Source organism: Photobacterium sp. WH77, assembly GCF_022014395.1.
Taxonomy (GTDB): domain Bacteria; phylum Pseudomonadota; class Gammaproteobacteria; order Enterobacterales; family Vibrionaceae; genus Photobacterium; species Photobacterium arenosum.
Window position 1 is genome coordinate 346,029 of sequence record NZ_JAKLTE010000001.1, and the last position, 222,886, is coordinate 568,914.

At 51.7% G+C, this 222,886-nt stretch carries 176 protein-coding genes, 4 tRNA genes and 1 other RNA gene (1 of these 181 running past the window's edge); 119 read left to right on the forward strand and 62 right to left on the reverse strand.

Features of this window, described 5'->3' with window-relative positions; all coding sequences use genetic code 11:
- Window positions 1-1,449, reverse strand: the 5' portion of a protein-coding gene (gene ettA, locus L6J37_RS01530) for an energy-dependent translational throttle protein EttA (RefSeq protein WP_192015643.1). Its footprint begins 219 nt before the window's first position; the window shows 1,449 of its 1,668 coding nt (coding positions 1-1,449); the start codon lies at window positions 1,447-1,449; its stop codon lies off the left edge, out of view.
- Window positions 1,450-1,691: 242 nt separating this feature from the next.
- Here ettA and sltY point away from each other — a divergent pair, with 242 nt between their 5' ends.
- Both sltY and trpR read left to right on the forward strand, forming a co-directional pair.
- Window positions 1,692-3,629, forward strand: a complete 1,938-nt coding sequence (gene sltY / locus L6J37_RS01535; RefSeq protein ID WP_237793883.1) for a murein transglycosylase — start codon at window positions 1,692-1,694, stop codon at window positions 3,627-3,629.
- 116 nt (window positions 3,630-3,745) lie between these two features.
- Window positions 3,746-4,063, forward strand: a complete 318-nt coding sequence (gene trpR / locus L6J37_RS01540) for a trp operon repressor (protein ID WP_192015644.1) — start codon at window positions 3,746-3,748, stop codon at window positions 4,061-4,063.
- 157 nt (window positions 4,064-4,220) lie between these two features.
- On the opposite strand, the gene yjjX is transcribed toward trpR, so the two are convergent.
- Both yjjX and L6J37_RS01550 read right to left on the reverse strand, forming a co-directional pair.
- The gene (yjjX, locus tag L6J37_RS01545) at window positions 4,221-4,793 is read right to left on the reverse strand and encodes an inosine/xanthosine triphosphatase (protein WP_218382693.1); all 573 of its coding nucleotides are present in this window, start codon (window positions 4,791-4,793) and stop codon (window positions 4,221-4,223) included.
- 120 nt (window positions 4,794-4,913) lie between these two features.
- Window positions 4,914-5,555 (reverse strand): helix-turn-helix domain-containing protein, encoded by a 642-nt coding sequence (locus tag L6J37_RS01550; RefSeq protein ID WP_192015646.1) that lies wholly within the window; start codon window positions 5,553-5,555, stop codon window positions 4,914-4,916.
- 845 nt (window positions 5,556-6,400) lie between these two features.
- Here L6J37_RS01550 and L6J37_RS01555 point away from each other — a divergent pair.
- From L6J37_RS01555 to L6J37_RS01610, 12 genes are all read left to right on the forward strand, one after another.
- Entirely contained in the window at window positions 6,401-7,621 is a 1,221-nt protein-coding gene (locus tag L6J37_RS01555; RefSeq protein ID WP_237793885.1) for an ammonium transporter, read from the forward strand.
- Window positions 7,622-7,824: 203 nt separating this feature from the next.
- Window positions 7,825-10,254: a DUF3772 domain-containing protein gene (locus tag L6J37_RS01560; protein ID WP_237793887.1), complete on the forward strand. Its 2,430-nt coding sequence runs from the start codon at window positions 7,825-7,827 to the stop codon at window positions 10,252-10,254.
- Window positions 10,255-10,373: 119 nt separating this feature from the next.
- Window positions 10,374-11,102, forward strand: coding sequence for a 4'-phosphopantetheinyl transferase family protein (locus tag L6J37_RS01565; RefSeq protein ID WP_218382699.1), 729 nt, complete (start codon window positions 10,374-10,376; stop codon window positions 11,100-11,102).
- 55 nt (window positions 11,103-11,157) lie between these two features.
- Entirely contained in the window at window positions 11,158-12,387 is a 1,230-nt protein-coding gene (locus tag L6J37_RS01570; protein ID WP_237793889.1) for an MFS transporter, read from the forward strand.
- 230 nt (window positions 12,388-12,617) lie between these two features.
- Window positions 12,618-14,534, forward strand: a complete 1,917-nt coding sequence (locus tag L6J37_RS01575; protein WP_237793891.1) for a TonB-dependent receptor domain-containing protein — start codon at window positions 12,618-12,620, stop codon at window positions 14,532-14,534.
- A gap of 183 nt (window positions 14,535-14,717) precedes the next feature.
- Complete coding sequence (locus tag L6J37_RS01580; protein ID WP_237793893.1) at window positions 14,718-15,944, forward strand: isochorismate synthase; 1,227 nt, start codon at window positions 14,718-14,720, stop codon at window positions 15,942-15,944.
- Window positions 15,941-17,629, forward strand: coding sequence for a (2,3-dihydroxybenzoyl)adenylate synthase (locus L6J37_RS01585; RefSeq protein WP_237793894.1), 1,689 nt, complete (start codon window positions 15,941-15,943; stop codon window positions 17,627-17,629). Before L6J37_RS01580 ends, L6J37_RS01585 begins: the two co-directional genes overlap by 4 nt.
- The gene (locus L6J37_RS01590; RefSeq protein WP_237793896.1) at window positions 17,626-18,543 is read left to right on the forward strand and encodes an isochorismatase; all 918 of its coding nucleotides are present in this window, start codon (window positions 17,626-17,628) and stop codon (window positions 18,541-18,543) included. The genes L6J37_RS01585 and L6J37_RS01590 overlap by 4 nt, the downstream gene beginning before the upstream one ends.
- On the forward strand, window positions 18,540-21,662 hold the full coding sequence (locus L6J37_RS01595; RefSeq protein WP_237793898.1) for an amino acid adenylation domain-containing protein: 3,123 nt from the start codon (window positions 18,540-18,542) through the stop codon (window positions 21,660-21,662). Before L6J37_RS01590 ends, L6J37_RS01595 begins: the two co-directional genes overlap by 4 nt.
- Entirely contained in the window at window positions 21,662-22,459 is a 798-nt protein-coding gene (gene dhbA, locus L6J37_RS01600; RefSeq protein WP_442956993.1) for a 2,3-dihydro-2,3-dihydroxybenzoate dehydrogenase, read from the forward strand. The genes L6J37_RS01595 and dhbA overlap by 1 nt, the downstream gene beginning before the upstream one ends.
- 32 nt (window positions 22,460-22,491) lie before the next feature.
- Entirely contained in the window at window positions 22,492-28,968 is a 6,477-nt protein-coding gene (locus tag L6J37_RS01605) for a non-ribosomal peptide synthetase (RefSeq protein ID WP_237793900.1), read from the forward strand.
- Entirely contained in the window at window positions 28,955-30,511 is a 1,557-nt protein-coding gene (locus L6J37_RS01610; RefSeq protein ID WP_237793902.1) for an amino acid adenylation domain-containing protein, read from the forward strand. Before L6J37_RS01605 ends, L6J37_RS01610 begins: the two co-directional genes overlap by 14 nt.
- Before the next feature lie 128 nt (window positions 30,512-30,639).
- Here the strand turns inward: L6J37_RS01610 and L6J37_RS01615 are convergent, their stop codons facing one another.
- Window positions 30,640-31,575, reverse strand: a complete 936-nt coding sequence (locus L6J37_RS01615; protein WP_237793903.1) for an ABC transporter substrate-binding protein — start codon at window positions 31,573-31,575, stop codon at window positions 30,640-30,642.
- A 152-nt stretch (window positions 31,576-31,727) separates the two neighbouring features.
- On the opposite strand from L6J37_RS01615, the gene L6J37_RS01620 reads away from it, so the two are divergent.
- From L6J37_RS01620 to L6J37_RS01630, 3 genes are read left to right on the forward strand one after another with little or no spacing between them, the layout of a single operon-like run.
- Window positions 31,728-32,738, forward strand: a complete 1,011-nt coding sequence (locus L6J37_RS01620) for a FecCD family ABC transporter permease (protein ID WP_330872729.1) — start codon at window positions 31,728-31,730, stop codon at window positions 32,736-32,738.
- A gap of 8 nt (window positions 32,739-32,746) precedes the next feature.
- Window positions 32,747-33,862, forward strand: a complete 1,116-nt coding sequence (locus tag L6J37_RS01625; protein WP_330872730.1) for a FecCD family ABC transporter permease — start codon at window positions 32,747-32,749, stop codon at window positions 33,860-33,862.
- Window positions 33,862-34,662 (forward strand): ABC transporter ATP-binding protein, encoded by an 801-nt coding sequence (locus L6J37_RS01630; protein ID WP_237793904.1) that lies wholly within the window; start codon window positions 33,862-33,864, stop codon window positions 34,660-34,662. Before L6J37_RS01625 ends, L6J37_RS01630 begins: the two co-directional genes overlap by 1 nt.
- A 118-nt stretch (window positions 34,663-34,780) precedes the next feature.
- Here the strand turns inward: L6J37_RS01630 and L6J37_RS01635 are convergent, their stop codons facing one another.
- The 8 genes from L6J37_RS01635 to L6J37_RS01670 form a co-directional block, all read right to left on the reverse strand.
- On the reverse strand, window positions 34,781-35,860 hold the full coding sequence (locus tag L6J37_RS01635; RefSeq protein ID WP_237793905.1) for a 3-deoxy-7-phosphoheptulonate synthase: 1,080 nt from the start codon (window positions 35,858-35,860) through the stop codon (window positions 34,781-34,783).
- A gap of 91 nt (window positions 35,861-35,951) precedes the next feature.
- Window positions 35,952-36,797 carry a siderophore-interacting protein gene (locus tag L6J37_RS01640; protein ID WP_237793906.1) on the reverse strand — a complete coding sequence of 282 codons (846 nt, stop codon included), beginning with the start codon at window positions 36,795-36,797 and terminating at the stop codon, window positions 35,952-35,954.
- A gap of 223 nt (window positions 36,798-37,020) precedes the next feature.
- A complete protein-coding gene (locus L6J37_RS01645) occupies window positions 37,021-38,037 on the reverse strand; it encodes a hypothetical protein (RefSeq protein WP_237793907.1) in 1,017 nt (338 codons plus the stop codon).
- Between the two features lie 2 nt (window positions 38,038-38,039).
- Window positions 38,040-41,291: a type I restriction endonuclease subunit R gene (locus tag L6J37_RS01650; protein WP_237793908.1), complete on the reverse strand. Its 3,252-nt coding sequence runs from the start codon at window positions 41,289-41,291 to the stop codon at window positions 38,040-38,042.
- Between the two features lie 12 nt (window positions 41,292-41,303).
- Window positions 41,304-42,353, reverse strand: a complete 1,050-nt coding sequence (locus L6J37_RS01655) for a PDDEXK nuclease domain-containing protein (RefSeq protein ID WP_237793909.1) — start codon at window positions 42,351-42,353, stop codon at window positions 41,304-41,306.
- On the reverse strand, window positions 42,353-43,765 hold the full coding sequence (locus L6J37_RS01660) for a restriction endonuclease subunit S (protein ID WP_237793911.1): 1,413 nt from the start codon (window positions 43,763-43,765) through the stop codon (window positions 42,353-42,355). The genes L6J37_RS01655 and L6J37_RS01660 overlap by 1 nt, the downstream gene beginning before the upstream one ends.
- Entirely contained in the window at window positions 43,758-44,789 is a 1,032-nt protein-coding gene (locus L6J37_RS01665) for an Abi family protein (RefSeq protein ID WP_237793913.1), read from the reverse strand. The genes L6J37_RS01660 and L6J37_RS01665 overlap by 8 nt, the downstream gene beginning before the upstream one ends.
- A gap of 205 nt (window positions 44,790-44,994) precedes the next feature.
- The gene (locus L6J37_RS01670) at window positions 44,995-47,301 is read right to left on the reverse strand and encodes a type I restriction-modification system subunit M (protein ID WP_237793915.1); all 2,307 of its coding nucleotides are present in this window, start codon (window positions 47,299-47,301) and stop codon (window positions 44,995-44,997) included.
- Window positions 47,302-47,596: 295 nt separating this feature from the next.
- Here L6J37_RS01670 and L6J37_RS01675 point away from each other — a divergent pair, with 295 nt between their 5' ends.
- Entirely contained in the window at window positions 47,597-50,656 is a 3,060-nt protein-coding gene (locus L6J37_RS01675) for an AAA domain-containing protein (protein ID WP_237793916.1), read from the forward strand.
- A 138-nt stretch (window positions 50,657-50,794) separates the two neighbouring features.
- Here L6J37_RS01675 and ssrA read toward each other — a convergent pair.
- Window positions 50,795-51,162: a transfer-messenger RNA gene (gene ssrA / locus L6J37_RS01680) on the reverse strand.
- A gap of 44 nt (window positions 51,163-51,206) precedes the next feature.
- Entirely contained in the window at window positions 51,207-51,689 is a 483-nt protein-coding gene (gene smpB / locus L6J37_RS01685; RefSeq protein WP_192016942.1) for an SsrA-binding protein SmpB, read from the reverse strand.
- Window positions 51,690-51,831: 142 nt separating this feature from the next.
- Here smpB and L6J37_RS01690 point away from each other — a divergent pair, with 142 nt between their 5' ends.
- Window positions 51,832-52,266 carry an SRPBCC family protein gene (locus tag L6J37_RS01690; RefSeq protein ID WP_192016943.1) on the forward strand — a complete coding sequence of 145 codons (435 nt, stop codon included), beginning with the start codon at window positions 51,832-51,834 and terminating at the stop codon, window positions 52,264-52,266.
- Window positions 52,256-52,636 (forward strand): RnfH family protein, encoded by a 381-nt coding sequence (locus tag L6J37_RS01695; protein WP_237793917.1) that lies wholly within the window; start codon window positions 52,256-52,258, stop codon window positions 52,634-52,636. Before L6J37_RS01690 ends, L6J37_RS01695 begins: the two co-directional genes overlap by 11 nt.
- A 155-nt stretch (window positions 52,637-52,791) precedes the next feature.
- On the opposite strand, the gene bamE is transcribed toward L6J37_RS01695, so the two are convergent.
- The 3 genes from bamE to nadK form a co-directional block, all read right to left on the reverse strand.
- Window positions 52,792-53,148: an outer membrane protein assembly factor BamE gene (bamE, locus tag L6J37_RS01700; RefSeq protein ID WP_218382732.1), complete on the reverse strand. Its 357-nt coding sequence runs from the start codon at window positions 53,146-53,148 to the stop codon at window positions 52,792-52,794.
- Window positions 53,149-53,323: 175 nt separating this feature from the next.
- On the reverse strand, window positions 53,324-54,991 hold the full coding sequence (gene recN, locus L6J37_RS01705) for a DNA repair protein RecN (RefSeq protein WP_237793918.1): 1,668 nt from the start codon (window positions 54,989-54,991) through the stop codon (window positions 53,324-53,326).
- 176 nt (window positions 54,992-55,167) lie between these two features.
- Entirely contained in the window at window positions 55,168-56,046 is an 879-nt protein-coding gene (gene nadK / locus L6J37_RS01710) for an NAD(+) kinase (RefSeq protein WP_027252999.1), read from the reverse strand.
- Window positions 56,047-56,252: 206 nt separating this feature from the next.
- Here nadK and grpE point away from each other — a divergent pair, with 206 nt between their 5' ends.
- The 3 genes from grpE (at window position 56,253) to dnaJ (ending at window position 60,238) form a co-directional block, all read left to right on the forward strand.
- On the forward strand, window positions 56,253-56,876 hold the full coding sequence (gene grpE / locus L6J37_RS01715) for a nucleotide exchange factor GrpE (RefSeq protein WP_237793919.1): 624 nt from the start codon (window positions 56,253-56,255) through the stop codon (window positions 56,874-56,876).
- 216 nt (window positions 56,877-57,092) lie between these two features.
- Window positions 57,093-59,006 carry a molecular chaperone DnaK gene (gene dnaK / locus L6J37_RS01720; RefSeq protein ID WP_192016946.1) on the forward strand — a complete coding sequence of 638 codons (1,914 nt, stop codon included), beginning with the start codon at window positions 57,093-57,095 and terminating at the stop codon, window positions 59,004-59,006.
- A gap of 86 nt (window positions 59,007-59,092) precedes the next feature.
- A complete protein-coding gene (dnaJ, locus tag L6J37_RS01725; RefSeq protein WP_192016947.1) occupies window positions 59,093-60,238 on the forward strand; it encodes a molecular chaperone DnaJ in 1,146 nt (381 codons plus the stop codon).
- Window positions 60,239-60,317: 79 nt separating this feature from the next.
- Here the strand turns inward: dnaJ and L6J37_RS01730 are convergent, their stop codons facing one another.
- Complete coding sequence (locus L6J37_RS01730; RefSeq protein WP_192016948.1) at window positions 60,318-60,698, reverse strand: type IV pilin protein; 381 nt, start codon at window positions 60,696-60,698, stop codon at window positions 60,318-60,320.
- Between the two features lie 106 nt (window positions 60,699-60,804).
- Here L6J37_RS01730 and L6J37_RS01740 point away from each other — a divergent pair, with 106 nt between their 5' ends.
- The 5 genes from L6J37_RS01740 (at window position 60,805) to mepA (ending at window position 64,311) form a co-directional block, all read left to right on the forward strand.
- Complete coding sequence (locus L6J37_RS01740) at window positions 60,805-61,395, forward strand: GspH/FimT family pseudopilin (protein WP_237793920.1); 591 nt, start codon at window positions 60,805-60,807, stop codon at window positions 61,393-61,395.
- Window positions 61,382-61,972, forward strand: a complete 591-nt coding sequence (locus L6J37_RS01745) for a prepilin-type N-terminal cleavage/methylation domain-containing protein (RefSeq protein ID WP_237793921.1) — start codon at window positions 61,382-61,384, stop codon at window positions 61,970-61,972. Before L6J37_RS01740 ends, L6J37_RS01745 begins: the two co-directional genes overlap by 14 nt.
- The gene (locus L6J37_RS01750) at window positions 61,972-62,517 is read left to right on the forward strand and encodes a hypothetical protein (RefSeq protein WP_218382739.1); all 546 of its coding nucleotides are present in this window, start codon (window positions 61,972-61,974) and stop codon (window positions 62,515-62,517) included. Before L6J37_RS01745 ends, L6J37_RS01750 begins: the two co-directional genes overlap by 1 nt.
- Window positions 62,510-62,938, forward strand: a complete 429-nt coding sequence (locus L6J37_RS01755; protein WP_237793922.1) for a prepilin-type N-terminal cleavage/methylation domain-containing protein — start codon at window positions 62,510-62,512, stop codon at window positions 62,936-62,938. Before L6J37_RS01750 ends, L6J37_RS01755 begins: the two co-directional genes overlap by 8 nt.
- A gap of 470 nt (window positions 62,939-63,408) precedes the next feature.
- Window positions 63,409-64,311 carry a penicillin-insensitive murein endopeptidase gene (mepA, locus tag L6J37_RS01760; protein ID WP_375713944.1) on the forward strand — a complete coding sequence of 301 codons (903 nt, stop codon included), beginning with the start codon at window positions 63,409-63,411 and terminating at the stop codon, window positions 64,309-64,311.
- 5 nt (window positions 64,312-64,316) lie between these two features.
- Here mepA and L6J37_RS01765 read toward each other — a convergent pair whose 3' ends face one another.
- Window positions 64,317-64,571: a YfhL family 4Fe-4S dicluster ferredoxin gene (locus L6J37_RS01765; RefSeq protein ID WP_192016953.1), complete on the reverse strand. Its 255-nt coding sequence runs from the start codon at window positions 64,569-64,571 to the stop codon at window positions 64,317-64,319.
- Between the two features lie 362 nt (window positions 64,572-64,933).
- Here L6J37_RS01765 and L6J37_RS01770 point away from each other — a divergent pair, with 362 nt between their 5' ends.
- Window positions 64,934-65,107, forward strand: a complete 174-nt coding sequence (locus tag L6J37_RS01770) for a hypothetical protein (protein WP_155804892.1) — start codon at window positions 64,934-64,936, stop codon at window positions 65,105-65,107.
- Between the two features lie 51 nt (window positions 65,108-65,158).
- Here L6J37_RS01770 and trhP read toward each other — a convergent pair whose 3' ends face one another.
- Window positions 65,159-66,532 (reverse strand): prephenate-dependent tRNA uridine(34) hydroxylase TrhP, encoded by a 1,374-nt coding sequence (gene trhP / locus L6J37_RS01775; protein ID WP_237793924.1) that lies wholly within the window; start codon window positions 66,530-66,532, stop codon window positions 65,159-65,161.
- A gap of 303 nt (window positions 66,533-66,835) precedes the next feature.
- Here trhP and L6J37_RS01780 point away from each other — a divergent pair, with 303 nt between their 5' ends.
- Window positions 66,836-67,819 carry an SPFH domain-containing protein gene (locus tag L6J37_RS01780; protein WP_192016955.1) on the forward strand — a complete coding sequence of 328 codons (984 nt, stop codon included), beginning with the start codon at window positions 66,836-66,838 and terminating at the stop codon, window positions 67,817-67,819.
- Window positions 67,819-68,304: an NfeD family protein gene (locus L6J37_RS01785; protein ID WP_192016956.1), complete on the forward strand. Its 486-nt coding sequence runs from the start codon at window positions 67,819-67,821 to the stop codon at window positions 68,302-68,304. Before L6J37_RS01780 ends, L6J37_RS01785 begins: the two co-directional genes overlap by 1 nt.
- A gap of 184 nt (window positions 68,305-68,488) precedes the next feature.
- On the opposite strand, the gene rdgC is transcribed toward L6J37_RS01785, so the two are convergent.
- Window positions 68,489-69,400 (reverse strand): recombination-associated protein RdgC, encoded by a 912-nt coding sequence (gene rdgC, locus L6J37_RS01790; RefSeq protein ID WP_237794032.1) that lies wholly within the window; start codon window positions 69,398-69,400, stop codon window positions 68,489-68,491.
- A 253-nt stretch (window positions 69,401-69,653) separates the two neighbouring features.
- Here rdgC and L6J37_RS01795 point away from each other — a divergent pair, with 253 nt between their 5' ends.
- The 5 genes from L6J37_RS01795 (at window position 69,654) to L6J37_RS01815 (ending at window position 77,922) form a co-directional block, all read left to right on the forward strand.
- On the forward strand, window positions 69,654-70,892 hold the full coding sequence (locus L6J37_RS01795) for an exonuclease SbcCD subunit D C-terminal domain-containing protein (RefSeq protein WP_218382749.1): 1,239 nt from the start codon (window positions 69,654-69,656) through the stop codon (window positions 70,890-70,892).
- Between the two features lie 15 nt (window positions 70,893-70,907).
- Window positions 70,908-74,672 carry an AAA family ATPase gene (locus tag L6J37_RS01800; RefSeq protein ID WP_237793926.1) on the forward strand — a complete coding sequence of 1,255 codons (3,765 nt, stop codon included), beginning with the start codon at window positions 70,908-70,910 and terminating at the stop codon, window positions 74,670-74,672.
- 133 nt (window positions 74,673-74,805) lie between these two features.
- Window positions 74,806-75,495 carry a phosphate regulon transcriptional regulator PhoB gene (phoB, locus tag L6J37_RS01805; RefSeq protein ID WP_046218890.1) on the forward strand — a complete coding sequence of 230 codons (690 nt, stop codon included), beginning with the start codon at window positions 74,806-74,808 and terminating at the stop codon, window positions 75,493-75,495.
- A 77-nt stretch (window positions 75,496-75,572) separates the two neighbouring features.
- Window positions 75,573-76,877 carry a phosphate regulon sensor histidine kinase PhoR gene (gene phoR, locus L6J37_RS01810; protein WP_237793928.1) on the forward strand — a complete coding sequence of 435 codons (1,305 nt, stop codon included), beginning with the start codon at window positions 75,573-75,575 and terminating at the stop codon, window positions 76,875-76,877.
- Window positions 76,878-76,986: 109 nt separating this feature from the next.
- Window positions 76,987-77,922, forward strand: a complete 936-nt coding sequence (locus L6J37_RS01815; RefSeq protein WP_237794033.1) for a PstS family phosphate ABC transporter substrate-binding protein — start codon at window positions 76,987-76,989, stop codon at window positions 77,920-77,922.
- 93 nt (window positions 77,923-78,015) lie between these two features.
- Here L6J37_RS01815 and ppx read toward each other — a convergent pair whose 3' ends face one another.
- The 3 genes from ppx to L6J37_RS01830 form a co-directional block, all read right to left on the reverse strand.
- Window positions 78,016-79,530: an exopolyphosphatase gene (gene ppx / locus L6J37_RS01820; protein WP_237793930.1), complete on the reverse strand. Its 1,515-nt coding sequence runs from the start codon at window positions 79,528-79,530 to the stop codon at window positions 78,016-78,018.
- Entirely contained in the window at window positions 79,527-81,650 is a 2,124-nt protein-coding gene (gene ppk1, locus L6J37_RS01825) for a polyphosphate kinase 1 (RefSeq protein WP_237793932.1), read from the reverse strand. The genes ppx and ppk1 overlap by 4 nt, the downstream gene beginning before the upstream one ends.
- 71 nt (window positions 81,651-81,721) lie before the next feature.
- Entirely contained in the window at window positions 81,722-82,243 is a 522-nt protein-coding gene (locus tag L6J37_RS01830) for a glycine cleavage system protein R (protein ID WP_237793933.1), read from the reverse strand.
- Window positions 82,244-82,503: 260 nt separating this feature from the next.
- On the opposite strand from L6J37_RS01830, the gene L6J37_RS01835 reads away from it, so the two are divergent.
- Genes L6J37_RS01835 through phoU form a run of 4 tightly spaced genes read left to right on the forward strand, consistent with a single transcriptional unit; the run spans window position 82,504 to window position 87,903 of the window.
- Entirely contained in the window at window positions 82,504-84,708 is a 2,205-nt protein-coding gene (locus L6J37_RS01835) for an ABC transporter permease subunit (protein ID WP_237793934.1), read from the forward strand.
- A 31-nt stretch (window positions 84,709-84,739) separates the two neighbouring features.
- A complete protein-coding gene (gene pstA / locus L6J37_RS01840) occupies window positions 84,740-86,338 on the forward strand; it encodes a phosphate ABC transporter permease PstA (protein ID WP_218382760.1) in 1,599 nt (532 codons plus the stop codon).
- Between the two features lie 14 nt (window positions 86,339-86,352).
- Window positions 86,353-87,171, forward strand: a complete 819-nt coding sequence (pstB, locus tag L6J37_RS01845; protein WP_192016966.1) for a phosphate ABC transporter ATP-binding protein PstB — start codon at window positions 86,353-86,355, stop codon at window positions 87,169-87,171.
- 12 nt (window positions 87,172-87,183) lie between these two features.
- Complete coding sequence (phoU, locus tag L6J37_RS01850; RefSeq protein WP_027252979.1) at window positions 87,184-87,903, forward strand: phosphate signaling complex protein PhoU; 720 nt, start codon at window positions 87,184-87,186, stop codon at window positions 87,901-87,903.
- A gap of 38 nt (window positions 87,904-87,941) precedes the next feature.
- On the opposite strand, the gene ppk2 is transcribed toward phoU, so the two are convergent.
- The 3 genes from ppk2 to L6J37_RS01865 all read right to left on the reverse strand — a co-directional run bounded on the left by ppk2 (window position 87,942) and on the right by L6J37_RS01865 (window position 90,382).
- On the reverse strand, window positions 87,942-88,751 hold the full coding sequence (ppk2, locus tag L6J37_RS01855; RefSeq protein ID WP_192016967.1) for a polyphosphate kinase 2: 810 nt from the start codon (window positions 88,749-88,751) through the stop codon (window positions 87,942-87,944).
- A 131-nt stretch (window positions 88,752-88,882) separates the two neighbouring features.
- Complete coding sequence (locus tag L6J37_RS01860; protein ID WP_237793935.1) at window positions 88,883-89,635, reverse strand: copper homeostasis protein CutC; 753 nt, start codon at window positions 89,633-89,635, stop codon at window positions 88,883-88,885.
- A gap of 144 nt (window positions 89,636-89,779) precedes the next feature.
- Window positions 89,780-90,382: a peroxiredoxin C gene (locus L6J37_RS01865; RefSeq protein WP_027252976.1), complete on the reverse strand. Its 603-nt coding sequence runs from the start codon at window positions 90,380-90,382 to the stop codon at window positions 89,780-89,782.
- 130 nt (window positions 90,383-90,512) lie between these two features.
- Between L6J37_RS01865 and L6J37_RS01870 the strand changes: the two genes are divergently transcribed.
- The 3 genes from L6J37_RS01870 to aceA all read left to right on the forward strand — a co-directional run bounded on the left by L6J37_RS01870 (window position 90,513) and on the right by aceA (window position 95,111).
- Complete coding sequence (locus L6J37_RS01870) at window positions 90,513-91,409, forward strand: hydrogen peroxide-inducible genes activator (RefSeq protein ID WP_218382763.1); 897 nt, start codon at window positions 90,513-90,515, stop codon at window positions 91,407-91,409.
- A gap of 621 nt (window positions 91,410-92,030) precedes the next feature.
- Window positions 92,031-93,632 carry a malate synthase A gene (aceB, locus tag L6J37_RS01875; protein ID WP_442956998.1) on the forward strand — a complete coding sequence of 534 codons (1,602 nt, stop codon included), beginning with the start codon at window positions 92,031-92,033 and terminating at the stop codon, window positions 93,630-93,632.
- 171 nt (window positions 93,633-93,803) lie between these two features.
- Complete coding sequence (gene aceA, locus L6J37_RS01880) at window positions 93,804-95,111, forward strand: isocitrate lyase (RefSeq protein WP_237793937.1); 1,308 nt, start codon at window positions 93,804-93,806, stop codon at window positions 95,109-95,111.
- 233 nt (window positions 95,112-95,344) lie between these two features.
- On the opposite strand, the gene L6J37_RS01885 is transcribed toward aceA, so the two are convergent.
- On the reverse strand, window positions 95,345-95,956 hold the full coding sequence (locus tag L6J37_RS01885) for an acyl carrier protein phosphodiesterase (RefSeq protein WP_218382765.1): 612 nt from the start codon (window positions 95,954-95,956) through the stop codon (window positions 95,345-95,347).
- A 333-nt stretch (window positions 95,957-96,289) separates the two neighbouring features.
- On the opposite strand from L6J37_RS01885, the gene L6J37_RS01890 reads away from it, so the two are divergent.
- The 7 genes from L6J37_RS01890 to secF all read left to right on the forward strand — a co-directional run bounded on the left by L6J37_RS01890 (window position 96,290) and on the right by secF (window position 104,442).
- Window positions 96,290-97,444: a S1 family serine peptidase gene (locus tag L6J37_RS01890; RefSeq protein ID WP_237793939.1), complete on the forward strand. Its 1,155-nt coding sequence runs from the start codon at window positions 96,290-96,292 to the stop codon at window positions 97,442-97,444.
- Between the two features lie 228 nt (window positions 97,445-97,672).
- A complete protein-coding gene (locus tag L6J37_RS01895) occupies window positions 97,673-98,782 on the forward strand; it encodes a S1 family serine peptidase (RefSeq protein WP_192016974.1) in 1,110 nt (369 codons plus the stop codon).
- An 89-nt stretch (window positions 98,783-98,871) separates the two neighbouring features.
- Window positions 98,872-99,924: a tRNA preQ1(34) S-adenosylmethionine ribosyltransferase-isomerase QueA gene (gene queA / locus L6J37_RS01900; protein WP_192016975.1), complete on the forward strand. Its 1,053-nt coding sequence runs from the start codon at window positions 98,872-98,874 to the stop codon at window positions 99,922-99,924.
- A gap of 203 nt (window positions 99,925-100,127) precedes the next feature.
- Window positions 100,128-101,255 (forward strand): tRNA guanosine(34) transglycosylase Tgt, encoded by a 1,128-nt coding sequence (tgt, locus tag L6J37_RS01905; RefSeq protein WP_192016976.1) that lies wholly within the window; start codon window positions 100,128-100,130, stop codon window positions 101,253-101,255.
- 21 nt (window positions 101,256-101,276) lie between these two features.
- Window positions 101,277-101,612 (forward strand): preprotein translocase subunit YajC, encoded by a 336-nt coding sequence (gene yajC, locus L6J37_RS01910; RefSeq protein WP_192016977.1) that lies wholly within the window; start codon window positions 101,277-101,279, stop codon window positions 101,610-101,612.
- A 25-nt stretch (window positions 101,613-101,637) separates the two neighbouring features.
- Complete coding sequence (gene secD / locus L6J37_RS01915) at window positions 101,638-103,482, forward strand: protein translocase subunit SecD (RefSeq protein ID WP_192016978.1); 1,845 nt, start codon at window positions 101,638-101,640, stop codon at window positions 103,480-103,482.
- A gap of 12 nt (window positions 103,483-103,494) precedes the next feature.
- Window positions 103,495-104,442, forward strand: a complete 948-nt coding sequence (gene secF / locus L6J37_RS01920; RefSeq protein ID WP_192016979.1) for a protein translocase subunit SecF — start codon at window positions 103,495-103,497, stop codon at window positions 104,440-104,442.
- Between the two features lie 133 nt (window positions 104,443-104,575).
- On the opposite strand, the gene suhB is transcribed toward secF, so the two are convergent.
- Window positions 104,576-105,376 (reverse strand): inositol-1-monophosphatase, encoded by an 801-nt coding sequence (gene suhB, locus L6J37_RS01925; protein WP_027252966.1) that lies wholly within the window; start codon window positions 105,374-105,376, stop codon window positions 104,576-104,578.
- Window positions 105,377-105,576: 200 nt separating this feature from the next.
- Here suhB and trmJ point away from each other — a divergent pair, with 200 nt between their 5' ends.
- The 22 genes from trmJ (at window position 105,577) to L6J37_RS02035 (ending at window position 127,130) form a co-directional block, all read left to right on the forward strand.
- The gene (gene trmJ / locus L6J37_RS01930; protein WP_237793941.1) at window positions 105,577-106,311 is read left to right on the forward strand and encodes a tRNA (cytosine(32)/uridine(32)-2'-O)-methyltransferase TrmJ; all 735 of its coding nucleotides are present in this window, start codon (window positions 105,577-105,579) and stop codon (window positions 106,309-106,311) included.
- A gap of 109 nt (window positions 106,312-106,420) precedes the next feature.
- Window positions 106,421-106,927: a Fe-S cluster assembly transcriptional regulator IscR gene (gene iscR / locus L6J37_RS01935; protein ID WP_237793943.1), complete on the forward strand. Its 507-nt coding sequence runs from the start codon at window positions 106,421-106,423 to the stop codon at window positions 106,925-106,927.
- A 31-nt stretch (window positions 106,928-106,958) separates the two neighbouring features.
- Window positions 106,959-108,173, forward strand: coding sequence for an IscS subfamily cysteine desulfurase (locus L6J37_RS01940; RefSeq protein WP_192016981.1), 1,215 nt, complete (start codon window positions 106,959-106,961; stop codon window positions 108,171-108,173).
- Between the two features lie 32 nt (window positions 108,174-108,205).
- Entirely contained in the window at window positions 108,206-108,592 is a 387-nt protein-coding gene (gene iscU, locus L6J37_RS01945; protein ID WP_218382769.1) for a Fe-S cluster assembly scaffold IscU, read from the forward strand.
- A 20-nt stretch (window positions 108,593-108,612) separates the two neighbouring features.
- Window positions 108,613-108,936, forward strand: a complete 324-nt coding sequence (iscA, locus tag L6J37_RS01950) for an iron-sulfur cluster assembly protein IscA (protein ID WP_027252961.1) — start codon at window positions 108,613-108,615, stop codon at window positions 108,934-108,936.
- 81 nt (window positions 108,937-109,017) lie between these two features.
- A complete protein-coding gene (gene hscB / locus L6J37_RS01955) occupies window positions 109,018-109,533 on the forward strand; it encodes a co-chaperone HscB (protein ID WP_192016982.1) in 516 nt (171 codons plus the stop codon).
- 39 nt (window positions 109,534-109,572) lie between these two features.
- Window positions 109,573-111,426 (forward strand): Fe-S protein assembly chaperone HscA, encoded by a 1,854-nt coding sequence (gene hscA / locus L6J37_RS01960; protein WP_237793945.1) that lies wholly within the window; start codon window positions 109,573-109,575, stop codon window positions 111,424-111,426.
- Between the two features lie 2 nt (window positions 111,427-111,428).
- Window positions 111,429-111,767: an ISC system 2Fe-2S type ferredoxin gene (gene fdx / locus L6J37_RS01965; RefSeq protein WP_192016984.1), complete on the forward strand. Its 339-nt coding sequence runs from the start codon at window positions 111,429-111,431 to the stop codon at window positions 111,765-111,767.
- A gap of 78 nt (window positions 111,768-111,845) precedes the next feature.
- Entirely contained in the window at window positions 111,846-112,046 is a 201-nt protein-coding gene (gene iscX / locus L6J37_RS01970; protein ID WP_027252957.1) for a Fe-S cluster assembly protein IscX, read from the forward strand.
- A gap of 360 nt (window positions 112,047-112,406) precedes the next feature.
- Window positions 112,407-113,693, forward strand: coding sequence for an aminopeptidase PepB (pepB, locus tag L6J37_RS01975; protein WP_237793946.1), 1,287 nt, complete (start codon window positions 112,407-112,409; stop codon window positions 113,691-113,693).
- A gap of 72 nt (window positions 113,694-113,765) precedes the next feature.
- Entirely contained in the window at window positions 113,766-115,043 is a 1,278-nt protein-coding gene (pepB, locus tag L6J37_RS01980; protein ID WP_237793947.1) for an aminopeptidase PepB, read from the forward strand.
- A 59-nt stretch (window positions 115,044-115,102) separates the two neighbouring features.
- Window positions 115,103-115,531 (forward strand): nucleoside-diphosphate kinase, encoded by a 429-nt coding sequence (gene ndk / locus L6J37_RS01985; protein WP_192016987.1) that lies wholly within the window; start codon window positions 115,103-115,105, stop codon window positions 115,529-115,531.
- A 271-nt stretch (window positions 115,532-115,802) separates the two neighbouring features.
- Window positions 115,803-116,924: a bifunctional tRNA (adenosine(37)-C2)-methyltransferase TrmG/ribosomal RNA large subunit methyltransferase RlmN gene (locus L6J37_RS01990; protein ID WP_218382771.1), complete on the forward strand. Its 1,122-nt coding sequence runs from the start codon at window positions 115,803-115,805 to the stop codon at window positions 116,922-116,924.
- A gap of 45 nt (window positions 116,925-116,969) precedes the next feature.
- Complete coding sequence (pilW, locus tag L6J37_RS01995; protein WP_192016989.1) at window positions 116,970-117,740, forward strand: type IV pilus biogenesis/stability protein PilW; 771 nt, start codon at window positions 116,970-116,972, stop codon at window positions 117,738-117,740.
- A complete protein-coding gene (rodZ, locus tag L6J37_RS02000) occupies window positions 117,730-118,722 on the forward strand; it encodes a cytoskeleton protein RodZ (RefSeq protein ID WP_192016990.1) in 993 nt (330 codons plus the stop codon). The genes pilW and rodZ overlap by 11 nt, the downstream gene beginning before the upstream one ends.
- Window positions 118,723-118,736: 14 nt before the next feature.
- Window positions 118,737-119,852, forward strand: coding sequence for a flavodoxin-dependent (E)-4-hydroxy-3-methylbut-2-enyl-diphosphate synthase (gene ispG / locus L6J37_RS02005; RefSeq protein ID WP_192016991.1), 1,116 nt, complete (start codon window positions 118,737-118,739; stop codon window positions 119,850-119,852).
- 120 nt (window positions 119,853-119,972) lie between these two features.
- Window positions 119,973-121,241 (forward strand): histidine--tRNA ligase, encoded by a 1,269-nt coding sequence (gene hisS / locus L6J37_RS02010; RefSeq protein WP_218382774.1) that lies wholly within the window; start codon window positions 119,973-119,975, stop codon window positions 121,239-121,241.
- A 13-nt stretch (window positions 121,242-121,254) separates the two neighbouring features.
- Window positions 121,255-121,866, forward strand: a complete 612-nt coding sequence (locus L6J37_RS02015; protein ID WP_192016993.1) for a YfgM family protein — start codon at window positions 121,255-121,257, stop codon at window positions 121,864-121,866.
- Window positions 121,867-121,878: 12 nt separating this feature from the next.
- Window positions 121,879-123,036, forward strand: coding sequence for an outer membrane protein assembly factor BamB (gene bamB / locus L6J37_RS02020; protein WP_192016994.1), 1,158 nt, complete (start codon window positions 121,879-121,881; stop codon window positions 123,034-123,036).
- 152 nt (window positions 123,037-123,188) lie between these two features.
- On the forward strand, window positions 123,189-124,697 hold the full coding sequence (gene der / locus L6J37_RS02025; RefSeq protein WP_192016995.1) for a ribosome biogenesis GTPase Der: 1,509 nt from the start codon (window positions 123,189-123,191) through the stop codon (window positions 124,695-124,697).
- Window positions 124,698-125,125: 428 nt separating this feature from the next.
- A complete protein-coding gene (locus L6J37_RS02030; RefSeq protein WP_192016996.1) occupies window positions 125,126-125,365 on the forward strand; it encodes a zinc ribbon domain-containing protein in 240 nt (79 codons plus the stop codon).
- A gap of 151 nt (window positions 125,366-125,516) precedes the next feature.
- Entirely contained in the window at window positions 125,517-127,130 is a 1,614-nt protein-coding gene (locus L6J37_RS02035) for an ABC transporter ATP-binding protein (protein WP_192016997.1), read from the forward strand.
- Between the two features lie 17 nt (window positions 127,131-127,147).
- On the opposite strand, the gene xseA is transcribed toward L6J37_RS02035, so the two are convergent.
- Window positions 127,148-128,497: an exodeoxyribonuclease VII large subunit gene (gene xseA / locus L6J37_RS02040; RefSeq protein WP_192016998.1), complete on the reverse strand. Its 1,350-nt coding sequence runs from the start codon at window positions 128,495-128,497 to the stop codon at window positions 127,148-127,150.
- A gap of 293 nt (window positions 128,498-128,790) precedes the next feature.
- Between xseA and guaB the strand changes: the two genes are divergently transcribed.
- From guaB to L6J37_RS02055, 3 genes are all read left to right on the forward strand, one after another.
- Window positions 128,791-130,257, forward strand: a complete 1,467-nt coding sequence (guaB, locus tag L6J37_RS02045; protein ID WP_192016999.1) for an IMP dehydrogenase — start codon at window positions 128,791-128,793, stop codon at window positions 130,255-130,257.
- Window positions 130,258-130,367: 110 nt separating this feature from the next.
- Window positions 130,368-131,945: a glutamine-hydrolyzing GMP synthase gene (guaA, locus tag L6J37_RS02050; protein WP_192017000.1), complete on the forward strand. Its 1,578-nt coding sequence runs from the start codon at window positions 130,368-130,370 to the stop codon at window positions 131,943-131,945.
- Between the two features lie 267 nt (window positions 131,946-132,212).
- On the forward strand, window positions 132,213-133,769 hold the full coding sequence (locus tag L6J37_RS02055) for an AbgT family transporter (RefSeq protein ID WP_237793948.1): 1,557 nt from the start codon (window positions 132,213-132,215) through the stop codon (window positions 133,767-133,769).
- A 109-nt stretch (window positions 133,770-133,878) separates the two neighbouring features.
- Here L6J37_RS02055 and L6J37_RS02060 read toward each other — a convergent pair whose 3' ends face one another.
- Complete coding sequence (locus L6J37_RS02060; protein WP_269093318.1) at window positions 133,879-134,997, reverse strand: S-(hydroxymethyl)glutathione dehydrogenase/class III alcohol dehydrogenase; 1,119 nt, start codon at window positions 134,995-134,997, stop codon at window positions 133,879-133,881.
- Window positions 134,998-135,165: 168 nt separating this feature from the next.
- Here L6J37_RS02060 and tadA point away from each other — a divergent pair, with 168 nt between their 5' ends.
- Window positions 135,166-135,651, forward strand: a complete 486-nt coding sequence (gene tadA / locus L6J37_RS02065; protein ID WP_330872733.1) for a tRNA adenosine(34) deaminase TadA — start codon at window positions 135,166-135,168, stop codon at window positions 135,649-135,651.
- A gap of 146 nt (window positions 135,652-135,797) precedes the next feature.
- On the opposite strand, the gene mltF is transcribed toward tadA, so the two are convergent.
- Window positions 135,798-137,339 carry a membrane-bound lytic murein transglycosylase MltF gene (mltF, locus tag L6J37_RS02070; RefSeq protein ID WP_269093320.1) on the reverse strand — a complete coding sequence of 514 codons (1,542 nt, stop codon included), beginning with the start codon at window positions 137,337-137,339 and terminating at the stop codon, window positions 135,798-135,800.
- A 356-nt stretch (window positions 137,340-137,695) separates the two neighbouring features.
- On the opposite strand from mltF, the gene purL reads away from it, so the two are divergent.
- The 3 genes from purL to L6J37_RS02085 all read left to right on the forward strand — a co-directional run bounded on the left by purL (window position 137,696) and on the right by L6J37_RS02085 (window position 143,194).
- Window positions 137,696-141,601, forward strand: coding sequence for a phosphoribosylformylglycinamidine synthase (purL, locus tag L6J37_RS02075; protein WP_237793949.1), 3,906 nt, complete (start codon window positions 137,696-137,698; stop codon window positions 141,599-141,601).
- Window positions 141,602-141,822: 221 nt separating this feature from the next.
- The gene (gene glnB / locus L6J37_RS02080) at window positions 141,823-142,161 is read left to right on the forward strand and encodes a nitrogen regulatory protein P-II (RefSeq protein ID WP_027252937.1); all 339 of its coding nucleotides are present in this window, start codon (window positions 141,823-141,825) and stop codon (window positions 142,159-142,161) included.
- Window positions 142,162-142,402: 241 nt separating this feature from the next.
- Window positions 142,403-143,194, forward strand: a complete 792-nt coding sequence (locus L6J37_RS02085) for a hypothetical protein (protein ID WP_237793950.1) — start codon at window positions 142,403-142,405, stop codon at window positions 143,192-143,194.
- Here the strand turns inward: L6J37_RS02085 and L6J37_RS02090 are convergent, their stop codons facing one another.
- Window positions 143,195-143,818: a YitT family protein gene (locus L6J37_RS02090; protein WP_192017005.1), complete on the reverse strand. Its 624-nt coding sequence runs from the start codon at window positions 143,816-143,818 to the stop codon at window positions 143,195-143,197.
- A 498-nt stretch (window positions 143,819-144,316) separates the two neighbouring features.
- Here L6J37_RS02090 and glyA point away from each other — a divergent pair, with 498 nt between their 5' ends.
- From glyA to L6J37_RS02140, 10 genes are all read left to right on the forward strand, one after another.
- Window positions 144,317-145,567 (forward strand): serine hydroxymethyltransferase, encoded by a 1,251-nt coding sequence (gene glyA, locus L6J37_RS02095; protein ID WP_192017006.1) that lies wholly within the window; start codon window positions 144,317-144,319, stop codon window positions 145,565-145,567.
- Window positions 145,568-145,736: 169 nt separating this feature from the next.
- Window positions 145,737-146,186, forward strand: a complete 450-nt coding sequence (nrdR, locus tag L6J37_RS02100; RefSeq protein ID WP_027252933.1) for a transcriptional regulator NrdR — start codon at window positions 145,737-145,739, stop codon at window positions 146,184-146,186.
- Between the two features lie 6 nt (window positions 146,187-146,192).
- Entirely contained in the window at window positions 146,193-147,317 is a 1,125-nt protein-coding gene (ribD, locus tag L6J37_RS02105) for a bifunctional diaminohydroxyphosphoribosylaminopyrimidine deaminase/5-amino-6-(5-phosphoribosylamino)uracil reductase RibD (RefSeq protein ID WP_237793951.1), read from the forward strand.
- A 52-nt stretch (window positions 147,318-147,369) separates the two neighbouring features.
- Entirely contained in the window at window positions 147,370-148,032 is a 663-nt protein-coding gene (locus tag L6J37_RS02110; protein WP_192017008.1) for a riboflavin synthase, read from the forward strand.
- 59 nt (window positions 148,033-148,091) lie between these two features.
- Window positions 148,092-149,195, forward strand: a complete 1,104-nt coding sequence (gene ribBA, locus L6J37_RS02115; RefSeq protein ID WP_192017009.1) for a bifunctional 3,4-dihydroxy-2-butanone-4-phosphate synthase/GTP cyclohydrolase II — start codon at window positions 148,092-148,094, stop codon at window positions 149,193-149,195.
- Between the two features lie 171 nt (window positions 149,196-149,366).
- Entirely contained in the window at window positions 149,367-149,837 is a 471-nt protein-coding gene (gene ribH, locus L6J37_RS02120) for a 6,7-dimethyl-8-ribityllumazine synthase (RefSeq protein WP_027252929.1), read from the forward strand.
- A complete protein-coding gene (gene nusB, locus L6J37_RS02125) occupies window positions 149,837-150,307 on the forward strand; it encodes a transcription antitermination factor NusB (protein ID WP_192017010.1) in 471 nt (156 codons plus the stop codon). The genes ribH and nusB overlap by 1 nt, the downstream gene beginning before the upstream one ends.
- Window positions 150,308-150,378: 71 nt before the next feature.
- On the forward strand, window positions 150,379-151,356 hold the full coding sequence (gene thiL, locus L6J37_RS02130; protein ID WP_237793952.1) for a thiamine-phosphate kinase: 978 nt from the start codon (window positions 150,379-150,381) through the stop codon (window positions 151,354-151,356).
- Between the two features lie 3 nt (window positions 151,357-151,359).
- Window positions 151,360-151,845 (forward strand): phosphatidylglycerophosphatase A, encoded by a 486-nt coding sequence (gene pgpA, locus L6J37_RS02135; protein WP_237793953.1) that lies wholly within the window; start codon window positions 151,360-151,362, stop codon window positions 151,843-151,845.
- 135 nt (window positions 151,846-151,980) lie between these two features.
- The gene (locus L6J37_RS02140) at window positions 151,981-153,642 is read left to right on the forward strand and encodes a hypothetical protein (protein WP_237793955.1); all 1,662 of its coding nucleotides are present in this window, start codon (window positions 151,981-151,983) and stop codon (window positions 153,640-153,642) included.
- 67 nt (window positions 153,643-153,709) lie between these two features.
- Here the strand turns inward: L6J37_RS02140 and L6J37_RS02145 are convergent, their stop codons facing one another.
- From L6J37_RS02145 to rlmA, 5 genes are all read right to left on the reverse strand, one after another.
- Window positions 153,710-154,504 (reverse strand): ABC transporter ATP-binding protein, encoded by a 795-nt coding sequence (locus L6J37_RS02145; protein WP_161443481.1) that lies wholly within the window; start codon window positions 154,502-154,504, stop codon window positions 153,710-153,712.
- A gap of 24 nt (window positions 154,505-154,528) precedes the next feature.
- On the reverse strand, window positions 154,529-155,455 hold the full coding sequence (locus L6J37_RS02150) for an ABC transporter permease (RefSeq protein WP_192017015.1): 927 nt from the start codon (window positions 155,453-155,455) through the stop codon (window positions 154,529-154,531).
- 62 nt (window positions 155,456-155,517) lie between these two features.
- On the reverse strand, window positions 155,518-156,486 hold the full coding sequence (locus tag L6J37_RS02155) for an ABC transporter substrate-binding protein (RefSeq protein WP_218382790.1): 969 nt from the start codon (window positions 156,484-156,486) through the stop codon (window positions 155,518-155,520).
- Window positions 156,487-156,902: 416 nt separating this feature from the next.
- On the reverse strand, window positions 156,903-157,859 hold the full coding sequence (locus L6J37_RS02160; protein WP_237793956.1) for a ChaN family lipoprotein: 957 nt from the start codon (window positions 157,857-157,859) through the stop codon (window positions 156,903-156,905).
- Window positions 157,860-157,986: 127 nt separating this feature from the next.
- Window positions 157,987-158,838 (reverse strand): 23S rRNA (guanine(745)-N(1))-methyltransferase, encoded by an 852-nt coding sequence (rlmA, locus tag L6J37_RS02165; protein WP_237793957.1) that lies wholly within the window; start codon window positions 158,836-158,838, stop codon window positions 157,987-157,989.
- A gap of 381 nt (window positions 158,839-159,219) precedes the next feature.
- Here rlmA and L6J37_RS02170 point away from each other — a divergent pair, with 381 nt between their 5' ends.
- Window positions 159,220-160,260 (forward strand): porin, encoded by a 1,041-nt coding sequence (locus L6J37_RS02170; protein ID WP_237793958.1) that lies wholly within the window; start codon window positions 159,220-159,222, stop codon window positions 160,258-160,260.
- A gap of 70 nt (window positions 160,261-160,330) precedes the next feature.
- On the opposite strand, the gene L6J37_RS02175 is transcribed toward L6J37_RS02170, so the two are convergent.
- From L6J37_RS02175 to L6J37_RS02190, 4 genes are all read right to left on the reverse strand, one after another.
- On the reverse strand, window positions 160,331-161,599 hold the full coding sequence (locus L6J37_RS02175; protein WP_192017020.1) for a sigma-54-dependent transcriptional regulator: 1,269 nt from the start codon (window positions 161,597-161,599) through the stop codon (window positions 160,331-160,333).
- Complete coding sequence (locus L6J37_RS02180; RefSeq protein WP_192017021.1) at window positions 161,589-163,952, reverse strand: ATP-binding protein; 2,364 nt, start codon at window positions 163,950-163,952, stop codon at window positions 161,589-161,591. Before L6J37_RS02180 ends, L6J37_RS02175 begins: the two co-directional genes overlap by 11 nt.
- On the reverse strand, window positions 163,952-165,187 hold the full coding sequence (locus tag L6J37_RS02185; protein WP_218382797.1) for an ABC transporter substrate-binding protein: 1,236 nt from the start codon (window positions 165,185-165,187) through the stop codon (window positions 163,952-163,954). The genes L6J37_RS02180 and L6J37_RS02185 overlap by 1 nt, the downstream gene beginning before the upstream one ends.
- A gap of 419 nt (window positions 165,188-165,606) precedes the next feature.
- On the reverse strand, window positions 165,607-166,107 hold the full coding sequence (locus L6J37_RS02190) for a YfbU family protein (protein WP_237793959.1): 501 nt from the start codon (window positions 166,105-166,107) through the stop codon (window positions 165,607-165,609).
- 172 nt (window positions 166,108-166,279) lie between these two features.
- On the opposite strand from L6J37_RS02190, the gene L6J37_RS02195 reads away from it, so the two are divergent.
- Window positions 166,280-166,930, forward strand: a complete 651-nt coding sequence (locus L6J37_RS02195; RefSeq protein ID WP_311568612.1) for an energy-coupling factor ABC transporter permease — start codon at window positions 166,280-166,282, stop codon at window positions 166,928-166,930.
- A gap of 125 nt (window positions 166,931-167,055) precedes the next feature.
- Here L6J37_RS02195 and pflA read toward each other — a convergent pair whose 3' ends face one another.
- The 3 genes from pflA to L6J37_RS02210 form a co-directional block, all read right to left on the reverse strand.
- Window positions 167,056-167,796, reverse strand: a complete 741-nt coding sequence (gene pflA, locus L6J37_RS02200; RefSeq protein ID WP_192017024.1) for a pyruvate formate lyase 1-activating protein — start codon at window positions 167,794-167,796, stop codon at window positions 167,056-167,058.
- A 109-nt stretch (window positions 167,797-167,905) separates the two neighbouring features.
- The gene (gene pflB / locus L6J37_RS02205) at window positions 167,906-170,182 is read right to left on the reverse strand and encodes a formate C-acetyltransferase (protein WP_237793960.1); all 2,277 of its coding nucleotides are present in this window, start codon (window positions 170,180-170,182) and stop codon (window positions 167,906-167,908) included.
- Between the two features lie 141 nt (window positions 170,183-170,323).
- Window positions 170,324-171,814 carry a DUF3360 family protein gene (locus L6J37_RS02210; RefSeq protein WP_237793961.1) on the reverse strand — a complete coding sequence of 497 codons (1,491 nt, stop codon included), beginning with the start codon at window positions 171,812-171,814 and terminating at the stop codon, window positions 170,324-170,326.
- A 1,119-nt stretch (window positions 171,815-172,933) separates the two neighbouring features.
- Here L6J37_RS02210 and L6J37_RS02215 point away from each other — a divergent pair.
- From L6J37_RS02215 to L6J37_RS02230, 4 genes are all read left to right on the forward strand, one after another.
- The gene (locus L6J37_RS02215) at window positions 172,934-173,704 is read left to right on the forward strand and encodes an ABC transporter ATP-binding protein (RefSeq protein WP_120511453.1); all 771 of its coding nucleotides are present in this window, start codon (window positions 172,934-172,936) and stop codon (window positions 173,702-173,704) included.
- Window positions 173,705-173,818: 114 nt separating this feature from the next.
- Window positions 173,819-174,595: an ABC transporter substrate-binding protein gene (locus tag L6J37_RS02220; protein WP_192017027.1), complete on the forward strand. Its 777-nt coding sequence runs from the start codon at window positions 173,819-173,821 to the stop codon at window positions 174,593-174,595.
- A 142-nt stretch (window positions 174,596-174,737) separates the two neighbouring features.
- Window positions 174,738-175,478 carry an ABC transporter permease gene (locus L6J37_RS02225; protein WP_192017028.1) on the forward strand — a complete coding sequence of 247 codons (741 nt, stop codon included), beginning with the start codon at window positions 174,738-174,740 and terminating at the stop codon, window positions 175,476-175,478.
- A 3-nt stretch (window positions 175,479-175,481) separates the two neighbouring features.
- Window positions 175,482-176,159, forward strand: a complete 678-nt coding sequence (locus L6J37_RS02230) for an ABC transporter permease (RefSeq protein ID WP_120511450.1) — start codon at window positions 175,482-175,484, stop codon at window positions 176,157-176,159.
- 101 nt (window positions 176,160-176,260) lie between these two features.
- On the opposite strand, the gene grxB is transcribed toward L6J37_RS02230, so the two are convergent.
- Both grxB and xthA read right to left on the reverse strand, forming a co-directional pair.
- The gene (gene grxB, locus L6J37_RS02235; RefSeq protein ID WP_237793963.1) at window positions 176,261-176,911 is read right to left on the reverse strand and encodes a glutaredoxin 2; all 651 of its coding nucleotides are present in this window, start codon (window positions 176,909-176,911) and stop codon (window positions 176,261-176,263) included.
- A 64-nt stretch (window positions 176,912-176,975) separates the two neighbouring features.
- Window positions 176,976-177,782 carry an exodeoxyribonuclease III gene (gene xthA, locus L6J37_RS02240; RefSeq protein ID WP_218382804.1) on the reverse strand — a complete coding sequence of 269 codons (807 nt, stop codon included), beginning with the start codon at window positions 177,780-177,782 and terminating at the stop codon, window positions 176,976-176,978.
- 181 nt (window positions 177,783-177,963) lie between these two features.
- Between xthA and L6J37_RS02245 the strand changes: the two genes are divergently transcribed.
- Window positions 177,964-178,938 carry a glutathione S-transferase family protein gene (locus L6J37_RS02245; protein ID WP_237793965.1) on the forward strand — a complete coding sequence of 325 codons (975 nt, stop codon included), beginning with the start codon at window positions 177,964-177,966 and terminating at the stop codon, window positions 178,936-178,938.
- Window positions 178,939-178,957: 19 nt separating this feature from the next.
- Here the strand turns inward: L6J37_RS02245 and L6J37_RS02250 are convergent, their stop codons facing one another.
- The 5 genes from L6J37_RS02250 to L6J37_RS02270 form a co-directional block, all read right to left on the reverse strand.
- Complete coding sequence (locus L6J37_RS02250) at window positions 178,958-180,697, reverse strand: response regulator (protein ID WP_237793967.1); 1,740 nt, start codon at window positions 180,695-180,697, stop codon at window positions 178,958-178,960.
- Window positions 180,698-180,924: 227 nt separating this feature from the next.
- A tRNA-Tyr gene (locus L6J37_RS02255) sits at window positions 180,925-181,009 on the reverse strand.
- A 68-nt stretch (window positions 181,010-181,077) separates the two neighbouring features.
- Window positions 181,078-181,162 (reverse strand) — tRNA-Tyr (locus L6J37_RS02260).
- A gap of 68 nt (window positions 181,163-181,230) precedes the next feature.
- A tRNA-Tyr gene (locus L6J37_RS02265) sits at window positions 181,231-181,315 on the reverse strand.
- A gap of 72 nt (window positions 181,316-181,387) precedes the next feature.
- Window positions 181,388-181,472 (reverse strand) — tRNA-Tyr (locus L6J37_RS02270).
- Between the two features lie 215 nt (window positions 181,473-181,687).
- Between L6J37_RS02270 and L6J37_RS02275 the strand changes: the two genes are divergently transcribed.
- The 4 genes from L6J37_RS02275 to aroC all read left to right on the forward strand — a co-directional run bounded on the left by L6J37_RS02275 (window position 181,688) and on the right by aroC (window position 188,471).
- Entirely contained in the window at window positions 181,688-182,797 is a 1,110-nt protein-coding gene (locus tag L6J37_RS02275; RefSeq protein WP_237793969.1) for an efflux RND transporter periplasmic adaptor subunit, read from the forward strand.
- Complete coding sequence (locus L6J37_RS02280; RefSeq protein WP_237793971.1) at window positions 182,797-185,934, forward strand: multidrug efflux RND transporter permease subunit; 3,138 nt, start codon at window positions 182,797-182,799, stop codon at window positions 185,932-185,934. The genes L6J37_RS02275 and L6J37_RS02280 overlap by 1 nt, the downstream gene beginning before the upstream one ends.
- Window positions 185,935-186,219: 285 nt before the next feature.
- On the forward strand, window positions 186,220-187,281 hold the full coding sequence (rluF, locus tag L6J37_RS02285; RefSeq protein ID WP_237793974.1) for a 23S rRNA pseudouridine(2604) synthase RluF: 1,062 nt from the start codon (window positions 186,220-186,222) through the stop codon (window positions 187,279-187,281).
- Between the two features lie 92 nt (window positions 187,282-187,373).
- Window positions 187,374-188,471, forward strand: a complete 1,098-nt coding sequence (gene aroC / locus L6J37_RS02290) for a chorismate synthase (protein ID WP_237793976.1) — start codon at window positions 187,374-187,376, stop codon at window positions 188,469-188,471.
- 65 nt (window positions 188,472-188,536) lie between these two features.
- Here the strand turns inward: aroC and L6J37_RS02295 are convergent, their stop codons facing one another.
- Window positions 188,537-189,658: a UDP-N-acetylglucosamine 4,6-dehydratase family protein gene (locus L6J37_RS02295; protein WP_442956994.1), complete on the reverse strand. Its 1,122-nt coding sequence runs from the start codon at window positions 189,656-189,658 to the stop codon at window positions 188,537-188,539.
- A gap of 272 nt (window positions 189,659-189,930) precedes the next feature.
- Here L6J37_RS02295 and L6J37_RS02300 point away from each other — a divergent pair, with 272 nt between their 5' ends.
- Together L6J37_RS02300 and L6J37_RS02305 are read left to right on the forward strand one after the other, a co-directional pair.
- Complete coding sequence (locus tag L6J37_RS02300) at window positions 189,931-190,464, forward strand: elongation factor P hydroxylase (RefSeq protein WP_192017038.1); 534 nt, start codon at window positions 189,931-189,933, stop codon at window positions 190,462-190,464.
- A 90-nt stretch (window positions 190,465-190,554) separates the two neighbouring features.
- Window positions 190,555-190,824 (forward strand): YfcL family protein, encoded by a 270-nt coding sequence (locus tag L6J37_RS02305; protein ID WP_192017039.1) that lies wholly within the window; start codon window positions 190,555-190,557, stop codon window positions 190,822-190,824.
- Window positions 190,825-190,960: 136 nt separating this feature from the next.
- On the opposite strand, the gene L6J37_RS02310 is transcribed toward L6J37_RS02305, so the two are convergent.
- The 6 genes from L6J37_RS02310 to L6J37_RS02335 form a co-directional block, all read right to left on the reverse strand.
- Entirely contained in the window at window positions 190,961-192,094 is a 1,134-nt protein-coding gene (locus L6J37_RS02310) for an LPS O-antigen chain length determinant protein WzzB (protein ID WP_237793978.1), read from the reverse strand.
- A 369-nt stretch (window positions 192,095-192,463) separates the two neighbouring features.
- Complete coding sequence (locus L6J37_RS02315; RefSeq protein WP_192017041.1) at window positions 192,464-192,688, reverse strand: hypothetical protein; 225 nt, start codon at window positions 192,686-192,688, stop codon at window positions 192,464-192,466.
- A 373-nt stretch (window positions 192,689-193,061) separates the two neighbouring features.
- Window positions 193,062-195,293, reverse strand: a complete 2,232-nt coding sequence (locus L6J37_RS02320; protein ID WP_237794037.1) for a YjbH domain-containing protein — start codon at window positions 195,291-195,293, stop codon at window positions 193,062-193,064.
- Window positions 195,294-195,307: 14 nt separating this feature from the next.
- Entirely contained in the window at window positions 195,308-196,174 is an 867-nt protein-coding gene (locus L6J37_RS02325; RefSeq protein ID WP_237793980.1) for a capsule biosynthesis GfcC family protein, read from the reverse strand.
- Window positions 196,175-196,249: 75 nt separating this feature from the next.
- A complete protein-coding gene (locus L6J37_RS02330) occupies window positions 196,250-197,023 on the reverse strand; it encodes a YjbF family lipoprotein (RefSeq protein WP_237793982.1) in 774 nt (257 codons plus the stop codon).
- A gap of 125 nt (window positions 197,024-197,148) precedes the next feature.
- The gene (locus L6J37_RS02335) at window positions 197,149-197,439 is read right to left on the reverse strand and encodes a hypothetical protein (protein WP_237793984.1); all 291 of its coding nucleotides are present in this window, start codon (window positions 197,437-197,439) and stop codon (window positions 197,149-197,151) included.
- A gap of 900 nt (window positions 197,440-198,339) precedes the next feature.
- On the opposite strand from L6J37_RS02335, the gene L6J37_RS02340 reads away from it, so the two are divergent.
- From L6J37_RS02340 to wecA (L6J37_RS02395), 12 genes are all read left to right on the forward strand, one after another.
- Window positions 198,340-199,494, forward strand: coding sequence for a polysaccharide export protein (locus L6J37_RS02340; RefSeq protein WP_237793985.1), 1,155 nt, complete (start codon window positions 198,340-198,342; stop codon window positions 199,492-199,494).
- A gap of 3 nt (window positions 199,495-199,497) precedes the next feature.
- A complete protein-coding gene (locus L6J37_RS02345) occupies window positions 199,498-199,938 on the forward strand; it encodes an arsenate reductase/protein-tyrosine-phosphatase family protein (RefSeq protein ID WP_237793987.1) in 441 nt (146 codons plus the stop codon).
- A 150-nt stretch (window positions 199,939-200,088) separates the two neighbouring features.
- On the forward strand, window positions 200,089-202,248 hold the full coding sequence (locus L6J37_RS02350) for a polysaccharide biosynthesis tyrosine autokinase (RefSeq protein ID WP_237793988.1): 2,160 nt from the start codon (window positions 200,089-200,091) through the stop codon (window positions 202,246-202,248).
- Window positions 202,249-202,267: 19 nt separating this feature from the next.
- Window positions 202,268-203,392 carry a non-hydrolyzing UDP-N-acetylglucosamine 2-epimerase gene (wecB, locus tag L6J37_RS02355; protein WP_237793989.1) on the forward strand — a complete coding sequence of 375 codons (1,125 nt, stop codon included), beginning with the start codon at window positions 202,268-202,270 and terminating at the stop codon, window positions 203,390-203,392.
- A 42-nt stretch (window positions 203,393-203,434) separates the two neighbouring features.
- Window positions 203,435-204,601, forward strand: coding sequence for a DUF6369 family protein (locus tag L6J37_RS02360; protein WP_237793990.1), 1,167 nt, complete (start codon window positions 203,435-203,437; stop codon window positions 204,599-204,601).
- Entirely contained in the window at window positions 204,594-205,703 is a 1,110-nt protein-coding gene (locus L6J37_RS02365; RefSeq protein ID WP_237793991.1) for a glycosyltransferase, read from the forward strand. Before L6J37_RS02360 ends, L6J37_RS02365 begins: the two co-directional genes overlap by 8 nt.
- Window positions 205,693-207,015 (forward strand): hypothetical protein, encoded by a 1,323-nt coding sequence (locus tag L6J37_RS02370; protein ID WP_237793993.1) that lies wholly within the window; start codon window positions 205,693-205,695, stop codon window positions 207,013-207,015. Before L6J37_RS02365 ends, L6J37_RS02370 begins: the two co-directional genes overlap by 11 nt.
- A complete protein-coding gene (locus L6J37_RS02375; RefSeq protein WP_237793994.1) occupies window positions 207,012-208,160 on the forward strand; it encodes a polysaccharide pyruvyl transferase family protein in 1,149 nt (382 codons plus the stop codon). Before L6J37_RS02370 ends, L6J37_RS02375 begins: the two co-directional genes overlap by 4 nt.
- Window positions 208,161-208,162: 2 nt before the next feature.
- Window positions 208,163-208,639 carry a PssD/Cps14F family polysaccharide biosynthesis glycosyltransferase gene (pssD, locus tag L6J37_RS02380; protein ID WP_237793995.1) on the forward strand — a complete coding sequence of 159 codons (477 nt, stop codon included), beginning with the start codon at window positions 208,163-208,165 and terminating at the stop codon, window positions 208,637-208,639.
- On the forward strand, window positions 208,636-209,100 hold the full coding sequence (pssE, locus tag L6J37_RS02385; RefSeq protein ID WP_237793996.1) for a PssE/Cps14G family polysaccharide biosynthesis glycosyltransferase: 465 nt from the start codon (window positions 208,636-208,638) through the stop codon (window positions 209,098-209,100). Before pssD ends, pssE begins: the two co-directional genes overlap by 4 nt.
- On the forward strand, window positions 209,090-210,262 hold the full coding sequence (locus L6J37_RS02390) for a nucleotide sugar dehydrogenase (RefSeq protein ID WP_237793997.1): 1,173 nt from the start codon (window positions 209,090-209,092) through the stop codon (window positions 210,260-210,262). Before pssE ends, L6J37_RS02390 begins: the two co-directional genes overlap by 11 nt.
- A 101-nt stretch (window positions 210,263-210,363) precedes the next feature.
- A complete protein-coding gene (wecA, locus tag L6J37_RS02395) occupies window positions 210,364-211,458 on the forward strand; it encodes a UDP-N-acetylglucosamine--undecaprenyl-phosphate N-acetylglucosaminephosphotransferase (protein WP_237793999.1) in 1,095 nt (364 codons plus the stop codon).
- A 541-nt stretch (window positions 211,459-211,999) separates the two neighbouring features.
- Here wecA (L6J37_RS02395) and wecA (L6J37_RS02400) read toward each other — a convergent pair.
- Window positions 212,000-213,040, reverse strand: coding sequence for a UDP-N-acetylglucosamine--undecaprenyl-phosphate N-acetylglucosaminephosphotransferase (gene wecA, locus L6J37_RS02400; protein WP_237794001.1), 1,041 nt, complete (start codon window positions 213,038-213,040; stop codon window positions 212,000-212,002).
- Between the two features lie 265 nt (window positions 213,041-213,305).
- Here wecA (L6J37_RS02400) and L6J37_RS02405 point away from each other — a divergent pair, with 265 nt between their 5' ends.
- The 5 genes from L6J37_RS02405 (at window position 213,306) to L6J37_RS02425 (ending at window position 221,075) form a co-directional block, all read left to right on the forward strand.
- Entirely contained in the window at window positions 213,306-217,124 is a 3,819-nt protein-coding gene (locus tag L6J37_RS02405; protein ID WP_237794003.1) for a DEAD/DEAH box helicase, read from the forward strand.
- 79 nt (window positions 217,125-217,203) lie between these two features.
- Window positions 217,204-217,434 carry a TA system antitoxin ParD family protein gene (locus L6J37_RS02410; protein ID WP_192015079.1) on the forward strand — a complete coding sequence of 77 codons (231 nt, stop codon included), beginning with the start codon at window positions 217,204-217,206 and terminating at the stop codon, window positions 217,432-217,434.
- Window positions 217,409-217,732 (forward strand): type II toxin-antitoxin system RelE/ParE family toxin, encoded by a 324-nt coding sequence (locus L6J37_RS02415; protein WP_192015080.1) that lies wholly within the window; start codon window positions 217,409-217,411, stop codon window positions 217,730-217,732. Before L6J37_RS02410 ends, L6J37_RS02415 begins: the two co-directional genes overlap by 26 nt.
- Before the next feature lie 186 nt (window positions 217,733-217,918).
- Window positions 217,919-219,391 carry a mannose-1-phosphate guanylyltransferase/mannose-6-phosphate isomerase gene (locus L6J37_RS02420; protein WP_237794005.1) on the forward strand — a complete coding sequence of 491 codons (1,473 nt, stop codon included), beginning with the start codon at window positions 217,919-217,921 and terminating at the stop codon, window positions 219,389-219,391.
- Window positions 219,392-219,677: 286 nt separating this feature from the next.
- Entirely contained in the window at window positions 219,678-221,075 is a 1,398-nt protein-coding gene (locus tag L6J37_RS02425) for a phosphomannomutase CpsG (RefSeq protein ID WP_237794007.1), read from the forward strand.
- A 14-nt stretch (window positions 221,076-221,089) separates the two neighbouring features.
- Here the strand turns inward: L6J37_RS02425 and L6J37_RS02430 are convergent, their stop codons facing one another.
- Window positions 221,090-222,169 carry a hypothetical protein gene (locus L6J37_RS02430; protein WP_237794010.1) on the reverse strand — a complete coding sequence of 360 codons (1,080 nt, stop codon included), beginning with the start codon at window positions 222,167-222,169 and terminating at the stop codon, window positions 221,090-221,092.
- 64 nt (window positions 222,170-222,233) lie between these two features.
- Window positions 222,234-222,886 (reverse strand): hypothetical protein (locus L6J37_RS02435; protein WP_237794011.1); only part of this gene is annotated, 653 nt, incomplete at its 5' end.

A 222,886-nucleotide genomic window follows, 5' to 3' on the forward strand; every position in this document is an offset into this window, starting at 1 on the left:
CAGTGCACGCAGTGTTTCTACGTCCAGGTCGTTGGTGGGCTCATCGAGCAGCAGTACGTTGCCGCCGGCTTTCAGCAGTTTCGCCAGGTGGACACGGTTACGTTCACCACCAGACAGCTCGCCAATGCGTTTTTGCTGGTCGCTGCCCCTGAAGTTAAAGCGGGACACGTAAGCACGCGACTGAATCTCGAAGTTGTTGATGCGAATCACATCGTTGCCTTCAGAGATTTCCTGATACACAGTATTGTTATCATCCATGCTGTCGCGGAACTGCTCAACAGAGGCCAACTTAACTGTGTCGCCCAGCTCGATAGTCCCTGCGTCCTGCTGCTCAGAGCCGCTCAGCATCTTGAACAGGGTCGACTTACCGGCACCGTTCGCACCTATGATGCCCACGATGGCACCTTTAGGCATGCTGAAAGACAGGTTGTCGATCAGAACACGGTCACCAAAAGATTTGGTCAGGCCGTTGACTTCGATCACCTTGTCGCCCAAACGATCACCCGGCGGGATGAAGAGTTCGTTGGTTTCGTTACGCTTCTGATGATCTGAGGTATTCAGCTCTTCAAAACGGGCCATACGTGCTTTGGATTTGGCCTGACGACCTTTAGGGTTCTGGCGTACCCACTCCAGCTCTTTCTCAATGGTTTTCTGGCGCGCTTTCTCCTGAGAGGCTTCCTGCTTCAGACGGGCGTCTTTCTGCTCCAGCCAGGACGTATAGTTGCCCTGCCATGGAATACCTTCACCACGGTCCAGTTCCAGAATCCAGCCGGCGGCGTTATCCAGGAAGTAACGGTCGTGCGTGATCGCCACCACTGTGCCTGTGTAATCAACTAAGAAACGCTCCAGCCAGCCAACAGACTCGGCATCCAGGTGGTTCGTGGGTTCGTCGAGCAGCAGCATGTCCGGCTGTTCCAGCAGCAGGCGGCAGATAGCCACACGACGGCGTTCACCACCCGACAGCAGTTTGATCTGAGCATCCCACTCCGGCAAGCGCAGCGCATCGGCAGCACGCTCCAGCGTATTGTCCAGATTGTGGCCGTCTTTGGCCTGAATCAGCGCTTCCAGCTCACCCTGCTCTTTGGCAAGGGCATCGAAATCCGCATCCGGTTCGGCGTAAGCGGCATATACCGCATCCAGGCGGGTCAGGGCGTTTTTCACGTCGGAAACGGCCTCTTCGACCACTTCACGCACTGTCTTGCTTTCGTCCAGTACCGGCTCCTGCGGCAGATAGCCGACATTCAGGCCGGGTTGCGGGCGGGCTTCCCCTTCGATATCGGTATCGATACCTGCCATGATACGCAGCAGAGTGGATTTACCGGAACCGTTCAGGCCCAGTACACCGATTTTGGCGCCAGGGAAGAAACTTAATGAAATATCTTTCAGAATCTGTCGCTTAGGTGGCACAACTTTGCTCACTCGCGACATGGTATAGACGTATTCAGCCATTTCCGTAGGTCATCTCTAATGATTGGAGAGAGGGGTATTTTAACCATTCTGGCCCTAAGTTTAACAGCAATGTCTCACAATGACGGTTAAGATGAATACATGCCCCTGTAAGCAGGTTTTCGTTATTGACCTGAGCCTGACCCGGGGCTGACGTTGACGAGGGTATGGAACGCTAGGATAACAGTGTTAATTAAACGTGCTGAATTTTAATCTGAGTGAAGCTGGAGCTGGAAAGAGTATATATGCAGTCTGAAGCCGTTATGCACCGTTGTAGCCGTTGGATGCTGGGCCTGGGGGTATGGGTGCTGTTGGGAGGAAGCGTGGCACAGGCCGCCTCGCTTGAAGAGCAGAGAAAATGGTATGAAGCCGCGAAGGATGCGCTGGAACGCAAGGATCAGTCGGCTTATCAGAGTTATCGCACCAGGCTTGATGACTATCCGCTGACCCCTTATCTCGACTATCGCCAGTTTCAGGACAATCTGGATAAGCGCTCCCCTGCCGAAGTGAGTGCATTCATCAAAAAGTTTCAGGATCTGCCTTTCACCATCAAGCTGGGTTATGCCTATCAGGATGTGCTGGCGGAGGCCAACCGCTGGCAGGATCTGGTGACCTTTCAGACTGAGCCGCCATACAGAGAAAGTTATCAGTGTCAGTATTATCTGGCACTCAGCAAAGTGGGCCGCAAGGACGAAGCCTGGCAGGGCGCGCAGTCACTCTGGCTGACCGGCCAGTCTCTTGACGATGATTGCGATCCCATGCTGGATGCCTGGGAAAAAGCCGGAAAACGTACCAATCAGCTGATTCTGGATCGCATGCTGCTGGTGTTTGAAGCCGGCAATCAGGGGTTGCTCAAATATCTCGACAAACAACTGACGGGTAACGCCAGAAAAGACGGCGATACGCTGCTCGCACTGTTTGCCAAACCGCAGGGTGTGGCGGACTTCGCGAAAAAAAGCAAAGTGACCGACTATAACCGGCAATTGGCAGTAGCAGCCTATAAGCGCCTGGCGCGCGTGGATACCCAAGAAGCCCTGAGCCAGTTAGAGCGGGTTGCGAACGGGCAAAAGCTCAATACAGGGCAGAAACAATCGCTGGCGGATTATACGGCGTCACGGCTGATGGATGCCGAAGAGGCCGATCTTGTCCGCTGGCGTGATGCCATGCTGCGCAAAAGCAGTGATGATGAATTGATTGGACGGCGCATCCGTCTTGCCCTTCGTGAAGGCAACTGGACCGAAGCGCAGGCGTGGATCCCGCAATTGTCGGCCGAAGAACAGAATACGCTGCGGTGGAAATTCTGGCAGGCGCATTTGCTGGCCAAAACCGATCCTGTGGTTGCCAAGCCGAAATATCAGGCATTGCTCGGCGAGCGGAACTTTTACAGTGCCGCAGCTGCTACGATTCTGGGGGAAGGTGTTGATTTCCCTGTGGAATCCCTGAGTCAGGCAGAGCAGGATGTGACCCCTTATCTGCCAGCGTTAAAGCGGATTGAAGAAATGATTGCGCAGGATAAGGTGTTTGATGCCAACCTGGAGTGGTGGTATCTGATGAAAGATCTCGATCCGAAAGCAATCTGGCCGCTGGCGGGCTACGCAGGTAAGCAAAACTGGCACCATCTGACGGTGCAGGCCACCATATATGGCCGGATGTGGGAGCACCTGTCGTTACGTTTCCCGCTGGCTTTTGCCGAGACGTTTAAGTCATTCGGCCAGCAGCGTGATCTATCTGTGACCACTATGATGGCGCTGGCACGACAGGAAAGTGCGTTGAATCCGCAGGCAATGTCGCCGGTAGGCGCTCGCGGGCTGATGCAACTGATGCCCGCCACAGCCAGAGAAACTGCGGGTAAGCTGAACTACAAATATGCGGGCAGCAGTAGTCTCTTTGAGCCAGAGGTCAATATCCGGCTGGGCAGTGGTTACCTGAAAATGATGCTGGAGCGTTACGACAACAACCGTATCTTTGCTTTCTCGGCGTATAACGCCGGCCCGGGCAGAGTCACCAGCTGGAAAAAAATCAGTGATGGTAAACTGGATGCCTTTGCCTTTATGGAAACCATTCCTTTCGGTGAGACGCGCGGTTATGTCCAGAATGTGCTGATGTTTGAAGTCTACTACGACAAGCTGACCAATCAGCAGGTCCAGTTGCTGACCACTGAGGAACTGAACACTAAGTATTGAGACAAACTGCTGCTATAGGTTTGGTGGAAGGCTGTGGTTCAGGGTAGAATCCAGACAGAATTAAAACGCCTGTGTGGGTTACTAATTGTCAATGCAGGCAATTTTTGAGGAAAACCATGTCAACCAAAGCCGATACGCCGGACTTTTCTGACTGGCAGCAAATAGTCTCTCTGTTTCGTCAGGCCTCTGCTGAAGGCAAAGATGAGTTACTCCTTCGTCTGCTGTTAACCCCGGATGAGCGTGAATCACTGATCGCCAGGGTGAATATCTTCCATGAACTGCTGAATGGTGAGCGTAGCCAGCGTAAAATCAGTGAGTTGTTGGGCGTTGGCGTCGCGACTATCACACGCGGCTCCAATGAACTGAAACACCACGATGCGGAGATCCGCGACTGGTTGTCAGAATTTCTGTTGAAACAGCAGCCGAAAGGCTGAAGTGCCTTGTCACCTCCCTCCTGATCTCCCCCTGAAAAGGGGGAGGGATCGTACTGAGCTTACTGAAGCACTGAATATTCCCTCCCCTTGGCAAGGGGAGGGTTAGGGTGGGGTTCGTGAAATGAGCACATATTTGGCGTTTGTGCCCAGTCCCCGGCTAGCCTCCCGCTTGAAAAGCAGAAGGATCGTACAGACCCGGGTTCATGAAAGGGATCAGGGCCAGTATCAGAGCCTGCTGATAAACACTGCTGCGGCTGAGCTTGTGCTCTGTGAGCATAGCAATGGCGCCACCTTGTTGCTTCACATTCTGCTGCTGAAACATATCATCCATTACATCCCCCAACTCTTCTCCGTCATGCAGACGGGCCAGCGCTTTTGGCGGCAGAGGCAGAGAGGCTGAACGAGATTCACCCCGCTGACTACCGTTATCTATCACCATCCAGGCAAACGTGGCACAGCCATCAAGCCCGGCTTCCAGACTGACGTAATAATCCGCGCCAGGCTGCAGTTCCCGGGCATGCACTACCCGGTTTCGGGCGCCGGTCAGGGTTTCTTCGGCACACATAGGTTGTGCTCTTACACCGCTGTCCACGGCAACACCGCTAATCTGCAGGGCTTGCGCCGGAAAGGCTTGGTGGAAGGCGTTTTCTACCGCTCTAATTTTGGCCGGGTTTGTCGAGGCGACAATAATGCGAATCTGGCGCTCTGGTGCTGGATTGGTGGTGTGCATGATGGGCTCCTTCATTTCACGTCGTTATTGTACGCATTGGAAGGGCGCTGTCACCCCTGACGGGCATCTGCAAGAGCATGAGCAAATCAGGGGGAGGGGGCAGGATAACCAGCGGTGCAATCAGATGCGGTCGAATGACCAGTCGGATTGGATAATGTAGCCGTGAATCTTGAACTCGTCGTGGTTGACAAACAGGTTCGGAAAATCCGGCTGGGATGTGGAAAACACCACGCCATCTGCCAGTTGTGTCATGTGGTAGAAATCGGGCTCGCTGCCCCGCACCGACGCAAATACCGGCTGTTTAGGACGATAAGGTGCTTTGCGTGTGGCCAGTGCATAGCTGCCCAGCGGCGCACACTGAGCGATGTTTTCGTTATCTACCAGCAGGCCAAGGCAATCGTCGCGATCCAAATGATGCGGTATCGCCCGCTTGCTCAGTACGTCGACTTTGCCGCCATCGCGATAAGACAGATAGTCTTTGCGATGAATAATAGGAATGTAAGTCGATGTCGTGCTGTGCCCCGTTTCGTGACTGATGGCCGTTGTTGCCTGAGTACCTGAATCAATCTGTCCGGTCAGCAAATAGCTGATGGAGGTGTTCAGGGTTTCAGCAATTCTTTCCAGCTCACGTACTTCAATGCCGTATTTGCCTGACAGCTTACGGCTCATGGTGCCTTGTTGTAAGCCAAGAGTTTCACCCAGCTGTTTCTGGCTAATCCCCTGAATCTTGGCCAGGCGCTTAATCCGCTCTAAATATTCCATAAGAATGGCTTCCCGCTCGCAGTAAAAAAAGAATGCGAAAGGCATTCGCAAAAGTCATAAATTATTTTACTGATATCCTTGTCTAAAGGTTTTACTCAAGCTGAAAAGTGCGATGGATTTCGTTAAAGGAATATACATTTGCACTCGGTTGGGTAAAAAAAGGGACAATTTTTTTCCAGTAAAATAAGCCAGTAAGAAAAAACCACGCCAACTGCTGACAAAAGTAACATATCAGTTCCGACCAAGAAATAAGGAAACAGCAGGGTAATGGCGGTTTTATGCATATTTTATGATATGCAACCCAAGGTTAAACAGGATTTCTTAAAAATCTGCCGAATGACAGAAAGGCGTACAGATTCAGTTTACAAGTGAAATCGATTTCATTCTCAGTGTGAATATGTGTCAATCATCAATAAATACACTGCATATTATGCTAATTTGGAATATTCAATGAGTCCCACCCGCCCAGCGACAAACAATCAGCAAGCTGTCTGTAAAGAGTAAGGGCTGCCGGAAAGGTTTTTCCTTAACCGCTGAGCCGCATTGTTGTTAATCTTTATGTGCCGTTTCACCAGTATCGGGCAGGAAACGGTGCACAAATTGCACCATTATGGATCGAATGGCACTGTATTGGTGCGCAGAATCCTGGCACACAGGAAGTGCAGCAAAGCACACAATTTTTTGTTATTGATTTTCAGTTACTTAGTTTTATTGACGAATTTAGCAATTAACGAATTGAATTGGAACAGTTATTGCTTGCCCCTTATTCATGATTGATTCGCCCTAACTTGGGGCTTGTGGTTGATTTTTGCACATTTTTTGTGCGTGACTTAGGGAAGAGTTCAATGACTGAATCTATGACACAGGTGACGGGAGCCGTGCAGGCTCTCACACAAAGTGCGGACACTTTGTTCCTGCTGCTGGGCGCCATCATGGTGTTTCTGATGCATGCCGGTTTTGCATTTCTGGAAGTGGGCACAGTACGGCAGAAAAACCAGGTGAATGCGCTGGTGAAGATATTAGCTGATTTTGCTGTATCGACCATCGCTTATTTCTTTATCGGCTACTGGCTGGCCTATGGCGCCACCTTTTTTGCTGATGCTGAAACTTTGTCGGCCGGTAATGGCTTCGCCTTAGTCAAATTCTTCTTCCTGCTGACCTTTGCGGCGGCGATCCCGGCGATAGTCTCCGGCGGTATTGCGGAGCGGGCCCGTTTCAACCCTGTGCTGATTTCTACCTTTTTTATCGTGGGCCTGGTGTACCCCTTGTTTGAAGGTATGATCTGGAACGGTAACTTTGGCCTGCAGGCGTGGTTTGAAGGCCAGTTTGGCGCCGCTTTCCATGATTTTGCCGGCTCTGTTGTGGTTCATGCGGTCGGTGGCTGGATTGCGCTGGTGGCGGTGATGCTGCTGGGGATGCGTAAAGGGCGTATCCGGGCAGGCAAACACACTAACTTCGCGCCTTCTAACATTCCGTTTCTGGCGCTGGGGGCGTGGATCTTAAGTGTCGGCTGGTTTGGCTTTAACGTGATGTCGGCACAGTCGATTAACGGTGTCAGCGGGTTGGTTGCCGTTAACTCTCTGATGGCGATGGTGGGCGGAATTCTGGCCGCCGTCGTGCTGGGTAAGAATGACCCGGGTTTCATTCATAACGGCCCGTTGGCCGGTCTGGTGGCTGTGTGCGCCGGTTCGGATCTGATGCATCCTTTGGGGGCGCTGATTACCGGTATCGTCGCTGCTGCGATCTTTGTCTGGCTTTTTACTTACATGCAAAATCACACCAAAATTGATGATGTGCTCGGCGTCTGGCCGCTGCATGGCGTGTGCGGAGCCTGGGGTGGCATTGCGGCCGGCATCTTTGGCCTGCAGTCGTTAGGCGGATTAGGTGGCGTTAGTTTCGTGGTGCAATTGCTGGGCACTGTGATAGGCATCGCGATAGCACTGGCTGGTTCGTTTATCGTTTACGGTCTGGTGGATAAGCTGTCGGGCCTGCGCCTGAGCGAAGAAGATGAGTTCAACGGCGCAGATCTGGCAATCCACAAGATCAGTGCCACCAATTTAGAATAGACCCCACCCAGCCTATAAATGCTTGAATGCCGCCTGGTGCGGCATTTTTTATGCGAGGTATTCAATACCTGAGTGAACGGAAAACCTGTCACTGTCACTCTGGTGTTGATCACAGATAACGATTCGGATTTCTTACTCTTATGACGACGTAACCAACTGTTATTGCATAAGCTCAGTCTGTGTTCCTGTGCTGGATTTAAAGCATGCAGCAACGAATATGGCCAGGCCAGTGGCATCGACTCATCGCAACCGCCTTGAGCGGCCTCTTTGTCATCCTGCTTCAGGGGCTGCTTAGTGCCAGTGCGACAAGCGCAGAAGCACCAGCATTGAAAGCGCTGCACCAAAAAGAGCCTTATGTCAGCTGGGATCGCACTGCGTCAGAAGCACGGGTGCTGCTGCAGGCAACTACTGCAGATACCACTAAACTAGAGCGCATTCGCGCCACTCTGGCTGAACAGCGGGGTGAAGCTTATCAGTTATCACAAGATAAATCGGTGGATGTACGATGGCTGGAAGCGCAAATAAAATCCCTTGGTCCGGAACCGGAGGAAGGGGAAAGCGAACCTGAGGTCATTGCCAGCCGTCGTGCCGAGCTGGAAAATGAACTGGCCACAGTCAGTGCTCCGATTTTTCTTGCCGATGCAGCGTATGAACGGGCCAACCTCCTGGTAGGCGAAGTCGACAAGGTGATCCGCCAGAACCTGTCTGAAAAATTGCTGAATAAAAGCCCGACCCCGTTATGGCCAGGGCGGTGGGGAGACGCGCTGAGCGAACTGAAACAGTATGCCGGAGTGTTAGCACAGCAGTTCCACGCCGTCAGGCAAGATCCGCAACAAGCCCGTAATATGAGTGCATCCATAACCCCGTTTCTGGTGTTCATGGCGTTGGCTCTCCTGACTATGCTGGTGATACAGCCTTGGGTGATCAACCGGCTGGACAGGTTTAGCCATAACCTGACCAAGAAAAGCCAGATTCTGATCTGCAATGTGTTCTCAACATTACTGAGGCTGTTCTTTCCTTTGCTCACCGCGCTCTTATTAGTTGTGGCAATCGGCCAGCTGAAGTTGCCTTTGCCGTCTGTGAAAGCGACGATCAGCGCACTGGCGGGTGCGGCTGTGTATATTGTTGTCAGCCATTGGCTGGGGTTTCTGATATTCCGGCCCAAGGCAGCAGAACAGCGAATTATCCATCTTGATGACGCTTCAGCCCGGCGTGGCATGCGGATCTGCCAACTGCTCGGGGTGTTTCTCGGTCTGATTATCCTCTTGACGGCAGTCAAAACGGATCATGCCTTTTCAGCGGCCAGTTCGGCATTTTTGACCTTGCCTGTTATCGTATTCGGCAGCTGGTTAATGTGGCAACTGGCGAAAGTTTTAAGCAAGGCCGCCAGGAAAGCCGATGAGACCGATGAGCAAAGCGAGCAGGCGAATCATGTCAGTCGTGGTGTGCTTAACGCGCTGGTGTGGTTGATGAAGGCCTCCAGTATTCTCAGTGTCGTTTTTGTCTGCGTGGGCTACGACAGTCTGGCGCGGCAGGCCATTATACCTATGGTGATGTCCATTGCGCTGATTGCCTTTGCCATGGTTATTTACTACGGCCTGCTGAATGTCATTAACCGGATCATGGGAGGTGACAATGAGCAAGACACAGAAGCGAGTGTCAGCGAGGGGTTGTTACCCATAGTGCTGATTGTCATTATGTTCATGCTGTTTGCTCCAATGCTGGCACTAACATGGGGCGCCCGGCTTACCGATATCGCAGAAATCTGGCGGCTGTTGTCCGATGGCGTTGAGCTGGGGGATGTCCGTATTTCTCTGGACGTTATTATTACGTTTCTGGTGGTGGTGTTTGTCGGTGTGCTGCTCACGCGATGGATTCAGCACGTCATGCGTCATTCTGTGCTGCCGAAAACCAAGACCGACCCCGGTGCACAAACCGCGATTGTGACAGGACTGGGTTATGTGGGTTATACCCTGGCTATCATTATTGCCGTGTCAGCGGCGGGTCTGAATTTATCCAGCCTGGCAGTGGTGGCTGGCGCATTGTCGGTCGGTATTGGTTTTGGCCTACAGACCATAGTGTCGAATTTTGTCTCCGGTATTATTCTGCTGATCGAGCGGCCGATCAAAGAGGGAGACTGGATTGAGGTTTCCGGTCATTCGGGTTTTGTTCGTAAGATAGCCGTTCGATCAACGCGAATCGAAACCTTTGATCTGCAGGATGTGGTGGTGCCCAACTCGGATCTGATCGCCGGTATCGTAAAAAATATGACCCTGCGATCCGACCATGGCCGATTGATAGTCCCGGTTGGTGTAGCCTACGGCAGCGATCTCAATATCGTCAAACAAGTGTTGATGGAGGCGGCCAAAAAGCATGGCATGATCCTCAGCTATCCCGAACCTACCGTTGTCTTTACCGAGATGGCCGATAGCGCTTTGCTGTTCGAGCTTCGTTGCTTTGTCCGCGATATCAAACAGTACATGATTATCAAATCCGAACTTCTGTTCGATATTTATCAAACGCTTAACGAGCAGGGCGTCAGTATCCCATTCCCACAACGTGATGTGAGTATTAAAGGGCTGGAAAAGTTACTGAAAGCGTGGGAGGAAAGAAAAGCGGAATCGGGTGACTGAGCGATGAGTCTCGCGCGTTGCACCGAAGATCTGAATGCATAAACCCAACAAAGGATTGTATGACGATACTGCAATCATAATAATGACAGCCATTGTTCTCTGCTATGGCTTTGCTCTTTATGATGACTCCGTCCGCTTTCTTTCAGCCGCTGCGCTCAGTCACTTTGCCCGGATGTGGCACTGAAGTGTTACTGGCCGGGTTTGATCTGCACCATTACTCGCCGTCCCTGTTCAACCAGTTTGGCGTCAAGATGCCTGACGCAATAAGCCGGGCAGTGCCTAAGCGACAGGCGGAATTTCTGGCCGGCCGTTATCTGGCGCAGCAACTGCTGAAAGAGCGGGGAATGGCACCGGTCGAGATAGCGGTTGGCGACAACCGTGCACCTGTCTGGCCACAGGGGCTGACTGGCAGCATCAGCCACCATGACCAGCTGGCAGCCTGTGTGATTTGTCCTCAACATCATGAGCAGGCCGGTGTTGGTTTAGATATTGAGTTACCCGTTAACGCGGATATTGTGCCTGGCATGCAGGGGATGGTCGTCAATGAGCAGGAGCTGGCCAGGCTGGAAACAGATGAACAAAATGCAATCTGGTTGATGACCCTGATGTTTTCCGCTAAAGAGAGCATTTTTAAAGCCTTATATCCGCAAGTTCAGCGCTATTTCGACTTTCTGGATGTCTCGTTTCTGGGCATGGATGATCAGTGGCTGTACTTTGAGTTGAACACAGAGCTGGCTGCGTCTTTGCCCTCCGGCCGACAGGGAAAGGTGCATTACTCCAGGATGTCAGAGTCTGTGTTCACGTTTACCCGTTCCGAGTATTTTACTGATAATAATTATCATTATTGAGTTTGTTCCGGCCGGCAGTTACAATCGCTTTTTTTTGTGAATGGGTCGTGCCGTCATGGACAGCAACACGCTGAATGCTAAGTCAGTGTTAAGGCTTGCTCTGCTTATCAATATGCTCTCGGTCGGAACCCTGATGATGGTGATGCCGATGGGGCCAGATTTAGTCCGGGATATTGGTTTACAAGGTGAGCATATTGGATACATCAGCGGTGGTGCGACATTCGGCTCCGCGATAATTGGATTTTTTCTTGCCCCTGTTTTGGATCGCTTCGATAGGCGGGCTGCACTGACGTTGTTTCTTTTGCTTCGCTCTGTCCTGATTGCGTTGTGCGGTCTGGCAGCTACGCCGGAACAACTGCTGCTGATGTTTATTGCCGCTGGCTGTTTCTCGGGCCCGCTCAGTGGATTAATCATGGCATCCGTTCTTGATGTAACCAAAGTGGCTGAACGGGGCAGGGCGATGGCCTTTGTTGCCAGCGGTTTTTCGCTGGCGGCGATCATTATTGTCCCGGCTTCTTTGTTGCTGGCGCAGTGGCTGAACTGGCAGATGACTTTCTTCTTCTTTGGTGGCATGGGACTGATACTGGCGGTAGCGGTACGGATCTGTATGCCGTCGCTGGTGCCACAGCAACAAATGGCCGGAAGTCCGGCAGCACTATCGGCAGGGCTGGCCGGGATGGTTGGGTCAACACCGTTTCTGCTGGCGATGGCGATGATGGGGATCAGCCTGTTCGGGCATTTCCTGTTAGTACCGAATCTGTCGGCTTATTTCCAGTTCAACCTCGGTTTCCCGCGTAACGAAATCAGTTGCCTGTACCTGCTGGGCGGGGTCATGAGCATACTTGCAATGCGATACAGTGGCAGGATGATGGATAAGGGATCAGGTCAAACGGCCTTGTTTGGTCTCAGTGCTATTGTGGCGGCTGTGGTGTACTACGGCTTTGTCAGCGACAGTTCGGACAAATGGGTCTATCTGATTTTTATGATTCTGATGGCATCCAGCTCGGCGCGCAGTGCGGTGCTGGCGGCATTCACCTCAAGGGTGCCTCCTCCGCAGTATCGGGCGGCCTTCATGACCTATCAGTCGACTGTCTCGAACCTGGCTGCCGGTGCCGCCAGCATCATGGGTTCGGTATACCTGACATCCGGCCCGGCGCATCAACTGCTGGGGCTGGATACGCTGGCAACGGCCACTATAGTCAGCGCGATTGCCGTGCCATTGCTGGTCTGCTGGTTTATCCCTTCGCTCAAGCAGGCTCAGGTTTCACAACAGGCTCCGGGTTAATCCCGGAGTTTTTTTATCTCTTTTATTCTCCCCGCCAATATCCCCTCAAGTGCATATAAAAACATCATTTTTATAAGTAATCAGTCTCAGTCTTTCCGTTGCACTTGAACGCGAATAAAAAAAGTTATCAATTCGATTGAACTTTTATTGACGTTGATAATAACAATAATTATCATTTGCGCCATTGTTATTAATGGAGTGTTGAAATGTTTCAGCAACAAGGAGATAGTGTGATCAAGTTAACTCGTTTGAACCGGGCTTTATGTGTTGTCGGTATGGTCTCTTCATTTACGGCGATGGCCGAAGTGGCCAACAAAGAAGTGATGGTGGTGACGGCGAGTCAGACGGAGCACCCTGAATTAACGGCTCCTGCTTCTGTGTCTTATATCACGCGTGAAGAACTGGATAATCTGGTGGTCAATGATGTCGGCGAAGCGATCAAAAAGCTGCCGGGTATCAACATCAATCCAGGCACCTCATACGGCCGGAATGAAATCAAAATCCGCGGTCTGTCTTCAGACTACACCTTGCTGCTGATCAATGGTCGTCGCATTAACTCACGTGATGGCCTGCTCAGCGCCTACGGCAACGACTTTGACCTGTCCAGTATCCCAATGTCCGCGGTTGAGCGTATCGAAGTGATCCGTGGCCCGATGTCATCCCTTTACGGGGCCGATGCGCTGGGCGGCGTGGTTAACGTCATCCTGCGCAAACCAACGGAAGACACGCAGGGCTCTGTCGGTTACCAGTTTGACGGTATCACCGAAGGCTCCGGCGGCGACACCAATAAGATCAATGCGTATGTCAGTGGTGCGCTGATCCCTGAAACCCTGCTGGGTAACCTGATCGTTGAAAAAAGCGATCGTGATGCCTGGCGCACGGATAAGTCTGTTAACCCGGATACCGATGTACTGGAAGAGCGCGACGAGCTGAACCTGTACTCGAACCTGAAGTGGCTGGTGAATGAGCAGCAGGATATCGATCTGGATTTGATCTACAGCAAAGATGATCGTGATGCGGACTGGAACAATTGGGGAACTGCGGTCAACAACGTGCAGGAGATGGAGCGCTATAACATCGCGCTGACTCACTATGGTTACTGGGCCAACTTTGATTCCCGCCTGCGTTACAACCTGGATATGTCCGAGCTGAGAGACGATTCCGAGCTCAACGGCGCGGTCGGTAATATTGATCAAACCAATAATACCGTGGATGCGCAGCTGTCCGGCTATCTGGGTGAGCACCTGCTGACCGGTGGCGCGGAATATCGTGATACCAAGCTGAAGAATAACCTGACCCTGAACACTGATTCGGTGAACTACAGTCAGGCGGCAGTTTACCTGCAGGACGAGTTCTCGCTGGGTAATCTGGCCCTGACCCTGAGCGGCCGTTATGACGATCACGAAGTGTACGGCGGTGAGTTCAGCCCGCGTGCGTATGCGGTTTATAAAATCAGCGACAGCTGGGTCGTGAAAGGGGGCGTCGGTAAAGCCTTCAAAGCACCGAGCCTGAACCAGTACAGTGATTCTTACTCAGTACTGGCCTGCCGTGGTGCTTGTAGCGTAGTCGGTAACCCGGATCTGAAAGCCGAAACCTCGCTGAGCTATGAGCTGGGTACCAGCTATGAAGCCGCTCGCTGGGGCGCCGGTCTGACATTGTTCCAGAACGACATTGACGACATGATTCAGGCAGAAAACTGGGACCGCGTCAGCACCGAGCTGAGCTACTTCAATGTGGCAGAAGCTGAAGTGAAAGGCGTGGAAACCATGGCCTGGGTGGACATTACAGACACTGTGAGCCTGTCGGCGAACTACATGTATACCAGTGCTGAAGACAAAGACACCAAGAAAGATCTGATTCTGTCGCCAAACCATACTGCCAATGTCCAGCTTGACTGGCAGGCACTGGAAAACCTGTACGCGTACACTTCGTATCAGTACACAGGTTCTCAGTATGTGCGTTCAGGTCAGAAACTGTCGGCATACGGCACCATGGATCTGGGTGCCCGTTACGAAGCCATTGAGAATCTGAACCTGAAACTGGGTGTCACTAATCTGACCAACGAAGAGCGTGACGAAGCCGCGACTCAGCTTGATTACATCCTGAAAGCCCGCAGCGTCTATGCCGGCGTGTCATACGACTTCTGATAACAACATCAGTCAGGACCACCTGACACCCAAAGAGCCAATGAACATTGGCTCTTTTTTCCCTGCAAAAGCAATGTGATGTCACTTTCTAACAATTAAAGCCCTAACGAATTAACACTCAATCAGCCAGTTTACGATGCGTCATAAGCTGCACACATTCTTGCGTAAAAAGGGAGTTGTGACATGCAACATACTCAAAGTGAGAATCCAATACTGAATCCGGTATTCTCACCGAATAGTGATCTTTTCTTCTCGTCTGTTTACCGAACAGTCAGAGGTAAAGGGATTAGCCAAATTATCACCACACCAGCCATTCACGGTGAGCACAGCCAGAGTGAATTCCAGCAGGTTATTCAACAGAAATTCGCCGAAGAAAAAGCCAAAGGTATTGAAAACCCCATTTTAATCGGTTCGATTCCGTTTGATGTTTCTGAGCCATCCTGCCTGTATATCCCCGAATCTGTCGAAGTGACCGAGCATCAGCCGGACACCTTTGGCGAGCACAGCGGAATGTCAGCCAGCAAACCCTTACAGGTGCTGGCAAAGCGCAGTGAACCGGAAGAATCTGTGTTCAAGCAGGCTGTCGCGCAGGCGGTGGAAAAATTTCAGCGCACCCAGCTGGAAAAAGCCGTGTTGTCACGGGTGCTTAATATTGAGCTGAGCGATGACGTATCAGCCGATGATATTCTGGCCCGTCTGATCAAACAAAACCCGACTGGCTTCCATTTCGCCATTCCGCAACAGGATCAGTCGGTGTTACTGGGCGCCAGCCCTGAGCTGCTGATCCGTCAGGAAGGGCTGCATATTCTGTCCAATCCGCTGGCGGGCTCGGCGAAGCGCCAGGCCAGTGCGGACGCCGATCAGCAAGTCAGTGAAGCATTGCTGCAGTCGGTCAAAGACAGGTATGAACACCGTCTGGTGATCGATGAAATTGCCCAGCAACTCAGGCCTTACTGCCGTGAGCTGGATGTGCCTGCCGGTCCGTCTTTGATCAACACCCCGACCATGTGGCATCTGTCGACCCGGATTGAAGGTCAGCTCAACACGCCGGATAACGCAACTGCGCATTCAGATGACTTGCCTTATAACGTGTTGCAATTGGCGTGCCTGCTGCACCCAACCCCTGCGGTCTGCGGCTTTCCGTTCAACCTGTCGCGCGATGCGATCAAAGAGCTGGAAGGCTACGAGCGCGGCATGTTTACCGGCATGGTCGGCTGGTGCGATTCCCAGGGCAATGGCGAATGGGCGGTCACTATCCGCTGCGGTAAAGTGCGCGAAAAATCCGTTCGCTTGTTTGCCGGGGCCGGTATCGTCGACGCATCCTGCCCGCAGGCTGAATGGGCGGAAACCGAAGCCAAACTGGGCACTATGCTCAACGCCTTCGGACTGGGCGAGCAGGGGGTAGCATGAGCATTGCCTTTACGCCCTGGCCGCCAGCGCTTGCCGAGCAGTACCGCCGGAAAGGCTATTGGACCGATGTGCCCATGACCGACATCCTGACGCGCCACCTGGATGAGCGTGCCGAACACCGGGCGCTGATGTGCGGTGAACGCAGCTGGACTTACCGCCAGCTTGAACAGGATGCCGAGCGGCTGGCGGCATCACTGCTGCGGCTGGGGGTGAAACCCGGTGAGACCGCACTGGTGCATCTGCCCAATGTGGCGGAGTTCTATATTGTTTTCTTTGCCCTGATGAAACTGGGCGTGGTGCCGGTGAATGCCTTGTTCAGCCATAACCGGCATGAGCTGACAGCCTATGCGGAACAGATCCGGCCGACGCTGGCGATCGTCTCGTCCCGCCACAGTTTATTTGCGGATGGTGAGTTTGCCCAGGCGCTGAGCCAGCAGGTGCCTACCCTGAAGCACTGGCTGGTCGATGGCGATGCCGGTTTCGGCGACTCGTTAGCCGCGGCTATAGCAGCAGGCACACAGTCGCAGAGCTGCGCTCTTAATGCTCAGGCCGATGAGACCCTGAGCTGGCCAGATTTGTCGGCCTCTGAGGTGGCCTTTTTCCAGCTGTCCGGCGGCAGTACAGGTACCCCGAAACTGATCCCCCGTACCCATAACGACTATTACTACAGTGTGCGTGCCAGTGCAGACATCTGTCAGCTGGATACTGACACAGTTTTCCTGTGCGCCTTACCGGCGCCGCACAACTTTACCCTGAGCTCACCGGGCGCGCTGGGCGTGTTTTACGCCGGTGGTGCTGTGGTGCTGGCAGCAGAGCCCAGCCCGATGACCTGTTTCCCGCTGATCAAGCGCCATCAGGTCACCATGACCTCTCTGGTGCCACCGGCTGTCACACTGTGGTTGCAGGCGGCCGCGGATGATCGCTCGGCGCTGGACAGCCTGCAATGGCTGCAGGTCGGCGGCGCCCGGCTTGGTGAAAGTCTTGCCCGTCGTATTGAGCCTGAACTGGGCTGCCGTTTGCAGCAGGTGTTCGGCATGGCCGAAGGTCTGGTCAACTACACCCGCTTTGACGACAGCGAGTGGCATGTGCTGAACACTCAGGGACGCCCGATCAGCGACGATGACGAAGTGCGGATCGTGGATGAAGACGGCCAGGATGTGCCGCGCGGCACCCCCGGCGCCCTGCTGACCCGCGGCCCTTATACCTTCCGTGGCTATTACAACAGCCCGGAGCACAATCGCGTCGCGTTTGATCAGGACGGTTTTTACCGCTCCGGCGATGTGGTGGTGATGACAGAAGACGGCTACCTGATGGTGGTCGGCCGTGACAAAGATCAGATCAACCGCGGCGGCGAAAAAGTGGCGGCGGAAGAGATCGAAAACCAGCTGCTGGCTCTGCCGGAAATCACTCAGGCGGCACTGGTTGCCATGCCCGATGAGGTGATGGGTGAGAAAAGCTGCGCCTTCATTGTCACCACAAATCCCAAGCTGAAAACCCTCAGTATCCGAAAGCACCTGCGGACGTGCGGCATCGCCGACTACAAGCTGCCGGATCGGATCGAGAAACTCGACGCCTTACCCATGACGCACGTCGGCAAAATTGACAAAAAAGCCCTGCGTCAGTTGATTGCCAACCAGGTACAAGCCCAGTCACAGCCTCAGCCAGAAAAGGACGTTTTATCATGACTATTCCAGCATTACCGACTTATACCATGCCTGCTGCCGAGGCCTTTCCTGCTAACAAAGTGTCGTGGGCCTTTGAGCCGCAAAAAGCGGCGTTTCTGATCCACGACATGCAGGAGTACTTCGTCAGTTTCTATGAGCGTGACAGCGCCCTGATGCAGACCCTGCTCAGCAATCTGGTGGCCCTGAAAGCCTTCTGTAAAGCCAACGGTATTCCGGTGATCTACACCGCCCAGCCTAAAGAGCAGAACATGGCAGACCGGGCCTTGCTGAACGACATGTGGGGGCCGGGTCTGAACAAATCGCCTGAGCTGCAACAAGTGGTTGCGGCGCTGGCGCCGGAAGCGGGCGATACCGTGCTCGACAAATGGCGTTACTCGGCGTTTCAGCGCTCGCCGCTGGAGCACATGCTCAAAGAGCTGGGCCGTGATCAGCTGCTGATCGGCGGCATTTACGGCCACATTGGCTGCCTGATGACGGCGGTGGACGCTTTTATGCGCGACATCAAGCCTTTCATGATCGGCGATGCAATTGCCGATTTCTCGCTCGAAGAGCATGAAATGGCGCTCAAGTATGTTACCGGACGCGCTGGCATGGTGGTATCGACCGCTGCGCTGATTGGTACTGCTCAGCAGGCTAGCTCACAGCACAGCGAGTTGCCGGAAGTGCTGACCCGCAGCGGCCTGCTGGCACGCATTGCCAGACTGGTGGAAGAAGAGGAAGACGAGTTTGATCCGGAAGAGAACCTGATCGACTACGGCCTGGATTCGGTGCAGATCATGTCATTGATCACCGAATGGCGTAAGCACGGGGTGGTAATGAACTTTGTCCAGCTGGCGGAAACCCCGACCTTTAATCACTGGTGGGGCTTACTGGAACAAGCACTGGACAATGTGAACAAGGAGGTGCAGGGATGACAGCACTCAATACCGCTCAGCACGGGCTGTGGCTGGGGCACACCCTCAATGAAGACAAGGCGTTGTTTAACACCGCCGAATGTATTGTGTTTGACGGCAAAGTGGATGCCGGAAAACTGGAGATGGCTGTACGCCAGGCGGTGGCGGAAAGCGAGTGCCTGTCCTGTTACTACCGCAGCGAGAATGAGCAGCCTTACCGGGTTGCTGCCGCTGAACCTGTGGCGTTTGAGGTGGTGGATCTTGCCTTGTCCGGCGGACAGGACGCCGAGCTCGCGGCCGTGCGCCGCTGGGCCGAGCAGGATATGACGCTGGCGTTCGATCTTGAGCAGCAGTTGCCCGGCCGCTTTGCCCTGCTTCGCGGCGGGCAGCAGGATTATCTCTATAACTGCGTCCACCATATCGCGCTGGATGGTTTTGGCACCACCCTGGTCTTCCAGCGGATCGCTGAGATTTATTCCCTGCTGGTACAGGGTGTACAGGTTACGCCGTCGCCGTTCGGATCGTTTCAGGCGGTGCTGGATGAAGATCAGCAACGGCGTGACTCCGGCGCCTATGGTAAAGCCCGCCAGTTCTGGCTCGATACCCTGGCCGGTAATACCGCGCCTTCATCGTACAGCCGCGATGTGGCGCCGATTGCGGCCCGCTTTCGCCGTCAGAGCAGCACCTTCAGCGACAGCCTCTGGCAGCAGTGCCAAAGCCTGGCTGATCAGCACCAGCTGACCTGGGTTGATGTTTTCCTCGCCGCGCTTTGTGCGCATCTGCGTCACTACAGCGACACCGAGCAGGTGGTACTGGGGATGATGGTGATGAACCGTCTGGGCTCTAAATCGCTGACCGTACCCAGCATGCAGATGAACATAGTGCCGCTGGTGGTCGAGGTCTGCGGTGGCGACGATCTGCTGAGTGTGGCGCGCAAAGTGGCGGCGCACAAAAAGAAAATGCGCCGTTTCCAGCACTACCGCTATGAAGATCTGCGCCGTGATCTGAACCGGGTCGGCGGCAGTCAGCGTCTGTATGGCGCGCTGATCAATATCATGCCGTTCGATCATCCGTTGCAGTACGGTAACCTGGCAGCCGATACCCTGAATCTCAGTGCCGGACCGGTGGAAGATCTGACTATCGAGCTGCACAGTAAATCGGAAGGGCTGCCGGTGGTGGACTTTGATGCCAACCCGGCGGTGTACGAGCAAGATGAGCTGGCAAATCTGCAACAGGAGCTGCTGAGCCTGCTGGCGAACTGGTTAGCGGCTCCGGGCCAGAGCACAGACACTCTGCTGGGTGGCTTGCATGCCAAGGCGCGACTGGATGCCATGATTCAAGGTGAAAAACACGGGCAGACTGAGGTGACTTCAGTGCTGGCCGCGATCCGTCGCCATGCCGCTCAGCACCCGGATACTATCGCGCTTGAGCAGGACGGTATGTCGCTGACCTATCAGAGTCTGATGGAGAGAGCCGATGCCGCCGCCAGCGCCTTACTGACACAGGGTGTTCAGCCGGGCGAAAAAGTCGGGGTGGCGTTGAGCCGCTCTCTGCCGTGTATCACCACTGTACTGGGGGTGATGCTGAGCGGCGCGGTCTACGTGCCGCTGGATCCTGAACAGCCGATTGAGCGTCAGAGCAGCATCGTCAGCCAGGCCGGGATTCGCATGCTGATCACTGAAGCCCAGCACCAGCACCGTCTGTCGGTGCTGCCGGTGACGATTCAACTGGCCGGTCATCTGTATGCCGCGCCTGTGGCTTTGCCTGAAACGGCAGACACCGATCTGGCCTACATCATGTTTACCTCCGGCTCGACCGGACAGCCAAAAGGCGTGGCCATCAGCCATTATGCGATGAATCACTTCGTGGCCGCCGCTGCCACCCGATATGACATCAATGCGAGCGATCGGGTGTTGCAGTTTGCGCCGTTCAACTTCGATGCCAGCATTGAAGAAATCTTCGTGACTCTGAGTCAGGGCGCCACGCTGGTACTGCGAACCGACGCCATGCTCGAATCCATGGCCACCTTCTCTGATTCAATCACCGCCGCCGGGATCAGCCTGCTGGATCTGCCGACCGCGTTCTGGAACGAATGGGTAGTCAGCCTGCAGGCGGGCACAGCTACCCTGCCGAACACGCTCAAAGGCGTGATTATCGGCGGTGAAGCCGTGTACCCCGAACCGCTGGCCCAGTGGCAGAAAGTGGTTGAGCAGGCAGGTATCGCGAACGACGTGCGTCTGTTTAACACCTATGGCCCGACGGAAACCACAGTGGTGGCCACCTGCAGCGAGCTGCAGAATTTTCACGGTGAGCACAGCCAGTTACCTATTGGCCTGCCGCTGCCCGGTGTCGGGGTGCTGGTGCTTGATGCGCAGTCTCGTCCGGCGAGCACAGGTGAGCTGGTTATTCTGGGCGACACCCTGGCGGACGGCTATCTGGGACAGCCCCATCCGGCCTTTACCAGCCTGCAGGTGGGTGATGAACAGCGCCGGGCTTATCGCACCGGCGATCGGGTCACTCTGACAGATGGTCAGCTGATTTATCTGGGACGGATCGATAACGAGTTCAAAATCAGTGGTTACCGCATTCAGCCGGGCGAAGTGGAATCCCATCTGCTGGCTCTGGACGGGGTGGACGAAGCCTGCGTACAGGGCATGGTGTTCGACAACGGTATCCGCCGTCTGGTGGCCTTTGTCGCTGGTGAACAGCACGAGAGTCTTGATGCCCTGAGCATCAAAAAAGCCCTGCAGGAAAACCTGCCTCCGGCCATGATCCCGACCGATTTCCGCTTTTTTGCCAGCCTGCCGAAAACCGGCAGCAACAAGGTCGATCGCAAAGCTCTGGTGGCTGGCTATCAGAATGACAGCGCCGAGCAGGTGCTGGCCAGCGAAACCGAAAGCCGGGTCGGCTCTGTCTGGCAGCAGATCCTCGGGGTTAGCGCGATTCAGTCGCAGGATAATTTCTTTGAGCTGGGCGGCCAGTCTTTGCAGACCATTCAGATTGTGAACCGCCTGGGCGCGGAGTTTGACGTCAGCATCAAGGTGTCCGATGTGTTTGACCGCCCGGTGCTGAGTGATTTCTGCCGCTATCTCGATGAGATGCAGCAACAAAGCGAAGACGAAGTGGAGATGGTGTGGTGATGGCAGCGCAGCAGCAAACAGCAATGACCTTCAGCGGTCAGTTCGAGAACAAAGTGGTCTGGGTGACCGGTGCCGCTCGCGGCATCGGGCACGCGGTCGCCATGAGCTTCCACCAGCTGGGCGCTCAGGTGATCGGCCTGGATATAGATTTCAGCGCTGCACGTGAAGCGGGCACTGAACACCCGTTTGCCACCTATGAGGTGGATATCAGCAACCCGGATGCAGTCAGAGAAGTGGCGCAGAGGATTCTGGCGGCCTTCCCTGTGATTGATGTGCTGGCGAATGTCGCCGGGATTTTGCGGATGGGACAGACCGAGGAGCTGTCAGTGGATGACTGGCACACCTGCCTCAACGTCAACGCTTCCGGTGTGTTTTACCTGCTGCAGCAGGTGATCCCTGTGTTTAAGCAGCAGCGTCACGGCGCTGTGGTGACTGTCAGCTCTAATGCCGCGCACATTCCGCGTCAGCACATGACCGCTTATTGTGCCTCCAAGGCGGCACTGAGCAGTCTGGCCAATTGCGCTGCTCTGGAGCTGGCGCCGTTTGGTGTGCGCTGCAACCTGGTATCGCCGGGTTCGACCGATACCCCGATGCAGCGCTCACTGTGGCACAGCGAGGATGCCGAGCAGCGCACCATTGCCGGTTTCCCCGAGCAGTTCAAGCTGGGGATCCCGCTTGGCAAAATCGCTCAGCCACAGGAAATCGCTCAGGTTGTGGTGTTCCTGGCCTCCGATCTGGCCAGCCATGTCACCATGCAGGATATCGTGGTGGACGGCGGGGCCATTCTTAACGCCTGAGCAGGCGCCTAACAGTGAAACAGGAAAACACAATGACAGACATGATTTCATTTTTGGCGGATCTTGAGCGCAAAGGCGTCCGGCTGGCACTGAACGAGAAAGGGCAGCTGATCTCTCAGTGCAGCAAGCAGGCACTGACGCCGCAAATCGGACAGCAGATCCGCGACAACAAAGACGCCATCATCCGTTGCCTGAGCGCCCGCCAGGCCTATGAGCAACCCATTCCGGTACAACAGGCGGCCTCCGGGCCGCTTTCTTTCTCGCAAAGCGGCCTGTGGTTTATTGAGCAATATGAAGACAACTCGCACCTGTACAACATGCCGGTGCATTTTCGTCTGACCGGCCAGCTGGATGTCGGCGCGCTGGAATACGCCTTCTCGGCACTGGCACAAAAGCATGCCAGCCTGCGAACCCGCTTTCTGCGCAACAGCCAGGGCAAAGGTGAGCAGCATATCGCGGCGCAGACTGAGCTGACGGTGATGCACCATGACTTGTCCCATCTGGACAAAGCGGCGCGCGAGCAGGCACTGCTGAAAATGGTCGAGGAAGACATCTACCGGCCGTTTGATCTGGAACAGGGCGGCCTGACCCGGGTCGAACTGGTCAGGCTGGGAGAGGAAGAGCATCTGCTGATGCTGACCCAGCACCACATTATTTCAGACGGCTGGTCGGTGAAAAACATGTTTGCCGATTTCAAGCAGGCGTTTCTGGCCTATCAGAATAACCAGCAGCAGCCGGTGAAACCGACAGCGGTCAACTATATCGATTACGCCCACTGGCTCAACTCGCCGGCGTTTCGCGACTATCACGAAGAATTTCGCCCGTTCTGGGTCGAGCGCCTGAAAGGTATCCCGGAAGTGCATGCGCTGCCGCTGGATAAACCGCGTCCGGCCAGTCACAACAATGACGGTGCGCTGGTGTTCTCTGACATCTCACTGCCGAAGTGGCAGCAGTTCCAGCGACTGTGCCAGCAGAACAGCAGTTCTTATTTTATCGGCCTGCATGCGGTGTTCTCGTTGCTGATGGCCCGTATGGGCGGCGATAAGGATGTGGTGATTGGTACGCCGCTGGCCTACCGTGAGCGCGCCGATATCGAAGATGTGGTGGGCTTTTTCGTCAATACCATAGTGCTGCGCACCCAGCTTGATGAGCACCTTAGCTTTGCCGATTACCTGCGTTACTGCCGGGAGCAGGATCTGGCGGCGTTTGATCATCAGCTGTTCCGCTTTGAATCGCTCAGTGAAGCGATCGGGGCCGACCGGACCACAGCCCTGAACCCTATCTTCCAGATCATGCTGGTCTATCAGGCCAAGGTAGATTTTAACGATCTGATCCCCGGCTGTGGTGCGGTGGAAGAACCCTCGCCGGTACTGCCGGCAAAAACCGATTTGTCACTGAAAGTCACCGAGCTGGTGGACGGCGTCCGGCTGGAATGGCTCTACAGCAAAGGGGTGTTTGAACACCAGACAGTGGCCCGCTTTGCAGACATGTTCCTGACGTTGCTGGACGGCATTCTGGCCGCGCCTCTCGCCAATGTGATGCAGTTGCCTGTGGTGGATGAAGCGCATCAGGCCAGCATCGCTCAGGCACTGGCAGGTTTGCCGGCCCGCGTCGATGCCCCGCTGCTGATCCACCAGCAGGTGAGCCGTCATGCGGCAGAGTGTCCGGCTCAGCCGGCCGTGACCGGATTCGACCGGACCCTGAGCTATCAGGAGCTGGAGCAGGCAGCGAACCGGCTGGCGCATTATTTACTGGCTCAGCAGTCGCACAGCGAAGCTCAGCCCGCGGAGCATAAAATTGGCGTGGTCGCCAGCCGGACCACTCAGTATGCGGTGGCGGCACTGGCGGCCTGGAAAGTCGGAATGAGCTATGTGCCGCTCGATCCTGCTTATCCGAGCGCCCGGCTGCAACACCTGGTCGATGACGCACAACTGACCCTGATCATTGCCCCGGATACCCAGTTTGCTGAGTCCCATGGCGCGCTGACAGGGTGCAAAGTGATCAATATCACAGCGTCATCCATGGCTGAGCCGCTGTCACTGCTGCCCGAGACACCGCCTGCCGTGACTGTCAGCGCGGACGATCTGGCCTATGTCATTTATACCTCTGGCTCGACCGGTCTGCCAAAAGGGGTGGAAGTCGAGCACGGCGCGTTTGTCAATGTGCTGACCGATCATACTGCCCGCCTGGCGCTGAGCGCAGACAGCGTGATGTTTAATCCTATGTCACTGGCTTTTGATGCCGGGAACATGACAGCCATTCTGCCACTGTTTGCCGGATCGCAGCTGGTGCTCGGCGAGCCGGATGACAGCTTGCTGGATCAGGCCGAGGCACACGGCGCTACGCATATGATCAGCTCGACTGCGTTGTTTGCCGCCATGGCACCGCGACCGCTGAGCTCGCTCAACATAGTCGCGTTCGGCGGCGAAGCCTGTCCGGCCACTCTGGCGGCCAGCTGGCAGGGTAAATTGCGCCTGCTCAATATGTATGGCCCGACCGAGTTCACAGTGACAGCGCTGGTGAAAGAGCTGCAGCCGGGTGAGCCGGTGACTATCGGTCATCCGGTCAAAAATACTCAGGCGCTGATCCTCGATGCGCAGAGCCAGCTGTGCCCTGTGGGTGTTGCGGGTGAACTGTGTCTGACCGGTCTGGGTCTGGCCCGGGGCTACCTGAACCAGCCGGAGCTGACGGCTAAAGTCTTTGTGACCGTTGAGATTGCCGGACAGAGCGTGCGCTGCTATCGCACCGGCGATAAGGCGCGCTGGCTCAATAACGGCGAGGTGGAATACCTGGGGCGGATGGATCAGCAGGTCAAACTGCGCGGTTACCGGATTGAGCTGGCCGAAATTGAAAGTCAAATCGCCAAAGTGGCGCCGCAGCTGCATCAGGTGCGGGTGATCGTCGCCGGTGAAGGTGCGCAGCGCCAGCTGGTGGCCTATGCCACGGCGGAAACCTCATCTGTGGTGGCTCAGCAGCAGCCGGACCCGGGCCAGATCCTGTCTGCCGCGGCCCGCATTCTGCCGGAATACATGGTGCCGGTCGAGCTGCTGGTGCTCGATGAATTGCCACTGACGGTTAACGGTAAGCTGGATATCAGCCGCCTGCCGGCCCGCCAGCGGGTGACGGGTGAAGGTGCTCAGCCGGAAACGGAGACGGAAGCCCAGGTGCTGGCTATCTGGCGCGAGGTGCTTAATACCGAACTGGGCGTGGAAGATGATTTCTTCCGTCTCGGTGGTGACTCAATTCTGAGTATCCAGCTTAACACCCGTCTGCGTGATGCCGGTTTTGCCTGTACCGTCAAAGATGTGTTTGAAGCCAAGACGGTACGTAAACTGTGCCGGACCCTGGCTGCGCATGCTGAGACGGAACGGGCGGTCGATGCTGAGCAGGGTCAGTTGTCCGGCACCTTTGATTTGCATCCGATTCAGCGCTGGTTCGATGCCCAGCCTTTCGCCCGTCCGGCGCACTGGAATCAGGCGGTGGTACTGGCGATTCCGGATCTGGATACGGCCCGTCTGACAGCCATGATGTCACAGCTGCTGGCCCATCATGACGCCTTGCGCCTGCGGGTGACGGAAGAGGATGGAGTGCGCCGTCAGCGTTATCAGGCCGCTGTTACTGTGCCTGAGCTGACAGAGCTGGATGCGGCCGCCATGACGCAAGATGAGCTTTATGATGCTCTGACCGCGCTGCAGTCGCAGTTTGATCTTGAGAACGGGCCTGTCATGGCCTGGGCGCGGATCCGTCATCTGCCGGGTGAGGAGGGCGCGGCGTCTCAGATCGGTCTGTTTGTGGCATTGCACCACTGGGTGGTGGATGCAGTGTCCTGGCGGATCCTGGCTGACGATCTGCAGCGGCTGTCGCAAGGGCTGCCGCTGGCGGATAAAACCTCCAGTTACCGTCAGTGGGGCGAGGCGCTGAAGGACTATGCCGATAATCATCCGGCGCAGTTTGACTACTGGCACAGCCAGCTTGAGAGCGCCCGTAATGGTGCAGGCAGTGCGCTGCCTGCTACACGCAATACAGACAATGACGGTAACGTCATTCCGAGTCAGGCCATGCTGCAGCTGGATCAGACACAGACTGACCGTCTGGTGGGACCGGCCAATACTGCGTTTAGCACTGAGGTGCGCGACCTGCTGCTGTCGGCCCTGAGCGTGACGCTCAATGCGCTGGGCTGGGGTGAGCAGTCAACCGTGATGCTCGAAGGCCATGGCCGGGAGGAGATTGGCGCGCAGCTGGATGTCAGCCGCACCGTGGGCTGGTTTACCAGTACCTATCCCTGCACTGTCGCTGTGCAGCCTTCGCTGGCAGAGACCATCAAACAGGCCAAAGAAGCCCTGCGTCAGATCCCGGATAACGGGGTCGGTTTCAATGCCCTGCGCTGCTATCACCCTCAGGGGGAGCAGCTGACTTTCTCGCCGCTTGTCTTTAACTATCTCGGCCGTCAGACCCAGAAGCAGGGCCAGCAGGCCGAACTGTGGCGTCCCTTGCCTGTGATTCCGGGGCAGACCGCTTCGCCGCTGAACCCGGGCGCGGAGCTGCTCAGTCTGCATGGCGGGATTTACGACGGTCAGCTGACGCTGCGCCAGGTCGGGGTGCTGGATCAGGCATTGAGCGAGCAGTTCATGACGGCGTTCAAAGCCAACCTGCTGGCGATGATCCATTACTGCGAGCAGCATGCCGAGTCCCACGGACGGCAGTCGACGCCATCGGATTATCCGCTGGTGAGCCTGACGCAGCCGGAGCTGGACAGGCTGAGCAAGCGGTTTGAGATTGAAGCGTTGCTGCCGGCTTCATCGCTGCAGCAAAGCATGTTTGCCCATCAGCAGCGTTGCCCGGACGATGAAGCCTATCTGCTGCAGACGCCGATCCGCTACCGTCAGCTGCTGGATCTGGCGCGTTACCAGCAGGCATGGCAAGCGGTTGTGGCCGCTTACCCGGCTTTGCGCACTGTGCTGAGCGGCCCTTATCGTGCCGGTAATCAGCTGATCCAGGTGGTACAGCGCCAGCTGGTACTGCCGTTTGAGGTGGTGGATCTGACCGGCGAGGACGATGCCGAGGCGCTGATCGCCGAATACTGCCAGTATGATCGTCAGCGCGGTATGGCGCTCGATGGCGATGCCTTACTGCGTGTGCGCTGCTTCCGCCTGGCCGACGAGGATATTCGGGTGATCTTCAGCTGTCACCATGCTGTGATTGACGGCTGGAGTGGCCCGCGTTTGTTTGCCGCGCTGCATCAGGCTTATGAGGCACTGGCGGATCATGAGGATGACGATTGCTCTGGGGTGCTGCCGGTCGATCAGGCCTATCTGGCCCATGCCGAGTATGCCGCCAGCAGCCAGCCTGAAACTGCTGCCTTCTGGGCAGGCAAAGCGCTGACAAACGCTCAGGCCGATGATTTAAGCCTGCTGTTCGGCCCGGATTTCGCTTCATCACCGCTGCAGCAGCAGCCTGAAATCGTGAAAACCGTGCTGAGCGCGCAAGCTCAGGCTGACCTGCAGCACTTTGCGCGTCAGGTGGGTGTAACCCACAGTACGGTGGCGCAGTTTGCCTGGCACCGTCTGGTTGCGCGCCTGACCGGCCAGCCATCGAAAACCACCACGATTGTCGGTAACGTGGTGCCGGGGCGTGATGCGCCGGTGGCCGGTATTGCCGCCAGTGTCGGGCTGTATATCAACACCTTGCCGCTGATCATCCACTGGCAGAATGAGGCGTCGCTGGCCGAGCAACTGCTCGGGCTGCAGGGCGAGGCTATGGCGCTGAACCAGCATGCGACCCAGTCGCTGATGGCCTTGCAGGCCGGACGTAGCCGCTTGTTTGACAGCGTGTTTGTCTATGAGAACTACCCGCGCGCCGAGGGGAATGCCAATCGTCAGAGCGAGACAGCTGACGGGCGACTGCGTCCCGAGTTTGGCCCGGCGTTTGAAAAAGTGGAGATCCCGCTCAGTCTGGTCGTCAATGAAGTGGGCGGTCAGCTGTCGCTGCGCTTTGAATTTGATGGCGCGCAGGTCGATCCGTCCCGTGCCAGTGAGGTGCTGATGCTGTGGCAGGAGGAACTGCTGCAGGTGATCGCCGCCGATCCGCAACAGGCATGGCCGCTGACGCCGTTCGAGGGAGCGACTCAGCCCCTGCCATATCAGGAGGCGAAAGTCCGGCCTGTGCAAGATCATCCTGAGCGGGGCGTGATTGCAACTGAAATGGCTGAGCTGGTCAGTGAGGTCTGGCAGCAGAGCACCCCGCTGCCAGTGACGCCGGAGCATGACACCTGGCATCAGCCTTGGTGCGCGCTGGGGATAGATTCTCTGGCGGCCATTACGCTGGTACAGCGCCTGAATCATGCGCTGAATATGCATGATGTGTCGGCGGTGGGCGTCATGCAGCCTGTGACCTTAGCCTTCCTGTATCAGCATGCCACAGCGGATGCGATGTGCCGGGCACTGAGTGCTGCCAGTTCAGAGCCGCTTTATCAGCAGTCTGAACAGGAGGTGGCGGATGTCAGCAACTAAGCTTCGGGCTAAGTTTCGGGCTAAGCTCCGGGCAGATACTGCGCCGGACTTAGCGCCTATGCTGGAGGCAGCCCTGATCGGGGCGGCCGAATCCGGCCGGGTGGCGATTGACTTTGGCGAGCAGTCGATAAGCTATCGTCAATTGCTGGCAGCAGTCAGCCGGGTTCAGCAGCAGCTGAATCAGGCAGGGCTGCTGCCGGGCAATCGGGCGGGGATTCATGTAGAGCGCTCGCCAGTATTGATCGCAACTTTGCTGGCCTGCCTGTTTTCCGGCGTGGCGTTTGTGCCGCTCGATCCGTTGTTTCCGGCCGGACGGCTGAGAGACATTGCTGAGGAAGCGCAGTTGGATGCGGTGCTGGAGACGGGCGGGGATGATTCCGCGCCAATCGGCTTTTGCTGCCCGGTGCTGTCTGTGGAACCTGAAGGCGAATGGCCGTTGCTGGCGGGGGGCAATGCAGCGCCAATGAGCTCGCCCTTGCTGCGCCCGAGCACCACGGCCTACATGATGTTCACGTCCGGCTCGACCGGCAAGCCGAAAGGGGTAGTGATCAGCCATCAGGCGCTGTCGACTTTTCTCTGTGCGGCGCTAGCTAGGCTGAATCTGGATGCCGGTTGTCACTGGCTGCTGATCACCACAATCGCTTTTGATATCTCGATGCTGGAGATTTTTGCGCCCTTACTGGTGGGCGGGCGTTTGCGGCTCACCAGCAGCGAAGAGCATAAAGATCCCCATGCCGTTGCCGCCATTTTAGCGCGCTATCCCTCGGTCAATACGCTTCAGGCCACGCCGACTTTCTGGCGGATGCTGGTCAATACCGGCTGGCAGGGCCAGACCGGGTTGACTGCACTAACCGGCGGTGAAGCCTTGGATGGCGGGCTGGCGCAGCAGTTGTTATCGCGCTGCGCGGTGCTGTGGAACTGCTATGGCCCGACGGAAGCGACGGTCTGGTCATTGATGTCACAGGTGCAACCTGATCAGCCGATCACTATCGGCCGCAGTCTGGCCGGTTATGGGCACCTGGTGCTGGATGACAATGATCAGCCGGTGGCTGTGGGCCAGGAAGGGGAACTGTGTATTTATGGCGATGCGCTCAGTGACGGTTACTGGCAAAGGGCGGATCTGACCGCACGCCAGTTCATCAACCGTGCCGATGGCCTGCGTTATTACCGTACCGGTGATCACGTCCGGCGGCTGGCGGATGACAGCTATCAGTATTTTGGCCGCCTGGACGGTCAGGTCAAACTGCGAGGCTACCGGATCGAGCTGGGTGAGATTGAAGCGCGCCTGCGCGGGTTAGCCGCCGTCAGGGATGCCGCGGTCACACTGGAAGGAGAAGGTGAGCAGGCAACTCTGGTCGCGTATCTGGAACAGGGGGAGCGCAGTGGGAACAGCGGTTCGCCGGAGATGACCCGCCTGCAACTGCGCAAGGCTCTGTCTGCCCATCTGCCCGGTTATATGATCCCAGGACGTTTTGTCTGGCTGGCCCGCCTGCCGACAACTGCCAGCGGAAAAGTGGATCGCAAGCAGCTTGCTGTCGGTTAATGCGGCCTGTTGTCACAACGGAAAAAACCGCCAGATTGACGTCTGGCGGTTTTTTCATGGCTGCGCTTTTTTATAGAAGCGCTTTTTATTGGCTGCGCTGTTTATGACAGCGCTGGCTCTGTGAGCGTTTACTGCGTCAGCGGCCGGGCATCCGGGGTATTGACCAGTCTGGCGATGTCATCCATCACTTTCAGCGCGGCCAGCGGGCCGCCGACTGAGGTCCACAGCGAGCCGTCAACCGGAGCAAAGCGGCCGGATTCAATAGCGCTCAGCTGGTGAAATGCCGGGGTGTTCTCGGCCTGTTTCATCGCTTCAACCGCTTCGCCTGAGGTGCTCAGAGTGCCGATCACCATCCAGTCGCCGTCCAGCACAGCCAGGGCTTCCAGACTCAGCGACATAGAGTGGGTATGCCCCGGATCCTGCTGGTTGGCCGGGCGTTTCATGCCGACATCGGTGATTACCTGGCTGGCAAAAGAGTCACGGAACATGTAAGCCGGGCCTTTCGGGTTCCAGCGCACCACGCTGATGGTCTGGCCCAGCTTGTCACCAATCGCTTGTTTGGTTTTTTCCGCATGGGCCTGGTAACGCGCCATAAAGGCATCGGCATCGGCCTGACGGTTCAGGATATTGGCGGTGCGTTTAAACACACTTTTCCAGTTTTCGCCGTAGTTGAAAGTGACCACAGTCGGGGCGATTTCGCCCAGCAGTTCAATCACTTCCGGGCGGTTTGGCGCCGTCAGGATCAGATCCGGCTCCAGCTCAAGAATAGTTTCCAGATTCGGACGGGACAGATCACCGACGACCTGAATATCGCCGTTAATGGCCGGGGTCAGATAACGGGGCAGGGTTTGCTGGCCGCGGCCATTGACTGTGCCAATCGGGGTCATGCCCAGCGCCAGCGCGGTATCCAGATCGATCTCGCTGAGGGTAATGACGCGTTTCGGGTGCGCCGGGACTGTGACTTTCTCACCCAGCGCATCTTCTATGGTGCGGGTATCGGCAGCACTGGCTTGGCTCGCCATGCAGAACAGGGCCAGGGCCGTAAAGAGGCTTAGTCGCAACATAATGCTCCTTATTATGTGTATCAATAAGTTGAATGAAGAGCTCGAAATTGTACTTGATAAAGATATTGAGAACTATTTTTATTTAATGCTGTTCTCTGAAAAGACGGATTGATATCATGCTCAGCTTCGTTGTTATACATGGAGTTGCAAGCGTGTCGAAACTTCACCTCGTCTGGTTGGCAGCAGGCGTGTTCAGTGTCTGTTTTTTTTCTGTGATGTCTATGTCGGTCGGTGCCGGGGAGTACGGCGCAGCAGAAGCGCTGGCCTACTATTTCTCTGCCATTGTTCCGTCAGAACACATGACCATGGTGATGGATACCCTGCGCTTGCCGCGCACTCTGTGCGCCCTGATGGTCGGTGTCAGTTTGTCACTGGCCGCTTCATTATTACAAAGCGCCACCCGTAACCCGCTGGCGGAGCCGGGCTTGCTGGGCGTTAATGCCGGCGCTGTGCTGGGGCTGGTCACCGGCCTGACCTATTTTGGCGTCGAATCCGCCGAGGGCTATCTGGTCTGGTCCGGACTGGGCGCACTGGCCGGGAATATCGTGGTACTGCTGGTCGGCCATGTGATGGGCAAGTCCAGCCCGCTCAAACTGATTCTGGTCGGGGTAGCGATGAACGCGACCTTCGGCGGTTTATCCAATTATATTTTGCTGTCGAACCAGGTGGTGCTGGATCAGTTCCGCTTCTGGAATCTGGGTTCGCTGGCGGCGGCCGATATGACGGCGATGGCGCTGATATCGCCCTTTATGCTGGCTGCCATAGTGCTGACCTTCCTGCTGGCCCGCCAGCTCACCATGATGCAGCTCGGGGAGCAACAGGCCCGCTCGCTTGGCATTAATACCCACTGGGTGCGCATCGGCGTGCTGCTGGCCTCGACTCTGTTCACCGCCTGTGCCATTTCTGTCGCCGGGCCGATCAGTTTTGTCGGTTTCCTGGCGGCCTATTGCGCCCGTATGGTAGAGCCGGTACGTCTGTCTTTGCAGGTCATTTTCTCGGCGTTGTTCGGCGTCTGTTTTATTCTGATCGCCGATATTCTGGCCCGCTGGATGATCCAGCCTTATGAAATGCCCAACGGGGTATTGCTGGCTATGATAGGGGCGCCTGTGCTGATTGGCGTGGTCCGGCGTGGCGGTTTCCGCTCGCTGCTGGCGGTGAAGTAGGAGCCTGAATGATGGACAAAAGTATGTCGCAGCACATGGCTGCCAGTGAGCGACCAGTGGCCTCGTTAACCCCAGCTCAACCGGCACGGCATATCCCGTACGGCAAGTGGTTGTGGCAGTTCGGCAACAAGACCCTGCTGGTGGAGCGCCGGGCTGTGCTGTTAGGCGCGCTGCTGATGCTGGTGCTGGTGGCGATGAGCCTGCTGGCGGTCAGTATCGGCTCGGCCAAACTCACGCCCTGGCTGGCACTCAAAGCTTTGTTTGGTGAATCGACCCGGATGGTCGAGATCATGGTGTTTAAAATCCGTCTGCCCCGTGTGGTGGCCGTGTTAGTCGCAGGTGCGGCCATGGGGCTGTCGGGGTGTATGATCCAAACGCTGGTGCGCAACCGGCTGGCGACCCCGGATATGGTGGGGGTGAATGAAGGGGCCACGCTGGCGATCACCTTTTTTACCTTATACCTCACGCTGGGTTCCTGGCCCTGGTGGGCGGCGCCGCTGGGCGCTGTGGTGGCTGCGGTGATGCTGTATATGCTGTGCCGCAATCCCGGCGAGCAGGGCTATCTGTTTGTGGTGATAGGTATCGGGGTGTCGGAGCTGATGCGCGCGGTGGGCGAGTTTCTGATGTCGACCGAATCTATCGTGCATGTCAGCAGCGTCTATTTCTGGACCATGGGTAACTTTGTCGGTCAGGGCTACAGTGTCAGTCTGCCGGTGGCCGGATTGCTGCTGTTACTCAGTCCGGCGGTGATTTACTTCTCCCGCCAGCTGGATGTGCTGCGGCTGGGGCTGCCGACCGCCCAGAGTCTGGGCGTCAACGTCAGCCGGGTGCAGGTGGCGATTCTGATGCTGGCGATTCTGATTGCCGCACTGGGAACGGCCATTGGCGGCCCAGTGGTGTTTATCGCCATGGCGGCTCCCATTATTGCGACTTTCCTGCTGCGGGGACGTATCGTGCCGCTCTGGACCGCCGCCATACTGGGGGCGCTGTTACTCCTGCTGAGCGATACTCTGGTGCGGGTACTGGCCGATCCCCACGAAGTGGCCACCGGGATCATGACCCGCATTCTGGGTGGCATCATGCTATTTATATTTCTACTGCGAGATAAAGGACAGGCAGACTAATGACAGCGTTATCGATGACAGGCGTAGGGTTTTCCTACGAGAGCAAGACCGTCCTCAGGGATGTCTCATTTCGTCTCGGCAAAGGTAAGCTGGTTGGCATAGTCGGCCCGAATGGCGGCGGTAAATCGACGCTGCTCAAGATGATGGCCAAGCAGCTGGCCCCGCAGCAGGGCGAGATCACCCTCAACGGCACATCGCTGGCGGACTACTCCATGAAAGCGCTGGCCAGAGCGCTGGCTTTTCTGCCGCAGCAGCCGATCAGCCCGGCCGGGATCACGGTGGAACAACTGGTGCAGTACGGTCGTCATCCCCATCAGGGCTGGTTCAGCCAGTGGAGTGACGAAGATGCCGCTCAGGTCGCCAAAGCCATTCAGTGGATGAAACTGGACGATTTGCTGCAGCAACCTGTGGCCAGCTTGTCCGGCGGTCAGCGTCAGCGCGCCTGGCTGGCGATGATTCTGGCGCAGGATACTGATGTGATTTTGCTCGATGAGCCGACCAGCGCGCTGGATATCGGCCATCAGATCGAAGTGATGGAAAGCATCAGTCAGATGGTGGCAATGGGTAAAACCGTGGTGCTGGTGATACACGACCTGGCGGCGGCCGCGCGTTACTGCGATGAGCTGGTGGCGATTGGTGAGCAGGGCGTGGTGGCGGCAGGGCCGGTCGCCGAGGTGATTACCAAGCCGATGATCGACAAGCTGTACAATACCCATGTCGATATTCTCAAAGCGCCGTTTGATGATGCGCCTGTGATTGTGCCGCGCCGTCAGGCAGACTGGCAGCAGATCGCGGGCTAGCAGCAGCCTGTTGTACAGTCAAAAGAGTTACGCAGTCCAAAAAGAAGCCAGCCTGAAACGGCTGGCTTTTTGTTGTCACCCCTAAACCACTGCCTGTAGCGGGTGTGACTGTTCAGATTTACCCTTCATTGGCCGCTAACCGGGTCTGATGTCCCTGACGGCGCTCTTCGACAGCGTCGGCCAGCATCGACAGCAGGGCCTCGGTATCGTCCCAGCCGAGACAGGCATCGGTGATGGACTGACCATAGGTCATGTCATCTGAGATCTCCTGCCGCCCTTCAACCAGAAAGCTTTCGGCCATGATAGCGGTGATGGCATGGTTGCTGTTGCTAATCTGGCGGCACAGCTCTTCGGCCACCAGCAGCTGGCGCCGGAACTGCTTCAGGCTGTTGCCATGGCTGCAGTCGACCATCACCCCTGTGGTGATCCCTTTGGCCTCCAGCTGCTGCAGGGCATGGTGAATATCTTCTTCGCTGTAGTTCGGCGCTTTACCGCCGCGCAGGATCAGGTGGCAGTCCGGATTGCCTGTACTGTTAACGGCATAAAGCTGCCCGTCCTGACCTGTGGTGGTGTACAGGTGCGGGTGGCGGCTGGCAATGATGGCATCCATCGCCACACTGACATTACCGTCGGTGCCGTTCTTAAACCCGACCGGACACGGCAGGCCGGAAGTTTGCTGACGGTGCGGCTGGGACTCAGTGGTTCTGGCACCGATGGCGCCCCAGCTCATCAGATCGGCCAGATAAGTAAAACTGGTGGTATCAAGAAATTCGGTGGCGGCCGGCAGTCCCAGTGCATTGATGCGGATCAGCAGCTCTCTGGCCTGTTGCAGGCCTTTGCCTATTTGATCGCTGCCGTCCAGATCCGGGTCAAACAGCATGCCTTTCCAGCCCACTGTGGTACGCGGTTTTTCAAAATAGGTGCGCATCACCACCACCAGCTGATCCTGATAGCGCTCGGCGTAACGGGCCAGTTGCTCGGCATACGCCATGGCCGCGTCCGGATCATGAATCGAACACGGGCCGATGACGACCAGCAGCCTGTCGTCCTGTCCGTGTAAAATCTCTCTGATGGTACTGCGCGAGTGTGCGATATGCTCGGTCAGTGCGGCCGGGCAGGGGATCGCGGTTGCCAGTGCCGCCGGTGTGGGTAGTGCCTGCCATGAATGGGCACGGATCACTGAAGGGTCAATAGCCATTGTTGTTTCCTTTGTTGTCATCGGGAGATGACATCACTCTTGTGCTTCAAAGTGCCCATACAGGCAAATGCCGGTTCGATCTGGATTATTATTAATTATCAACAGCCTGGTGGCGGCTGGTGTGATAGCTGTCTTCATCTATACCAAAGCGCCAGTACGGGATGGCATAGACCTGAGTACGCTCGACATCCAGTTCGCGGCGAATAAAGCGGCGCAGGCCAACGACAATCTGCTCTTCACCGCCGAGCCAGAAATAACAGTCGGCAATCTGTTCGGCAGTGGTTTCGGCATTCGTTTCGGTATTGAAAAGCTGCTGGCAGAACTGGTCGATCAACGGCTGAACCTGATCCGGCTGGCCGATAAACCACTGAACCTCAACCCCTGCCGGACAGCGGAGATCCAGAATATCGGTTTCATCACTGACCTGAATCGCCACATAGCCGCGGCTGTCTGCCGGCATCTCTTCCAGCATCGCACTGATCGCCGGTAAGGCCGTCAGATCCCCGGCCAGATAATACTGCGAGGCCGGATTGAGCATAGGATACGGGCCACCCGGCGGTGAGATACCCAGCTTATCGCCGGGACGGGCATTGAGCGCAAACCGCGACGCCGGACCCAGATCGCCGTGCAGGGCAAAGTCGATATCCATTTCACCGGTTTCCCGGCGCAGTTCGCGGACCGAGAAGGTGCGCAGCAGCGGTTTGTCTTCGGGTGATGCCCACTTCGGCCCGGTTGCCGTCATGGTCGGCAGCACAGGCTCCGACTGTCCGTCCTGGCTCAGCATGATCTTGATGTGCGCACCATTACTGCACGGTGGGTAGTGCGCCAGCGCCGTTGATGTGAAGGTGACACGCCGATAACGCGGGCCCAAATCCTGGACAGATTTCACCGTAAGTAACACCGGCTGACGTTTTTCCCTGCTGTCGGGCACGGACATAATGTTTCCTTAATCAGTAATGATATTTATTCTCGTTTGATTATACATAAACTCATCAGCGATAAAAGCAAAAGCTCACCTAAGCAACTGAAAGGGTATGGGGAATGGGGAAATGGGGAAATGGGGAAATGGGGAAATGGGGAAGGGTGGGGGTTTCAGTGGGGGCTGATAGTGATAAAGCCCGCCAGGTTAAAACCTTGCGGGCTGGTACAGGAATTCAGGGTCAATCCCATTCAAACCGTAATTCGGTAAATCGCTGTTGGATCTCTACAATGAATCGATTTGTATTATTGATATCCCAGTTTCTGGCAACGTAGTAACCAGCGTCTTGATAGAAAAACTCAGGTTCACGTTCAGAGCGGTATTTTCTATATTTGTCAGCTGTGCCAGTGATTTCATGTAACTGCTTTAACAGCTGAAAAGAGCAGGTTTTATTATGTCTTAAGTAGTCAAATACTGCGTCATCAATCAACTGGTATGTTTGAAGCGCCTGGACGGTATACAAGCCTATATCCGATTTGCGAAAGCCTTGCTGATACAGTGTACCGTTCACATACAGGTTCAGTCGTGAGCGATCCTTTCCGTCATTTCGCGCTGCGCGTTCTTCACGCTTTTTGTGCCTGACCTCAATCTGATAGTCCATGGCCTCGGGCAGCGGAATGATTTGTTCGACATTTAACAGCAGCCGTTCGTCAAGGCGCAGTGGGTTTAAGCGAACACAACGGATATCTAACCCCATATCGTTGAGCCAGAGTACCGAGGTGGTGATTTCTTTTGAAAAATTCCTGGCCGCAAGAACGATGCGCGACTCCTTGCCGAAATCGTCTTCCTGCGGGGTATCCCAGCCAAGGAAATCAAGCAGCACACTTTCTGCGTCAAGATCTTGTTCTGTGCGGCTTAAAAACTCTTTATAGGCATGAATTGCATGCTCCCAGGTTAAGTTCGCCACCATGGCAGCGTAGCGAATGGCCTGAAGCTCCATATGGCCGCCATCGTCATCACGCTTTAACTCAATCACAACGAGATTGGCCGATTTATCCACGCCGAGTAAATCAATGCGGCGATTTGACTCAACAAAATGTCCGTATTCTTCGGCAATCACCAGGGTGTCCGGGCTGATGGCTTGAATATTGGCTCTGAGCAGTCGTTGGATATCCTGACGTTCTCTGAGTTTCTCTGCTTCGAATGAAGTTGTTTCTACCTTGATTAAGGTGTCATTGGCTAATTCGTAAATGGCCATAATTAATTTTTATATCCACTCAACATATCGAAGATAACCCGCGCAAATTGTTTGGTTTTGTTCGGATCAGACAAAAGCTGCATCATCTGCTCTTGATGGGCTTCGTTGCTATTCAATATCGCATCATCTATGGCACGCGGGAAGTCACCTAGCATGGCTTGTTCGCGGGTGTTATTGGCGATTTGGCTCATGACTGTTTCGTTTTCTGTGAGCTTGTCACGCACTGTAAAGGCATAATTGATCATGTCTTTATCGGTCAGGTTGTCGGTGACAAACACCTCGTTTAATCGCTCTATGATGTGAGACAGAAACTCTTCTTTCTTGTCCTTTGGCTTAGCTGTGCCTACATCGTTGCTTGGATGCAGTTTGTACTCAGGCGTGTTCTCTTGAAGCTGAATGTCCTGTTGACGGATCTTCGACAGACGATAGTGGCTCATGACCACATTACCAAGGTCAAGTTCATCCTCTTCAATCACCTTCTCGCGCAGCATTGGCCGCAGGTGACGCGCATACAAGCTCAGCTTCTCTAGCTCTTTATCGTCGTAATCGACAATCTGCGACATAAACTCATAGAAGCGGACAAAGCTGCCTAAATCTTTTTTAAAGATCTCAAGACGGTCTTTCTCCTGCTTACACTCTTTGAAGGTATTTTCCGCATTGGCGATTAACACGGCATCGCCTGTTTTCTTGGTGCGTTCAAACACGTTCTTAGCATGTATGTATGCTTCTACCGCAGAGGTATAACGCTTGCGCCAACGGTCAATCGCAGGCTTACAGATGTTACTGATTGCGGCATTTGATTTGTTCTTGGTAAAGAAGGCATCAACGAATTGATCTACCTCCGACCATAAGAAAATGCCGCTAGCACGCAGCTTCTCTGCTAGGTCAAAAATCTTGTCAGGGTCAGTGACATCCTCTAGTTCAGCCACTTGATAATAAGGCTGGAAAGCATCCAAAATATCTTGCGGGTCGTTGTAGAAATCGAGTATGAAAGTACCGCATTCGGCTTTGCCCGGATAAGTTCGGTTAAGACGAGAAAGCGTCTGCACACACTCAACGCCAGCCAGCTTTTTATCTACATACATGGCGCAGAGTTTCGGTTGGTCAAAGCCGGTCTGAAATTTATTAGCAACCAGCATCACTTGATAATCATCAGTGTTAAAGGCTTTGCGCATCTCGCGGCCTTTCAGCTCAGGGTTCATGTTGTGCTCAGTAAACTTCTGATCCATAAACGCCGTGCTGTCTGGGTCGGCAGCGTTAAACTCAACTTCGCCAGAGAATGCGACCATTGCGCGAATACCTGCGTAACCATGTTCAGAGACGTACTTATCAAACGCCAGCTTATAGCGCACCGCTTCTTTACGCGAGCTTGTGACAACCATCGCCTTAGCTTGACCACCCAATAAGCCCATCACGTTCTTTTTGAAATGCTCAACAATCACTTTCACTTTCTGCGAAATGTTGTGGTCATGCAGACGCACCCAGTTATTGAGTTTCAGCTTGGCTTTGCCTGCATCTACTTCTTTATCTTCCGCTTCCAGCTTTTGCTTGAGTTGATAGATCACCTTGTAGTTGGTGTAGTTCCTCAAAACATCAAGAATAAAGCCTTCCTCAATCGCCTGACGCATTGAATAGATGTGGTAAGCCACCGGCAAGTTGCGTTTAGATGCTGGCTGCTCTGGATCAGGTCTGCGACCAAACAACTCCAGCGTCTTTGGCTTTGGTGTGGCGGTAAAGGCGTAATAACTCAGGTTAGCACTGCCCCGACGCGCCGCAACAGTGGCATCGAGAATATCTTCAGACGATAATTCGATGTCATCATCGGCTTCATCCGTCATCAATACTTCTTTAAGCTGGCGTGCGGTTGCGCCTGTTTGTGAAGAATGCGCTTCATCGGCAATGATGGCGTAACGACGCTCTTTGAGTGACGTTGAATTCTCAATCGCCTTTAACACATGCGGGAAGGTTTGAATGGTCACGATGATGATAGGCTGCGACGTTTCCAGTGCCGTCGCCAGCTTCTCAGATTTAGAGCCATCCCCCTCTTTACGGTTGATGCGTCCGACCACACCATCCGCATGTTCGAACTGATAGATGGTATCTTGTAGCTGATCATCCAGTACGGTGCGGTCAGTCACCACAATCACCGAATCAAACTGCTTGTTGCCGTTGGCATTATGCAGAGTCGAGAGTTGGTGCGCCGTCCATGCAATCGAGTTCGACTTGCCCGAACCAGCACTGTGTTGGATCAGGTACTTGTTACCTGTACCTTCTTCAACCGCGGCATTGACCAATTTTGTGACCACATCCCATTGGTGGTAGCGCGGGAAGATCAGGGTTTCTTTCTTAGTTTTACGCCCTTCCCAGTCTTCCTTTTCTTCAATTTGAAGATGGATAAAGCGCCCGATGATATTGAGCAGGTTGTCTGGGGTTAAAACCTCATTCCAAAGGTAATCCGTGGCGTAGCGGTTCTCATCTTCGGGAATGTCATTACCCTTACCGCCATCATGCGTGCCTTTGTTAAATGGCAGGAAGAATGTCTCTTCACCCGCAAGCTTAGTCGCCATGTGAACTTCATACTGGCTTACCGCAAAATGCACCAAGGCACCGCGTTTAAAGCTCAGCAGCGGCTCTGGCTTTTTAGTGGCAGGGTCTTTCGGTAAACGGGTCAGTTTGTACTGCGCAATGGCGTTTTCTACCGCTTGTTTGAACTCAGATTTCAACTCAAGGGTAGAAACTGGCAAACCGTTAACGAACAGCACCAAGTCAATCCGCCAGCGTTTTGCTTGTTTTCCGGTTGCTTCTAATTCAGCCTGCGTGGCATACGGACTGTACACTAGCTCCGGCACAATCCGGCAGATATTTTGCTGATAGCGAGCGAGAGTTTCCGGGTTCAGCGTATGTTCTGGCTTAAACTGACACAGTGAAAAGCGGGCATTGCGGATTTTCAGCCCGTGACGTAAAACACCCAAGGTGCCATAAGTGCGGGATGCGCGATCCGTCGCATTGATATCGGCTTTTTTGAGCTGGGCGACCAGAGCCTCTAAAAAATGGCGTTCGGAATCGACAGGAAAAACCTGGCAGAATTTGTCCCAGGTTTTCGGTTGTGTGTTTTGCACAAAGCTCAGCACATCCTGCTGATAGAGGGCTGATTCGCGATCGTAATCTGCTCCGGTGCCCAGCTTCCAGCCATTGGCCACCATCTGGGTAATGATATCGTCCTGAAAAATCCGTTCCTGTGTTGTGTCTGTCATCCGTATTTCCGTTTATTGATTCTTCTTGTTTTGTAATCGCAATGCTTGAATTGAGTGACGCTCTTTGGCTTTTTCAATGGCAAGGTGCAAACGCTGCTCAAAGACATCTTTACTGGGTAATTCGGTCAGATATTCGGCAACGTGGATACCGCTATTATCCATTTCCAGTAATTCAATTTGTTCTTGCTTTTTACTACTGCAAAGAATGATGCCAAGAGGCGGTAGTTCATCTGGCTCTTGTTCGTATTTGGCCAGCCAACGCAGATACAACTCCATTTGGCTTTTATGGGCGTGCTTGAACTTTTCCGTTTTTAATTCAATGGCAACTAACCGTTTTAATCGACGGTTGTAAAACAGCAGGTCGATGTAAAAATCGTCTTCATCGATTTGAATGCGCTTTTGCCGTGCAATAAAGGTAAAGCCTGAACCAAGCTCTAACAGGAATTGTTCTATATCTCTTAAAATGGCGTCTTCGAGATCTTTTTCGATGTAACGATCATCCAGTTCTAAGAAATCCAACAGGTACGGATCTTTAAACACCAGCTCTCTTGGCAAGGGAACGACATCAGCGTTTTCGAGTGTGTGTTTAATCAATTCATCTGGTTGCTTAGCGATTGCCGTGCGCTCGAACAACATGGCACCCACCTGCTTTCTTAAAGCGCGAACGCTCCAGCGCTCTACACTGCATAGTTTCAGATAAAACTGCACTGCAAGCGGATCGCGGTGGTACATCACCTCCAAAAAATGACTCCATGACAATTGTCTCGACAGTGTCGAGACAATGTTTTGATCGGTGAGTACTTCTGCAAACTTCATACAATGGCGCAGTTGCTGCGCGCTCCAGCCTTTACCAAATTGCTCGGTCAGCTGTTTGGCTAAATTGGCCACCACTTGCTTGCCATAATCGGCGCGTTCGCCACCCAGCACCTCTTGGTTAATGCGTTGGCCTATATGCCAATACAACAAGGTAATTTCGCTGTTAACCGCCACCGCCGCACGTTGCTTGGCTTGCTGAATGAGCGCAATCACCTCTTGGGCAAAGAGTGGAGTAGGCGACGTCATCACAACACCTCTTCCTTGATCTTGATGGTGGTTTGTTCACTCGCCTGAATTTGAGAGGTTGGCGCTTGCCAGTTGCGCACATCGATCTTGCCAGTAACAGCGGCTGAAATTAGGGCTGTACGGCGTTCTTTTAATAGTTCAATTTGCTTATTCGATTCAAATAGTATTTGGTCAAATCGATTCACCTGACCTCTAATGTAATCCAATAAATCACTTGCTTCGTTTGTCGGAGGAGCTACGTAAAAAAGTTCCTTTATCGTATCTTGACCAATATTTTGCATAGAGTGACTCGCTCCCGTTGCACAAAGTTCAATCTGTTCCCTTGCATTTGACGTCGATAAATAAAATGAAACCAATTCAGGTAAGTATCCTTCCCTTAATCTCAAGCGGTACAACTTGTCACACAAGAGAAGATGATCATAGTCGGCATCCACTACCGCGGCACTACCAACCAATCCTTTTGTATTTGCACGAGAGATAAGCAAATCATCTTTCTGGATTAAATATTGCAGCTTAGGCTCCAGAGTATCTGGAAGCACTTTATTTTCATTAGCTTTAAATAAACCATGGTTAACACACCCAACCTTTAACACTCCGTATTCAGGAGCTTCTGCTGGTCTTGCATCACACTGGGGACTCCACCCCTGTTCAAATAATGCAGTGATATACTTAATTTTTGTTACTTTCCAATGCTCTGGCACTTCCCCTAACCACTCCACACCAGAATCTTTCATCGGTGCGTCAGGATTCAAGCCTTTGGTCACCGCATGGCTGATCACCGCTTGGCGCTTTTCTTTCAGTAGCTTGATTAGTAGCTGCTGCTTTTCGAGCAAGGTGTCAATCTTTGCGGTTTCGTGATCGAGGAAGTTGGCGATTTGGGTTTGCTCTTCTAACTCAGGTGTACCAAGGGAATACCCATTTACAACTTCTGATGGTACGCGCTTTAATCCGCCAGCTCCCGTCATTGCCGCTGTTGCAATATCCATAAAGCTGTCTTCTTGGAGGCGGTAGTACAGAAAGCGGCTGTTTGTCTTTTCATTAGAACGAAGAACGTAAATCTCGGATGAACCAAAACCAACGCCGTTTACCAACCCAGAAGCAACTGCAATGTTTTTATTCTCAAAGCAAGGTGTAACCTTGGCCATGAGCACATCACCATCCTCGAAATATGTATACCCATCATAAACAACGCTGACTAGGCGCTTCTCATCCAAAACAATGGAGTTAAGTTTGAGCTTCTCCATCGGTAGGAAGTTGCATTCTTTATTCAACAATGTTCGGTCGATTGCTGATTTTCTAGGGTTTAAATTAGCTAGATACTTAATAGGTATAACATGCCAATGGCTAGGGATTTTACCCAGCCACTTAACACCAGAATCCTTATATTCTGGATACGCCTGATATTTACTCATCTTCACCCCCCCAAAAAATATGTGTACGCCAATCGTCAGGAAAGCCCATGGGTGCCAGTGGCACATTTGGGTAAATCACTGTGACCATAGCCTTTACTTTGTTATGCCACTGGCTATCCGGGCTGATTTGACGCATTAAGTGCGCCAGGATTAATAGCACCACATAGATACGACGGTTAGGCTGAACCATGCTGGGTTCTAACCTAACGGGCAGTTGCCATAATTCACCGTGTGGCACTTTGGGGGAAATAGAGAGTTCGCGGTTCCATAAACGGCTGTGGTGTGCACAGCAATTGCGGACAAAGTTCAGCGTGTGCAGCCAGCTTTGAAAGACATCTTGCGGCACGTCAAAACGCTTGGCAATGCCTTTACGGTCAGCATCTTTTGCAAGCCCTTGATACAGGTGGGAAATAGAGCCAAAGGTGAGCTCTTCGACCATTGCCCAGCTTGGCATCAGTCTCGGTTCGTTATAGCTGTGCTGGTAGAATCGAGGGTAGCTCTCTCGCACGCGGTTTTGAATATGCGCTTCTTTCACTGCTTGTGATGCGTTGCTTTTATTGATTTTTTGAATGTCGCGCTTTAGCTCTTGCTGTGCTTTACTCTGGCATGATTCCACTTCGCTTAACATGCGCTTATGGTTGTAGTCGCGGCGAAACAGTGACTCATTCAAATACCAGTGAGAGCCACTATGAGGCTGTTCGGTTTGGTATTTAGTGCCCATATGGTTGTTCAGAGTCGCGCGTACGGCTACTTCCATACGCTCTATTGCGTCCATGATCAATAAGCGTAATTCACGGTCAAAAGCATAGAGTTCGACAACAGACTTGAATTCAGCATCGGCTTTGAACGTGTGTGCTTGATCATGCGGTACTTGGAATGGGCGCATATAACTGGAAAGGCGGAAAAAGCTAATGACTTCCAGATAACGCTTGGCGCGATCAGGTTCACGAATGATTAAGCCGCGCTCTTGTAGCAGCGTAATTTGTTCGTCTAACGTTTTGGCGGGCTTTGTAAATTGGACCATTATTTTACCCCTGCGCTTACCATCCGCGATGGTGTTTGGGGTAAACAGTAGGCATAAAAAAGCCCACACAATTTGAGCATGCGAAGCATAGGCTTGGTGGGCGTGTTAGGTCCATTATTGACCACGCCGTTATTTTTAGTCAAGTTTAAATGTTTACAAAACCACGCCATTGCACTGAAAGAAGCAATTAGCGAGAACATGCGGATCATGAGTGTACCTCACTTAAAAGCTTCATAATGTCGGCACTGACCGCATCCAAATCGGCATCAATCGCTTCCAGCGCACGCGGTGGTTGATACACATAGAAATGACGGTTAAATGGAATTTCATAACCCACTGCTCCAATCTCATTGTCTTTGTCATCGCGCTTATCAGCATTTATCCACGCATCCGCAACATGTGGCTGCACTTCACGCTTGAAGTAGCTTTCGATAAGCGTTGATGTGTTTACGCTTGGGTCAAGTGGTACGTTCTCGTTATCACGCAGGTCGCCATCTTGTTGGAACTCAACCACTTTGCCTTTGTAGTCAAAAGCTCCGTAAAGCGGCTGTGCGTCTTCTTTCAGCACTTTTTTGATAACAGGCTCGGCGTCTTGGTTCTTCCAGGTGATCGCATCAGTAAACTGTTTCTTCTGCTTAGCGTCGAACTTGATGCCAGTAGCCTTGAACGCACCTTTGAGGGTCAGTTCAAACTGGTTAAAGTCGTCTGATTGTTGCGCCTTTCCACCAAGTTTTTCACCAACGGCAACTTGCAGGGCTTTCGCCGCATCCATCAGGGCTTTCTGGCTTAACCACAGTTTACTGTCCAGCACATCTTTGATTTGCTTTTCTTTCAGCTCAGGAAAATCAGCTTTGATTAACGCACGTACTTCGGCTTCTACGTCAATCAGTGTGCCGTATGTGTCTTTTGTCCATTCAGTGCCAAACTGCTCAAAAACAGCCTGCATCACACCGTTAAATGGCTTAGGCGCAAAGCGCAGTGACTCCACCGCTTCATCGGTGATTTGTGCTGACAGACGTAGCGGGCGCTCAATGGTTAGGCGACGGTAGCCAAACTCGTGCGTATCAAAAATCTTAGCGGTTAGTGGCTTGCCACTTTCGGTCAGGGTGTCGGTTTCAACAAACTCACCAAAGTTCTTGGTGATTGCACGGATTTCATCGTCAGTCAGGAAGTGACGCTTTGAGCCAAGCGATTTACGCATTTTACTGCTTAAGTTGGCACCATTGATCAGTTGTACTTTGCCTTTACGTTCAGGAGCTTTCTTATTGGTCAGCACCCAAACATAAGTCGCAATGCCTGTGTTGTAGAACATGTCGGTCGGCAGCGCGACAATGGCTTCCAGCAGGTCGGCTTCCAGAATATAACGACGAATTTCACTTTCACCACTGCCGGCCCCGCCGGTAAAGAGCGGAGAGCCGTTCAGGATAATGCCGATACGACCGCCATCAACCACTTGGTTATCAGTGGTCTTTTTGTCACGCATTTTGCTGATCAGATGCATCAAAAACAGCAGCGATCCGTCGGAAACTCGTGGTAAGCCCGGCCCGAAGCGACCATCAAAGCTTTTCTGCAGATGTTCTGCTTTGATTTCATCTTCAATCTTTTTCCAGTCAACCCCAAACGGTGGGTTTGACAGCATGTAATCAAATGCGTCAGCAGGTAGTTGGTCGTTCGACAGCGTGTTGCCCAGCTTGATACGGCTGACATCTTGCCCTTTGATCAGCATATCGGCTTTACATATCGCGTAAGATTCCGGGTTCAGCTCCTGCCCAAAGGCACGCATCACGGCATTTGGGTTTAACTCATGTACATATTCCATCCCGGAGGATAAGAAGCCACCGGTTCCTGCTGTCGGGTCGTAAATGGTGCGGATAATGCCATCTTTGGTCAGGGCTTCATCGTCTTCCATAAACACCAGTGAGGTGGTGAGGCGCACGATATCCCGCGGGGTAAAGTGCTCACCTGCCGTTTCATTGGAAGATTCTGCGAAGCGACGGATCAGTTCTTCAAACACCAGGCCCATGTCATGGTTCGAAATGGTCTTTGGGCTGAGGTCGGTGGTCGCAAATTTCTTCACAATTTTGTACAGCAGGTTGGCGTCTTCCAGCAAACCCACAAACTCATCAAACTTAAAGTGCTCAAAAATCTCGCGCGCGTCTTTCGAGAAGGACTGAATATACTTTTCCAGATTCGACTTGATGTTGGTCTGGCCCATCTTGCCAAGATCCATTGGCGAGGTATTAAAGAAAGCCAGACCATCCGCGTTTTGCGGCGTTTGCGTTGCACGCAGCAGGAATTTTTCCTGCGCTTCTTCCGGCAGTTTCATCGGTTGAATACGCTGATATTCGGTAACCACCGCGTCTTTACTGCTCTCCAGTACACACTCCAGACGACGCAGCAGTGTAAATGGCAGGATGACCCGTCCATATTGAGATTGTTTGAAATCACCGCGAAGCAGGTCAGCCACCGACCAGATAAAAGCCGCGGTTTGAGAGAAATTATTGTTGGTCATGAAGAATCTCGGAACTAGCCAAAGTTAAACTGCCGGCGATTATACAGAAGGATTCCGGCGGTGTCTGATAGGGAGTGCAAAGTATGCATCATGGTTTGGATAACAGATTGAGTGTGGTGCTTTTTAGTGTGTTTGATTGTTCCGGAACAGGAATCAGAGATGTGTCACTCATGATCGGCTATGAGATCTGTTGATTATTGGATGGATTTATAAGAAGCTGGCGCGTAAAAATTCTTGCCAAAACAGCCCTTAGGGATCGATTGACACAATGAGATTCAAACGAGAAGGATCAGGGATGAGCCAATATCACACGCAAATCAGCCGTTACTTTCGCCAATCACTTATCGATGCCGACAGGCTGTGCCCAGAAGACAAGGATATTCTTCCGGTGTTGGGGCCGGACAAGAAACAAGATCCCAAAGATGCGTATCTGGCATTCGACCAATCGATTTGGCAGCAGGGACGAATCAATCCGAATTTGGCGGCACAAATTCTGGATGCAAGGCAGGGGAAAAACAAGGAACCCTTGCAGCAGTCTGAAATTGTGATTTTCCCTCGTGTTGATTATCTCAAATACCAAGGGGGGGCTCATGATCAGCGAAAACGGACGGTGCTGCTGCCTTTGGTCGTGTTTGCTAATTTGCACCGTGACGGCACACTTCAACCCACAAAAAAAGCTCCTTGGATCCCTCGCATCTGGATTGGGCCTTCGGAGGAATCAACGGAGCCGTTTACTGAAATGGCGAAAATCGATGAATTTTTCACGCAACACCCGTTTGAGGGGGTTGAAGATTGGCCACAGTTAACGGCTTATTGTGCAAGGCTGTTGTGTCACGCAACAGGAACACCTTTTCGGGAACCTTCAGCTGAGCAAGCATCGACTCAAGTCGCAGAGATTCTGGTTTCAGATGACTTTTCGCAAAGCGCTCAGTGCTTATTTCAGCTTGATACGCCAGTTGTTGGCGCAAAAGCTAATTTACTGAAGGTGCTGGATTTTCTGATCGATAGAAAACACTACCCAAAACTTTATCAGGCTTATAGTGAGCGAAAGAATGCCAGGCTTTCAACCTTTGAGAACAAGCAAGATTCAGTCAGTCTAGCGCAACAGCACCTTGGGCAAATGTCAGGTGAGTTTCCGCTTTCTGTAAAACAACGCAATGCATTGCATCATTTTATTGAACAAGTTGATGGTGAGGTGCTGGCTGTTAATGGGCCTCCGGGAACAGGGAAAACAACTCTCCTACGTTCAGTGGTTGCCAACCTATGGACGCAGGCTGCGTTAAATCAGTCTGAACCGCCGCTCATCGTCGCGACCTCACATAACAATCAGGCTGTGACCAACATACTAGAAAGCTTTGCCCGCATTGATGAAGATGGTCTGGATGAATCATTAAAGGGGCGATGGTTGCCTGAAGTCGACAGCTATGGTTTGTATTTCTGTTCAAGCGCCAAAGCGAACTCAAAAAATCCCTACCGTTATGCAGGCCCGAAAGGGGAAGGCTGTATGGAGGCATGGCAAACACAAACCTTTATCACAGAAGCGCAGTCACACTTTTTGAATCAAGTCGGCCAATGGCAGCAAAGTGAATGTCAGTCGGTGGATGATGCCTTGAAGGCACTCCACCGTGAAATGTTGATTGTGAAAAAACAAATTTCTCAGGGCTTCGACTTTCTGGAAAACTGGCAGTCTGCATTAAGTCTCATCGATAATAAATACGGCTCTTTAGATGGTTTACGAGAAACGATTACGGAAAACAAGGTCGCATTAGAAGAGCAAGCAAAGGCCTATCAACAAGAGAAGCAACGGTTAGATGAATTATATGGCCTTTGGGAATCACGTTCTTGGTGGGTCCGTTGTTTCATCTGGCTCCCTCATATACGAAAGCAAGAAGAACGTAAAACGGCGAGGTTGCTCAATCAGTGGGACAGACATATTGAGGTCAGCTCGGATGATCAGGTTGAATCGTATATCAATCAGCAGATGACTCAAATTGCGACTCAAACGAGCGGCTTGCAAAAAGAGTTGCTGGCTGCGGAAAAAGCGTTAGACCACTTTTTAACGCAACAGGGCAGGCTAGAGTGCTGGATGGCACCCGCGAAGCATTTGAAACTGTTCAGTAAAACGAAACCGGAACAGGTACAGGAGCTGAATGACCGCTATTACCGTTTTCGTTTGTTCAAATTAGCGACACACTACTTTGAAGCACGTTGGTTGAAAGAAACGAAGTCTTTTGTCGAGTCGAATGATGCAGATAAGAAATCACCCTTCAAGCTATTACGTAAGCTTCGTCGCTACGCAAAGTTAACACCTTGCTTTGTATCCACTTTCTATATGGTCCCGAGCACCTTTATGGCCGGAGAGTACAAGGATAATGTCTGGCAGGATCTTCCTCAGTTGGAAGAAATTGATTTACTGATTGTCGATGAGGCAGGTCAGGCATTGCCGGATGTATCAGCAGCAAGTTTTGCTTTAGCGAAAAAGGCACTGATTGTCGGTGATACCGACCAAATTGAGCCTGTCTGGAGTATTCCTGCAGGTGTAGACAGATCAAACTTAGCTTTATATGGGTTGCTCGGCGATGACGCTGATTACGAAAGCTGGCTGGACAGTGGTTTGCTGGTAAGCAGTGGTAATGTGATGCGAGTGGCCCAAAGACAGTGTCGCTATCATCAAATTGAGCAGCTCCAGCGCGGTTTATATCTGACGGAACACCGTCGCTGTTTTAATGACATTGTGGGTTACTGTAACGATCTTGTTTATCAAGGAGTGCTTGAACCATTAAGAGGAAATGCAAAGCACGACGTTCCCTGGGGAACGATGACTATGGAACCTGTCGTATCTGCTTCTCGCTCGTATGGTGGCAGCCGTGGGAACCCTGGTGAAGCCCAAGCCATTGCCGATTGGTTGTCGTCTCAGAGCAAAAAAATTGTCGAGTATGCCAGGCAGCAAGATGAGAAATTGAAGGATAAGACTGATGCTGAAGTACTGTCCAAAGCCGTTGGAATCATTACGCCGTTTAGCAAGCAAGCGGCACTTATACGCTCTGAGCTGACAAAGCATTCGATAGAAAATATTACCGTGGGCACAGTACATAGTTTGCAAGGCGACGAGCGTTTCATTGTATTGTTTTCTAGTGTTTATGGGGAAAACGATAAAGATAGCGGTAAGTTTTATGATGCTGGGTCAAATATGCTGAACGTGGCTGTATCTCGTGCAAAAGATTCATTGATTGTGTTTGGTGATCCTAACGTCTTTGGGATGAGTGCTACGGGTTCGCCATCCGGGATGTTACGGCAGAGAATCACACTCACGAAAGAAAGCAGCGAGTTAGATGAGCTGGAAGGAATTTGCTGAAGGGAGCTGATTTTTATTTTTTGGGTGTATGTTAAATACTGTGTGAGGTCAGTCTATTAACATCCCAAAAACAAAAAGCCCGCTAGGTCAGGACCTTAGCGGGCTTTGTGACATCCGAAGATGTCTTCGTATACGATTTGGTGGAGCTGGCGGGAGTTGAACCCGCGTCCAAAATCAGTCTAACCAATGGCGCTACATGCTTAGTTTGTCTTTAATCTCGCCAAAGCACTGCGAACAAACACGCTATGCTGAGACACACCTGAATTAAATTTAACGCTTCCGCTCCCAGGTCAAAGCTTCCACGCGATCTCGTTTGGGTTTGACTGCCCTGATTCCCCGTCCTACGAGCTAAGGCTAGGGAGGGCAGGCTCTGAGCAGGTTATTAAGCTGCTAGTGCGTAGTTTTCGTCGTTTGCGACTATTTTTTTGCGGCTTTTTAAAGAGGCAAACCGCACCTCTGCATGCTCCACGGGCCTTCTTGATCCTGTCGAATCCTGAATCAGCCCCAGTGAGGTGTTCAATAGTAGCAGAAAATTCTGCCAGGTCAATGACTACCGCGAACTGTGCTTCATGATTCGCGCTTTATCGCGCTGCCAGTCGCGGTCTTTGGCGTCTGAACGTTTATCGTGAAGCTTTTTACCTCTCGCGGTACCTAACTTAAGTTTAACCCATGAACCCTTCCAGTACATGGAAAGTGCCACAATAGTTTCACCGTCGCGGTTCACCGCTCCGGTTAAGCGGTCCAGTTCGCGGCGATTTAACAGCAGTTTACGCACACGGGTCGGCTCAGCCACCACGTGGGTTGAGGCCGCATTCAGCGGTGTGAAGGTGGCACCGGAAAGAAACGCCTCGCCGTTCCGGATAAACACATAGCTTTCGGAAATGTTGGCTTTACCCGCACGCAGGGACTTCACTTCCCAACCCTGGAGCGAAATGCCGGCTTCATATTCATCATGAATCGAAAATTCATGGCGGGCAGACTTATTCAGCGCAATGGTGTTGCTGCCCGGCTTGTTTGGTTTTTTCTTTGCCATAGCTTCTTATTATACGGATTCAAGTTGTTAGGGGAACGTTTTTCCCAGAGGCAATAGGCCATGGAGACACACTATCACTGAATCTTTGGCAGATCGCCGACTAATGGTATCATTACCAGCGATATTGGGTTAAGGAGAAACTATGCCTCAAATCAGTCGCTCTGCACTGGTCCCGTTCAGTGCCAAGCAAATGTTTGACCTGGTGAACGATGTTGAGTCTTATCCGGCGTTTTTGCCGGGATGCTCTGGCACCAAAATTCTGGAAAGCTCTACTGAACATATGATGGCGGCAGTAGACGTTTCCAAGGCTGGGATCAAAAAAACCTTTGTGACTCGTAATCAGTTAGAAGGCATTCATAAGATCAGCATGCAGCTGGTGGAAGGGCCGTTCCGTAAACTGGTGGGTGGCTGGCACTTTACCGAGCTGGATACCGATGCCTGTAAAGTGGAGCTGAAGCTGGATTTTGAATTCACCAATGCGCTGGTGGAAGCTGTGTTTGGCAAGGTGTTTCATGAGCTGACCAGCAACATGGTGAATGCCTTTACCCAGAGGGCCAGGGAAGTTTATGAGCTCTGAGCAGAATAATCTGATCCATGTTGAGGTGGTGTACGCGCTGCCTAATACTCAGCGGGTGATCAAGCTGGCGATTACCCCGGATACGCCCGTACAGGAGATCATTGAACGCTCCGGGGTGCTGGAGATGTATCCTGAGATCGACCTGAAAAAGAACAAGGTCGGGGTGTTCAGCCGTACGGTGAAGCTGGATGCCCGAGTGCATGAAGGGGATCGGATAGAGATTTATCGCCCCTTGCTGGCCGATCCGAAAGAGATCCGCCGCAAGCGCGCCGAGCAGGCCAAGCAGGAAGCCCTGGCAGCCAAGAAAGCCAAAGGCGACGCTGCGCCGGAATCCGATGCGCCAGACGCGACAGACGCAACAGACGAGTAGGACAGCAGAGCTGAGCCCTGATGCGGCCTCTTAAAAGCGCTTCATGTGCCGCCACAGTTCAATTTACTGTCGGATTTACAGCCGGATAAGAAAAAGAAAAGCTCGCCTTGGCGAGCTTTTTTGTGTTCTGGCGCTGAATCTGCAGGTTTCACCGCTTAATTTAACGGGTCGTTGAAATTCGGCCCTGGCTGATAATCCCCTGTCATGCGGGTCAGCAAGCGGTTTTGATCAAAGGTTAAAACCAGATCTTTTTGTTCCGGCTCATCGTGGCCCGGTTTGTGATAGAACACATAATACCAGGTGTTCGGGTATTCAGGCTCTACCAGCATCGGCGAGCCAAGCACATAACGCACCTGTTCCTGATTCATGCCGTATCTGAGGTTATCGATATCTTTTTCATCAAGATAGTTGCCCTGATTGATATCAATACGGTAGACCAAGCGTTCAACCAAAGAGCAGCCGCCCAGCAGGCTGACGCTCAACGCTAACGCGGCAAAAGTTTTCCAGTTCATAGCATCCCGGCAAAATAATCAGTTCTGCTTGTGATGATAAGCAAGTTAGTGGCAGAAGTAAAAGCACTCGACGGGTAACGCCCGCATAATGCAAAGATTAAGCGGGAGTTCAGACGCTGGAATGGTCAGAAAGTTGCATCAGTGGTGCGATTAACCGCCAACTTTCTGTGCCGGATTATGCTGCTACCAGCAATTCCTTGGCATTGGCCAGCGTGCGCTCTGTGATCTCACTGCCGCCCAGCAGGCGGGCCAGTTCGCTGATCCGTGAGCTTTCATCCAGCGCTTTCATCTGGGTTTCGGTCTGGCCCTTGGCGGTCTTTTTAGCAACGAACATCTGCTGATGCCCGCAACCGGCGACCTGCGGCAAGTGGGTCACACAGATCACCTGCGTCGATGTGCCCAGTGTGCGCAGCATACGCCCCACAATCGCAGCCGTCGGGCCACTGATACCGACATCCACTTCATCGAAAATCAGGCTGGGTGTTTCCACTTTCTGGGCTGTGATCACCTGGATGGCCAGAGAAATACGTGACAGTTCACCGCCCGAGGCGACTTTGCCCAGTGGCTGCAGCGGCTGGCCCGGGTTGGTAGAGACCATGAAGGTAATGGTGTCGAAACCCAGCGGGGTCAGCATACGTTCCGGATCGCTGTGGATATCAATCTGGAAAATCGCTTTCTCCATGCTCAGCTCATGCATGCTGTGCGAGATTTTCTTGTTGAGCTCTTTGGCGTAACGCTGGCGGCTTTTGCTCAGCTTTTCCGCGCTGTCGAGAAAGCTCATGCGTTTGGCTTCCACGGCATCGGCCAGGGCATCGAGTTTTTCGTCGCTGCCGTCCAGGTTGTCAAGCTCCAGCAGCAACTCCTGATGTTTCTGCCACAGCTCAGCAGGCATCACATAGTGTTTACGGGCCAGCGACATGATTTTCGCCAGGCGTTCTTCCAGATAGACCAGACGCTGCGGGTCCATATCCAGATCATCCATATAGCCGCGCAGCTCCTGGCTGGCTTCCTGTACCTGAATAATGGCTTCTTCCAGCATCGGGGCCAGGGTGCTGAGCTTGCTGTCCATTTCGCCCAGCTCAAGTACTTGCTGACTGGCTTGCTGTAGTAGCTGCAGTGCATTGACCTCATCTCCTTCGTACAGCAAGGCGAGGGCATGCTGGCTGGTGAGCGCGAGATCGCCGGAATTGGACAGGCGCTTGTGCTCTTCTTCGATCTCAGCAAATTCGTCTTCGCCCAGCGCCAGATCATTAAGCTCTTTGACCTGATACTGGATCAGCTGCTTTTGCGCCTCGTTATCGGCGCGGCTCTGGCTCAGGCGGTTCAGCTCGTTTTTGGCATGTCGCCAGGCCTGATAGTCACTGCTGACTTTTTCCATCAGAGCATGGTGACCGGCATAATTGTCCAGCATTTCCTGCTGGTGCTCCGGGCGCATCAGCAACTGGTGTGCATGCTGACCATGGATGTTGATCAGCAGCTGGCCCAGCGCTTTTTGCTGAGAGGCGGGCACCGGGCTGCCATTGATGAAGCCACGGGAGCGGCCTTCTTTGGTCACCACACGGCGAAGGATACACTCGTCGCCTTCAATCAGCTCGTTGTCTTCCAGCCAGCGGCGGGCAGCCTGATTGTTGCGCAGCGAGAAGGTTGCGTGAATTTCTGCTTTGTCTTCACCGGGGCGGACCATGCTGGCTTCAGCACGGTCGCCCAGGCATAAGCCAAGGGCATCAATCGCTATAGATTTACCTGCACCGGTTTCACCTGTGATGGTTGTCATCCCAGATTTCATTTCAAACTCGAGATTTTTGACAATTGCAAAATTAGAGATCGTCATGTGTGCCAGCATCTGTGTTCACCTGTCTAAATCAACACCTGTTTATTTGCACAGTATATACTGTATCTACATACAGTAAAGTGGTGGAAAACGGATTTATGGTGAAAATTGTGATTAAGGTTAAGTTTCTGCTGACATGAAAAAAGCCAGCGCAGGGCTGGCTTGAATAACGGAAAATGAGGATGACTTCAGAACAGTTTGCTCGACCAGCCTAACTTGCCGCGCAGTATGTTGTAGTAGCTGTAGCTTTTCGGGTGGATCAGCTGCAGGTGATCCGGGCTTTGATAGATGTGAATTTCATCACCCGGGCTTACGGGCAGCGACACCTGTCCGTCGCAGCTCACTTCCAGTGTGCGTCCGTCGTCAGGGACAATCAGCTTGATCCTGCGGTTGCCGTCCACCACCAGCGGGCGGCATGACAGCGTATGGGGAAACATAGGCACCAGTGTGATGGCGTTGAGGCTCGGCGAGAGAATCGGGCCGCCACCGGACAGCGAATAGGCCGTGGAACCGGTTGGAGTGGCGATGATCAGGCCGTCGGAGCGCTGCGAAAACGCAAAGCTTTCATCGATATAGACCTCGAATTCAATCATATGGGCGATTTTGTCCGGGTGCAGTACGGCTTCATTGAGTGCGGTGTTGCGGCTTTTTATCTGGCCATGACGGTGAACTTCGGCTTCCAGCAGGAAGCGCTGTTCGGTGACGAACTCGCCGTCCAGCACCTTTTCCAGCTCCTGCTCGAAGTTGTCCGGATCTAAATCAGTCAGGAAGCCCAGATTACCGCGGTTAACGCCGATCACCGAGATATCAAAGCGCGAGAGTACCCGTGCGGCGCCTAACATGTTACCGTCCCCCCCGACGACAATCGCCAGGCTGGCGCGGTCACCTATGGTGAGCAAATCGCACAGCGCTTCAGCGGGCACATCCAGATCATGGGCTAGACGATGATCAACCAGTACCTGGTAGCCTTTGGCGGTCAGCCAGGTGTAAAGGCTGGTGTGGGTGTGAAGCGCGTCAGGATTTCTCGGCTTGCCAACCAGGGCGATGATTTCAAAAGGGCGCGTCATGTCCTTGATCCAACGGGTAAGAATGGGGCCAGTATAGCCTTAGCAATAAGGAAATGTCGCCCTTTGTCGTCGATATCGGGTTGAATCGTTGAACTTCATCCCCATAATATGCCCATCACGTTTTAATAGTGGCCGGCAAGTTGCGCCTTGCGTAACTTATCGGCCATGCATATCACCCTTTTTGAGCTTAGCGGAGTAGCGAAAGCATGAGCAAGAAAGACGAAGTGTTGAACGAAGAAGAACTGCAGCAGGCGCAGGCGGAAGCAGCAGGCGCTGTAGCGGCCGCAGACAACGCGGAAGAGCTGACGCTGGACGAGTTGGCACTGTCCCGTATTGAAGAACTGGAAGCCGCGCTGGCTGTCAGTGAAGCCAAAGTGAAAGAGCAGCAGGATTCAGTACTGCGTGCCCGCGCGGATATTGAGAATATGCGCCGTCGTACCGAGCAGGAAATCGACAAAGCCCGTAAGTTTGCGCTGGAAAAATTTGCCGGTGAACTGCTGCCTGTGATCGACAACATGGAGCGTGCGCTGGAACTGGCTGATAAAACCGACGAGACATTAAAGCCAATGCTGGAAGGCATTGAGCTGACCCTGAAAACCATGACGGACACGGTAGAGAAATTCGGTCTGAAAGCGATCAACCCTATGGGTGAAGCGTTCAACCCGGAATTCCACCAGGCGATGTCGATGCAGGAAAGCGCAGAGCATGCGCCTAACACCGTAATGATGGTGCTGCAGAAAGGGTATGAGCTGAACGGCCGTGTGGTTCGTCCGGCTATGGTGATGGTCGCTAAGGCTGCACCTGGCAGCAATGTCGACACTCAGGCCTGATGTGCCTGACGGGCAGGCCGAGTGATGAAAGCCCACTCTGGTGGGTTTTTATTTTTTACATTTTTTTTCGACCTGCCCCTTGAAAAGGTCTCTGATGGCCTTATTTAGTAGTCATACGATAGCGTAATTGAATTAATTGAGGGCCTTGGCCCCCATGCTCGATTCTGCATTACGCAGAACGAAGCCAGTAAACCAACGAATTTCGGAGAAAGCCAGATGGGTAAAATCATTGGTATTGACTTGGGTACAACCAACTCATGTGTAGCTGTACTGGATGGTGATAAGCCACGCGTTATTGAGAACGCAGAGGGTGATCGCACTACGCCTTCTATCATCGCTTATACACAGGATGGCGAAACACTGGTCGGTCAGCCTGCGAAACGTCAGGCGGTGACAAACCCAGAAAATACCCTGTATGCAATCAAGCGTCTGATTGGTCGCCGCTTCGAAGACGAAGAAGTACAGCGCGACATCGAAATCATGCCTTTCAAAATTGTGAAAGCAGACAACGGTGACGCTTGGGTGGAAGCGAAAGGTCAGAAAATGGCCGCGCCTCAGGTTTCAGCAGAAGTGCTGAAGAAAATGAAGAAAACCGCTGAAGACTACCTGGGCGAGAAAGTGACAGGCGCAGTAATCACTGTTCCTGCCTACTTCAACGATGCTCAGCGTCAGGCTACCAAAGATGCCGGCCGCATCGCGGGTCTGGAAGTGAAGCGTATCATCAACGAACCGACTGCTGCTGCTCTGGCTTATGGCCTGGACAAGCAAGGCGGTGACCGCACTATCGCGGTATACGACCTGGGTGGTGGTACCTTCGATATCTCTATCATCGAGATTGATGAAGTTGAAGGCGAGAAGACGTTTGAAGTACTGGCAACCAACGGTGACACACACCTGGGTGGTGAAGACTTTGATAACCGTCTGATCAACTATCTGGTTGACGAATTCAAGAAAGATCAGGCCATCGATCTGCGTAAAGATCCACTGGCGATGCAGCGTCTGAAAGAAGCGGCAGAAAAAGCGAAAATTGAGCTGTCTTCTGCTCAGCAGACTGACGTGAACCTGCCGTACATCACTGCAGATGCGACAGGTCCTAAGCACATGAACATCAAAGTGACCCGTGCCAAGCTGGAGTCACTGGTTGAAGATCTGGTACAGCGTTCTCTGGAGCCAATGAAAGTGGCACTGGCTGACGCCGACCTGTCTGTAGGCGAAATCACTGACGTTATCCTGGTGGGTGGTCAGACGCGTATGCCTATGGTTCAGGCCAAAGTGGCTGAGTTCTTCGGCAAAGAAGCACGTAAAGACGTCAACCCGGACGAAGCCGTTGCCGTAGGTGCTGCGGTTCAGGGTGGTGTACTGGCCGGTGAAGTTAAAGACGTTCTGCTGCTGGACGTGACCCCGCTGTCTCTAGGTATCGAAACCATGGGCGGTGTGATGACCAAGCTGATCGAGAAGAACACCACGATTCCGACCAAAGCGGAGCAAGTGTTCTCGACAGCAGAAGACAACCAGAACGCGGTAACCATCCATGTGCTGCAGGGTGAGCGTAAGCAGGCGAACTTTAACAAGTCCCTGGGTCAGTTCAACCTGGAAGGTATTCAGGCAGCACCTCGCGGTATGCCTCAGATTGAAGTTATCTTTGACCTGGATGCTGACGGTATCCTGCACGTGTCTGCAAAAGACAAGAGCACAGGTAAAGAGCAGAAGATCACTATCCAGGCATCTGGCGGTCTGAGCGACGACGAAATCGAGAAAATGGTACAGGAAGCAGAAGCTAACAAAGAAGCGGACAAGAAGTTCGAAGAGTTAGTCTCTGCCCGTAACCAGGCTGACCAGCTGGTACACGGTACCCGTAAGCAAATCGAAGAAGCGGGCGACGCACTGCCTGCGGATGAGAAAGAGAAGATCGAAGCCGCGGTTTCTGAACTGGAAGAAGCACGTAAAGGCGAAGATAAAGAAGCGATTGATGCCAAAGTACAGGCGCTGATCGCGGCTTCTCAGAAGCTGATGGAAATTGCCCAGCAGCAAGCTCAGGCCCAGCAAGCGGACAGCGGTGAGCAGACTCAGTCGAAAGACGACGATGTTGTAGACGCCGAGTTCGAAGAAGTAAAAGACGATAAAAAATAAGAGTGTGATCTCATAATCTTATTTGGGCACGGGCGTTTGGGGTTACTCTTACGCCCGTAGCTGTATAAGCAGGTGACAGTTTAATTATGTCAAAACGTGATTTTTACGAAGTGTTAGGCGTAGGCCGTGACGCCAATGAGCGTGACATCAAAAAGGCTTATAAACGTCTGGCGATGAAGTACCACCCGGACCGTAATCCGGGCGATGAAACAGCGGCGGACAAGTTCAAAGAAGTGAAAACCGCCTATGAAATTCTGACCGATCCTCAGAAGAAAGCGGCCTACGACCAGTATGGCCATGCAGCCTTTGAACAAGGCGGTATGGGCGGTGGCGGCGGCTTCGGCGGCGGTGCAGATTTCAGCGACATCTTTGGTGATGTGTTCGGCGATATCTTTGGTGGCGGTGGCCGTCGTGGTGGTGGTCAGCATCGTGCTCAGCGCGGCGCCGATTTACGCTACAACATGGAGCTGACGCTGGAGGAAGCGGTACGCGGCTGCAGCAAGGAAATTCGCGTTCCAACCCTGGTAAACTGTGATACCTGCGAAGGTTCAGGGGCGAAGAAAGGTTCCTCGCCAACGACCTGCGGAACGTGTCACGGTGCTGGCCAGGTGCAGATGCGTCAGGGCTTCTTCGCGGTACAGCAAACCTGTCCTCACTGTCATGGCCGCGGCAAGATCATTTCTGATCCTTGCGGTAAGTGTCATGGTCAGGGCCGGGTTCAGGAAACCAAAACCTTGTCGGTGAAGATTCCTGCCGGTGTGGATACGGGCGATCGTATTCGCCTGACCGGTGAAGGTGAAGCCGGAGAATTCGGCGCACCAGCCGGGGATCTCTACGTACAGGTGCATGTGCAGCAGCACGCGATTTTCGAGCGCGATGGCAACAACCTGTACTGCGAAGTGCCGGTCAGCTTTACCATGGCGGCACTGGGCGGCGAAGTGGAAGTACCGACACTCGACGGTCGTGTCAGCCTGAAAGTACCGACGGAAACGCAGACCGGACGCATGTTCCGTATGCGCGGTAAAGGCGTGAAGTCTGTCCGTGGCGGTGCAGTTGGCGATCTGATCTGTAAGCTGGTGGTTGAAACACCGGTGAACCTGAGCACTCGCCAGAAAGAACTGTTGCAGGAGTTTGAGAACACGCTGGCGGGCTCTGATGCCAAAAAGCACAAGCCACGTTCGGAAGGTTTCTTCGACGGCGTGAAAAAGTTCTTTGATGATCTGACCGGTTAACCTCTGAGTCATATACCTTAAAGGCCAGCATTATGCTGGCCTTTGTCGTTTCTGCCGCTGCCAGCTTGTGCCAGCCGCTTTACCAGCACTCAGACGGGACAGTGGTGCCATTGTGTAACAGCGCAATAGAGCCGCATTCCTGCGCCCCATCTTTGCTTTCGGCCCACAGCCGGTATGTGCCACTCTCCAGTGCAATCCGGTAGGAATAGAAGGGGTTGTCATAACGGCAGGCAGGACAGAGCGCGGCGGACAACTGCGCCGGATATGCCTGACCCTGAGAGCGCTGCTGTTCAATGGCGAGCTGCAACATAATGAGATCGGCCTGGGCCTGACGCAGATAGGCTTTTTGCTGGTGTGCCTGATAGGCCGGCAGGGCTGACATCGCCAGTATGCCAGCCAGGGTAACGACAATCAGCAGTTCGATCAGCGTCACTCCTTGCTGGTTTCTTGATTTCCTCATCTTTTTTTCCTTTCGATTCATGTCACTAAGTCGGTGCTTTGCAGCTGCGTCTTGCCGTTGTTTTGCCATCCTATTGCGCGGTGAAAAAGGTTCGGGAGCAGGTCAGGTGAGAAGTTGGGAGTCAGCGACAGAAAACATGCCACTCAGGCAAATGCGGTTACATTGTGTTGCGAGCGTCAGAGGGATGACGCTGATTGAAGCCATAGTGGTGTTATCTGTCATCATGTTGATAGCTACCGTGGCCACGCCTTCATTTTCCGACGTCTTTGCCACTCAGCGCCTGCACCGTTTGGTCAGTGAGCTGGAATGGTTGCTGGTCCTGGCCAAATCGGAAGCTGTGATGCGCGGCGAAGATGTATCGATTGGTTTAGAGACCGTCCCGCACCATACCGTTCTGCACCATACTATGACGACGTCGCAGCCCGGGTCTGACGACTGGATAATCCTTGCCAGGCTGGCAGATGGCGAGCCTGTGCTAAAACCGCTGTCCGCCGCTGATTTTCCGCACCTGACACTGTCGCGGAGCTTTGCCAGTGATGTTCTGACAGTGGACAGCCTGACTGGACGTCCTCACGCCGCAGGCAGCTTTTTTGTCGGCCGGGACGACAAGTCGCAGGTCAGGATCACTTTCAGCAATGTCACCGGCAGAGTCTATGTCTGCAGCCTGAGCGCGGAGGCCGGTTATGCCCAGTGCTGAAAATCTCAGCAGGCAGGGCGGGTTCAGCCTGATAGAGCTGACGGTTGCGACAGCATTGAGCCTGATGGTGCTGTCATTACTGGTGCACTTGCTGATGGCCGGAAAACAGGCGGCACTGAGCCGTTCGCTGCAGCTGATCCTGGCTCAGGACGTGCAGGATGCGTGGCGCATGCTCTCGGGGGATGTGCGTCGGGCCGGTTTTCAGACTGCAGAGTCCGGGACACCGCTTTTACTGCCGGGGGCGGTTCACACGGTACATGCTACGGCCGGACACTGTCTGGTGATGAGTTACGAGCTGGAAGGTCGTACTGTGGTGAAGGCCTACTACCGGCAAGACGGTGAATTAAGAGTGCGTTCGTCGCACGACACTTTTTCTACCCCGGAGCAGGCATGTCAGGGTGGGCAGGCGCTGCTGGATTCGCGCTGGATGACAGTGACCGGCTGGCAGGTTCAGTCTGACACTTCTCCGGCGGCAGGTATTCCGGGTCAGCAACTGTCTGTCCGTCTTTCTGTTTCATCGCTGGATGGCTCCGCGCAGCTTGATGAAACGATGGCACTGAGGGTCAGGAATCCGTGATGAAATTTCAGCGAGCCGCTGTCAGGACTCAGCAAGGCATGAGCACTTTACTGATCAGCAGCCTGATGCTGTCCGTGGCCATGGTCTTTGTAATGACCAGCTACAGCACCAGCTTTTATCAGGTCAAACGCGCTCAGAATACTGTATTTTCACGTCAGGCATTCTGGCTGGCAGAAGGCGCTCTGGCTTGCGGACTTGGCCTGATAGCTGAGCATTTTCAGCGCCAGCCAGTCAGTACCGATCCACAGGCGTTTTCTGACAGCGGGTCTGCGGTTTGCCCGTCAACACAAGGCGACGGACATATAGCGGTGCGGATCGCACCTTTGGCAAACGGAAGCTATCAGGTGAGCGCCGAAGCCAGAGTGGATGGCAGGGCTAGGGTGAGGCTTCAGCAGATTGCTGTGGTGAGGGTGTGCAACTCAGGTGCTGAGCCGTTATCGGCCAGCGAAGAGCCAGAGTGCGTGGCTCTGGGATCTTTGCCGCAAGCGCAAGAGCGGCTGGTTTATCAGATTCGCTGGCTGCACGGGTCCTGGCGTGATGTCTGATGCCATAAAGCCGGTAGCGGACAAACAGCGGGGGTTCAGTCTGGTGGAAGTACTGGTGTCGCTGCTGCTGGTCAGTGTCGGTCTGGCCGGGCTGATGAAGCTGCACGCTTATCTCAACCTACAGGTAGATAATGCTCTGGTCATGCTTACTGCGGTGAATCTGGCGGAATCGCACTTAGAACATCTGCACCTTGAGAGCCTGCACTTAGCAAGTCTGCGCGCTGATCCGCAGCCGGGACAGCATACGCACACAGAGCAGCATGCTTTGCATAGTGTCACTATCCTTTTGGAGGCTGTGGTTGGTCATGACACTCAGCCGGGTGGCATCTCAACGGTGACAGTACAGGCAAGCTGGCAAGATCGCTGGCACCGGGAACATCAGGTGACTCTGGAGACCAGAATGCTGCTTGCCCTGCATTAAGTTTCAGCGGTAATTTTCTGCTGTGACTGAGTCTTGTCTGTCAGTGCGGACGGGCAGAATTTGCCGGTACGCGGTTAAGGTTATAGAAGGGTAGAATACGCAGGAATGAGCTTTGGGGTTATAATGCTCTAAAAGCTGTACAAGCTGAACATTCATTAAATATCAAGGCGTTATATTTATTTGTCTTGCCATGATCCTTTCGTGTGAAATGCTGTACAAGACAGAGCTGACAGCTAACTGAAAAGCTGTACATGGTAGTTTGTTACATCTGACACTGAAGCGGCCACAGCACGCCAGTCTCAATATTGAACAGCAAATAAAGTCAGTCTCATGGTGTATGCTTATGTGACTATGATCGCAAATTTATTACAAGGTGGCGTCCGGTGCTGAGCGTAAATAGTCAACTTGCCCTCTGGCAGTGTTTTGGTGGTGTACGGCATGCTTGTCTGGCGGCTGACAGGCGAGCGGCTTTGCTTGCCTGCCTGCTGTGCTTTGGTGGCGGACTGGGCCTGAGCACAGAGGCGGCTGCGACGCCCTGGGAGCAGTTTCGTGCCCCGACTGCAGGCAGTCCGCAGTCGATTGGCAGTTACAGCAATGGCTGTCTGGCCGGTGCGAAAGTCCTGCCCGAACAGGGAGAAGGCTATCAGAGGGTCAGATCGGAGCGCGGGCGCTTTTACGGTCATGAGAGCATGATTACTTTTTTGGAGCAATTGTCGGCGAAGGCGAAAAAATTGCAGTTGGGTAATTTGCTGGTCAGTGATATCGCCATGCCGCGCGGCGGTCGGTTTCGCTCAGGGCATGCCAGTCATCAGACCGGACTTGATGCCGATATCTGGCTGACGACATTAGAGCAACCGGCCTCTCAGCAGGCACTGCCTGAGCTGCAACCTTTACCTATGGTTGATCTCAAGGCATACCGCATTATCAAAGACAATTGGTCGGCCAGCCAGGCGAACCTGATCCAGCTGGCAGCGTCAGATGCTAACGTGGCGCGCATATTCGTCCACCCTGTTATAAAAGAACAGCTGTGTGACGCGCAATGGACAGATCGCAGCTGGCTGCGCAAGGTAAGACCCTGGTGGGGACATTACTACCATTTTCATGTCCGTCTGCATTGCCCGCAGGGAAGTCAGCAATGCAAGGAACAGTTACCGCCGCCTCCGGGCGATGGCTGCGGGGCAGAGTTGCTTTCCTGGCAACCCAAACCTGCAGCGGAAAAGAAAACGGCCAGCGCCAAGCCGGTTAAGAAACGGCCTGTGCTGAAACCGCTTCCGCCTGCGGGTTGCATGGCGATGCTGAATGCCCCTGCTCAGGATGCGGACAGAGACAAATACGCCAAAGAGCAGCGCGCACTCAGGGAGCAGTCTCAGTAGCGCAGTTACGCCATTCCCTGCAACACCACAAACTTCTCAAGCAATTGCTCCTCGGTCTCGACATGTGCGGGATCGAGGATAATGCAGTTATTGATCGGGCAGACTGACTGGCAGGTCGGTTTGTCGTAATGGCCTTGGCATTCAGTGCAGCGGTCAGGATCAATCTCATAGATCTCTGCCCCCATGCTGATGGCATCGTTCGGACATTCGGGATCGCACATGTCGCAGTTGATGCATTTGTCTGTAATCAATAAAGCCATAATTTTTTACGTCCGAGGAGGTTCTTGTCACAGGGTAAAGCGGGTGTGCGATCCTTTGCCAGTTAACTGTGCTTTGTGATGTTTCCCCAAAAAATGAAAGGAGTTAAAGCGGCAAAAAGTGTAGCACAGAAGTCAGGAACGCCCAATAAATTGGGGGAAACGGGTTTGTTATCGCCAAGAACGGGCTAATTTAGTGATTTAACGTTGTTTCTTCCTCAGCCGCAAATCAATAGTGTTCTGGCAATGTTGGTTTTTTATGCCATGGCTGACAAAGCGGCATCCGACATTATTGTTGAAATTGAGTGCATTATATCAATGGCCATTGTGAACAGTGGCTCCTGGATTGTGCGGGGGAGTGGTAAATGAAGGTGCGATTAGACCCCATAGCGTTGATTGTTGTTTCTATCTTACTGGGCTGGGGATGGACGGAAGTAACGACAGAGCCTGTATGCCAGCAGGAAATGGTGCAGCAGGGTGTGCGGTACACTATTCCTATCAAATGCTCAGATATTCCCAATGTGACGGTGAGTAGTTAGTCTGCCACCGTATTGCAGAGGAACAGCAATACGGTGGCGAACAGAAGCCTGTCAGACCGCGTTAGGGTTACGGGTGGTAGCGCCAGCGTTGAGATTGCGCATCAGTAACGCGAACGGTAGCGCCAGATCTTCCGGAACCGGAATAAACACAAAATGTCCGCTGCCTTTGGCATCTTCAATGGTTTCGGATTTACGGTTTTCCATGTGTTCCAGCCTAAAGGTGACATTACCGTTCGGTGTCATCAGCTCCAGGCTGTCACCCACCAGAAATTTATTTCTGACTTCGACTTCCGCCAGTGCACCGCGGCGCTTGCCGGTAAATTCACCCACGAACTGCTGGTTATCCGAAATAGAGTAACCATAGTCGTAATTCTGGTAAGCATCATGGGTGTGACGACGCAGGAAGCCTTCGGTGTAGCCACGGTGAGCCAGACTTTCCAGTGTCGACATCAGGCTTTCGTCAAACGGCTTGCCGGCCGCGGCATCATCAATCGCTTTACGGTACACCTGTGCTGTGCGGGCGCAGTAGTAGAAAGACTTGGTACGGCCTTCAATTTTCAGCGAATGTACGCCCATTTTGCTCAGGCGCTCAACATGCTGAACCGCGCGAAGATCTTTGGAGTTCATAATATAGGTGCCGTGCTCATCTTCAAACGCGGCCATTTTCTCATCCGGCTTGTGGCTTTCGCTCAGCAAAATGACCTGATCAGTCGGCTTGCCTTCACCCAGCGTGGGCGCGACGTCCTGCATCTGTACCGCGGAAGCGGCTTGTTGCACTTCTACAATCTGGCCGGCATCGTCTTCTTTGGCGGCTTCCGCCTTGTATTCCCAGCGGCAGGCGTTGGTACAGGTGCCCTGATTGGGATCCCGCTTATTCATATAGCCAGACAGCAGGCAGCGACCTGAGTAGGCCATGCAAAGCGCGCCGTGAACAAAGATCTCCAGTTCGGTTTGCGGGCATTTTTCACGGATTTCTTCGATTTCTTCCAGCGACAGCTCGCGGGAAAGAATCACCCGTTCAATCCCTTGCGTTGACCAGAATTTTACCGTCGCCCAGTTAACTGCATTGGCTTGCACCGACAAGTGGATAGGCATGTCAGGGAAGCTTTCTCTGACCATCATGATCAGGCCGGGATCAGACATGATTAAGGCGTCAGGGCCCATGTCGACAATCGGGGTCAGATCGCGGATAAAGGTTTTAAGCTTGGAGTTATGCGGCTGAATGTTGCACACCACGTAGAACTTTTTACCCTGGGCATGGGCTTCGTCGATACCTATCTTCAGGTTGTCGTGGTTGAACTCATTGTTGCGTACACGCAGGCTGTAACGGGGCTGGCCTGCATACACGGCATCGGCACCGTAGGCGAAGGCATAGCGCATGTTCTTCAGGCTGCCGGCAGGCGATAACAATTCAGGTTTAAACATAACTCGGGTTTCCCTTTTGGGTCAAAGTCTGATGTCAGATCAGGCCGCACTCCTGCTCACCGACAGGGCGAATTCATGGGAGGCGGAAAACAGAGGGCGAATTTTACTGTGAAGGCGGGGATCTGGCAAATATCCTGAATCTTGATAAGGGTATTAAGTAGCACAAAAGATGACAGCTGCTTAAAATGGATGTGAGCCATGTCTCATACTTTTTATGTTAGCGGTAAGAGTATTAGGGGTCTTAGCCGTTTAAGTTTACTTATTAACGGTGTTTTCTTATTGCATTGAGTTGGATATAAAAAAATGGATATAGCGTCGATCATTTCGTCTGTGTTTAGTATTTGGGTGGTGATGGCAATACTGGTAATTGTCATACTGCGTTCTTCTATTAAGTTTGTTCCGCAAAATACTGCTGTGGTCGTTGAACGATTCGGTAAATACCACAAAACCATGGAAGCGGGTCTGAATTTTATCGTGCCTATGATTGACCGGGTTGCCTACACCCAGACCCTGAAAGAGCAGGCGTACGATGTCCCGAGCCAGTCGGCCATTACCAAAGATAACATTTCCCTGATTGTTGACGGGGTGCTCTATATCAAGCTGATCGACCCTTACAAAGCCAGCTATGGCGTCGACAACTATATTTTCTCTGTCACCCAGCTGGCGCAGACCACCATGCGCAGTGAAGTGGGGAAAATGGACCTGGATAAGACGTTCGAAGAGCGTGAGAATCTCAATACGGCGATTGTGTCTGCCATCAACGATGCCGCCTTGCCATGGGGTGTTCAGGTACTGCGATATGAAATCAAAGATATTGAGCCGCCACGTTCAGTACTGGACGCCATGGAGCGCCAGATGAAAGCTGAGCGTGAAAAGCGGGCGGTTATTCTTGAATCTGAAGGTAAGCGCCAGAGCGAGATCAATATTGCCGAGGGTATGAAGCAGGCCCGGGTACTGGCAGCAGAAGCGGAAAGATCCGAGCAGGTTCTCAAAGCCGAAGGTGAAGCCCAGGCTATTCTGGCGGTCTCGAAAGCCGAAGCCGATGCGCTGGCGATTATCGGCCGGGTGGCATCTACCGAAGAAGGCCAGAAGGCAATCCAGCTGGATCTGGCGGGCAAGGCCATTCAGGCCAAAGAAGCGATTGCGAAAGAATCCTCTGTTGTTCTGCTGCCTGATGCTTCTTCTTCTGCGTCAAACATCGTGGCAGAAGCCATGACCATTATTCACCAGCTCAACCGTCAGCAGGGCAATTCGGCTAAAAGAACCGACCCGCAAGAGGAACAGTAATGATGACGGATTTTTTTGGACTGAGCCCGGCTCAGCTGACCATAGTGATCGGCCTTATCCTGCTGGCCGTCGAGGTCTGGATGCTGGGGCTGTCGACTATTGTTTTGCTGGCCCTTGGTGTGTCAGCCATCCTGACCGGTACGCTGGCACTGGTGGGTGTGGTACCTGAAACCATGACAGCCCTGGTGGCGGTCAGCGGTATCGGCGCGGGCGTATTGACGCTGCTGTTGTGGAAACCGCTGAAACGCTCGCAGAAAGCGGAAAAACCGAAACAAAATATCAGCAGTGATTTTATCGGCCTGACGTTCCGGCTTGATACCGCACTCAGCCATGAACAGCCGGGGACAGTAAAGTATTCCGGCATCAGCTGGAAACTGGTACTCAGCAGCGATTACACCGGTGAGCAGGTAGAAAAAGGCCGGGAAGTGGAAGTGGTGGCGGTGGATGTCGGTCGCTTTACTGTCAAGCCGGTGAATCACGCTTAAGCGAGTGTTTGTGAGGATTTCTTCCCTTGAAAAGGGGGAGGGACTGAACCGATTGCAGGAATCACAATGATTCCCTCCCTTTGGCAAGGGGAGGGTTAGGGTGGGGTTCGTGAAATGTGCACAGATTTGGCATTTGTGCTCGGTAACCCCCGCCTGGCCGCCCCCTTGAAAAGGCAATGCGTTGTCAGACGCGTTCTTCCATACCGCCCAGTTCTTCAAACAGGTTAGGCAGTATGGCGGACAGCTCACCGCACATTAATGACAGATCAGCATCCAGACGCTGCGCCATGTCTTCACGGTCGATGTCGTCATTTTGCTCTCTCAGCTCATCGGAAAATTTCAGGCGCTTGAGTGACAGATCGTCGCCCAGCACAAAATCGATGCGCTCCTGCCAGTTGATAGCCAGTTTGGTTACCATTTTATCGGCTTCGATATGGGCCAGAATTTCATCACAGCTCAGGTCCTGCTGCTTACAGCGGATCACGCCGCCGTCTTCCAGAATGGCTTTCAGCTCGGCTTCTTCACCTATGGTAAAACCGTTAGGGGACTCGCCGGAGCGCACCCATTCTGTCAGTGTCTGCGCGGCTGGTTTGGCCACAGTCACAGGCACAACCGGCAGGCTGCCGATGGATTTACGTAGCAAGCCAAGCAGATCTTCGGCTTTTTTGAAGCTGCCGGCATCAACCAGCAACAATCCCTGCGCAGGCATGATCAGCGCATAGGTGTGGCTCTGACGGCTGAAAGCGCGAGGCAGCAGATCCATCACGATCTCATCTTTCAGGGTGTCTTTTTCATTTTTCTTTAGTTTACGGCCCTGTTCTTTCTCCTGCATCTCCACTTTGGCATTCAGTGATTCTTTGATCACAGAGGCGGGCAGCATTTTTTCTTCTTTGCGGGCACAGATCAGAATGTTGTCCCCGGCAAGGTGAGTATACATATCACCGTGTTTGCCCAGTGCTGAAACCCAGCCGAATTTTTGAATATCCTGGCTACCACAAGGGGTAAAGCGGAATTCTTCCAGTTGCTTCTCAAGCTCTTCCGGTTTGAATTCAATCTCGCGACTGAAGCGATAGGTAAGCAGGTTTTTAAACCACAGCATAGTTGTGACTGATCCTAGGTGTGTGCATTGGGCCGACAATCTTATACCCAAGTTGCCTCACTTTGCTAGGTTCAGTGAGGTTTGCAAGCAGCACGGACAGAGGCTGCCGTCGGTATCCCCGTGGCCTGGCGGCAGAAAATCGTGTCTGGCAGTCGCAATTTTTTCTGTTGATCTGACCGTGATAGCACCTGGCTGAGGTACAATCGACCCTTATCTTTTCTCTGGATCTCTCAGTATTTACACTAACGGCATGAAAATACTTCACACCTCAGACTGGCACCTCGGGCATCAATTACATGGCTATCAGCGCGATTATGAGCACCAGCAGTTTCTCGACTGGCTGGCCGATACGCTGGAACGCGAACAGGTCGATGCCCTGCTGGTGGCCGGCGACATTTTCGACAGCGCCAATCCGCCGGCCAGTGCCTGGCGTATGCTGTACCGTTTTCTGGCCCGGTTAGCGAAAACCCTGCCAGAGCTGAACGTGGTGATGACGGGCGGCAATCATGATTCGCCCAGCAAACTGGATGCGCCTCATGAACTGTTAAAAGCCTTTGACCTGCATCTGGTCGGTGGTATCAGCCGCGATGATCAGGGCCGGCTGGAGATGGACAGATTGCTGGTGCCGCTGACCAACCGCAGCGGCGCTACGACAGCCTGGGTGCTGGCGGTGCCGTTTCTGCGCAGCAGTGATCTGCGCACTGACGATCTCAGCGAAGATGACGATCGCCTGATCAAAGGCGTCGAAACACTCTACCAGCAGGTGACCGACGCCGCCCGGAAGGTTCAGCAGCCAGGTCAGGCATTGATTGGCATGGGGCATGTCTATATGGCTTCCGGCCAGTTATCTGAAATGTCTGAGCGCCGGGTGCTGGGCGGTAACCAGCATGCATTGCCAGCCTCTGTCTTCCCTGATGATCTCTGCTATGCCGCGCTGGGCCATCTCCATCTTGCCCAGCGGGTCGCGAAAAAAGAGCACATACGGTATTGCGGCTCGCCGCTGCCTTTGTCGATGTCTGAACGCCACTACAAGCACCAGGTGGTATTGCTGGAGCTTGACGGGGAAAGTCTGTCGGGTATTACCCCGATCCCGGTACCCAGAGTGGTTGATATGCTCAGAGTTCCGGCTGAACCTCAGCCGCTGGATCAGGCTCTGAACGCCCTGAAAGCGTTAGCAAGCGGGGATGGTCCGAGGGAAACCCAGCCTTATCTGGAAGTGCCGGTGCTGCTTGATAAACCTCAGGCGATGCTGCGGGAGAAAGTGCTGCAGGCGCTGGAGGGGAAAGCAGTCCGGCTGGCGAAGATAACCACCCATTATCGTCAGCAGCAAGACGCGCCTTCGCTTGAACATCAGCGTTTGTCTGAAGTGAGTCCGCAGCAGGTTTTTGCCCTGAGCTGGCAACAGAAATATGACGGACAGCCACCCAGTGCGATGTGTGAGGCATTCGAGACATTACTCACGCGCATTGACGACGAAGAAGATAAATAACGGCAGACAGAGACGATGAAAATTCTGGCTTTGAGGGGCGAAAATCTCGCCAGCTTACAAACACAGTTTGAGATTGATTTTGCCAACGGGCGTTTGGGCGAGGCCGGTTTGTTTGCCATTACCGGCAAAACCGGGGCAGGCAAATCAAGCTTGCTGGATGCGATTTGTCTGGCGTTATACGACCGCATTCCGCGTTTACAGTCGAACAAAAAAAATGATGCGGAAATCGGACGCGGCGACGACGAGAACCGCATCAAAGCCAACGATGTCCGCAGTATTCTGTCGCGGGGCAAAGCGGAAGCGTTTTCCGAGGTCGACTTTCAGGCCAATGATGGCTCCCGCTGGCGGGCACACTGGCAGGTCCGCCGGGCCAGAGGCAATGCGGAAGGGCGTGTGCAGCCTTCTGAGCAATGGCTGGAAAACCTGGAGTCCGGGCAGCGGTTTGCGGGTAAAAAACAAGAAGTGCAGCTGGAAATCGAGCGTCTGATCGGCCTGACCTTTGAGCAGTTCCGCCGGGCCGTGATGTTGCCGCAGGGCGAGTTCGCGGCATTTCTGAAAGCGGCTTCTGATGAGCGTGCGTCTTTGCTCGAGCGCATGACAGGCGGTGAAATTTACGGCCGGCTGTCGGTGGCCGCTTACGAAAGAGCCAGAGAAGAGAAACTGAAACTGCAACAGCTGCAGGAAAAGCTGGGTGATATTGCCTTGCTCAGTGACGATGAAAAACTGGTATTGAACGCGCAGATCACTGCCCTGAAAACCCAGCTGGCCGAGCTTGATGCGCGGCTGGCGGCGCTGAGCCAGCATCAGCAGACGCTGAGCACAGAGAAAACGCTGCAGGAGCGGGTGGCGCAGAGTCAGCAGACGCTGACTGAGGCGATCGCACACAGTACGCAGGCCACTCCCCGCACTGAATATCTGGCTAAGCTTGAGACAGCCCAGCCGGCGCGGGCAGACTTTACTTTGCTGACCCAGTCTGTGCAGCAAATCGGCCGTTTGCAGGCCTCACTGAACGACGCTCAGCAAGCGTTAGCGCAGGATCAGCAGCAGCGACTGGATGCCGATCAGGCCGTAGTGCAAGCCCGGCAGTCACTCGAACAGGCACAGCAAGACTGGCTGCTGCTGGAGCCCAGGCTGAAACAGGCACAGATGCTGGATCAACAGCGACAGGGGCTGGAGCAGCAACATCAGCTGCTGGTGCAGGATGCTCAGGCGCTGCAACAGCAACTGGAGCAGGAAGACAGGGAATACCGGCACCAGCAGAGTGCACAGCAGCAGTTGCAGGCGCAGGGCCAGCAGTTGTCCAAGCAACTGGAAGACAATCGTACTCTGGCTGCGGTAGCCGAACAGTTCCAGCCTGTGCTGGATAACCTGAAACAATATCTGACCGCCCACCGTTCCTTGTCCCGGCTCAGGAAAGACATGCAGCAAGGGTTGCAGGAGCAGCAGGCATACCGGCTCAATGACGGCAAGCTGAAACAAGAGAGTGAGCACCTGCTGACACAGCGGCAACAGCTGGAAAAACAGCGGACTGAGCTGAATGTCGACGAGGTGAGCGCGGCGCAGGAGCAGAGTCAGCAGGCTTACCGCCGCCATCAGCAACGTCTTGATGATCTGCGTCAGGCGATGGCCGCCACTCAGGAATGGTGTGGCTTGCTGGATCAGCAAGGCCGGCTGATGCAGGAGCGACAGGATCTGGAGTCAGCCCGCCTGCAGACAGAGCAGAAATTGCAGGCATTAGTGCCCGAGCTGAGTCTACTCAGTGCACGGGCGGAAGAATCTGAATATCAGTTTCAGCAAAGTCAGGCCGTGCTGCAGCTGAGCGATTACCGCAGCCTGCTGAAACAGGATGAGCCATGTCCTTTGTGCGGCGGGCTTGATCATCCTTATGCCGCCAGTCATCCGGCAGTCGATAGCGTGCTGGAACAGCATAATCAACGCCGGCAGGCACTGGCGAAGCAGTTACAAGCGCTGGAAGGTGAACGCCATCATCTGGCGCAGCTGGTACCGCAATACACTCAACGCCTGGCGGTGATCAATGACGAGCTGGCCAGTATCGCTGCGGTAGCTGCGAAGACGGCGGTTCAGGCAGCCGATTGCGCCAAGGCATTGCACATTGAGTTTACTGAACAGATGCCCCTGGCCTCACTGCGTGAACAGCTGACTGCCTGGCAACATGAAGCCGGGCAATTATCCCCGCAACTGCGTCAGCTTCAGCAGCAGTATGAAAGCGGTCAGTTACACTTGCGGCAGGCCAGAGAACTGGAGCAGCAGTATCAGCAAGTGGTACAGGCTGAAAACAAACTCGCGCATGACATCCACCAGTTAGCTCAGGCAGAAGCAGGCCGGCAAGCCAGACTGACCTCGCTGGAAGAGCAGTGCGCTGAACAGCAGACCCTGCTCGGTCAGCGAGCCGAGACCCTGAACAAACAGTTCGGCAGCGAGGTCTGGCTGGAGGGCTTGCGTCAGCAGGGAGAAGAGCAATATACCCTGCAGTTAACCCGGCAGGCGGAGGATTACCTTAAGTGCCAGCAGGATCTGATCACCACAGACAAACAGCTGCATGCGTTGGCCCCGGAGCTGGCGCAGCGCCTGACCCGCATTCAGAATCTGCAGACACAACTGGCAGAAGCGAAGAACAAACAAGCGGCACTCAAGAGCCAGCTTGAGCAGCTATGGCAGGAAAGAAAAGCACTGGTGGGTGAGCAGGCACTCACTCCTATAGAATCGCAGCATAAAGCCGTAGTGGAAGCGGCCCGTCAGTCACTCAGCACCAGCGAGCAGCAGCAGCGGCAGGCCGGTGAGCGCCATGCCGCCACTCAGTCGGCCTTAAACAGCACGCAGCAACAATTACAAGAGGCCCAAACAGCGCACAGTTCAGTGCTGCAGCGCTGGCAGAGCTGGCATCAGAAGCTGGGGATGTCGGAGCAGGAACTGATGACCTTGCTAAGCAAGGATGAGGCGTGGCTGTCTGAGGAAAAAGCGGCGCTGCGAGTGATTGAGCAGGCACAGGCCGCCGCCCAGACCCGGTTGTCCGAACGGGAGCAGTCGCTGAAAGATCATCAGCCCAGTGTGGATGCCGCCAAAGCCTGGCTGACCGCGCAGGGTTTGGCGCAGGAGGCTGGACGCCAGAGTGAGCATCAGGCTCAGTGGCAAGCGGACAAGCAGGCACTGGAAGAGCAGCATTTTACCCAGCGACAGCGTGTGGTGCAGGCGGAGCAGGCCGAACAACTGGCCGGTACTCTGACTCAGCAGTTGCAACAGCAGCAAGCGAGTACTGAACTCTGGCTGGAAATGAGTGAGCTGATAGGTTCTGCCAATGGGAATAAATTCAGAACGCTGGCGCAGGGACTGACATTGCAGCAACTGGTACTGCTGGCCAATGAGCATTTGCAGGATCTGGCGCCGCGCTATGCCCTTCAGCCCGTGCCGGGCAGCCCGCTGGCGTTGCAGGTTGTCGACCATGATATGGGCGATGAAGTGCGCAGTGTTGAGTCATTATCCGGCGGGGAGAGCTTTCTGGTATCGCTGGCACTGGCGCTGGCGCTGGCTTCACTGGCGGCTGATACCCGCCAGCTGGGTTCGCTGTTTATTGATGAAGGGTTCGGCACCCTGGATCCTGACAGCCTGGAAATGGCGCTGGCCTGTCTGGACGCCTTACAGGCCGATGGCCGCCAGATTGGGGTGATCTCCCATGTCGGCACACTGGTGGAACGCATTGGTGTCCAGGTGGCGGTCGAAGCCATGGGCGGTGGCCGCAGTCGGGTACGGATCCTGGGCTAAGTGGGATAAATCGCGGATATCATGACAGTTTGATAGCAATCGGGTGAAGCTTTTCGCCTCTTGGTCACAAAAGTGTCATACTTTATTCGGATAATGGCGCCAGACAGAGAGCTATGACTTAGGTATCGAGATTATGGTTAGACGGATTCTAGTGGTTGAGGATGAAGCACCGATCCGCGAAATGCTGTGCTTTGTGCTGGAACAAAAAGGTTATCAGACAATTGAAGCAGAAGACTATGATTCTGCGCTGGAGAAGATCTGTGAACCTTTTCCTGAGCTGATTCTGCTCGACTGGATGTTGCCGGGCGGGTCAGGGATCAATCTGATTAAACACCTCAAGCGCGATGAGGTCACCCGCAGCATTCCCGTTGTGATGCTGACAGCGCGTGGTGAGGAAGAAGATAAAGTACGTGGGCTGGAAGTGGGCGCGGATGACTACATCACCAAACCTTTCTCTCCCAAAGAGCTGATGGCTCGTCTGAAAGCCGTGATGCGCCGTGTGTCACCGACGTCACTGGATGATGTGATAGACGTGCAGGGACTGAAACTGGACCCTGTCTCACACCGTGTGACTTCCAATGATGACCCGCTGGATATGGGGCCGACAGAGTTCAAGATGCTGCATTTCTTTATGACGCATCAGGAGCGGGTATACAGCCGCGAACAACTGCTGAACAATGTCTGGGGCACCAATGTCTATGTTGAAGACAGAACGGTTGATGTGCATATCCGTCGCTTGCGCAAGGCACTGGAGTGCGGCGGACACGATAAAATGGTACAGACGGTGCGTGGTGCCGGATACCGTTTTTCAACAAGGGTGTAATGACCACACAAAAGGACGATGAGTCAGTAGCTGGTTGTACGGCCGGGTTAAGCCGCAGTTACTGGCGGGAGAGGTGAATGGTAGAACGCTTGTCATGGAAAAAGCTGGTCCGGGAACTGGCTTTTTTTTATTTCCCCTGGGTTATCCTCGGGCTGATTGTTGGTTACATGCCCTGGTTTTTGCTGGCGGCCAGCTGGATTCTGCTGGGCTGGCACTGTCATCATCAACTTAAAATGTCCCGCTGGCTGTGGACGGATCGCAGTCTGACTCCGCCATCCGGTTCGGGCAGCTGGGAGCCGCTGTTTAACGGTATTTACCGCCTGCAGCAAAGAAACCGCCGACGCCGCCGCGAACTGGCGACCTTAATCCGCCGCTTTCGCAATGGCGCTGAATCTCTGCCGGATGCGGTGGTGGTTTTTCGCAGCGAGGGCAATATCGTCTGGTGTAACAAACTGGCGCAGAATCTGTTGGGCCTTCGCTGGCCGGACGATGCCGGCCAGCCGGTCAGTAACCTGCTGCGCAGCCCGGATTTTGTCCGCTATCTGGCCAGACAGGATTTTGAAGATCCGCTGGAAATCACCTCGCCGCTCAATTACGACCGGACGCTGGAGTTACGTATCATGCGTTATACCGAAGGTGAATACCTGATGGTGGTGCGTGATATCTCGCAGCTCAAGCAACTGGAAGGGATGCGTCGCAACTTTTTTGCCAATGTTTCGCACGAACTGCGCACCCCTATGACAGTACTGCAGGGCTATCTGGAAATGTCACGGGACCCGGATATGCTGGTTGGCCCGATGTGGGAAAAAGCCCACGGCGTGATGACAGAGCAGCTGACGCGGATGAATTCGCTGGTGGAGCAATTACTGACCCTGTCCAAAATCGAAGCGGCTCCTCATCTGGAGCTGGAAGACAGAGTCGATGTACCCGCCATGCTGGATGTGCTTGAAAAAGAGGCTATTTCGCTCAGCGGCGATAAAAATCAACTCTTTGAATTTAATGTCGATGAGTCACTTCAGGTATTTGGTGATGCCGATCAACTGCGTAGCGCCATTTCGAATCTGGTCTATAACGCAGTTAAACACACGCCGCCTGAGTGCAAAGTGACGGTACGCTGGTTCCTGTCGCCTAAAGGTCCGCGACTGGAGGTCACAGATACCGGCAGTGGCATTGAGCCGCAGCATATCCACCGGCTGACCGAACGTTTCTACCGGGTTGATAAAGCACGCTCGCGTGAAACGGGCGGCAGCGGCCTGGGGCTGGCAATCGTGAAACATGCCCTGAGTCACCATGATGCGTTTCTCGAAATTGAAAGTGTGGTTGACGAGGGAAGTACTTTCTCGTTTACGCTGCCGCAGCGCCTGATTGCGAAGGCAGCCTGATTCAGATTGGGATGATATACAGCCGGCCCTGGGGGCCGGCAGAGGAGAAGAGCGGTAAATGAGACACAAAGGCTGGGTGGCGACATTGAAGTGGGGCTGGCTGGGCGTGATGAGCCTGTTGAGTGGTGGCCATGCTCTTGCACAAGATGCGCCTGCTCCTTATCAGAACGTTGAAGGCGTAGCCGGTGTGCTGACGTCTGTCGGCTCCGATACCTTTGCCAACCTGGTGACTTACTGGTCGGAAGCGTTTATGCAGCGCTATCCTAATGTGAACGTTCAGGTGCAGGCGGCGGGCTCATCCACCGCGCCGACCGCACTGATCGAAGCCACAGCCCAGCTTGGCCCGATGAGCCGCCCGATGAAGAGCCGGGAAATGACCGCTTTTGAACAGAATTACGGGTATAAGCCTACGGCGGTACGGGTTGCGATTGATGCGCTTGCCGTCTTTGTGCATGAAGATAATCCCTTGCAGGGGCTGCGATACCGGGAACTGGATGCGGTGTTCTCCCGTACTTTGCGTTGCGGTGCCAATTCGCCAATCACACATTGGGGGCAGCTGGGGTTAACCGGCCGCTGGGCGCAGCGTGATATCCAGCGCTTTGGCCGTAACTCCGTCTCAGGCACTTATGGCTATTTCAAGCAAAAAGCCTTGTGCAACGGCGATTTCCGCAATGATGTCAACGAGCAACCGGGTTCGGCTTCTGTGGTGCAGTCGGTATCGACCTCGCTCAATGCCATAGGGTATTCGGGCATTGGCTATCGGACCTCAGGGATCCGGGCATTACCTATCGCTCAGGGGGATGGTCCTTTTATTGCGGCCACCAAAGCCAATGCGGCCAACGGCAGCTACCCGCTAGCGCGTTATCTGCTGATTTACGTTAATAAAGCGCCCGGCAAACCCTTACCTAAACTGGATGCGGAATTCCTGCGGTTCATTTTATCCAGTGACGGTCAGCAACTGGTGGATAAGGACGGCTACGTGCCTTTACCCGCGGCTGTGATCGCCAGAGAGCTGGCGGCGCTGGGGCTGGCAGATGCTGAGTAAGTCTCAGTATCTGTTAAAGGCTCAAACGATAATTCCCGCCAAAGCGGGGATTGGGTAGGTTACTAAGGCTGCGATGGTTTTCGCTTGACCTGTCTATTCACATTCTTCTTCCGGCGAAATTGACAGCTCCCAACCGGTTTTTTGCCAGTAATCCCTCTCTTTCGCCAGATCGGCCGCCAGTAAACGGTTATTACCCTGCCAGCCATCAGGCAGGGTGAGCTGCCATTTTTCTTTATCAGCGTTCAGGGTGAGTGCTGGCAGCGGCTCATCAGAGCGCTGTCCATGCAGGGCGACGGCCAGTCGCAAGGCGCGGATCATCGGATAGATGTGTTTGCGGTTGTAAATGGTCAGCTCTGGCATTTCATCGAGCTTGAGTGGTTTGCGCTGAAAGCGCACTAAGGTCGCCAGTACTGTCTGCTGCTCAAGATTGAAGCCTGGCATAGTACTGTGGCGCAACAGATACGCGGAATGGCGGTGAAAGCCGGGATAGCTGATACTCAGTCCGACCTCATGCAGTAATGCGCCCCAGCTGAGCAGCGATGCCAGCTCAGGCGTATGACTGGCGGACGGATCAGCAATCTGGCTGTACAAGTGCTCTGCTGTGTTTTTTACCCGGTTGGCCTGATCGATATCCACGTTATACTGCGCTGCCATCGCAGTGGCCGTCCGGCTTCTGATATCACTTTGACGGAACCTGTCTTCCATTTCATACAGCAGCCCTTCACGCAGCGCGCCATCGGAAAAAATCATAGTGTCGATTTTCAGTGCGCTGAATACCGCGCTTAAGATGGCGACACCTGCCGCAAAAACCGGTTTTCGATCTTCGGTCAGTCCGGGCAGGTTTAACTCAGAACTCTGTTTGCAGGCGGAAACCTGTTTGACCACCTCGTCCAGCCGCTCTCTGGTGATCACCCCGTCGGCATGTCCCTGGGCGATGACCACTTCCCGAATGGCTTTGATGGTACCCGAGGAACCAATGGCCGTATCCCAGCCCATTTTGCGATACTTGCTGGCGATGCTTTCCATTTTCTGCAGCGCTGCCATCTGGGCTTTGGTGATGGCTTTGGCGGAAATTTTGCCGTTGGGGAAAAAGTGCTGGTTATAACTCACACAGCCCATGTGCTTGCTGTACTGAAGCTGGGGATCAAAGCCTTCGCCGATGATCAGTTCGGTACTGCCGCCGCCAATATCGACCACCAGTTTGCGGCCCGGTTCGTGCTGTGTATGGGCGACCCCCAGATAAATCAGACGCGCTTCCTCTGTGCCGGGAATGATTTCAATGGGATAGGGAAGCACGCGTTCAGCCCGTTTTAGGAAAACATGGGCATTCCTTGCTTGCCTGAGGGTATAGGTCGCCGCGATGCGGACGTTTTCCGGCGCAAAACCCTGCAAGCGTTCGGCAAACATTGTCAGACAACTCAGGCCGCGCTGAATGGCTGCCTGATCCAGATCCATATTATCGTTGAGTCCTTCAGCCAGATGCACACGCTGTTTATGCCGGCTGACAATCTGCAAGCTATGGCCCACTACCCGGGCGACCACCATATGGAAGCTGTTTGAGCCCATATCTATTGCTGCTATTTCGCGGGGACGCTCAATTTCTATCATGCTGCGTTTTCATTATTCTCTTCGGAGGCCATCGTTTCAGCTATCTGGCTGGCTTGTTTTTGCATCTTTTTTTCAGACTGTTTCAGGTAGTCGTAGATGGCAATCTGCGATCTGATTTTCCGCTTGTTACCGCGCGGTACGTAATTGTTGCTCATCGACTTATCCAGAATTCTTGCTTTGACTGTGTCTGAGAACTGGATGTTAAGTATGTCGATGATTTTCTGCTTCAGTTCAGGTTGCCTTATCGGGCAGCCAACTTCAATACGGTTGTCGATATTGCGTGTCATCCAGTCTGCGGACGAGATGAACACTTCAGGCTCGCCATTATTTTCGAACACCATGACTCTGGGGTGTTCCAGGAACCTGTCAACGATACTGATGATCCGTATGTTGTCGCTGATACCGGTAATACCCGGCACCAGAGAACACATGCCACGAATGATCATATCAATGCGAACACCGGCGCTGCTGGCCTGATAGAGGCGGTTAATCAGTCCCTTATCAACCAGGTTGTTTACCTTGAGTGTAATGGCTGCCGGCAGTTTTTGCTTGGCGTTGGCAATTTCTCTGTCGATGAGTTCATACAGACGGTTGCGCGAGTTGCGCGGCGAGACTATCAGCTGATTGAACTTTACCGGCCGGTACGGGTTCTGAATAAAGCTAAATACCTGACGCACTTCGTTGGTCAGCTCAGGATCGGCGGTGAACAGCGAGAAATCGGTATAAATCCGTGCTGTTTTCTCATGGAAGTTGCCTGTGCCTATGTGTGCGTAGCGGACGATGGCATCGTCTTCCTGGCGTGTGATCAGGCACAGTTTAGAGTGAATTTTCAGTCCGGGTACGCTGAACACGACACGCACACCCGATTCGGTCAGGCGTCTGGCCCATTCGATATTGGCTTCTTCGTCAAAACGCGCCTGCAGTTCAACCACTACAGTGACCTGTTTGCCGTTATTGGCGGCATCTATCATAGAATCTATGATGCGCGAGTTTTTGGCGACCCGGTAAATATTGATATGGATGCTGCGGACTTTAGGATCGAACGCGGCCTGACGGACAAATTCCGTCATGTGGTTGAATTTGTGGTACGGGTAGTACAGCAGGATATCTTGCGCCTTGATGGCTTCAAACGCATTTCTGGCGCTGACAAAATGGTAACTGTCCAGAGCCGGTAAGGGTTTGTTTTCCAGGTAGCTTCGGCCAATGTTCGGAAAACTGATGAAATCTTTGAAATTGTGATAGCGGCCGCCGGGAATAATGCTGTCGTAGCTGGACACTTTCAGCAAGCCGCACAGTTTTTCGATCAGCTCCCCCGGCATATCGCGCTGATAGACAAAACGTACCGGCATAGCCGTCAGGCGTTGATTCAGCCCTTCTGACATCAGTTCCAAGATACCGTGGTCAACCTCCTGGCTGAGATCGTACTCGGCATCCCGGGTCATCTTCATCGAATAGGCCGCCAGACTGTCGTAATCAAAAAAAGCCTTGAAAATATCATCCAGGCACAGCCGGATAATATTATCTAACAGAATCAGTGTTTTTCTGTTTTTACCTTTGGACTCAGGAACTTTAATAAATCGCGGTAGCTGGTCTGTCGGAATTTCCAGCAAGGCATACTGGCTGTTGTCCCCCTGCTTCATGTCGATCGCCAGATAGGTATATTCATCCTTGAGAAACTGCAGCAGATCGATATCGTCAGTCAGTAAAATCGGTGTCACGTGAGGCAAAATGGTGTGGCGGAAATACCGTTTCAGCCACTCAACCTGGTTATCATCGACCTGTTGTTCGTTGATGAGGAAAATATGGCGGCGGGCCATTTCAAGCAGGATTTCGTTATACAGGGTATCGAAGTCCTGATTCATTTTCAGAACCCGGCTCTGGATCTTGCTCAGCAGGTGCTTGGCATTGGTGTTGCCGCTCTGCTCCTGGGTGATCAGAATACGTCGTTTGACATCGGCAAAGCGGACTTTATAAAACTCATCGGTATTGCTGGAAAAAATACCCAGGAAACGGACTCGCTCAATCAGCGGCACTGATTTGTCCGCCGCTTCCTGGAGGACTCGTTCATTAAAAGACAGCCAGCTAAGTTCTTTGTCAATATACAGCGGTTCAGTACTCATGGTTTTCCTAACATCAGAATCAACAGCAGAGAGAGCGGCCTGTCTTTCAGTTTTGAAAGGACAACAGCCCTTTAGTGCGCTTCACTACTTTCGGGTTCTTCGAAATCTATTGTCAGATCATCGGCCAGACTTTCCAGCTGCTGCTGTATGGTCGAGACAGCCACTTCTGCCGGGATTTCAAGTTCAAACCAGGCAGTGAAGATGGGGTAGCCCCAGTTGGGTGCACTGTGTGTGTCGGTTTTTAGCTTGTGAATATTGATCCCCAGCTCGCCAAGGCGAGTGGTGACTTCTTTGACGATGCCTGAGCGGTCGTTGCCTGTGACTGTGAGCTGCTGCAGTTGAGCGGGAGGCGCCGTGATCTTGGTATCCTCGGCGATATGAATGTTCAGACCATCAAGCTTGGACATAGCCTGCCGTAAGGGCTTGACGGACTCTTCCGGGATATCGACCTGAAGAATACCGGCAAACTGACCTGCCAATTTGCTCATACTGCTGCCCAGCCAGTTGCCTTTATGCTGATAAACAGTATCTGATAATGCCCCCACTAATCCCGGGCGATCCTGACCAATGACTGTAATGACAAGGTGTTTCATGTCGCGTCTCCTTCTGGTAGCGGTTAAATTCATTATCTGACCACGATCAGATTATGTCCAGACAGGATACCTACTGAGTCACCGGAATTCGGCTACCGTCATAAATCATTAAGAATACGGAAATTTTGTTGCAAATTGATGTCAGTCATTCCATCAGTCTCTCACAATAAAAAGGCCAGCAATAAACCGCAAGTCGCTGTAATATTACTGTCATCTAACAGACATATACTTTGTCAGTTTGTAACTTACATGGGGTGAGAATGGCAGATGCCGGTGCATTTTTGACTGACAATAACCGTAACCGTCAACGAAAAGACAGGTTTGCGCGTTATGGAGTGATTGCCGGTGGAATATCTGTCCTTCTGACTCTTGTCCTGATCTTTTTCTATCTGCTTTATGTGATAGTGCCTGTGTTTGCACCGGCCAGGATCACACCTGTTCAGTCGTTTTCTATTCCGCTGACACTAACCGCTGCAGTGCGTGTCAATGAACAGAACACCCATGTTTTTCACTTCTCCTCTGAGGGGCAGATCAGCCTGGTCGCACTCAGTGCCCGTGAGGGACAGCAAGCGGTTACGCAGCAGCAGGCTGTGATGGCTAACCCGACCAGCTTCGCTGCGGCTTTGCCTAACGAGCACGTGTTTGCCTATGGTGATCAGTCTGGTGGCGTCACTGTGGTGAAGCCGCTGATCAGACAGGGTAAGCTGATGATGAGCAAGCCCCTGACATCCTCTTATATTCAGCTTGATACTCAGGGTCAGCCTCTGGTTCAGCTGGCGGTTTCAGTGCGTCGCCAGGTCGCGGCTTTGGTTGGTGTCACACAGGATCAGCGGCTCGTTGCCAAGGTTTTCCATCGTGGCAGTGGTCTGGATACCGGTGAACAGGCGTGGCAGGAAACCCAGCTTGCTATGCCGGCAATCGGGCATCCGGTAACGGATATGGTGGTGACGCCGGATGGCCGTACTGTGTATGTGCTTAATGGCCGGCAAGTTACTGTGATTGATCTGCGGCATACCGTAGGGCGGATTCGCCAACAAACAGATGTCAGTCAGGGGGCGGGGGATCCGGTCGCCATGACGGCACTTTCTGGTGCTAATTCGCTGTTAATTACCGGTAATGACGGCAAAGTCACGCAATGGTTTGAAGTGGTGAGTACGGGGCAACGACAGCTGATACCTGCTCGCACCTTTTCAGCCGATTCAGGTGCTCTGCATCTGGTGGTGCCTGAGTATTACCGCAAAGGCTTTCTCGCTGTTCAGGATGGCGGCAGGCTGACGGGATATTACATGGCGGATTCACCTGCTCCTGTACTGGAATCCCGGCTGTTCAGTCAAACGCCCGATCTGATGGCTGTCTCGCCCCGTGCCGACAGGTTGCTGGCGATCTCAGAGCAGCAGTGGCAGTTATTTAAGGTCTCCAACCCTTACCCGGAAGTGAGTTTCAGCAGCCTGTGGCAGAAAGTCTGGTATGAAGGTTACCCGGAACCGGATTATGTCTGGCAGTCCACTTCTGGTACTGACGAGAGTGAGCCTAAGCTGAGCCTGATACCTGTTGTTTTCGGTACCCTGAAGGCGGCTTTTTACGCTTTGTGTTTTGCGATTCCTCTGGCACTGGCTGGTGCTATCTATACCGCCTATTTTATGTCTTCTTCGATGCGTAAAGTGGTGAAACCGACGATAGAGATCATGGAAGCCCTGCCGACTGTCATTCTGGGGTTTCTGGCTGGTATCTGGCTGGCGCCTATCGTTGAAAATAATTTGATAGGCATAGTGCTCAGCGTGCTGGTGCTGCCTCTGGTGATGGTGGCTGTCGGTCTGGGTTGGGCTATGCTCCCAGGCGGCTGGCAGCGAAAAATGCCAACCGGGCTGCATATTTTATTGCTGATGCCAACGCTGGTGCTGGCCGGATACCTTTGTTTCTCGCTAAGCCCTGTGGTTGAACAAGCTTACTTTGGCGGGGATATACGCAGTTATCTGACCAATAACTGGGGGATTGGTTATGATCAGAGAAATGCGCTGGTGGTGGGGATCGCCATGGCCTTTGCGGTGATCCCGACCATTTTCACCATTGCCGAAGATGCCATTTATTCGGTACCGTCGCATCTGAGCAGCGGCTCGCTGGCACTGGGGGCGACCCCCTGGCAGACCCTGACCCGGGTTGTCCTGCTAACCGCCAGCCCGGGGATCTTCTCCGCTGTGATGATGGGGCTGGGACGGGCGGTGGGAGAAACCATGATAGTGCTGATGGCTACAGGCAATACGCCCATTATGGACTGGAACATACTGGAAGGTTTGCGTACGCTGTCGGCAACCATTGCTATAGAAATGCCGGAATCGGAAGTCGGCAGTGCGCATTACCGTGTCCTGTTTCTGGCGGCATTTGTTCTGTTTGTTTTTACCTTTTTCTTCAATACCCTGGCTGAAATTGTGCGTCAGCGACTGCGTGAAAAATACAAGTCGCTATGATCACCGGGGCAGAGGCTGTGTGACTGATTAGATGTTGAAATGGATGCGTTCCGGCTCCCCCTGGATCTGGCTGACGGCTGGTACTGTCAGCCTGAGTTTGCTGGCGGTGCTGGGTTTGTTACTCATGATAGGCTGGAAAGGATTGAGTTACTTCTGGCCGGCACAGGTGTATCGGTTTGACGTCAGTCTGGCTGATCATCAGCAAGTGATCGTGGGTGAAATTTATGAAACCAAACAGGTGCCCCGCCAGCAGTTACTGGAAGCCGGGTATGAGCTGGCGGGCAATGATAATACGACTATTGCCCGCTATCTGATCAAAACCGGCAACCGTGAATTAGCCGATTTAGACTTTGTGACCCTGCTCGATACACAAATCCGGTCAAAGGAAGTGGCGCATGGGGTTGCAGTGATTGACAGGCTGCGTAACGGCAAGTTTTACGGTTATCCGCAGGCAGTGATGGTTAATGGCAGCAGTCACAGTGCCGCTTTATTACCTGACTGGCTGAGCCAGGCTGAGGCCGCCAAAGAAGCTATACTGGAACTACAGCAAAATCAGTATATTCCGCTGAATCGTCAACTGGCGTCGCTGGCAGCTAGCAGTGATAAAGCGTCCGAGTCGCGACGGGGGGAGTTGCTGGCTCGTCTGCGTGAGGTTGAGCACGAGCTAGGACAAGTCCGTCAGGTACTGGATGGTCAGTCGCTGCTGATGAAGGACGCTGAAGGGCGTGAGGTACAGATACCGCTGGCGGATATACTGGACGTCTGGTACCCCAACGATATGTCATTCTCTGAAAAAGTGGCACACTGGGGACGTCAGCTCGGTCACTTTGTCACTGATGCGCCTCGTGAAGCGAACACCGAAGGGGGCGTGTTTCCGGCCATTTTCGGCACTGTGCTGATGGTACTGCTGATGAGCGTGATTGTGACGCCTTTGGGAGTACTGGCCGCGATTTACCTTCATGAATATGCCAAACAGAACCGCTTTACCCGTTTAATTCGCGTGGCTGTGATCAATTTGGCGGGTGTGCCGTCTATCGTGTATGGCGTATTTGGTCTGGGCTTTTTTGTTTATATGGTGGGCGGCACCATTGACGAGCTGTTTTTTTCGGATCAGTTACCCGCGCCGACTTTTGGTACGCCGGGTATTCTCTGGTCTGCGCTGACACTGGCGATTCTGACCTTGCCTGTGGTGATAGTCTCAACCGAAGAGGGCTTGGCCCGTATACCGCCCTCTATTCGTCACGGCTCGCTGGCATTGGGCGCGACACAAGCCGAAACCTTATGGCGGATTGTGATCCCCATGGCCAGCCCGGCTATCATGACGGGGTTAATCCTCGCGGTGGCCAGAGCGGCGGGAGAAGTGGCACCACTGATGTTAGTCGGTGTTGTGAAAATGGCGCCATCGTTACCGATAGATGCACAGTTTCCGTATTTGCATTTAGACCGAAAGTTCATGCATCTTGGCTACCATATCTATGATGTCGGCTTTCAGAGTCCGAACGTAGAAGCGGCGCGCCCTCTGGTTTATGCGACCTCTTTGCTGCTGGTCACTGTCATTATTGGTCTGAATCTGACCGCCATTGGCATTCGTAATCATTTGCGGGAGAAATTCCGCGATCTGGAACAATAACGAGAAGGACGTAGATGTTTTCATTCAACGCCAGTATGGACTGGCTTAAGCCAGTCGATCTGACCGCACTGCCAGAAGAAAAAACCGCCCTGACAATAGACGGGCTGGATCTGTATTATGGTCAGAAGCAGGCGCTGTTTACTATCAACATGAAGATTGCCAAAGGCCAGGTCACGGCCTTTATCGGTCCGTCCGGTTGTGGGAAATCCACCCTGCTGCGCTGTATTAACCGGATGAACGAGCTGGTGGAAGGCTGTCGGGTTGAAGGGCAGATCATGCTGCATGGCAGAAACATCTATGATCAGAATGTGGATGTGGCGGCCCTGCGCCGTCGCGTCGGCATGGTCTTTCAGCGGCCCAATCCGTTTCCTAAATCCATTTATGAAAACGTGGTTTACGGTTTACGTCTGCAAGGGGTGAAAAATACCCGGGTGCTGGATGACGCGGTAGAAAATTCACTGCGCGGCGCCGCGCTGTGGGATGAAGTGAAAGATCGTTTGCATGAGAATGCATTTGGTTTATCCGGCGGCCAGCAGCAGCGTTTGGTGATTGCCCGCGCCATTGCGATTGAGCCGGAAGTCATCTTGCTCGATGAACCGACCTCCGCCCTGGATCCGATCTCCACGCTGACCATTGAAGAGCTGATCAATGATCTGAAGAAAAAGTACACGGTTATTATTGTTACCCATAATATGCAGCAGGCCGCCCGCGTTTCAGACAACACGGCTTTTATGCACATGGGCGAGCTGGTGGAGTACGCATCAACCAATGACATCTTCACCACCCCTAAAGAAAAACGCACGGAAGATTACATCACCGGCAGATACGGATAAGGAGTAGAGACAATGTTAGACAATATGAGCCTTAGCCGTCATATCTCCGGCCAGTTCAATGCCGAGCTTGAGAGTATACGCACCCATGTCCTGGCTATGGGCGGACTGGTTGAGCAACAGCTGACAGATGCGCTCAAGGCAATGCACAGGCAGGATGTCGATCTGGCTCGCCGGGTCATTAAAGATGATCATAAAGTCAATGCGATGGAAGTGGCGATTGATGAAGCCTGCACCCGGATTATTGCCAAACGTCAGCCAACCGCCAGTGACTTGCGTCTGGTGATTGCCATTATCAAAACCATTACTGATCTCGAACGCATTGGTGATGTGGCAGAAAGCATTGCTAAAGTGGCGCTGGAAAACTTCACCAATAAGCAATACAACCTGCTGGTGTCGCTGGAAGCCCTTGGTCAGCATGCTGCCCGTATGCTGCATGAAGTACTGGATGCCTTTGCCAGAATGGATGTGAAAGCGGCGATTCGGGTGTATCAGGAAGATGACCGGATTGACAGAGAGTACGAGGCGATCATCCGGCAATTAATGACCTATATGATGGAAGATCCGCGATCTATCCCGAATGTGCTGCAAGTGATGTGGTCGGCGCGTTCCATTGAGCGGGTGGGGGATCGCTGCCAGAATATCTGCGAATACATCATTTACTTCGTTAAAGGCAAAGATATTCGCCATACCAGTCCACAGGAAATGGAAATTTTCATGGATAATAACCGCTGAAGGTTATCGGGGGAGTCATACGGCTCCCCGGTTTGCTCTTAATCGTCGCTTTTATCAAAGCGATCCGGCACAAAAGTTTGCTCGTCCATGGGCGGTCGCGTGTAACCACTCTTGTTGATTTCGGGCAGGATCACTTCCGGATACTGGATGTCCTGATAGGGGATCTGGCTCAGGAAATGCGAAATGCAGTTGATTCTGGCCTGTTTCTTATCGTCACTTTCAACCACCCACCACGGGCTCTGTTTAGTATCTGTGTGGGCAAACATCTTGTCTTTTGCCGCCGAATATTCCGCCCAGCGTGAGCGTGATTCCAAATCCATCGGACTGAATTTCCATCGCTTGATCGGGGTATTGATGCGTTCCAGAAAACGCTTTTCCTGCTCTTCGTCTGATACCGAGAACCAGTATTTGATCAGTATGATGCCGGATCGCTGCAGCATGCGTTCGAATTCCGGGCAGGCCAGCAGAAACTCTTCGTATTCTTCTTCGCTGCAAAAGCCCATCACCTTCTCGACCCCGGCACGGTTATACCAGCTTCTGTCAAACAGTACGATTTCGCCGGCAGAGGGAAGCTGTTCCACATAGCGCTGAAAATACCACTGGGTTTTCTCTTTCTCTGTCGGTTTTGGTAAGGCGACCACCCGACAGACACGGGGGTTGAGCTTCTCGGTGATCCGTTTAATGGTGCCGCCTTTGCCGGCCGCATCCCGGCCTTCAAAAATCACCAGCACTCTCAGGCCTTCCTGTTTGACCCACTCCTGACACTTCACTAGTTCAATTTGCAGACGCTCAAGCTCTTTCTCATAGTTTTTCTTCTTGAGCTTGCTTTGTAACGGCTTGTCAGACATAAGTAAATCACATTCCTGTTTACTGGACTCTGCGCTAATAATAGCCTGTTTGAGTCATGTATTATGTGATCGGTTGACTATAGGAATGAAAAGTTTGACGACTCGCTCCCTGAAAAGGAGCGAGTATGTGCTCAGTACTTGAGTGCTGTGATGACCGCGGCGATCTTATCACTGCTGGTTACGGGAATGGTGTAGTCATCGACCTCTTGACTGCCCATGTGGGCGCCAGCGGCGATATGCTCCATCAGGCTTGGCCGTGTCGTTTTACCCGACAGGTGCAACTCTTTCACTCCGGTTTGCGCGACAATCTTAGCGGCGTTGCTGGCGGTAATCCCAGCGCCGGCCATGATGCTCAGGCGATCACCGCAATAGCGTACCATGTCTGCCAGTGTCTCAGCCCCTTCCAGCGCCGTGGACTGCAGCCCGGAAGACAGAACGCGTTCGCAACCTGCGCGCATAATGGCATCAAGTGCTTCTGTGTAGTTGTCGCATTGATCAATAGCCCGGTGGAAAGTCACGCCCAGCCCTGTAGCCGCTTTCATCAGCTCGGTCAACTGCGCGGTGTCCACTTTGCCTTGCGCCGTCAGCACGCCTATCACAATGCCCTGAAGGCCTATTTGCTTGGCGGCATGTATATCTGCCAGCATGACTTCCATATCTTCGCCGGAGAATAGAAAGTCGCCCTGGCGGGGGCGGATCATGGCATAGACGGGCACATTAGCGATACGCGCAGCCTGATGCATTAAACCGACGCTGGGTGTCAGGCCACCCAAGGCCAGTGACGAGCATAATTCTATACGGCTTGCCCCGCCTAGTTGGGCGGCATGCAGGGATTCAATACTGTCAATACAGACTTCAAGATGAGTCAGGGGAAATGCGGACATGAGGGTGCCTTGTTCAGTAAACCTTGGCAGAGTGTAAACGGAGAGGGGAAGGCTGTCGAAGTGTCTGATCAATCTCAGTGATGAAAATGAGATAAAAATAAGCCCGGCACTATGGCCGGGCTATGCATTCAGCGCAAGGCTGTATTACAGGTCTGCAGTGTGCTCAGACAGGTAAGCAGCAACACCTTCTGGAGAACCAGTCATGCCTGCTTTGCCTTCTTCCCACTGTGCCGGGCAAACTTCACCGTTTTTCTGGTGGAAGTTCAGCGCGTCAACCATACGCAGCATCTCGTCGATGTTACGGCCCAGAGGCAGGTCGTTAACCACTTGGTGACGAACAACACCTTCTTCGTCGATCAGGAAAGAACCACGGAAAGCAACGCCAGCTTCTGGGTGCTCAACGTCGTAAGCTTTACAGATTTCGTGCTTAACGTCAGCAATCAGAGGGTATTTAACCTGGCCGATACCGCCGTTTTCAACAGCAGTGTTACGCCATGCGTTGTGAGAGAACTGAGAATCGATCGATACACCGATAACTTCAACGCCTTTCGCTTGGAAATCAGCAAAACGCTTGTCAAAAGCGATCAGCTCAGATGGGCAAACAAAAGTGAAGTCCAGCGGGTAGAAGAAAACAACCGCTTTTTTGCCTTCAGTGAATTGCTTGAAGTTGAAGTTATCAACGATTTCACCGTTACCCAGAACTGCAGCAGCTGTGAAATCAGGTGCTTGACGACCTACTAGTACCATATTGGTGCTCCTAATATTGGAATGTGTACCACCCCGTAAGGGCAGTTCCTTCATAAATCAGGACACACTATAGCGAAAGTGCTACATTGAAAAAAGTGGAATAAATAGATTATTACAATCGAAAAATACGATGAGCAAATTTCCTTCTCTGAAACAACTCCATTATCTGGTGACACTTTATGAAACCCGCCATTTTGGTGAAGCGGCCAAGCAGTGTTTTGTCAGTCAATCCACATTAAGCTCTGGGATTCAGAATCTTGAGGATCTGGTTGGTTGCCAGCTGATTGAGCGGGACAATAAAGCCCTGGTCTTTACCACCACAGGTGAAGAAGTCGTGGTACGCAGCCGTGAACTGCTGGCAAGAACGCAAGATATGATGGAACTGTCGAAAAGCGGTGAAGACCAGATGGCTGGTCAGGTCAGGCTGGGGTGTATTCCGACCATTGCCCCTTTCTTGCTGGGCGATTTAGTGCAGGCGGTGAATCGCAGGCACCCGCAACTCCATCTTCTATTGCGCGAAGATACAACGGACAACCTGCTGAGCGCGTTACGCAATGGTGACATGGATGTGCTGATACTGGCACTCCCGGTTGAAATCAGCGGTATGCACAGCCAGGTAGTGGGGCGCGATCCCTTCAAAATGGTGATCAGTAAAAATCAGGCCGCCAAGGTGAATGTTCCGCTGCGCTATGCCGATTTACCGGATGAATCTGTCTTTTTGCTGGAGAAAGAACATTGCCTCACTGGCCATGCGGTGTCTGCGTGCCAGCTAACCAGTAAAGAAAAGATTAACCCGTTTGCGGCGACCAGCTTACATACCCTGGTACAGATGGTATCGAATGGTCTTGGCTCTACCTTTATTCCGCACATGGCGATCAAGCATGGCTTGGTCGATAGCCCGGATCTGGTGATCTTAGATCCGCCAGGGCAGGCCGCTTATCGTGAAATAGGTCTGGTCTGGCGACCGACATCCAGTCGTGTACCCACTTTTCAATGCCTGGCAGAGATAGTCACAGAGCTGCTTTAACAACATTCAGGACGCTCAGTAGACATGTTTTTATTTTTTGGTGAAATATTCTACTGAGTTCTGGTTTGTTTGATACTTTATTCTGTTTGGTCGTTTTGCCAAGTGCTTCATTTTGTAGGTTTTTTCTGTTTCGTACTGTAAAACAATTCCCCGCTTCGTCCGCAAAATTATTCCTCCAATGTATGACTCTGCCAAATCTTGTCTATAAATGTATGTAGATTGAGTGCGTTACAGTCCATCTTGCTATTTTATCTTGTTTAAAACGGCATATTTTCAATTGTTAATTTAGTGTTAATTGGTAATTTAATTACGTAATACTTTACATTTTTGGTTGAGAAACAGACTGGAGGTTAAAAACCGAATATATCGCCTTAAAGTGTTTTAATTTAGTGTTTTGAGTAATAACTCTATTTTTTGTAAATTATTGATTTTATTGTGTTTGTTTGGTTTTTGTGATTCTATTGCTTTTTGAGGGGGTTTGCCTTTTCCGATTTGTTAAGGCAACGTAATAGCCATGTTGAGGCCGAAAGTGGTCTATGATGGAAATCAGCCGATGCATAGTTTAAGTCGTGATTTAGTTACACTTGGCTGATTTGGGTAAATGGGGAGTCATAAATGAGTATGGAAAATCACCACCAGTTTGGTCAGCTGACGTTGGTCGCACCGCTTTCAGAGTCACAGCGAGACATCCTGAGTGATGACGCAATGACTTTTGTTGAGCAACTGGTCAGTCGATTTGCTTCCCGTGTGCCGGAACTGCTGGCAGCACGTGAAGTTCGTCAGCAGTCTATTGATGCCGGGCAGTTACCTGACTTCCTGCCTGACACCCGGGATATCCGCGAAGGTAACTGGACCATTCAGAACATTCCGTCTGATCTGCAGGATCGCCGTGTGGAAATCACAGGTCCCGTTGATCGCAAAATGGTGATTAATGCGCTGAATGCCAATGTAAAAGTATTCATGGCGGATTTCGAAGACTCCTTTGCCCCCGCCTGGAGTGCAGTGATTGACGGCCAGCGTAACCTTAGGGATGCGGTGAAGCGCACTATTTCTTACACCCACCCTGACACAGGGAAAGTGTATGAATTGAAAGAGGACCCAGCAGTACTGATCTGTCGCGTCCGTGGATTGCACCTGCCGGAAAAACACCTCTTCTGGAATGGTCAGCCGATTCCGGGTGCGCTGCTGGATTTTGGCTTGTATTTCTTCCACAACCATAAGCAATTGCTGGAAAACGGCAGCGGGCCGTACTTCTATGTTCCCAAGCTGCAGGCTTACCAGGAAGCGGCCTGGTGGAGTGATGTGTTCAGTTTTGCCGAAGATCAGGCTGGCCTGGCGCGAGGCACGATTAAGGCCACTGTGCTGATTGAAACTCTGCCGGCGGTGTTTGAAATGAATGAAATTCTTTTCAGCCTGAAAGAGCACATTGTGGGTCTGAACTGTGGCCGTTGGGATTACATCTTCAGTTATATCAAGACACTGCGTAACCACCCGGATCGTATCTTGCCGGATCGGCAGGTGGTGACCATGGAAAAACCTTTCCTCAACGCTTACTCACGTTTGCTGGTGAGAACCTGCCACCGCCGCGGAGCGTTTGCAATGGGAGGCATGGCAGCCTTTATTCCTTATAAGGATGCCGAGCGTAATGCCTGGGTACTGGACAAGATCCAGACCGATAAAGCGCTGGAAGCCAATAACGGCCATGACGGCACCTGGGTTGCCCACCCGGGGCTGGCGGATACCGCCCGCGACGTTTTTGATAAGTGCCTGGGTGCACGTTCAAATCAACTGGATGTGACGCGTGATTCGGATGCACCGATCACGGCGGCTGAGCTGTTGGCACCCTGCGACGGCGAACGAACAGAAGACGGCATGCGTCATAACATTCGTGTTGCTGTGCAGTACATCGAAGCCTGGATCTCTGGCAACGGATGTGTGCCGATTTACGGCATGATGGAAGATGCTGCCACCGCTGAAATCTCTCGTGCTTCCATCTGGCAGTGGATGAAGCACGGAAAGTCGCTGAGTAACGGCCAGATAGTTACCAAAGCACTGTTTGAACAGCTGCTGGATGAAGAAATGCAAGTCCTGGAGCAGGAAATCGGTACTGAGCGTTTCAGCAAAGGACAATTCCAGGAAGCGGCTGCCATGATGGCGCGCCTGACCACCAGTGATGAGTTGGTCACCTTCCTGACACTGCCTGGTTATGAATACCTGGAATAACAGTGAAGCAAGCATTCAAACCGGAACTGTAACACATAACAAAAAGCACATAGTGCAACAAGTACTGCCCGGCTTAGTCCGGGCAGAGGAAGCCCAAGAAAACTGAGTAGAACTGAAGCGCAGAACGTCCAGATTTTGCGAAATATCGCCACATAATACGAGGGATTTATTATGACACTGACTCGCCAGCAACAGATCGAAGCCATTGAAAAGGATTGGGCGGAGAACCCACGTTGGAAACATGTTAAGCGTACTTATACTGCGGAAGAAGTGGTTAATCTGCGTGGTTCGGTCGTACCGGCGAACACACTGGCACAGCGCGGTGCTGATAAGTTGTGGGATTTAGTTAACGGCTCTGCCAAGAAAGGCTATGTGAACTGTCTTGGCGCTCTGACCGGCGGCCAGGCTGTTCAGCAGGCGAAAGCGGGAATTGAAGCTGTTTATTTGTCAGGCTGGCAGGTAGCTGCTGATAACAACACGGCATCATCCATGTACCCAGACCAGTCCCTGTACCCGGTCGATTCAGTGCCAGCGGTTGTAAAGCGCATCAATAACTCTTTCCGCCGCGCTGATCAGATTCAGTGGGCAAACGGCAACAGCCCGGAAGAAGGCGGCATTGATTACTTCCTGCCTATCGTTGCAGATGCGGAAGCCGGCTTTGGCGGGGTACTGAATGCTTACGAGCTGATGCGCAGCATGATTGATGCAGGAGCTGCCGGCGTACACTTCGAAGATCAACTGGCTTCGGTGAAAAAATGCGGCCACATGGGCGGTAAAGTTCTGGTACCTACGCAAGAAGCGGTACAAAAACTGATTGCTGCCCGTCTGGCGGCGGACGTTTCCGGCACAACGACGCTAGTGATTGCCCGTACCGACGCGAACGCTGCCGATTTGCTGACCTCAGACTGCGATCCGTATGATGCCGATTTCATTACCGGTGAGCGTACACAGGAAGGTTTCTACCGCGTTCGTGCCGGTATCGATCAGGCTATCGCCCGTGGTCTGGCTTATGCTCCGTATGCCGACCTGATCTGGTGTGAAACAGCGACGCCTTGTCTGGAAGAAGCGCGTAAGTTTGCTGAAGCTATCCATGCTAAATACCCGGATCAGCTGCTGGCGTATAACTGCTCACCTTCTTTCAACTGGGAGAAGAACCTGGATGCCGATACGATTGCCAAATTCCAGCAAGAACTGTCTGACATGGGCTACAAGTACCAGTTCATCACACTGGCGGGCATTCACAACATGTGGTTCAACATGTTCGAGCTGGCACACGCTTATGCTCAGGGTGAAGGTATGCGCCATTATGTTGAGAAAGTACAGCGCCCTGAGTTTGCGGCAGCAGAGAAGGGTTATACCTTTGTTGCTCACCAGCAGGAAGTGGGTACTGGTTACTTCGACAAAATGACGAACGTTATTCAGGGTGGAAACTCTTCTGTGACTGCGCTGACAGGTTCAACTGAAGAAGATCAATTCTGATTGAATTGACCGGCAATAAGCAATCTATCCTAGTAAGACCGTTTCGCAGCTGTTACCCGAGAGGGGATTGCGATTAACGTTATCGACTGTGATCAGGCTTGTTCACGTCAAGCCTAGTCTGATAACGCTTTCACTTAACGAATTGTTATCGCCTTGGGAGCCTCTGGCTCCCCTTTTTCTTTTCTGATTTTTCTAATCGGTATTTTCGACTTATCTCTGCTTTTTGCCTTCGCTTACTTTTCCGAGCGTAGCAGTACCTCTTTGTGCGTCAGCCAGAATGCTTGGGATGCATCCATCAGCCTTGGATAGAGAATGAAGAAGCTCTGTTCCAGCTCCTGATAATGCCCGGCCAGAAAAGGCGGACATTCAGCCAGCGAGCTTAATTTCGGGCGGCGAATTGCCATGCGTTCCAATGCCTGATGAATACTGGCAACCTGCTGATACTGAATCAGCCATTCTTGCTGCCACATACGTTGTGTCATTTGCCGGTAATGGTCCGGTTCATTTCCCTCAAAGCCTTCAACGTTTTTACGCGCCTGTTCAACAAATGCGGCCAAGGGTAAGGCATGGAAAGTCTGCCAGTGGCGGGCGAGGTAATGATCCCAGATCATATCCAGAGCGATACCGCTTACCCGGCGGATGTCCGGCGGAAATGCTCTGCGCCAGGCTCTGATTTCAGGCTGGCTGTCGATATAGCTATCGACAAAGCGGTGAAGCTTGATACCTGCTGCCACATCAGAAGAATAATCGCGGTAGGGATCGCCGCGAACAAAATCGGCCAGCAAGTTGCCCGCCAGATGACTCTGACAATGATCAGCCAAGTGAAGGTGTGCCAGGAAGTTCATAGTAGTGAATTCAACATCTATTGCTGCCGTTAGATAAGAGTGAGCCTGACACTGTAGTAGCAATACCGGGCTGCGGTGCAGTGACTGTGTGCAGTATCAGATACAGTGTAGAGTGAAACATAATGATGCTGTCATTCTGAGGCACTGGTAAAACTTTTTGGATCTCTTTTCGCAGTTGCGGACTTTATTGCGAAAAAACGCCACTATCCTTAGTTAAAGCAAGCAGTTTGGTCGCCTTAGCTTAGTCGCATTGCCTGAGTCATATTAATAGACTCATGAGTTCCTATGTAACCCTTTTGCTGCAATGCTTTGCCCAGGGAGTGAGGGAATACTATGAACGCCTTTTCATTCATGCTGTTAGCCGCAATACTGGCCTTGCCGCTGATTTCAGGCACTGTGTTGGCCGAACAGCAAGTGCAGCAAGCCAGTGCCTCAGCCCGTACTGAACCGGTAGCCAGGATCATTGGCGGCAACCCGACATATCAGGAAAACATTCCGTGGCAGGCGCTGGTATATATTGACGCCGGCAACGACGGCCATGATGTCTTTCAGTGCGGTGGTGTCATCATAGATAAGAATACAGTACTGACAGCCGCACATTGCATTATCAAAAACTCAGTCGCAGCGCAGCAAGATGAGATATTTGTCTGGGCGGGTATTACCTCGACGGACTCTGTGACTGCTTTCAATGCCCTGCCGGTGACAGCGGTTGATCTACATCCGGGTTTTAATGAAGAGACTTTTATCAATGATATTGCTTTGCTGCGCCTGGGCAAGGATATTCCGGCAGGATCCCAGCCCATCCAACTGGCCACTGTGAGTGAACAGCAACAGGCCGATACGGCATTTGACAATACTTTTGTGCCCGACAGCCAGCGCGGTCAGAATTTACTGGTGTCCGGGTGGGGCCGGACCTCAACTGAACCCGGGGCCACCTCGGCCCGGCAGTTGCAGCATGCGTTGCTTGCTGGCGTGCCGGACGATTATTGCGAACAGGTATGGGGCTCAGTGGTTGAACCGTCTCAGAGTGCAATGTTTGTGTGTGCGATGTCGCCAGATCCTGCGGTTAAGCGTGACACTTGTCAGGGCGATTCCGGCGGTCCATTGGTGTGGCAGAACCCCCAGGCCAGCGCCGATAGTGATCTGGGTTTTCGGCTGGTGGGCTTAGTCAGCTTTGGGACGGAATGCGGAGCGGATTTCCCTGCTGTTTATACTGAGGTTTCTCATTATCGTGATTGGATTGCTTTGATAGCGGGAGACGGTTTTAACTTTTACCCGGACTCTGTTTTTGCATTTAATCCGTTTGCCCTCAATGCCGAAAATACCTCAGTGACGTCTGAGACAGACACTCAGAACAGCCAAGACAGTGCTATCAGTGCATTGAGTAGCGCTATGGCGAGTCGATCGGGGGGGAGCGTAACGGCAGGAGGCATGCTTGCACTGCTGGGGATGCTCTGGTGGCGCAGAAGTCAGGGCGGTGAAAGCTGAACAAGGGCAGTTCAGTATGCTCAGTATCTGAGAGGCGTATTAACAACTGCCCCGTAAAATTATTTTTATTATCAACGGTATTGAATGCTTGTCCCTCCAGAGCCTGATGCCACTCTGCCTGCTTTATCCTCTGCAATGAACTATCCGTCCAAATTCTCAATAAGTGACAATGGCGCAATAACAGTGAGAATTATAATTAAGCGACTGTAAATCATGAGGGTAGCAGTTATGAAAGCCCCCATAACTAACAGTCTGTTATTGCTGGCTTTCCTGTTTTTTGTGTCAGGGCTGGCGAAGGCACAGACTGATGAGTCGCCTGCCCAGGCGGAGCAATTCGAACCAACAGCCAGAATTGTTGGTGGTATATCCGCTGTGCCCGGAGATATTCCCTGGCAGGCGTTTATCAATATTGATTTTTCTGATAACGGCACAGAAGTGTACCTGTGTGGCGGTGTGGTGATTGCTCCTCGCATCATACTGACAGCGGCGCATTGCATTATCAATGGCGGCCGAATTGCCACTCCCCTGCGTGTGAAAGTCTGGGCCGGTATTACATCGGTATTCAGTGCGACAAGCAGAAATGCTGTCCCTGTCAGCGCAATCAATGTGCATCCCAGTTACAACAGCAGTAATTTTAACAACGATATTGCCATCATCCGCCTGAGCCTGGATCTGCCGGAAACCGCGATCCCGATACAGATAGCGTCTGTCCCGACCCAGAACCGGGCGGATGCTGAATTTGCCAATACTTGGGTGGCAAACAGCAACCGTCCAGCCAATTTACTGATCTCGGGGTGGGGCAGTGTGACACCGGATCCGGATTCTGCGGGTTCAACTCAGCTGCAACAGACGGTATTGTCTGGCGTACCCGACCGGGTCTGTGACAACTTGTGGGGGAGTTCGGTGCACCCCGGGGTGTACAGTATTTTTGTCTGCGCCTCTCCTCCGTCACCTAATTTATCCCGCGACAGCTGCTTTGGTGATTCAGGCGGGCCGTTAGTCTGGCAGGATCCGCAGGCCAGCAGTGATCCGGATTTTGGCCTGCGTCTGCTGGGGCTGGTGAGCTTCGGCGAAGGGTGTGCCGGCAATCTGCCCGGAGTCTATACCCAAGTCCCTTCCTATTTTGACTGGATAGCCGCTGTCGCTGGCAGCGATTTCCGTCCCAATCCGGCAGCTGTGTTCAGCGTGAATCCTTTTCTGAAAGACTACAGCAATGCGGGGCTGGAACAGTTTCGGGTGGAGAGCAGTGGTAGCGATGACAGCGGGGGAAGCTATTCGCTGGCATGGCTGCTGGGACTCGTCGGCCTGCTTCTGTGGCGTTCGCGCAAGAAAGGCTGACAACAAATCATTTCATAACATTTCTCCGGGCTTGATATTGCAGTGTGGCGGCCTATACTAGCTGCCTGCTGTAAGTTAGGGCCTAAAAAATGCAAGTTTCAGATTTTCACTTTGACCTTCCCGATGAATTGATTGCACGTTATCCGCAGCCGGAGCGTTCATCCAGCCGCCTGTTACAACTGGACGGTAACAGCGGTGATGTGTGCCATAAATCGTTTAGAGATGTGTTGGATCTGGTGCGTCCCGGTGACCTGCTGGTATTTAACAATACCCGGGTGATCCCGGCGCGTATGTTCGGCCGTAAAGCCAGTGGCGGTAAGCTGGAAGTGCTGGTCGAGCGACTGCTTGATGATAAGAGCATTCTGGCTCACGTTCGGGCTTCTAAAGCACCCAAACCGGGCACCCAACTGTTATTGGGCGAAAATGACGAGTTTGAAGCCGAAATGGTTGCCCGCCACGATGCCTTGTTTGAAATTCGCTTCAACAGTGCGCTGACGGTACTGGAGATTCTGGAGCAGGTTGGTCACATGCCCTTGCCGCCTTATATCGACCGTCCGGACGAAGAAGCAGACAAAGAGCGTTATCAAACGGTTTATAATGCCAAACCCGGTGCAGTGGCTGCTCCGACCGCCGGGCTGCATTTTGATGAACAACTATTGGCGGATATCAAGTCAAAAGGGGCCGAGTTTGCCTTCGTGACCTTGCACGTAGGTGCCGGCACCTTCCAGCCAGTCCGGGTTGATAATATTCATGATCACCATATGCACGCGGAATACGTCGAAGTTCCGCAAGAGGTGGTTGATGCGATTCAGGCCACCCGAGCCCGTGGCGGCCGGGTGATTGCAGTGGGAACCACTTCTGTTCGTTCGCTGGAAAGTGCGGCTCAGGATGCCCTGAAGAACGGTACCGAACTGGTCCCTTTCTTTGGCGACACGGATATTTTCATCTTCCCTGGCTACGAGTTCCAGCTGGTGGACGTGCTGATCACCAATTTCCACCTGCCGGAATCCACCCTGATCATGCTGGTGAGCGCATTTGCCGGTTATGAAAATACCATGGGCGCTTATCAGCAGGCTGTTGAACACAGTTACCGTTTCTTCAGTTACGGGGATTCTATGTTCATCACCCGGCGTCAGCGCTGAATCGGCTGCGCTGAGCCAGTGTCTGGCTGTGTGCGCGAATTCTGGCGCGGCAGCCTGAATAGCTGAACTTTTACTCAATATCACTGTCTGGTCTTGGACCGGACAGTTCGCGATCCTGATTGATTGGGGGTTGCAGTGCATCAGGCGATGGGCCTTTTGCATCGACTTAATGTCAGATTGTTTCTCTGGCTTTTGGAGGCTTTGTGAAATTTGAATTAGATAAAACCCAGGGACGTGCACGTCGCGGCCGTCTGGTCTTTGAACGCGGTACGGTAGAAACGCCGGCATTCATGCCTGTGGGTACTTACGGCACCGTAAAGGGTATGACGCCGGAAGAAGTAAAAGACACAGGTGCACAGATCCTGCTGGGTAATACTTTCCACCTGTGGCTGCGCCCTGGTCAGGAAGTGATGAAACTGCACGGCGATCTGCATGACTTTATGCAGTGGCAAGGCCCGATTCTGACCGATTCAGGCGGTTTCCAGGTGTTCAGCCTGGGTGATATCCGCAAAATTACCGAAGAAGGGGTGCATTTCCGTAACCCGGTCAACGGTGACAAGATTTTCATGGACGCCGAAAAGTCGATGGAAATTCAGTACGATCTGGGCTCTGATGTGGTGATGATTTTCGACGAGTGTACGCCTTATCCGGCGACGCATGACGAAGCGAAGACATCGATGGAAATGTCACTGCGCTGGGCAAAACGCAGCCGTAACCATTTCGATAAAATGGGTAATAAGAATGCTCTGTTCGGTATCGTACAGGGCAGCGTCTATGAAGATCTGCGTGATGTATCGGTCAAAGGCCTGACTGAGATCGGCTTTGACGGTTACGCTGTGGGCGGTCTGGCCGTTGGCGAACCGAAAGAAGATATGCACCGTGTGCTGGAGCATACTTGTCCGAAATTACCGGAAGATAAGCCGCGTTATCTGATGGGTGTCGGTAAACCGGAAGACCTGGTTGAAGGTGTGCGCCGTGGTATCGACATGTTCGACTGTGTGATGCCAACCCGTAATGCCCGTAATGGCCACCTGTTTGTGACTGGCGGTGTGATCAAGATCCGTAATGCGAAACATAAAACGGATACAAGTCCACTGGATCCGCACTGTGACTGTTACACTTGTCGCAATTACTCGAAGGCGTACCTGTATCATCTGGATAAATGTAATGAAATTTTGGGTGCACGCCTTAATACAATCCACAACTTACGCTACTATCAGCGTTTGATGGAAAGCATTCGTCAGGCGATTGAAGAAGATCGTTTCGACGCATTCGTAGAAGAGTTCTACGCGCGCCGGGACCGCGAAGTTCCACCATTAAAAAACGTTTAACTATAACGAGGACGTGAATAAATGAGTCTTTTTATTTCTCAGGCACATGCAGCAGCAGAAGGCGCTCCACAAGGTGGCGGTATGCAGCTGTTTATCATGCTGGCTCTGTTTGCTGTAATTTTCTACTTCATGATCTACCGTCCGCAGGCCAAGCGGGTGAAAGAGCATAAAAACCTGATGTCTGCCATGGGCAAAGGTGATGAAGTGCTGACCAATGGCGGCCTGGTGGGTAAGATCACCAAAGTCTCAGCGGAAAATGACTACATTGTGATCGCACTGAACGACACAACTGAAGTTACCATCAAAAAGGATTTTGTTTCTGCCGTTCTGCCAAAAGGCACAATGAAATCACTGTAATTTATGGCTTTGAAGGATCTTCTCAGTGTTAAACCGGTATCCCTTGTGGAAGAACCTGATGGTGGTGTTCGCACTGCTCATCGGTTTGCTCTATGCACTTCCCAATGTGTTCGGTGAAGATCCAGCGATTCAAATCTCCGGGGCGCGTGGCGCCTCGGTAGAAATGGCCACGCTGGATAAAGTTACCGAGCAGCTTAATCAAGATAAACTCTCCTACAAATCTGTCGCATTCGAAAACGGGGCTATTCTGGTCCGCTTCAAAGACACTGAGACACAAATCAGTGCCCGCGATTTAATGAATCAATTTCTTGGCGATAACTATGTTGTTGCTCTGAACCTGGCACCTTCAACTCCTGCCTGGCTGGAAAGCCTGGGCGCCACCCCAATGAAACTCGGCCTGGACCTGCGCGGCGGTGTGCACTTTCTGATGGAAGTGGATATGGATGCTGCGATGGATAAACTGCTGGGCCAGCAAGAAGATACTTTCCGTACTGAGCTGCGTGAAGCCCGTATCCGTTACCGTGCGATTTCAGTGAAAGGCGACGGGGTGGAAATCCGGCTTCGTAACGACGAGCAAGTACAAGAAGCCAAGCGTACACTGTCGGCTTCGCACCCGGACATGCTGTTCGTTGAAGGCAGTGGTTTTGCACTCACCGCCAGCTTCACTGAAGCGCGGATGCAGGAAATTCGGAACTATGCCGTTGCTCAGAATATTACTATTCTGCGTAACCGGGTTAACGAACTGGGTGTAGCAGAGCCACTGGTTCAGCGTCAGGGCGCTAACCGCATTGTTGTGGAACTGCCGGGCGTACAGGATACGGCACGTGCCAAAGAAATTCTGGGTGCAACCGCAACCCTGGAATTCCGTGAAGTGGACACCAATGTGGATCTGGCTGCCGCCGCTGCAGGACGTGTACCACCGGGCAGCGAGGTGAAAACCTCCCGTGACGGTAATCCTGTGGTGCTGAAAAAGCGGGTGATCCTCGAAGGTTCACACATTACCGATTCCACATCCAGCAATGACGAGTATGGTCGCCCGCAGGTGAACATCAAGCTGGACAGTGAAGGCGGCAATAAAATGACAGCTTTCTCCCGTAATAACGTGGGTAAGCTGATGGCAACGCTGTTCATTGAATATAAAGACAGCGGCAAGCGTTCCCCGGCTGGCAAAGTGATTCTGGAAAAACACGAAGAAGTGATTAACCAGGCAACTATTCAGACCGCGCTGGGACGTGATTTCCGTATTACCGGGATTGACAGCCAGGCTGAAGCGCACAATTTGGCACTGCTGTTGCGTGCTGGTGCACTGATCGCGCCAATTTCAATTGTGGAAGAGCGCACTATCGGTCCTTCTATGGGTCAGCAGAACATCGACATGGGGATCCAGGCCTGTATCTGGGGTATGGTCGCCGTGATGTTGTTCACTTTGCTGTACTACCGCAAGTTCGGTCTGATTGCCAACCTGGCCCTGACGATGAACCTGGTATTGATCATTGGTGTGATGTCCATGATTCCGGGCGCCACTATGACCTTGCCGGGTATTGCCGGTATTGTACTGACAGTAGGTATGGCGGTGGATGCCAACGTGCTGATCTTCGAGCGGATTCGTGAAGAGCTGCGTGATGGTCGCAGCCCGCAGCAGGCGATTCAGCAAGGTTACGCCAATGCTTTCAGCACTATCGCTGATGCCAACATCACCACGCTGATCACCGCTATTATTTTGTTTGCGGTAGGTACGGGGGCGATTAAAGGCTTCGCGGTGACGCTGTCTATCGGTATTCTGACCTCTATGTTTACGGCTATCGTGGGCACCCGTATGTTGGTGAACCTGCTGTATGGCGGTAAGCGCATCGATAAACTGTCGATCTAAGGAGACGCTGACATGTTTCAATTAATGAAAGCGGATAAAGTGATCGACTTTATGCGTTGGTCGAAGCTGGCCTTTGTTTTGTCTGCAGTGATGATCATTGCTTCCATTTCTATTGTTGTCACTAAAGGCATGAACTGGGGGCTGGATTTCACAGGCGGTACCCTGATTGAAGTGGGTTTTGAACAGCCTGCGGATTTGGGCCAGATTCGTGATTCACTCGAAGCGTCCGGCTTTGGCGATGCTATTGTTCAGAATTTCGGAACGGCCCGTGATGTCATGGTGCGTCTCCAGCCGCGTGAAGGCGTGGCAGGTGAAACCCTGGGCAATCAAATCCTGGATGCACTCCGTGAAGGCACGCACCAGAGTGTCGAAATGCGCCGGATTGAGTTTGTCGGCCCGAACGTCGGTGATGAGCTGGCGGAAGCGGGCGGTTTGGCTATTCTGGTCTCATTGATCTGTATTCTGCTGTACGTATCCATGCGTTTTGAGTGGCGTCTGGCCGCCGGTGCTGTGCTGTCGCTGACTCACGATGTCATCATTACTATTGGTATTTTTTCACTGCTGCAAATTGAGGTCGACCTGACGATTGTCGCCGCGCTGCTGACGGTTGTCGGTTATTCACTCAATGACACCATAGTGGTGTTTGACCGTATCCGTGAGAATTTCCGCAAGATGCGTAAAGGTGGCCCGGCAGAGGTGATGAATAACTCTGTTACTCAAACCCTTAGCCGTACCCTGATCACTTCAGGGACCACCTTGTTCGTGGTGATCGCCCTGTTTATGAAAGGTGGCACTATGATCCACGGGTTTGCCACAGCACTGCTGATCGGTATTACCGTCGGTACCTATTCTTCTATCTATGTCGCTTCGGCACTGGCGCTGAAACTGGGTATAACCCGTGAGCACCTGATGCCGCCAAAAGTGGAAAAAGAAGGCGAAGAATTCGACGCCATGCCGTAATGGCGATTGGGGCAGGTTAAATTCTGCCCTTAAACGTTGGCGAAGACGTAAAAAAGCCCCGGCAATCTGATTGCCGGGGCTTTTTGTATGGCTGCTGAAAACCACCGTACAGACAGTGGTTTTCAGTGCAGTATTATTTTTTCAGTGCTTCGCTACCGTGTTCACGGATTTTCGCCAGCATAGGCTTCACGACGCGCACATTCCCGGCAACTATGTTGCCAGAGGTCAGGTAATTGGTGTTACCGGTGAAGTCGGTACAGATGGCGCCAGCTTCACGGGCAATCAGCTCACCGGCTGCCATTTCCCAAGGCTTCTGACTCAGCTTGAACACACCGTCTACACGGCCGGCGGCCAGGTAGCACAGATCCAAAGCGGTACAACCGGACAAACGCATGTCATCACATTCAACAAACATCGCCTGCTGAATTTTGGCGTAGCTTTCAGAGTGTTGTTTGGCAGTGAAAGGCAGGCTGCTTGCCAGAACCGTACCGGCCAGATTACGTGGCTGAGAGGCACGGATACGCTGGCTGTTTAGCTGTGCGCCAGAACCGCGGGTTGCGGTGAACAGTTCGTTACGGGCAGGATCGTAAACAGCGGCGACTTCAGTACGGCCGCGCATACGCAGGGCAACGGAAATTGCATAATGCGGGATACCGCGAGCGAAGTTATTGGTGCCATCCACTGGGTCGATGATCCATTGGCATTCTTTGTCGCGGCCTTCTTTGGTGCCGGACTCTGCACCGACGATGCAGTGATCAGGATAAGACTTCAGAATAGTATCGATGATGATAGCTTCTGCTTCGTGATCGATATTGGTGACAACGTCGTTGCCTTTTTTACTTACTTCAATGCCTTGCGGTTTTTCTAAAGACTTAGCGACATGGTCACCGGCTTTACGGACAGCACGGATCGCGATATTTAGCATCGGATGCATAGGATCTTCCCAACGGATGTTAAAGAACTAAAAAGCGGCGGCGAGTATATCAGAGCCTGAGTAAAAAGGAAGTGGTGATTTTTTATCCAGCATAAGGACGGAATTAACTGCCAGGCTTCGCTTACAATGTTTTCCCCACTTTACAGAAGGCTGTGCTAAAATCCCCCGGTTTTGGAATCAGAGTTGGAAAACAGGCCGTCATGTTAGATCAAATCCGCGTGGTGCTGGTGGGCACATCACATTCAGGCAACATAGGCTCAGCGGCACGAGCGATGAAAGTGATGGGGTTGAGCCAGCTTGTTCTGGTCGAGCCCGCTTGTGAAATTGATGGCCAGGCTATCGCGCTGGCTGCCGGCGCGGCAGATATTGTCGAAAATGCCCGTATTGTTAACAGCCTGGATGAAGCCATTGCCGATTGCGGCCTGGTGATCGGTTCAAGCGCCCGTTCCCGCAGTCTGGAATGGCCGCAGCTCAATCCCCGCGAGTGTGGCATTAAAGCCATTGAGGAAGCGCCGGCTCACCCGGTTGCCTTGCTGTTTGGTCGTGAACGTACTGGTTTGACCAACGAAGAGCTGCAAAAGTGCCACTGCCACGTGTATATTCCCGCTAACCCGGAGTACAGTTCGCTGAATCTGGCGATGGCTGTGCAGACGATCAGTTATGAAGTGCGTATGGCCTATCTGGATAAGGAATCTCAAGCGTTTCCTGCCGATAACAGTTTGCCTGAATACCCGCGCACCATGGAACTGGAAAAGTTCTTTGACCATTTGTATGACGTCATGGAGCAGACACAGTTCATCAGCAGCCGCTCCGGCATGGTGATGGCAAAATTACGGCGCCTGTTTGTGCGCGCCAGACCCGAAGAGCAGGAGCTGAATATCCTGCGCGGTGTGCTGTCATCGGTACAAAAATCCCTCGCCGGACAGAAAAAGTAGTTGTTTAACGTACAGATAATGCCTGACTAAATTAGTCAGGTATATACTTGACCATTTTAGTCGGGTATGCGACACTGCTGCCATAGATTCGAGTAGGTAGCGGTGTGTTATGAGATTGACATCAAAAGGACGGTATGCAGTCACGGCCATGTTGGACGTAGCGCTGCATTCTCAGGACGGTCCAGTACCTCTGGCTGATATTTCAGAGCGTCAGGGGATTTCACTGTCTTATTTGGAGCAATTGTTTGCTCGCTTGCGTAAAGCCGGCCTGGTGGCCAGCGTGCGTGGTCCGGGCGGTGGTTACCGACTGGGCGAAGAGGCGCATCAAATTGCTGTCGGCACTGTAATTGCGGCCGTCGACGAATCAGTTGATGCCATGAAGTGCCACGGTAAAGGGGATTGTCAGGGTGGCGTACGCTGTCTGACTCATACCCTGTGGCATGACCTCAGCGCGCGCATCAGTGACTTTCTGAACAATATTACGCTCGGTGAACTGATGCAGGACAACGACGTACTGACGGTGTCAGACCGCCAGGATCAGCGCCTTCAGAAGTCGTCTTTTGGACATAAGAATACACACGACAGCGCCACTATAGGTGTCGATGTTCGCTCCTAGCGCCCAGCGGCCCGTGTTTTTGGAGATGAAGATGAAATTGCCAATATACTTAGATTATTCCGCTACTTGCCCTGTAGACCCACGCGTTGCCGAGAAAATGGTGCAATGCATGACAATGGACGGTAACTTCGGTAACCCGGCTTCCCGTTCCCACCGTTTTGGCTGGCAGGCTGAAGAAGCGGTTGATAATGCCCGTGAGCAAGTGGCAGACCTGCTGAATGCGGACCCACGTGAGATCGTGTTCACCTCAGGTGCAACAGAATCTGATAACTTGGCGATCAAAGGTATTGCGCACTTCTACGGCAAAAAAGGTAAGCACATCATTACCTGCAAAACAGAACATAAAGCGGTTCTGGATCCTTGCCGTCAGCTGGAGCGTGAAGGTTACGAGGTGACTTACCTGGAGCCTGAGTCAAACGGTCTGATCGATTTGGCTAAGCTGAGTGACGCCATCCGCGAAGACACCATTCTTGTTTCCATTATGCATGTGAACAACGAAATCGGTGTGATTCAGGACATTACCGCGATTGGTGAAATTTGCCGCGAACGTGGCGTGTTTTTCCATGTTGATGCCGCTCAGTCTGCTGGTAAGTTGCCGATTGATGTACAGGAAATGAAAGTTGATCTGATTTCCCTGTCTGCGCACAAAGTTTACGGTCCTAAAGGTATCGGTGCACTGTATGTGCGTCGTAAACCACGTATTCGCCTGGAAGCACAAATGCACGGTGGCGGTCATGAGCGTGGTATGCGTTCCGGCACCCTGGCTACCCATCAAATCGTTGGTATGGGCGAAGCCTTCCGTATCGCGAAAGAAGATATGGACCTGGACCGTCAGCATGCTCTGGCTCTGCGTAACCGCTTGCTGGACGGCGTAAAAGACATTGAAGCGATGACAATCAACGGTGATTTGGAGCAGCGTGTTCCTAACAATCTGAACATCAGCTTTGCGTTTGTTGAAGGTGAGTCACTGCTGATGGCGCTGAAAGATCTGGCGGTCTCGTCCGGTTCTGCCTGTACATCAGCCAGTTTGGAGCCTTCGTACGTATTGCGTGCTTTGGGCCTGAATGATGAATTGGCTCACAGTTCAATTCGCTTCTCTTTTGGTCGATTCACGACAGAAGAAGAAGTAGACTACGCAATTTCGCAGATCCGTACCGCAGTAGATAAACTGCGTGAGATGTCACCGCTTTGGGATATGTACAAAGAGGGAATCGACCTGAACACAGTTGAGTGGGCACACCACTAAGTTGCGGTCTTCACGAATTCGAGGAAATTACCATGGCCTATAGTGACAAAGTAATTGATCATTACGAGAACCCGCGGAACGTGGGCTCATTTGATAAAGATGATAAAAATATCGGTAGCGGTATGGTTGGCGCGCCAGCATGTGGCGACGTAATGAAACTGCAAATCAAAGTGTCTGATGCAGGCATTATTGAAGATGCACGTTTTAAAACCTACGGCTGCGGTTCTGCTATCGCATCCAGCTCACTTATCACTGAGTGGGTGAAAGGCAAGACCTTAGACGAAGCCGCATCGATCAAAAACTCAGCGATTGCTGAAGAACTTGAGCTGCCGCCAGTGAAGGTTCATTGCTCAATTCTGGCTGAAGACGCCATTAAAGCCGCTGTTAGCGATTACAAAAAGAAACATCAAAGTAATTAATGAAATAAGGGTTGTTGTTCATGGCCATTACCATCACTGAAACTGCAGCGAGCCGTGTTGCGGCTTTCCTGGAAAATCGGGGCAAAGGTTTAGGCCTGCGCTTGGGTGTCCGAACATCAGGATGCTCTGGTATGGCCTATGTCCTTGAGTTCGTTGATGATATCGACGAGGGCGATGAGGTCTTTGAGCAATTCGGCGTCAAAGTGATCGTCGATGCCAAGAGCCTGGTTTACCTGGAAGGGACAGAGCTGGATTTCGTCAAAGAAGGACTGAATGAAGGTTTCCAATTTAACAACCCTAACGTGTCTAGCGAATGTGGTTGTGGTGAAAGCTTCAACGTTTAATACTCGCTGACGGCGAGACATTGCCTGGGCGCGAGCATTCTGTTTCGCGCCTCTTGCTTGTAAACCGATATCAGACGCCATATGAATCATTTCGAACTATTTGGCCTGCCTTTCCAGTTTGAACTGGACGGTAGCCTTCTTGCCACACGTTTCCGCGACCTGCAGCGACGTTTTCATCCGGATAACTTTGCTACAGCTTCTGAGCGCGATCGACTGATGGCCGTTCAAAAAGCTGCTCACATCAATGACGCATTCCAGACCCTGAAAAACCCGGTGACTCGTGCTGAGTATATGCTGGCGGAAAACGGCGTTGATATTCGCGCCGAACAGCAGACCTTGCAGGATCCTGAATTTCTGATGCAGCAAATGGAACTGCGTGAGGCCTTGGAAGAGATCCCTTCCGCTGAGGATCCTGAGTCCGCTCTGTTTGATTTTGAACAGCAGGCAGTCAGTTTGCAGAAAGCCCAACTCAGTGAGTTGAAACAATTGCTGGAAGCCAGCGAGTGGGAACCAGCAGCAGACGCAGTACGTAAACTCAAATTCATCGAAAAGCTGCGAGTCGAGGTCGAACGTCTGGAAGAGACGCTGTTCGACTGATTTTATTTACTTATCAGCTTAAAGCCCACAGGAAGGACAATGGCACTGTTACAGATTGCTGAACCTGGTCAAAGCGCTGCACCGCACGAACATAAACTGGCGGTAGGTATTGACTTGGGAACGACCAACTCTCTCGTTGCTGCTGTGCGTAGTGGCGTGGCCGAGACCCTGCCCGACGAGCAAGGCAAGTCAATTCTACCTTCTGTTGTTCATTATAATGAGCAAAGCATTCTCGTTGGCGACGAAGCCAGAAAACTGGCCCAGCAGGATCCTGCGAATACCATTATTTCCGTTAAACGCATGATGGGACGCTCGCTGACCGATATTCAGCAACGTTACCCTAATTTGCCTTATCAGTTTGAGGCATCAGAGTCAGGTTTACCGCAATTGCTGACTCGCCGCGGTAAGGTCAATCCAGTTCAGGTCTCTGCGGATATTCTGAAAACCCTGACTGAGCGTGCGAAAGCGACCTTGGGCGGTGAGCTGGAAGGTGTCGTGATTACGGTTCCTGCCTACTTTGACGATGCTCAGCGTGCCGGTACCAAAGATGCGGCGTCATTGGCCAACCTCAAAGTATTACGTTTGCTGAACGAACCCACCGCCGCAGCCATTGCCTACGGTCTGGATTCTGGTCAGGAAGGTGTGATTGCCGTTTATGACCTTGGTGGCGGTACCTTTGATATCTCGATTTTACGTTTGTCTAAAGGCGTATTTGAAGTTCTGGCAACCGGTGGTGATACAGCACTGGGTGGTGATGATTTCGATCATCTGCTGGCGGAGTGGATTCTGGCACAAAGTGGTCACAGTGACGTCCTGACAGCGTCCGAGCGCCGTGCACTGCAGGATGTGGCCACAGACGCCAAAGTGGCTCTGACCGACAGCGACAGTGCTGAGATTGACGTGCTGGGCTGGCAGGGGCAGATTACCCGAACTCAGTTTGAAGCCCTGATTCAGCCGCTGGTGAAAAAGACGCTGATGTCTTGCCGCCGGGCGGTGAAAGATGCGGGTATCGAACTTGATGAAGTGATTGAAACCGTGATGGTCGGCGGCTCAACACGCGTGCCACTGGTGCGTGAGATGGTGGGCGGGTTCTTTGGCAAAACACCGCTGACATCGATTGACCCAGATAAAGTGGTCGCTATCGGTGCGGCAATTCAGGCCGATATTCTGGCCGGCAACAAACCCGATTCTGAGATGCTGCTGCTGGATGTGATTCCCTTGTCACTGGGTATTGAAACCATGGGCGGCATGATCGAAAAGATCATTCCCCGTAACACTACTATCCCGGTTGCCCGCGCGCAGGAATTCACCACCTTCAAAGACGGCCAGACGGCGATGTCTGTACATGTGGTACAAGGTGAGCGTGAAATGGTCGCAGACTGTCGTTCACTGGCCCGCTTTACCCTGCGTGGTATCCCTGCGATGGCCGCGGGCGCGGCACATGTGCGCGTCACCTACCAGGTAGATGCGGATGGGTTGCTGTCGGTCACCGCGATGGAAAAAAGCTCTGGTGTACAATCGTCCATCCAGGTCAAACCGTCTTACGGTTTGACGGATGACGAGATTGCTAACATGATTCGCGATTCGATGACACATGCTCGTGAAGATAAAGATGCCCGTGCACTGGCTGAGCAGCGCGTAGAGGCGGATCGGGTACTGGAAGGGCTGATTGCTGCCTTGGCTGCCGATGGCGAGACTCTGCTGTCGAAACAAGAGCGTGAAGCACTGGAAACCGCCATGATGGAGCTGGTTCAATTGCGTCAGGGGGAAGACCCGCGTGCGATTGAAGCCGGTATTAAGAAAACTGATAAAGCAAGCCAGGAATTTGCCGCACGCCGTATGGATAAATCCATTCGGGAGGCACTGGCCGGTCAATCGATTGATGAGGTTTAGGCATGCCTAAAATTGTTGTACTACCCCATGAAGAACTTTGCCCAGAAGGCGCTGTGCTGGATGCATCTAGTGGCGAAACTGTGCTGGATGTGGCACTGCGAAACGGCATTGGTATTGAGCATGCCTGTGAAAAGTCCTGTGCTTGCACAACCTGTCACGTCATTATCCGTGAAGGGTTTGATTCACTGAACGAAAGTGAAGAACTGGAAGATGACATGCTGGATAAGGCATGGGGCCTGGAACCTGAGTCTCGTCTGGGCTGTCAGGCCCGAGTGTCTGATGAAGATCTGGTGGTTGAAATTCCTCGCTACACCATCAATCTGGCCAGCGAAAACCATTAATCAGCAAGCCCGTCCCCCTTTGGTGACGGGCTTGCTACACTTTTAATACTTTCTGTTTGCAACGGGGGCAGGTGAATCATGGGACTGAAGTGGATTGATTCCAGAGACATTGCCATTGCCTTGCTGGAAGAGCATCCGGACGTTGACCCGCAAAGCATTCATTTTGTCGAGTTACGGGATTGGATTCTGGCGCTGGACGAGTTTGATGATGACCCAAACCACTGCGGGGAAAAAGTATTGGAAGCGGTGCAATTGTGCTGGATGGAAGAAAAGGACTGAGTGGATATTCGTTAATAGTCGATCATTCTCTTAATCTTGTGGCAAATGCCTTGTTTATTTGTCTATTTGACGGCAAGGTAAACCAATCGCTTTGATATGTGAGTGACAGCCAGCAAATTGCCTGCACTGACAAAACTAAATGGCGGACCAAAAGGTCCGCTTTGTTGTATTTTCGCATTGCTTAACTTGAAATTACGCATTCATGCACCATAAACACAGTAAATTCAGTGTGACTGGATGCGGGCTATGGCCTATCAGGCACAGACAGCCGAAGGACAGAATCCGGCTTTCTGGAAGTCTTAAGCATGCCGCCTGTACGAGCTGTGAGTGCTCGTTGGGCATATACTCAAGGAGTTTTACATGTCTTCTACTATGTCAGTATTTCTGACTCAGGACGCTGCTGCTGAGCAGTGGGGTGAGAATGCACTGGTTTCTTATACCGCTAACGGTGTTCAGATTCATGTGACCAACGACGATGTGCTGAATCTGATTCAGCGTGCCGGCCGGACTCTGGACGGTCAGGGTATCAAGCAAGTCACTCTGAGTGGCGAAGAGTGGGATCTGGAAACCATCTGGTCTTTCATTCAGGGACACCGTAATGCCAAGCCGGGCAACAGTGTCAGCTGGCCTGAGCTGGATGATGAAGATGAAGCGGAACTGCAGGCGCGTCTGACTGCCACCAACTGGGTTCGCGATATTATCAACCAGAGTGCAGAAGTGGTGAATCCTTCGCATCTGGCGAACCGTGCCGGTGAATTTATCAAATCACTGGCCCCTGATCATGCCAGTTACAAAGTGATTAAAGGCAACGATCTTCTGGATGAAGGCTGGATCGGTATTCATACTGTTGGCCGTGGCTCAGAACGCTCGGCTGCGATGCTCATTCTTGATTACAACCCAAGCGGTGACGCTGAAGCACCTGTTGCTGCGTGCCTGGTCGGTAAAGGCATTACTTTCGATTCCGGCGGCTACAGCATGAAGCCTTCTGAAGGGATGGCGGCGATGAAAGCCGACATGGGTGGCTCAGCAATGGCCACCGGTGGTCTGGCGTTGGCGATTGCCCGCGGTGTGCAAAAGCGCATTAAGCTGATCTTGTGCTGTGCGGAAAACATGGTATCGGGTCGTGCCTTTAAACTGGGCGATATCATCACGTACAAAAATGGCAAGACGGTTGAAGTCCTCAACACAGACGCAGAAGGCCGCCTGGTACTGGCGGATGGCCTGATTTATGCCAGTGCCCAAAAGCCGGGCCTGATCATTGACTGTGCGACCCTGACCGGCGCGGCGAAGAATGCCCTGGGTAATGACTACCATGCCTTGTTCAGTTTTGACCACAGCATGGCGCAGAAAGCACTGATTGCCGCCAGTGAAGAGCACGAAGGTTTGTGGCCTTTGCCTCTGGGCGAACATCACCGTCGTATGATGCCATCCAGCTTTGCTGATCTGGCCAACATTTCAACCGGCGATTTCATGCCGGGTGCAAGTACAGCGGCGGCTTTCCTGTCTTACTTTGTCGAAGACTATAAGCATGGCTGGCTGCACTTAGACTGCAGCGGTACCTACCGTAAATCGGCCAGTGATAAATGGGGCGTGGGCGCAACGGGTATGGGTGTACGCACACTGGCGAACATTCTGGCCCAGGATTAATTTCATTCTCCGGTCTATTTTTACGCACAACAGTTCACGCTGTTGTGCGTTTTCAACTTAGGGAACACAGATATGCTTACCGTACTACTTTCCGCAGAACCGAGTCAGGGTGCCTGGGGCGATAAAGCGTTGGTCTCTTACCAGCAGGACAGCGTGATCATTCACTTTCAGGATGATTTTGTACTGCGCCGCATTCAGCAGGCTGCTCGTCAGCTTTCTTCTCAGGGGGCGACTCAGGTCAGCCTGAGCGGCGAGGGCTGGAGCTACGAGCGCCAGTGGGCGTTTTATTGTGGCTTTGCCGCAACACGCAAATCGGTGGACGTGCAATGGGCTTCCCAGGATGACGACGAGCTGGAGTTGCTGAACGCACGCCGTCGCAGTGCAGACTGGGTACGTCAGGTTGTTAATGCGACGCCGGAAGACATGTACCCGGAAAAACTGGCGCAGGATGCGGTAACTTTCCTGAAAAGCGTGGCCGGCGACAATATCACCCACGAGGTACTGGTTGGCGACGAACTACTGACCGAAGGCTGGATTGGTACGCACAGTGTTGGCCGTGCAAGCAGCCGTCCGCCTGTGATGCTGACGCTGGACTTTAACCCTACTGGGGATGCGGATGCACCTGTGCATGCCTGCCTGGTCGGTAAAGGAATTACGTTCGACTCCGGTGGTTACAGCATCAAGTCCAGTGCCGGTATGGTGGCGATGAAATGCGACATGGGCGGTGCGGCAACAGTGACAGCTGCTCTGGCCTATGCCATTGAACAAGGCCTGAAAAAGCGCGTTAAACTGATTTTGTGCTGTGCCGAAAACATGGTCGCCGGTAATGCCTACAAGCTGGGCGATATTCTGACCTATAAGAATGGTCTGACGGTGGAAGTGGTCAATACCGATGCTGAAGGGCGTCTGGTACTGGCAGACGGCCTGATCAAAGCCGGTGAAATGAAGGCACCGCTGATCATAGATGCCGCAACGCTGACCGGTGCGGCTATGATGGCTGTGGGTCAGGATTATAACGCTATCTTCTCCATGCAGCCTGAGCTGCTGCGCAAAGCGCAGCAATTGTCTGAGCTGGTTAATGAGCCCGCATGGCCGTTACCGCTGCAAAAATGGCACCAGAATAATTGTCCGTCTGATTACGCAGACACCGCCAACAGCCGTGCTGTGAAAGGTGGTGGTATGGGCGGTGCTTCGAATGCTGCTGCTTTTTTGTCCCGTTTTGTCAGCGATGACAGCCGCTGGGTTCATTTCGATCTGGCTTCTTGCTTCCGTGACGGTGCTGATGCACGCTGGGCAGCGGGCGCGACGGGGCTTGGGGTGGCAAATATTGCCGCGTTGCTGTTACAGTAAGCGCTATGGGACAGGGAAACCTGCCTGCCAGAAGTGAACTGAGTATAAGGAATATAATAATGACAATTGAACGTACCTTCTCAATTGTAAAACCGGATGCAGTAGGCCGTAATCAGATCGGTGCAATTTATCATCGTTTAGAAAGCGCTGGTCTGACGATTGTTGCGGCGAAAATGCTGCGTTTAACTGAACAGCAGGCACAGGGGTTTTACGCTGAGCACGAAGGCAAGCCGTTTTACGCGCCGTTAATTGAATTCATGACGTCTGGCCCTGTGATGGTACAGGTACTGGAAGGCAACAATGCGATTACGCGCTACCGTGAGCTGATGGGTAAAACCAACCCGGAAGAAGCTGCGTGCGGTACACTGCGTGCCGATTACGCAGAAAGTACTCGCCTGAATGCCGTACACGGTTCTGACAGCCCAGAGTCTGCAGCCCGTGAAATTGCATATTTCTTTTCCGAGGATGAAATTTGTCCTCGTGACTGATTCATGATCTGAAAGCCGGATACAACGGGAAGCCAAGGCTTCCCGTTTTTTTATCTTTTTTTATCTATTAAGGTTTGATGGAGGCGCTGGCTGGCGTCAGCTAAGCTGTAATCAGCTGCTTAGCTGACATTAGCAGCAAAAGTGGAAACACGCCGATAAAGTCTGTACAATTTCGCGCCTTGAATCTTCCCGCTATTTGGGGCCACCCTGGGTCAGCGTTCCCTGACATACCGGGTGCAGGATCTGTCATTTTTTAGTGAGGCGACAACCGATGACGAATGCCAAAATCAATCTGCTGGATTTCGATCGCGAAGGACTGCGGCAGTATTTTGCCGAAGAGCTGGGCGAAAAAGCCTTCCGCGCGGATCAGATCATGAAGTGGATGTATCATTTCGGTTGCGATGACTTTGATCAAATGACCAACATCAATAAGAAGCTGCGCGAGAAACTGAAAGCCGTGGCTGAGATTCGTGCCCCTTATGTATCTGAAGCGCAACACTCGGCCGACGGCACTATCAAGTGGGCCATGCGTGTCGGCGATCAGGATGTTGAAACTGTGTACATTCCCGATGATGACCGTGCCACCCTGTGCGTGTCTTCTCAGGTGGGCTGTGCGCTGGACTGTAAATTCTGCTCTACTGCACAGCAAGGGTTTAACCGTAACCTGAAAGTGTCAGAAATTATCGGTCAGGTATGGCGCGCTGCCAAAGAGATCGGTGTTGAGAAAGAAACGGGCCGTCGTCCTATCACCAACGTGGTCATGATGGGCATGGGTGAGCCATTGCTGAACATGAAAAACCTGATTCCGTCGCTGAAAATCATGCTCGATGACCTGGGTTTTGGTCTGTCGAAGCGCCGTGTCACTGTGTCAACGTCAGGCGTCGTGTCTGGTCTTGAGCAGATGATAGGTAAGATAGATGTGGCACTGGCTATTTCTCTGCACGCCGGTAATGACCAGTTGCGCTCCGAAATCATGCCGATTAACGACAGGTACAATATCGAAACTTTCCTGGATGTGGTACGTCGCTATATCGCATCGTCGAATGCCAACCGCGGCAAAGTCACGGTGGAATACATACTGCTGGATCATGTGAACGACGGCATGGAACACGCGCGGGAACTGGCGCATACGCTGAAAGACACCCCGGCGAAAATTAACCTGATCCCTTTCAATCCGTATCCGGGTTCCCCTTATCGTAAGCCAAGCAATTCACGGATTGACCGCTTCATGAAAACACTGATGGAGTACGACTTCACTGTGACTGTGCGTAAAACACGTGGTGATGATATCGACGCCGCCTGCGGACAATTGGTTGGTGATGTGATTGACCGCACAAAACGTACCCTGGCAAAACAAGCTAAAGGGGAACCAATCCCAGTAAAAGCAGTCTGATAACAATAACATAAAGCTCGGAATGGATGTGAGCAAGGAGTTGTTATGATACGCTGGACCCTGTATCCGATCACAAGCGGCTTTTTTGCCGCTTGTTTGCTAGTGGGCTGTGTAACCGTTGACCCAACAGCGAAGGATCGCAGTGTGGATCCCATTGCGGTGGCGGATGCCAGAGTGACACTCGGACTCAGTTATCTTGAACAAGGTCAGCGGCAGAGAGCACAGCAAAATTTACAGAAAGCCTTAGACGTTGCGCCGGATCACCCCAGAGCACAACTTGCCATGGCACATTATTACCAACAAGTGGGTGAAAACCGTTCAGCTGAAGCGCTCTATGTCCGAGCATTGCAATATTCCCCCAAAAATGGCGATGTGCTTAATAACTATGGTGTATTCTTGTGTAATGAAGCACGGTTTGATGAAGCAGATAGCGCCTTTATGCGTGCTGTTTTACAGCCGGATTATTTTCAGGCTTCAGCGACGTATGAAAATGCGGCTTTGTGCAGCATAAAACATGGTGATGCGACACAAGCTGCAGATTATTTCAGAAAAGCATTGGATCATGAGCCTTACCGTCCGCTGTCTATGTTGCAGCTGGCAAGACTGGAGTTGACTGGTGGTGATTACCAGCTGGCCGATGCCAGGCTGGATGCATTCAGTCTGCGATACGGAGAGACTGCTGATAGTCTTGTTCTTAAAATTCAGTCGTCACGCCAGAGCGGTCGCCTTGATCGGGTGGAAAAATATGCCGAATTGTTGCGACAACAATTTCCTGATTCTCAGCAATATCAGAATTATCTAGCCAATGAATACTGAACAGAACGAAGAACGAGTAACGGAAGACGTCATTCGTCCCGGAGATATGCTACGCCAGGCGCGTGAGCAGCTTGGCTATTCTCAAAAGGATGTAGCGAGCCGACTGCGCTTGCGGATGTCTGTAATCGATGACATTGAAAACAACCGGTTTGATGAAGCTCAGATGGCCACCTTTACCCGTGGTTATGTCCGCTCGTATGCAAAATTTGTCGGTCTTGATGTTAACGAAGTACTGAACAAACTTGAAAGCATTGGTCAGGGGCAGCCGCAAGCCCAGACTATGCAAAGTTTTTCACGTAAAACCAAGCGTGACAAACACGATAACCGTGTCATGGGCCTGACCTGGCTGCTGGGGGCTGTGATCGTCGGTATGACAGCAGCCTGGTGGTGGCAAACTGAGCAAAAAACGGAAACCCCGGTTATTTCTGAGCAAGTATCGCCAGCGAATCCGCCTCTGGATGAATCACTGGCCGGTACGGTCGATGACATGGCGGGAACGCTGAACACAGACGACGTGAGTGCGATTGCGGAAGGGGCAACGCAAGAGAGTCCCGCTGACGACCCATACAGCAATACTGCTGGCGGTGATGATTTACCGCTCAACACCTTCGATGAAGCTGCTAACAATAGCACCAGCGAGATGCCTGCGGGCAGCGTGATTGATGATGAAGGCAATGTGCTTTTTGATGAAGCCAATGACTCACTGATTAGCGTTACAGCCCCGGTTGCGGAAGAAGCGCCGGCACCTGATCTGCAACTGACTTTTAACGGTGATTGCTGGATTGATATCCGTGATGCCAATGGCAAACAACTTGATACAGGTATCAAATCCAGCGGCGATGTTGTCTCTATTGAAGGACAGGCCCCGTTTAAGATAGTGCTCGGTGCGCCGAGTGTTGTTACAATGAGCTTCAAAGGTGAACCAGTTGATCTGAGCGGCTACCCGGCTGGCAGAGTCGCCAGGTTGAAGTTGCCGTTGTAAACAGAGAATGAAAGATGCATAACGAGTCTCCGATTAAACGCCGTCCTTCCACCCGAATTTATGTGGGTAAGGTGCCAATTGGTGATGGTGCACCGATTGCGGTGCAGTCAATGACCAACACCCGTACTACAGATGTGGCAGCGACGGTCGCACAAATCCGCGCACTGGAAAAAGTCGGTGCAGATATTGTCCGCGTTTCAGTGCCCACTATGGATGCGGCTGAAGCTTTTAAAGCGATTAAGCAACAGGTGAATCTGCCCTTGGTGGCTGATATTCATTTTGATTACCGCATTGCGTTGAAAGTGGCGGAGTATGGCGTGGACTGTCTGCGCATTAACCCTGGCAATATCGGTCGTGAAGATCGTATCCGTGCTGTGGTGGACTGTGCTCGCGACAACAATATTCCAATCCGGATCGGTGTAAACGGCGGCTCGCTGGAAAAAGATATTCAGCAGAAATATGGCGAACCAACGCCTGATGCGCTGGTTGAATCGGCGATGCGTCATGTTGAAATTCTGGATCGGCTGAATTTTGATCAATTCAAAGTCAGTGTTAAAGCTTCTGACGTATTTCTGGCTGTGGAGTCGTACCGCAGGCTGGCAAAGCAGATCAAACAACCTTTGCATTTGGGTATCACTGAAGCCGGTGGCGCGCGTGCCGGCGCCGTCAAATCTGCCGTTGGCCTGGGCATGCTGCTGGCTGAGGGAATTGGCGATACGCTGCGTATCTCTTTGGCCGCCGACCCCATCGAAGAAATTAAAGTCGGTTTTGATATCCTGAAATCCCTGCGAATCCGTTCCCGCGGCATTAATTTTATTGCCTGCCCAACCTGTTCACGTCAGGAATTTGATGTGATTGGCACAGTTAACGAGCTGGAACAGCGCCTGGAAGATATCACTATTCCTATGGACGTCTCTGTCATTGGCTGTGTGGTTAACGGGCCGGGCGAAGCAGAAGTGTCCCATATGGGCATTGCCGGCGGTAACCGTAAGAGCGCCTTCTATGAAGACGGTGTGCGCCAGAAAGAGCGTTTTGATAATGACAATGTGATCGATCAGCTGGAAACCAAGATCCGGGCCAAAGCGTCCATGATGGATCAGCGGAACCGGATTGACGTCATCGAAAAGTAAGCCTTTTCTGTCTGACTTACCCCGGAATCCTTCGGGGTAAGGTTCACAACGTCCTGCATAACTTATATATTCAGTTCTATTCATTCGAACTTAATCCCCATCGGTTAATTGAGAATCAACGTGGCGAAACAAATTCAAGCAATTCGAGGCATGAACGATTGCCTCCCAACTCAGTCTCCGCTTTGGCAGAAAGTGGAAAATACCGCGAAACAAGTCGTCAGCGCTTACGGATACAATGAAGTTCGTATGCCGATTGTCGAGATGACGCATTTGTTTAAGCGTGCCATCGGTGAAGTGACCGATGTGGTCGAAAAGGAAATGTATACCTTTGAAGACCGCAACGGTGACAGCCTGACACTGCGCCCTGAAGGGACAGCAGGTTGTGTACGTGCCGGTATAGAAAATGGCCTGCTGTACAATCAGGAACAGCGTTTGTGGTATATGGGCCCCATGTTTCGCCATGAGCGTCCGCAGAAAGGCCGTTATCGCCAGTTCCATCAGTTTGGCGTAGAAGTGTTTGGCATTGAAGGGCCGGATGTTGATGCAGAACTGATCATGATGACGGCACGTTTGTGGCGTGAACTGGGCATTGATAAGCATGTACGCCTGGAGCTGAACTCTATTGGTTCTTCTGAAGCCCGTGCCGCGTATCGCGATGCTTTGATTGCATTCCTTGAGCAGCATCTTGACGTGCTCGATGAAGACAGCAAGCGCCGTATGTACACCAATCCTCTTCGTGTGCTGGATACCAAAAATAAAGATATACAAGCGATTTTGACCGATGCGCCGACCTTGTCTGACTATCTGGATGATGATTCCAAGGCGCATTTTTCAGGTTTGTGTGAACTATTAGACGCTGCTGGCATCGAATACCAGGTAAATGAACGCCTTGTGCGTGGTTTGGATTATTATAACCGCACGGTTTTTGAGTGGATCACCGACAGCCTGGGTGCCCAAGGCACTGTATGTGGTGGTGGCCGCTATGACGGTATGGTTGAACAGCTGGGTGGCAAAGCGACGCAAGGCGTGGGCTTTGCTATGGGCCTGGAGCGTCTGGTACTGATGCTGGAAACCCTGGAGCTGACCGACGTTCGCCGCAGTGTAGATGTCTACGTAGTGACTGCCGGTGAAGGTACACTGATGGCAGGCATGAAGCTGGCTGAAACCCTGCGCGAAGCCGTACCGGGACTGAGAGTGATGAATCACTTTGGTGGCGGTAACTTCAAGAAACAGTTTAAACGCGCAGATAACGTGGGTGCGATTGTTGCTCTGGTTCTGGGGGAGAACGAAATTGCAGAAGGTACTGTAGTCGTTAAGGATCTCCGTGGCGGTGAGCAGCAAACATTGGCTCAGGCAGAGGTTGCCGCTAAGCTGGCAGAATTGATTTAAGAGAGGACAGGACGTGGACGTCAATACCACAGAAGAGCAACAGATTGAATCCATCAAGGCATGGATGAAAGAGAACGGTAAAGCCGTTGTGCTTGGTGCCGTACTTGGCCTGGGCGGCCTGTATGGCTGGCGTTATTATCAGGGAGAAGTGCAGGCTGCTAAGGAACTGGCTTCTGAAGCTTATACTCAGACTGTACAGGCTCTGGACAGTGGCAGCGACGAGGCTGTCAGTCAGGCTCAGACGTTTATCAATGATAACCCAAGCAGTCAGTATGCGGTGCTGGCTGCATTGCAACTGGCCAAAGTGCAGGTGGATAAAGGTGAACTGGACGCTGCAGCAGAGCAGTTAAACTGGGCTATCAGTCATACAGAAGATGTTGCTCTGTTGCCTGTGGCTCACACCCGACTGGCGCGAATTCTGGCGGCTCAGCAGTCTTACGACAATGCACTGGCGGAACTGGACAAAGTGAAAGCGGAAAGCTGGCAGGGTAAAGTGGCTGAACTGCGCGGTGATATTTTGCTGCAGAAAGGGGATAAATCAGGAGCTCGTGATGCTTATATCAGCGCACAGCAACTGGGCGCTTCTCCGGCACTGCAAATTAAACTTGACGATCTGGCCCAGTAAAGGCGACAGAGTATGCGAAAGCTATTGAAGCAAGCTGTAGCGCTCGCTGTCGCTATTGGTGTATTGAGCGGCTGTGCCAGTGAAGAAGAAGCGGTGCAAATGGCACCTCTTCCTGCGGTTGAAAACCAGTTCACGCCTGTTCAGGACTGGACACGCAATATTGATGAAGGCGTACAGCATTATTACTCGCGTCTGTCTCCGGTGACGGGATACGGGAAGTTGTTTGTAGCCAGCCGTGAAGGCAAGGTGGAAGCTTTAGATCCGGCGACGGGTAAGAGCGTGTGGGAGCACGAGATTGCCGGCAGCGACAATGCTAAGTTGTCTGGCGGCCTGACGGTGGCTTACAACAAAGTCTTTATCGGCAGTGAAAATGCTGAAGTTATTGCGCTGGATGCAGAAACCGGTGAGCAAGCCTGGCGTGTTGATATTGATGGCGAAGTGCTGGCTAAACCACTGGCGGATGAAGGCCTGCTGCTGGTGAACACCAGCCGCGGCATTCTACAGGCTTTAGATGCAGAAACCGGTGCGTCTAAATGGCAAATCAGCAGCGAAGTACCATCGTTGACGCTGCGTGGTGACAGCTCGCCTGTGTCTATCTCCGGCGGAGTATTCTGGGGGCAGGCCAACGGTCGGTTGGCGGGTGCTTTCATTCGTAACGGCCAGCTTTTGTGGCAACAGCCTATCGGCCAGCCGCAGGGAGCGACGGAAATTGATCGCCTGGTCGACGTCGATGCTGCACCTGTGATTAACGGTGACCGCCTGTATGCTGCCGGATACAACGGCAATCTGGTATCCATTGATCTGCGTAGTGGCCAACAGGTGTGGAAACGCAACTACTCTTCAGCGACTGACTTTGTGATCGACAGCGGCTTGCTGTTTCTGGTAACGGCAGAGGATCACCTGGTAGCCGTGGATATTCGCAGTGGCACAGAGCTGTGGCAAAATACTGAGCTTGCTCACCGCATTCTCAGTGCTCCGTCTGTGATCAATGGGAAATTAGTGCTGGGTGACAGCCTGGGCTATCTGCACTGGCTGGATACCCATACGGGTGAATTTCTTGCCCAGCAGCAAACCGATGGCAGCGGCATTGCTATCCCGCCGTTAGCGCTGTCAGATGGCTACCTGGTGGTGACCCGAGAAGGCAAATTGAGCAAAATGCATTTGCCTTAGTCACAGGCATATTCTGTGATAAGATTAACGCTTCGGCTCCTGTTTGTATTCACATCAGGGGCCGTTGTTATTCTACCCTTGACGTAGTGATTGTCGTTTGAGACAGACATTACTGTCATTAAGATGATGAAAAAGATAGAGGTAAACTCATTATGATTCCTGTAGTTGCCCTTGTCGGGCGCCCGAATGTGGGTAAATCGACGTTGTTTAACCGTCTTACCCGCACCCGGGATGCGCTGGTCGCTGACTTTCCTGGCCTAACCAGGGATCGTAAGTACGGTCGAGCAGAGCTCGAAGAGAACGAATTCATTGTCATCGACACCGGCGGTATTGATGGTTCCGAGGAAGGTGTCGAGACCAAAATGGCGGAGCAATCGCTAACCGCCATCGAAGAAGCAGATGTTGTACTGTTTCTGGTTGATGGCCGTGCTGGCCTTACCGCATCGGATGAAGCCATTGCCAAGCACCTTCGCAGCCGTCAGAAACCGACATTTTTAGTTGTGAATAAAATTGACGGTATTGATGCCGACAGCGCCTGTGCGGATTTCTGGCAGTTGGGCGTGGATGCTATGTATCAGATCGCCGCAGCCCAGAACCGTGGTGTGACCGCGCTGATGGAGCGTGCACTGGCACCTTTCGTTGAAGAATGGAAAGCACGCCAGGCCGAGGAAGATGACGGCTTTGTCGATATCGAAAGCCTGGATTCCGCCAATGCCATCGAAAAGGCTAACCTGACAGAAGAAGATGCAGAAGCTGCCTATAAGCGACTGCAGGAACAACCTATCAAACTGGCGATTATCGGTCGCCCGAATGTGGGCAAATCGACTCTGACTAACCGGATTCTCGGTGAAGAGCGTGTTGTTGTTTACGACATGCCCGGCACCACGCGTGACTCCATTTACATTCCGATGGAGCGGGACGGTCAGGAGTACGTGCTGATTGATACCGCAGGTGTGCGTCGCCGCAAGAATATGAATGAAGCGGTAGAGAAATTCTCGGTTATCCAGACACTGAAAGCCGTTGAAGATGCCAACGTGGTGCTGCTGATCATTGATGCCCGTGAAAATATTTCGGATCAGGATTTGAGCCTGCTTGGTTTTGCGCTCAATTCCGGCCGTTCGCTGGTTATCGCAGTGAACAAGTGGGATGGATTGGATAACGAAGTCAAAGAGCGGGTGAAATCAGAGCTTGATCGCCGGCTTGGCTTTGTCGATTTTGCTCGCATCCACTTTATCTCTGCCCTGCACGGCACGGGTGTGGGCCATTTGTACGAATCTGTGAAGGAAGCGTACCAGTCGGCGACTAAGCGTATCAGTACCTCCCTGCTGACCCGTATTATGCAAATGGCACAGGATGACCACCAGCCGCCTATGATCCGCGGCCGCCGGGTGAAACTGAAATATGCCCACGCAGGGGGTTATAATCCGCCCATCGTTGTGGTGCATGGGAACCAGGTGAACGACCTGCCGGGTTCCTATAAGCGTTATCTGATGAACTACTTCCGTAAGACACTGGACATGATGGGAACACCGATCCGGATTCACTTCCATAACAGTGATAACCCATTTGGTAATGAGAAACGTCAGAAGCTGACTGTGTCTCAGGAGCGGCAGCGTAAACGCCTGACCAATGCCCTGAAGAACAGGGACCGCAACCAGTAAACACCCAGACCCGGCTGATTGAGCCGGGTTTTTTTTGATCAGAGCAAACCGCCAGAGGATCATGTTACCGGGGGAAAGGGATCGATGAGCGAAGATTATCCTGTTAGCAGACTTGTTTTTGATCGTATCACTATGACGCTAAGCCCCTGTAAATACAGCACTGACAGGCGAGCAAGCGAACTGATTTCGAATTTCCATATATGCTGGATCTTATCTAAATAGAACACTTGGTTAGACTTTTGTGCTGTTTAAAATTCATATACAGAACATGTAACTTATGCTTTCGGGAACTGTATTGATAAATGTTCTTTTTGGAGGTGATCGCTGATCAGCCGGGACTTTGTCGTTGATCAAGCCACTGTTGCCGATCTCTGCTATTGATACACTTAAGCAGATAACACTGATCTGCATACTCAGGAGCGTGCGATATGTCTCAGCCACTTTGTCCGGAATGCCGGCTCAATCTTGTCTGGCAGCATCAAGGCTATTTTTGTCTTCACTGCGAACGCAGGGCGATAAAACATGCCACTTGTCACGATTGCGGACACCCGTTAGAAAGCCTCAATGCTTGTGGTGCCACCAGTTATTTCTGTGCGCACTGCAATGAACTCAAGTCAAAGTCTCAAGCCTTGATCACTTATACTCTGGCAGATAAAACCACGGAGTGACCTGTTACTACCAGTGCGAAAGCCGATCTGTGACGGGTTTTCTCACTTTTTACCGCATGAACCATACTCATTGATAGCCAATTCCACTCCTTTGATTTATTCTCATTTGCTAATAATTATCATTTATTAAGATCAGGAAAAGGATTCCGGTATGGATAAGCAGTGTCCGCTGCTGACGGTAGACAAGCTGTCAGTATCATTCACCATGGAGACAGGCATCGTTGATGCGGTAAAGCAAATCAGCTTTAGTGTGGACAAAGGCCAGACTCTGGCACTGGTGGGGGAGTCGGGTTCAGGTAAATCCGTCACTTCTGGCGCTGTCATGGGGCTGCTGCCGAAAAATGCCTGGGTCGATCCCGACAGCCAGATTCATTTTCAGGGAACCGATTTATTATCGCTGCCGGAAAACGTGTTGCGGGGCTACCGAGGTGGTAAGATAGCAATGATCTTCCAGGAGCCTATGACTTCGCTCAATCCCTATATGCCAATTGGGGAGCAAGTGGCTGAAGCGATTCGCTGCCACCGCGATGTCACGCGAAAAGAGGCGATGGAAGAAACGCTGGTGCTCTTTGAGCGGGTACAGCTTCCTGAGCCGCGCAAGCGACTTCGTCACTATCCTCATGAGTTCTCCGGCGGGCAGCTACAGCGGATCATGATTGCCATGGCGTTGGCGAATAAGCCTGACCTGCTGATTGCGGATGAGCCGACCACAGCGCTGGATGTCACAGTGCAGGCAGAAGTGCTGTCGTTACTTAAAGAGATCCAGGCTGAGATGGGGATGGCAATTCTGTTTATTACCCATGACCTTGGTGTGGTGCGCCATTTTGCCGATGATGTGGTGGTGATGTGTAAAGGCGAAGTGGTTGAGGCCGGTCATGTTGACAAGGTCTTTCATGCGCCAGAGCACCCGTACACCAAAATGCTGCTTGACGCTGAGCCTAAGCCGGGCGAGGTGAGCGATAAGCATCACGCCCCCGTTATCCTGGACGCCCAGGATATCAAAGTCAGCTATGTGCTGAAGTCAAACTGGCTGGGCCAGCCGATCGAACACCTGGATGCGGTGAAGGGCATCAGTCTGACATTACGGCAGGGAGAAACGCTGGGAATTGTTGGTGAATCCGGTTCGGGAAAATCCACTCTCGGCCGCGCTCTGATGCAATTGCTGCCGTTTAGTGGTGCTGTCAGCTTTGATGGCAGGAAACTGGGCGAGATGACGGCCAGAGAGCGTTTTGAACTCAAGCGTCACATGCAGATGGTCTTTCAGGACCCCTATGGTTCACTGTCACCCCGGATGACCATCGGTGAGATCATCACTGAACCTCTGACTGTTTTTACCCAAATGACAAAAAGTGAGCGCATCCAGAAGGCGCGAAAAGCACTGGACGAGGTGCGCATGGATCCCGCCAGTATCAACCGCTATCCGCATGAGTTTTCCGGCGGTCAGCGACAGCGGATTGCGATTGCCCGCGCCTTGGTCTCTGAGCCTAAGTTTATTCTGCTGGATGAACCGACATCGGCGTTAGACCGCTCGGTACAGCTCACTGTGCTGGAGTTGCTCAAAGACATTCAGCGTCGCCATAACATTGGTTATGTCTTTATCAGCCATGATCTGGCCGTTGTGCGTGCCATTTCAGACCATGTGATGGTGATGCAGCGTGGTGAGGTGGTCGAGCAGGGTACGCCTGAGCAGATTTTTGACCATCCGCAGCAGGCGTATACCCAACGTCTGATCAGCGCCTGTATGTTGGTGGAAGTCGCTGCCTGACAGGATGAGCGATGATACTAGTCGCTGACTATAGAGCGTATATTGCCATCGGCCAGCGTGGTTTGCAGTGTATCACCGGTGTTAACCTGGCTGGCACTGCGGATCACCTGGCCGTTCTCGTCGCGGGTAATCGAATAACCCCGGGCCAGTGTTGCCAGCGGGCTGACGGCATCGAGTTTTTCAGTCGCCAGAGCCAGCTGGTGGCTGGCTTTAACGAGCCTGCGGTCCATGGCATCGAGTAAACGACGCTGGTTGGTGGCCAGCTGAGTACCTAACCTTTCCAGCTGATGGGCCGGTGAATGCAGCATCAGTTTATAGTCACTGCGATGCAGGTGTTGCTGACGGTCTGACACCTGCTTGCGCATCGCCCGTTCCAGACGGCTTCTCAGCTCATCCAGGCGCTGGCTTTGCTGGTTAAGTTGTACTTGCGGATGCTGGCGATCCAGCCTGTGTTGCCAGCGAACGAGCTGGCTTTGCCTGACGGACAGATAGTGCCGCATTGCATGCCGCAGTTGTTGCTGGTGCTGATGGATTTTCTGCATCTGTGCGCTGAGATCGCGGCTGACCAGTTCGGCGGCGGCGGAAGGTGTGGGTGCCCGCATGTCGGCGACAAAGTCTGCGATCGTCACATCCACTTCATGACCGACCGCACTGATAATGGGGATCTGGCTGGCTGCGATGGTGCGGGCCACAATTTCCTCGTTAAAGGCCCATAAATCTTCCAGTGAGCCGCCGCCACGTCCCACAATCAGCACATCACATTCCAGGCGTGTGTTGGCTCGGCCTATGGCCTGCGCAATCGAGATAGCGGCGCCTTCACCCTGTACCATAGTGGGGTAGATAACGACAGGTAAACTGGGATCCCGGCGCTTGAGCACCTGGAGAATATCGTGCAGGGCAGCCCCGGTTTTTGAGGTGATAATGCCCACCCGTTTAGGTTGCTCAGGCAGCGTTTTTTTCAGTGTCTGGGCAAACAATCCTTCTGCTGCCAGCTGCATTTTCAGTTTTTCGAACTGCTGCTGCAGACGGCCATCCCCTTCGGGCTGCATGCTGTCGATAATCAGCTGATAATCGCCCCGTGGCTCGTAGAGCGACAGCCGCGCTTTCACTAACACCTGGTTGCCGTTCGCCGGGCGAAAGGTGACACGCTGGTTGTTGCCCCGGAACATGGCGCATTTAACCTGTGCCCGGGCGTCTTTCAGGGTGAAATACCAGTGACCGGACACCGGCGCTGAAAAGTTAGACAATTCACCGACCAGCCAGACAACCCCCATTTCATTCTCAAGCAAAAGGCGAACCTGAGCATTCAGACTGGACACTGTATAGATACGCGAATTCTGGGATGAGGCAGTACTGTAAAGACTCACGACAAGGAAACCTGTGGTTGCAGGAAATTAGTTCTGAAGAGGATGGTGCACGATTTTGATAGCAGTATCAAATGAATGTAGCCGCAAGGAAGGCTGAAAAGCGTACAGGCGCAGAGAGGCCCTGAACTACGGCCCGCAGCTTGGTCACTTAAACCGGAATATATTACGTATCAACGGAAAAGTGTCAATAAAAAAGATTTAATTTTTTCTAGCCAAACGTTTGCTTCGTACGTATAATTTGTTCGCAATATTTTATCCCTTCTTTAAAACCTTACATGGTGTGAGATATTGCGATGTTACGTATCAAACAAGAAGCTTTGACCTTTGATGATGTCCTGCTAGTTCCGGCACATTCGACTGTTCTTCCTAACACTGCCGATCTGCGCACCCGTCTGACCAAGACCATTACTCTGAATATCCCTATGGTATCTGCCTCCATGGATACAGTAACGGAAGGCCGACTGGCAATTGCGTTGGCCCAGGAAGGGGGAATTGGCTTTATTCACAAGAATATGTCAATTGAGCAACAGGCACGTGAAGTGCGCATGGTGAAGAAATTTGAAGCCGGTGTCGTGCAGGAGCCGGTGACGGTGAAGCCTTACCAAACCATTTCTGATGTGAAACGTCTGACGGAAGAAAACGGCTTTGCCGGTTTCCCTGTTGTAGATGACAACCACGCGCTGGTGGGTATCATTACCGGCCGTGATATCCGTTTCGTGACCGACCTGACACAGAAAGTAGAAAGCGTGATGACCTCGAAAGAGCGTCTTGCTTCTGTGACGGAAGGTGCGTCCCGTGAAGAAGTCGAAGCCGTGATGCAAGCGCATCGCGTCGAGAAAGTACTGGTGGTGAATGACCAGTTCCAGCTTAAAGGCATGATCACTGCCAAAGACTTCCAGAAAGCCGAGCGTAAGCCGAATGCCTGCAAAGATGAGCAGGGTCGTCTGCGTGTGGGTGCTGCCGTTGGCGCAGGTGCCGGTAACGAAGAGCGCGTGAAAGCGCTGGTAGAAGCTGGTGTCGATGTGCTGCTGATTGACTCGTCTCACGGTCACTCTGAAGGTGTACTGCAGCGTATCCGCGAAACCCGTGCGGCTTTCCCTGAGCTGCCGATTGTCGGCGGTAACGTGGCGACGGCAGAAGGTGCGCGTGCCTTGATCGAAGCCGGTGTCAGTGCAGTGAAAGTGGGTATTGGCCCGGGTTCAATCTGTACAACCCGTATCGTGACCGGCGTGGGTGTACCTCAAATTACGGCGATTGCTGATGCAGCGGCTGTCGCTAATGAATATGATATCCCTGTGATTGCCGACGGCGGTATCCGTTTCTCCGGTGACATGTGTAAAGCCATTGCGGCGGGCGCATCCTGCGTTATGGTCGGCTCTATGTTTGCCGGTACCGATGAAGCGCCGGGTGAAGTCGAGTTGTATCAGGGGCGTGCCTACAAGTCATACCGTGGTATGGGCTCTCTGGGTGCGATGTCTAAAGGGTCTTCTGACCGTTACTTCCAGACAGACAATGCGGCTGACAAACTGGTACCTGAAGGTATTGAAGGGCGTGTCGCTTATAAAGGCCACCTGAAAGAAATCGTACACCAGCAAATGGGCGGCCTGCGCTCAAGCATGGGCCTGACCGGCTCACCAACGATTGAAGACCTGCGCACCAAAGCGGAATTTGTCCGTATCTCCGGTGCGGGTATGCAAGAGTCGCACGTTCACGATGTGACTATCACCAAAGAAGCGCCTAACTACCGTATGGGCTCATAACACACGGACTGGACCGGTTGCTGAGGCAGCCGGTCTGCGTTAATCCGACGATTTTTCCTGGGGTGGTGAGCCGCCCCTTTTGATTGCAATTGATATTTGAGACTGCCCGAATGACCACAAATATTCATGATCAACGTATTCTTATCCTGGACTTTGGTTCCCAATACACACAGCTGATCGCACGTCGTATCCGTGAAATCGGCGTGTACTGCGAACTGTGGAGCTGGGATGTGGAAGAGGCGGATATCCGCGATTTCAATCCTAACGGTATTATCCTGTCTGGTGGTCCGGAGAGTGTCGCGGCAGAGAATTCACCTCGCGCCCCTCAGTATGTTTTTGAAGCTGGTGTGCCTGTTCTGGGTGTGTGTTACGGCATGCAGACCATGGCTGAGCAACTGGGCGGAAAAGTGGCCGGTTCCCACGTGCGTGAGTTTGGTTATGCGCAGGTTGAAGTGATTGAGCCAACGGCGCTGCTGAAAAATATTGAAGACGCTGTGGCAGAAGACGGTAACGCCCTGCTGGACGTCTGGATGAGCCACGGTGACAAAGTAGTCGAAATCCCTGCTGATTTCGTGAAAGTCGCCGCCACTGAGACCTGCCCGTACGCCGCGATGGCGAACGAAGAGAAACACTTCTACGGTGTGCAGTTCCACCCGGAAGTGACTCATACCCGTCAGGGTCTGCGTCTGCTGGAAAACTTTGTTCTCAACATCTGTGGCTGTGAGAAGCTGTGGACGCCATCTACCATCATTGAGGATGCCATTGCCCGCATCAAGGATCAGGTAGGTGACGATGAAGTGATTCTGGGCCTGTCCGGCGGTGTTGATTCATCGGTTGTGGCTATGTTGATCCACCGTGCTATCGGCGACAAGCTGACCTGTGTGTTTGTTGATAACGGTCTGCTGCGTCTGAACGAAGGTGAGCAGGTGATGGAAATGTTCGGCGATCATTTTGGTCTGAACATTGTGCATGTCAAAGCAGAACAGCGTTTCCTGTCGGCTCTGGCCGGTGAAGCGGATCCGGAAGCCAAGCGTAAGATCATCGGTCACGTGTTCGTTGATGTGTTCGATGAAGAATCGAAGAAGCTGCAAAACGCCAAGTGGCTGGCTCAGGGCACTATCTACCCTGATGTGATCGAATCTGCGGCGTCTAAAACCGGCAAAGCACATGTCATCAAGTCGCACCACAACGTAGGTGGCCTGCCGGAAGATATGGCTATGGGTCTGGTTGAGCCGCTCAAAGAGCTGTTCAAAGACGAAGTGCGTAAGATTGGTCTGGAACTGGGTCTGCCGTACAACATGCTGTACCGTCACCCGTTCCCTGGACCAGGTCTGGGTGTGCGTGTGCTGGGCGAAGTGAAGAAAGAATACTGTGACCTGCTGCGCCGTGCGGATGCCATCTTCATTGAAGAACTGCATAAAGCCGACCTGTACAACAAGGTTTCTCAGGCCTTCACTGTCTTCCTGCCGGTTCGTTCTGTCGGTGTAATGGGCGATGGCCGTAAGTACGACTGGGTGGTATCGCTGCGCGCGGTAGAAACCATCGACTTCATGACAGCCCACTGGGCACACCTGCCATACGACTTCCTGGGTAAGGTATCCAACCGCATCATCAACGAAGTGGACGGTATCTCCCGCGTGGTTTACGACATCTCCGGTAAACCACCAGCGACGATTGAGTGGGAATAATTTCCTTATTCAAATACAGTCATAATTATTGAAGAAAGGCGCCTGCAAGGCGCCTTTTTCTTTTTCCTGTCATCAGGAATACCTTAAGACTTATTGCGGTTTAACAAACTTTAAATAAATCACCGTTTGGTTATTTATTCTAATTATTTGATTTTTTGTCTTATCTTTATGCTTCTATATTAATCATTAATGGTTTTACTGACTTGCATTGATGGGGTAGTCTTTAGCGATTTTTATACTCATTCGATTTAATAAGGAAGTACGACTATGAGTGAAGCCTTGAGTCCTGGCCAAAAATCGCGGGGCATTATCGCGTTCATTGAACGCGCCGGGCAGAAAATCCCCGATCCTGTGGTGATTTTCATGTTCTTGTTCGCCGTTGTGCTGGTGCTGACCAGCCTGATTGGCGGTATGCAGTTTGACGTGATGGGGGCTGACGGCGGTGCAGTCACACACAGTATTAAGAATATGCTGGATACTGAGCATGTCCGTTGGCTGTTCGATAATGCATTGCTGCAGAACTGGCTGGCGTTTGGGCGCGGTGTGCTGGGCGTGATTCTGATTGTGATGCTGGCGGTGGGCATTGCAGAACATTCCGGATTACTGGCCGCGCTGATAAAGAAAGTCGGCCTGCACATCAGTGATCGCTGGCTGCCTTATATGGTCGTGTTCCTGGGCATCATGTCATCCGTTGCCAGCGATGCCGGTTATCTGGTGCTGATCCCGCTGGCTGGCCTTTTGTATGCCGGGTTGGGCAAGAACCCTTTGATTGGCATGGCTGCAGCATTTGCCGGTGTGTCGGCGGGTTTTAGTGCGAACCTGATCCCAGCGACGCCTTCTGATGTCATCCTGGGTGTCAATGCCCGTATTTTTGCCGAATCGCAGGGTGTGCCATTTACCACGGCCAGCGGTGAGCCACTTAACCCTGCCACCATGCATTATTACTTTATCGTTGTCTCGACGATTATGCTGACCCTGGTTGGCGCCTGGGTGACCAAACGTTTTGTGGCCCCGCGCTTGTCTGCCATGAGCTATGAGCTGCCGGATGATCTCAAACTGGATGATTTCAAACTGACGGCGCAAGAGCAAAAAGGGTTGCGGATGGCGGGATTGGGGCTGCTTGCGGCTCTGCTGGGTATTTATCTGCTGGCGACAGGCCCGCTGGCTCCCTATACCAATGCTGCTGGCCAGCAAGTTACGCCATATCTGGACAATGTCATTCTGCTGATTTCGTTTGTGTTTGTTGTGGTGGGCCTTTGTTATGGGGTGACTACCCGCAAGTTCACATCGCTGCAGGATGTGGTCAAAGCCATGGTCAAGCAAATGAATACCATGGGCTATATTCTGGTGCTGACTTTCTTCTGCTATAACTTTTTGGCTATGCTCAGTTACTCCGGCCTTGGCACTTACGTGACCTATCTGGGCGCGACCTTCTTAGGCTCGCTGGGACTGCAGTCATTCCCGGTTGCGCTGATTATCGGTTTTATCCTGACCACGGCTTTCATCAACCTGTTTGTGGGCGGCATGACGTCGAAATGGATGCTGTTGGGGCCGATCTTTGTGCCCATGCTGTATCAGGTGAACCCGAATATAACCCCTGATTTGGTGACCGCCGCTTACCGTGTTGCCGATTCTTCAACCAATATCATTACCCCTATGATGACCTATGCCGGTGTTGTGCTGGCCTTTATGCGCAAATATAAACCTGAACTGAAATTCGGGGATGTGATTAGCATGATGGTGCCTTACTCGGCGGCTTTCCTGCTGATGTGGACAGTTGTGCTGGTGATCTTCTTTGCCTTCGGTCTGCCCCTGGGTTTCTGATCAGGCCTAAGTGCCAGTCAGATACTACAGCGCCCGGTACCTGCCGGGCGCTGTGCGATAAAACATTTGTTGTCACTGACATTGTCCAGCTTCATGCCATGGTCCCGGTTCAGTAGTGAATCACAGAACGTATACTCTTACCCTGATGCATCAGTTCAAAGGCCTGGTTGATATCATCCAGCGGCATGGTATGTGTGATGAAATCGTGCAGCTGAAATTCACCCTGAAGGTAACGCTCCACGATATCGGGCAATTGGGTACGGCCTTTAACGCCGCCAAAGGCGGTGCCGCGCCAGACCCGTCCAGTGACCAGCTGAAATGGCCGGGTGGAGATTTCCTGACCCGCACCGGCAACGCCTATGATAACCGACTCTCCCCAGCCCTTGTGGCAGCACTCCAGTGCTGAGCGCATGACGTTGACATTGCCGATACACTCAAAAGAAAAATCGACGCCGCCATCTGTCATGTCAATGATGACCTCCTGGATAGGCTTGTCGTGATCCTTGGGATTCACACAGTCGGTGGCGCCCAGCTTTTTAGCCAGAGCGAACTTATGGTCATTGATATCAATACCAATAATGCGGGATGCCCCGGCCATGGTGGCGCCTATGATGGCGGACAGGCCAATGCCACCTAAGCCGAAAATGGCGACTGTATTGCCTTTATGCACTTTCGCTGTATTGAGCACGGCCCCCATTCCGGTTGTGACCCCGCAGCCGAGCAGGCAGATTTCTTCCAGCGGGGCGGCCGGATTCACTTTCGCCACTGAAATTTCAGGCAGCACAGTGTATTCAGAGAAGGTTGAGCAGCCCATGTAGTGATAAATCGGCTCGCCATTGAGGGAGAAACGTGTGGTGCCGTCCGGCATCAGCCCTCTGCCCTGGGTGTCGCGAATTTTCTGACACAGATTGGTTTTGCCCGACAGACAGAATTTACATTCTCCGCATTCCGGGGTGTAGAGAGGAATAACATGGTCGCCCACTTGTACTGTGGTGACCCCGGCACCGATTTTCTCAACAATGCCGCCCCCTTCGTGGCCGAGAATGGCGGGGAAGATCCCTTCCGGATCCTCTCCCGACAGGGTAAACGCATCGGTATGGCAGACGCCTGAGGCGACGATACGCACCAGTACCTCACCGGCTTTGGGGAGCTGGACATCGACGTCTTCTATGGTCAGGGGCTGATTCGGTCCCCAGGCAATGGCGGCCCGGGATTTAATAGTGTCCATGATGGTGGTCTCTCAGCAGCGGTAACTATTCATATAAAGTAGGAGAGATTTAGCCATTGTGCCCACTGCGGGGCGGGTCGCTGTCATCATGACGCTTAGGCACTGGAGAGGAGGCGGCGCTTGGCTTATAATCCTCCGCCCAAACCTTGTGAGATCAGAGACACCGTGGTGAGTGACATCAACAGTCAGGATGAATTTTTTATGCGGCGTGCCATTGAACTGGCAAGCCTGGCTGAAGCCGAAGGTGAAGTTCCTGTCGGCGCCGTTGCTGTACTCAATGGCCGGGTGATCGGTGAAGGCTGGAACCGTTCCATCGGTCAGCATGATGCCACGGCACACGCAGAAATCATGGCGTTGCGTCAGGCCGGAAAAGTATGCAGCAATTACCGCCTGCTGGATGTGGTGCTGTATGTCACGCTGGAGCCTTGCCCTATGTGCGCAGCGGCCATGGTGCACAGCCGCATCGGCCGGGTCGTTTTCGGCGCGCCGGATCCGAAAACCGGGGCCGCGGGCAGTGTGATGAACCTGCTCAGTTATTCAGGGGTGAATCACCATGTGGCGTTTCAGGGCGGGGTGCTGGATGCTGAGTGTCGCCAGCAGCTGCAGGCCTTTTTTAAACGCCGCCGTGCCGAGAAAAAAGCCCTGAGGCAGTAGGCCGATCAGGCCCCTGCAACTCAGGACAGCCACAAAAAAGACCCATAAAAAACGGGTGACAAAGCCTGCCACCCGTTTACTTCGTTCTGTCACTCCCTGTTACGGCAGTGGCGCGCCTTTCCCCGAAAGATCTGCCGCTGAAAGGATCAGCGGCTCACGCTTTTGTTAGCTTTGGTTTTATCCAGCACCTCATCCAGCGTCTGTTCGGCGGTGTCGCTAACTGTATTATTTGCGTTGCCTTCCTGCTCGGCCGGGGTAATTGTCTGCCAGTCATCAACCAGACGGATCCCTTCGCTGTTCACCGGCTGACTGTGCGCCTGTTCGTAGCCTATGATGCTCTGATAGTAGCGACGGATGTTTTCCACATACAGCAGCGCTTCATCGCCACGGGCATATCCATAGCGGGTTTGCCGGTAGTATTTACGTTGCCGTAGCAGCGGCAGCCGCTGTTTGACATCACTCCAGGCATCCGGGTTGCCGCCTTGCTTTTTGGTCAGGCGGCGGGCATCCATCATATGGCCGAAGCCGACATTATAAGAGGCCAGGGCAAACCACACCTTTTCATGCTCTTCAATGCTGTCGGGCACGCGGGCGACCATCTTTCTCAGGTAATCCGTACCGCCGCGGATACTCTGCTCCGGATCCAACCGGTTCTGGACCCCGACGGATTTGGCCGTTGGCAGTGTCAGCATCATCATGCCGCGCACCCCTGTGGGCGAAACGGCTCTGGGGTTCCAGTGCGATTCCTGATAAGACAGGGCTGCCAGCAATCGCCAGTCAAATTCGCTGGCGTACTTCTTAAATGTGCCTTCCCAGCGAGGGAGCTTGGTTTCCAGCGCCCTTAAAAAGGCGCGCGTATCGACATAATCGAACTGATCAACATGGCCGAAATACTTTTCTTCCAGCTTGGCGAGTTCACCGCTTTGTTTCAGTTCACCGAAAAACTCAATCAGCAGCGCATAAAGGCTATCGTCATTGCTCTGTTCCATGAACCAGCCTATGGGCTCGTCATCTGTCAGCTCAAGGGCCACAGCAATATCGGGGTGGATACGCTGGCTGAGGGCGACATCAACCGAGTCTGCGACGGTATAGTCCAGCTCACCGGCGGCGACCTGGCGCAGCAGCTCCTCGCTGTCAATTTCATCAATGGTCTGCCACACCAGGGTCGGGTGGTCTTTCTTGACAACATCCAGCGTTTTCTCATGACTGGAGTCGCGAACGACGGTCAGAGACCCCTTGTTCTGAGACAGATCGGCAAGATCACGCGGCCGCCATTGACCCTTCTTGTAAACCAGGATCTGGCTGGCATAGTAATAGGCCGGCGCAGCCCGGAACATGCGTACACGCTCCGGCGTCATGGTCAGGCCGGCAGCAAGCAGATCGACATCACCCCGTTTCAATGCCGGAAACAGGCCGGATAAGGAGAACAAAGGCTGCATTTCCAGCTTTACCCCCAGTTTGTCTGCGAAGCGCTGCGCAAGGTCATAATCCAGCCCGGTAGGGCCGTCCGGACCTATATAGTAGGAAATCTGGTTATTCAGCGTGCCAATGCGCAAAACGCCACTGTCGCGTATCCGTTCCAGCTCAGTGCGGGTGTCGCTTTCCCACTGACAGCCAGATAATGTCAATGCTGTCAGTAGTATGGCGACAAAGGCGCGGAGATTAGTGGCAAAAACTACTCGTCTCAATAATGCATGCTCATTTATTTATTCAGTCGTTCTTTATACCAAAGGTCGCATTCAGGACAAAGCCGACCCCCTTTGATCTTATCCGGCGGTCTGGATTTAGGTGAAAAAATGTCCGATTTTGGGCTGGTAGTCAAAGATCGCTGTGGATATCAGCCGGATTGAAAAAAAATAGCGCAAACGGTTGCGTCAGGTGTTACGTCACACTGTGTTTTCCCTTATACTATCGCCCATCGTAATTTTTCCTCCCGGACAAGTGAGAAAAAAGGGCGCTGAACAAGGTGACATTGACGTGATTCCCGGCTGGGGAGCAGGCCAATATCACCTTCATTCAACTGCTAATCGAGAGTCGTACGCACATGGAAATTTTGCGTGGTTCACCCGCACTGTCTGAGTTTCGTGTCAACAAGCTGCTAGCGCGTTGCCAAGAGTCCGGTCTGCCTGTCACCGGCATCTACGCCGAATACATGCACTTTGCTGAGCTGGCATCGCCGCTTAACAGCGAAGCGCTGGGTACGCTGACCAGCCTGCTCACCTATGGCCCTACGATTGCCGAACATGAACCTACGGGTAGCTTGTTCCTGGTCACTCCGCGTCCCGGCACCATTTCTCCCTGGTCTTCCAAAGCAACAGATATCGCCCATAACTGCGGTCTGGAGCAAATCAAACGCCTTGAGCGCGGCACGGCATATTATGTCGAAACCGACGCAGCGCTGAGCCAAGACCAGCTGTCTGTGCTTAAAGGGCTGCTGCATGATCGTATGATGGAAGTCGTCTTTGACGATGTTGCTCAGGCTGAAGCCCTGTTCCGTCATGCCGAACCGGCACCGCTGCAGAGCGTGGATATCCTGGCCGGCGGTCGCCGCGCGCTGGAAGACGCCAATATCGCACTGGGCCTGGCACTGGCCGAGGACGAAATTGATTATCTGGTTGAGAACTTTACCAAGCTGGGTCGCAACCCGAACGACATTGAGCTGATGATGTTTGCCCAGGCAAACTCTGAGCACTGCCGTCATAAAATCTTTAACGCTGACTGGACTATCGACGGTGTCGATCAGGAAAAGTCACTGTTCAAGATGATCAAAAATACCTATGAGCAGAACAGCGAGTATGTGCTGTCGGCCTATAAAGATAACGCCGCTGTGATGACCGGCTCTGAGGTAGGGCGTTTCTTCCCGGATGCGGAAAACCGCCAGTACAACTACCATCAGGAAGCGGCGCACATCCTGATGAAAGTGGAAACCCACAACCACCCGACGGCGATTTCACCCTGGCCGGGTGCATCGACCGGTTCAGGCGGTGAAATTCGTGATGAAGGCGCAACAGGGATCGGCGGTAAACCCAAAGCCGGCCTGGTGGGCTTTACTGTCTCTAACCTGCGTGTGCCGGGTTTTGAGCAGCCATGGGAAACGGATTTTGGTAAGCCTGGCCGTATCGTGACTGCGCTGGATATCATGCTGGAAGGCCCGCTCGGTGGCGCGGCATTCAACAATGAGTTCGGCCGTCCTAACCTGCTGGGTTACTTCCGGACGTATGAAGAAAAAGTCACTTCCCACAATGGCGAAGAAATTCGCGGTTACCACAAGCCGATTATGATTGCTGGTGGTATGGGTAACATCCGTGAAGATCATGTTCAGAAGAAAGAAATTCCGGTTGGTGCCAAGCTGATCGTGCTGGGTGGCCCGGCAATGAATATCGGTCTGGGCGGCGGCGCGGCATCTTCCATGGCATCCGGCCAGTCGGCGGAAAATCTGGATTTTGCCTCGGTACAGCGTGAAAACCCGGAAATGGAACGCCGTTGTCAGGAAGTGATCGACCGTTGCTGGCAGCTGGGTGATGACAACCCGATTGCCTTTATCCACGATGTCGGCGCGGGCGGTATCTCCAATGCCTTGCCTGAGCTGGTGAACGATGGCGAGCGCGGCGGTAAGTTCCAGCTGCGTGATGTTCCTAACGACGAACCAGGCATGAGCCCGCTGGAAATCTGGTGTAATGAATCCCAGGAGCGTTACGTTATGGCGGTTGCCCCTGAGCATATGGCTGTCTTTGATGCTATCTGTCAGCGTGAGCGTGCACCGTATGCTGTGGTGGGCGAAGCAACGGAAGAGCGTCATCTGACGCTGGATGACAGTCATTTTGATAACACGCCAATCGACATGCCGCTGGACATTCTGCTGGGCAAGCCACCTAAAATGCACCGTGATGTGACCACACAGAAGGTGCAGGGCAGTGCGATTAACCGTGCCGGGATTGAACTGGCAGAAGCGAGCCATCGCGTATTGCGTCTGCCAGCCGTTGCCGAGAAAACCTTCCTGATCACCATTGGCGATCGCACGGTGACCGGTCTGGTTGCCCGTGATCAGATGGTCGGTCCCTGGCAGGTGCCGGTTGCCAACTGTGCGGTCACCGCAGCCAGTTATGACACCTACCATGGCGAAGCCATGTCTATGGGTGAGCGTACCCCTGTGGCGCTGCTGGACTTTGCCGCTTCTTCCCGCCTGGCTGTCGGTGAAGCGCTCACTAACATTGCCAGTGCCGATATCGGCGATCTGAAGCGGATTAAACTGTCGGCCAACTGGATGTCACCAGCCGGTCACCCGGGTGAAGATGCCGGTCTGTACGAAGCCGTTAAAGCGGTGGGCGAGGAGTTGTGTCCGGCGCTGGGCCTGACCATTCCGGTGGGTAAAGACTCCATGTCGATGAAGACCAAGTGGCAGGAGAACGGCGAAGAGAAAGAAGTTACTTCTCCGCTGTCTCTGGTGATCACGGCCTTTGGTCGCGTGGAAGATGTGCGTAAAACCGTAACCCCACAGCTGCGTACCGACCAAGGCGACTCCAGCCTGATCCTGATCGATCTCGGCTGCGGTAAGAACCGTCTGGGTGCGACAGCACTGGCGCAGGTCTACAAACAACTGGGTGATAAGCCTGCGGACGTTGACAGCCCTGAACTGCTGAAAGGTTTCTTCCACGCAGTACAAAAGCTGGTGCGGGACGAAAAACTGCTGGCGTACCATGACCGTGGCGACGGCGGCCTGTATGTGACGCTGGCTGAAATGGCTTTTGCCGGTCATACCGGTGTTGAAGTGGATATCAACACCACAGACGGCGACAGTTGTGACGATGTACTGGCTATGCTGTTCAACGAAGAGCTGGGGGCAGTCCTGCAAGTGCGGACTGATGATCTGGCACTGGTTGAAAACGAGCTGGCGAAGTACGGTCTGGCATCGTGCAGCCATGTGATAGGGACTGTGGTTGACGAAGACGCAGTCCGTATCTGGAACGGGAACGATCTGGTGCTGGATCAAAACCGCACTGAGCTGCGCGCTATCTGGGCGGAAACCACCTATCAGATGCAGGCGATGCGTGATAATCCTGCTGGCGCTGTGCAGGAATTTGAGGCTAAGAAAGACAGCCAGGATCCGGGTCTGAGTGCTTCGCTGAGCTTTGATATCAACGAAGATGTGGCCGCGCCATTTATCGCTACCGGTGCCCGTCCTAAGATGGCCATTCTGCGTGAGCAGGGTGTGAACTCCCACGTTGAGATGGCAGCAGCCTTCGATCGTGCTGGTTTCGATGCCCGCGATGTTCACATGAGTGACATTCTGTCCGGGCGTGTGGAACTGGATGGCTTTAATGGTCTGGTGGCCTGTGGCGGTTTCTCGTACGGTGACGTACTGGGTGCCGGTGAAGGCTGGGCCAAGTCTGTGCTGTTTAATAACATGGCCCGTGATCAGTTTGAGCGTTTCTTCCACCGTGACAGCACCTTCGCATTGGGCGTGTGTAACGGTTGTCAGATGATGTCTAATCTGCGCGACCTGATCCCGGGAGCTGAGCTGTGGCCGCGTTTCGTGCGCAATGAGTCGGAGCGTTTTGAAGCCCGTTTCAGCCTGGTAGAAGTGCAGCAGAGCGATTCACTGTTCCTGAACGGCATGGCCGGTTCGCGTATGCCAATTGCAGTGTCGCACGGTGAAGGTCGCGTGGAAGTGCGTAATGCTGAGCATCTGTCGGCCATTGAGCAGTCAGGAACGGTTGCGCTGCGTTTCCTTGATAACTACGGCAATGTCACGCAGAACTATCCGGCCAACCCGAATGGTTCCCCTAACGGCATTACCGGCCTGACAACCCAGGATGGCCGGGTGACTATCATGATGCCTCACCCGGAGCGTGTGTTCCGTACTGTGGCTAACTCCTGGCATCCTGATGACTGGAACGAAAACAGCCCTTGGATGCGTATGTTCCGTAATGCGCGCGTCAATCTGGGCTAATCTTTCGCAGCCTGATGTCTGACTGGCTGATGATAGGAAAACCGCTGCATTTCGCAGCGGTTTTTTTCTGCGCTGACAGCAGGCGCCGGCGAATCAGAAAATGGTGTAAGTTTATAGGGAGCCGTTGAGTTTTCTATGAAAAATCTGTGATAATGGGGCCTTTCCGGCGTCGAAAACGGTCCCTGTTTAATCGACCCCCGCTGAGCAAAGGATATTGTGATATGAAAAAAATCGAAGCCATTATAAAGCCATTCAAGTTGGATGATGTGCGTGAGGCCCTGGCAGAGGTGGGGATCACGGGTATGACAGTATCCGAAGTGAAAGGTTTCGGTCGTCAGAAAGGCCATACTGAACTGTACCGCGGTGCGGAATACATGGTGGATTTTCTGCCTAAAGTGAAACTGGAAATCGTGGTGACCGATGATGTGGCCGAGCAATGTGTCGACACCATCATCGAAACGGCCCAAACCGGTAAGATCGGCGACGGTAAAATTTTCATGTTTGATATTGAACGTGTTGTCCGTATCCGTACCGGTGAAGAAGACGAAGACGCGATCTGATTGCTCTGTAACGAATTGTTTTCGCAAACATTATGCTACTCCTTGCAGCCTCGGCCTTGTGCCGGGGCTGTGCTTTATGGAGCCATCTCTGATTCTCGATCTGATTATTTAATATCCAGTTTTCCCTGCCGCATTGATGCCTTAGCCAATCTGATTTTGCCTGTTTGCTGACGTTGCCTGTATCTGACGTTGAAAACAGTCTGATCATCCTTCTGTTTCAGTGTCTTCAAGGAGAGTCATCATGAAGCACGTGTCTTTGTCCACTTGCGGCGGGCTTGCCATTTCGGTGCTGACGACGGCAGTCGCGGTACTGATCGCATCGCCACTACTGACAAATAACCTGAGTGTTAACCCTAACGGATTTATCGCTGCCGCTATCAAAGAGCACCGGGAGATCCTGTCACTCTGGCCCTTGCTGGCGGCGGCCGCTGTGCTGGTTCAGGGCGTGAGCCTCTGGCTACTGACAAGAAGCCCGCTCACCGGCAAATGCCTGAGTTTGCTGACAACCTTCGTTCTGTTTCCCTTTGGCCTGTACTTCCATATTTGTTATCTGGCAGATTGTAAGCGCTGGGAGCTGCGGCTGTTGCAGGAAGTCAAACCCGAGCTGAAACCTGAGTATCCGCAGTTTGGTTTTTGCGATGAAGACCCGTTAGCTTTCGGTCTGTGCGGCATAGGTATCCTGACCATGATAGTCGGTACTCCCTTTGGCGGACTGGCTGTAGTGGCGGGCGTGGTGATTTTTGTCCGCAACCTGGCCGGTAAAAAGAAAACCGCCCTGATGGTGACCCCTCAGGCATTATTTATTACGCCTAACCCCTGGCTGGGCTGCTATCGGGTGCCTTATACCCAGGTGTCTGCCGTGGCGGTTGTTAAAAACCAGCTTAGAATTCAGATCGATATTGACGCCGGTAAGACAATTACGGTGCCGGTGAACATCAATGTGCTGGACCGGGATTTACGCCGCCAGGCGAGGGGAATATTACTCGATAAACTGGCCCATGCCGGACTGTTGCATGAGCCAGTTGCCGTGTGATCAGTCTGCGGTTTTAGCCATGGCCTTGCCGTCGTTGTAGCGGCCAGGTTTGTGGTTCATGGCCAGTACCAGATTGAGCATCACGGCACCGAGCAGTGACAGCATCAGAATGGTGGGTGTCATCAGGACATAGGAACAGAGCAGAATACTGATATCGATACCCATCTGAAGCTTACCGGCTGACACCCCGAATTTCTCCTGCAGATACAGCACCAGTACGTTAAATCCGCCCAGACTGGTGTTATGCCTGAACAGGATCAGCATACCCAGTCCCATCAGCATCCCTCCCATCACGGCGCAGTACACAGGATCAAACTGACTGATCTCAACAAAGTGATGCAGGTTATCTGTAATCACAGACACTAATGCGCCGCAGCAAATACTGGACAGTGCGAAACGGCGGTTCATCCGGCACCAGGCCATGATGTAAAACGGAATGTTCATAACGAAATACAGCTGGCCGAAACTGAAATCAACAAAATGGGTAAGCAAAAGTGCTAAGCCAGTTGTACCACCTGTCAGTAAGTGGGCTTGCTGTAAGAAAAAAACGCCTTGCGCGACGATGAATGTACCAGTAAGAATAGCGATTAGGTTTTCTTTGCGAGAGTGACCGCGGTGTTTCAATCTGTACCTCCAAAATGGTTCCTTTACAGCCTGCCAGTCGGGGTGGCCTTGATGCTGAAAGGTAATGCGCGCGATATGATATAGAGTGAAAATAAAAAAAGAATAGTGTGATCTAACTTAAAGAAAAACCACTCGTAATGAATTCTTTACTGTTTTGTAAATCATTATTTTCGCTTCATGGTTGCAATCACGGTTTCTCTGTCATGTTTTTAATGGAAACCGGTAACAACGTGAAATAAATTCATCTTCCAGATGAAAAAAACGAACAAAAAAACCGGTTAAAAAACCAGAAAAGGGCTACCTGTAGAGAAGCAAATTCGCTAAAATGCGGCTTAATCTTCCGGTGTGACGAAAACGTTTGCGTCGCCGTGGTTACTGGGGTTGTGTTTTTTGTCTGAATGAGGAAAAATGCCAATTATCCCGCGTTGACCTAAGTGTCTGGCCTTGTCTGATACTTAGGTCAACGAATTTGAGAACTATCTGAGTCAGGAGAGACTGATGCTAAAGCGTGACATGAATATTGCTGATTATGACGCAGAACTATTTGCGGCCATCCAGGAAGAGACTGCCCGTCAGGAAGAGCACATTGAGCTGATTGCTTCTGAAAACTACACCAGCCCGCGTGTAATGGAAGCACAGGGTTCACAGCTGACCAACAAGTATGCAGAAGGCTACCCGGGCAAGCGCTATTACGGCGGCTGCGAGTATGTTGATAAAGCCGAGCAACTGGCTATTGACCGTGCCTGCCAGCTGTTTGGTGCCGAATATGCCAACGTTCAGCCGCATTCAGGCTCTCAGGCCAACAGCGCTGTATACATGGCACTGCTCAATGCCGGCGATACCGTTCTGGGCATGAGCCTGGCACACGGCGGTCACCTGACGCACGGTTCACCGGTTAACTTTTCCGGTAAGCTATACAACGTGATTCCTTACGGCATTGATGAAGCCGGCCAGATCGACTACGCAGAAGTTGAAGCGCTGGCACTGGAACACAAGCCGAAAATGATCATCGGTGGTTTCTCCGCTTACTCGCAAATCGTTGACTGGAAGCGGATGCGTGAAATCGCAGACAAAGCCGGCGCTTATTTCTTCGTGGATATGGCGCACGTAGCCGGTCTGATTGCAGCAGGTGTTTACCCTAACCCTGTGCCGCATGCGCACGTGGTCACCACCACAACCCACAAAACACTGGCCGGTCCTCGCGGCGGTTTGATCCTGTCAAACGCGGGTGAAGATCTGTATAAGAAACTGAACTCTGCGGTATTCCCTGGTGGTCAGGGTGGCCCTCTGATGCATGTGATTGCAGCCAAAGCCGTGGCGTTCAAAGAGGCGATGGAGCCAGAGTTCCAGGCGTATCAGCAACGTGTGGTGGATAACGCGAAAGCCATGGTCAGCCAGTTCCTGGAGCGCGGTTACAAAATCGTTTCCGGTGGCACCGAAAACCACCTGTTCCTGGTTGATCTGATTGACAAGAACATCACAGGTAAAGACGCCGATGCAGCACTGGGTGCGGCCAACATTACGGTCAACAAGAACAGTGTTCCGAACGACCCGCGCAGCCCGTTTGTGACTTCCGGTATCCGTATCGGTACACCAGCAATTACCCGCCGTGGCTTCAACACCGAAGATGCCAAAGAACTGGCGAACTGGATTTGCGATGTGCTGGACAATATCGATAACCCAGCGGTTATCGAAGCGACCAAAGCCAAAGTGCTGGAAATCTGCCAGCGCCTGCCGGTTTACGCATAAGCCGGCACAATGGGTGTCACTAAACACCATTAAAGACCGATCCGCTCTTGGGTCTATCTTGTTCAACGGCATCCCTGGGATGCCGTTTTTGTTGATAAAAATAATGGGCTAAGTCCTCGCATAGCGGTTGATTTGGGGTACACTGAGGCGACGAAATTGAGGAGGCAAGATGCATTGTCCGTTTTGTGGTGCCAATGACACCAAAGTAATCGATTCCCGTCTGGTCGCTGATGGACATCAGGTTCGCCGACGTCGTCAGTGTCTGGCGTGCAGTGAACGTTATACAACGTTCGAAACCGCGGAACTGGTGATGCCGCATGTCATCAAAACCAATGGCAGCCGCGAGCCGTTTAACGAAGAGAAACTGCGCGGCGGTATAGAACGTGCGCTTGAAAAGCGGCCTGTCAGCGCTGATGACATTGAACGCGCCATCAACACTATCAAATCTCGTCTGCGTGCAACGGGTGAGCGGGAAGTAAAATCAGATATGATTGGTAATCTGGTCATGGATGCCCTGATTGAGCTTGATAAAGTGGCTTACATCCGGTTTGCCTCTGTCTACCGTTCATTTGACGATCTCCGCGAGTTTGGCGAAGCCATAGCTAAACTGGAAAAATAAACCAAGATGTTTACGCCTACTGATCACGCCATGATGCGCCGAGCCGTTAGCCTTGCCCGGCGTGGCCGTTTCACGACCGCCCCGAATCCGAATGTGGGCTGCGTCATCGCCAAAGATAACGACATTATTGGCGAAGGTTATCATTACCGCGCGGGCCAGCCGCACGCCGAAGTGTTTGCATTACGTGCCGCTGGCGAGCAGGCCAAAGGGGCGACGGCCTATGTCACCCTAGAGCCTTGTTCCCATTACGGCCGTACACCGCCCTGTGCCGAAGCCCTGATAGCAGCGGGCGTTTCCCGGGTTGTCTGCGCCATGGTTGACCCTAATCCGAAGGTGGCGGGACGCGGTGTTGAGATGCTCAAACAGGCGGGCATTGCCGTTGAGACGGGTCTGCTTGAAGCCGATGCACTGTCATTGAATCCCGGTTTTATCAAGCGAATGAAAACCGGCCTGCCTTATGTTCAGCTAAAACTGGCGGCCAGCCTGGATGGTAAAACCGCGCTGGCAAACAGTGTCAGCCAGTGGATAACCGGCCCTCAGGCCCGTGCCGATGTTCAGCGTTTTCGCGCCCAGGCGGGTGCGATTCTGTCAACCAGCGCAACGGTACTCGCCGATGACCCGTCCTTGAATGTGCGCTGGCAGGAATTAGGGGCAGCCGTCCAGTCTGACTATCCGGAATCTGAGGTACGCCAGCCGGTACGGGTGATTACTGACAGCCAGAACCGCTTGTTGCCGTCACAGCGTTTATTCGCGTTACCGGGAAAAGTGCTGCTGGCCAGAACACAAACTGATGAAGCACTATGGCCGGAACAGGTGCGGCAATTACTGGTGCCTGCTCAGCCGGACGGTCAGCTAGACTTAACAGCACTGATGAAAGCGCTGGCAGCGGAAGATATTAACCATATTTGGGTAGAGGCAGGTGCGAGTCTGGCCGGGGCCCTGCTCAATGCCGGGCTGGTGGACGAATTCATTCTTTATCAGGCACCCAAACTCATGGGCAGCCATGGTCGCAGCCTGATAGATCTGACACAATTCACGGCTATGTCTCAGGTACCGGATGTGACGCTGAGCGATGTGCGCATGGTTGGTGCCGATATTCGGATCCGTGGCACTATAGCTCACCCTGCGTAACAGAATACGTCTGTGTATGGCATCGACAGGTGCCGGGTAAGGAAAAATTAGAATGTTTACAGGTATTATTGAGGCCGTAGGTACGATTACGGCCATCACGCCAACCGGACAAGATGTGTCCGTGACTGTCGACAGCGGCAAGCTGGATTTAGCGGATGTCAAACTGGGCGACAGCATAGCGACCAATGGTGTGTGTCTGACCGTGGTGAAACTGACCGGCAAAGGCTATGTCGCCGATCTGTCACTGGAAACCCTGAACCGCACGGCCTTTACCGATTACAGCCCGGGTCAGCGGGTCAACCTGGAAAAAGCCATGTTGCCGACCACCCGTTTTGGCGGCCATATGGTTTCCGGCCACGTTGATAATGTCGGGGAGATCATTTCCCGCACTCAGACCGGGCGGGCGATTGAGTTTTGGATCAAAGCACCGGATACCCTGGCCCGCTACATTGCTGAGAAAGGATCGGTGGCGATTGACGGGATCAGCCTGACAGTGAATGCCGTCCGCGGGGCGGAATTCAAATTGACGATTGTGCCTCACACGGCATCGGAAACCACTATGGAACACTTTAAGCCAGGCCGTAAAGTGAATCTTGAAGTGGACGTGATTGCCCGTTACCTGGAGCGTTTGATGCTGGGAGAGAAAGCGGCTGAGTCTGAGCCATCGTCTGAACTCAGTATGGCGCTGCTGGCCCGTAGCGGGTTTCTGGGCTGATGATGCAGCCTGAGCAAGATTAAGTACTACGACAATCATTTGGGTAGAGGGAATACAACATGGCGTTGAGTAGCGCGAAGGACATCATTGAAGATATACGTCAGGGTAAGCTGGTTATCCTGATGGATGACGAAGACAGGGAAAATGAAGGCGATCTGATCATTGCCGCGGAAAAAATTACCCCTGAAGCGATCAACTTTATGGCGACTCACGGTCGCGGCCTGATCTGTCTGACACTGACGCAGGCCCGCTGTCAGCAGCTGAAACTGCCACTGATGGTGCAGGATAACGCAGAACAGTTCAGCACCAATTTCACCGTATCGATAGAAGCTGCCAGCGGCGTGACCACAGGGATCTCCGCAGCGGATCGTGCCCGTACTGTGCAGGCTGCGGTGGCCCAGAATGCGTCTCCTGCCGATATTGTCATGCCTGGTCATATTTTCCCTCTGATGGCGCAGGAAGGCGGGGTGCTTGCCCGCGCAGGCCATACTGAAGCGGGTTGTGACATCGCCCGTCTGGCAGGTCTTGAGCCATCCAGTGTGATTGTTGAGATCCTCAACCCGGATGGCACCATGGCACGACGCCCGGATCTGGAAGTGTTCGCCGCCGAGCACGGCCTAAAGCTGGGGACGATCGCCGATTTAATCGAATACCGTAACAATAACGAAACCACGATTGAGCGTGTGGCCGAATGCAGTCTGCCAACGGAGTTTGGCGATTTCGATCTGATCACCTATCGCGATACTATCGACAACCAAATTCACCATGCCTTGCGTAAAGGGGACGTAAATCCATCGAATCCGACGCTGGTTCGCGTTCACCTGCAGGACACCTTCAAAGATATTCTGCATTCCGGGGCGTCGCAGTGGACTTTGCCGATGGCCATGCAGCGTATCGCTGAGGAAGGCGGGGTGATGGTGATTCTCAATCGCCATGAAACCCAGGAAGGCATTATCACCAAAGTGAAGAATCTGGCAGCCCAGGCCGATGGTCAGCCTGGTGTGAAACTGAATCCGAAGAACCCGTCACGTCAGGTGGGTGTCGGCTCGCAGATCCTGGCGGATTTAGGTGTTGGCAAAATGCGTCTGCTGTCGTCCAGCAATCAGCGCTATCACTCACTGTCCGGTTTCGGACTGGAAGTGGTGGAATATATTTGCGATTAAGGTTTGTTGACCCTAACGCACTGTTTTTATTAATCCCTAATCCGGAATAGAGATCGCATAACGCTGCCGGGAGTGCCTTGACAGTGAAGTCAATTGGTATCATGTATAAATTGTGATAGACTCCCGCGGTTTCTCAATCCGGAAAGAAAAGACATAGTCACAGGAAGGCCCATGAAGGTAATCGAAGGCGCCATTGCGGCACCCAACGCAAAAATTGCTATTGTTATCAGTCGCTTCAACAGTTTCATCAATGACAGCCTGCTGGCGGGTGCGCTGGACGCACTCAAACGTCAGGGACAGGTAAGCGACGACAACATTACCGTTGTTCGTTGTCCTGGTGCTTATGAGCTGCCTCTGGTCGCCCAGCAAGTTGCTAAAAGCGATCGCTACGATGCTATCGTGGCACTGGGCTCTGTGATCCGTGGCGGTACTCCGCATTTCGAGTATGTTGCCGGTGAATGTAATAAAGGTCTGGCTCAGGTGGCTCTGGAGTACAACACTCCGGTTTCATTTGGTGTTCTGACTGTAGACACAATTGAACAAGCCATCGAGCGTGCCGGTACCAAGGCTGGTAATAAAGGGGCAGAGGCTGCACTCAGCGCGCTTGAGATGGTAAATGTCCTGTCCCAAATTGAATCCTAATGGGGGTTAGAGTGAAACCAGCCGCACGTCGTAACGCACGACACTTTGCCGTCCAGGCCATTTATTCCTGGCAAATCACCAAAGAAAATGCTGCCGATATCGAGCTGCATTTTCTGTCTGGCGAACAGTTTGAAGAAGAAGCTCATCGGGCTGATGCTCCTGTACTGGCAGCACCGCACACTGATGTTGAGTACTTCCGTGACTTGTTCACCGGAGTGGTGCTGAACTATCAGGAACTGGACAGCAAGATGCGTCCCTATCTGTCACGTCCTTTGCAGGATCTGGACCAGATGGAACTGGCGCTACTGCGTCTGGCCTTGTACGAAATCATGAAGCGTGAAGACGTACCGTACAAAGTTGTGATTAATGAAGCGATTGAGCTGGCGAAAATCTTCGGTGCCGAAGACAGCCATAAATTCGTAAACGGTGTGCTGGATAAGCTGGCCCCGGTTTTACGTAAAAAAGCATAATCGCTTCGATGCGAACTGAGGCCAGCTCTGCTGGCCTTTTTTCTGAGTTTCAGCAACCGACTTGACCTCTTATGGCTAGTAATGAATTTGATTTGATAGCCCGTTATTTTGCCCGCCAGCCGGTCCAGCGCCGGGATGTGGTGCTGGCCATCGGTGACGACTGCGCCTTGCTTGAGGCACCTGCAGGTAGCCACCTTGCGGTCAGTACCGACTCACTGGTTTGCGGTAACCATTTCCTGCCCGGTATGGATCCCGCGCTGCTGGCTAAAAAAGCCCTGGCTGCGAACTTAAGTGATTTAGCGGCCATGGGTGCCACGCCTGCCTGGGTATCTCTGGCGCTGACTCTGCCGGAAGCCGACGAAGCCTGGTTAGCCCGGTTCTGTGAAGGCTTTTTTGAGATGGCCGATTACTATCAGGTACAGCTGATTGGCGGGGATACCACCAAAGGCCCGCTGAGCCTGACACTGACCATTCAGGGATTTGTGCCTCACGGGCAAGCGCTGACGCGGCACGGGGCAGGTTCCGGGGACTGGATTTATGTCACTGGCTGTCTTGGCGACAGTGCGGCAGGGCTGGCGGTGTTGCTGGAGCAGGCAAAGCATATTGATGCTGCATTAGCTGAACATCTTCTTAATCGCCACTATCAACCTCAGCCGCGGGTGCTGGCCGGTCAGGCATTACGGGGCATTGCCTCTTCGGCACTGGATATATCCGATGGTCTGATTGCTGATCTGGGCCATATCCTTAACCGCTCTCAGGTAGGGGCGGTGATAGATGTCGATAACCTGCCATTGTCATCCGAGCTGGTGGCATTTTGTGGCGGCGACCGGGATGCGGCCATCAAGATGGCGCTGACAAGCGGCGAGGAGTACGAGCTGTGCTTCACCGTGCCAGCCCATAACCGTGGTACCTTGGATGTTGCTCTGTCTCATGCCGGGGTGAAAGCAACCTGTATTGGCCAGATCCGGCCCGGCAGCAATGTTGTACTTGAGCGAAACGGGCTGCAATTGGACTGGCAGCTGCGTGGATACGATCATTTTTCGGGGTAAGTAGTGCGAGATCCCAAACTTTATATCAAATTAACTAATCCCTGGCATTTTCTGGCCACGGGATTTGGCAGCGGTTTGTCTCCTGTGATTCCGGGAACTGTCGGTACACTGGCATCTGTCCCGCTCTATTACTTGCTGGCTCAGTTACCTTATGCGGCTTATATCGGCATTACGCTGGCAGCGGCAGTGATTGGGGTGCTGATTTGTCGTAATACCGCCCAGGATATGGGCGTGCATGACCATGGCAGCATAGTGTGGGATGAGTTTGTCGGCTTCTGGATCACCATGGCTGTTGCCCCGCCTATGAGTCTGCCCTGGGTCGTCAGCGGTTTTATCTTATTTCGCTTTTTCGACATGGTAAAACCCTGGCCGATCAGCTGGCTGGATAAAAATGTCCACGGCGGGCTGGGTATCATGATAGATGACATTCTCGCTGGTTTTATGGCTATGATCACCCTGTGGGGCGTGGGCCACTGGATGGGCTGGTAGCCGCGAATCACAGCAGGTAAAACCCTCAAACCGTGCAAGCTGCACGGTTTTTTTTGTCCAATTTTTAACCCAACTTCACAGCACGATTCACACTATCCTTAAGCTGAACCAGGGAGAGGATCCTGGGAGAATAAGATGCAGAGAGTGAATCTGATCCTTGTCGTTCTACTGTTGCTGGCCGGTGTTGCCCGGGCGCAGGTGTATCCGTCGACAGGCAGTGCCTGGCTGACACCGGGAGGGTGGGAAGAGCCGCTGTCTACCTCACGGTTTGATTCTGCCGAAGCGGTGACGCGCTGGGAGTTCCGCCATGCCGATTTGGTGCTGGGTAACTGGCAATCGGCCGCGCTGAATGAAGCTGGTACAGTACTGCTACCTTTTCACGCTCAAAACCTGTCTTGTGAGCCCGATGAGCAACAGCGCTGGCTGGCGCAGCAGGCCGGCGCAAATGGCCGGGATCCGGAAAGTGCATTCCTGCATTTTGCGCAAGATACCCGGCTGTCACTCAGCGCTACAAACCTGCAATTAGACCGCCTGCTGGAAACCAAACCCTGGCTGAGCAGGACCGCGGATACCCTGACCATTCCGGGCTGGGATCCGGTGAACGACACAGACAGTAACGGACAACTGAGCGACGCGGAATATCAGCAGCGGCTGAACCCCTTGGCCAGCGCTCGGTTTGCGTATCAGGCCCGGGTATTGCTGACCGGCCGGCTGCAAGGCGGCATCTGCACCTTTCGGACTAACCTCTCTGATTCTGCCGTTCGAACCCAACTGATCAACTGGTATCGCTACCACTGGCGGCAGGTGGCAGCAGACGGCGGTTATACCTCTCGTCTGAGACCTTTGCTCGGGCCTGATATTCTGCCGGTAGTGAGTGGTGGTCAGATCCTGGAGTTGTCATTACAGGCCGGTACCCCGGAAGCAGAAGAGCGGTATTTGGCACAATTGGTTGAGTTTTTAGGTCAGTTAAAGCAACAGCTCGATCCTGCCCTTCTGGGCGTTTCAACTTCCGGACTGGCGTTATGGCCCGATGAGACGGTTTCCGCGCCATTGCGCTCCCAGGTTGATTTTTGGGTTCGCCCTCGCTTTCTAACACCGGCAATGGGGCTGGCCCGTATTCAGCAAAGCTGGCAACATTTTGCGCTGAGTACCGAAGGAGCCAACAGTGTGCTGATGGTGTCGATGCGTGATGGCCACAGCTATCTCCATCCGGGAGATGAAAGGGCCTGGCATCAGGATGTCGAAACCGGGCTTGCACTCTATTACCTGTTTAATTTGCCGGGCCAGACTTACTATCACAACTGGAGCGGCAGCCTGAGCGTTGACAGTACCAATACCAGTATGCGGGACTGGTACCGGCCAGGGCTGCCTAAAAACTGGGTCTATCAGCCGACTGCCATGCTCAGGGTGGATCTCGGCGAGCCGGTATCCGCACCCAAAGGGTATAAGCCTGTCTGGTGGCAGGCTGAGCCGCTCAGTGGTGACAGTCGCGATTCTGTGCTGGGCAGCTACAAGGTCGCGTCTGTTCACTGGTTCTGGCTGTACCGCACTGGCTGGTTTGGCAAACAGCCCTCAGAGGGGGTGATTGCCCGTCGCTATGAGCATGGGCTGGTGCTTTACCGGGCGGTTCAGCAAGCGGGTCAGAGTCGCTTTCTGGAAGCGAAACCGATGCGCATCTCCCTGCCGGGTACCTATATCCGGATCTTTTACGACGGTACCACCAGCGAGCCGATGAATTACATTGAGCTCGGAGGCTATGAAGGGGCGGTATTACAAAAAGCAGGGCCAGAGCAATAAACAAGAGCAATAAAAAAGGCGGGATGAGCCGCCTTTTGCAGGTCTTATCGAAAACTGGGTATCGGGATCAGCCCAGCAGCAGACTGTCATCGGCCAGCTCTTCGCCACGCACTTTACTGAACATGTCGAGCAAGTGCTTCACGTCCATATCAGCGCGTTCCTGTCCTGCCACATCCAGCACTATATTGCCCTGGTGCAGCATCACGGTACGATCGCCGTATGCCAGCGCATCTTTCATTGAGTGGGTGACCATCAGGACGGTCAGGTCGAATTCTTCGACTACCCGTTTGGTCAGCTCCAGCACGAAAGCGGCCATACGCGGATCGAGCGCGGCGGTATGCTCGTCCAGCAGCAAGAGTTTACTGTCTGCCAGTGTGGCCATGACCAGACTGACAGCCTGACGCTGGCCGCCGGACAGCAGGCCAATGCTGTCGCTCAGCCTATCTTCCAGTCCCAGCCCCAGAATGCTGATGCGTTCCTGAAACAGCTTACGGCGCTCGGAAGATAATGCCAGCTTCCAGGTACGGCGGCTGCCACGCTGGACAGCTAGCGCCATGTTCTCTTCAATCGTGAGTGAAGCACAGGTGCCGGCCAGTGGATCCTGAAACACCCGGGCAGCATATTGCGCCCGCTCGTGCACGGCTTTGCTGGTCACGTCGACACCATTAATGACCACCTTGCCGTCTGACATAGGCGTTTCACCGCTGACAGCACCGAGCAGGGTCGATTTACCGGCACCGTTTGAGCCGATAACAGTGACAAACTGGCGTTCCGGCACTGTCAGGTTAACCCCGCGCAGGGCCTGATTTTCCAGAATGGTGCCTTCATTGAAGGTAACGCGGATATTACTGAGTTCAATCATAGTGTTACTACCTTCTTTTCCGGCTTACGCGAGCTTCTTTGCTGCGACGGTTTGCTTCTTTTTTCGCTGAAAATTGCGTTTCATCTTAGGCGCAATCAGAGCAAGGGCGACCAGTACTGCAGTGATCAGATTCAGATCCGAAGCCTGCAGGCCAAACATGCCACTGCTCAGGGCAAACGCAACGGCCAGCCGGTAGAGCACTGAGCCTAGAATCACAGCGATAACGGCCACCCAGATCTTGCGGCCCGGAATCAGTGTCTGACCCAGAATAACCGCTGCCAGACCCACCACTATCGTACCCACACCCGAGGTGACATCGGCAAAGTTATTGGTTTGCGCGAACAGAGCGCCGGAGAAGCCGACAAAGGCATTCGACAGCGCCAGGCCAAAATAGGTATACAGCGCCGTACTGCCGCCTTGTGCGCTCACCATACGGCTGTTTACGCCGGTAGCGCGCAGTCCGAGGCCGAAGTCACTGGCCAGCAACCGGGTAACGAACCAGCCGCTGAATATGACCAGAGCCAGCACCACAGCCAGGCGTACCAGTCCCGCATCCAGGCCGCTTTCGAAGGCAAAGTTTTCGAATGGGGTCAGGATAGTATCGTCACCCAGCAGGGCCAGATTTGGTCGACCCATAATGCGGATATTGATAGAGAAAGCAGCAATCATGGTCAGAATACTGGCCAGTAAGTGCAAGATACCGCAACGTACTGCCAGAAAGGCTGTTACCAGGCCACACATACCGCCGGCTAGAATTGCCAGCATTGTTGCCATCCACGGATTCACACCAGCCACTATGGCTGTTGCCGCAACGGCTGCGCCCATTGGAAAACTGCCGTCGACAGACAGATCAGGAAAGTCCAGTACCCGAAATGTCAGGTAAACCCCCAGAGCAACCAAGCCGTAAACCAAGCCGATTTCTAAGGTACCGATCAAAGCAAAGAAAGACATATACAACTCCTTATTCCTTGCTGGCACCGGCTGGAACGCCGGTGCCCGATAGAGAGGTAAGGTTACTTGGCGATAGAGGTCGCGCGGTCAACCAGAGCCTGAGGGAAGGTAATGTTCAGTTTGGTGGCAGCTTTCTGGTTCAGAGCCAGATCTGAACCCACAGCAACTTTTACCGGCAGTTCAGAGACTTTCTTGCCTTTGAGCAGCGCATCCACATAGTCTGCGGTCTGAACACCCACCTGATAATAGTCGAAGCCCAGCGCCGCCAGTGCACCACTTTCAATGTAGGTAGTAGAGGCGCCGATAACTGGAATGCCTGCCTGATTGCCGGCATTGACTAAGCCTTCAACGGCACTGGCCACAGTGTTATCTGTTGGTGCGTAGAGCGCGTCAGCTTTTGAGGCAACGATTTGCGCTGCTGACTGCACATCAGCACTTTTCAGGGCTGTTCCTTCTACCACTTCCATGCCTTGTTCTTTGGCGGCTTTGCGCAGTAAATCAACCAGTGCGACGGCATTGGCTTCGCCCGGGTTGTAAACGACACCAATGCGTTTGGCATCTGGCAGAATTTCTTTCACCAGTGCGACGTGTTGTGCGACAGGGGATAAATCAGACAGACCGGTGACGTTGCGCTCGGGTTGATCAATATTACGCACCAGTTTGGCGCCAACAGGATCGGTGACTGCAGTAAAAACGACGGGAATAGAACGGGTGGCTGCAGCCAGTGCCTGTGCTGTTGGTGTTGCAATACCCACCAGGACATCCGGTTGCTCCCCGACAAACTGTTTGGCGATTTGCACCGCAATCGCAGGGTTACCCTGAGCGGTCTGATAGGAGAATTCCAGATTCTTGCCTTCTTCGTAGCCTTTCGCTTTCAGGCCATCAAGCAGGCCCAGACGAGTGGCGTCCAGCGCCGGGTGTTCAACGATCTGAGACACAGCCACTTTGGCCATTTCGGCTAAGGTTGGTGTCGCCGTTAGGGCTAACGCCGCAGCGATGCAGGCTGCCGAAAGCAATTTGTTTCCCTTCATAGTATGCAATCCTTGTACTGGTGTGATGACAAAGATGGGCCGGCGAGCTGTGCCATCAGAAACACCCATCATTGGCATAATGTTTTAGCGCAATGAGAAAAGAAAGAACATCCAAAAATTAACAACACTGTAACATTGAGCGGGGCTAAGTAACTGCTAAATACTCTATATGTGGGGGATTATATTGTGTTTTAGATGATTTTCAGGTTGAAAAATATACAATGCCAGTGAAAATCAGAGTCATGTTTTTTATTGGTATTTTTGTGAGCATGATGAGCTATGACTCAGCAGGAGCGAATTCGGCTGCACGGCTGGATGAATTATGAACAATTCTCTGGTGTGGTGAGACTCTGAGCAAAGCAAGGGGAAGTTCGAGGAAGGCAGTCTGTACAGACTGCCATGACAGGAAAAAGATGTTATTCAGCAATACATTGAAGTGTATTGTTGCGCTTGCCGATATGGGCAAAAGCCGCTTTCATATTGGCTTCCTGAATATAACGGGGCGGCAGAGGCATGACTTCAACCTGAAAATCCGGTGCATCTGCAGCGATAGGGCTGTCGGCGGTGACCGGGGTGACCATCACCACTTTCAATGCCGGATTGCGCGACAAAATACGCGATGCCGTGCCGAGTCCTTCTGCGGTGTGAAAGCGCCCGGCGACGTGCATTATCTGGTGGTCTGGGTGGGCTTGCAGGTAGTTGACCATGCTTTCAGCCATGGTGTCGTCCCAACTGGTCTGAGCAGCAAATTGTCGTTCAGACTGGGCAGGATCACCATGATGCATAGACTCAGTGAATTTTTCTTTGTATTTGTCATTTCTCAGTGTAAGTGACTGGGCCACCCACTTACGCTCAGTAACTGGAAGTCGATTCAGGTATTCAGCCCCGTAACGGCCGACACAGCGGACGATGGATTTCGGCGCATTGGCGGCGATCACATCAAGCTGATGCTGGCGAGCAAAGTCGACCAGGGGACGGTAATCGGATTCGTAATTCGGCCAGGCATTGCCCTGCTTGATCAGTACCTGCTCACCGATTTCGCCGTGAAGGAACTGGTCAACGACCTGCTGTTTGTCGCGGGTAAACTGCTCCATGGACAAAGCCAGTCTGGGGCTATTGGCATACAGTGCCGCCAGCAGCCGGGCTTGCAGCAGGTGAGTGCCCGGATGGCTGTGCCATTCACCCACCAGTACGATATCCGCATCGGACAGCACATTCGCCAGGGCTTGTTCTGTCAGTTCGGCCCCGGAAGGAGATCGAATGGTGTAATCGTACAGAGTTGGAGGAGTCGCAGCCGTTGTCGTGCTGGATGTTGGCTGTGTGGCACAGCCACTCAGCAGGGCGGCTAATAGCATTGCGTAGCCAGTCTTCATGTATACCATCCTTTGTCTGAAGCATACTTACCGAGCTTATATTAAGAATCAGTATGATAGCCTCAGGGGGTTATGTCATGGGCCGTATGATATTGAAGACTGACGACAGACTCAATAGAAATGAGAATTAGTTGCAATTATCCTGTTCGGAATCATCCACTGTTGCGGATTTTTGGTAAACGCGCAGGGTGAAATCTGCCTCGCAGCTGAATGCGTGTTGCTGCGCCAGGTGCTGCCAGACAGCGTCACTGGTTTTCCACGCAAACGGTGTCATCTGCATCAGTGCCGTTGCTTCACTGCCATTTAAGCTCATGGTGTAATGCAGCCGTTCTTCCTGCACCAAGGACATACCCGGCAGAACTTCAGGCTGAGTATCATGCAGCCTGACGTCGTCATAAATGAGTGCTTTCAATTGATACAAGTGCCGCGGAGCGGGTGTCACTGTTAATAAAATCGCACCGGGTTTCAGCGTGCGGACAATTTCTTCCGCCTTGCATGGCGCATAAATGCGCACCATGGCATCCAGACTCTGATCGGCGAACGGCAGTCTGTGACTGGATGCCACGCAGAAGTGGCAATCCGGATAGCGTTTGGCGGCATAACGTACGGCCACTTTGGAAATGTCCAGGCCGTGCACTTCCAGGCTCGGGTGGCTGGCGCTCAGAGCTGTAAAGGAGGAGGTGTAATAGCCTTCACCACACCCGATATCCAGCATTTTCTTGCTGTTCTCCGGCAGATGCACAGTCAGAAGTTTAACAATGTTTTCTCTCATTAACCGGTAGTGATTTGCCTCAAGAAACTGTCTTCTTGCCTGCATCATCTCTTTGTTATCACCGGGATTTTTTGAGCTTTTATGATGAACAGGCATTAAGTTGACATATCCTTCCTTAGCCTGATCAAACTGATGATTATTTTGGCAACGCCATTGATGTTGCTGATGATGAAGAGGCTGATGGCATAAGGGACATTGATAGGACATAAGAAAGCACCAACGCTGAAAACAAAGGATTGTAACCTGTTTGGGTATGGCATAGAAGCGCAGGGAAAGATCCGGCGGCCTGAGTAATAAGCCCAATAGCCTGAGACAAAAGGTGATCTTTCTCGCAGAAAAATATCCTAATTAATCAATAACCCATATACCTAGTTTTATTAAGGGCTTATTCAGGGAGAAAAGATAATCTGGTCGCGCATAAAGTGAACCTCTGCTCTATGCTTGGATTGGGTTATGCATTTTTATGATGCCGGCAACAGGCTTTGGTTGCCTTTTCCCTGTGTCTGGCTCAGCAACCTAACCTGTTTTTTGCGCTTAGAGTGCCATCAGCGTTGTGGTCACTCAGAACACATACTCAAGGAAACCAAAATGAAAAAAACACTAGCAGCGGCAATTATCTCCAGCGTGTTTGCCAGTGGCGCAAGCTACGCGGCGAATATCTATCAAGGCGAAGATGGTAGTGAAGTGAATCTTTACGGCCGTCTTGGCTACAACATTACAGACAAAGCCACCGATGATGGCGACACCAACGGTGAATTTGATGCGCGTCTTGGCCTGGGTGGTTCTCAGCCAATCAATGATCAGTTTTCTGTGATTGGCTGGGCTGAATACCAGGTTAATGCGGCAGAAGCCGAAAACTCTGGTGGTGACAGCCTGTCACCTCGTTATGTCTGGGCCGGTATCGACGGTAAAGAAATGGGTAAAGTGACGGGTGGCCGTGTGGCTTCTGGTCTTATCATGTTTACCGACATCGTTGATGTGTTTGCTTTGTCTGATATCGCCGCAGCCCGTCAGGCAGAGGTGGTCGATGGTACCGCTGTCCAGGTTTTCCGTCAGGATGCGACGCTGCAATACCAAAACAGTATCAATGGCTTAGATTTCTCTCTTGGCTATATTTTTGGTAACAATGATAAAAACGCGTTCGGTAATTCACTGGATAACGGTATGAACGCCGCGCTGCGCTATACGCTGGATCTGGGGCAGGGCGGACGCCTGGCGCCTGTGCTGGCGTATCAGTACAGCGAAGACAAAGACGGTAATGAGTATAACTTCTGGGGTGTGGGTGCCACCTACAGCATCAATGCATTCACTTTAGGTGCAGAGTACTCTGAAGACGAAGTTGATGCCGGCGGCCCAAGCAAGAGTAAAGATGAAGTGTGGGAAGTGGTTGCCATCTATGATCTGAACACCGACTGGACATTGCGTGCTGGTTACCGCAACCTGGAAAACACAGACGGTGACGAGTTGGAGCTGAAAGACACTACGCTGGAAGCTCAGTATCACCTGACCAGCCGTTCTTCTCTGTTCACCAGCTATGTATTCCGTGACGGTACAAATGGTGTTTCAGGCGGTTTCGGCGGTGATGCCGACGAAGACTTCTACCAACTGGGTATTCGTTACGAGTTCTAAGCCGCTCGCAACAAAGACAATAAAAAGGCCGGATCTGCTCCGGCCTTTGTTGTCTCTGCGCTGAGGTGATTTATCCTGCCTTGTAATCGGCTTTATCCAGATTGTGCTTTTTCATTCTCAGATAGAGCTTTTTACGTGGGATCTGCAGGTAAGTTGAAACCTCATTAATTCTGCCGCCGAAAAGGTACAGGGCATCTTCAATCACCTGTTTTTCATAGTCATCAATCAGATCATCCAGCGGGCTGCTCATTTGATCCAGCGACTTGGTCCGTTCTTGTCCGGTGAGTTTGACGATACCGATAGCGTAGAGCTCTGCCACGTTACGTAATTCCAGAACGTTACCTTCCCAGGTGTGCCGGTTCAGCGTATTGATATAGGCTTTATCCACCACAGGGACGGGTTTGTTCAGTTTCTGGCAGCTGGCCTCCAGAAAGTATCGGAACAGCAGTGTAATATCGCTTGCCCTTTGCCTTAGTGGCGGTATGACAAACCGCGCCTGGCTGAGAAAGTAAAACAGCTCAGGCACTAAGGTTTCTTTTTCGACCGCTTGTTCCGCCGTCCCTTCAACAAGCGCCAATACACGTACTTCTCTTTTCGCCAGGCGCTCTTGTTCAAGGAGAAAGCGGCATAACCAGTGCTGTGCGTCGGTCGGCATAGCCGGCAGGTTACTGATGCAAAGACTGCCCTCGCGGGCATTGAGCATTGCCCGTTGCAAATCAGAGGTGCGCTGCACTTTATTGCCGCACAATTTAATAAACGGGCCTTTACCCATTTTTGTGTGGGCATGAAGCAAGCGGGCCAGGGTGTGGCGTCCCGTTCCGGCTTCTCCTTCAATCAGGGCATCTTTGTCATTGTTTTCCGCAGCTGCAATCTGATGGCGGAGCTTGACTATCAGCGGGCTGTCACCCAGCAGCACGTCGCTGGCTGTTTGCCTGAGCCTTTTACGGTGTTCAATCAGCTGCTTTCGCTTCGGCAGATGCTTGTCCAGCAGTGTGATCAGCTCAGCGGGCTGTAATGGCTTTTGCAGAAAGTCGGCCGCCCCGTTTTGCAAGGCGTCTACTGCCATAGGAATGTCGCCATGGCCGGTGATTAGTATCACAGGCAGGGTGCTATCCAGTGATTTAATGCGATGCAGCACCTCTTTCCCGTTCATACCTGGCATATACATATCGGTAATCACTACGCCGGGCCATTCTTTATGAAGCAAGGTCAGAGCCTGCAACGGATCTGTGGCTGTCCGGGTCTGATAACCAGCTACTTCCAGCAGGTGCTGGTAAGCATCGGCAACATCCTGATCGTCATCAATGATCAGTACTTCAATGTTATCGCTAATCGTCATATTTATTTAACTCCAAAACAACCATTGCGCCTCCTTGTAAGGTGGAAGCAAGGAAAATATCGCCGTTCAAGCGGTTCATGATGGAACGGCAAATGTTCAGTCCCAGTCCCAGGCCCACATCTTTAGTGGTGGTAAAGGGGGTGAACAGTTTTTCAATAATGTCTCTCGCAAAACCCGGGCCTGTATCACAAATGGCTAAACTGAATGTCTGGCGTTCAGCAGAGTGATTAAGCAGTTCTACGTAAATGTCTCTGGTATCGCAGCCAGCCACCGCATCACAGCTATTGATGAACAGGTTAACCAGCACCTGTTCCAGCTGAACGGGATCGGCGATGACCTGAAACGGGCTGTTTATTCCGCTGATCAGACTGGTCTGCTGAACTTTCAGCCTGCTTTCTATCAGTTGCTGGGCGTGATTGATCGACTCTTGAATATCAACAGCCTGAAGCATTCTGTTGGCTGATTGTTTTTTCGCGAAGTTGCGCAGGCTGGCAATGATACGGGCCATGCGTTCAGTCAGGCTGTCCATCTTGTCCAGGCTGGCTGCAAGCTGAGTGAGGTTGTTCTTATCTACGGCCATTCGCGTGGCAAAGATATGGGTTGTCATGGCCGACAGCGGCTGGTTCAGCTCGTGCGCCAGCGAGGTCATGGTCTGCCCGACCACGGCCATTTTTGCTGCTTGGATCAGTTCATCCTGTGTGGCCCGTAAATCTTCCTCAATACGCTTTCTGTCTTCGATTTCGGCTTTCAGCTGTCGGTTTCGCTTGGTCAGTGACTCGGTTTTTTCCTGCACCATGTTTTCCAGCCAGCGGGCCGCGCTTTCCTGTTCGGTAATGTCTGTCACAGTGATGATGACTTTGGCTTCCCGCCCCTGTTTGAACAGGCGAAAGTCCAGACGAAGATAGCGCGGTTCGCTGGAATGTGTCTGTTTGATGGTGAGGTTGCAGGCGCCATTGGACTGCAAAGGGCTGCTGGGCAGAAACAGCCGTTTCAGACGGGGTTCCATGACGCGGTTAAACAGCGCCCAGATGGTCTGATTGGCGGGGATAGCTTCGGCATCAAACAGCGATAGCGCACTGGGGTTGACCGATTCTACGATGCCGGATAAATCACAGGTGATGATACTGGCCTGAGTGTTATTGATCAGGTTCAGTGCATTGGCTCGCTGCATTTCCAGCATTTGCTGGCGGAATTGACGCAGACTGTCACCCAGCAGGCCAATTTCATCATCACCATCAACCTGAATTTTTGCATTGAGATCGCCGTGCGCCACGGCATACAGATCCTGGCTGAGTTGATTCAAACGCGCGACAATCCCGCGGCTGACCAGATAGACAGACAGAAAGACGGACAGCGTAATGGCCAGCAGTACCACGCCAAGCAGAATGTAGCTGCTGATGATGACAGACCGACGGGTGTGATCGTTGAGAGTGAGCAGAGAGGAATCTGCCTGGTCAACCATAGTCTGGATCAGATCCTCCTGATAAATCAGACGGTTGTTGATGCGCTTTTTATAACTTCGGATTGTTTTTTCCAGTGCAGACAACACGCTCAGTTGCATTGCCACCGGGCCATTGGGCTCAACCTGGCTGATCATCTCGTTGAGCTGTTGCCGGAACGCCAGCGTCGATGGGTAGTGGCTGAGGGAATCACTCATGGTTTTCAGTTGCTGGGTTTTAAAGCCAATGTAGTGAAAAGCGTTGGCGATGTCCCGGTTATCGTCCCGATGAAACATTTCCTGCACCAGCTGGTACAGCTCACTCTCTTTTACTGTGATGGACTGAATGAGAGAAAATTCATTGACCGTTTCCCGTATGGTGTCACTGTCCAGGTGATGGGGTGTGGTACGCGTTAATTGCCATTCCACTTCCTGGCGAATGGGAGCAAGCTCATCCACCACTTTTTGGTGCAACCAGCTGATCCGGCTTTCCGATTGCGCCAACGCCAGCAGCAAGGTCGACCGCTTGCTCAGCAAATTGCTGTATGTCTCTATGTCTTTGAGCAAGCTGACGTGTTCAATTTTCAGCGCCGGATAGGAAGACAGGCTGGCTGTATTCGCAATGGAATGGGTGATCCTTTCAGCTTCGAGCTGAATTTGTTGTTTCAGCTCAGCATGTCGGGCCGGGTCCTGATTGCCCCCGATATTATGCAGTCTGTCTTTCAGCGCCGCTGTGCTGCGTTCCAGGTGATAGCTGGATCTGAGCGTTGGCAGGTTTTTACTGACAATGGCATCTATCTGATCATCGAGGTTTTCCCAGGTAATCAGCGCGATGAGGCTGACGCCTATACTCAGGAATGCCATCAGGCTGATGGCGCTAATCAGGCGATTTCCGATCGTTTTGCGCTTTAGCATCACAGCTCCTGCTTGTACGACATGAGTATGTCTTGGGATAAACGGATGGATTGCTGTAATTGCTGGCTCATTTGTTCTTGCCAGAGCCCGACGGTACGGGCAGATGCCGGGTGACGCACAGGGTCTTGCAGCGACAAAAAATCCTCAGTCGCGGCTTGCTCGGCGCTGATCACCGTGGTTGAAGCCAGCGCAACGGATCGTTCCAGTTGCTCGGTTTGCTGAGGAGTCAGGCCCGGCAGTAACTGGATTTTATGGATCAGCTGCCAGGCATAGTTCAGCAGGGGCTGCTGTTGGCTGATACTGATATCAAAGAGTTGCTGTACAGCTACCGCCCGCTCTTCCATTAACCCGGTATCGACAGTGAAAGTCGCTGTGTCTATGGTTGGTATCTTCGTTCGGCGATGCTTGTAATTGGGGGACTGCTCGATGCGCGCCTGCGAAGAGGCAGACAGCATAAATCGCACGAACTCAATACCCAGCTGATCGGATTGTTTTCTGTTCAGTGCGGCGATATAGCTCGGCAGGACAATACTGTTGGGTTGATATTGAAAATGAATAAACGGGAAATGATCTTGCTGCTCTTTGGCATAACTGTCGATAACCAAACCGATGCCAGATTGCCCGCTGGCGACGAGATCGGTGGCGCGCTGGCTGTTGGCTGAAATGGCATTCAGGTTGCCTCCCAGCTGTAAAAGCAAGCGCCAGCCTTGATCCCAGCTATAACGCTGCAGCAGGCTTTCCACCATCAGGTGCGTGGTCGCAGAACGGGAGGGACTGCTCATGACCAGGTGGCTGTGGTAGACAGGGGCAATAAGGGACTCCCAGCGCGACGGAACTGGCAGTGCATTCCTGTCGATATAACGCTGGTTCCATATGATGCCGCAGCCTGAGTACCCCAGAACGGCAATGTAGTCTGAATCGAGCTGGCTGTGCTCATCGGTCAGTTCGGCAACAGGCACCAGAGAATGGCTGTCGGCCAGTGGCTGAAACAGACGACGGGAAGAGGAAAGCACCACATTCACGCCATGATCCGGCAGCGCCAGCAACGCCAGTCCTTCACTTTCCCGGCGTTGCAGAATAGTGACATCCAAACCAGCATGCTGTTGTTCAAAAATCTCAATGCTGCTGCTCAGCAGGGCAGGGTTGAAGGTGGTCAGAATCACCAGCTGCTTTTTTTCACTGGCATGCAGGGGGGAGATCGCCAGTAATGCTAAGATCAGAAGCCGGTATAACATGACAAAGAATCCTTCCTTACGTAGCCTGATTCATTCCTTATTTCCCACCTTTACTCGTCGTTTGCAGATGGCAGACAGAAGAGATATTCGTTACGCGCTTATATACAAGTAAGGGGCCGTAGGGAACAGTAAAAAGTCGATTATCATGGCTGAAGTTATGGTCGGCTAGCTCTTTAGTGCTTTCCATGCCATAAAATGTGCCAATCGTGACCCAATCATTACTCACTTTGCGATAGCCCGCGCAAATCTATCAGAACAGCAGATTTCGCCAATGGGGAAATTGTAAAAAAGATATGCCAGTAATACGGCGTCTTGCTGTTGTCTCAGAAGGATACAGGGATAGTTCAGGCGTGGAAGGCGGCCCGAATCAAATCAAGGCCGCGATGCGGGAGACATTGTTCGTCATCCGGGCTAATTTGTCAGGCACTCAGTATCTGCTGTATTTCGGTGGCGGAGAGATGATACTGGCGAGGGCACTGTTGCCACACGCCCAGCATGCGGCGATATTTACTCTGCATTGGCACATGGCTGTTAAAGCTGTGCTCTGAAGGCAGGAAATGCGGATAAAGATTTTCTACCATTGTCAGGAAACGAACATAATGCATTTGCTGGGGCTCACTGGCGGCATCAAAGCCCAGGAATGTCAGACGGCGAGTATCAATCCGGGTCTGCTCGGCTGCGTTTAACTGTTTGCAGGATTCTTGCATGGCATGGTGCATTTCCATCACTTGTAGGATTTCTTTACATTCATCTTCTGAGATCGCCCCGAAGTTTTTATCCAGCTCTCTGAGCTGCAGCCCGTATCCGTGCTCTACTATGGTTTGCAGACGCTGAAACTTGCCGGCATGTTCGGGATCGAGCTGCGCCATCAGTCGATATTGATTAGCCAAAATGAGACGTTGTGCATGTGTCATTTCCATAAGGGTATCCTGCAATGATTTTACTGGTTTCAGCATAGCAGCAAGTCGTCGAGCGGCTTTGATCTGAGCCGGGTTTGCGGCCGACATTACAGAAAAACCGACTGCTTTTGCGTTACACTGGCCAGAATGAAGTGTGATTCAACTGGGTGAATACAATGCAAGGATGCTGGCAATGACAATGCTTCCCTGGGCTGGCTGGGCCGTATGGCTGGCCGTGCTGTTCTTCTCTTATCCGCGAGAATTCTATCCCAAGTTCAAACACCAGAAAGACTATCAGCACCTGGTCTCAGGGACTGTGGTGATACTCTTTTTGTTGTGGAGCCTGAGGGCCGGACTGGTCGACGGGCTGAAAGTCCATTTTCTGGCCTTGACTGTACTAACCCTGACCCATGGCTGGCGAATCGCCATATGGATAGCCGCGGTGCCTGGTTTGCTGCTGGTGGCATTCGGTATTCAGGACTGGCAAGAGCTGGGGCTGGTGAATCTGACCAGCGTGGTGGTACCCGTACTGATCAGTTATTGGGTTTTCTTGCTGAGTTACCGTTACCTGAGCCGGCATCTTTTTATTTATATTTTTGTCGCGGCATTTTTTAACGGCGCCCTGTCGCAAGTGGTTCATATGCTGCTGACTGGAAGCTGGATCTGGCTTGAAGGAGAATACAGCTGGCAATATATCGTCGATAACTATTTATTGCTCATTCCCTTGCTGTTGTTTCCTGAAGCGCTGCTCAACGGTATGTCGACCACCTTGCTGGTGGTGTATAAACCTGAGTGGGTGAGAACCTTTTATGAACGGGATTATATTTACCAGCGGGATAAGTAATGCTGTTAATAAAACATAACAGTATGATTTTTATGTGATAATTTGTCATTCCCGCGCAGGCGGGAATCTATATCTCAGCCACGGCAAAATGGCCGGTACGGCCTGTTACCGGGAACTCAGCGCAATCAATACATCACATTGGGATGATATTGCGACAGGATGGCTTTTACCCTGTCCATCACAGCTTTTGACGGCGGTTTGACCCCTTCCAGCGGATAGTCATACCCCATGGCTTCCCATTTGTGCGCGCCTAGCTGATGGTAGGGGAGCAGTTCGATTTTTTCGATATTGTCCATATCCTTAATGAATTCTCCCAACTGATGGGCAGAGGTGTCGTTGTCGGTAAAACCGGGTACCACGACATGACGGATCCAGGTTTTCTGGCCTGTCTTGTGCAGATAACGGGCGAAGTCGAGAATGCGTTTATTGGGTACGCCCACCAAATCATGGTGAATCTCATCGTCGATTTGTTTGAGATCCAGCATCACAAGATCCGTCGCATCCAGCAGCTCATCAATCACAGGGGTATGCTTACGGACATAACCGTTGGTATCCAGACAGGTATGGATGTTCTCGGCTTTGGCCGCCCGGAAAAAGTCGCGAATGAATTCTGGTTGTAATATCGCCTCACCACCGGATGCGGTAACACCGCCACCTGAGGCTGTCATGAAATGGCGATAAGAGAGGGCTTCTTTCATCAGCTCATCCACTGTGATTTCACGTCCGCCTTCCAGATCCCAGGTATCGCGGTTGTGGCAGTACTGGCATCGCAGCAGGCAACCTTGCATAAACACGATGAAGCGTATGCCCGGGCCATCCACAGTACCGCAGGACTCAAAGGAGTGAATACGGCCTTTTACTGTCATAACGTGGCGCTCCCAGATAAAAAATTGCATGGCGGTTTAAGTATAATCCCCGCGACTCTTGCAAGCCGCGGGGAAAGTGCAGTGCAGTGCCGTTGCTGCCCGGCAAGGGTTACAGCGACTCAGTAAAGGTACGTGCAATCACGTCCTGTTGCTGCTCTGTCGTCAGTGAGTTGAAGCGTACCGCATAACCGGATACCCGTATGGTGAGCTGCGGGTATTTCTCCGGATGCTTCACGGCATCTTCCAGCGTTTCCCGGTTCAGCACATTGACGTTCAGGTGCTGGCCGCCTTCAATACCGGCATCGTGGTGAAAATAACCGTCCATCAGACCGGCCAGATTGGCGCGGCGGGTATCGTCAGATTTACCCAGTGCATTGGGCACGATAGAGAAGGTATAAGAGATACCGTCTTTGGCGTGTGCGAACGGCAATTTACCCACTGATGTCAGCGAGGCCACCGCCCCTTTCTCATCACGACCGTGCATAGGGTTGGCACCCGGTGCGAAGGGCTGGCCGGCACGACGACCGTCCGGGGTATTACCGGTTTTCTTACCGTATACCACGTTGGAGGTGATGGTCAGGATAGACTGAGTCGGAATGGCATCGCGATAGGTTTTCAGCTTACGGATCTTATTCATAAAGCGTTCGACCAGATCGCAGGCGATATCATCGACACGGGCATCGTTATTACCGAATTTCGGATAGTCACCGTCGATTTCAAAGTCAGTGGCAATGCCGTCTTCGTCGCGCACCGGTTTCACTGTGGCGTACTTGATGGCAGACAGAGAATCTGCTGCCACCGACAGGCCGGCAATACCACAGGCCATGGTGCGACGCACGTCTCTGTCGTGCAGTGCCATCAATGCCGCTTCGTAGCTGTATTTGTCATGCATAAAGTGAATGGCGTTCAGTGCGGTGACGTACTGTGTCGCCAGCCAGTCCATTAAAGAATCCAGACTGGCCATCACTTTGTCATAGTCCAGCACCTCATCCGTCATCGGAGCCGCTTTCGGGCCGACCTGCAATTTCAGTTTTTCATCCACACCGCCGTTGATGGAGTACAACAGGGTTTTTGCCAGGTTGGCCCGGGCGCCGAAGAACTGCATATGCTTACCGACCACCATAGGTGAGACACAGCAGGCAATGGCGTAATCGTCTGAATTGAAATCCGGACGCATCAGATCATCGTTCTCATACTGAATAGATGAGGTATCGATAGACACTTTGGCGCAGAATTTCTTAAAGCCTTCCGGCAGGCGATCAGACCAGAGCACTGTGATGTTCGGCTCCGGGCTTGGCCCCATGGTGTAGAGGGTATTGAGGAAGCGGAAGCTGGTTTTTGATACCAGTGTCCGGCCGTCAACCCCCATACCACCAATGGATTCTGTCGCCCAGATGGGATCGCCGGAGAACAGTTCATCGTAGTCAGGTGTACGCAGGAAGCGAACCATACGCAGTTTCATCACGAAGTGGTCAATCATTTCCTGCGCTTGCTCTTCGCTGATCTTACCGGCCGCCAGATCCCGCTCCATGTAGATGTCAAGGAAGGTCGAGGTTCGACCCAGTGACATCGCTGCTCCGTTTTGCGATTTCACCGCCGCCAGATAGCCGAAGTAAGTCCACTGAATCGCCTCTTGCGCAGTGTCGGCAGGACGCGAAATGTCGTAGCCGTATTTGGCGGCCATTTCTTTCATCTGTGCCAGCGCATGGTGTTGGTCGGCAATTTCCTCGCGCAGCTGCATGGTCATCTGCAGATCTTCGCCTTGCTCGAAACGCGCTTGCAGCGAGGTAAACTGGGCCAGTTTGTCCTGCATCAGATAGTCAATACCGTACAGAGCCACACGGCGATAGTCGCCTATGATACGGCCACGGCCGTAGGCATCGGGCAGACCGGTCAGCACGCCTGATTTACGGCATTTCATGATGTCAGGGGTATAAATATCGAACACACCCTGATTATGGGTTTTGCGGTATTCAGTGAAGATTTTCTTCACCTGAGGATCCAGCTCGCGATCGTAAGCTTTACAGGAACTCTCGACCATACGGATGCCGCCGTTAGGAATGATAGCCCGTTTCAGCGGGGCATCCGTTTGCAGACCGACTATGGTTTCCAGTGTTTTGTCGATATAGCCCGCATCGTGTGCGGTGATGGTAGAAATGATTGACGTATCGAAATCAACAGGAGAGTGCGTGGCGTTTTCCTGTTTGATGCCTTCCATCACTTTAGCCCAGAGCTTCCGGGTTGCCGCTGTGCCTTCGCTGACCAGAAAGTCTTCATTGCCCTCGTAAGGGGTGTAGTTTTTCTGGATGAAGTCACGGACGTTGACTTCGCTTTGCCATTCACCGGCCTTGAAGCCTTCCCAAGCCGTAGCAAATTGATCTGCCATATTATACCTACCTGTTTTCGTCAGTAGAAAATGTCTGCAAGTGCTGCCATGAGTCTGCAGCCTGTGCAATTTGTATCATTTCTGCCAGTGCGGCTTTTTGATTTACCGCACTGATAGGTCGGAACGTTTTGTTTTCCTGCTTTATCCCAGAAGGGCGGGGATACCAGGAATCATGCCGACCGCCAGCATGGCTCCCAGGCACACAAGCAGTGTCAGACCCGGGATGATGATGCGGTCAGCCAGTGTCAGGTGATTCGGCCGCTCTTTGTCGCCAATAAGACCGTTGTTATCCAGCAGCATAGTGACAGCCCAGCCGAACACAGGGTTCACCGCCATGGATGCGAAGATACAGATCCCCGCCGACTGGCTGGACCTGGCATCTTTTACCATCTGCATACCAGCTTCCAGCAGCGGCAGGAACACACCAGCCAGCAGGGCAATCGTCATCACCGGCGGCCAAATCGCAATATCCATAGGGTAGCCGATAATAGCCACAACGATGCATATGCTGCCCAGCAAAATAGCACCAGCAGGAATCGGCCGTTTGGCGATGGCGGCAGGGATCATATAGGTCCCCCAGGATGAGGTGACATTACCGCCGCCAAATGCTGCGCCGACTATCTGGCGAACCGAGCAGCCTGTCATGGTGTCATCGACATCCATCAGGGCTTTCTCAGCTTTTTCAGGGTAGTTCATTTCCTGAAAAATGCGGTGACCAAGAAAGTCGGGTGACCACATGGCAACGGCCAGCAGGGCAAACGGCAGCGACGCAATGAAGTGCTCCACAGTCGGCATGCCCAGTTTCCAGCCTGTTTCAGTCGATCCCCACCAATAGGCCGGGTTCAGATTAGGCAGGCCAGGTGTGGTATGGAACTCGAACGGGGCGCCCATGATGGCGGCGATGATACCGGCAGTGACTGCGCAGACAGGAATCGCCAGCCAGCGTTTGCCGATTCGGGCCAGAAAGGCATAAAGCACAATAGAAATAAAGAGGATGAAAGTGGCGACATAGCCCATATTGATGTCGCTGCCCCAGCTCAGCAGGCTTTTTATCTGCCCGCTGGAGCCGACAAAACCAAGGAAAATCAGCAGCCCGCCAGCCACACCATCGCTGGTGAGTTTGACCAGTCGGGAGCCGCCTTTACACAGGCTGAGCGCCAGGCCGAAACCGCCCAGCAAAATAGCCAGTGCCAACGGGTGACCACCGGCGGCTGCAATCATGCCTATCATGGGGATCATCGGGCCATGGTTGCCCGCCAGATTGGCGCGCGGGTTCATAAAACCGGATATCAGAATACAAAACAGCGATGCCGATATCAGCATCTCTACCCTGACGTTCTCAACCACGAAATCCGGGCCAAGCCCGTAGGCCGCGGCATAAGAGGACATCACTGCTGAATACATCGCAATAATGCCGATAGTACCGGCTATTGCGGGCACCAGATCTTCCCACTCAAAACGGAAATCTCGACCGGGCAGGTTCAGTGCCCACCGGCGAGGATTCAGGATCTGAAGTTCATGATCAAGATACCGGGAGCGGCTGGGAAAGCAGCTGGCGGGTTTGTGATGGGACGAATAACGCTCGGAGTCCACATCGATTTGGACGTCACCGAAATGAAGGTGTGATGACATAAGGGCCTCGTTCTACAAGTCTATAATTCTTGTGTTCTGCACCGGGGGTATGGCCTGAATCCAGTGCTGATTTATGTTCTGGTATCAATTACTGACAATGAAGACAGTTTACTCCCCGGATTCCCAGGAAAAGTTGATCCTGATCATCCATGCCTCTTGTATGAAGAAATACTACGTAAAAACCCGTTTTCGGTGAGATATGAGTAGGTATTTTGGCTTTGTTTGTAATTTTATTACGTAAATTTATATCTTTGTGACGTAAAGGGGAGGGGGGAACGGACAGGATACGGCGCAGAAAAACGCAATGCTCGTATCCTCTGCGGCCATTTTCGCGGGATGAACAAATTCAATTTCTGCAAGCCTCGTCATGTTATGACGAATTTTATATTTAGCATAAAGCACATTATCAGTTACTCATTCTGCATGTTTGCCCACTTTCATTTTGCTGAAGCAAACAGAAGGAATGATTGGGTACGGCGGGATTATTATTCTCTTAATGGCGCGATATCGATTACATCCTGACGTAATCCAAACTGTTGCCTTTATCACCCGTAAATTCAGAAGACTCCCTGTCGTGCTTTTATTTAGCTGAGTCTGATGTTTATTCTTTTTATCGCACGCAGCGGATAATTCGCCCGGATGTATGAAACTGATTTTTTATACTAAAATAGTGAGAATCTATTGCGCTTATTAAATAATCGTTTGCAGTGTTTTATTGATTAAATATGCGATTTTTCCATCTTATAATGCTAAAATCCGAAAGTTAACAAAATGTTGTCAAGCAAAGTTCGTGGTGATACCTTCGTCAAAGGGCTGCGAAAACAGACTTTCTCACTGTCGGATTACCGAGAGGAGCAGGATGAATGGTAGCGTCACTAACTGGCTTGATAAAAAGATAAAGTTATCCGTGGCGTGTATTAGTGATGAGTTACCAGGAATAACAATGGGTAACAAATATCGTTCTGCTAATGTTGATCTAGTGTTAATAGTGATGTTTTACGAACTTTCACTATCATGCATAAAGACTTTAGCCGACAGTATTCAGCGCACTCAGCCACATTTGCATCATTTGTTTCAGGTGCAGTATTTGGGTTTGACAAGCAACAGGAGACAAAGCGCATGACAGAAGCAGTAGCGCTTGAAGTAAAGGATTTACATAAATCTTTTGGCCAGAATGAAGTATTGAAAGGGATTTCGCTCACTGCGCATTGCGGGGATGTCATCTCTATCATTGGCTCTTCTGGTTCAGGTAAAAGTACATTTCTTCGCTGTATTAACCTGTTGGAAACGCCAACTCAGGGTGAAATTTGGGTCAATGGCGAACTGATAAAAATGAAGAACAATCGCCGGGGTGAATTCCTGCCTGTTGATGATCGTCAGGTGCAGCGTATTCGTTCCCGGCTGGCAATGGTTTTCCAGGGCTTTAATCTCTGGTCGCACATGACTGTGCTGGGAAATGTCATCGAAGCACCTGTTCATGTCCTCGGTGTGCCTAAAGCAGAAGCTATCGAAAAAGCCGAAGCCTTACTGAAGAAAGTGGGTTTGTACGAAAGACGCCATTATTACCCGGGTCACCTCTCTGGTGGTCAGCAGCAACGGGCCGCCATTGCGCGCGCACTGGCGGTAGACCCCGAAGTGATGCTGTTTGACGAACCTACCTCCGCCCTTGACCCTGAGCTGGTCGGTGAAGTATTGGGCGTCATGCAGGATCTGGCCCAGGAAGGACGCACTATGCTGGTGGTGACACACGAAATGGCGTTTGCCCGCGATGTGTCGAATCAGGTGATGTTCTTACACCAGGGGCTGGTTGAAGAGCAGGGACATCCTGAAAAGCTGTTCCAGAATCCGGATTCAGAAAGATTAAAACAATTTATTTCCTCCATTTACTAAAATAGGGATGTGAGTTTTACTCAATCCCGATAATTAACAACTTCGCTGTTTCAGCGGTTTACAACCATCTCTGACTCACAAAGGGGTGGATGCAAATACAACAGGAGTAAGACAATGAAAAAATGGATTTTGGCTGCCGCCGTCGTTTCTGCTCTGGGGGCCACCTCAGTTCAAGCGAAAGAGTGGAAAGAAATTCGTTTCGGTATCGAAGGCGCCTATCCTCCATTCAGCTGGACCGAACCAAGCGGTGAACTGAAAGGTTTTGACGTCGACATGGCCAATGCGCTGTGTGAAGAACTGCAAGCAAAATGTAAGATCGTCGCCCAGGACTGGGACGGTATTATCCCGTCTCTGCTGGCACGTAAATACGATGCAATCATTGCCGCTATGTCAATCACGGAAGAGCGTAAAAAGAAAGTGGACTTCACTGGCAAATACGCTCTGATCCCCAATAAATATGTGGCCAAGAAAGGCACACAGATTGACTTCAGCAAAGAAGGTCTGAAAGGCGTCAAAATTGGTGTTCAGCGTGCAACGACGCACGATAAATACCTGACCGACAACTATGGTGATGCTGTTGAGATCGTACGTTACGGTTCTTTTGATGATGCTTATCTGGATCTGAAAGCCGGCCGTATCGCCACCGTGCTGGGTGATGCCTCTGCGCTGGAAGAAGGTCTGCTGAACAAAGACGGCGGCGAAGGGTATGAGTTCATCGGCCCTTCTCTGACCGATCCTAAGTGGTTCGGTGAAGGCTTCGGGATTGCAACCCGTAAGCAGGATAAAGATCTGACAGAAAAACTGGATAAAGCCATCTTGTCGCTGCGCGAAAAAGGCGTCTATCAGCAACTGGCATCTAAGTACTTCTCTTACGACGTATACGGTGACTAATCGCTGACAGTGGACTCAGAGACATCAATATGTCTCCCGGTGTACGAGCGATGTGATGAGACGAATAAGAGTGCCGGGTCGAGGGTGGCTCGGCACTTTTACTATCTGTCGCTGACTCTTTGCAGTTTAAAGGAGTGACCCCTTGTTAGATTTAAAAGGATACGAATGGTCGTTGATCGAAGGCGCATGGATAACCTTGCAGGTTGCTTTGCTGTCTTTGGTGCTGGCGATGGTATTGGGCATGATAGGTGCGCTGGCAAAATTGTCACGTTATCGCCTGGCCCGCTTAACGGCGACCACTTACACCACTGTCATCCGCGGTATTCCTGATCTGGTACTCATGATGCTGATCTTCTTTGGCGGTCAGGTACTGCTGAACAACAGTTTGTATGGCATCAATGAGTGGCTGAACAATTATTTTGCGTCATCAGATCCCAGCCATGAATGGACAGCTTATCTGCCTGACTATATCGAAGTCAGCCCATTTGTCGCGGGTATACTGACCATTGGCTTTATCTTCGGTGCCTACATGGCAGAAACCTTCCGCGGTGCCATTATGGCGGTGGACAAAGGTGAGCTGGAAGCGGCGAAAGCCTATGGCATGAGCAGTGCGATGTCGTTCCGCCGTGTCCTGTTGCCGCAAATGATCCGCCATGCCTTACCGGGTTTTGGTAATAACTGGCTGGTGTTGCTGAAAACCACAGCTCTGGTCTCTATTATTGGTCTGGATGACATGGTGCGTAAGGGGGCACTGGCCGCCGGTACGACTCAGATGCCATTTACCTTCTACATGGCAATTGCTGTGTTGTTTCTTGTGTTTACCTCGCTTTCCACTTCGGTACTGAAGTGGGCAGAGCGTCGGTTCAGTATCCATACGAGGTAAGAGATGGACTTTAGTATTCTGACTGATAGCTGGCCGCTGTATCTGCAAGGTTTTTACACCACACTGTGGATGGTAGCGCTGGCACTTGCCATTGGTCTGGTGATTTCCATTCCTATCGGTGTGGCACGAAACAGCAAGAATCCGCTGATTTCAGGGCCCGCCTGGGCGTACATTTACTTCTTCCGTGGTACGCCGCTGCTGGTACAGCTGTATCTGATTTATTACGGCATGAGCCAGCTGTTAAATGTACAAGGCACGCTCTGGGAAGAAGCCTGGTTTTGTGCTCTGGTATCCTTTGTGCTCAATACCGCCGCTTATACGGCAGAAATCGTCCGGGGTTCCATTAACAGTATGCCAAAAGGGGAAGTGGAAGCGGCGAAAGCTTATGGTATGAGTCACTGGCAGGCATTCAGCCGGATTATTTTGCCAAGCTCGCTGCGTCGCGCCTTACCGGCATACAGTAATGAAGTGATCTTCATGATTCACGGCTCGGCGGTCGCTGGTATCGTGACCATTGTGGATTTGACCGGTGCGGCACGGATAGTGAACTCCCGCTATTACGCACCTTTTGAATCTTACCTGTTTGCAGGATTGTGTTACATGGTACTGACGTTCACTGTGATCTGGGCTTTCCGCAAGCTTGAAGGGCGATTCCTGCGTCACATGAAAGCGCTGAGCTGATAAGATCTCCTCGCGCTTCAAACACTAAGCCAAGGCAGATGCCTTGGCTTAGTTGTTTATGGCAGCTTATCGCATGGCGAACTCAGCAATTACACTGCCACCTACACCGCCACTGCATCGTACAGGCTGATGCCAGTCAGCGCGGTCACTTGATCAAGGTACTGGCGCACCCGGGAAGGGAAAGTCAGCCCTTTGACCACAGTCAGGTTTCTCAGGGTCGGGAACAGATTGACGTCGTCATAGCTGAGCACATTATCGCGCTCGGAAGGCAGGGTCAGCCAGTCAAGCTGAGCAAGCACCGCTTCCATACCACTGAGATACTGAGCGGTCTGCGCAAAGGCGTCATCAAAGCTTTGTTCGATCATGGCTGATTTATTGTTTTCAAACCAGTCTTTGGCTTCCTGGCACTGAAACTCAGGCAGGTCAATCATCAGCCAGCGCGGATACACTAAACGGCTGCTGAAAGGCCGGGCGGCGTCGTACCACTCGGCAATGCGTGCCTCATGCTGGGCCTTCGCCAGCAGAGGTTGACCATCCTGCTCGTCAAGGTAGCGGGCAATATCCAGGCTTTCTGCCATATAGCTGCCGTCAGGTTTTTGCAGAATAGGCACCATGTTGGCACCCACTTTATCGATACGCGCCTGCACATCATGGTTTTGCAAGAAAACCAGCTCAACATTGGCTTTGTTCAGCCCGGCCACCATCATGGCTTTAATGCAATACGGGCAGTGATCGAAAACAAAGAGTTTCATTTATTCAAACCTCGTCAAACCCAGCCCCGGATGAAAGGGGCTGGCAGGGGATTTATGGCGGTGATTATTTGAAAACAGACCAGATAGGTGCGTGATCAGACGGTTTTTCGATACCGCGCAGTTCGTAATCAATACCGGCTTCCTGGCAACGGGCCGCCAGCGACGGGGTCGCCAGAACCACATCAATGCGCAGGCCGCGGTTGTCATCAAAGCCTTTAGAGCGATAGTCAAACCACGAGAATTTGTCATCCGCGGTGGGGTGAAGCTGACGGAAGGTATCGACAAATCCCCAGTCCATCAGGGTTTTCAGCCATTCGCGCTCAATTGGCTGGAAGGAACATTTACCGGTTTGCAGCCAGCGCTTAGCATTTTGCGGGCCAATGCCGATGTCCAGATCAATGGGGCTGATATTGATATCACCCATGACCACCAGTTCTTCATCACTGCTGTGATGGGTATTGAGGTAGGTCATCAGATCAGCATAAAACTTTTCCTTGGCCGGAAACTTGGTTTCGTGATTGATGTTCTCACCCTGAGGGAAGTAGCCGTTCAGCACAGTCACGGTTTTACCGTCTTCTTGCTCAAAAGTGGCCATAATCATCCGGCGCTGGGCTTCATCATCATCGGTCGGAAACCCTTTGCGTACATGAACCGGTTCCTGCTTGCACAACAGTGCAACACCGTAATGGGCTTTCTGGCCGTGGTGGTAGACCTTATAGCCCATGGCTTCTACGTCTTCCAGCGGAAAGGCTTCGTCATGCACTTTGATTTCCTGCAAGCCGATCACATCCGGCTGGTGTTTATCGATGACTGCTTGCAGTTGATGGAGTCTTGCTCTTAATCCATTGATATTAAAAGAAATAACTTTCATTTGATGATTCTGTATTGTCAGGGTTTAGAATGAAGCAATCCTAGCACAGTTGCTTGTCATAGCGTAAGGCCAGCGCTGAGCTGTTCGAATATCTTGATGATCTTTACCGGATTTTCTGCGCCGACTGGTGACTCTGCCTTACCTATAATCAAGGCAAGTGAAAGTCAACGGTGAGGCAAATATGGGCAAACTGATCAAGGGTGTGTGGCACGATGTGTGGTACGACACAGATAAAAGCGACGGTGAATTCGTGCGTGAAGATGCCGGCTTTCGTCACTGGTTAACGGCGGACGGCCGTCAGGGACCACAGGGCCAGCAAGGTTTTAAGGCGGAATCCGGCCGCTATCACCTTTATGTCTCACTGGCCTGCCCCTGGGCGCACCGGACCCTGATATTCCGTACTCTGAAAGGGCTGGAGCCGCATATCGGGGTCACAGTGGTCAGCCCGGACATGCTGGAACACGGCTGGGAGTTTGCGCAGCCTGAGCCACTGTATGGCTTTGACTTTATGCACCAGCTGTATGCCAAAGCCAAACCCGATTATACCGGCCGGGTAACAGTGCCTGTGCTGTGGGACAAAGAAACCCAAACCATAGTCAGCAATGAATCCTCAGAAATTATCCGCATGCTGAACAGCGCTTTCAACGAGATCACCGGTAACCAGGATGATTACTATCCCCAATCGGCTCAGGCCGAAATCGAGCTGTGGAATGCGTTTATTTATCCGTCGATCAATAACGGTGTGTACCGGTGCGGCTTCGCAACCACTCAGGAGGCTTACAGCACGGCCTTTTCTGAGTTGTTTGCGGCGTTGGATAAAGTCGATGCGCATCTCGCCAATCACAGGTATTTAACCGGCAGCAGGCTGACTGAGGCCGACTGGCGGCTGTTTACCACGCTGATCCGCTTTGATGCCGTGTACGTGGGCCATTTTAAATGTAATAAGCAGCGCATTGCTGATTATCCGAATTTACAGGGCTACCTGAAGGAACTGTATCAGGTGCCGGGTGTGGCTGATACGGTCGATTTTTACCACATCAAACGCCATTACTATTTCAGCCATCAGATGATCAATCCAACCGGCGTGGTGCCTCAGGGGCCAGAGCTGGATCTGGATTCGCCGCACGGCAGGGACAGATTCAACCTGACTTCCTAATGCTGTCCTGACGCACCCCCTAATGGAGCAATGGCGCCCAGACCTCAATGCGGACCGGCGGCAAGTCCCGATTCACCGAGTAAGGCAGTGGCACAGACAGACCGCCTGTCGCCGGATTGGATTGTCTGCCGGCGCGCATTTGGCTCAGTATCTCGCCGCGCCACTGAGCCAGCGCATCAGGCAGAGGCATCATGCTGACGGCAAGCAGGCTGGGACGGATACTGGCTGCCAGACCCGGCCCCTGAAGCCTGAGCAGGCAATCCAGACGTCCCAGATGCGCTTCGCTGCAGAGCGGATAGTCGTGAATGATGGCATCAAAATGAAACAGCGCCTGGGATGGCTGCGAGTGGCGAATGGCCTGAGCGCGTTTGAAGGTGGACTCCAGCCAGCGCAATGCGTCAAAAGCGTGAGTATTTTCCCGCAATGCCTGCAGCCTTAATTGGCTGTGACCGTCATAGCTGTCTCTGTGTTTGAGTACCTGGCAGATATCTGCAATCAAACGGGTTTCGCCGAGTTGTAACAGCAGCGGCAGCGCATCGGCCAGAATCACTGACGGCAGCTTATTGAGGCGTTCGAAATAGCCGGATAAGCCGAGCAGAAGGCGGCGTTTGGCTTTCAGCTGTTTGCCTTGCGCCAGCAGCAATCGGGCGATCAGTAACTGCTTGAAGCAATAAAGAAAAGGGCGCTGAGCGGGCAGTAATCTGTGATGCGCACGCTGGGCTATCTGGCTCAGCGTCTGGTGGAGCTGACGGCGGGTGCGCTGATCATCCAGACTGAAATACAGTTGCTCGAAGCTGGCACTGAATTCGGCCAGGCAGATAATCCAGCCAACATCAATAATGGGTAAATGGGTGGCCAGTGAGAGCCCGGCCTGAGCGAATGCATCTGGTTGTTGGCACTTGGCTGCCAACTGCGCAACTTTCAGGGCCCTGTGACTGGCAGAGGGGGACAGTTTCAGTGCCCGCTGGGCTGTGGCCAGTGCCTGCAGCGGTTGCCCTTGCCCGGACTGGTAGTTTGCCAGTAAATCCATCGCCTCAAGGCATAAAGGGTGTTTCCCGATCAGGTGCGTCAGCAGTTGCAGGGCTTTGGCTGAGTCACCGCACTGGTGCTCAACTTTGGCTTCCGCCAGCGTGACTTTGATTGAGGGGTGATAGCTCTGAAATAGCCTGATATAACGACGGGCCAGCGCCCAGTCTTTTTTCTCCATCAGCATATCGAGCAGCAGGCTTTCCAGCTGATAATCCGGACCATGTTGCAGCAGCTGCTGTTTACAGTGTCGGATCCCCTGATCCAGACCATGCTCACTCAATTGTTTATACACAGGCTGGCGGGCCTGACTGTTGCGCCATGTGTGGCTCAGTTTTTGCTCAAGTGTGTTGAGCGGCAGCGGCAAAGTAACAAAGGCATCCGGTTCAACCGCCAGTGCATTGAGCACCACTCGGGCACTGGTGTCTGCCGAAAAAATCACTATCCCGCAATCGGCACTGAGCAGCTGTTTTTTCCGCAGCAGGGTCAGCAATTCACTGCCTGTCAGGGTGTTATCTAAATGAAAATCGACCAGCAGCAGATGATAGGCCGAACGCTGGCAATGCTTGATGGCTTCACGATAGTTGGCGGCGGTGTCAATGTGACGCAGGCCAATCTGCACCAGTACCCCTTTCATCAGGCTTTGGGCACTGGGCTGATCGTCGACCAGCAAGACTTTCAGTTTATGCCAGGGCGGGGGAGCAAGGCTCATGGTGTGCAATCGGGTAGCCATCCTATGTCCTCAGAGCAACCAGGATGCAACTGCATGCAAATGCGGCGGCAGTCACACTTTAGATAGATTGAGTGTAGTCGGTTTTTGTGGTGAAAAATTGTGCTATGTGGTGATTGGAGGGCAAGAAAGCATAAAGTCGCAAAAGTGAGAATTGTGCAGGGCTTACGACGGAGAGAAAGAAAAAGAGAGGAATAAAAAAAGCCAGCGCGATGCACTGGCTTGAAAGATGGTGGAGGGAGAAGGATTCGAACCTTCGAAGGCGGAGCCGTCAGATTTACAGTCTGATCCCTTTGGCCACTCGGGAATCCCTCCACGGGATTTTTGCGTATTGTCTGGCTATATCAGCCGTGAAAGTAGCATAGCGCCACTCTCATAAAAGATGGTGGAGGGAGAAGGATTCGAACCTTCGAAGGCGGAGCCGTCAGATTTACAGTCTGATCCCTTTGGCCACTCGGGAATCCCTCCACGGGATTTTTGCGTATTGTCTGGCTTTATCAGCCGTGAAAGCAGCAAAGCGCCACTCTCATAAAAGATGGTGGAGGGAGAAGGATTCGAACCTTCGAAGGCGGAGCCGTCAGATTTACAGTCTGATCCCTTTGGCCACTCGGGAATCCCTCCACGGGATTTTTTACGTATTGTCTGGCTTTATCAGCCGTGAAAGCCGTACAGCGTACCACTTTCATAAAAAAATGGTGGAGGGGGAAGGATTCGAACCTTCGAAGGCGGAGCCGTCAGATTTACAGTCTGATCCCTTTGGCCACTCGGGAACCCCTCCACAAGTGCGGTGCGGATAATAGCAAACAGGTGAAGACTGTAAACCCTTTTTCTGAATATTCATCGTTGCTTGCTGGATTTTTCGTCGTTTTGCAAGTTACGTCTGCGGTTTGTGCTTTTTTGTGAGGAAAACTTGCTTAGCTTTACATTTCTTTACCCCGATTATTCTGTGGGTCAGATATGATTAGCCCATAACAAAGAACAGGATGCGTAAGCATGAAGAAAGTTGTTTTGGCCGTTGTGGTAGCGGCATCCCTGGCCGGCGGGGGGTATTTCTATTTTCAGCAGCAGTCTCATGCTGCCCAAGCCGCCAGTCAGCCCAAGCCTGGTCGCAGCGTGCCGGTTGCGACAGGCGAAGTAACGTCACACGAAGTGGTCAGTTCTGTCTCTCTGGTGGGTAAACTGGCCGCTCAGCGTTCAGTAACCATTGCCACGGAAGTGGCCGCCAAGGTGGATCGCATCGTGGTGGATACCGAGCGGAAAGTGACACAGGGGCAGTTGCTGGTTCAGCTCGATAACGCCAAACCCAAGGCCGCTTACGACGAAGCGAAAGCCTATTATGACGACGAAAAGCGGAAATACACCGAATATCAGCGGTTGGTGAAGCGCGGGGCGCTGACCCAGACCGAACTGATAGCGCAGCAGGCGAGCGTGAGTATCGCCAAAGCCCGTCTTGATGCGGCCAAAGCAGAGCTGGATGATCACCAGATTCGTGCACCGTTTACCGGCACTGTTGGCCTGATTGATTTCAGCGCAGGTCATACCGTGACGGTAGGCAGTGAGCTGTTTACCCTGGATGATCTGTCACAAATGCGCCTTGATGTACAAGTGCCTGAGCAATATCTGTCGAAACTGGCACCTGGTATGGCGGTACTGGCGAAAAGTCAGGCATGGCCGGACGACACCTTTCACGGCACGATTCAGGCCATTGACTCACGGGTGCAGGCCGAATCACTCAATATCCGGGTGCGCGTCTCGTTTGACAATGCCAGCGGCAAGCTCAAACCCGGCATGCTGATGGCGGCAGCATTGGATTTTACCCCGCAGCAGGCCGCGATTATTCCGGTTCAGGCGCTGGAGTATTCCGGCACCAAGCGTTTTGTTTACCTTGTTGATGCCAAAGGCATTGCACACCGAACTGAAGTGACGCTGGGCGCCAGGGTGAAAAACGAAGTGGTGATCGAATCGGGTATTCAGATCGGTGATCGTATTGTGGTTCAGGGACTGGTCAATATGCGCGACGGTCTGGCCGTGCAGGACGTCAGTCTTGGCAACCCGTCTGAGACCAAAGCGGCCAGTGTAGTGCAAGCGGGAGATAATGCCTGATGTGGTTATCTGACGTTGCAGTAAAACGCCCTGTAGTTGCAATTGTGCTGAGCGTGCTGCTGGTGGTGTTTGGTCTGGTGTCATTCAGCAAACTGCCGGTCCGGGAAATGCCCGACGTTGAAAATCCGGTGATCAGCATAGGTACTTCGTACGAAGGGGCATCGGCAACCATCATGGAAAGCCGTGTCACCACTGTGCTTGAAGACGAGCTGTCGGGCATCAGCGGCATTGAAAGCATTACTTCTACCACCCGTAACGGCAGCTCGCGGATCAGCGTTGAGTTCGAAATGGGCTGGAACCTGACCGAAGGGGTCAGCGACGTACGTGACGCCGTTTCCCGTGCCCGACGCAGTCTGCCCGATGGCGCAGACGAGCCGATTGTCTCCAAAGATGACGGGTCAGGCGAAGCGGCTATCTATATCAATCTGACTTCAAGTGAAATGGATCGCTCGCAGCTGACGGACTACGCCGATCGGGTGCTAACCGACCGGTTCAGCCTGATCAATGGTGTCAGCTCAGTGCAACTGACCGGCGCGCTGTACAAAGTCATGTATGTCCGCCTGTTGCCTGAGCAGATGGCAGGACGCGGCGTGACTACCACGGATATTATCGATGCCCTGCGTGATGAAAACGTCGAGCTGCCGGGCGGCGAAGTGCGTAACGATGCGACCACTATGTCGGTGCGAACTGCACGTTTGTACCGCACCGCAGAAGATTTCTCGTACCTGATGGTGCGGCATACTGAAGACGGCACGCCGATTTACCTCAAAGATGTCGCCGATGTGGCCATAGGTGCGCAAAACGAAGATGCCACCTTCAAGAGCAATGGCGTATCGAGCCTGAGCTTGGGTATAGTGCCGATGTCAGACGCCAACCCGCTGCAAGCCGCCGATGCGGTACAAAAAGAAGTGGACCGATTACAGCGTTTTCTGCCGGACGGTACCCAGTTGGCAGTGGATTATGACTCGACCATCTTTATTGAACGCTCGATCAACGAGGTCTACAACACCTTGTTGATCACAGGCGCGTTGGTGGTGCTGGTGCTGTATGTATTTATCGGTCAGGCAAGGGCGACCCTGATCCCGGCGGTCACTGTGCCGGTGTCGCTGATTTCCGCCTTTATGGCCGCTTACTATCTCGGTTTTTCCATCAACCTGCTGACCCTGATGGCCCTGATTCTGGCTATCGGCCTGGTGGTGGATGATGCCATAGTGGTGGTCGAAAACATTTACCACCATATCGAAAGGGGCGAGCCACCTTTGCTGGCTGCCTTTAAAGGCACCAGAGAGGTCGGGTTTGCCGTAATTGCCACCACGCTGGTACTGGTCATGGTCTTCCTGCCTATCGGTTTTATGGATGGCATGGTGGGACCGCTGTTCACCGAATTTTCCGTGCTGCTGGCGATGTCTGTGCTGTTCTCCTCCCTGGTGGCACTGACCTTAAGTCCGGTGCTGGGCAGTAAGCTGCTCAAAGCCAATGTCAAACCCGGGCCGTTTAACCGCTTTGTCGACCGTCAGTTTGCTGCACTGGAGGCTGTGTACCGCAAAGCCGTCACTCAGGCCGTTCGCTGGCGCTGGGCTGCGCCATTGCTGATTGTCACTGTGGTAGGCGCCAGTGTCTGGCTGTTCAAAATGGTGCCGAGCCAGCTTGCGCCCTCTGAAGACAGAGGGGTGATCTTTGCCTTTGTCCGCGGCGCGGAAGCGACCAGTTATAACCGCATGGTCGGCAATATCGAGCAGGTTGAGCAGCGCTTGTTGCCCATGGTAGGCAAAGGGCTGATCCGCTCTGTCAGCATCCAGACCCCGGCCTTTGGCGGCCGGGCCGGGGATCAGACCGGTTTTGTGATCATGCAGCTGGAAGACTGGGAAGATCGCGATGTCAGCGCGACTCAGGCGCTCGGGGTGATCCGCAAAGCACTGCAGGGCATTCCGGATATCCGTGTCTGGCCATTCATGCCGGGATTCCGGGGCGGTTCTTCCGAGCCGATGCAGTTTATCCTCAATGGTGCCGATTACGACGAGCTGTTTGCCTGGGCCACCAAACTGAAAGATGTCGCGCAGGGCAGCGGCATGATGGACGGCGTGGACATAGATTACGCCGAAACCACCCCAGAGCTGGTGGTAACGGTTGATCGCCCGCGGGCAGCCGAGCTGGGCATTCCGCAGTCGGATATCGCAGAAACGCTGGAAGTCATGCTGGGCGGGCGCAGTGAAACCACCTTTGTCGAGCGCGGCGAGGAATACGATGTGTATCTGCGCGGTGATGAAAACAGTTTTAACAATGCGATGGATCTGAGCCGGATTTACGTCCGTGCCAAGAACGGTGAGCTGGTTTCGCTCAACAGTGTGGCGAAAGTCGAAGAAGTGGCGGCGGCCCGCAAGTTGAGCCATAACGAGAAGCAGAAGTCGATCACCATTTCTGCCAACCTGCTGCCCAGCCATACCTTGGGTGAAGCGCTGGACTTTATGGATGAGCAGGCTTTGTCTATGCTGCCGAGTGATATTGTTATCGACTATGGTGGCGAATCGAAAGATTTCCGCGAGAACCAGAGCAGTATGGCGATGATCTTCGGTCTGGCATTGCTGGTGGCTTATCTGGTGTTGGCGGCGCAGTTCGAAAGCTTCATTAACCCTATGGTGGTGATGCTGACCGTGCCGCTGGGGATCTTCGGCGGCTTGCTGGGACTGATCCTGATGGGGCAGAGCCTGAATATCTACAGTCAGATCGGCATGATCATGCTGATTGGTATGGTAACTAAAAACGGCATTCTGATTGTGGAATTTGCCAACCAGCTCAGGGATAAAGGCATCGCCTTTGAGCAGGCCATTGTCGATGCCTCAGCACGGCGTTTACGCCCAATCCTGATGACGGCATTCACTACCTTGTTTGGTGCCTTGCCACTGCTGCTGTCGACTGGCGCAGGTTATGAAAGCCGTATTTCGGTCGGTACTGTGGTGTTCTTCGGCATGGCGTTTGCGACTTTGGTGACTTTGTTCGTGATCCCGGCCATGTATCGCCTGGTGTGCGCGAAAACCCAGTCACCGGGCCATGTCGCGGCACAACTGCAAAAAGCCCTGGAGCATGATTATGTCGGACGTCGCAGCCATGGTGATTTGCCACTGGAGGATTTAAAATAAAAGTAATTGATTGTAAATCAAAATGTTATGTCATTCCCGCGCAGGCGGGAATCCATGAGGCAGTGAGTGGTCAGGTCAGAGAAATACTGAAATCATTCACCAGAACATCAGCCATCTTCTGAACATTGAGCACGCTTTACTGGATCCCCGCCTGCGCGGGGATGACGGGGTTAGTGCGGGAATGGCTGTTTAACTTATCCGCTTCACAGATTTCTATTTAAACAGACATTAGGTAAAATCCCTGCTTCCGAACGCGTTGTGAAACGCACAATGAAGAAGATCATCATGCCAGAAAATAAACCTCAGTCTCGTAATGACGCACCATCCTCAGACACCAGTCTGGTTCGCTTGAATAAATTTATCAGTGACACAGGTTACTGCTCGCGCCGGGAAGCCGACAAACTGATTGAGCAAGGCCGGGTGCTGATTAACGGCCAGCAGCCAGAAATGGGGGTGAAAGTCGGCCCGGATGATGAAGTACTGGTGGATGACAAACCGCTGCGCCGCAAAGAGCAGCCTGTTTATATTGCGCTGAACAAGCCCGCCGGGATCACCTGCACCACGGAAAGGCATGTTGAAGGGAATATTGTTGACTTCATTGGCCACCGCAAACGTATTTTCCCGATCGGCCGGCTGGATAAGGCGTCTGATGGTCTGATTTTCATGACCAATGACGGCGACATCGTCAACAAGATCCTCCGCGCCGGTAACTCGCACGAAAAAGAATATGTAGTTCGGGTGGATAAACCGGTGACTGAGGCGTTTCTGACCAAAATGGCCTCCGGTGTTGAGATTCTCGATACCGTCACTCTGCCGTGTAAAGTCACCAAGGAAACCACCTATTCCTTTCGTATTGTGCTGACGCAGGGCCTTAACCGCCAGATCCGTCGTATGTGTGAAGCACTGGGCTTTGAAGTGTATAAACTTCGCCGCGTCCGCATCATGAATATCACCATTGACGGTCTGACAAACGGTAAATGGCGCTATCTGACCGAGGATGAAATGGCCGAGATTCACCGTTTACTGGCGCTGTCGAGCAAGACAGAAGAAGCGTCGCGGGTCGACAGCCAGGGGCAGGCCATCAGCAAAGCCACAGACGCTAAACTGTACGATGCCCGCCAGCAGAGTGAGCAGGAAGCGCCGGTCAGGTACAAAACCTATAAAGGTAAAGGCGAGGTCGAGCGTCGTCGTCCAGGCAGCAAACCGGGCAAATCGCCGCAGCGTCCGCACGATAAGAAATCCGGCGGGCAAGCGGGCAAAGGGCCGAAAGGTGGTCGTCAGGACCGTTCAGGTCATGAGTCGACATCGCCCGGCATTAAAAAATGGAAGTCTAAGAAAGACCAGTAATGGCTCAACGCCGATTCTGCTTGCATTCCCCTGCGCAACTTTGCACTATTCAATGATTACAAAAAGCCAGAAGCAAAGTTACAGGGGAAGTCATGGCAGGCAACACAATTGGACAAGTTTTTCGCGTCACCACCTTTGGCGAAAGCCATGGTCTGGCGCTGGGCTGCATCGTTGATGGTTGCCCACCGGGGTTGGCACTGACAGAAGCCGACATGCAGCACGATCTCGACCGTCGTCGGCCGGGAACCTCTAAGTACACCACACAACGCCGTGAGCCGGATGAGGTCAAAATCCTGGCCGGCGTGTTTGAAGGCCAGACAACCGGTACTTCTATCGGTCTGATGATCGAAAATACTGATCAACGCTCAAAAGACTACTCCCAGATTAAAGATCTGTTCCGTCCCGGCCATGCTGATTATACCTACGAGCAAAAATACGGCGTCCGCGATTACCGCGGCGGCGGCCGTTCTTCCGCCCGTGAAACCGCGATGCGGGTAGCGGCTGGCGCAATCGCCAAAAAATACCTCAAACAGGTTCACGGTATCGAAGTGCGTGCTTACTTATCGCAAATGGGCGACGTCAGCATTGATAGCGTCGACTGGGATCAGGTCGAGCAGAATGCGTTTTTCTGCCCGGATGCTTCGAAAGTCGATGCGCTGGATGAGCTGATCCGCAAACTCAAGAAGGAAGGCGATTCCATCGGTGCCAAACTGACAGTCGTGGCTGAGAATGTCCCGGTTGGACTGGGTGAGCCGGTGTTTGATCGTCTGGATGCCGACATTGCTCATGCGCTTATGGGTATCAACGCAGTGAAAGGCGTGGAAATTGGCGATGGCTTTGACGTTGTGACACAGCGCGGCAGCGAACACCGCGATGCTATGTCACCGCAAGGTTTCAAATCAAACCACGCTGGCGGCATCTTAGGCGGGATTTCCTCCGGTCAGGACATCGTCGCCCATCTGGCACTCAAGCCCACATCCAGCATTACCGTGCCGGGCGAGACAATCAACAAGCAGGGCGAAAGCGCTGAAGTGGTGACCCGTGGTCGGCATGACCCGTGTGTCGGCATTCGCGCCGTACCTATTGCAGAAGCTATGGTGGCTATCGTCCTGATGGATCACCTGTTGCGCCACCGCGCGCAAAACGCCGATGTGATGACCTCGACGCCTAAGCTGAAAGAAATAGAATAATCTGATTCAGAGCGGCAAGTTAAACAAAAAGAGGACGTTGGGGCGTCCTCTTTTTTTGTTGTTCGTTACTGTTTCAGACAATCGCCAGCGGCTCTTGGGCACATAAAGTGGCTTAAAAGGGAACGAATACCGTCTAAATCTGTGTCAGCACAATATTGGCTGAGTTGGTTTAAATAGGCTTCTGTTTCAGACCATGGGCTCGGTTCTTCTGATAATACCATGATTTTGGGATGCACAGTTCTTTTTGCATTGTCTGTGATAAGCGGCTCTTCCTCGAGCTTTTCTCCAGCCCGAAGCCCGGTGAAAATGATTTCTATCTCGGGGCTGGCCTGGTGAGTATTCACTGGGTGAAATTGCTGAATCAGTCGTTTAACCAATGTTAAAACTTTAATCGGTTTCCCCATATCAAGAACGAACAGCTGTCCGTTTTCGCTCATTCCATTTGCTTGAATCACCAATTGCGCAGCTTCTGGAATAGACATGAAGTAGCGAGTTGCATCAGGATGCGTAACAGTTACTGGTCCGCCTTGCTGGATCTGCTGCCTGAATAACGGTACGGCCGAACCGGAAGAATCAAGCACGTTACCAAATCGTACTGCTGTAAATAGTGTTGTGTTCTGATACTGAGCCAGAGATTGCACTATAAGCTCTGCCAGTCGTTTGCTGGCACCCATTATATTAATAGGTTGTACGGCTTTATCGGTAGAAATCAGGGTGAAGTGGCTGATTTGAGCCTGTATTGCGGCTTTTGCTAATGCCAAAGTACCAAAGACATTATTATACAATCCCTCAATAATGTTTTGCTCTTCTTCAAGCATAGGGACGTGTTTGTATGCTGCAGCATGATAAAGGTTGTCTATCTGATGTTTTACCATCAGCGATTGAGTTCTCTGCTGATTTTGAACAGAACCTAAAGCTGCGACCAATGGAATCTCAAGGCCCAGGTTTTTGAGTTGCAAGCTGATTTCCTGATGAATGCGGTATAAGTTAAATTCATTTAACTCAAATAGAACTAATTTTCTGGGTTTCAGTGGGATGATCTGTCTGCATAACTCTGAGCCAATTGAACCTCCAGCACCCGTAATCATCACGGTTTTGCCGGTAATATTTTTTGACATGAGCGATGTCAGAGGCAGCACTTGTTCACGGTCTAACAATGTTTCGATGTTTATAGTGGTTTTTGGCATGAGTGATTCTGTGAGCATGGAAAATCGCGATGTCGATATTACGGGCAACAGTATGCTTGGATAATAATTTGCATTATCTTGCTACTAGGCGTTCAGGAAGGCTGCATCATACCATGGGCTTCAGTGCTAGCGTGAGTCTCCTCGTGATATAAGGCTTATGTGTTGCGGTTAGCACTATGATCCCAAACCCGCTATAATCGGCGGCATTCTTGCGGGAGGGGCTGGGATAATCAGTGCTGACCTCCCAGATGTTAAATGAAGCCACACAGTCCATGCCTCACGATTATAACGACCTGATAACACTCTTTAACCGCACTTTCTTAACCAGCCTCAACACCGAATTGGTGCTGGGCGGTGATGAGCCGGTTTATCTTCCTGCCGATACTGGGCACCCGCATCACAGAATTGTGTTTGCCCGTGGTTACTTCGCCTCTGCACTGCACGAGATAGCGCACTGGTGTATTGCCGGCCCCGAGCGTCGCTTGCTGGAAGATTATGGCTACTGGTATTTGCCAGACGGGCGGGACGCTGATCAGCAGGCAGTGTTTGAGCAGGTTGAAGTGAAACCTCAGGCGGTAGAGTGGCTGTTGTCGGCCAGTTGCGGCTTTCGTTTTCAGGTCAGCTGCGACAACCTGAGTGGTGATCATGAGCCGGATCGGGTAGCATTTACCCGCAAAGTCCGCCAGCAGGTGCTGCATTACCTGAATGGCAATACACCGGAGCGAGCAGGCATACTGTCAGAAGTGTTGCGTCAGCATTATGGTGTCCAACCGCTCAGCGCAGACGATTTTCCTGAGCCGCTTTGATTCGCATCACAGCAATGCGTATCAGTGGCGTGAGTAAACCTATTCTGATCCGCACAGGGCCAGATTCAGATAAAACGAAAGAGTGACGAGATGATCCAGCAATACGAAGAAAAGCTGCTCACCCTGATTGACCTGATGGTGGAAACCGCATCGGATGACGAGTTATTTGCAGGCGGTTACCTGCGTGGCCACATTTCGTTGTCGGCAGCAGAGTGTGAACGTGGCGGCATTGCGTCTTTGGATGCGATGAACCAGGCGGTGAATGACAGCCTGAAGAATGCGCAGTCTGAGCTGAACCCTGCCGATCAGCAACTGGTGAAATCACTGTGGCTTCAGTTGCAACAGTCGGCGGTTGAATAACCGTTCTGGTTAGATTGCCGTAATCCAGGCACATTGCCAGTAACTGAAACAGAAGTACAAATAGAAACAAAAAGGCCAGTCCGTTACCCGGACTGGCCTTTTTGTTTATGCCGTCTCTGATTGCTTGTGTTGGCAATCAGTCGTGATTTCTGAACGCAGAGCGAATCAGAACAAAGGCCACAGCCAGTATACCGCCCAGCAGGGTCGCGATAGCCACAATAAGTAAGCGTTTAGGTTTGTCTTTGGTCACCGGCTTTTCTACGTTTTCAAGAAAACGGTAGGTTTTGAATTTGATATTTTTATTCAGTTCAGTGCCCTGCAGCAGCGACAGACGCGCTTCTACCTGCTGAATACGGGGTTCAACCACGCTCAGGTTTTTTACCGATTCCAGGGCGCTCACCTTGGCCGCCAGTGCTTTGGCGCCTAAGTTGATGGCAAAAATCTCGTTATCACCCAGGTTCTGAACCGGCTGATTGACATCCGCGGCACTGGCGATATTCAGGGCGTATTGGGTACGCTCTTTTTCAACCAGCAGAAAGCTATTGGCCTGGCTGCGCAGTACCTTAAGCTGTTGTTTCAGCTCATACTCTTTGGCTGACACCAGCGCCTGCACATTAGCTAATGTATCGTTATAGACTTTAGCAGAAACGAAATCGATGTACTGTTTCAGCATATCAAAGCTGCTGTTACTGGTGGTCGCCTGCAGATTAATCACGAAGGTATCGGATTCCTGCTTGCTGGCCTGCTGAGCGGTGATTTTATCGAACCAGTTTTCTAACTCTTTGTCGGTATCTTCTTCTGAGCTAATGGTGTTGTCAGATAAAAACTGCTGAAAATCGGCGTTGTCCATCAAAAAGGCTTTCTTGTTTTCCAGCGAATTAAAGCCGTTGATGAAATGCTTAAACAGCACTTCGGCATCAGCTACATCCAGAAGCTGAGTGCTGACCAGTACGGTACCGTCAGCCTGATAGACATCAAACGCAGGCTGGAAGGCACTGATTTCACGTTGCAGCTGAGCAAAGTCGGTGATCTGAGGTTGAATCACTTTGGCTTTGGCCGTCCACCATTCCTGCGCGGTCAGTGCGTAGGCAACACCTGCGATGGCGAAAACAACAGTAATCAGCGCTATCAGCAGCTTTTCTTGCCACAGTGTTCTTACCAGCTGGACGAGATCAATTTCATCAGTGCTGTCTGGTGTTGGCATAGTTTGATTAGATTGATGAACAAGTTGAGGGCCTGACGGGACGGCTTTTGTGTGTGTATCTGTCACTATGACACTTCCATTGATAACTGCAATTTGTGATGCGATAAAGAAGAAAAGTAAAAAATTATCTTTGTAATTTTATCTTAATGTGTTCAGTAGAGCATTAGAATTAAGTAAATATGTACTCACAAGGCAAATTATAGGTGGGTGCTCTTAGCGGAAGCAAGCAGCCATAGGCCACTCGCAGGAAATTATTGAACAAGTTTCTACTATCCGTGATCCCTGACAAAAAAATCGGATAATCGAAGCCCATTAAAAGTTACTTTTTATACAAAAAAGCAACATGAGCTAAGCGTGGCCTTAAGACATGGGATGCCGAGCCCGGCTCTTGCTTTGATTTACGATGTTCGCTTTCATTTGCAATGAATGTCAGGGTCAATCGACTGAATAGGGGAAGCTGATATATTTGCGCCGGTAGTTTGACGAACCAGCAAAAAGAGTCAGCAGGAACACGACGGCCAATAGCCCCAGACTGAAGACGATATCTTCCTGAACCACCAGTTGGTAGCAGCAGGTGGCAAAAAACGCGATCGCCAGCAACAGGTTGATTTTATGCAGTACGGGAAATGTTACCGAAAAAACAGCATACTTTCTGAACATATTTCTACCTCACAAACGTCGATTACGAGATCACTCCATCAGTTCAGGAAGGCGACAGTATTTGATGAAGATTAATATTTAGCCACTTTCTATATTGCCGATACGGGATCCCGGTGCAACTGTTCAGCTGATCGACTTAGTAAAACTACAGCGCATGAGTGCAATAAATCCATTTAATCTTCAGGGTTAATTGTTGGCAAAATCAGACACTCAGAGCAACTAAAAAGAGTTGAAAGGATATAAAGAAAGCTAAAAAACAGGAGAAAAAGCGAAGAGGGCAGAAAAGCAGGAGCGGTTGCGATCTCAGCAGTAAGCTGACCCGCCGAGGCGGGCCATCCAGTGTCACCTGACTATAAAGTCATGATCCTCATACTTATTCCGCTTGCATCATTTTCCGGCTGTACCAGGGATAACGCGCATCGGTAATGTTATAGAGCTGGTACTTACGGTTGAGCATCTGCCCGCCGTCACGCGTCAGAGGAAGCCAGGAAATATTGGCGCGGTTGCGGCTTGGTTTTACTGTCATCAGATCGTAAGGGATCGAGATGTAAAAGCCTTTATTGTAACTGCCCTCACCAAATTCTTCGGCCGACAGATTGGTTTTGGTCACAAAGGCACCGGCAATCACCCCGCTGTCAAACTGCTTGGAGAAGTCGAAGGTGACACCCACATCTTCTGTCAGATAGCGCCCGGCACTGATTTTCATCAGCGTATTGGGTAACAAAGTCCACTGTGGCTGGTAATAGAAAGTGGCATGGCCGGTTAGCGCGCCAGTTTGCACTTTGTAGTCACGTCCTGTGATGGGGTCAAAATGCACTTCGTCATGGAAAAGACCAAACTGGGTATCCGGGTCTCGCTGAATCACGTAGTTCATATCAGCACCCAGCGCCCAGTTTTTTCCCATGGGGCGATAAAGCACTTCACTGCCCGCACCGGCAAACATCATTTCCAGATAACCTGTGTACGCTTGCCCATACCAGTTATCCGCCAGTTGATCCATCCAGGTCAGCTGAAGATTGTTGACCCGGATCGGATTGCCATCAATGTACTGGCGAACCAGAGTACGAACACGTTTTAAATCTGTGCCATCGGGCGGCACATCGTAGAGAAACTTATCGTAGTTATCGAACAGATTGAGATAGACGCTGCCGCCCAGCTCCCAATGGTCTGTCATGTGGTAACTGGCTCCAGCCGTCACCCCTAAGTTGTACAGATAAAACCCTTCGGAGCCGCCAAAAGACTGCTGAAGGGTCGGGGACACACTCAGGTCCCATTTGTCAGTGTCTGTAGCAATCAGCCGGCCTTGTGGTTGTGCCGGTACCTGATGAGTGATGGCATCGTCGATAGAGGCATTGACATAGCTGTGACTGGCTACCTGATCAAATGCTTTCACATTAATGCGGGTTTCTTTGACCGGCAGCTTGTTGCTGGTTTCGATCAGGCGGTACTCGCTATAAAGCGGCAGGCTGGTGTCAGGATCTGTCGGTAACTGATTGCTGAGCAGGGTCGCCGCACGCTGATAACCCTGGTCACGATCCCGGTATTTGTTCTGCGGCGCCTCTACAGTCACGGTATGGCCATCCGCGTATAGGGTCGGGTTTTCATAACCGGCGTTGGTATGCAACTGATTCGCGATGTTCTGCCAGTCTGCGCTGGTGGTGGAGCGTTTTTGCCTGTCGGGCGCATAAGCGGCGGCAGGTGTATCGCGCCAGGAGGCTGTCAGCTGATTAAAATTGGTATTAAGGTTAAAACCGGCGGTCCAGGTATGGCCGCGCTCATAGCTTATCCGCAGATCGCCCCAGTCGCCCAGGCGGTATAACACCCCCAGGTTTATCGGGCTGTCCTGAGTCATATCAGAGTCCGCGCGGGTCACAGGAAAATCACTGGTATAGTCGTTGCCATCATATTCCAGTTTCAGTCGTAAAGGCCGCCAGGGCGTCTGGTATTCCACCCCGCCAAATAACGCCATGCAGCCGGAGAACCAGCGCTCGAAATCGACACTGCCGCCTTTGCCTTTATATTCGGTATTACGGCCGCAGTCGCTGCTCAGGCTTTTATCGCCGGATAGGTTGGCACTGTTGCCGATATAGCCCCAGCCCAGCCCCAGGGTAAAATCCAGCGCTCCCCAGTGCTTGCTGGCCGCAATGTATTCGCCGTCAAACAATCCGGTACCGCCAAAATCACGAATACCGACAGAGGTTTCTGGTATCCAGAAGCTTTCTTCTAATAGCCTAAGCTTAAAGTCTATGCCCTTGTCAGTGTATTTGGTATCGCCACTGAAGTCCTCGTCCTCACTGTAGAGAACATCCTGAACCAGCGTGTAGCGTATGGTGGTTTCCAGCCAGGGGAACAGCTGCAGTGACACATTGTAATGCAGGTAATCTTGGTTATAGGTGGTACCAAAGGTGAATTCGCCTTCCGGCGCAACACGACCGGAAGGCATCTGGATCAGGCCAACGCCACCAAAATCGGATTGGGAAACGGAAAAGTCAGGATAACTGAATTCATCGGCATGGGCCGTAAGGGTGATAATCCCCAGAGATAATCCTGACAGAAAATGGAGACTCGGAAAACGAAGACCCAGGCGCTTGGTACAGGAAGACATAACAGGCTGATCCATCAGAAAGGCCTTTGTGAAAGCAAGTGAATAATTTGAGAATTTAACGACTTCGCACTCGCTGGCAGATCGGTAAACGCAAGATAAAGAATGGCACCCGGCGCGATATCTTTATGTTGCCGGTTCCAGTACGCGATGCTGTGTTGTTCGGCTTTGCCGTCGGGCTGAATCACCCAGATATAATCCCGGTTGGCCACCGATAACGTTTGTATCTGTTTCAGATAGCCAGCGGCATCCTGCCTCTCCTGCCAGGGCAGGGAAAGATCAGCTGTATTGCTGCCGGCCGGCAGCTTAAGGGCCCCTGTCACCTTAACGGTATTGGGCCGGGTGGCGAATCGCAACACAAAAGGCCCGTTCAGCGCAGGGTTGTTATCCGGCACAATACGCACGCGATCGCTGTCTAACGGAAGAAAAATGCGCTCACCCGGCATAGGCGAAGCCAGACTTTGCGCCAGCTGAATAAGAGTCTCACTGGCAGCCGGGCGATGGTAGCGCCAGTGATCGGCCAGCGCTCGGATCTGCCTGTCCACGTTTTGCTGCTGCAGGGCGAGGGCTTGCTTAGCACGGTGATCGGCTTTCCATAAAAAGGATCCGGTCCAGTACAGAGCCTGAGCAGTATTGTCTGATTTTGTTGATAACTGGTATACATTGGATAGCGCGTCTTGTTGAACCCGATCCAGGCGGACGGTATCAGGGTAGCGCAGTTGCAGTTCTTTATCGCCGTTGTCTAGCTGTACCCTGACGAAGGTGGGTGTCGTTTCAACAGGCGTCGCCATGGCAGCAGGTGTCAGGGCTGGTGGTATCCCTAACAAAGCGATCAGTATCAAAGCCGTCAGTTTAAAAGCAGCCGGTATCAAAGCTTTTATCATAGTTCCGGGGGTGCAAAACCATGTCTGGTGAGGCGAGAATATCCGGTATAAGTGCTTGTCTGGATTCATAAATCGTTATCGTCCGTAAGCTTTAAGCAATTGTGTTTCGACTTCAGGTAAGCCGGGTGCGATAAGCTGGCGACTTTTCAGTACCTGACCACTGGCGGGCTCAATCCAGAAAACGTTGTCAAACTGCAGATCCAGACTGGGTACATCAACCGTCTCAACAAAATAGCGAGCAGACTGAGTGATATTGTTGATCCTAATAGTCACCAGCCCTTTGTCCTCAAAGCGGGAGGTGAGCTGATAACCAAAGTGATAGCCGGGCTGCCAGTCGATGCGGCGGGTCCAGGTTGTCGGTGTAGAGGGCAAATGCAGTCCGAGTGCGACCGGGTCTGGCGTTTCTGCTGTAACCTGCACCAGATTGCCAAGGGGCAGGTTCAGGGTTTTCACCAGCCGCCCGTGCTCCGTCACTAGCATGCCTTTGTCGGCGGCCAGCCATTTCAGCTGCATAGCCAGCTCGGTAGTTTCTGACTCAGTAGCCGTTTTTGGCTCAGTCGCAGCTTTTGGCTCAGTAGCAGTGATTGACGATGTCAGAACCGCGGCAGGTTCTGCCAGTGCCAGCACCATAAAGGCCTGAGGGCCGTCTCCGATACGGGCGTACATACTGGCGTAAGGGAGTTGTTCAATCCAGGCTGAGGGTTTCACCGTGTCATCATCACCGCTGACAGCAAGACGAAAGGTATCCGACACATTCTGAAATTTTTGGCTGCATCCGGATAAAAAAAGCGGTAACAGGGCGATGAGTACCAGAAAGCGTCTGTTTACAGAAAGACGGGCGTCGAACATTAGGTATCCGCTAGTCATAGGTCAATGGGAGTCACAGGTCAATAGTAGTCACTGGTCAATGACAGAAATAAAAATAACCGCACAGATGTGCGGTTATAGAATCAGAGACAGCAAAACGTGTTTGCTTAGCCCTTATTGGTTGTAGAGTTTGATGTTGCTGTGTCGTTGTCGTTGGCATCAATAACAGCGATGGCTGTTACTGCCACGGCAGCGCCCACAGCAACCGTTGTAGCAGTGATACCGCCAACAGCGGCAGCCGTTGCACCAGCAGTACCGGCTGCTGTACCCGCCGCCGTGGTTGAGGCAGTAGTTGCTGTCGTTGTTGAAGTGGTTGCTGTTGCAGTACCTGTCTCGGTAGCTGCAAACGCTGAACTGGCCATTAGCAGCGCAGCCAGAGAAACGATTACCTTGTTCATCCTATTCCCTTATTGATTTGTGTTGAGTGATAAATTCTAAAAATTTCGGCTTGTTGATAACGCAAAGCGCTTTTCAATGATATTTCGATATATCAAGGATAGCAATGTATTGAATGTGAAGATTGAGGATTATGGCATTTTTAAAACAAAACACTCAGTTAGAATGTGCGTTCTAAATAATAAAGTGCGGGTGAAAAAAGTATTGTTTGAATATCGCCAGAGAGAGTAATCTCTTTGGTGAGTTTCTGTTAAATGTATCAAAAAAGACTAATTTACCTGCGAACAATGGCCTGACGATGACTAATTACTCTAATTTGATACTAGTTGCATTTAATGGTTTCTCAGTCGGGTGTGATTGTGTAGAATGCGGCAGCCAAAGTGACAGTCAATTAGGGCATTTTTACACGCCCTGCAACGATTGTGATGGGGTGATACAGGCATTTTTACAGGTTTTGCTTAAAACTACGGCAAATGTAAGCTAAATCACATTTTTCTAAAAAAATGTCATCTGGCTGACACGATTGTCATGTGAAAACGGTAACCTGCACTTTGCAGAAAACATGGATGTATTGAAGGCGTTTGGGAGCTGTAACCTAAGGGCGGTAGCATGCCTGAAAGGGTAAGTATTCGTTTATTCCCGGTTAGTGGAATAACTGAAATACCGGGTTCAACGCAGTCTCTTTCTTAACTGGCTTTCAATTCTTATCCTTGTGTTATGCACCAGGGCATGCTTATCACTCCATCAGGTTTATCTAATTAAGCCGTTGTTGTCACCTTAGTGTGATTCAGCTGTTTGCATAATGTGTGACTAACTTGTCAATTGGCAACTGCAATTTGCATATTGCGATTAGTTTTTCGATCAAAATTCCATTTTTTCTTATTTATCAACGTTGACTGGATATGGATTTCTCTAAGAAGCTCCTTTTTACTGCTGTGGCGTCATTGTTATTAGCAGGTTGTACGGTTGTTCCCGGTTCCCATCTGTCGTTACCCGACAATAAACAACAAGCAGACAACGAAGCGTTCAATGTGTCTGAACAGGTTAACGTTTATCCGTTGACACCGTCTGTTATTTACCAGTCAAGACGACCAGAAGTGACAGCCAGAACCAATCCAGCGTTGGATGCTGAACTCACGGGCTATGAGTACTACATCGGCCCCGGTGATGTTCTGAATATTACTATCTGGGATCACCCTGAGCTGACCATTCCTGCCGGTTCATACCGCAGTTCCAGTGAGTCTGGTAACTGGGTCCATGCCGATGGCAGTATCTTCTATCCCTATATTGGAACGGTTCAGGTCGGCGGTAAAACCGTGACGCAAATCCGTGATGAAATCTCCCGTCGGTTGGCGGCTTTTATTGAAAGCCCGCAAGTGGATGTTAATGTTGCGGCTTTTCGTTCGCAAAAAGCGTACGTGACCGGCGAGGTAAACGAGCCAGGCCAGCAAGCGATTACTAATGTGCCAATGACCTTGCTGGATGCTGTTAACCGTGCAGGTGGCCTGGCACAAAATGCGGACTGGCGCAACGTAACCCTGACACGCCATGGCATAGAACAGGATATTTCGCTGTATGCCTTAATGCAGCGTGGTGATCTGACACAAAACCGCCTGCTTCGCCCTGGTGACATAGTGCATGTACCGCGCAACGATGCGCAAAAAGTATTTGTGATGGGTGAGGTGAACGCGCCGCAGTTGCTGAAAATTGACCGTGCTGGTATGACGCTGACCGAGGCGCTGAGCAGTGTCGGCGGTATTAACGAGCTGGAAGCGGATGCGACCGGTGTCTTTGTGATTCGTAACGTACGCAAAAATAACAAGGCAAATACTGTATCCACAGCAGACAACGCGCAATTGGCGGATATTTATCAGTTAAATATCAAAGATGCCGCGGCACTGGTACTGGGTACTGAATTTGAACTGGAACCCTACGATGTGGTGTATGTCACCTCGGCACCGATTGCGCGCTGGAACCGTGTAGTACGCCAGTTGCTGCCAACCATTACCGGGTTTAACCAGCTGACCGAAGGGGCAGTACGAGTGAGGGATTGGTAAGCCATGTTTAATAATATTCTTGTTGTGTGCGTTGGCAATATTTGCCGCTCTCCGTCGGGGGAAGCGCTGCTGAAACAATTACTGCCGGCGAAAAATATTCAGTCGGCAGGGTTAGGCACAGAGAAAGGCAATCTGCAGGGAAAACCTGCAGATCGCACAGCTAGCGAGATTGCCGCCGAAAATGGGGTGTCCCTTGACGGGCATCAGGCTCAGCAACTGACTTCGGCGATGTGCCGTGACGTCGATTTGATTCTGGTGATGGAAAAAAGCCATTTGGATGCCGTGGCGTCCATAGTGCCAGAAGCCAGAGGCAAAACCATGCTGTTTGGGCAATGGATCGGTCAGCAGGACATTCCCGACCCCTACCGCCTGAGCCGGGAAGCATACGAACATGCGTATCAGCTGATCGACAAAGCCGCCCGTGCCTGGGCGCAAAAGCTGTAACACCTAGCATCAGTCTTTACAGACTGATGCTTACAGTGATGCTTAGTGAGTGATCAAAAACTGTCGGCTCGAACCCTGAGCGACAGTGTTTCAGACAAGGACGATCACCATGACATCCACCATCATGAGTAGCTTGAGTAGATAGACACTATGACTGTTTCGCAACAAGTGTCGGTGAAACAAACCGACTCCGACGAGATTGATCTGGGCAAGCTGTTTGGCATATTGCTGGACAGGCGCTGGACCATTATCGCCATTACGTTCGCCTTTGCGGTTGCCGGCATTGCTTATGCACTGCTGGCGACACCTATCTATAAAGCCGATGCCCTGCTTCAGGTTGAAGAAAAAAGCAATGGTCTGTCTGCCTTGGGGGAGATGGGCGATCTGTTCTCAAGTGAATCCTCTTCGAATACTGAGATTGAGATTATCCGCTCGCGTATGATCCTCGGTAAAACCGTGGACAAGCTCAACCTGACCACACTGGCTGAACCTGCTGCGCTGCCTTTGCTTGGTAAGGGGCTGCATCGTTTGTCCGGTAATAAAGACAGCATTGCAATCAGTCGATTTGACATCCCTCAGGACACAGAAGAACTGGTGTATACCCTGGTGGTGGATGACCCGGACAGCGGAACTTATATTCTGTTCGACAATGAAGAGCAGAAAGTTTTATCGGGTAAAGTCGGCGAACTGGCAACATCGGGTGAGTATCAGCTGTTTGTATCTGAACTGACTACTGAACAGGCAGGGTCAGAGTTCAGCATCAGCAAACGTTCCCGGTTAGATACCATCCAGTGGATTCAGCAGAGCCTGTCAGTTTCGGAGCGCGGTAAGCAAACCGGTATTTTGCAGCTGTCGTTTACCGGGCCGGACAAAGCGCAGAACACCGCGATTTTGAATGACATCAGCCAGAACTATTTTCTGCAGAATGTGGCCCGTAATTCGGCCGAAGCGGAAAAGAGCCTGGAGTTTTTGCGTGGTCACCTGCCGGATGTCAAAGTACATTTGACCAAAGCAGAAGATGAGCTTAATCAATTCCGTCAGGCTAACGATTCGATTGATCTGGGCCTGGAAGCCAAATCGACTCTGGAGGTGATGGTCACCCTGGAATCCCAGCTTAATGAACTGACCTTTAAAGAAAGTGAAATTTCCCAGCGCTTCACCAAAGAGCACCCAGCCTATATTGCGCTTTTGGATAAACGTAAAACCTTACTTGGCGAGCGCGAGAAACTCAACCGCCAGGTGCAAAAGCTGCCCAAAACCCAGCGTGAAGTACTGCGTTTAACCCGGGATGTGGAAGTTAACCAGCAAATCTACGTACAGCTGCTGAACAAAGTGCAGGAGCTGAACATTCTCAAAGCCAGCACAGTCGGTAATGTCCGTATTCTGGATGTTGCCCAGTCATATACAAACGCCATTAAGCCAAAGAAAGCCTTAATCGTGATTCTAGCGACTATGCTGGGCGGTATGCTGGCGGTGGCACTGGTTTTGATCCGCGCAGCTTTTCACCGTGGAGTCGAAAACCCAGATGAAATTGAAGCCATTGGTTTACCTGTTTATGCCAGTATCCCGCTGTCAGACTGGCAGAGTGACATGGAAAAGAAACAGAAAACCAAGCGTCAGCTGAGCGTGGAAGAGAGTTTACTGGCGGTCGCCAACCCGGCGGATCTGTCGATTGAAGCGCTGCGCAGCCTGCGCACTAGCCTGCATTTCGCCATGATGGATGCTAAAAACAATATTCTGATGATTTCCGGCCCCAGCCCCGGTATTGGTAAGTCTTTTGTGTCATCCAATATGGCGGCAGTGATAGCCAAAGCCGGTCAGCGTGTGTTGCTGATTGATGCCGATATGCGTAAAGGCCGGCTGGAAAAGAACATGGCAGTGACTCACACGCCGGGCCTGTCGAGTTATCTGGTTGATAAAGCCGCAATAGAAGAGATTATCAAGCAGCCAGGCGTGGACAATCTGGATTTTATCGGTCGCGGTGAAGTACCACCGAATCCGTCTGAGCTTTTGATGCACTCAAGGTTCAAAAACATCCTGGATTGGGCATCGGACAATTACGATATTGTGATTGTGGATACCCCACCAATTCTGGCCGTCACCGATCCTGCTATTGTGGGTACCCATGCTGGCACCACCTTGCTGGTGGGCCGCTTTGGCCAGAATGCGGTAAAAGAAATTGAAGTGACTAAGCAACGCTTTGAGCAAAATGGCATTGAAGTGAAAGGCTTTATTCTCAATGCGGTATTGCGAACTGCGAAATCACATTATAGCGGTGGTTACTACAACTATAGTTATGAGTCAAACTAATCGGGGTTACATTAAATTTATGACTAAGAAAAAAGTATTGACTGTTTTTGGTACACGGCCAGAAGCGATAAAAATGGCGCCGCTTGTACACGCACTAGAAAAAGATGATCGTTTCGAAGCTAAAGTATGTGTAACCGCCCAACATCGAGAGATGTTAGATCAGGTAATTGAGCTGTTTGAAATTAAACCTGATTACGATCTAAATTTGATGAAACCGGGGCAAACACTTAATGATGTCACAGCACGTATTTTATTGGAAATAAAACCAGTACTCCAAGATTTTAAGCCAGATGTTGTTTTGGTCCATGGAGATACAGCCACTACATTTGCAGCAAGTTTGGCTGCTTACTATGAGCAAATCCCTGTTGGGCATGTAGAAGCAGGTCTGAGAACGGGGAATATTTATTCGCCTTGGCCAGAAGAAGCAAATCGTAAACTAACGGGTGCACTGACGAAGTTCCACTTCGCACCAACAGAAACATCAAAAGAAAATTTGCTCAAAGAAAATATTTGTCCATCAGATATTTACGTAACAGGAAACACGGTCATTGATGCTTTGTTGATGATACAAGAGAAAATTGATTCCGATGAAGATTTAAAAGCAACATTGGCATCAAAATTTCCTTTTTTAGATGAAAGCAAGAAATTAATCCTTGTCACTGGCCATCGTAGAGAAAGTTTTGGTGGTGGTTTTGAGCGAATTTGTAAGGCATTAGCCGAAACAGCGAGACAACATAAAGAGGTTCAAATTTTATATCCAGTTCACTTAAATCCAAATGTACGTGAGCCCGTTAATCGGATATTAGCTGGAGTAGAAAATGTACATTTAATTGAACCTCAACAATATTTGCCATTTATTTACCTGATGAGTAGAGCACATATAATTCTGACTGACTCGGGAGGAATTCAAGAGGAGGCGCCATCGTTAGGTAAACCTGTTCTTGTTATGAGAGAAACAACAGAACGACCAGAAGCAGTCGATGCTGGTACAGTAAAACTTGTTGGTACTGATGTTGAAAAAATTGTTGAAAGTATTTCAGAACTAATAAACGATCAATCGTCTTATAAATTGATGAGCTATGCTCATAACCCATATGGAGATGGGTTTGCGTGTAAAAGAATATTGTCAAACCTTATAAAATAATGGTATTACCTTAAAATTGTAAACTGCTAAGTAGAGAAAAAATTGCTATATTTATCTTTTTTTATTCTTTTGACTAGTGCTTTTTTTATAAATAACAGAAAGAGGTTATTTTATTTTGTTCTAGCACTATTATTAATATTGCCTAGCAGTTTGCAGTTTGGCAGTCTGGTTTATGTGTCTGGAGTATACTGGGTTGATATATTAACTTTAGTGCTTTCTATTTATTGTTTATTAAGCTTGATAACATCACAACATTTGATAATAGATAGAAGGTATCTTTCTTTATTTATACCTATAGTTATTATTTTTATATACTCATTATCCTTTTTCTATCGAGGCTTTGATGAGGTTGAAAGTTTAAAAGATTATAGGCCATTACTTTTTTTCCTTATAGTAATCACTTTTGGTTTTCTTACTAGTAATCTTCAGATATATTCTTCATTACTGAATGCTGGAGTGAAGGTCTGTTTAATATCTGTACTTGTATGGGGAGGATTCTCCTATTTTGGTTTACTTAATTCAGATGATCGATTTTATCAGCCTGAGTTTCGATATTTAGGATTACAAACATATTTTTGTTTATTTTATTTGATTTTTTCATTTTCTAAGCGAGATGTTGATATTAAGCACATCTTTCTTGCATATATTGTTATCATTGTAAGTATGTCAAGAATGCTTCTCGGACTGTCAATTATCCCCCTTTTAGTGTGGTTTTTTGTTAGTAGTTTTACCATAAGGAAAATGGCTGTTATTTTCTTTATGTTAGTTGGTACTCTCTTTTTATCCGATTCTAGCTTATTTGAAAAATTTTACTTGTTATTTGATCAAGGTCTTGATGCGTTTTTTTATAATCGATATTCACCGGCATTAGATAAAATTAATATTATGAGTGAGTTGGATTACTTTGTTGGGTATGGGTTTGGTGAAAAATTTTATATACCATGGTTTGAATATAGAGAAAATATAAACAATTATTCTATACAGCTAGATACTGCTTATTTGAACTTTTTCTCTAAGTATGGGTTGATTTCTTTCTTTGTGTTTTTATTGCCCTTACTTTTTTTCTTTAATAAGAATAAGAAAGTAGCCTTCTGCTCTGTTACAGTCATTTTGATTCAGTATTTTACTTCATCAGTTTATTATCATATGGCTTTTTTAGGGTTTTATATTTGCTATATAATTTGTTTGAATGTGGAAAAAAATGAATAATATAATTTTATTATACTCGGGAATATCGTTAAACTGTGCTCCACGAGTCGAGTCATTAGTAGATGAATTAAAGAAAAAAAATCTGAAAGTGAGAATTGGAGGTGTTGTTAAGCAAAATGACTTAAATCAAGACTACGACACCTCTTTCGTTAATATTTTCAATGGAAATAATGCAGCCGGAAAACTTGTGAATGTCATAGTTGCATACTTAAATCTTATTTTTTGTCTTTACAGAAACCGTAACCAAATTGATTTAATATATGCGATTAACCCAATTTCAGGGCTAGCGGCATATTTTTTGTTTAAACTGACAGGCACTAAGTATGTGTATGAAACACAAGAAATATTTATAGGTACTAAACATAGGTTCTTTACTGGTAGATGGAAGCCATTATGGTTTAAGCTTGAGTCTATGGTCGCTAGATCAGCTCAGAAATTTATTGCAACAGATCAATATCGCATGAAATTTTTGAGGCGATTATATAAAATTAATTATGAAAAATGTGATTATTTATATAACACAACATACAAGAATAAATATGATCGATGCTCTTTAAGGAATAAGCACTCAATTGATAATGAAAAGTATATTGTCTCTTACTGTGGTGCAATCATAAAGAATCGATCAATTAATGAAATCATGATTGCTTTTAAAAAAGCTAACTTGAATAATTCTATTTTATATATGGTTGGCTATTTTGACGAGAAATTCAAAATAGAGTTAGATGCATTAGTTGACAGTATAGGTTTAACTAATGTAGTTTTCACCGGAAAAGTTGATAATAATACACTGAAAGAGTATATGGCACTATCAAATGTTACGTTTGCTCTCTATGAGTCCAATTGTGTGAATAATAGATTAAATAGTCCTAATAAACTTTTTGATGCTATTATGTGCAAAGTAAGCTTAATAACTACTCAAACGTTCTTATCCAATTACTTAAGCCGCTTTTATGAATGTGTGTTGATAAAAGAGAATAATGTTGAAAGTATAACTCAAGCTATTAAAGTTAAGAGTGATTTTGGTGTTAAAAGTAATTCAGATTTTTCACTTGATAATTTAATGCCAAAATTTGTAAGCAGGTTGATTGATGAAACGTGACTTTCTTTTTACTGTAATATCATTTGCGTTTGGGAAAGGTGGGTTTTTAATCGTTTCAGCGTTGGCTGCTAATTTACTCGCGGTTAAAGAATATGCATACTACGCATTAATTTTTACGGTTATAAACCTTGTTTCAGGTACAATTGGATTAGCCGGATTCACAACTTCTAATCGATATTATGATAAAAAAAATAGGCAAGGCTTAACTAAGTATTTCTATGGTTTCGCATTAATAACAGCACTATCTACATATATAACATCAAATTTGTTTCTTGATGAGCACTTTGATAGCGTAAGTATTTTAGTGCTTTCTTTGTGTGCTTTTTTATGTGTCGTTTATAATTATAACTTTGGTTGTTTATATTCAGCGAGTAAAAATAAAGCCGCAGCATTAATTAATTTTTTGTTATTTCTTATATTATTGGCTTTTTCACTGGCGGCATCTAAATATGGCGTTAATTGGATATTGTATGGTTACTTTTGTGTCTTTTTATTTGGTGTGATTATTTCATCTTTTTTATTGTATTCCAAAGATAATGTGAAGATTGATAATCTTGCCGGAACAGCAATTAAAAAGGTCACAATACCACAGTTATTGACGTCATTGGCTTTCCTACCACTTATATCAATATTATCAATTATGTTATTGGATGTAGATGAATCTGGACAAGAGCTTGTGATTTTTAATGTTTCTAATCAAGTACGAATGTTGATATCATTTTTTCCAATGATATTCTCAGCATTACTTTTGTCAAAGTTGACAAGAAATGAAGTTACTTTCGAGTTTGATTGGAAGGCAAATGCGGCACTAACATCACTACTAGGCTTTATACTTTTTCTTACACTGCCTGTCATTATTTACATTTTTAATTTGGAGTTTAATCAATACAATACTAATGTTCTTGCGTTTATGATTTCTTCGGGAATTGTAGCTGCTCTTAAATCTCCAATTTCAAGGCAATTAATTGTTCGAGAGCAAGGCATTACTAGTTTGTTTAGTAATTTAGCATTCGGTGTTTTGTTTTTTATATTTGTATTTATCTTTTCAAGAAAAGAGTTAAATGCATTAACTATATCTTTTTCATTCTTTATTGCTCAGGTGTTGCACTTCCTGATATTTTATAAGTATTTTATTGGTTTAGAAGTTCTTAAGCCTGCAATGATTAAGAATAAACATTTCGTTTATTCTTGCTTGTCGTTATTAGTGTCATTGTCAATTATTATAATGAATAAGGCACTTTTTTGGATTGTATTTCTGGTGGCTTTATTATATTTGGTAATATTATTTAAAGTTTTAAGGGTGGGTAAATGAGAGAGTTTAAATGTTGTCTAAGAGGAGCTTATGGCCCTGGCAACTTTGGTGATGATTTATTATTGATATCTTCATTGAATATTTTAGAGAGAATATATGATAAGAAAGATATTGCAGTAACTGTACATGACATATCAAAAGCTGAAAAATTTTTACCGCATTACAATTTAGTTCCATTTTCATCTCCTGTAAAATCAGAGGTCACTTTTTTGGGTGGAGGAGGACAATATTTTAGTTTTTCTTCCAATTTATCAAAAAAGAAAACCAAATTCGAGAAGATTTCCTCTTTGCTAAATAGTGGTATGACTTTAACCGATTTTATATCAGGATATTATATTCGAAAGCGATTTAACCGACGTTGGATATCAAATCATGATGTTGGCTTTTGTCTTGGATTGGGACCGTTTGAGAATGAACACGATCGATTATATGACCTGGCGAAAATTGAATTACCAAATTTTTCATATTTGTCGGTACGTGATTCGGATAGTTTTAAATTATCCGAATCTATTGGTGTAAGGGATGTGAAAAAATTCTCTGACCCAATTTTTAATTCTGATTTATGGAAAAAAGATTTAAATATAATTTCGTCTGATACAAACGATGTGGCTATAATAATACGCGACTGGCCTTTTGACCAAAGTAAAAATGAACTTGTAAAGAAGTTAATAAATCTTGTTCCTATATTAGAGTCAAAGGGACTTAAACCAAAGTTTGTGTCCTTATATGCTGATTATGACAAAAATGTAATTGAGTATTTTCAAGATGAAGGATTTGAAGTAATTACATGGGATCCAGTTAGCACAAAGATGGATGAATTTCTTTCTTTCTTGAATTCGTGTAAATGCATTATTACAACCCGTGCTCACGGTGCTATTGTTCCATCAATGTTAGGTGTTCCAACGGTAATTATTAATATTGAGCATAAGCTTAAAAAAGTTCATGAAATGCTGTTAAATTCCTCATATCTAATGGAATTAGAATCAGTCTCAGATTCTTTTGTATGGGATGATATTATTGAAAAATACCTTACGAATAGATTAGATTTAGTCTCGGGTTTATTTGTCGACTTGAAGAGAAATTCAATAGAGTCAACAGAAGCAGCTGAAGATATCTTAAATTTTTTACAATCTGTAAACCATTAATTATGAAACCAGTAGTTTTATTCACTTATGGTGAAGGTGGGCATCAAGCTCAAGCAAACAGGCTAGCAAAGCTATTAAAAATAGAGCTTGAGGATTTTGATTTCATATCATTGTCTGATTCTAAAGTACAAGCTGAGTGGTCAGTAAAACACTATATCGCAAATGAGCTTCGGGGTAAGCATCAACGCATTGGTTTGTTTAAATTTCAAAGTTTCATTAATATATTATCATCTATCAAGAAAGTGAAAAAAGAGAATCGCTTAAAAGTTATTATTTCAACTGGTCCGGGCATCTCAGTACTTTCTGCTTTATATTTAAAGTTATTTGGTGTGAAAGTTATTCATATTGAAACTTGGTCTCGTTTTACCAGTAAGTCCCTGACAGGTAGAGTGATGTATTATTTAGCAAATGAATTTTTGGTGCAAAATAAGTCATTGCTTAAAGTGTATCCTAAAGCAAAGTATTCCGGAAGATTATGAATATATTAGTTACTGTAGGCACAACAAAGTTTGAGTCTTTGGTTGAATTTGTGCACAAATTTGCTAGCCAACACGGTGAACATAGTTATATTTTCCAAATTGCAGATGGTACATATAGGCCTGAAGGCTTTGCCTTTTTTGAATTTACAAATGATATCCTTGGAAAGTATGAATGGGCCGATGTTGTAATAACACATGCAGGTGCAGGTTCAACATATCAATTATTAGAGTTGGGGAAGGTAATAATTTTAGTTCCTAATCTGGAGAGAGTTGATAAGCATCAATTAGATCTGGCGAATTATATGAGTGATCAAAATTTTGCTTTGGTTGTGCATGGTTTGGATGAATTAAATGATGTTTTTACGAATTTTAGCTCCATAAACTTAAAGCCTTACAGTAAAGAAAATTTTTTCTTGCAGAAAGAAATTGCTCATTATATTAAGGGACTTTATGATTTATAAAATTGCAATCGCTGGGACAGGATATGTCGGCTTGTCTAATGCTATGTTGTTGGCTCAAAATAATGAAGTTGTGGCTGTTGATATTCTCGAGGAGAAAGTAAAGCTGTTGAATGATCGTGTATCTCCGATTGTTGATTATGAAATTACTGAGTTTCTACAGCGAAAAGATATTAACTTTAATGCTACTTTGGATAAATTTTCTGCTTATGAAAATGCAGATTATGTAGTTATTGCTACTCCAACAGATTATGATGTTGTAAATAACTACTTTAATACGTCTTCAGTTGAAGCGGTAATTAAAGACGTTATGGCGATTAATCCTGATGCAGTCATGGTTATCAAGTCAACAATTCCAGTCGGTTATACAAAGCGTATCAAAGAAAAGCTTGGTTGCGAAAATTTGATGTTTTCACCCGAGTTTTTACGTGAAGGAAAAGCGCTCTACGATAACTTATATCCTTCTCGTATCATTGTGGGTGAAAAGAGTCATCGAGCAAAAATCTTTGCTGATCTTCTTCTGCAAGGCGCAGTGAAGAAAGATGTGCCTGTATTATTCACAGATTCAACAGAGGCTGAAGCTGTTAAGCTTTTCTCTAATACTTATCTGGCGATGCGAGTTGCTTATATTAATGAACTTGACTCTTACGCTGAATCTCATGGATTAGATAGTCGTCAAATCATCGAAGGTGTAGGTTTAGATCCGCGAATTGGTTCGCATTATAACAATCCATCTTTCGGTTATGGTGGTTACTGCTTACCAAAAGATACCAAACAGTTGCTCGCAAACTATCAGGATGTACCAAATAATCTTATTAAAGCAATTGTCGATGCAAATACCACTCGCAAGGACTTTATAGCTGATTCAATTTTGAATAAGCAGCCTAAGGTGGTTGGTATTTATCGCTTAATTATGAAATCTGGTTCCGATAACTTCAGAGCATCCAGCATTCAAGGCATCATGAAGCGCTTGAAAGCGAAAGGTGTTGACGTAATCGTTTATGAACCCGTGCTTCAAGAGAAAGAATTTTTTAACTCTGCAGTATATACGGACTTTGATGCTTTTAAGGCTGAATCTGATGTCATTGTTTCAAATCGTATGGCTCAAGAGCTAATGGATGTAAAAGATAAAGTGTATACACGAGATTTGTTTGGTTCAGATTGAGAGGATGGTTGCTGTGAATCTGTTCGATCATTTCTCGTGTTTTATCAAAGCTTAGTGTACTCAGAACACTTTCGAGGTTAACTAACCAAAAGAGTCCCAACATGACTTCTGCATTCTTTTTTGTTTTTCTTATGTCCTTTTGTAGCCTGTTTATCTGCCGCAAAGTGGCGAAACGGGTTGGACTGGTCGATGCGCCTAACGAACGGAAGCACCATAAAGGTGTGATCCCGCTTGTGGGTGGTGTGTCGATCTTTGTTACTCTGGCGATAGCCTTTAGTTTTTTTGAACTGTTTCCGCAGAACCCCTGGCTGTATTTAAGCTGTGCCACTGTGTTGGTGGTTATCGGAGTGATTGATGACAGATACGACATCAGTTTTAAATTACGCTTGCTGGTACAGGCCTGTGTGTCGCTGGTGATGATTTTTGCCGGTGATAAAAGCCTGCATTACCTGGGCTACATGTTGGGGGATTTTCCCCTCGCTTTGCCCGTAGTTGCCAGCACGCTGCTGACTGTTTTTGCGGTCATTGGCGCGATTAACGCATTCAACATGGTTGATGGTATTGATGGCCTGTTAGGCGGCCTGGCTTCGGTCAGTTTTGCGGCACTCGGTTATGTCTTCTATGTGTCGGGTAACACGGAATTGTTTGTTATCTGCGCCATGATAGTCACCGCTATGGTTCCTTACATTCTGTTGAACCTCGGTTTTCCTCTGGGGCGTCGGTTTAAAGTCTTTATGGGCGATGCCGGCAGTATCTTCATTGGTTTTACTGTTATCTGGTTATTGCTGGAAGCGACCCAGGCGGGCGAGCTGAGTGCCATGCGCCCGGTTACTGCCTTGTGGTTAATTGCTTTACCGCTAATGGATATGGCCACCATTATGATTCGCCGAATCCGCAAAGGCCAGTCACCCTTTAAGCCGGATCGCGAACACCTGCACCATATTTGTCAGCGTATTGGTTTGTCACCTTTCATGACCTTGGTGGTGATTTGTGGCCTGGCAGCCAGTATGGCGGGAGTCGGCATTTGGTCTGACATGTCGCAGGTTAACGAAACCCTGATGTTGCTGAGCTTTATGATTATGTTCGGTGTGTATTTTGCCGTGATCAGCCATATCTGGCGTATTACCACCTGGATACACAAGCTGACCGGCCGTAGTCAGCCGAAAACACCAGAGCAGGCAACCTCAGAGCGTTAAGCGAATTCACTGTTGGGTGGATGCGTGTGAGTGATTGAACAGAAGTCAAAGATGTTAAACATGAACCCAGGCTTGTCCTGGGTTTTTTATGCGTTTTTTCCGTGCATTATCCAGGAACCTGTCTGCTTTACTGGCTAATTTAACGCCCCAGCCGGTCTTCTCTTCTTATCTGTTTTGCAGCTTTGTCATAACGGTCTAACTGATTGAGCCAGCATACAGCGGTCCATAACAGCACAAAGCCGATGTTCGCGGCCGCTGAATATACCGCTGTCAGGCACAGACGTTCAGTTCTGTTAACTATCGCTTGTAATATGCGCCTCAGCATAGCGTGTAAAATATCTCTCATCGTCCTGTATCTGTGTATGACGTAATGCTTCCGGGATATATAAATATGCGTCAGCCATTAAGTACATGCTTAATGGATTAGAGATAAGATGAACTAACTGGAACTGCTGTCCAATATATTTGCAAGGTGGCTGAAACAGCCATATACAGAAGTGAACAAGTAACAGCCGCACAGAAAATACGGCTGTTTGCTTCGTTAAGAGGCTTCTTGCGGAGGCGAGTACTTTTCTACTTTCGACAGTGTGAAGAAGTAGATGAGGAAACTCAGGATGAATAACCAGAACATCACATACTCGGGCACATTGGCAATCTCGCCATAAATACCTACAGCGCTCAGTAAGGTCGCAATAGTGCAGATAGCAATCAGCGTTTGTAGTGAATTAAGGCCCAGCCGCTGGAAGATATGGTGCAAATGCTCGCGGTCTGGCTTAAAGGGCGAATCACCGCGCTTGATTCGGCGGATCATGATAGCTGTCATGTCCATTAAGGGGACAGCGATTATCCAGAGGGCCGTTACTGGCCGTAATGGTGGGCGGCTGCCATTCTGGCTGGCCAGCAGTAAAAACCAGATTACAGTGAAACCGATCAGCATACTGCCTGCATCCCCCATGAAGACTTTACGCTGCCGGCCAAATGCCCCCAGGTTAAGCAGGATATAAGGGATCATTGCCACTATGATGATACCGCACAGATACGCCAGCGATTGCTGGCAATCATGGAACAGCATGATACCCAGCCCGCCAAAAGTCACTATAGATAACCCGCCCAGCAGGCCATCAATACCGTCAACCATGTTGAAGGCATTGATAGCGCCAATCACCGCCAGTACAGTCACCAGATAGCCAAACATCCCCAGGTCTATTTTGCCAAAGCCGATCATATTCCCCAGAGTATGTAGTTCCAGACCGGCAAAAACCATCATGCAGACAGATAATAAGGCTTGGATCGCCAGGCGAAGCTTGAAGCTCACATCAAATTTATCATCCAGCGCGCCGATGATGGCCAGAATGGTGATACAGAAAACGTAAAGTCCGGCGTCGTCCAGTATGGTCGGCGAGTAATAGAGAAACTGGGCCAGCGTAATACAGATAGCCAACCCCCCGACAAGCGGGACTGCCCCCTGATGCAGCTTTCTGGCATTGGGTTTATCCACCAGACCGACACGTTTGGCGACCTTTCGAAGTAAAAAAAGTGCGGCAAATGAAGAAAAAAAGACAAAGAAAAAATCGGCTATCATGCTGTTATCCGAAGGCATACAAAACGCAAAAAGACTACCAATATTTTGTCTCTCTAGGAAGAGAAGAAAAAATATTCACTAAGTAAATTATTACTTTTGCTCTCTCCGTCCCAAGTGCAGCTAGGCGCCAACACCAGCAAGCCTGATCGCAATGATTTGGGCTAGGTAGCTGTAAGTGTTTGTTGCAACAGCATCAATATTCTACAATCACTCGCGTCGCAATAATCTTTGATAAATGGTTTGATATCATCCAGCAGGGAAATCCATGCAATATTTACAGTCTGAAGCTTCTGTTACTGAAGAGCTGTTAGCCCAGATTCTCATTACATCTGGCATCACCACCAAAAGTCTGTGTCGGCAGATTAGCAATAGCCATAGTGGCCCAGAGATCGAGGCAGCACTGTCTGCGATGCAGGAAGCAGGATTGGTGATGAAAAAAAGACAGAGCTGGAGCTTGTCGCTGAACGGGTTTTTGTCTGCATTACAGAGCTTATTGAGATTTGGCCGGGAGCGAACCCTTTATGCCGTGATGACCCGCGCTGATGAGATCTCTGTGGAACTGGAAATCTATTCTGTGCTGTCAAATACCCGCTGGATGTTTGCCTATTCGGCGATTTCTCCGCAGGCGGAAGGGCTGCTGATGCATTTATTCCTGCATCCTGATGCGTGGGAATTACTGGCATTGATTGAAGACGACAGGCTGAAATACAGCCTGCAAGGATGGGCCTGGTTGTTAAATCAGCTTTATACAACGGGGAATATTGTATGGGAGCCGCTAGCCAGCAAGACGATCACAGATTACGGCAGAAGGCAGGTTGTCTGGGCTCCTGCCGAGGATAATTGGCAAGCGCTCAGGGCCGGAAGTGTTTCCCACCCCTTGTGCGATCCTTTCGATGACAAGTACTTCCAGCATCGCACAGCTTTCTCCGCCATGACGGCAAAACGCTATTCCTATACGGCCTTGGCTGATCTGGCCGTGGTGGCTTTACTGGACAAACCCGAAGCCGTTGCAAGCTATCAGCACAGCCTCGATGCTCACCGTAGTCAGCAAATCGCGTATGACCAGTTCTGGCAACAGCAGGCTTACGTCATTATTGCGCCTTACAGTGAGCAAGAGGAATATTTGGCGGGTGTTGACGATTGGTTTGATTCACTCATGGTGATTGCAGATTACGTGAGCTGGGGGAAATTATTGCTGGATGTGCTGATGCTTTGCCAATGGCAGCATGCGAACCCGAAACAGTATCAGCAATGGGTGGCTCAGGTGAAAGCGCACCCGCTGACGGAAGTAATTTTATCCCATCACTCTGAAAGCCTGTTAGCCGCCAGAGCCAAACACGCACTGCGTTACCTTACCGGACAGATCAGCGAATCTGACGCTCCTTTTTATGTCCCGGCTGCCCGCCAGGATATCTGGTTAAGAAAACTGACGCAGACCATCCAGTCGGATAAAGAGCATCAGGCAGCTCAGCGACTGGTCTGGGAGTTGTGCCTGAAATCACTGAAAGTTCAGCCAAGGATTCAGTCAATGGGGAAACGTGGCTGGACCAAAGGCCGGGTGATTCAACTGTATTCCATCCAGTATTCAGCGGCTGAAGCTTTGATGTCAGATGCTGACTGGAATGTTTGTCAGCAGCTGGAGCGTCAGAACAGGGTTCGCTGGGGCCAACCTGCTTCCGATGTGTTGCCGGTACTGAAAGCCTTGTCGGCGTGTGACAACATCATCAGTCAGGACGGCCAGTCCGTCAGTCTGCACGGTGTCAAGCCGCTGGCCGTGTTGCAAGCCAGTGAACAGGTGACATTCGATGTCTTTCCCCGAGTGGCAAATGGAACATTGCGGCAGGTGATGGATGATGCCTGGTGTTTTCTGGATACCTCAGCGATATCGCCTCAGTTCATTGATGTCATCGAATCGAGACCTGAGCAACTGGGCAGTGAGCATTTGCAGCCACTGACAGAGGCGCTGGAACAACAGAAGGATTTACTCTGGTACAGCCCATGCCAGCACAAAGGCAATATAAAACCTGGTCATTGGGATGCGAGACCGCATTTATGGCTGGACTGGCATCAGGGCACCCTGGATGTGGCCATTGAGCACCAGAATGATGTGTCCGGTGAGCTGCCGGCAAATCGGATAAGCATGCCTTCGGGACAGGGAGAGACATGGATCAGCGGCCCGGATCAACAATGGTATCAGCGTGATCTCAGCCAGGAAAAAGCGGATTCGCTGGCACTGAGCAAGCATCTGGGATTGAAAGCGAACAAGCAACGGCGCTGGGCCTTGTCTGGTGAAGCGGCGTTATCGCTGATAAAAGCCGTGCAGAATTTACAGTACGTGCCGGTTCACTGGCGCCAGCGCAGCAGCCAGGTAAAGGTACTGACCCGCCAGGATCTGACTCTGGATATCGAGAAACGCAAAAACTGGTTTGCTGTCACAGGCAAGGCGTCCACGGATCAGCATCTGGAGCTGAACCTGCGTCTGTTGCTGGCAAATAGCCGCCAGGGATTTATTGAGCAGGATAGCGACAATCTGGTTGTGCTGATGGAAGATGAGCTTCAGCAGCAATTACGTATGCTGGACGGTTTGCTCAATGAAGAGATGGCTGTCGATGTGCAGATGGCCTATCCCCTGCAACAGGTACTGGAAACCTTTAGCCATCAGGGCGATGCGGGATGGCAGTCGCTGCAAGAAAAATGGTCAGAGAAGCCGGTGGTTGCCGAGCATATTCTGGCCCCGCTGAGGGATTATCAGAAAACCAGTGTCCAGTGGGCGGCGCACTTATCTCACCACGGCTTTGGCGCCTGTCTGGCAGACGATATGGGGCTGGGTAAAACTTTGCAGGCCATCAGTCTGATCCGCCACTATAAGTGCGAGGGCGCGGCACTGGTTGTCGCTCCCAAGTCTGTGATTCACAACTGGCAGGCAGAATGCCAGCGCTTTGCACCGGAACTGGCAGTGGTGGATCTGGAGCAAGTGGATAACCGGAACGAAGCCATCGCCTCGGCAGGTGAGAAGACCATTGTACTGGTCAGTTACGGATTACTGACCCGCTGTCAGGAAGCGATGCAAGCCAAAGACTGGCAGACCATAGTGCTGGACGAAGCGCAGCAGATTAAAAACCCGCAGACCAAACGGGCAAAACTGGTATTTGGCTTAACGGCAGAGCGGCGTTTTACCCTGACCGGTACCCCGGTTGAGAATCATCTCACTGAGCTTTGGAGTCAGTTTGCTTTCCTGAATCCGGGCCTGCTGGGTTCGCTGAAGCAGTTCAGGCAAAAATACAGTCAGGCTGGACGCAATGCCGAGGATATGATGCGGTTGAAAGCCTTGATCAGCCCGTTTATCATGCGGCGAATGAAAGGTGAGGTGTTATCTGAGCTGCCCAGCAAAACCGAGATCACCCACACCGTCTATTTATCGGCCAAAGAAAGTGCTGCTTATGAAGCCGTCCGTAAGGATGCCCTGAAAACAGCCAAAAACAGTAAGGGTGTGGTTGAGGTGCTTGCCGCACTGACCCGTTTAAGGCAGGTATGTTGCGATGCCAGTCTGGTGTTTGATTCCTTTGCGGAAGAGAGCAGTAAGCTCAGGGAGGCCCTGGCTCTGGTGACAGAAGCCATAGAAGGCGGCCATCAGATTTTGGTGTTCAGCCAGTTTGTGCAATTGCTGAAGCGTTTTGCGGCGCAGCTGGAACAAGCCTCGCTGTCGTTCAGTTATCTGGACGGACAGTCGAGCAGTAAGCAGAGGAAAGCGGCGATTGAGGCGTTTAAAGCAGGAAAGCATCCTGTCTTTCTCATCAGCCTGAAAGCGGGTGGAACGGGCCTGAACCTGACTGAAGCCGATACTGTTATTCATTTGGATCCGTGGTGGAATCCGGCAGTGGAAGATCAGGCCAGCGACAGGGCGCACCGTATGGGACAGAGCAGGCCGGTGACAGTATATCGTCTGGTCACAGAAAATACGGTGGAAGAAAAAATTGTCCAGCTTCACCGGGACAAACGCGATCTGGCAGAAAAAGTCCTTTCAGGGCAAGACGATACCCAGACTCTGAATCCGCAGATGCTGCTGAGTATGATAGAAGATTAAATGCTCTCAATGCGACAAAAGATTGCGTTTAGCGCCATTGTGTCTATACTCAAATCACTATTAAATAGGAGATTGAACTATGGCAACAAGCGTCCGGTTAAATGATGACTTTGTTTCCGAAGCCAAGGCTTATGGGATCGCGGAGAATCGCTCTGTGCCTATGCAAATAGAGTACTGGGCCAAGATCGGTAAAATCATGATGGAGAACCCAGATCTGTCTTATGAATTTGTCCGTGAATCATTATTAGCTACAGAAGAGGTTAAGCAGGGATTGGTGAAGCCATATGAGCGAAGAACAAAGAGAAATTGAGGTCTTTGAGGCTAGGCGATTCACCAAAGCCCTGAGCAAACTGCCAACAAAGCAGCTCAGCACCGTTGAAGATGAGATCGAAAAGATTATTGCCAATCCAGAAATAGGGCAGCCGAAGAAAGGCGATTTGTCACATTTGCGAGTTCATAAGTTCAAGATGAAAAAACAAGAATTGCTGCTTGGTTACTCTTGGGTTGATAACGAATTAAAGCTCTACCTGTTAAGCCTTGGTTCGCATGAAAACTTTTATACCGACCTGAAGACCCAACGGAAAAACGATCTCAAGTTGATCGGCTGAACTGGCAGGAAGTCGCCAGTGCATTCAGCAATACAGTCGTGGCTGGTACTTTTTCATCCGTGCGCCTTCAATCCCCTTGTCTATACTTGCCTGAACAGGTGATAAAAAAGACTAATGCAGATTGGTATAAATACCTGACAAAGAAGTACCGAGTATCTTGCACTTTTTTGCGAAGGGGAAAGGCGTATGCAGATTTTACCGGTTATTCTGGCTGGGGGGACAGGCAGTCGCTTGTGGCCCTTATCGCGTGAGCAGTATCCCAAACAATTTCTTGCCCTTCAGCCTGCTGAAAACCCGTCTATTGCCTCTCCATCGCTCCCGGCCAGCATGCTGCAGCAAACCCTTCATCGTCTGGCTGAGCTGGATGCGCGCTCCTCATTAGTGATCTGCCAGGAAGAGCATAGGTTTCTTGCCGCAGAGCAGCTCAGATCCTGCACCAGCCAGCCTGGTCATCTTCTGCTTGAGCCTCAGGGCCGTAATACCGCGCCTGCCATTGCGCTGGCGGCGCTACTGGCACAGGAATCGCCAGACTGCCTGTCTTTGGAAGACAGTGATCCCTTACTTCTGGTGCTGGCGGCCGACCATCTGATTCTGGATACCGCCGCTTTTACTCAGGCCGTCAGGACAGCGCTGCCGCTGGCGGATAGCGGCAAACTGGTGACTTTCGGTATTCCCCCTCAGTCGCCCGAGACAGGGTACGGCTATATTAAACGCGGCGCGGCGCTTGGCGCGGGGTTTGGCACTGGTTTTGAGGTGGCACAATTTGTCGAAAAGCCGGATCTCAATACCGCCAGAGAGTATCTGGTTAGTGGTCACTATTACTGGAACAGCGGCATGTTCCTGTTTCGCGCTTCTGCCTATTTGCAGCAGCTGTCTCAGTTCCGGCCGGACATTCTGGCCGCCTGCCGTCAGTCTGTCGCTTCGCCTGAGCGGGACCGGGATTTCATTCGTATCGACAGCTCGGCTTTTGCCGGCTGTCCTGCCGAGTCGATTGATTATGCGGTGATGGAGAAAACCCGCCAGGCGGTGATGGTGCCGATGGAAGCCGGCTGGAGCGATGTCGGCGCCTGGTCATCGCTGTGGGAGCTCAGTCCCAAAGATGCCGCAAGCAACGTGGTCATCGGGGATGTGCTGACTGCGCAGAGCCACCATTGTTACCTCAGGGCCGACAGCCGTCTGGTGGCGACTGTCGGTCTGGACAACGTAGTGGTGATTGAAACCAAGGATGCGGTACTGGTGGCCGCTAAAGATAAAGTTCAGGATGTGAAAGAGATAGTGGCGCAGCTGAAAGCGGCGCAGCGCCCGGAATGCGAGCTGCACCGGGAAGTGTACCGCCCCTGGGGCAAGTATGATCAGGTTGATAGCGGTGGCCGTCATCAGGTGAAACACATCACGGTCAAACCGGGTGAAAAATTATCGCTGCAAATGCATCATCACCGCGCCGAACACTGGGTGGTGGTATCGGGGACGGCCAAAGTCACCCAGGGGGATAAAACCTGGCTGCTGACGGAAAATCAGTCCACTTACATTCCGGTCGGCGTGGTGCATGCGCTGGAGAATCCGGGAAAAATTCCGCTGGAAATCATTGAAGTGCAGTCAGGCAGTTATCTCGGCGAAGACGATATTGTCCGCTTTGAAGACAGGTATGGCCGGAAATAGCGCAAAGGTGCTTTTTGCGGGGGCTGAGTGTGCTCAGCACGACGGCGGTAATTTATGGGTAAGTCCATGATGTCAATCCAGACCTTGGGGTGTCATTCCCGCGAAGGCGGGAATCTATTGGTATGTTTGTGCCTGGCTTTTTGGATTCCCGCCTCCGCGGGAATGACTGAATAACAGAGGAATGATGAAATAACAGGAGAATGACGGATTAGAGGGGAATGACGGATTAGCAGGGGAATGACGGATTAGCAGGGGTGTAAGTACCGAGTGGTAAACGGAGGGCGGCATGGAAAGACTCACCTGTTTCAAAGCGTACGATATTCGCGGTGAACTGGGGCGGGAGCTGAACGAGGACATTGCTTACCGGATCGGCCGGGCGTACGGCCAGCATTTCCGGCCGGAAACGGTGGCGATTGGTGGTGATGTGCGGCTTTCCTCGCCGTCACTGAAAATGGCACTGGCGCAAGGTTTGATGGATGCCGGAGTGGATGTGATCGATCTCGGTCTGACCGGCACCGAAGAAGTATATTTCGCGGCGCAAAGCCTGCTCTTTGACGGGATAGAAGTGACGGCAAGCCATAATCCGATTAATTACAATGGCATGAAGCTGGTCAGGGCCGGGGCGATACCTGTCAGCGGCGACACGGGCTTGCACGATATTCGCATACTGGCTGAAAGAAATGATTTCGCGGCGCCCGATCAGCTCGGCCAGCTGCGTTACCATTGTGTGCTGAATGACTATATTGACCACCTGCTGTCTTATATCGCACCGTCAGAGATTACACCGCTGCGGTTGGTAGTGAACGCGGGGAATGGTGCGGCGGGACATGTGATTGATGCGCTGGAAGCGCAATTTGGTCAGCGCCGGATCCCCATTGAGTTTGTGAAAATCCACCATGAGCCCGATGGCACTTTTCCTCACGGGATTCCCAATCCGTTATTGCCTGAGTGCCGGGCGGCGACTTCACAAGCGGTGAGGGCGCATCAGGCCGATATGGGCATTGCCTGGGACGGCGATTTTGACCGCTGTTTTCTGTTCGATGAGCAGGGCCGGTTCATCGAAGGCTATTATATTGTCGGTTTGCTGGCACAAGCTTTTTTGCAGCAAGCCGCAGATCAGAAGGACGCCCGGCCGAGCAAAATCATTCATGATCCCCGTCTGACCTGGAATACGGTCGATATCGTCACGGCCAATGGCGGACAGGCGATTCAGTCGAAAACCGGTCATGCTTTTATTAAAGAAAGGATGCGGCAGGAAGACGCCCTATATGGCGGTGAAATGAGTGCCCACCATTATTTTCGCGATTTTGCCTATTGCGACAGCGGCATGATCCCCTGGTTGCTGGTGGCACAGCTGTTGTCTGTAAAAGGACAGCGTCTGTCAGAGCTGGTCGCGGACAGGATGCGGGCGTATCCGGCCTCCGGTGAAATCAATCTGATGGTCACTGACACGGACGATGCCATCGCGACAGTCCGCGCTGTGTACGAGCCGGACGCACTGGCACTGGATCAGACAGACGGGATCAGTCTGAGTTTTTCTGACTGGCGCTTTAATCTCAGAGCATCAAATACCGAACCTGTTCTGCGCCTGAATGTCGAGTCCCGTGGCGATTCCGCGCTGATGAAAGCGAAAACGGCTGACGTGCTGGCGTTGCTTCAGCCGTTTTCTGCTCCCAAATCATGACCAATAAGGCGTCGTCAGAAAGGCACCTGGCCCGACAGCATCACGGTCAGCTGACTGGCTTGCTGGTAGTCCAGATTGTCACTGATCACCTGCATCGACCAGTATTTGTGGGTGAGGGCCAGCCCGATGGCCTGGCTCTGCAGGGTATACGAGAGCCGGGTGCTGACCCAACTCCAGCCATGGCTGACAGCGAGATCCGTTAATTGCGCACCATAGCCATAAAAATGGCTGGCCGACAATGCGGTATCACCAAACAGGTAGGCTAAGCGGCCTGTGTACTTGGGCGTTAGCCGCTGTTTGTATTCTTTGTAACCTTCAAAGCCACTCGCGATAGGGTTGATGTTGATGTAGCCATTCTCATCGGTTTCTGCCGTGGCGGTGTTGGCAACGGCTGTGGTGTAAGGCGCACGATCCCACATGATTTCGCCATAGGCATCCTGCACAAAGGCCGACAGAAACCAGTGTCGGTTAATGTGCCAGTCAAATCCCAGATCGGTACTGAAGCCGTAGCGGCTGGTGGGTTTGTCTGCAATTCGGTCCAGCAGTACATCTTCACCATAGACATAGTCCAGGTTCAGCTGACCGCTGATATCATCACTGGCACTGCGCTGAACCTGGCCATGTAGCTGACCTTCCATTAAGTCGGTGGCCTTCAGATAGCTGCCTGCGACATAGAAAGCCAGATTGTCAGCCGGTTCTATACGCCAGCCGAGGCGGATGCCTTGCTGAATGGTATGGTTCACATTCAAATCTACCTGATAGGCTTTACCGGGCACCATGTCTGTCCGGTTCAGGGAATCCCCATAGAGCAACAGTGCATCCGGGGAATGTTTGAGAAACCATTCATAGCGGTAAAGGTAGCTGAGCGTCACATTGTGATAGCGCAGGCCAAAGGCGGCTTCGTTAAAGGTGAAGGCGTGATTTGAGCCTTGATAATCATTTTCCTTGCCTTTGACCAAGGCGTAAATACTGTTGTTCTCGGCGTAGCTTTGCGAGTTTATCTGAACGAATGGGGCGACTGAGTCGGTCGCTGTTCCCGGCGCCAGAGGCAGCAGGCTCAGGCCGGTAAGGGTTGTTAAGGTCGTCAGCATCATAATTACAACAAGAGAGCCCTGACAGATCAGGGCTCGTGACTAAAAGAATGAATGGGCAAATCGCTTACATTGACTCGAAGGAACCGTCGGTATAACGGATCAGCAACAGATTATTGTTGGTCGTGCTGATAGTCCCGGTCGATTTACCGTTCACATAGATGGTGCCGCCAATATCGTCTTCCCCTTTTTCGGTCAGGGTCGCTACCAGGCCTTTACCATCGCGCAGCGAGACATAAGGCGTGTTGTTGTCACTGTAAGGCTTGTAGCTGGTGCTCAGGTAAGTGTCTTTACCGTTATAAGTCACTCCGGCATCCACTTCGATCAGGTTGTAATCGTTGCGGGAGATGTCCAGCGACAGGTTTGTCGCAACCAGCGTATTGTTAGCGTTCAGAATGTTAGCGCCTAATGCCATTTTGACGTTGGCTCTGATGAAGCTGTCTTTGGTTTCAACACTTTCTTCAGTGGTGGTTTCTTCATGTCTTACATTACAACTGCTGTCCCAATCAGACCACCATGAGCAGTAACGGCCACTGATAGTGCGGGTGATGTCCTTTAAATGCACATAACCACCCATGTTATTTAGCCTGATATCCATTAAGGCTGAAACTGTCTGATCGCCTGAGGCTATCAAGCCATCAATTTTAAACATCAGGCTTTTCGCTTCGATGATGGAGCTGTCTTTGCTCTCGTTGGACCAGTCAGAAACTGAACCATCCC

Bases quoted from the DNA above. Each gene is read 5' to 3' on its own strand.
- sltY (WP_237793883.1), top strand. From the start codon at position 1,692: ATGCAGTCTGAAGCCGTTATGCACCGTTGTAGCCGTTGGATGCTGGGC.
- trpR (WP_192015644.1), top strand. From the start codon at position 3,746: ATGTCAACCAAAGCCGATACGCCGGACTTTTCTGACTGGCAGCAAATA.
- yjjX (WP_218382693.1), bottom strand. From the start codon at position 4,793: ATGCACACCACCAATCCAGCACCAGAGCGCCAGATTCGCATTATTGTC.
- L6J37_RS01550 (WP_192015646.1), bottom strand. From the start codon at position 5,555: ATGGAATATTTAGAGCGGATTAAGCGCCTGGCCAAGATTCAGGGGATT.
- L6J37_RS01555 (WP_237793885.1), top strand. From the start codon at position 6,401: ATGACTGAATCTATGACACAGGTGACGGGAGCCGTGCAGGCTCTCACA.
- L6J37_RS01560 (WP_237793887.1), top strand. From the start codon at position 7,825: ATGCAGCAACGAATATGGCCAGGCCAGTGGCATCGACTCATCGCAACC.
- L6J37_RS01565 (WP_218382699.1), top strand. From the start codon at position 10,374: ATGATGACTCCGTCCGCTTTCTTTCAGCCGCTGCGCTCAGTCACTTTG.
- L6J37_RS01570 (WP_237793889.1), top strand. From the start codon at position 11,158: ATGGACAGCAACACGCTGAATGCTAAGTCAGTGTTAAGGCTTGCTCTG.
- L6J37_RS01580 (WP_237793893.1), top strand. From the start codon at position 14,718: ATGCAACATACTCAAAGTGAGAATCCAATACTGAATCCGGTATTCTCA.
- L6J37_RS01585 (WP_237793894.1), top strand. From the start codon at position 15,941: ATGAGCATTGCCTTTACGCCCTGGCCGCCAGCGCTTGCCGAGCAGTAC.
- L6J37_RS01590 (WP_237793896.1), top strand. From the start codon at position 17,626: ATGACTATTCCAGCATTACCGACTTATACCATGCCTGCTGCCGAGGCC.
- L6J37_RS01595 (WP_237793898.1), top strand. From the start codon at position 18,540: ATGACAGCACTCAATACCGCTCAGCACGGGCTGTGGCTGGGGCACACC.
- dhbA (WP_442956993.1), top strand. From the start codon at position 21,662: ATGGCAGCGCAGCAGCAAACAGCAATGACCTTCAGCGGTCAGTTCGAG.
- L6J37_RS01605 (WP_237793900.1), top strand. From the start codon at position 22,492: ATGACAGACATGATTTCATTTTTGGCGGATCTTGAGCGCAAAGGCGTC.
- L6J37_RS01610 (WP_237793902.1), top strand. From the start codon at position 28,955: ATGTCAGCAACTAAGCTTCGGGCTAAGTTTCGGGCTAAGCTCCGGGCA.
- L6J37_RS01615 (WP_237793903.1), bottom strand. From the start codon at position 31,575: ATGTTGCGACTAAGCCTCTTTACGGCCCTGGCCCTGTTCTGCATGGCG.
- L6J37_RS01625 (WP_330872730.1), top strand. From the start codon at position 32,747: ATGATGGACAAAAGTATGTCGCAGCACATGGCTGCCAGTGAGCGACCA.
- L6J37_RS01630 (WP_237793904.1), top strand. From the start codon at position 33,862: ATGACAGCGTTATCGATGACAGGCGTAGGGTTTTCCTACGAGAGCAAG.
- L6J37_RS01635 (WP_237793905.1), bottom strand. From the start codon at position 35,860: ATGGCTATTGACCCTTCAGTGATCCGTGCCCATTCATGGCAGGCACTA.
- L6J37_RS01640 (WP_237793906.1), bottom strand. From the start codon at position 36,797: ATGTCCGTGCCCGACAGCAGGGAAAAACGTCAGCCGGTGTTACTTACG.
- L6J37_RS01645 (WP_237793907.1), bottom strand. From the start codon at position 38,037: ATGGCCATTTACGAATTAGCCAATGACACCTTAATCAAGGTAGAAACA.
- L6J37_RS01650 (WP_237793908.1), bottom strand. From the start codon at position 41,291: ATGACAGACACAACACAGGAACGGATTTTTCAGGACGATATCATTACC.
- L6J37_RS01655 (WP_237793909.1), bottom strand. From the start codon at position 42,353: ATGACGTCGCCTACTCCACTCTTTGCCCAAGAGGTGATTGCGCTCATT.
- L6J37_RS01660 (WP_237793911.1), bottom strand. From the start codon at position 43,765: ATGAGTAAATATCAGGCGTATCCAGAATATAAGGATTCTGGTGTTAAG.
- L6J37_RS01665 (WP_237793913.1), bottom strand. From the start codon at position 44,789: ATGGTCCAATTTACAAAGCCCGCCAAAACGTTAGACGAACAAATTACG.
- L6J37_RS01670 (WP_237793915.1), bottom strand. From the start codon at position 47,301: ATGACCAACAATAATTTCTCTCAAACCGCGGCTTTTATCTGGTCGGTG.
- L6J37_RS01675 (WP_237793916.1), top strand. From the start codon at position 47,597: ATGAGCCAATATCACACGCAAATCAGCCGTTACTTTCGCCAATCACTT.
- smpB (WP_192016942.1), bottom strand. From the start codon at position 51,689: ATGGCAAAGAAAAAACCAAACAAGCCGGGCAGCAACACCATTGCGCTG.
- L6J37_RS01690 (WP_192016943.1), top strand. From the start codon at position 51,832: ATGCCTCAAATCAGTCGCTCTGCACTGGTCCCGTTCAGTGCCAAGCAA.
- L6J37_RS01695 (WP_237793917.1), top strand. From the start codon at position 52,256: ATGAGCTCTGAGCAGAATAATCTGATCCATGTTGAGGTGGTGTACGCG.
- bamE (WP_218382732.1), bottom strand. From the start codon at position 53,148: ATGAACTGGAAAACTTTTGCCGCGTTAGCGTTGAGCGTCAGCCTGCTG.
- recN (WP_237793918.1), bottom strand. From the start codon at position 54,991: ATGCTGGCACACATGACGATCTCTAATTTTGCAATTGTCAAAAATCTC.
- nadK (WP_027252999.1), bottom strand. From the start codon at position 56,046: ATGACGCGCCCTTTTGAAATCATCGCCCTGGTTGGCAAGCCGAGAAAT.
- grpE (WP_237793919.1), top strand. From the start codon at position 56,253: ATGAGCAAGAAAGACGAAGTGTTGAACGAAGAAGAACTGCAGCAGGCG.
- dnaK (WP_192016946.1), top strand. From the start codon at position 57,093: ATGGGTAAAATCATTGGTATTGACTTGGGTACAACCAACTCATGTGTA.
- dnaJ (WP_192016947.1), top strand. From the start codon at position 59,093: ATGTCAAAACGTGATTTTTACGAAGTGTTAGGCGTAGGCCGTGACGCC.
- L6J37_RS01730 (WP_192016948.1), bottom strand. From the start codon at position 60,698: ATGAGGAAATCAAGAAACCAGCAAGGAGTGACGCTGATCGAACTGCTG.
- L6J37_RS01745 (WP_237793921.1), top strand. From the start codon at position 61,382: ATGCCCAGTGCTGAAAATCTCAGCAGGCAGGGCGGGTTCAGCCTGATA.
- L6J37_RS01750 (WP_218382739.1), top strand. From the start codon at position 61,972: ATGAAATTTCAGCGAGCCGCTGTCAGGACTCAGCAAGGCATGAGCACT.
- L6J37_RS01755 (WP_237793922.1), top strand. From the start codon at position 62,510: ATGTCTGATGCCATAAAGCCGGTAGCGGACAAACAGCGGGGGTTCAGT.
- L6J37_RS01765 (WP_192016953.1), bottom strand. From the start codon at position 64,571: ATGGCTTTATTGATTACAGACAAATGCATCAACTGCGACATGTGCGAT.
- L6J37_RS01770 (WP_155804892.1), top strand. From the start codon at position 64,934: ATGAAGGTGCGATTAGACCCCATAGCGTTGATTGTTGTTTCTATCTTA.
- trhP (WP_237793924.1), bottom strand. From the start codon at position 66,532: ATGTTTAAACCTGAATTGTTATCGCCTGCCGGCAGCCTGAAGAACATG.
- L6J37_RS01780 (WP_192016955.1), top strand. From the start codon at position 66,836: ATGGATATAGCGTCGATCATTTCGTCTGTGTTTAGTATTTGGGTGGTG.
- L6J37_RS01785 (WP_192016956.1), top strand. From the start codon at position 67,819: ATGATGACGGATTTTTTTGGACTGAGCCCGGCTCAGCTGACCATAGTG.
- L6J37_RS01795 (WP_218382749.1), top strand. From the start codon at position 69,654: ATGAAAATACTTCACACCTCAGACTGGCACCTCGGGCATCAATTACAT.
- L6J37_RS01800 (WP_237793926.1), top strand. From the start codon at position 70,908: ATGAAAATTCTGGCTTTGAGGGGCGAAAATCTCGCCAGCTTACAAACA.
- phoB (WP_046218890.1), top strand. From the start codon at position 74,806: ATGGTTAGACGGATTCTAGTGGTTGAGGATGAAGCACCGATCCGCGAA.
- phoR (WP_237793928.1), top strand. From the start codon at position 75,573: ATGGTAGAACGCTTGTCATGGAAAAAGCTGGTCCGGGAACTGGCTTTT.
- L6J37_RS01815 (WP_237794033.1), top strand. From the start codon at position 76,987: ATGAGCCTGTTGAGTGGTGGCCATGCTCTTGCACAAGATGCGCCTGCT.
- ppx (WP_237793930.1), bottom strand. From the start codon at position 79,530: ATGATAGAAATTGAGCGTCCCCGCGAAATAGCAGCAATAGATATGGGC.
- ppk1 (WP_237793932.1), bottom strand. From the start codon at position 81,650: ATGAGTACTGAACCGCTGTATATTGACAAAGAACTTAGCTGGCTGTCT.
- L6J37_RS01830 (WP_237793933.1), bottom strand. From the start codon at position 82,243: ATGAAACACCTTGTCATTACAGTCATTGGTCAGGATCGCCCGGGATTA.
- L6J37_RS01835 (WP_237793934.1), top strand. From the start codon at position 82,504: ATGGCAGATGCCGGTGCATTTTTGACTGACAATAACCGTAACCGTCAA.
- pstA (WP_218382760.1), top strand. From the start codon at position 84,740: ATGTTGAAATGGATGCGTTCCGGCTCCCCCTGGATCTGGCTGACGGCT.
- pstB (WP_192016966.1), top strand. From the start codon at position 86,353: ATGTTTTCATTCAACGCCAGTATGGACTGGCTTAAGCCAGTCGATCTG.
- phoU (WP_027252979.1), top strand. From the start codon at position 87,184: ATGTTAGACAATATGAGCCTTAGCCGTCATATCTCCGGCCAGTTCAAT.
- ppk2 (WP_192016967.1), bottom strand. From the start codon at position 88,751: ATGTCTGACAAGCCGTTACAAAGCAAGCTCAAGAAGAAAAACTATGAG.
- L6J37_RS01860 (WP_237793935.1), bottom strand. From the start codon at position 89,635: ATGTCCGCATTTCCCCTGACTCATCTTGAAGTCTGTATTGACAGTATT.
- L6J37_RS01865 (WP_027252976.1), bottom strand. From the start codon at position 90,382: ATGGTACTAGTAGGTCGTCAAGCACCTGATTTCACAGCTGCTGCAGTT.
- L6J37_RS01870 (WP_218382763.1), top strand. From the start codon at position 90,513: ATGAGCAAATTTCCTTCTCTGAAACAACTCCATTATCTGGTGACACTT.
- aceB (WP_442956998.1), top strand. From the start codon at position 92,031: ATGGAAAATCACCACCAGTTTGGTCAGCTGACGTTGGTCGCACCGCTT.
- aceA (WP_237793937.1), top strand. From the start codon at position 93,804: ATGACACTGACTCGCCAGCAACAGATCGAAGCCATTGAAAAGGATTGG.
- L6J37_RS01885 (WP_218382765.1), bottom strand. From the start codon at position 95,956: ATGAACTTCCTGGCACACCTTCACTTGGCTGATCATTGTCAGAGTCAT.
- L6J37_RS01890 (WP_237793939.1), top strand. From the start codon at position 96,290: ATGAACGCCTTTTCATTCATGCTGTTAGCCGCAATACTGGCCTTGCCG.
- L6J37_RS01895 (WP_192016974.1), top strand. From the start codon at position 97,673: ATGAAAGCCCCCATAACTAACAGTCTGTTATTGCTGGCTTTCCTGTTT.
- queA (WP_192016975.1), top strand. From the start codon at position 98,872: ATGCAAGTTTCAGATTTTCACTTTGACCTTCCCGATGAATTGATTGCA.
- yajC (WP_192016977.1), top strand. From the start codon at position 101,277: ATGAGTCTTTTTATTTCTCAGGCACATGCAGCAGCAGAAGGCGCTCCA.
- secF (WP_192016979.1), top strand. From the start codon at position 103,495: ATGTTTCAATTAATGAAAGCGGATAAAGTGATCGACTTTATGCGTTGG.
- suhB (WP_027252966.1), bottom strand. From the start codon at position 105,376: ATGCATCCGATGCTAAATATCGCGATCCGTGCTGTCCGTAAAGCCGGT.
- trmJ (WP_237793941.1), top strand. From the start codon at position 105,577: ATGTTAGATCAAATCCGCGTGGTGCTGGTGGGCACATCACATTCAGGC.
- iscR (WP_237793943.1), top strand. From the start codon at position 106,421: ATGAGATTGACATCAAAAGGACGGTATGCAGTCACGGCCATGTTGGAC.
- L6J37_RS01940 (WP_192016981.1), top strand. From the start codon at position 106,959: ATGAAATTGCCAATATACTTAGATTATTCCGCTACTTGCCCTGTAGAC.
- iscU (WP_218382769.1), top strand. From the start codon at position 108,206: ATGGCCTATAGTGACAAAGTAATTGATCATTACGAGAACCCGCGGAAC.
- iscA (WP_027252961.1), top strand. From the start codon at position 108,613: ATGGCCATTACCATCACTGAAACTGCAGCGAGCCGTGTTGCGGCTTTC.
- hscB (WP_192016982.1), top strand. From the start codon at position 109,018: ATGAATCATTTCGAACTATTTGGCCTGCCTTTCCAGTTTGAACTGGAC.
- hscA (WP_237793945.1), top strand. From the start codon at position 109,573: ATGGCACTGTTACAGATTGCTGAACCTGGTCAAAGCGCTGCACCGCAC.
- fdx (WP_192016984.1), top strand. From the start codon at position 111,429: ATGCCTAAAATTGTTGTACTACCCCATGAAGAACTTTGCCCAGAAGGC.
- iscX (WP_027252957.1), top strand. From the start codon at position 111,846: ATGGGACTGAAGTGGATTGATTCCAGAGACATTGCCATTGCCTTGCTG.
- pepB (WP_237793946.1), top strand. From the start codon at position 112,407: ATGTCTTCTACTATGTCAGTATTTCTGACTCAGGACGCTGCTGCTGAG.
- pepB (WP_237793947.1), top strand. From the start codon at position 113,766: ATGCTTACCGTACTACTTTCCGCAGAACCGAGTCAGGGTGCCTGGGGC.
- ndk (WP_192016987.1), top strand. From the start codon at position 115,103: ATGACAATTGAACGTACCTTCTCAATTGTAAAACCGGATGCAGTAGGC.
- L6J37_RS01990 (WP_218382771.1), top strand. From the start codon at position 115,803: ATGACGAATGCCAAAATCAATCTGCTGGATTTCGATCGCGAAGGACTG.
- pilW (WP_192016989.1), top strand. From the start codon at position 116,970: ATGATACGCTGGACCCTGTATCCGATCACAAGCGGCTTTTTTGCCGCT.
- rodZ (WP_192016990.1), top strand. From the start codon at position 117,730: ATGAATACTGAACAGAACGAAGAACGAGTAACGGAAGACGTCATTCGT.
- ispG (WP_192016991.1), top strand. From the start codon at position 118,737: ATGCATAACGAGTCTCCGATTAAACGCCGTCCTTCCACCCGAATTTAT.
- bamB (WP_192016994.1), top strand. From the start codon at position 121,879: ATGCGAAAGCTATTGAAGCAAGCTGTAGCGCTCGCTGTCGCTATTGGT.
- der (WP_192016995.1), top strand. From the start codon at position 123,189: ATGATTCCTGTAGTTGCCCTTGTCGGGCGCCCGAATGTGGGTAAATCG.
- L6J37_RS02030 (WP_192016996.1), top strand. From the start codon at position 125,126: ATGTCTCAGCCACTTTGTCCGGAATGCCGGCTCAATCTTGTCTGGCAG.
- L6J37_RS02035 (WP_192016997.1), top strand. From the start codon at position 125,517: ATGGATAAGCAGTGTCCGCTGCTGACGGTAGACAAGCTGTCAGTATCA.
- guaB (WP_192016999.1), top strand. From the start codon at position 128,791: ATGTTACGTATCAAACAAGAAGCTTTGACCTTTGATGATGTCCTGCTA.
- guaA (WP_192017000.1), top strand. From the start codon at position 130,368: ATGACCACAAATATTCATGATCAACGTATTCTTATCCTGGACTTTGGT.
- L6J37_RS02055 (WP_237793948.1), top strand. From the start codon at position 132,213: ATGAGTGAAGCCTTGAGTCCTGGCCAAAAATCGCGGGGCATTATCGCG.
- L6J37_RS02060 (WP_269093318.1), bottom strand. From the start codon at position 134,997: ATGGACACTATTAAATCCCGGGCCGCCATTGCCTGGGGACCGAATCAG.
- purL (WP_237793949.1), top strand. From the start codon at position 137,696: ATGGAAATTTTGCGTGGTTCACCCGCACTGTCTGAGTTTCGTGTCAAC.
- glnB (WP_027252937.1), top strand. From the start codon at position 141,823: ATGAAAAAAATCGAAGCCATTATAAAGCCATTCAAGTTGGATGATGTG.
- L6J37_RS02085 (WP_237793950.1), top strand. From the start codon at position 142,403: ATGAAGCACGTGTCTTTGTCCACTTGCGGCGGGCTTGCCATTTCGGTG.
- glyA (WP_192017006.1), top strand. From the start codon at position 144,317: ATGCTAAAGCGTGACATGAATATTGCTGATTATGACGCAGAACTATTT.
- nrdR (WP_027252933.1), top strand. From the start codon at position 145,737: ATGCATTGTCCGTTTTGTGGTGCCAATGACACCAAAGTAATCGATTCC.
- ribD (WP_237793951.1), top strand. From the start codon at position 146,193: ATGTTTACGCCTACTGATCACGCCATGATGCGCCGAGCCGTTAGCCTT.
- L6J37_RS02110 (WP_192017008.1), top strand. From the start codon at position 147,370: ATGTTTACAGGTATTATTGAGGCCGTAGGTACGATTACGGCCATCACG.
- ribBA (WP_192017009.1), top strand. From the start codon at position 148,092: ATGGCGTTGAGTAGCGCGAAGGACATCATTGAAGATATACGTCAGGGT.
- ribH (WP_027252929.1), top strand. From the start codon at position 149,367: ATGAAGGTAATCGAAGGCGCCATTGCGGCACCCAACGCAAAAATTGCT.
- nusB (WP_192017010.1), top strand. From the start codon at position 149,837: ATGGGGGTTAGAGTGAAACCAGCCGCACGTCGTAACGCACGACACTTT.
- thiL (WP_237793952.1), top strand. From the start codon at position 150,379: ATGGCTAGTAATGAATTTGATTTGATAGCCCGTTATTTTGCCCGCCAG.
- L6J37_RS02140 (WP_237793955.1), top strand. From the start codon at position 151,981: ATGCAGAGAGTGAATCTGATCCTTGTCGTTCTACTGTTGCTGGCCGGT.
- L6J37_RS02145 (WP_161443481.1), bottom strand. From the start codon at position 154,504: ATGATTGAACTCAGTAATATCCGCGTTACCTTCAATGAAGGCACCATT.
- L6J37_RS02150 (WP_192017015.1), bottom strand. From the start codon at position 155,455: ATGTCTTTCTTTGCTTTGATCGGTACCTTAGAAATCGGCTTGGTTTAC.
- L6J37_RS02155 (WP_218382790.1), bottom strand. From the start codon at position 156,486: ATGAAGGGAAACAAATTGCTTTCGGCAGCCTGCATCGCTGCGGCGTTA.
- L6J37_RS02160 (WP_237793956.1), bottom strand. From the start codon at position 157,859: ATGAAGACTGGCTACGCAATGCTATTAGCCGCCCTGCTGAGTGGCTGT.
- rlmA (WP_237793957.1), bottom strand. From the start codon at position 158,838: ATGTCCTATCAATGTCCCTTATGCCATCAGCCTCTTCATCATCAGCAA.
- L6J37_RS02170 (WP_237793958.1), top strand. From the start codon at position 159,220: ATGAAAAAAACACTAGCAGCGGCAATTATCTCCAGCGTGTTTGCCAGT.
- L6J37_RS02175 (WP_192017020.1), bottom strand. From the start codon at position 161,599: ATGACGATTAGCGATAACATTGAAGTACTGATCATTGATGACGATCAG.
- L6J37_RS02180 (WP_192017021.1), bottom strand. From the start codon at position 163,952: ATGCTAAAGCGCAAAACGATCGGAAATCGCCTGATTAGCGCCATCAGC.
- L6J37_RS02185 (WP_218382797.1), bottom strand. From the start codon at position 165,187: ATGTTATACCGGCTTCTGATCTTAGCATTACTGGCGATCTCCCCCCTG.
- L6J37_RS02190 (WP_237793959.1), bottom strand. From the start codon at position 166,107: ATGGAAATGACACATGCACAACGTCTCATTTTGGCTAATCAATATCGA.
- L6J37_RS02195 (WP_311568612.1), top strand. From the start codon at position 166,280: ATGACAATGCTTCCCTGGGCTGGCTGGGCCGTATGGCTGGCCGTGCTG.
- pflA (WP_192017024.1), bottom strand. From the start codon at position 167,796: ATGACAGTAAAAGGCCGTATTCACTCCTTTGAGTCCTGCGGTACTGTG.
- pflB (WP_237793960.1), bottom strand. From the start codon at position 170,182: ATGGCAGATCAATTTGCTACGGCTTGGGAAGGCTTCAAGGCCGGTGAA.
- L6J37_RS02210 (WP_237793961.1), bottom strand. From the start codon at position 171,814: ATGTCATCACACCTTCATTTCGGTGACGTCCAAATCGATGTGGACTCC.
- L6J37_RS02215 (WP_120511453.1), top strand. From the start codon at position 172,934: ATGACAGAAGCAGTAGCGCTTGAAGTAAAGGATTTACATAAATCTTTT.
- L6J37_RS02220 (WP_192017027.1), top strand. From the start codon at position 173,819: ATGAAAAAATGGATTTTGGCTGCCGCCGTCGTTTCTGCTCTGGGGGCC.
- L6J37_RS02230 (WP_120511450.1), top strand. From the start codon at position 175,482: ATGGACTTTAGTATTCTGACTGATAGCTGGCCGCTGTATCTGCAAGGT.
- grxB (WP_237793963.1), bottom strand. From the start codon at position 176,911: ATGAAACTCTTTGTTTTCGATCACTGCCCGTATTGCATTAAAGCCATG.
- xthA (WP_218382804.1), bottom strand. From the start codon at position 177,782: ATGAAAGTTATTTCTTTTAATATCAATGGATTAAGAGCAAGACTCCAT.
- L6J37_RS02245 (WP_237793965.1), top strand. From the start codon at position 177,964: ATGGGCAAACTGATCAAGGGTGTGTGGCACGATGTGTGGTACGACACA.
- L6J37_RS02250 (WP_237793967.1), bottom strand. From the start codon at position 180,697: ATGGCTACCCGATTGCACACCATGAGCCTTGCTCCCCCGCCCTGGCAT.
- L6J37_RS02275 (WP_237793969.1), top strand. From the start codon at position 181,688: ATGAAGAAAGTTGTTTTGGCCGTTGTGGTAGCGGCATCCCTGGCCGGC.
- L6J37_RS02280 (WP_237793971.1), top strand. From the start codon at position 182,797: ATGTGGTTATCTGACGTTGCAGTAAAACGCCCTGTAGTTGCAATTGTG.
- rluF (WP_237793974.1), top strand. From the start codon at position 186,220: ATGCCAGAAAATAAACCTCAGTCTCGTAATGACGCACCATCCTCAGAC.
- aroC (WP_237793976.1), top strand. From the start codon at position 187,374: ATGGCAGGCAACACAATTGGACAAGTTTTTCGCGTCACCACCTTTGGC.
- L6J37_RS02295 (WP_442956994.1), bottom strand. From the start codon at position 189,658: ATGCCAAAAACCACTATAAACATCGAAACATTGTTAGACCGTGAACAA.
- L6J37_RS02300 (WP_192017038.1), top strand. From the start codon at position 189,931: ATGCCTCACGATTATAACGACCTGATAACACTCTTTAACCGCACTTTC.
- L6J37_RS02305 (WP_192017039.1), top strand. From the start codon at position 190,555: ATGATCCAGCAATACGAAGAAAAGCTGCTCACCCTGATTGACCTGATG.
- L6J37_RS02315 (WP_192017041.1), bottom strand. From the start codon at position 192,688: ATGTTCAGAAAGTATGCTGTTTTTTCGGTAACATTTCCCGTACTGCAT.
- L6J37_RS02320 (WP_237794037.1), bottom strand. From the start codon at position 195,293: ATGTCTTCCTGTACCAAGCGCCTGGGTCTTCGTTTTCCGAGTCTCCAT.
- L6J37_RS02325 (WP_237793980.1), bottom strand. From the start codon at position 196,174: ATGATAAAAGCTTTGATACCGGCTGCTTTTAAACTGACGGCTTTGATA.
- L6J37_RS02330 (WP_237793982.1), bottom strand. From the start codon at position 197,023: ATGTTCGACGCCCGTCTTTCTGTAAACAGACGCTTTCTGGTACTCATC.
- L6J37_RS02335 (WP_237793984.1), bottom strand. From the start codon at position 197,439: ATGAACAAGGTAATCGTTTCTCTGGCTGCGCTGCTAATGGCCAGTTCA.
- L6J37_RS02340 (WP_237793985.1), top strand. From the start codon at position 198,340: ATGGATTTCTCTAAGAAGCTCCTTTTTACTGCTGTGGCGTCATTGTTA.
- L6J37_RS02345 (WP_237793987.1), top strand. From the start codon at position 199,498: ATGTTTAATAATATTCTTGTTGTGTGCGTTGGCAATATTTGCCGCTCT.
- L6J37_RS02350 (WP_237793988.1), top strand. From the start codon at position 200,089: ATGACTGTTTCGCAACAAGTGTCGGTGAAACAAACCGACTCCGACGAG.
- wecB (WP_237793989.1), top strand. From the start codon at position 202,268: ATGACTAAGAAAAAAGTATTGACTGTTTTTGGTACACGGCCAGAAGCG.
- L6J37_RS02365 (WP_237793991.1), top strand. From the start codon at position 204,594: ATGAATAATATAATTTTATTATACTCGGGAATATCGTTAAACTGTGCT.
- L6J37_RS02370 (WP_237793993.1), top strand. From the start codon at position 205,693: ATGAAACGTGACTTTCTTTTTACTGTAATATCATTTGCGTTTGGGAAA.
- L6J37_RS02375 (WP_237793994.1), top strand. From the start codon at position 207,012: ATGAGAGAGTTTAAATGTTGTCTAAGAGGAGCTTATGGCCCTGGCAAC.
- pssD (WP_237793995.1), top strand. From the start codon at position 208,163: ATGAAACCAGTAGTTTTATTCACTTATGGTGAAGGTGGGCATCAAGCT.
- pssE (WP_237793996.1), top strand. From the start codon at position 208,636: ATGAATATATTAGTTACTGTAGGCACAACAAAGTTTGAGTCTTTGGTT.
- L6J37_RS02390 (WP_237793997.1), top strand. From the start codon at position 209,090: ATGATTTATAAAATTGCAATCGCTGGGACAGGATATGTCGGCTTGTCT.
- wecA (WP_237793999.1), top strand. From the start codon at position 210,364: ATGACTTCTGCATTCTTTTTTGTTTTTCTTATGTCCTTTTGTAGCCTG.
- wecA (WP_237794001.1), bottom strand. From the start codon at position 213,040: ATGATAGCCGATTTTTTCTTTGTCTTTTTTTCTTCATTTGCCGCACTT.
- L6J37_RS02405 (WP_237794003.1), top strand. From the start codon at position 213,306: ATGCAATATTTACAGTCTGAAGCTTCTGTTACTGAAGAGCTGTTAGCC.
- L6J37_RS02410 (WP_192015079.1), top strand. From the start codon at position 217,204: ATGGCAACAAGCGTCCGGTTAAATGATGACTTTGTTTCCGAAGCCAAG.
- L6J37_RS02415 (WP_192015080.1), top strand. From the start codon at position 217,409: ATGAGCGAAGAACAAAGAGAAATTGAGGTCTTTGAGGCTAGGCGATTC.
- L6J37_RS02420 (WP_237794005.1), top strand. From the start codon at position 217,919: ATGCAGATTTTACCGGTTATTCTGGCTGGGGGGACAGGCAGTCGCTTG.
- L6J37_RS02425 (WP_237794007.1), top strand. From the start codon at position 219,678: ATGGAAAGACTCACCTGTTTCAAAGCGTACGATATTCGCGGTGAACTG.
- L6J37_RS02430 (WP_237794010.1), bottom strand. From the start codon at position 222,169: ATGATGCTGACGACCTTAACAACCCTTACCGGCCTGAGCCTGCTGCCT.